The organism is Polaribacter sp. HaHaR_3_91 (assembly GCF_019278525.1).
GTDB lineage: Bacteria > Bacteroidota > Bacteroidia > Flavobacteriales > Flavobacteriaceae > Polaribacter.
The window spans coordinates 3,324,045-3,554,730 of the sequence record NZ_CP058986.1 but is presented as its reverse complement, the minus strand read 5'-3'; the positions used below and the strand labels follow the sequence as shown (position 1 = coordinate 3,554,730).

Sequence of the window (230,686 nt, the reverse complement as noted above, 5' to 3'; positions counted from 1 at the left end):
TAATTTCTACTGATTCTTTCTGAACTAGGTTCAGAACCTTTCAGAGAGATAACGGAAAAAGTATCAATTCTTCTTTTCCTGATAACACAAAAATTAATTTTCAGGAATGTCAAATATATACAAAGCTTTACAAGAAAGAATTTTGGTTTTAGATGGTGCTATGGGTACCATGCTACAAGCCTATAAATTCACGGAAGAAGATTTTAGAGGAGAACGTTTTAAAGACTATCCATCACCTTTACAGGGAAATAATGACTTGTTATCAATTACACAACCAGAAGCAATTAAAACCATTCATGGTAAATATTTTGAAGCTGGTGCAGATATTATAGAAACCAATACTTTTTCTGGAACGACCATTGCAATGGCAGATTATCAGATGGAAGATTTAGTGTACGAATTAAACTATCAGTCTGCAAAAATTGCTAAAGAAGTTGCAAATGAGTTTACAGCAAAAGAACCACACAAACCTCGTTTTGTAGCAGGTTCTATTGGTCCAACAAACAGAACTGCTAGTATGTCTCCAGACGTTAATGACCCTGGTTATAGAGCAGTTACTTTTGATGAATTAAGAATTGCCTATAAACAACAAGTAGAAGCTTTATTAGATGGTGGTGCAGACTTATTGTTAGTAGAAACGGTGTTTGATACTTTAAATGCCAAAGCAGCATTATTTGCCATTGAAGAGGTAAAAGACGAACGTAGTATTGATGTTCCAATTATGTTAAGTGGTACTATTACCGATGCTTCAGGTAGAACTTTATCTGGGCAAACTGCTGAAGCTTTTTTAATTTCTGTATCACACATTCCTTTATTATCTGTAGGTTTTAATTGTGCTTTAGGAGCCAATTTATTACAGCCCCATTTACAAGCTATTGCAAACAAAACAGATTTTGCTATTTCTGCACATCCAAATGCAGGGTTGCCAAATGCTTTTGGAGAGTATGATGAAACTGCAGAAGAAATGGGTGAGCAAATAGAAGAGTATTTAAAGAAAGATTTAATTAATATTATTGGAGGTTGTTGCGGAACATCACCTGAACATATTAGCGAGATTGCAAGGATTTCGGAAAAATATAAGCCAAGAGCATTTGTTGTAAATAAATAGGTTTTAGATATATAAAAAAGTAGTGCTGCGTAAGTAGTAATCTCAATATAAATAAAAGGAAAGTGATTCTAGAAGTAGCCATTTTAAACATAAAAGTAGGTCTTTCAAAAGATTTTGAGTTTAATTTTAAGAAGGCAGAAAAGATTATTTCTTCTATGAAAGGATATAGCTCTCATCAATTAAAGAAATGTGTTGAACAAGATGATAAATATATTTTATTGGTGAGTTGGCAAACAATAGAGGATCACGAGGTTGGATTTAGAAAATCTGATGAATATGAACAATGGAAAGAATTATTGCATCATTTTTATGAACCATTTCCAATAGTAGAACATTACATATAATGAAAGTGAAACAAACAAAATATATGCGTTTATCAGGATTAGAACCTCTAGTCTTGAATGAAAATAGCAATTTTATCAATGTAGGGGAACGTACAAATGTAGCTGGTTCTCGTAAGTTTTTACGATTGATAAAAAACGAGCAATTTGATGAAGCTTTAGATATTGCAAGACACCAAGTAGATGGTGGCGCACAAATTATAGATATTAATTTTGATGACGGTTTAATTGATGGAAAACAAGCTATGGTTCGTTTTCTAAATTTAATTGCAGCAGAACCAGATATTTGTAGAGTGCCAATTATGATTGATAGCTCTAAGTGGGAAATCATAGAAGCAGGTTTACAAGTGGTTCAAGGAAAATGCGTTGTAAATTCAATTTCACTTAAAGAAGGAAAAGAAAAATTTATTTGGGAAGCAAAACAAATAAAACGATATGGAGCTGCTGTAATTGTAATGGCTTTTGATGCCGAAGGACAAGCAGATAACTATGATCGTAGAATTGAAATTGCTAAAAAATCGTATGATATTTTAGTTGATGAAGTTGGTTTTCCTAGTGAAGATATTATTTTCGATTTAAATATATTTCCCGTTGCAACGGGAATGGATGAGCACAGAAGAAATGCCATCGATTTTATTGAAGCTACACGTTGGGTAAGAGAAAATTTACCAAATGCAAGTGTTAGTGGAGGGGTTAGTAACGTGTCGTTTTCTTTTAGAGGAAATGATGGAGTTAGAGAGGCGATGCATTCAGTATTTTTATATTATGCGATTCAAGCAGGTATGAACATAGGAATTGTAAATCCTGCACTTTTAGAAGTGTATGATAATATTCCTAAAGATTTATTAGAACGCGTAGAAGATGTAATTCTAGATAGAAGAGAAGATGCAACGGAACGTTTATTAGATTTTGCTGATACTGTAAAAGGCTCTAAAGTAGAAAAAACGGTTGATTTATCTTGGAGAGAAAACCCTTTACAAGATAGAATTACACATGCTTTGGTAAAAGGAATAGATGCTTTTATTATTGAAGATATAGAACAAGCAAGACAGGAAGCTACGGCACCAATTGAAGTGATTGAAGGTCATTTAATGATTGGAATGAATGTGGTTGGAGATTTATTTGGAGCAGGAAAAATGTTTTTGCCACAAGTAGTAAAATCTGCACGTGTAATGAAAAAAGCGGTAGGTTATTTAAATCCCTTTATTGAAGCCGAAAAAGGAGATAAGCAAGAGCCTGTTGGTAAAATATTAATGGCAACTGTAAAAGGTGATGTGCATGATATTGGGAAAAATATTGTGAGTGTTGTTTTGGCTTGTAATAACTACGAAATTGTAGATTTAGGCGTAATGGTTCCGCCAGAAAAGATTATTGAAATGGCTATTAGCGAACGTGTAGATGCTATTGGTTTGTCTGGTTTAATTACACCATCGTTAGATGAAATGGTGTATTTAGCCAAAGAAATGCAACGCCAAAACTTTGTGTTGCCTTTATTAATTGGTGGCGCAACAACTTCTAAAGCACATACAGCTGTTAAAATAGATACACAATATACCAATGCTGTGGTGCATGTAAATGACGCTTCTAGAGCAGTAACTGTTGTAGGTGATTTATTAAATAAGAAAACATCGCATGAGTACGTTGCTAAAATGAAAAAAGATTATGATGAATTTAGAACCAAGTTTTTAAAACGAGGGAAAGAAAAATCATACATCTCTATAAAAGAAGCACGTAATAGAAAATATAAAATTGATTGGGAAACGTCTGAAATTGTAAAACCAAACGAATTAGGAATTCAGACTTTAGAGCAATTAAGTTTAAAAGAATTATTACCTTTTATAGATTGGAGTCCATTTTTTAGAAGTTGGGATTTACATGGTAAGTTTCCAGCTATTCTAAAGGATGAGGTTGTTGGTGAGCAAGCTACTATTATGTATGATGAAGCTCAGGCAATGATTAAAGAAATTATTGCGAAACAATTGTTAAAGCCAAAAGCTGTTTTTGGTTTGTTTGAGGCAAACACTATAAATGACGATGATATTGCTGTAAAGAAAAAAGGAGGAGAAGAATTTATTTTTAGAACTTTACGTCAGCAATTAAAAAAGAGAGAAGGCATACCTAACCACGCTTTGTCAGATTTTATTGCACCTAAAGAAACTGGTAGAACAGATTATATAGGATCATTTTGTGTTGGTATTTTTGGAGCACAAGAATTGGCCGAAAGCTATAAGGCAAAAGAAGATGATTACAATGCAATTATGGCGCAAGCTATTGCAGATCGTTTTGCAGAAGCAATGGCAGAATACCTGCATAAACAAGTTAGGACGAAACATTGGGGTTCTGATACGGATGAAGGATTAACAAATGATGATTTAATAAAAGAAAGTTACAAAGGTATACGTCCTGCACCAGGATATCCTGCGTGTCCGGATCATTTAGAGAAAGAAACCATTTGGGAATTGCTTAAAGTGGAAGAAAACATTGGTGTTACATTAACAGAAAGTATGGCAATGTGGCCAGCTGCAGCTGTGTCTGGATATTATTTTGCAAACAAAGAATCTAAGTATTTTGGTTTGGGTAAAATAACAGATGATCAAGTAACAGATTATTCAACAAGAAAAGGTATTACTAAGGAGAAAGCTAGAAAATGGTTGCATCCAATACTTGCAGAAGAATAATAATTAATCCTGATAGGGTTTTAAAACCTATCAGGGGTATTTTACAAAATGAGTATATATGGAGTTTATAGAATTGCATTTAGGAAGTTATGTTATTTCTCATGGTTTTGATAAAAACAATAAAGAGAAAATGACTCCTGTTGCTGCAGAGAAATTTGGAAAGAAATTAATTGCAGTTTCTAGAATTAAATCTTTAAGCGAAAAATATATTTTAACAGATTATGTAGATGGGAGATGGATTTATTGGGAATACAAAGAAGATTTCGAAGCCGTAAAAAAGCTGCTAAATAGTTTGCGTTAACGATTGAAACGGCATCCTTTTTTTTTGATAAAAAAAAGATATAGTGCAAAGCGTGACCCTTGTGGTAACGCCCAAAAAATGAATAAAACATTAAATTAACAATTTGTTACATTTAAATCAATAAATAATACAATAGGAAAGTACATTTTTGCGGAAAATTTAAGAGATGAAAAGATATAGAATAGAATTAAAATTCCTTCTACAGTTTTTATTGTTATCGCTTTCGGCATTAGTTGTTGCTTATTTCTATTAAATACTGAAATAAATTCAGCAGAAATGAAAGTTACAGATCACATTAAAAATGCAAATGGTAAAACATTATTTTCTTTTGAAGTAATACCACCTCAGAAGGGAAAAAATATTCAAGATTTATACAATAATATAGATCCTTTAATGGAATTTAATCCACCTTTTATAGACGTAACAACTTCTAGAGAAGAATATGTTTATGTGGATAAAGGAAATGGACTTTTAGACAAGAGAATTACTAGAATGCGCCCAGGAACGGTAGGTATTTGTGCTTCTATTATGCATAAATATAAGGTAGATGCAATTCCGCATTTACTGTGTGGAGGTTTTACCAAAGAAGAAACAGAATACGTCTTGGTAGATTGCCATTATTTAGGATTAGATAACGTGGTTGCCTTGAGAGGTGATGCTAGAAAAGATGAATCTTATTTTAAAGCAACTCAAGGAGGTAACGCTTTTGCGAGCGATTTGGTACAACAAATATCTGATTTAAATAAAGGGAAATATTTACATGATGATATTAAAGTAGAGCATAATTATGATTTTTGCGTGGGTGTTGCAGGATATCCAGAAAAACATATGGAATCTCCATCTTTAAATACAGATTTAAAACGTTTAAAACAAAAGGTAGATGCGGGTGCAGATTATGTGGTAACGCAAATGTTTTTTGATAATAATAAATATTTCGAGTTTGTTAAAAAAGCTAGAGAAATAGGAATTACAGTGCCAATTATACCAGGAATTAAACCACTTGCTGTAAAAAGACATTTACAGATTTTACCACAAGTTTTTAAAATTGATTTACCAGAAGATTTAATTGATGCTGTAGAAGGTTGTAAAGATAATAAAGCGGTAAGACAGGTTGGTATTGAGTTTGCTATTCAGCAATCTAAGGAGTTAAAAGAAGCAGGAGTGCCATTTTTACACTATTACTCTATGGGGAAAAGTGATAATATACATGCAATTGCATCAAAATTATTTTAAAATAAAAAGGTGTAGTTTCTTTAATTAGGAATTAAATTTATAGAGAATCATCAGAAAACTACTTTAAAAGAGTGTCTTTTTGATGATTCTCTATTTGTATGCATAACAACTATTTATAGACAAATAGGAAAAAGTAATTTTTAAGAAAACTACTAAGTGAATAAAATGATTACTTTTGTAGTTCGAAATTGAAATAATAATTTAAAAATATAAAAATGGCATTAGAAATTACAGACGCAAACTTTGACGAATTAGTATTAAAATCTGACAAACCAGTATTAGTAGATTTTTGGGCAGCTTGGTGTGGACCATGTAGAATGGTAGGACCAATTGTTGATGAAATTCATACTGAATATGAAGGAAAAGCCGTAGTTGGTAAAGTTGATGTTGATGCTAACCAAGAATTTGCAGCAAAATACGGAGTACGTAACATACCAACTGTTTTAATCTTTAAGAACGGAGAAGTTGTAGACAAACAAGTAGGTGTTGCTCCTAAAAATGTGTATACAGGAAAAATCGATGCAGCTATATAAGTAGTATTCATCTTTTATAATATTAAAAAGGTTTGGCTAACGTCAAACCTTTTTTTATTTTTAAAATCTAAATTCTTTACATGAAATTTTACCTATCAATAATAGTTTTCCTTTTCCTTTTTATTTCTTGTGATAAGCAAGAGAATCAATTAAAACTAGAAAAGGGAATTTCTTTTGAGTTAGCCAAATACAGAAAACAGCAAATTGCTGATGTTGTTTATGATGTACATTTTAAAATTCCGAAGGAAAAAGAAAAGGCTATTGCTTCTATATTGGAAGTTAAGTTTACTGCTAATGATTTAGAAAACGATGTTTATTTAGATTTTAACGAGGATGCCTCTAAGTTGAAGTCAATAAAAGTAAACGGAGAAATATCCGAGATAAATCACCAGAAAGAACACGTTATTATTAAGAAAAAACGATTGAGTTTAGGCGAAAACGTAATAGAAATATTATTTGAAGCAGGAGAAAAATCACTCAATAGAAATGAAGAGTTTTTATATACTTTATTAGTTCCGGATAGAGCAAGTACGCTGTTTCCTTGTTTTGATCAGCCAGATATAAAAGCTAAGTACAATTTAAAAATTACTGCTCCAAAAGATTGGCAAGTTCTTGCAGGAGGGTTTGAAGAAAGTAGTATAGAGCTAGATGACTTTATAGAACATACGTTTGCAACGTCTGATTTAATGAGTACGTATTTGTTTTCTTTTGTAGCAGGTAAATTTACGGAAGAAACTAAAAATCCTGGAGCGTTTGATATGCGCTTTTTATACAGAGAGAATGATACAGAAAAGATAAATGAGAGTGTAGATGAGGTGTTTCAAATTCATCAGAAATCGATTGATTTTTTAGAGGAATTTACGCAGGTTAAATTTCCTTTCCAAAAAATGGATTTTGCTGCAATTCCGCCTTTTCAATACGGAGGAATGGAACATGTTGGTGCTATACAATACAGACAATCGTCTTTGTTTTTAGATAAGAATGCTACTCAAAAGCAAAAAATTAGCAGAGCAAAGTTAATTGCACATGAAACCTCACACATGTGGTTTGGAGATTTGGTTACCATGAAATGGTTTAATGATGTTTGGATGAAAGAGGTGTTTGCTAATTTTATGGCAGATAAAATTATGAATCCTGTTTTTCCAGAAGTAAATCATAAACTTAATTTTATGATGACGCATTACCCAAGTGCCTATTCCGAAGATAGAACAAAAGGGACAAATGCAATTCGACAGTATTTAGGAAACTTAAAAGATGCAGGGTCCTTATATGGAAGAATTATTTACAACAAAGCGCCAATTATGATGCGTCAGTTAGAGTATTTGTTGGGAGAAGAAGCTTTTAAATCGGGAGTTCAAGAATACATAAAAACTTATGCAAATTCTAATGCAGATTGGAATGAGTTGGTTGCTATTTTAGATAATAAGTCACCAGGAAACATAAAAAACTGGTCAAATGTTTGGGTGAATTCATCTGGAAGACCAATTTTCTTTGAAGAAATAGAATTGAACGAAAAAGGAAACGTAAGTAAGTTTGTAATTCATCAAAAAGCAGAAGATGGTTCTAATAAAGTTTGGACGCAATCCTTTAAAATTAAATTGATTGATAAAAGAGGTTTTGAGAAAATTATCAATATAAAAAATATGGGGAAATCTTTTGATATTACATCTGCAACAAAAGATTTTAAACCCGGACAAGTTTTATACAATACAAACGGATTTGGTTACGGTGTTTTTCCAATTTATAAGAAAGAAATTGATACTTATCGACACATAAATGATGAGGTTTCTAGAGGTTCTCAATACATTAATTTATATGAAAATATGTTGATTGGTGAAGTTACTCCGTTAGAAACGTTTCAGATTTATATATCAGCAATTAAAGATGAAAAAAATGAGTTGATTACCAATTATTTGTCAGGAAGAATTCAAACAATATTTTGGTCATTTTTAACAGAAGAGGATCAAAATGAAGTGCAGCAGAAAGTAGAAAAAGAGGTTTTAGGTTTGCTAGGAAGTAATGTATCAAAAAATATAAAAAGAACGCTGTTTGGTTTGTATAAATCAATAGCTATTTCTGAAGGAGGAAAAGAAACTTTGTATGAAATTTGGAATAAGGAGAAGAAAATTAACAACTTATTTTTAAATGAAAGTGACTTTAGTTCTTTGGCAATGACATTAGCTATTTTAGAACATGTAAAAGCAATAGAAATTTTACAAGAACAGCAAACTAGAATATCTAACAACGATAGATTAGATCGTTTTAAATGGTTGTTACCTTCGTTATCTGCAGATTTACAAGTAAGAGATGCTTTTATGACATCACTTTTAGAAAAAGAAAATAGAGAAAACGAATCTTGGGTAGAAGCAGGGTTAAAGAATATTCACCATCCGTTAAGACAAAAAGAGGCAACAATATATTTAAAATCGGTTTTAGAAACATTAGAAGAAGTGCAATTAACAGGTGATATCTTTTTTCCTAAGGGATGGTTGGCAAGTTCTATTGGTCAATATTCCTCTAAAGAAGCAAAAGTTGTTTTAGATCAGTTTTTAGAAGAGCATCCAGATTACAATGCTATTTTATTAAAGAAGTTGTTACAAACTACAGATAATTTAACGAGAGCTCAAAATATTAAAAAATAATATGGATTTATCTGAAGTTAAATCAGACATTAAAAACCTAGACTTACTTGCTAAACAAGTAGTAGAAGGTTTTATTACTGGGATTCATAAAAGTCCGTTTCACGGGTTTTCGGTAGAGTTTTCTGAGCATAAATTATACAATAAAGGAGAAAGTACACGTCATATAGATTGGAAGCTGTTTGCAAAGACAGAGAAGTTATATACTAAAAAGTATGAAGAAGAAACCAATTTAAGGTGCCATATTATAATAGATAATTCTGCTTCTATGCATTACCCTATTGTAAAAAAGCAAACGGTAGACAATTTAAACAAAGTTGGGTTTTCTGCAGTTGCCTCGGCTTCTTTAATGGAGATTTTAAAAAGACAAAGAGATGCAGTTGGTTTAAGTATTTATGGCGATAGTTATGAATATTATGCTCCAGAAAAGGGGAGTGAGCGGCACAGAAAGATGTTACTGCATCAATTAGAGCAATTATTAATTTCAGAATCTAAGTCTTCTACAGAAACCTATAAGTATTTGCATGAAATTGCAGAGAAAATACACAGGCGTTCATTAATTTTTGTTTTTACAGACATGTTTCAACCAAATAAAGATAATGAAACACTTTTTGAAGCTTTAAAACATCTTAAATTTAATAAACATGAGGTTGTTTTATTTCATACTTATGATGGAGAAACAGAATTTAATTTCAATTTTGACAATAATCCCAAAAAATTTGTGGATGTTGAAACTCGAGAAGAAATTAATATATACGCAGAAAATATTAGAGAAAAGTACACTGCATTAGTTGGTGATTATTTTAAAGAATTGAAAAATAAATGTTTACAATATAAAATTGATTACATCCCTGTAGATATACGTAAAGGATACAATGAAGTTTTAACGGCATATTTAATTAGTAGAAAAAAAATATAAACTTTTTTTTATTTTATGCTTGTGTATCTAGAAATACATTGTATATTTGCAACCGCTTAAAGCAACGGTCTGGTAGTTCAGCTGGTTAGAATACCTGCCTGTCACGCAGGGGGTCGCGGGTTCGAGTCCCGTCCAGACCGCGAAAAGCACTTCATTTATGAGGTGCTTTTTTTGTGTCCAAATTTTAGTTGAAAAGCATCAAAATTATATAAAATGAAATTATTTTTAAATTATTTCATTTTTTTGTTGTGTATGTAAAAATACATTGTATATTTGCAACCGCTTAAAGCAACGGTCTGGTAGTTCAGCTGGTTAGAATACCTGCCTGTCACGCAGGGGGTCGCGGGTTCGAGTCCCGTCCAGACCGCGAAAAGCACTTCATTTATGAAGTGCTTTTTTTGTGTTTATAAGTTTCTTTAGCGCTATAGTTTTTTTGCAGTGTTTTTAATGGTAGTTGTGGTATCGTTAATCTAAGGCTCAATTTTTTTTATTTCATCAGCTTGCTGTAAAAAAAGAAAAAAGGCGCATTGTTGAATGCACCTTTTTAAAATATGATAATAAAGTATTTTTGTTTTAGAATCCTTGAGCAATTTTGTCTAATTCAATACTATTTAATATTGAGATATCCTTTCCTTTAAACTCAATAATATTCTTCTTTTTTAACTCAGAAAGTAAGCGAATTGCAGACTCTGTTGCTGTTCCTATAATATTAGCAATATCTTCTCTAGAAAGGTGGATGTCTATTGTGCCTTCTCTGTTTGTGCCAAATTTTTTATGAAGCTTTAGAAGTGTTTCGGCTAAACGTTGTTTTACGGTCTTTTGAGCCATATCTACAATAACGTTATCAGCCTGTTTTAAAGTTTGTGCCATGTCTTTAAGCACATTCATGGTAAAGTTTGGGTTTTTAGATAGGTCCTTTAAAATTTCTTCTTTAGGGATAAAACAGACTTGCATATCATTTAAGGCAACTGCTTTAAGATTAGATGCTTCGTCAGATATTAAACTTCTTTCTCCTAATAAGTCACCTTTGGTAACTAAACTAATAATTTGATTTCTACCATTTTCACTCATTTTAGAAACCTTGCAAACACCATCCTTAATACAAAAAACACCTTTTAATCGCTCACCTTCCTCAAAAATAGCCTCACCTTTTTTTATAACTTTAGTTGTTTTACAGTTAGAGATCTTAACTAACTCTTCTTTAGTTAAGTGTTGTAGGGAATTAAATTGACGAATAATACATTGCTCGCATTTACTCATAATGACTAATGGTATTTGAGAGTCAAAGATATTAAAAATGTGATATATATCATGTTCTAAAGCATGATTCTTATCGTAAATTTGCAAAAGGCAAAAGAGTAAATATGAAATCTACACAATGTTATCACTGTGGTGATTCTTGTGATGATAATTTAATAAAGTTCGATGAAAAGAGTTTCTGTTGCAATGGTTGTAAAACTGTTTATGAAATTTTTTCTGAAAACGATTTAACTTGTTATTACAATTTTCAAGACAATCCCGGAGCAATTCCAATAGAAATTCAAGGAAAATATGATTTTCTAGATACTGCAGAAATAGCGGAGAAATTATTGGATTTTAATGATGGAAATACGCAGATTGCAACGTTGTATATACCACATATTCATTGTAGTTCTTGTATTTGGGTTTTAGAAAACTTACATAAATTAAATGATAAAATATCTTCGTCTCAAGTAGATTTTCCGAAGAAACAAGTAAGGGTTACTTTTAATTCTGGTAAAACCACTTTAAAAGAAATTGTTCTTTTAATAAGTTCTATTGGTTATGAACCTTACATTAGTTTAGATGATTATGAAGGAGGCAAAAAAGCTGTAGACAGAAGTCTAATTTATAAATTAGGGATTGCAGGTTTTGCATTCGGAAACGTTATGTTTCTTTCTTTTCCTGAGTATTTTGAAGTAGATGGTTTTTGGATAGAGAAATATAAAACGCTCTTTAGGTGGTTAATGTTTGCCTTTTCTTTACCGGTTGTTTTTTATGCGGGACAAGGTTATTTTGTTTCTGCTTACAAAGGGTTGCGATCAAAAATTTTAAATATTGATGTTCCTATTGCGCTGGGTATTTTAGTGCTATTTATTAGGAGTACTGTAGAAATTATTTTCGATTTAGGAACGGGTTTTTTCGACAGTTTAACAGGGTTGGTTTTCTTTCTTTTATTAGGGAAGTTTTTTCAGCAGAAAACATACAATTTCTTGTCTTTTGAGCGTGATTATAAATCTTATTTTCCTATCGCAGTTACGCGTATAACCTCTAAAGGAAAAGAAGAGAATGTGGCTATTTATGATATTGAAAAAGGAGATAGATTGCTTATTAGAAACCAAGAATTAATTCCTACGGATGGTATTCTAATCAACGGAACTGCAGATATCGATTATAGTTTTGTTACCGGGGAAGCGGAACCAGTTTCTAAAAAATCTGGAGACAAATTATTTGCTGGTGGTAAGCAGCTTTCAGGAGTGATAGAGATGGAAGTTTTAGCTTCTGTTTCTCAAAGTTACTTAACGCAATTATGGAGTAATGATGTGTTTAATAAAGAAAATAAATCGCCTTTTAAAACCATTACAGATACTATTAGTAAGAATTTTACAATACTAGTTTTACTCGTTGCTTTTTTGTCCACTAGTTTTTGGCTGTTTTATGATGCTAGCAAAGCATTAAATGTGTTTACCGCAGTTTTAATTATAGCATGTCCTTGTGCAATTGCTTTAGCAGCACCATTTACTTTAGGGAATATGCTGCGTATTTTTGGTAAAGAAAAATTTTACTTAAAGAATGCAACGGTTGTAGAGCAACTGGCAGCTATAGATTCTATTATTTTTGATAAAACAGGTACGCTAACCACACATAAAGAGAATACGATTTCTTATGACGGAGTTCAATTAAATAATCAAGAGAAAAGTGTTTTAAAAAGTTCTTTAAGGGCATCTAATCATCCGTTAAGTAGAACATTGTATAATAGTTTGGGAGAAGTAGAGGTACTTGCTATTTCCGATTTTAAAGAAATTGTAGGCAAAGGTATTGAAGTAAGTTGTAAAGATGTAAAATTAAAATTAGGTTCTTCTTCTTATGTGAAAAATACAGATGATACTTCTGCTTTAGATACCTCTGTATATGTTAGTTTTAATGAGATTTACAAAGGGAAATTTACTTTTAAAAATTCTTACAGAGAAGGAGTAAAGCCGTTATTCGAATCCTTAAAAAAGGGATATGACTTAGCTGTTGTTTCTGGAGATAATGAAGGGGAGAGAGTTTATTTAGAAGAAAGTTTACCAAAAGGTACCAATTTGTTATTCAATCAAAAACCAGAAGATAAATTAGAAGTAGTTGCAGGTCTTCAGCTAAAACATCAAAAAGTAATGATGATTGGAGATGGTTTAAATGATGCCGGTGCTTTAGCAAAAAGTGATGTTGGTATTGCATTATCAGAAAATATTAATGTGTTTTCACCTGCTTGTGACGGAATTTTAGATGCATCAAAATTTAATAAAATTGGCACGTACATAAAAGCATCAAAAAAAGCTATTAAAGTAATTAAGTATAGTTTTATACTGTCTCTATGTTATAATGTAATAGGATTGTATTTTGCTGTAACGGGACAATTAATACCTGTAATGGCAGCAATTCTAATGCCTTTAAGTTCTATAAGTATTGTTGTTTTTACAACAATCTCTACCAATTTAATCGGAAATAAAATAAAATAATTATGAGTATTCATATCGAAGCAAAAAAAGGAGAAATAGCAGAAACAGTTTTGTTACCTGGAGATCCTATGAGAGCCAAATGGATTGCAGATACTTTTTTAAAAGATATTAAGCAATACAATGATGTGAGAGGTATGTTAGGTTTTACGGGGACTTATAATGGTAAAAAGGTATCTGTGCAAGGAACGGGGATGGGAATTCCATCAACCTTAATTTATTGTACAGAATTAATTACAGAATACGGTGTTAAAAATTTGATTAGAGTAGGTTCTGCAGGTTCTTATCAAAAAGATGTAAAAATAAGAGATATTGTTTTGGCAATGTCAGCTTCTACTAATTCGGGTTTAAATACCATTCGTTTTAACGGAGCAGATTATGCACCAACCGCAAGTTTTAAATTATTTCAGAAAGCAATAGGGGTTGCAAAAGAAAAAAATATAACTGTAAATGCTGGAGGGATTTTAAGTTCAGATGAATTTTATGCAGATGAATTTGATAGTTATAAAAAATGGGCAGATTATGGTGTTTTGTGTGTAGAAATGGAAACTGCTGGTTTATACACGGTAGCAGCAAAACACAATGTAAACGCATTGTCTATTTTAACAATATCTGATAGTTTGGTAACCAAAGAAAGAACCACTGCAGAAGAAAGAGAGCAAACGTTTAAAGAAATGATAGAAATTGCTTTAGAATTGGCTTAGTTAATTGTCAGCTAAAGTGTTTTTATAGAAGAATCAAATAAAATTGTATCGAGCATATGAAATCATTAGTACAAAAATATAACATTCCAGGGCCAAGATATACTAGTTATCCAACGGTGCCTTATTGGAACAAGGCAGGAATAGACAAACAAGATTGGATACAGTCTTTTCAAACATCTTTTAAAGAAAGTAATGCATCCGAAGGTATCAGTATTTATATTCATTTACCTTTTTGTGAGAGTTTATGTACGTTTTGTGCATGCCATAAACACATTACAAAACGTCATGAAGTAGAAGATGAATATATAGATACTGTTTTAAAGGAATGGAAATTATATGTGGCTTTGGTAGATGAGGTTCCTGTTGTTAAAGAATTACATTTAGGTGGCGGAACTCCAACTTTTTTCTCAAAAGAAAACCTAAAATATTTAATGGATGGTATTTTCGAAATTGCCAAAAAGCATCCAGAGGCAGAGTTTAGTTTCGAAGGGCATCCTAATAATACCACCAAAGAACAATTACAAACGTTGTTTGATGAGGGCTATACAAGAGTAAGTTTTGGTGTGCAGGATTATAATGAAAAAGTACAAAAAGCAATTCATAGAGTTCAGCCTTTTGAAGCGGTAGAAAAAGTTACCAGGTGGTCTAGAGAAATAGGGTATACTTCTGTAAGTCATGATTTAATTTTCGGATTACCACATCAAACTAAAGAAAACGTAATTTATAGTATTAATAAAACCAAAGAATTACAACCAGACAGAATTTCATTTTACAGTTATGCACATGTGCCTTGGGTAAAAGGTGTTGGGCAAAGAGGTTTTAATGAAGATGATTTACCAAAAGATGATGAAAAAAGAGCCTTGTATGAAATAGGAAAAGAACTTTTTGCAGAATTAGGCTATGTAGAAATTGGTATGGATCATTTTGCTTTAAAGACCGATAGTTTGTATAAGGCAACCATCAACAAAACATTGCATAGAAATTTTATGGGCTATACAGCCAATAAAACAAAGTTAATGATTGGTTTAGGAATGTCTGCAATTTCCGATTCTTGGTATGCATTTGCACAAAATGTAAAGACTGTAAAAGAATATCAGAAAATTGTAAATGCAGGAGAAATTCCTATTTTTAAAGGACATTTATTATCTGAAGAAGATATCGTTATTAGAAAACATATTTTAAATATTATGTGTCATTTTTCCACTTCGTGGGATGAAAAAACGATGAAAATCAATAAAATAGAAGAGCATCTGACATTATTAGAAGAAATGGAGCAAGATGGATTGGTTAAAATTGATGTAAAATCAAAATCATTATCAATACCTGAAGAAGCAAGACCTTATGTACGAAACATTTGTATGGCGTTTGATTTACATCTTTTAAAAAATAAACCAAAAACACAGTTGTTTTCTATGACTATTTAACAAATAATTAAGATATTTGAGAAACATGATATTTGTCATGTTTTAAGAAACGGACCAATACTATTTTTGACAAATCAATTATCAGGCAAGATATGAGCGTAATATACCTACTACTAACTATTAGTATTCTAGTAGCAATCTTATTTTTTATCGCATTTATTTATTCAGTAAAAACTGGGCAATTTGACGATTCTTATACGCCATCTGTTCGTATGTTGTTTGATGATGAATTAGTAAAAGATAAAGAAAAATCAACTAAAGACTAAATATTAAATTATGGAAATGCAACAATTTTATTACGATAATAAGATCGTAAAGAAATTTATCTATGCTACATTATTCTGGGGAATAGTGGGGTTCTCTGTGGGGCTAATGCTCGCTTTTATGTTTTTATTCCCTTACTACACAGAAGGAATTTCTTGGTTAAGTTTTGGGCGTTTAAGACCATTACATACAAATGCTGTAATTTTTGCCTTTGTAGGTAACGCTATTTTTGCAGGAGTTTATTACTCGCTTCAAAGATTGTTAAAAGCAAGAATGGCAAGTAATTTTTTAAGTAATTTTAACTTCTGGGGTTGGCAAGCAATTATTGTTGCAGCAGCCATAACATTGCCTTTAGGTTATACTTCATCTAAAGAATATGCAGAGTTAGAGTGGCCAATAGATATTGCTATCGCATTGGTGTGGGTTGCGTTTGGTGTAAACATGATCTGGACTATCTTACAAAGAAGACAACGTCATTTATATGTCGCTATTTGGTTTTATTTAGCAACATTTGTAACGGTTGCTGTATTACATATCTTTAATAGTTTGGCATTACCTGTTACCTTTTTAAAATCATATTCTGTGTATGCAGGAGTGCAAGATGCCTTAGTTCAATGGTGGTACGGTCATAATGCCGTAGCATTTTTCTTAACAACACCGTTTTTAGGATTGATGTATTACTTTGTGCCAAAAGCAGCAAACAGACCTGTATATTCTTATAGATTGTCTATTGTACACTTTTGGTCTTTAATATTTATTTATATCTGGGCAGGACCTCACCATTTATTATATACTTCATTACCAGAATGGGCTCAGAATTTAGGAGTTGCATTTTCTATAATGTTATTAGCACCTTCTTGGGGTGGTATGATAAACGGTTTGTTAACATTAAGAGGTGCTTGGGATAAAGTAAGAACAGATCCTGTTTTAAAGTTTATGGTTGTTGCAATTACCGGGTATGGTATGGCAACGTTTGAGGGGCCAATGTTATCTTTAAAAAATGTAAATGCTATTGCGCATTATAGTGATTGGATTATTGCTCACGTTCACGTTGGAGCATTAGCTTGGAACGGTTTCTTAACATTTGGTATGTTGTATTGGATGGTACCAAGAATGTTTAAAACAAAATTATATTCAGTTGCATTAGCAAACGTACACTTTTGGATTGGTACTTTAGGAATCATATTGTATACGTTACCAATGTATGTAGCAGGTTTTGTACAAGCTTCTATGTGGAAACAATTTAACCCAGATGGATCTTTAACATACGGTAACTTCTTAGAAACTGTTAGTGAAATTATACCAATGTACTGGATGCGTGCAATTGGAGGAAGTATGTATATTATAGGAGCATTTGTAATGTTGTACAATGTTGTTTTAACAGTAAGATCGGGTAGCAAAGTAGAAGATGAGTTGGCAGAAGCAGCTGCTTTAACAGTAGTGCCTAAACACAGAACTAAAGGAGAAGGATGGCATACTTGGATAGAAAGAAAACCTATTAAATTAACAATTTTTGCAACGATTGCTATTTTAATTGGTGGAGCAGTTCAAATTATTCCTACCTTATTAGTAAAGTCTAATATTCCTACAATTAGTAGTGTAAAACCTTATACTCCATTAGAGTTAGAAGGACGAGATCTTTATATTAGAGAAGGATGTGTTGGTTGTCACTCTCAAATGATAAGACCTTTTAGAAGTGAGGTAGAGCGTTATGGTGAATACTCTAAAGGAGGCGAGTATGTGTATGATCATCCATTTTTATGGGGATCTAAACGTACAGGACCAGATTTACATAGAATTGGGGCTAAATATTCAGATAGTTGGCACTTAAACCATATGTATGATCCACAAAGTACTTCTCCAGGTTCTATTATGCCGTCATACAAATGGTTAATTACAGATGAACTAGATAAATCTGATACGGAATCTAAAATGGAAGTGATGGTTACTTTAGGAGTTCCTTATTCTGAAGAAGAAATAGCAAATGCACAACAGCATATGTTAGCACAAGGAACAGAAATTGAGCAAAACTTATATGCAGATCCAGATTTTGCTAAAAATTACGAAGCGGATAAACAATACGCAGAAGAAAATGGTGAAGCTTTTATAGAAATGAAAAACAGAGAAATTGTTGCTTTAATAGCGTACATACAACGTTTGGGTACTGATATAAAAGTAAAAGACGAACAAAAAATAACTAAAAAATAAGACGATGTTAAAATTTGTAAAAGGTCACATGGAGAGTATTTTAGGGATAGAAATTTATCCTTTAATATCATTAATCATATTCTTTACTTTTTTTGTCGCATTGTTCTTGTGGGTATTTACAGCAAAAAAAGAATATATAAATAAGGTAAGTAATATACCGTTAGAGAACTAAAAAGAAAAAAAAATGAAAAAATATTTTCAATCTACAATCTATATAATCTTTGTAATTGTTACGTTTTTAGCGCTTGCAAAGTCGTTTATGGTGTACGAAAACCCATTTGATATTTATGAGAATCCTTTAGTTTGGATCGCTCTTATTGGTTTTGTTTTAGTTGTTGTACTAAAGGAAATGGTAAATGTAATTGCTATTGCTAAAGCAACAGAATTAAAAAATGAAAAATTAGGTATTGTTCCAGAAGAAAGTAATGCATGGATTAAAAAGCTATTAAAATCTTGGACAAGATCTAAAGATATTGATAGTGAACAAGAAATAATCTTAGAGCATAATTATGATGGAATTCAGGAATTAGACAATACGTTACCACCTTGGTGGGTGTATATGTTTTATGCTTCTATTGTTTTTGCAATTGTGTATTTAGTAAGGTTTGAAGTTTTAGATGGCGATAATCAAATTGTAGAATATGATAAAGCGGTTGCAGAAGCGAAAGCTGCTTTAAAAGAATATAAATCTACAGCACCAGCAACAGATTTTATAACTGCTGAAAATGTAACTTTATTAACTGATGCTAAAGATTTAGGTAGAGGTAAAGCTGTTTTTAAATTGAACTGTGCATCTTGTCATATTGCAGATGGTGGTGGAGCAATTGGACCAAACTTAACAGATGAATTCTGGATTTTAGGTGGTGGTATTAAAAATGTTTTTAGTACTATTTCTAATGGAGGTAGAGATGGTAAAGGGATGATAGCTTGGAATAAAACTTTAAAAGCAGATGATATTGCTAAAGTTGCTAGCTATGTAATTTCTTTACAAGGTACTACACCTGCAAACGCTAAAGCTCCTGAAGGAGATAAATGGGTTGCAGAAGGTGTAGAGGTAATTTCAACTGAAGAAGAAGCTCCTGTAGAAACAGAAGTAGAATAACTGATAATACAAGTTAATTAGTAGATTTATGGAAACTCCTAAAAACGAACAATTTAGAGATAGTATTGGTACAATTGATAAATCGGGTAATCGTTCTTGGGTTTTTCCTAAAAAGCCTAGTGGAAAATTTTATAAATACAGGTCTTACGTAAGTTACTTTTTATTAGCTTTTCTTTTAGCAGCTCCATTTATAAAGATTAATGGGAATCAGTTTTTACTATTTAATGTTATAGAACGTAAATTTAATATTTTTGGATTCCCTTTTTGGCCACAAGACTTTTACTTATTGGTAATTTCAATGATTGTGGGTGTTGTGTTTATCATTCTATTTACAGTTATTTTCGGTCGTATTTTCTGTGGATGGATTTGTCCGCAAACCATTTTTTTAGAGATGGTTTTTAGAAAAGTAGAATATTGGATTGATGGTGATAGAGGAAAACAAATACGCTTAGATAAACAACCTTGGAACGCAGAAAAAATTAGAAAAAGACTTTTAAAATGGTTTATTTTCTTTGTTATTTCTTTTCTTATTGCTAATGTGTTTTTAGCATATTTAATTGGTGGAGATACATTAATAACATACATAACTGGCAGTCCTTTTGATAATACTAGTACGCTAATTTCATTAATTATTTTTACGTGTGTTTTCTATTTTATTTTTGCATGGTTTAGAGAGCAGGTTTGTATTATTGCTTGTCCGTATGGTAGGTTGCAAGGTGTTTTATTAGACAACAAAACCATTAACGTAGCGTATGATCATAAACGAGGTGAACGAGAGGCAGGAAGATCTAAATTTAAGAAAAACGAAGATAGAGAGGCTATAGGTAAAGGAGATTGTATAGATTGTAAACAATGTGTTGTTGTTTGCCCTACCGGGATAGATATTAGAAACGGTACACAATTAGAGTGTGTAAATTGTACTGCTTGTATTGATGAATGTGACCACATGATGGAAAGTGTTGGTTTACCAAAAGGATTAATACGATACGAAAGCGAAGAAAATATCGAGAAAAAGAAACCTTTTAAGCTGAATGCAAGAATTAAAGGTTATTCTGCTGTCTTATTTATTTTAGTAGGAGTTTTAATAGGAATGTTGTTTTTAAGAAATGATGTTGAAGCAACTATTTTAAGGTTACCAGGACAATTGTATCAGCACAAAGAAAATAACATTATTAGTAATGTGTATACTTTTAAGGTGATTAATAAAACAACCAAAGATATAAATGACGTCAGTTATAAATTAATGTCTCAAAAAGGAACTATAAAATTAGTAACCAATCAAGATTTTAATATTCCGAAGCAAGGTTTAGCAGAGGGAACTTTATTTATAGAAATAAACTCATCAGCATTAAAAAAAGATAAAATAAAGTTAGAAATAGGTGTTTATAGTGGCGACGAATTAATTGAAACTACCATAACCAACTTTTTAGGACCTAGAAGTTACAAATAAATAACATTATGAAATTTAATTGGGGAACAGGAATTACTATTGCAATAGTCGCTTTTATGAGTTTTATTTTATACATGGTTATTACTATGAGCACAGATAATTCTTATAGTTACGATTTAGTTACAGAAAATTATTACCAACAAGAAGTACATTTTCAAGGTGAAATTGATGCAGAGCAAAATGGAGCCAAGTATAAAGATAAAGTAACTATTCAAAGAACAGTAGAAGGTTTAAAAATAGAATTTCCTAAAGAGTTATCTCCAAATGAAATTACAGGAAAAGTGTTCCTATATAGACCGTCTAATAAACAATTAGATTTTGAAATACCTATTTCAATCTCTAATACATATTTGCTCGTGCCTGAGAAACGTTTATTAGATGGTCGTTGGAACATTAATTTGGCTTTCAAATATAAGGATAAAGAATACTTAATTAAAAGAGAAATACAATATTAATGTTTTTATCGGCAATATTATTTGGGTTATTAGGTAGTTTTCACTGTGTTGGTATGTGCGGACCTATTGCCTTTATGCTGCCAATTGATAGACAAAATAAAACTAAAGGTTTTCTACAAATTTTAAGTTATCATTTTGGTCGATTATTTAGTTATAGTCTTATCGGTTTATTATTTGGTTTTTTAGGGAAGGGATTTTATTTCTTCGGATTTCAACAGCAACTATCTATAGTTGTTGGTGTCAGTATGATTTTGATGGTGATTTTTCCTAGATTTTTTTCAAAAATAAATTTTTCTAAGGGCATCAATAAAGTTATTTTTAAAGTAAAGAATGCATTAGGCAAAGAGTTGAAGAAGAAGAGAAATGATACTTTTTTTACCATTGGTTTTTTAAATGGATTTTTACCTTGTGGTTTGGTTTATATGGCTGTTTTTGGAGCTTTAGCTACCACAAATGCTTTTTCAGGAAGTTTATATATGTTTTTATTTGGTTTGGGTACTATTCCTTTAATGACTTCTGTCGTTTATTTGGGCAACTTTACCAAAGGTACTCTTAGAAAAAAAATTCAAAAAGCAATACCCGTTGTGGTTGTATTTATTGGGGTTTTATTTGTTTTAAGAGGACTAGGTCTTGGAATTCCTTATGTTTCTCCGGCTCCTATTTTAGAAGTTATAAATGCGAATGAAATTTGTCATTAACGGTTTTTATTCTTTCTTTTTAAATTTTACTGTATTAATCATAATTTTAGCTTGTTAGCTGAAATATATACAACTAATTTTGTAAAATTTTTAACATGAAATGTATTTTCTATAAGAAAAAGAATATATTTGATATCTTATAATACTTTTCCTTTAATGAAATTAAATTACGTAAAATATTCTTTACTGTGTGTTTTGTTTTTTTCTTTAAAAAATTATGCACAAGAAACATTACCGATTTATCAAGATTATTTATCTGACAATGTGTATTTGGTACATCCATCTGCTGCAGGTATTGGTAATTCTAGTAAATTACGTTTTACAGCAAGACAACAATGGTCTGGTATACCAGATGCACCTGCTTTACAAACTATAAGTTTCCATTCTAGATTTGGTGCTGAAACAAATGCAGCTTTTGGTGTTGTTTTGTTTAATGATAAAAACGGATATCACTCTCAAAAAGGAATTCAAGGTACGTATGCGTATCATTTACCTTTAAATGATAATGGTAATTATTTTGAGCAATTATCTTTCGGGTTATCTTTTACTTTTGTTCAAAATCAATCCGATCAAAGATCATTTGGTAATGATGATGTTGCTGCAATTATTCAGAGCTCTAGTTATTATAATTCAGATTTTAGTGCTGCTTACCATAGAGGTGGTTTTTCATCTTATTTTACAGTGAAGAATTTATTATTAACAGCTAAAAATAATTTAAATGTTTTAGAACCTTTAAATTTAAGGAATTATGTTTTTTCTGCAGGATATTATTATGATGAAAATTACTATTTTCAATTAGAACCTTCTTTTATGCTTCAAGTGAAGGAAAACACAGGACAGAAAATTGCAGATTTTAATTTAAAAGGATATAAAACGCTTAATAACTATCAATTGTGGTTAGCATTGTCTTATAGAAGAAGTTTTGATGCCGATGCTGTAGAGAACTCTCAATTTGTTTCTCCAATAGTTGGTTTAAATTATAAAAATGTTATGTTTTCTTATACCTATACAAACCAAATAGGAGATGTAGTCTTAACAAAATCTGGTTTTCATCAATTAACTTTAGGTATTAATTTATGGACGCAAGATAAAACTTGGCGTAGTATGCCTAATATTAATAATTCATTTATCGGTTTCTAAAAATCTTTTTCAGTTACTGTTGTTGTGTGGTTTTTATCAGAGACTAAAATTTCTAATACATTTTTTTCTTTGTTGATAAAAAATTGATGTACACCTTTTTCTTTATTTGTATTTATTAGTAGATGTTTTTCTAAAATATTTTTGGTTTGTCTTGCTACAGCTTGACCAGAATCTATAATTTGAATTTTATTTCCAACCAATTTTCTTATTTGTGGAATTAAGTAAGGGTAGTGTGTGCAACCTAAAACTAGGCAATCTACGTTCTCTTCTATTAAAGGATTAACATAGGTTGATAATAATTCTGTCATCTCCTTAGAGTGCAGTTTACCATCTTCTATAAGCTCTACTAAGCCTGTTCCTATTATTTCTTTGCGTATAATTTTTTGGTTGATGGAATGGGATGTTTTTTCAAACAACTCACTATTTAAGGTTCCTTTTGTGGCAAGTATGCCAATGGTATTGGTTTTTGTATGCAAAGCAGCTGTTTTAATAGCTGGCTCTATTCCTATAAATGGAATATCGTATTTTTCTCTTAAAACTTTTACGGCGTTTGTAGTTGCAGTGTTGCAGGCTACAATTATAATTTTACAATTTTGTTTTAGTAAAAACTCGGTGTTTTTAATAGATAAGTCAATAATCTGTTGTTTACTTTTATCCCCATAAGGAGCGTTTTTACTATCTGATAAGTAAATAGTATTCTCTTGTGGTAAAAGTGCATTAATTTCTTTCCAAATAGAAGTACCGCCTACACCAGAGTCAAATATGCCAATAGGAAATTTATTGTGTTTTACCATGTTCTGTAAAAATAAAAAAACCTACTGAATTTCAGTAGGTTTTAATTTGTAATATTAAGTAGATTTATTAAAAACCTAATTTAGCTTTTACATCGTTAAATAAGTCTTCACCTTTTTTAACTAATAAACCTTTACCAACAGAAGCATCTAAAACATATACTACACCTTTAGAAGCAGCTACAGCATCGATAGCAGTTTGTGCTTTTTCTATGATTGGTTGTAAACCTTCATTTTGTTTTTTCTGCATATCTTGGTAAGCAAATCTTCTTGCTTGTTCAATTTTTGCAGCTTCTTGTTGTAATTCTTGAGCTCTTGTATCATTAGTTTCGTTGGTTTGTCCTTTAGACTCTGCAACATACTTTTGTCTAGTAGCTTCAATTTTCTTTTCCATTCCTGTAATCTCATCTTGGTACGTTTTACCAAGTTTCTCCATATCTAATTTTAGAGTCTTAGTTTGAGGCATTTCTGCAACTAATTTTTCAAAGTCTATATGACCTATTTTTTGTGCATTTGCAACACCTGCTAGTCCTAAAGTAAATACAGCGATTAATAGTAACGATTTTAAATTTTTCATTCTTGTTTTAATTTAATTATTATTCTTGTTCTTCTTTTTGTTCTTCTTTTTTCTTTCTTAAAGCTTCTTTCTTAGCTCTTAACAACTCTCTCTTTTCTTCTCGATCTTTTAAAAGCTTTTCTCTTTTTTCTGCGATTAGCTTCTTTTTTGCTTCAACATCTGCAATTTTCTTTGCTTGTGCTTGTTCTTTTTTGGCGATAGCTTCTTTTTGTCTATCTGTTAACTCGTTTTTAGGAGCTAGATTTCTTTCTTCTCTTTGTTTCTCTTTTTCAGCAATTAATCTACTACGATCTATAGTTGCTAAAACAAGGTCGCTAATATCGTATTTTTTATTTGAATATAGCATTACCAAGTCAGTAGATTTATCAAAAACAAAGTCATAATTTTTTCTTAAAGAAATACTTTGTATTGCATTGTAAACTTGATCTTGAATTGGCTTTACCAATTGTTTTCTTACAGAAAACATATCTCCATTTGGGCCAAAGTACAAAGATTCTAGTCTTCTTAATTCTACTTGTTTTAAACTAATTTCTTCTTCTTTTTCTTCAATTAAATCTTTTGTCAGAATTGCTTTTTCATTTGCTAAATCTGTTTTTAAGATTTCTATATGTCTAGCTTGTTCATCTAGTTTTTTTCTCCATTTAGCAACTTTAGCATCCAACGTGTTTTGCGCATCTAAATATTCTGGAACATTTTCTAGAATATACTCCATATCTATATAGGCAATTGATTGACCTCTTTGAGACCAAGAAAAAGTAACACTAAGTAAAAGAACGATTACTAAAAATATTTTTTTCATTTGTATTATGTATTTAGAAAAAACCGTGCCAAAAAAACTTTTCCCTTACAATGCTGAAGTTTTTTTAGAATTGTTTTCCAATTATAAAGTGTGTTTGCCAACCAGATTTTTCACTTTGACCAGGTAGTGGATCAAATCCATGTGCAAAATCAATTCCTAATAAACCAAATGCAGGCATAAAAATTCTTACCCCAACACCTGCTGAACGTTTTAGATCAAAGGGATTAAACTCATCAAAATCGTCATAAGAATTACCCGCTTCTAAGAACCCAAGTGTATAAATAGATGCAGAAGGAGCATCTGTAATTGAATAACGTAATTCTAATTGAAATTTATTATAAATGGTTCCACCATAGTTAGATGAAAGTCCACTGTTTTCATATCCTCTTAAACCTACTGTTTCTCTACCATCTAACTGGTAAGCAGCAATACCATCTCCACCAACAAAATAACGCTCTACAGGTGTTGCTCCTAAATCACTATTATAAGAACCTAAGTAACCTGCCTCTGCATTGGTCATTAATACCAATTTGTCTGTAAATGCAGTATACCATTTTCCTTTAAAATTTAATTTATAGTACTCTAACCATTTGTATTTGTCTACAGCATCTAAACTGCTGTCATTATAATCTTTATTATTCAATAAAGAATAAGGAAATGTTGCTTTCGCTCCAACGGTAAACTCAGATCCGTATGTTGGAAATATTAAACTTGGTCCTGCAGAGTTTCTTGATAAAGAAATATTGTAAGAAAGGTTGTTTAATGTACCATTGTTTAAGTTTAAACCTGCCAAACCAAAGTTATAGTTGTTAGATTTTAATGCTTGGTAACTAATAGATTGTGATAATTGGAAAAAATCATCTGGCCATTTTAAACGTTGTCCTAGCCCTACAGAAGCTCCAATAATACCTAAACTTTTACTTTTATCTACATCATAAGTAGTAAAATCTAATTGATATTGATTAGAAGAATATACAGAAAAAGATAATGATTTTGGTTTTTTACCACCTAACCATGGTTCAGTAAAAGAAAAACTATATGTATTGTATGTTCTACTCGTTTGTAACCTTAATGATAGTGTTTGACCATCTCCCATTGGTAAAGGCTTATAAGCCTCTTTGTTAAAGATGTTTCTTATAGAAAAGTTGTTGAATGATAAACCTAAAGTTCCTATAAAAGAACCACCACCATAACCACCTTGTAATTCTATTTGACTTCCACCTTTTTCTACAACAGAAAAGTCTATATCTGCTGTTTTATTTTGATAATCTGGTATTACATCTGGTGAAACATTAGAATCAAAGAAACCTAATTGACCAATTTCTCTAATAGATCTAATAATAGCACTTCTACTAAATAAGTCTCCTGGTTTTACGCGTAGTTCTCTGAATAAAACATGGTCATTAGTTTTGTCATTACCAGAAACAGTTACTTTTTTAATACGAGCTTTTTCATCTTCTCTAATTCTAATTTCTACTGTAATAGAATCATTTTTAACTTTAGTTTCTACAGCATTCACAGAAGAGAATAAAAAACCGTTATCTTGGTATAAAGTAGATATATCTTGAGATGTTGGGCTACCATCACCTTTAACGCGCTCTTCTAAAACAGCACCATTATATACATCTCCTTTTTCAATCTTTAAATATAATTGAAGTTGTTCTGCTGTGTATTCTTTATTACCAACAAATAAAATTTCTGCAAATCTATATTGTCTTCCTTCTTCTAATTCTAAATCAATATCGATGGTGTTGTCATCATTCCAACTAATTTTATCACTAAGAATACGTGCATCTCTGTATCCTAATCTGCTATATTTATCTAAAATACTTTCTAAATCTTCCTGAAAGTCTTCTTCTATATATTTAGATCCTTTCCAAAAACGACCAAGAAGTTTTTCTTTGGTGTTTTTCATCGCTTTTTTAAGTTTCTTATCAGAAAGCGCTTTATTTCCTACAAAATTAATGTCTTTAATTTTAATTTTTTTGCCTTTATCAATAAAAATAGCCATGTTAACAATGTTAATATCAGATGTATCTTTTTTAACATCTAAATTAACTTTTGTTTTTAGGAAACCTTTATCTGTATATTTTTTTGTGAAGTAATTTTTAGTAGTAACAATAAGGTTATCAGTAACCATTGCTCCTTTTTTTAATTCAGCATCTTTTTTAAGTTCTTTTGCTTTCCCTTTTTTAATACCTGCAATTGTTATATTGTTTAATTGAGGTAATTCTAAGACATCAAATTGTAGGTAAACTGTACTACCATCTAATCTAGCTAGGTAAACATCTACGTTACTAAACTGCTTACTTTCGTATAGTTTTTTAATGGCACTTGTAAGTTTGTCTCCTGGTAATTTAATAGGTTGCCCATTTCTTAAGCCTGTAAAAACCCTAACGGTTTCTTCACTAAACTTTTTTAAACCGGTTACACTTATGCCTCCTAGGGTGTATTCTTTCCCTTTTTCAAAGGATGTATCTTTTATAGAGGTCGTGTCTATTTTTACTGTCGATAAACTATCTATTTCAGTTTGTGCCTTAGCACTAAAAGTAAAAAATAATGCTGTTAACATTATTGATGCAGAAAATAATTTCATAAAAAATTTATTCTGTAATTTGTTCGCTTGTTTTTCCAAATCTTCGTTCTCTATTCTGATAATCTATGATTGCATCGTAAAAATGCTCTTCTCTAAAGTCTGGCCAAAGTATATCTGTAAAATATAATTCGGCATATGCCATTTGCCATAATAAGAAATTACTAATGCGTTGTTCTCCACTAGTTCTAATCATTAAGTCTACGTCGGGCAAATTAAACGTATATAAATGGTTATTTATAGTATTTTCATCAATTTCTTCGATATTTATCTCATTATTAACAACTTTTTTGGATATGTTTTTAATAGTATTAACAATTTCTTCTCTAGAACCATAGCTAAGAGCAAAGGTTAATACAATATCTGTGTTGTCTTTTGTTTGAGAAATTACATCTCCTAAAACTTTTTGAGCTTTTTTAGGTAAGCTTTCTATAGCGCCAATTGCGTTTACTTTTACGCCATTTTTCATGAAGCCAGGTAATTCCTTTTTTAAAGAATTAATTAATAAACTCATTAAAGCGTCTACCTCTAATTTAGGTCTGTTCCAGTTTTCTGTAGAAAAAGCATATAAAGTAATTGCCTCTATGTTTACTTGAGAAGCTGCACTAACAGATTCTCTAACAGCAGTTAGGGCATTTCTATGGCCGAAAATTCTATTCATTCCTTTACCTTTTGCCCAACGGCCATTACCATCCATTATAATGGCAACATGTTTTGGTGTTCTTTGTAGGTCGATTAGTAATTTTTTGTCCATAGTTTTTTATAATCCGTTTGTATAACAAGCAGGTCTACCAAAGGTATAGATTAAAGAAACCCCAGTAAACATATACCAATCATTACCTGTACCGTCTAAATTCACATTTGGTGTATCGTTAGAAAGGTAATCTAAATCATCTTCAAAAGTATATCTAAATTTTGCTTCAATTGCAAAAGCTAAAGTACCATATAATTTAGACTTATAACCAAAACCGAAAGGAATAGCCAAAGACGTTTTCTTTCCTAATTTTTCTATTCCTCCTGTTGGTAAGTATGAACTTACGTTTGTATGATTAAAAACAGCCAATTCTAAGATTAGGTAAGGAGTCCAAGTTTTATCATAAGAAGATAAATCATATTCATAGAAATTATATTCGATACCAACAGCTAATTCATTAATATTGTTAGAAAACTTGTATGTTTTTCCGCTAGCGTCTAATCGATCTCTTCTATACCCCGTGTCTGCATCTGCATCATTTCCTGAAATAGGTAGAAAGCTGTAAGATGCTCTTAAAGCAATTCTTGGATTCCAATTGTACTTGTATGTAATGCCACCAGCGAGTTCATTCGGATAAAAGTAGTAGTTTTTACCAATGTCACCAACATAGTTAGTACCTCCAATAGTAAGGCCTACCTCATGAAGTTGCCCCATAAAAATAGAGGTGAAACTTACAAATACAAAAAATAATATTCTTTTTTTCATTATAAAATAGTGGGCAAATATAGAAATTTCAAATTGCTTTATAAAGTTAATATATAGTCTTTTTTGAATAACAACATTTTTAAAGAAATATTGTAAGTACTCCGTTAAACATTTGTTTTGTTTCTAATGTCTTCTCCCCATAAAAGTTTACTTCTTAACGTCTTTAAAAAAGATTGGTTTTTAGGTAGAATACTTTTTATGGTAAAATCTGTTTTTTCTATTAGAATTTTTGTGTGGTTGGCTACCGTAGTAACTCTAGAATCTAAAGATACTAAGTAGCTTTTTTCTCTAGAATCTACTTCTAACTCTACTTTAGTTTCGTCAGAGATTACTATAGGCCTTGCATTTAAGTTGTGTGGTGCAATTGGTGTAATTACAATGTTTTTAGAATCTGGTAAAATTACAGGTCCGTTACAACTTAACGAATAGCCTGTAGAACCAGTTGGTGTAGATATTATTAAGCCGTCTGCCCAGTAATTTGTAAGGTACTCTCCGTTTAAATAGGTTTTTACCCCAATCATAGAAGTAGTGTTCTTTTTGGCAATAGTTACTTCATTTAAGGCAAAATTTAATTCTTCAAAATCTTTTGTTTTAGGTTCTGTTTTAACAGATAAAAGTGTTCTTTCTTGTATGGTATATTCGCCTTTTAAAACCAAATTTATACTTTCTTCTATTACGTCTTTTGCAACGATGGCTAAAAAACCTAATCTACCTGTATTTATGCCTAAAATAGGAATGTCTAAATCTCTAATATGGGTTGCAGAACGTAAAAATGTACCGTCTCCACCAAGTGTAAGCATGATATCAAAAGTATTGTTTAAATCATTAAAATTATCAAATGATTTGTATGAATCCTCCAATACTTTATTTACTGTTAAAAGTTTGTAAAACTCATGTTCAATATAAAAATCAATCTTATTTTTTTGTAAAACGTGTATTAATGTTTTAACTTCTTTTTCTGATGTAATCGCGTATGATTGACCGTAAATTGCTGCTTTTTTCAATACGTTTTTTTATTTTTTGGTAAATGTATTCTTATAGGTTTACATGTCTAAATATTTCTGTAAATATTCAGACCTACTTTTTAAATCTTCTAAATAAATGTCATTTTCATGCATAGATATAATTTTATAATCATACCTTCTAAAAGTTTGCATAATTTCATTTATTTCTTCAGAAATTACTTTGATGGTAACTTGTACATTATCTAAATTCTTTTCGGAAATATATAAGCCTAATAATTGACCTCCACTAGCTTCTATAATTTGTACAACCTGACTCATAGAGTAGTCGTTCCTTAATTTTTCTATAATTAAAGTCTCGCTTTCTTCAACCATAAACGGACTTGTCGAAAAAACATCTAAAACATCACGTAAATCAAAATAACCAATATAATCTTTGGCTTCATTTAAAACAGGTATAAGGTTGGTGTCATTGTCTGCAAAAATCTTTAACAGTTCTAAAACAGTTGCTTTTTCATCAGCAAAAAAAGAATTTAATAAATGTGCATGCTCAACTAACTCTTCTTCGTTGTTTTCTATGGTCTGTATATCATCTTCTGCAAAAGAACCTAATAATTTGTTGTTTTCAATAATGGGAAAATGTGTTATATGATTTTTTCTTAACACTTTTTGAGCACTTTTAACAGTGTCTTTTAAGCGAAGTGGTTTTATTTGTTCTAATAAGTAGTCGTTCATATTCATGCTTTACGAATATAGGATAAAATGATTTAATAAATTATATTTGCAGCCTAATTTTAGACAATGACAAAGTTAAGTGTAAATATTAATAAAATAGCAACTTTAAGAAATTCTCGTGGAGGAAATGTCCCTAATTTATTAAAAGTAGCCAGTGATATAGAAGAGTTTGGTGCTCAGGGAATAACAATTCACCCAAGACCAGACGAAAGACATATTCGTTATCAAGATGCAAGAGATTTAAAAAATGTTGTTACTACCGAGTATAATATTGAAGGAAACCCTATAAAATCTTTTATGGATTTGGTCTTAGAAGTAAAACCAACACAAGTTACTTTGGTGCCAGATGCTCTAGATGCAATTACTTCTAATGCAGGTTGGGATACCATTACACATCAATCTTTTTTACAAGAAGTAATTAAAGAATTTCAACAAAACGGAATTAGAACTTCAATTTTTATTGATACAGATGCAAAACTGATTGAAGCAGCGGCTAAAACAGGAGCAGATAGAATAGAATTGTACACAGAAGATTTTGCAACGCAATATGATTTAGGTAATTTTGATGCTATAAAACCCTATACAGAAGCTGCAATTTTATCACATAAATTAGGTTTAGGTATTAATGCTGGGCACGATTTAAGCTTAGATAATATTAAATTCTTTAAAGAGAATATTCCTAATTTGGCAGAAGTTTCAATAGGACACGCACTTATTGCAGAAAGTCTGTATTTAGGTTTAGAGAATGTTGTAAATATGTATTTACATCGACTGAAATAGTAAGTAGTATTCAGTCTCAGTTTTCATTTTCAGTCTGCAATAAAACTATGTTTTCTATGTTTCTATGTGGTCAGGAAATTTTAAAAATGTCTCCTCGAGCGCAGTCGAGAGGTTAATCTTTAGGTCTCGACTGCGCTCGACCAGACAAAACAATCAAAATGTCTAAAAATCAAATTTTACATTCAACGATAAAAGGAGAAGGAAAACCATTGTTAATTTTACATGGTTATTTTGGAATGTCTGATAACTGGAAGACAATTGGAAATCAGTTTGCTGAAGATTATCAAGTTCATTTAATAGATCAAAGGAATCACGGACGTAGTTTTCATGAAGATGAATTTAATTATGAGGTTTTAGTAGAAGATTTACATGCTTATATTGAGCATTATCAGTTAGAAGAAGTAAATATTATTGGGCATTCTATGGGCGGAAAAACCGCGATGTTGTTTGCCGTTACATATCCAGATTTAGTTGATAAATTAATTGTTGTTGATATTTCTCCAAGAATGTACCAACCACACCATAATGCTATTTTAGCTGGATTAAATTCTATTGATTTTTCTGTAGAAAATACTCGAACTTTGGTTGATAAAAAATTATCAGCTTTAATTCCGGATTTTGGTGTGCGTCAGTTTCTGTTGAAAAACGTCTATTGGAAAGAAAAAGGAAAATTAGCGTTTAGATTTAATTTGGAATCCTTAACCGATAATAATCCAGAAGTTGGTGAAGCTTTGCCATCATTTACTGTTTTTGAAAAAGATACCTTGTTCTTAAAAGGATCAAAATCGGACTATATTACACAAGACGAAGAACCAATTATTGAAGCACATTTTCCGAATTCTAAAATTGTAGAAATTAAAAATGCAGGGCATTGGTTACATGCAGAAAATCCGAAGGATTTTTACGCAGAGGTTTCTGAGTTTTTGAGTTAGTTTTTTGAAGGTTCGTTATCGTTGTTTTGTGTACACTTTGTTACGTGTTTAAGCAACTAAGTTAGTAAACAAAAACGAACGCGAGAAAAATATCGAAGGAATTTTCCAAATAGGCAAGGACCAAAGCAATTAATTATACACGGTGTTAGCAGCTTTATTTTATTTCAAATTCTTTAATTATTGAATTTATTGGGATTGCTTTCACTTTTTTACCTTGCAATAAAAAAATCACATCTTTTGTTTTTCCAATTACTATTCCATTGATAATTTCATTGTCGGAGTATTTTAAGTTTATTGGTGAATTTTCTTTTGTTTGTTTACTTGTGAATTTTCCATAAAAATCAGCAGAAAGATAAAGGTAGAAAATAAAAAGAATAAAAAATAATGAATACCTGTATGAATTGAACCAGTTTTTTTTATCCCAACCAAAGTTTATTCTCGAGTAATTTTTCGGAAATTTTCTATTAAATAGACTATCAAGTTTAAAAAAGAGAAAAACTAACGTTATTGTTATTGTAGAAAATAATAATATTTTAAAATCAGAAAAAGGAGCTACTAAAAAATCAAAAACATCCGCATAATCAAAAATATTAATTCCGAATTCCGAGTACTTTTGATAAGTAAAAAGCATTCCAATACCAACAATCAAAATATAGAAAATTGTAATTACTGTTTGTATTTCTTTAAAAATGAGTTCGTAAGTATCTTTAATTAATCCTTCTTTCATATTTTTGGTCATATTGCTGCTAATGAAATAATATAAAATCGTTTTAATATTTTATATCAGTCGATAACGAAATTAGCGTTTTATTGGTTTAGAAACAAACCAAATAATTTATAAAATGTATCTTTGATACTTTAATTTTTTCAATCTTTTAATAAAGAAAAATGAATATAGAAAACGCACAGAAACAAGTAGACGATTGGATTAAAACTCATGGGGTTCGTTATTTTAACGAGTTAACAAACATGGCGCAACTAACAGAAGAAGTTGGTGAAGTTGCACGTATTATTGCAAGACGTTATGGGGAACAAAGTGAAAAAGAGTCTGATAAAAATAAAGATTTAGGAGAGGAGTTGGCAGATGTAATGTTTGTCGTTTTGTGTTTGGCTAACCAAACAGGGGTCGATTTACAAGACGCTTTTGAAAAGAAATTAGATATTAAAACAAAACGTGATCACGACCGTCATCACAATAATCAAAAATTAAAATAATGACATTTTTAGAAAAAATAAAACAACCGCTTTTTTGGAGTAATTTTGCTAGAGTAGCTATTCCTTTCTTTGTAATTGTAACGGTAGTTTCTTTGTTAATGGCTAGTTTTAGTGATTTATTTTCTGCGGACTTTGCGAAAGTTATAGAAACCAATTTTGCAGACGGAAAATGGAAAAACTTCTTTGGATTTAAAGTTGTTTTTAGTGCGGCTTATGGTTTGTATATGACCAATAAAAAAATGGTGTAAGCAAAAAGAAATCCCCAAGGTGCAACCTTGGGGATTTTAATTAAATTGTTATTTCTGCACTTGTTTATAGTAGGTTATAACAGAGTTTTAAAATACTTATTTTTTATAAACCTTAATTCCGGCTTTTATTTCTAAATCTAAATGATTTTTTCTAGGTGTTAATGGGCAAGAATATTTGTCGTTATAGGCACAATAAGGATTGTAAGTATTGTTGAAGTTTAATATTACCATGTTTTCTGCCGTAATATCTGTGGTCATTACATCCATATAACGCCCGCCACCATAGGATGTTTCTCCAGAAGTATCATCTGTAAAAGGTAAAAATAAATAGTCTTTATATTTTTCATCCTCTAAATCATCTTGACTTTGGTAAATGGTTAATTCGTGATTTTTTCCTTGCAAAGTAAAATGTAACTTCCCGTATTCTTTGTACAAAGGCTTTCTATCTGTGGTGGTTGCCATCTCAAATGTTGGTGCATTTTCTGTTCTAACTAATTTTGAAGTTACAATAAAAGTAGAATCAATATCAAAAAAATCTAACCCTTTAAAATGTCTCAAATCTTTCTTTTTTAAAGGTGATATAGATGCATCTTTAAAACTCGCATTTAGTTCTTGTTGATAAACAGTTTTTCCCATTAGAGGCCTTTTGCTTTGCGAATTACAAGACATCAATAGAAAAGTGATAGAGAGTAGAAGTACTATTTTTTTCATTATAATTTATTTACAAATCAAAAATACAACATTCAAATAATTTTATGTAGCTTTGGCGCAGTAATAAATAAATAATGAAAAGAGTCTTAACATTTTATATTGCCAAGTTATCGTGGGAGAGCTACAGTAATCGGTATATTTATATGTTTTGATGAGTTCAATATAAAATCAAACAATTATAAAAGTCCGACTTCACCGTCGGACTTTTTTGTTTTATATACATCAACTAAACCAAAATGAAAAAACTTTACAACAATTACATCAACACTTTTAGAGGACTCTCTACAGAGGTTTGGTGGTTATCATTAATCACTTTTATTAACAGATCTGGTACTATGGTAATTCCTTTTTTATCATTATATCTTACAAAAAGTCTTCACTTTTCATTGTCAGATGTTGGTTGGATTATGTCTTTCTTTGGTTTAGGTTCTGTTGTGGGAACTTGGATTGGAGGAAAATTAACCGATATAATTGGCTATTATAAGGTAATGTTAGTAAGTTTATTGGGTACAGGAATTCTATTTGTTTTTCTGCAATTTGCAAATACTTTTAACGAATTCTGTTTTGGTATTTTTATGGTTATGCTCGTTGCAGATGCTTTTAGACCTGCAATGTTTGTTGCTTTAAGTGCGTACAGCAAGCCAGAAAATAAAACACGTTCTGTAACTTTAATTCGTTTGGCAATTAACTTAGGTTTTTCTGCAGGACCTGCAATTGGAGGTTTAATAATTACTGGAATTGGGTATGTAGGTTTGTTTTGGATGGATGGAATTACTTGTGTGTTAGCAGCCTTTTTGTTACTGAAAGTATTGCATCCTAAGAAAGCAAAAGTTCAGGATGAGGTAAAAGTGGAAAACCCAATTTCTGTTTATAAAGACAAAGCTTTTTGGGTCTTTTTTATAGCGATGTTTATTTTTGGATTTGTATTTATGCAATATTTTTCTACAATTCCTTTGTATTATAGTGATAAGCGTTTTTTATCAGAATTTGAAATAGGACTATTAATGGGGTTAAGTGGTCTGTTTATTTTTCTGTTAGAAATGCCTTTGATAAAATGGTTAGAAGATTTAAAAAAATCTAAAGTTAAATTAATTGCTTTAGGCCTTTTTCTGGTTGGTTTTAGTTTTATTATTTTAAATTTAACAGGCTGGGTGGGTGTTTTAATTATCGGAATTTTATTAATGTCTATTGGAGAAATGATTGCTTTTCCGTTTTCGAATGCTTTTGCCATAGATAGAGCCGAAAAAGGAAATAAAGGAGAATACATGGCTTTGTATAGTATTGCGTTCTCTTTATCACATATTTTTAGCCACAATGTTGGTATGCAGTTGGTGGATAAATTTGGTTTTGAAACCACTTGGATACTAGTTACAGCATTTGCATTTGTAGGTGTCTTAATACTATTTTATCTTTTAAGAGTTTTAAAGAAAGAGGTGATATAAAAAAATCCATCAAGTTTTCTTGATGGATTTTTAAAATTAAATGTTTAATATTTTATTTCAATACAGAAAACTCAATACTAGAATCTGTAAACACAGTGTGTGTTTGTGTTTTAAAATCTTTTTCGTCCGCTTTATAAATATTGTCTACATAGGTTTGCGGATTTAAATCTATTAAAGGAAACCAAGTACTTTGTACTTGAATTTGTACTTTATGTCCTTTTTTAAACGTGTGAAAAACATCTTGTAGCTTAATATTTACATCAGTCTTTTTATTCGGAATAAAAGGTTCTGGATGCTCGAAACTATTTCTGAATCTACCTCTTAAAACTTCACTTCTAACCATTAAATGATAATTGCTCATTTTTAAATGATTTTGTAGTTTCTTGTTGTTTTCTTCTGCATCCGCAGGATGAACGTCTACCACTTTTACAATCCAATCTGCAGCAGAACCTGTAGTTGCTACTTTCAGTTTTGCTAAAATATCTCCCGCTAAAGTAAAGTCATCTGTTAATATATCCGTTTCAAAAACCAAAACATCAGGTCTTCTTGCTGCAAAACGCTGATCGTCTGTCATGTATTTACGTGGCGTAAAAACAGTTTTAATATCCTCAGAATATGGAACCGGACGTTTAATATCGCTAATAAAATTGATTTCACGAGTTAATTTTCCATCATGTTTTTTTGCTAAACCTTGGTTTCTATTTAAAAACCAATCTTCTTTAACTACATTTTTAGGAGGCCAAGCATCATAAGATTTCCATTCTTTTTTACCAGTATCAAAAACATAGGCTTCTGGCAATCCAGAGTTTTTATCACCTTTTCCTTTTAAGAAATGATTAAAGAATTTTGTTTCTACATCAGATTGATATTTTAAAGAAATAGAATCTCCAAAATAATAATTACCAACATAATTTTCTACGGTGTTTCTAGCCCATTTTCCATGATCCCAAGGGCCAAAAACTAAGGTGTTATAATTGTTTTTACCGTGTTTTTCTATGCCTTTATAGGTTTCTAAAGGTCCGTATAAATCTTCTGCATCAAACTCTCCTGCAACAACCATTGTTGCAACAGTAGAAGGTACTTTGTCTAAATGCTGAATAATACCTTTGCTTTGCCAGATAGAATCGTAATTAGGATGCTCTACAATCTCTTTCCAGAAAAAATCATCAATTTTATTTTTATCTTTTTCGGTATTTGCGACATCTAATTTATCATACTGAAAATATTCATTCAAGTTCTTTAAAGGACCTTTGTCTAAGAAAAATTGGTATTGATCTTGAGAATCCATTTTAGGAAACGAATACCAAGCCGAATCTGTTGGCGTGTCTTTATAAGTTCCAAATAAAGAAATGGCTCTAAAATAACTCAATAAAAAAGCACCATTATGATGAAAATCATCAAAGAAAAAATCTCCAATTGAAGCTTGTGGAGAAGCTGCTTTTAATGCCGGATGCGCATCTATAGTAGAAACGGTTGCATAATGCCCAGGGTATGAAATTCCCCAAGTACCAACATTTCCGTTATTGTTTTCTACGTTTTTTACCAACCAATCAATGGTGTCGTAGGTATCTGAAACTTCATCAGATTCATTTTCTTTTTTATTCGGAATATAAGCACGCATATTATCATAGACGCCTTCACTCATCCAACGACCACGAACATCTTGATATACTACAATATTCAATTCTTTCATTAAATGAATATTTGGCGCAATTTTAGTTTTCATTTTTCCTGCTCCGTAAGGTGCAGAACTATAAGGCGTTCTTTGCATTAAAATAGGATATTTTTTACTTGTATCCTTTGGAGCGTATATGGTTGTGTGGAGTTTTGTGCCATCTCGCATAACAATATCTACTTCCTTTTTTGTGTAATTATCTGCTACAAAAGTGTCCTTTTTTTGTTCTTTTTCTATGGTAGAATTACAAGAATTTAGTAAAAAAAGACTTAAAAATGTTAAGAGTAAAAGTTTCTTCATATAAAGGTAAATTAGTTTTTGCTAAAACTACAAAACAAAAAAGAGTTGGTAAAAAATCTTTTGTTAAAATGATTTTTCTTTTTTTATTAGAAGCTATTTCCTGCTTTACACTATATCTTTTTATGCTGACTTTAGTTCAGCATTCACTCTCTTTTATCAAATAGCATTTCTATAAGCTTAATAATACAGAAACGAGTTCAGCATAAAAAGGATGCCGTTTCAATCAGGGCTAAGAGTTTTTGCCTATTTTTAAACTTTACTAAAAGCCAAAAGATGAAAAAAGTATTTTTGTTGTTATCAGTAATTTTAATAATAAGTTGTCAATCTAAAGAAGTAGAAAAGAGCACTGAAAATGTAAAAGAGATTCAACCTAAAAAAGTATTTCCAAAATTAGAAAAAGACAGATATAATGTTGCTTTTTTAATTATGGACGGAACCTTTAATACAGAACTAACTGCTCCTTTCGATATTTTTCAGCACACCATTTTTAGAGAAAATATTAAGGCAATGAATGTGTTTACTGTTGCAAACACAGACAATCCGATTACTACTTTTGAAGGAATGAGAATTTTGCCAGATTTTAATTATCTAAAAGATTCGTTACCAAAAATAGATATTTTAGTGGTTCCGTCTGCAGAGCATCATTTAGATTCCGATTTAGAAGATACTGCAATGATAGACTTTGTAAAACGAGTAGATAAAGACGCTACTTTTATGACTTCTCATTGCGATGGCGCTTTTGTATTAGCAAAAGCAGGTTTGTTAAATGATAGAGTTTCTACTACTTTTCCGAGTGATATTGATAAAATGAGAACTAAGTTTCCTGATTTAGATATTAGAAAAGAAGTTTTATTTGTGCACGACGGAAAATATATTACTTCTGCCGGTGGCGCAAAATCTTTTGAAGCTGCGTTGTATTTATGTGAATTTTTATACGGAAAAGAAGTAGCAAAATCTTTAGCTGGTGGTTTGGTTATTGATTGGAATGTAGATGAGGTACCGCATTTAATTGTGGAGTAACTGTTGTTATAATTGTCATTGCGAGTTTACGAAGCAATCTCTTAAGTTGGAACTAAAAACAAACAGATTACTTCGTCATTCTTCCTCGTAATGACGATTTACTTAAAGTTTTGGTTTCTCAATTAGTTTCCTAACAAGTCTAGCCCTGATTGAACGGTCTGTTTGAGCTCTTTTTTATGCTTTTTCTGCATAAAAAAAGCGAGTAGTGAAAGCAGGAAATAGCTTCAAATTAATCTAAAAAAAGACATTCTTAAAATAAGTGTTTTTTCTATTAAAATTCTTGTATTTTTGCAAACTATGCAAGAACCTAAGAGACATCAATTAACAGACTGGTTACCAACTACAAACAAGGAAGTGAAAATTCGTGGTTGGGAAGAATTAGACGTTATTTTATTTAGCGGAGACGCTTATGTAGATCATCCATCATTTGGACCTGCAGTAATCGGTCGTATTTTAGAGAGTTACGGTTTGCGTGTGGCTATTGTGCCGCAACCAAGTGTAAACGATAATTTACAAGATTTTGAAAAACTAGGAAAGCCTCGTTTGTTTTTTGGGGTTACTGGTGGTTGTATGGATCCGATGGTTTCTAACTATACGGCAAGTAAAAAGCGTAGAGATAAAGATGCGTATACACCAAATGGTGATAAAGGGTTTAGACCCGATTATGCTACGTCTGTATATTCTAAGATTTTAAAAGATAAGTTTCCGGATATTCCTGTCTTAATTGGAGGTATTGAAGCTTCTTTAAGACGTGTAACGCATTATGATTATTGGTCTGATAAGTTGTTGCCAGGTATTTTAGAGACGTCTAAAGCAGATATGTTGGTTTATGGAATGGGTGAACAGCCTTTGCGAGAAATTGTAGAATTGATGCAAAAAGGGGTTCCGTTTTCTAGTTTAAAAAACATTAAACAAACGGCTATTTACGTTAATGAAAAGAAAGAGAAATTACCTGTTGTAAATGATTGGGAAGATGTTACTATTAATTCTCATGAGGCTTGTTTAAAGGATAAGAAAACGTTTGCTTCTAATTTTAAAGTGATAGAACAAGAGTCTAATAAGTTAAAAGCACGTAGAGTTTTACAACGAGTAGGAGAGAATACGTTGGTGATTAATCCGCCGTTTCCTACCATGACAGAAAAGGAAATTGATGGTTCTTTCGATTTGCCTTTTACACGTTTACCACACCCAAAATATGACAAACGTGGACCAATACCTGCGTTTGAAATGATAAAGTTTTCTATTAACATTCACAGAGGATGTTTTGGTGGTTGTAGTTTTTGTACAATTTCTGCACACCAAGGAAAATTTATTGCAAGTAGAAGTCAGGAGTCTGTTTTAAGAGAAATTGATAAAGTGGCAAATATGCCAGACTTTAAAGGATATTTATCTGATATTGGTGGACCTTCTGCTAATATGTATCAGATGAAAGGAAAAGTGCAATCTATTTGCGACAAGTGTGTGGCACCTAGTTGTATATCGCCCGTAATTTGTTCTAATTTAGATACGTCTCATAAACCTTTAACGGAATTATATCAAGCAGTTGATAAACATCCGAAGATTAAAAAGTCTTTTATTGGAAGTGGAATTAGACATGATATGTTGGTGCCAGAATTCAATAAAAATGCAGATCCAAAAGAGTTGGATGCATATACAGAAGAGGTAATGACAAAGCACGTTTCTGGACGATTAAAAGTTGCGCCAGAACATACTTCTGATCCTGTTTTAAAGCTGATGCGTAAACCTTCTTTTAAATATTTTCATATGTTTAAAGAGCGTTTCGATAAAATAAATATTAAGAAGAAATTGAACTTACAATTGATTCCGTATTTTATTTCTAGTCACCCAGCAAGTGAAGTGGAAGACATGGCAAATTTAGCTGCAGAAACCAAAGATATGGGCTTTCAGTTAGAACAAGTGCAAGGTTTTACCCCAACACCAATGACGGTTGCAACGGTAATTTATTATTCAGGATATCACCCTTATACTTTAAAACCAACCAAAACACCTAAGACTAAAAAAGAGCGTGAAGACCAACATAAATTTTTCTTTTGGTATAAGAAAGAAAATAAAGATTGGATTAAAAACACGTTGAACAAAGTTGGAAGACAAGATTTATTACAGAAATTATTACCTGAAAATAATTCTTGGAAAAAGAACAAAAATGCAAAAGAAACTAAGAATACTTTTGATGATGCAGTGCCTGTTCCTTTTAATAAGCGAAAGAAAAAAGTAAGTAGAGCTCCAAAAAGAAGGAGGTAATATTTATAAAATTATATAACAAAAAAAGGTCTGGTTTATTATAAACCAGACCTTTTTTTACAAATAAGAATTTTTAAAATTGTTATTTATGATTTTTTAAAATTCTTTTCTGCTTTTGTAACGTTCTTTTTTAGCTTCACTATTTTATCTAACCATTTTTGGTCGTCATTAGGAGATAAGTCGCCTTTCTTTTTAAGCTTATTGTATTTTTTAATACCACTATCTAGTTTGTCGTTTGCTTTGCTTAATTTTTTCTGAGCTTTAATTTTACTCTTTAAAGCCTTTTCAGCTTTCTTTAGTTTCTTTTGGGTTGCTTTTTTTTCTTTTTCTGCTTTTTTTGCAGCTTCTATTATGTCTTCATTTATTTTATGAATAGCAAAAATTTCATTTACCTTTTCTGGTTTTAAGGTTTTTGTTACATCTACTTTTGCTAAATAAATTGATTTCCTTTTAACAGTATATGTTGTGTCTTTATAGACTACTTCTTGTGCGTAAGAAGTTGCTGCTAAAAAAAGAAATATTAAAACTAATAGGGATTGTGTTTTTTTCATGATTGTATTTTATGTCTGTTACTTATTAGACACGTAAAATTATAAAAAGTAACATAGAATATAAAGATAATGTAAATGTTTGTAAAGGTTTTTCTGATTTTAATGAAAACTAGTTTAAGAAACTTACCTTTTAAAATAAATGCAGTATTTTTACTGTTCAAATAGAGTGAATTACAAAAAATAGTTATAATTGATGAAGAAGAAAGTATTTGTATCAGGTTGTTTTGATATGCTACATAGTGGGCATATTGCATTTTTTAAAGAGGCTTCTACGTATGGAGATTTATATGTAGGTATTGGTTCGGATGCTACTGTGTCTGAATTAAAAGGGCGTCATACTATAAATTCTGAACAAGAAAGAATTTATATGATTAATGCCATTAAATATGTGAAAAATGCTTTTGTGAACTCTGGTTCTGGAATGCTGGATTTTAAAGAAGACCTAGAGGCATTAAAACCAGATTACTTTATTGTAAATGAAGATGGTTTTTCGCCAGCAAAAGAAGAATTATGTAATGAGTTAAATATTGAGTTAAAAAACTTGAAGAGAATTCCGGATGCTGGTCTGCCAGAAAGGTCTACAACTTCTTTAAGAACAGGTGGTATTTGTAGTTTGCCTTACAGAATAGATCTTGGTGGTACGTGGATCGATCAACCTTATGTTTCTAAATTTCATCCAGGTTGGGCAATTACACTTTCTTTAGAACCAATTATTGAGTATAATGAACGTTGTGGAATGTCTACTTCTACTAGAAATGCTGCAAAAAAAATATGGCCTCATTATTTACCATTAGAGAAACCACAGAAATTAGCAGAAATACTTTTTAAGTTTGAAAATACACCAGGTTCTACGATGGTTTCTGGAGCTCAAGATGCAATAGGTATTTGTATGCCAGGTCTTGTTAGACATTATTATAGTGATGGTTATTGGCCAACACAATTTGAATCTGTACATGATGAATCTATTTTAGGTTGGTTAGAAGATCATATTCAGATGGTATTATTATGGCCTAGAGAACAAGGTTTAGATTTATTAGGAGAAACTTATATTACGGAAGAGAATGTAAAGTCTTTAGCAAATGCTTCTGAAGAAGTTTGGGATGCGATTCAAAATAAAGATTTAGAGAAGTTCTCTGAAGCATTTTTAAAGTCATTTGATGCACAAGTAAAAATGTTTCCGGCAATGGTAAATGATAAAATTCTTAAAGAAATAGAAAAATATAAGGAAAAGTCACTTGCTTGGAAACTAGCAGGAGCTGGAGGAGCAGGATATTTAATTTTAGTTTCTGACAAACCTATTGAAGGTGCAATGAAAATTAAAGTAAGAAGAAAAGAAGCTTTATAGTTTTTCTAAAAAAGATAGATTAAAGTTTTTCATCCTTTTGTTAAAGGATGAAAAACTTTTTTTTTTGCTCTAAAATAGCTGAATTAGAAACTCAACTGTTCTTTAAATAAGTAAGATTGTCTTCTAGAAATTTCTATTTCTTCGCCAGAATTCATTTCTATTTTTAACTTTCCGTTAAACCAAGAAACCACTTTTTTAACGTGGTTAATGTTGATAATCTGTTGTCTGTTAGCTCTAAAAAATACTTCTGTTGGTAGTTTTTCTTCTACTTGTGCTAATGATTTGTAAATTAATGGTTTTTTCTGATCAAAGTAAACCCGCGTGTAATTGCCTACAATTTCAAATAGCAAAATATCTTTTAATTTTACTAACCAACAATTTTCTCCGTCTTTAATAAAAATTTGTTTCTCTAAACTTAAAGCATTCTCATTTTTGTTAATAGTAGCAGTTTCATTTTTACTAATACTTTCAATTACTTTCTCAATACTTGTGGAAAAACGTTTTTGATTAATTGGTTTTAACAGGTAATCAAAAGCATTGTATTCAAAAGATTTAATCGCATATTCATCAAACGCAGTGGTAAAAATTGTAATAGGTACTTCGCTTAACATTTCTAAGAGTTCAAATCCATCTTTTTCAGGCATGTTAATGTCTAAAAAAAGAAGATCGGGCTTTGTGTCATTAATCAACTTAAAAGCATCGTCTACATTTTCTGCTTCTCCTATTATTTCTATTTCTTTATGTGCCTTAATTAGTTCTTTTAACTCATTACGAGCCAAACGGGAATCTTCTACAATAACTGCTTTTAACTTTATCATATTAGTGGAATTTTAATAGAGGCAATTACCTGATTTTCTATTTCTACTAATCTAAAATTAGCAGTTTCTCCATAGAGTAGTTTTAACCTCTTTTTAATATTTTTTATTCCTAATTGAGTACCTTTTTTAGTCTTTTGTAAGGTGCCTGAATTTATAACTTCGATTTGCAAGTGATTACTTTCTATAGCAGTCGATAAGGTTATTTTACCTCCTAGTTTTAAATTAGAAATTCCGTGTTTCAATGCATTCTCAATTAACATTTGAATGATCATTGGTGGAATTTGTTTGCTTAAAGAATTTTTATCAATATGAGTTTCGAAGTGTAAGCGATCTTCAAATTGAATTTTAGAAATTTCTATGTAATTTTCTACCATTTCTAATTCATCTTCTAGAGAAATTGAATTTAGAGCGCTTTTTGTAAGAGAATAGCGTAAGGTTTCTGATAAGCTAGTAAGCATATTTCTTGCTTTATCAACATCCTCTAGCATAAGGCCACGTATATTATTTAAGCTATTAAACATAAAATGTGGATTGATTTGTCCTTTTAAAGTGTTTAATTGAGATTCTTTTAAAGTAGCCTTTAATTCTAGCTGTTTTATTTGAACCGTTTTTAATTGATGGTAAATTTTAATGGTTAAAAAAACAAAAAGCCAGATTACAAATAAGGTAGAAAAATAAAAAACATTATATATTTTACCTACAAAATTCATTATGTGAGTTGATTCGTAATTGGTGTACTCTTGAACAAAATCTAACATTGGCCAGATAAATAAAGAGTATAATGCTTGTACAATTGTAAAAATTAGAAGAATCTTCCAAGTAATAGGCTTCCAGTCGCTGTTAAAATTAATTTTTTTATCAATATAAAAAGAAATTAAAAACGTTAGCGTAAAAGCAAGCAGTGCACACGTAATAGTTTCTAGCCAGTAATATAATATCTGTTCAGGAGCCAATATAGTGCCTGAAAGAAACAGTTTTGGACCAGCCAATGTTGCTGTAAATAAAAGGACCCATCCAATGAGGTTGAATAGTATATAAAATCTTTTTAAAGATAAATTCATGTATTGAGTATTCTAATTGTCTAACTTACAAATTAAATCTAATTTTAATTTTTTTATCAATTATTAAATGAATTTATCACAAGAATACTTGAAAAACAAGTTCAATTGTTTTTTCAACTATTTCTATTACTGCTTTTACAATTACAATCATAATTTATTGTTTTTAGAATGGTTTGGTAAATGTAAGTGAGTAAACTGCTTTTTAATTTGATAATATGATAAGCGGTAATTTGAAAGTGAGCAACGGAAATTTCATCTAATCAATAAAATAAAGAATAATAAACATTTCAGTAGGTTGATTGTCAGTATTTTTAAGAGGGTTGTCGCGTTTTAAAATTAAAAATTATTCTCCTTTTTTCTTTCGATGCTTGCCTCTCGGGCCATCTCCTTTATAAAGTACAATTTCTGAATGTAATAATTTTGCAGCCTCTGCGGAATCTTTTACTTTGGAGGCACTACGGGTTATCATTTCAGCTTCAAATTTAGTAAGCACACTTTTTCGTATACCAATCTCTCTCCATTTAGATAGCGGTTTGCAGTTTTTAGTAATGCTTCGTGCAAGTGATAAAGCATCTAACAAAGCTTGGTTTGCTCCTTGTCCTTTAAACGGACTCATAGGGTGAGCTGCATCTCCAATGAGTGTTACTTTAGATTCTTTTTCTAGCAATTTAGTATTCAGTAGGGGCCTGTCGTAAACAGGATAACCTGATATTTGAGCTTCATTGGTCGCAGCAACAATTTGAGGGATTGGACTGTGCCATTGCGTTCTTTTGCACGCTTCTTCTTTAAGAAATTTAGCCCCTTTAATATTAAGTTCTTTTGCTTTTTTTTCTGATAAAGGAAAACTAAGTTGCCACATGATGGTTTCCGAATCGAAAGGCATCATATAGATGCGTTCATTACCATTAGCAGTTTGAAAAACGGTAGCGGAATCTAATAATGGGCTTTCAATTCCATCTAGATTTTTTAGAGGACAAATACCTAAAATAACAATGCAGTCTAAGTAGCGTAAAGGAGAAATATCGTCACCAATTAACAGTTTTCTTACGGTACTTCTAATTCCGTCTGCACCAACAATTAAATTTGCTTTTTCTGTTCTAACTTTGTCGTTTACTTTAAAGTTGATATCAATATTTCCATCTTCAGACTCTTTATAATTTAATAATTTGTGTCCCCACTTTACGCTATCAGTATTGTCCAACTGCTCTAGTAAAGCCAAACGTAAAGATTGTCTTGCAATGTGAATATTTGTCCGTTTTGGTGATACTTTTGTTTCTGATCTTCCCCATTTTCTAATTCCCCATTCACCAATAACTTCTCCTGTCGTTGTGTGAACTATGTGCGTAGTAGATGTAATTCCGTCTTTTAAATTTACAATACCTAACCCAGCCATAGCTTTGCTTGCTTGTTGGAGGGTAAGTCCGTAACCTTGAGAGCGTGTATTAAAACTAACATCTCGTTCATAAAGTGTAAAGGGAATTCCGCGATGTAAACATGCAACAGCTAATGCAACGCCTCCAATTCCGCCACCAATAATGGCAATGTGTGGGTAGTTTTCTGTGTCTACAGTTGGCAAGGTGTTAGATTCAATAAGTCCAGTTCCTTTACATTTAGCACATGTGTCTAGTGGTCCTTTATGTAAAACTGGAGGGGGAATTTCTCCATTTGATTTTTTAAATTGTTCTAATGAATTTTTGTAAATGAGTCGTGTTTTTTTAGGAAGACTTTTCCTTTTTTTTCCTGTTCCTTTACAGTTTTTACAAACTCCCCAATAGACCTCTTTATCTTTCACTTTAGTTATTTTATTCGTTTTCTAAAGACTATTTTTAATTAGTTATATAGCGAGTTTATTTTATATAAATTTAAAAAAGAAACGAAGTTATTTCTTTACGGCAATCATCATATGCGGACTAAAAGGTAATAAATACTCATCATTTTGTGTGAGATTTTGCAATGCTTTTAATGTTTTCGATTTTTTCTTATCTAACATATTTGCAAAATATTCATTGTCTAACCAAATCATACCTTCTACGGCACACAGGTTTATAAAGTTGAGGTTTTGCTCTAGAAATTCAGCTTTTAACCCAGCTGGTTTGTGATAAAAAGCATCAGCTAATAGAAAAGGAAAGTCTTTTGGTGCATCATGAACACCTGTAGTAAGTTCTTTTTTGCACATATCAAAAAATGAGTTTGCATGAATCATTCCATTCATTAAACCAACAACGGTAGAGGCAGTTGCGTTAATAGCAAAACCTAAAATAATTCCACCTTTTTTTAACACTCTTTTTGCTTCAAGAATAGCTGCAACTCTATCTTCTCTTTTTTGTAAATGATATAAAGGTCCGTGTAAAATTACCAAATCGGCAACATTGTCTTCAAAAGGTAAATTTTTAGCTTCACCTATAGCAACAGAAAAAGGGTTTTTTAATTTTTTGGCTCTTTTTTCAGCCAATTTTATATGTTTTAAAACAGGTTCTATTAAATGAACGGTATGATTATTTTTTGCCAACCATTCAGAATATTTACCGGTTCCGCCACCAACATCAATAATTCTAGATTTTGGATTAGAAATATGTAACTGTATGAGATTTTTAATACGTTCAAATTCAAATATCCCCATACCTTTTTCTAGTCTGGTTTCTTCTGATGCTTTGTTGTAGAAATTGTCTAATTCTTTACTGATAAGAGTTTTATTTTTCACCTTAAATATTTAAAAGATAAAAGTAAATAATTATAAACATTAAATTGTCATTCTAAAGAAAGAATGAGAAGGAATCTAATTAAAAAATAGATTTATCAATCGTTTCTCATTATAAATTGAGAAACGATTGTAAATAAACACAATGCTTCGTTATTGTAGCTTACATTTATTAAATTATTCTTTTAAATGCTTGTTAAAAAAATCGATGGTTCTTTTCCAGGATAAATCAGCTGCTGCTTCATCATATCTGGGGGTTGTATTGTTATGAAAGCCATGGTTTACCTCAGGGTAAAAATGTGCTTCGTGTTCAATATTATTTTCTTTTAAAGTTTTTTCAAAAGCGGGCCAACCATCATTAACCCTTTTGTCTAAACCGGCATATTGTAATAGTAAAGGAGCCTTAATTTTTTTAGCATCTTCTGTTTCTGGTTGCCTTCCGTAATATGGAACGGCAGCTGCTAATTCTGGTATTCTAACTGCCATCATATTAGAAATCCAACCTCCAAAGCAGAAACCAACAACTGCTACTTTTCCGTTACAATCTTCATGAGATTTAAGGTAGTTGTAGCCAGCAATAAAGTCTTCTAGCATTTCGCTTTGATCTCTCTTTTTTTGCATATCTCTACCATCATCATCATTACCAGGATATCCTCCCATTGGAGAAAGTGCATCTGGCGCTAATGTTATAAAATCTTCTAAGGCAGCTCTTCTGCCAACATCTTTTATGTACGGGTTTAATCCTCGGTTTTCGTGGACAACTATAATTCCGGGTAGTTTACCTTTTGGATCTTTAGGAATGGAGAGTAAACCTGTCATTTTTTTTCCACCTTTAGGAGAGGCGTAATTTATGGTTTCAGATTTTAATCTAGGATCGTTAGGTTCTACCAAGATAGCATCTACATAATTAGGAGAAATAAAACTTAATAAAGCTGGTAATGTAATTGCTCCAACAGCATATAATGATAGTTTTTTTAGAAATTGCTTTCTGTCTATTTTGTTATGTGCATAGTCGTCATATAAGTCAAATACTTCTTGACTAATGTCTTCTTTTTTAAGTGCTGCCATAGTTGGGGTGTTTTAATTTTGTTATAATTTCAACTAAGATAAATAATAAGATGATGTTTATGGTTAATTTATTTACAAACTTTACAATCTTCTTTTTCCTTAATTTCTCCAACCAAATTACCATCATCATTTAAAACAAAACCGCAACAATCCATAAAGCCTTCTGCAATTAATTTTCGAGCACGTTGTATTTGAGATTTTGTAGTTGGTAAAGACAGTTTTAATTGATCTGCAACCTCTTGCTGTTTCATCCCTTTTATGTCCGAAAGAAATAACGGGTCTCTGTATTTTTTTGGTAAATGATTTAAAATACCTATTAAACAGTCTTTTTCTGTATGTTCTTCTTTTAAAATACTTGTTTCTGCTTCAAAATTGGCAATTTCAAAAGTTTTATTATTGGTTCTCCAATAGTCTAAAATAGAATTTCTAGCAACCGTAAAACACCAAGATTTTAGCTTTTTAATATCTTTTAAGGTGTGTAGTTTTGTGTGAATTTTAATAAAGGTATCCTGCAAAATATCATCTGCAATAGTTGTATCTTTTACCTTGCTGATAATAAATCGTTTTAAATCTTTAGAATATAAAGTCCAAACTTGTTTTGTAGTCATACGGTATTTTTAAGTATAAGATATCATTCCGAAATGAGTAACGATTGAGTGTTCTCTTTATTCCTCAGTTCGAAATGATATTTATTTAACAATTACAATTATTACACGTACAGTTTGTACATATACAATTTTTACAATCTTCGGTTTTACAACCTTCACAATTACAGTTACAATTTGTATTTTTCATGATATTCTATATTTAATGTTCACCTAATAGACGGGGTATCATTTAAAAAGATGCATTAATTTAAGAAATATTTTTTTAATTCTTTTCTAATAGGAATTATTTTTACTGGAGAAATGTTGGTACCGCCTGTATTACCTATAGGAACCCAAATTAATGTAAACAAAATAGATGCAAAAATTCTTAAGACTTGCCCAATGATTTCTTTATTATTTTTTGTTTTTAAGCCAAATATCAGCATGTAATAATGACTTAAAGTATGTCTGTACAAGTTATTTTGTCCTAAGATATGTGCGTTTTCTAAATGATAAAAAGCTGTTTTATACTGCTTTTTGCATATTGCTACTTTTGCTATATTTAATTGATTCTTGAATTCTGATTTCAATTTTTGATTGCTCATATTTTTCCTAATAGACAAAGCTAGATCTATAAAGATGCAGAAAATCTAAAAAAAATACTGTTATCAATTTCCATTTTGTTCTAATAAAATGTTTGGTTTAGCAAAAATAAAAGTATTTTTTTTATTAGAGTATTGATGATTGCTTATTTTAGCTTGTTCAAACATTTTCTATTTCAGTTTTTATGATTTTAAAAAAGAAAAGATTATGGCAATTAAGTTTTGCGATGTCTTTAATACTATTGTTTTTAGCTTGTTCCAAACAAGATGTTATTCGCCCGGACATAAAAAATAAACTAGCTAGCTTAGATAGTATTACGCAAACACAAACAGAATATTTTTTTTTAGAATTAGATAGTTTATTACAAAATAGGAAAGATTTAACATCCTTAGAACGTGCAATGTTGCTGTTTAAAAAAGGAGAATTTTTATATATAAATTTTAAATATCAAGAAGCATTTAATACGCATTTAAAGTGTTATAAATTATTTGTTGAATTAAATGATATTTATAACCAAGGGCGTAGTTTGATAACATTAAGTGGAGCTGCATTACATATGGGAGATGTAGAAACATCGCAAATATACGCGCTTAAAGCATTGCATTTGGCTCAGTTAACAGAAGATAAAAGAATAGAAGGTAAAGCTTATAACCAACTATTTAATCTTCATTTTAAATTAAAAGATTATGACAAAGCTTTGTCTTATATAAAAATAACGGATAGTTTGTTTTCTAAAGAAATGGATACTACTTCTATTGTTTCAATAAAAAATAATATAGCTAGTGTTTATTTGCAATTAAGGGAGTATAATAAAGCTTTAAATAGTTATTCTGAAGCGATGGCTTTAAGTCAGTCTATACGGAATCCTGTCTTATTAGCAAGTGTTTTAAATAATATAGGTTACACTTACATTGATGCAGTGAAATATGAAAATGCAGAAAAATTTTTAAGAGGTGCTGCTACTTTAAATAACAATATAAAAGCAATAAATGCTGCGCCTTATAAAGGTTTGGGTAATTTGTTTTTGTTAAAATCTGAATACGACTCTGCAGCAGTTAATTATAAAAAGGCCCTAGATATTTATGTTGCTAATAAAAATGTAAAAGAGGAAATAGAGGTTAGAGGTAAGCTTATTGCTATTTCTATTTTGAAAGAAGATTTTGTTAGAGCTTTAGATAACCAAATAATTAGAGATAGTTTGCAGTTGAATGTGAATGCTTTAGAAAAAGATAGACTCTTAAATTTTGCAAATGTTAATTATGAAGTAAAGAAAAAAGAAACAGAAATAAATCATCAAAAAGAAATAAATACAAGAAATCAGTGGCTTTTAATAAGTACTATTTTGTTATTTATATTTCTAGCCATTGCAACTGCTTTTTATGTGTATAATACCAAGTTAAGAGCAGCAAATAAAGCATCAAAGTTAGAGCAAAGTTTGCTACGTGTACAAATGAATCCACATTTTATATTCAATACATTAGCTGCTATCCAGAATATAACTTTAGAAGGAAATGCTATAAAATCATCTAATTATATCGCTAAGTTTTCTAAGTTGATTCGACAAAACTTCGATTATGTTAGAAAAGAATCAATCTCTTTAGATAAAGAAATTGCCATGATTTCTAATTATATAGAAACACAACAATTACGCTTTAATAATGTTTTTTCGTATACTATAGAAATCGATCAATTGATGGATGTTTCTAAAATACAAGTGCCGCCAATGTTGTTACAACCTTTTTTAGAAAATGCCATAGAGTATGGTTTAAAAGAGAAAAAAGAGGATGGTAAATTATTACTTCAAATAGAAAAGAAAGGAGATGAGCTGTTATTCGTTATTTTAGATAATGGAGTAGGGAGGTCTGTAAAAGCAAAAGAAGAAGAAGTAACGGAAGACCTACATGCAACAACTATTTTTAAGGAGCGTTTAAAAATGAGGAAAAAGGGAGAAGAAAAATCATTTATACTCCAAGATTTATTTGATAAAAACAATAATCCTTCAGGAACAAAAGTATTTTTTAAATTAAAATTTTAATGATAAAAGCAGTTATAATAGAAGACGAATTTAATGCATTAAATACATTAGATAAATTGATTACCTATACTCAAAAAGACATTGAGGTTGTAGCTAAAATTGATAATGTTACAGATGCTATTTCATTTTTAAAAGAAGAAACTCCAGATTTAGTTTTCTTAGATATAGAGTTGATTGGTGGTAATGCTTTTCAGATTTTGGAGGCTTTAGATAGTATTACTTTTAAAATAATTTTCACTACTGCTTATGATGAATTTGCTATAAAAGCAATAAAGTTTGATACGATAGATTATTTGCTTAAACCGATAGATTCAGAAGAACTATCAGAGTGTATAGATAGGTTTAGAGTTGGTTTTAAAAAAGAACAAGTTTATAAAAATGCATTAAACCAAGTTTCTGAAATTAATAAAAAAGAAATTGACAAAACCTTATTAATTAAAACAGCAGATGCACAATATTTTCTTCAAACAAAAGACATTGTTCGTTGTCAGTCTGATGGTGCGTATACCATTTTTCATACTGTAGATAAAAAAATAATGAGTGCTCGTAATCTAAAATATTATGAGAATATTTTAAGTGAACACACCTTTGTGCGCATACATCAATCACATTTAGTAAACATAAAATACATAAAAACCATTAACGCCAATAACACTGTTTACTTAACAAATGGCGAGAAAATACCTGTTGCTACTCGTAAAAAATCGTACTTAAAACAGATTTTAGATACATTATAAAAGCAATTATAAAACGAAGAACGACAAATGTAAAACGGTTTTAAAAACATCCTAATCAAATATTAGTTTTGAGGTAAATAAACAAATAACCTTTAAATTAAAATATCATGGGATTAAAAGAAAACAGATTTACAAAAACATTTCAAGAAGAACAATTTCCAGAATTAAAAGCACAAATAAATGAAGCTGCTGGTTTTGATGTTACTTTAAACATTGAATGGAGCACTTTATTTGAAGATCGTTTTTTACATCTTTATTCAGATTCATACCCAAAAATATATTTCTTACCAATTATAGAAGCTTTTAAATCTATTGCTAGTGACGATATGGGAAAAGAAGCATTAGCAGAAAGCTTAAAAGAAATACACATATTAAATACCAAAGATCATCACAATCCTGCTAATGGATTCACATTTTCAAATGGAGTTTTAACGATAGATCATAGTCCTATTTCAAATGCACCAGACGTTGATAGTAGAATTAAAGTACTTGTTAACTTATTGGAAAATAATTTATAAGAAGCATTTTATATTTAGTGTAATTGGTAAAAGATATTGGTATGCATAAAATGATTTTATATAGTTTTTTAATTGGAATTTTATTCTTGTTTGTAGGTTGTGGAGTTTCTAATACGAACGCAAAAAAAGGGTTTGTAGCGTATTTAAAAGAGCACCATAATAACAAGTATGAAATTATAACTTTTGAAAGAAATTTTAATGCTGCCAATATGGATCCTAATTTATACTGGGTAGAATTAGCACTTAAAGAAAACCTTAAAGTTGTTATCAATTTTGAATGGGATGCAAAAGATAAAGCACTTTGTGTTTCGTCTCATGATACAGAAGATAGGAGTATTAAGGCGTTAACAGATTATCAAAAACAAGAAATTGTATTGAGAGAAGAACTGTACGAAGTGTTAGATAAAGATGTTTTAAGTGTTGATGTAAATGTCTTTAATCATTCCATTAGTATTAGTTTAAAATCTGAACCTACATTTAATAAGTTTCATTATTTTTCAAATAAAATTGGTAACGTTTTAGATAAATATCCAAATATCTGGACAAGAGAAGCTCATATAGATTTTAAAATAGAAAGAGAAGAAAAGGGTTTTTATGAATTGATAGTAAAGCCCACTGCGTATAATGATAGCACAGAATTATATAGATATAAGCAAAATGCTATTGTTGCAAATAATTATGGATCTGTAAAGGCAGAAAATATAGATTACATAATAAGAAAAGAATTTTCTAAGCCAAATTCTCCTGTTTTTTTAAGCAATATTTGGGTCAATCAAAAAGATTTAAATTCATTTTATATCGCTTTTGAAAAACATGAACCAAGAAAAAGACTAGAGAAAAATCAGCCTTTAACCGAAGTAGTAGGGATGTATTTAGTTGAAATGAATTATCCGAATTTAAAAAAGAAAAATTTAACCTATTACGATTACAAAACTACAGATAAAGACGATATTTTTCTTTATTTATTTTCACAGTTGCCACAAGATTACCAATATCTCATAGCAGATTTATAACACTATTTTTTATCATGAAAAACACACATTATTATAAAGCGTTTGTAGCCCAAACGCCAGAGGAAATCTTACGATCTGTTTTTAAGAAAAAAGAAGACATTTTAATTGCTATTTCATTAAACAATGGAGGTTATGTAGAAGGCATAATTTTAGATTTAAAAGAGGACAATAACCATAATAAATCGGTTTGTATCCTTTCTCCGCAAGAAGAAGTAGCTTTTTTAAACCTACATAGTATTGCAATGATTACCATAAAACAACCTAAAAAAATGGTTGTAGAATTATCTAAAGGAGTTATAAGTAGGCCTTTATCATCAGAAAACGAAAATTTAACTGTTTTGCAACTAAAACGTTGGTTGCAAAGTGAAAAAAGTTTACTTGGAAGTCAGATAAAAGAATTTGATATCAATGATATTTCTCTAAGTGAAATAAATACCAGGCTTAATATTCAGGATGTTTTTACAGCATTAAAAAGTGCGACACATCAAATTGTAACAGACGAATTAGGTAAAGAAGCTTGGCAAGGAGTAGATACTATTATTCTACAACAAGCAGATAAATTAGATCTTAAATATCAGGGAGAAACACTAACTATATCAATACCTATTGATAAAGCTTTACCAGAAAAATTAGCCACTATTTTTGAAGAAAAACTACTTCAAATATTATAAAATAAAATAAAAACAAAATTAATAAAATTAAAATAATAGAATTATGGGACTTAAAGAAAAAAGAATTATCCAAGCATTTCAAAAAGAATTATTTCCAGCATTAGAAACAGAAATTAATACGGCAGCAGGTTTTACTGTTCCTTTAAATATTTCTTGGAACACTTTAATGGAAGATCGATTTTCTCATTTATATAATGATACGTTTCCTAAAATCTATTTTCTGCCATTAATAGAAGCTTTTAAAGCTATTTGTGTTGATGATATGGGTGTGGAGCTTTTAAAAGCCGGATTAAAAGAAGTTGTTATCGTTAATGAAAATGACGAACATAATTTAGACCGTGCGATTACTTTTGAAGACGCTGTTTTAAAAATTGATCACAGTCCTATTGTTAACGCAGATAATGTAGATCGTAGAACTGCACGTATTATTTCTTTATTAGAAGATAAACTAGAAGAATTTGCAGAAGGAACTCCAGCAGCAGCTGAAACGGCAACATCTGAAACAGAAAACAAACAAGCAGCCACAGAGGAACAAGAAAATAAAGTAAGTATTCAAGAATTGTACAATCAATCTTTTGTAATTTCTAATGAAAGACAAGTAATTTTTGCCGAAACAGTAAAAGGATTAGATTGGAATTGCGATATGTTAGAAGGTAAATTAACGTATGGTACCGATAAAGTTTTTGATATTCAGGTTATTGGTACGTATTCCGAAAATGAAAAAAGTTGGTTATGGGCTTGGGGAAATACACAAGGTGGTATTCCAGAAAAGTTTTTACAAACATCATTAGTAGTAAAAGCAATAGGTGAAGCTTATAAAATTGAAGATATGATAACCCCTAAGAAGGAATTTAGTTCAGATCCAGGAGCTTATTTTTCTACGATTGCTTCTTCTATGGGACAGGAAAGCTGTTTTGTTCCTTTAGTTTTTAAAGGATTAACTGTTTATGTTACTATTAAATCTGAAGAATTAGATAATAAGGCTATTACTGAACCTGCATTGATGTGTTCTCATTTTACAGAATCTGCTGCCAATTATAGATTTCCACATAAATACAGTTTATACTTTTATCTAAAAGGAAAAGGGTATGACGTAGAGTTACCAGGAAACAACATTGTAGCTAAAAAAGGAGAAGATCAAATTTTAGGAATTTTCGATTTAAAAGGAAAAATAATGAAAATTTCTAATTCAAAAATAACAGTTCAAGCCTAAAAAGTATGTCATATATAGCGGAAACACTTTCAGATTTAGAAAAAGAACATCAAGCGGCTTTAAATACGGCGCAAGAAAAAATGTTAACAGATTTAAATGATGCACAAGCGTCAGGAAATTTCGATAAAATACAAGAAGCTAGTATTGTTTTTCAAAATTTAACTACAGAATTAGCGGCAGAGTATACCAAACGTATTGAAGATATAAATGCTTTAAATCATAAGACAGAAGTAGAAACCGTAGAAGGGATCTATACAAATAATAGGGCTGATATTGATTTAAACTTATTAGTTTATGATGGTGATAGAGATTATGTTATTGCTTTTCAACAAGACGATTTAATACAAAAAACGTTAGAAAAAGTAAATAAGAATAGTGGTAAATTTAAGTCTAGAAAGCATTTATTAAAATCTAGTTTAAGGTTGACAAAGACTTTAGCACCAATGCTTCATGAAATAGGAGAGCATTGTAAAAAAACGCTAAAGCTTAAGGCTGATATTGAGTTTTTTGTATATCAAGGAGATACTTTTAATGCTTCTTGTTATCCGCCAGACGATAATAAATTATACATTATTTTATCATCCGGAATTTTAGAGCGTTTCTCTAAAGAGGAATTAACTTTTGTTGTTGGTCATGAAATAGGGCATGTGCTTTTTGAGCATTTCGATTATCCTGTAAGACAAATATTAGATACAGGCGAAAATGATTTGGCGCCAATTCACGCAATGAAATTGTATGCTTGGAACAGAAATGCAGAAATAAGTGCAGATAGAGCAGGCTTGTTATGTTGTCAGAATTTTGAAGCTGTTGGTCGTACTTTCTTTAAATTATCATCAGGAGTAACAACAGATTCTTTAGATTTTCAATTAAATGCGTACATAGAACAATTTGTAGATTTAGAAGAGGTTTTAAACGATTCTAATTTAGATCCTTCAGATTGGTATAGTACTCATCCGTTTAGCCCGTTAAGAATTAAAGCCTTAGAGCTTTTTAATAAAAGTGAAACCTATGCAGCTTTTAATGAGTCTATTTCTGGAGAAATTACAGAAGAAGCTATGGAGGTTGAAATTAAGCGAATTATGTCTTTAATGGAGCCTGAGAATTTAGAGGATGAAAGTGAGCATTCTGAGAAAATACAACGTTTAATGTTTTTAGGAGGCTATTTAATTTCTAATGCAGATGGTGTTGTAGACGATTCGGAAATACAAGCATTAAGCAGTATTGTAGCTCCGAAGGTTTTTGCCAATTGTATGATGACCATAAAAGGACTTACAGAAGATGAAATGATTAGTGAAGTACAACAACTTACCAAAGATTTAGATGTTGTGTTGTCTGTGATGCAGAAGCTTAACATTTTAAGAGATTTATCTATTATTTCTTATGCTGATGGAGAAATAGATGATAGCGAAGTAAATGTTTTGTACAATTTAGCAAGGCTTTTATATATCAATACAGATTTTATAGATCGTGTTATTGGGGATGCACAAGGTGTTTAAATAAATACTGTTTAAGAGTTGGGGGACTTTTATTACAGTTAATTAGAAAGGTAGTGATTTTATATTACTGCCTTTTTTTAAAACTTTTATGCTTTTAATATATTTAATTTTGGTTTTTGTAGATCATATTATTGTTGAACCATAATGAGATTAATACATAATTAATAAACACTGTTTAAGGATTGGGGGATTCTTATTACAGTTAGTTAGAAAGGTGGTAATTTTATATTACTGCCTTTTTTTAAACCCTAAAGCTACTGAAACTTCTTGTTCTAGTAATTTTCTATTGAACATACTATCGATAAAAAAAAACAGAATTATAGGTGCAATATCTAAAGTAGATGATGTCAAATCTACTCCAAATTCTATTTTTAACTTCATCATCACAGGTTTTTATAAAACTAAAACCAAGGCTTTTGAGACAATGTCATTCCATTAGGTCTTGTGTTTTTCTAGTTGATAAAAATGTAACTGTTATTTTTTAATTGATATTGAATTCCATACCCCGATAGTTGTTTTTTTTCATAAACTAGGATGCCAAGTTTTGGTGTATTTGCTTTTTGGGTTGTTTATTCTAATTTTATGGCACAATAAAATATTCCTTTTTTGAAATTTAATTTATGCTGTTTTTATGTAGAAAAAGGAAATAGATAAATGGGAAATAAGGTGGTCTAAGAAGTTTGTAAAAGCTAAAATCCGCTCATTAAGAACGGATTTTGTAAATAGTTTAAGTATAAAATTGTTTTTAATAAACCTTTTATTTAGTTGTAACAATTATAACACCGTTAGCACCTCTTACACCATATCTAGTAGTTTCTGGTCCTTTTAAAACCGTTACAGATTTAATATCTAAAGGTCTAATGTTACCAAAAATTTCTTTTGATACAGTTGTTTCATTTAATATAAATAAGGGAGTCATATCTCCATTTATAGAATTGTATCCTCTAATTGTTATTTCCTCGTCAGATGATACATTAACTCCGGCTATTTGTCCTCTTAAATAATCATAAATAGAATTAAATTGACTTGAGTCTGAACTTTTTTGTGTTTTAGTATTTTTAGAAACGGGTAGGTCATTTCCCTTTTCAATTTTTATAATGATGTTTTCTTTTCCGTTGTATGCTATTTTTTTAATCCCAATTTTTGGATGAAAAGCACTAATCTCTTTTGGTGTCGATTTTAGTTTTGTCTTAAAAACCCCGCTAGAGTTTGTCCATACATTTTGTTTTACATCGTCTAAAAGGATAATAGCCCCAGAAACAGGTTTGTTATTAACATCTTTAACCCTAATTGTAATGTTTTTGTTCTGAGAATTCATCCCAAGGCTAAAGAATAAGGACGTTAATAGAATAATAAAATGTCTTTTTGTTACCATAATTTTTTATATTTAATGCTAAATATAGCTTTTTATTACATATTCCTTCTATATTGTCCTCCAACTTTAAATAAAGCCTCTGTAATTTGTCCTAAAGAGCACACTTTGGTTGCTTCCATTAATATATCAAATAAGTTTTCATTTTGTATGGCTGCTTCTTGTAAAATTGCAATTTGTTTTGCAACTTTCTTCGGATTTGCTTTGTTGAGGTTTTCTTTCGTTTTAATTTGATGTTGCTTTTCTGTTTCCGTTGCTCTAATAATTTCTGCAGGTTGAACGGTTGGAGATCCTTTAGAACTTAAAAAAGTATTTACTCCAATAATTGGGAATTCTCCATTGTGTTTCAAAGTTTCATAATACAAACTTTCTTCTTGTATTTTAGAACGTTGATACATGGTTTCCATGGCTCCTAAAACGCCTCCACGCTCTGTAATTCTATCAAATTCTTCTAAAACGGCAGCTTCTACCAAATCGGTTAATTCTTCAATAATAAATGCACCTTGAATTGGGTTTTCATTCTTCGTCAATCCTAATTCTTTGTTGATGATTAACTGAATAGCCATAGCTCTTCTTACAGATTCTTCTGTTGGCGTTGTAATGGCTTCATCATACGCATTGGTATGTAAAGAATTACAATTATCGTTAATTGCGTACAAAGCTTGTAGTGTAGTTCTTATATCATTAAAATCGATTTCTTGCGCGTGTAAAGAGCGTCCAGAAGTCTGAATATGATATTTTAACATTTGTGCTCTTGGGTTGGCACCGTATTTATTTTTCATGGCTTTTGCCCAAATTTTACGCGCAACTCTTCCTATTACAGAATATTCAGGATCTATTCCGTTAGAGAAAAAGAAAGATAAGTTTGGTCCGAATTTATTGATGTCCATTCCACGACTTAAATAATATTCTACATAGGTAAATCCGTTAGACAATGTTAAAGCCAATTGCGTAATTGGGTTTGCACCAGCTTCTGCAATATGATATCCAGAAATAGAAACCGAATAAAAGTTTCTAACTTGTTTTTCGATGAAATACTCTTGCACATCACCCATTAAACGCAACGCAAATTCGGTAGAAAAAATACAGGTATTTTGAGCCTGATCTTCTTTTAAAATATCTGCTTGCACAGTTCCTCTAACTTGAGCTAGTGTGTCTTTTTTTATTTGCTGATACACGTCAGAAGGTAAAACCAAATCACCAGTTAAACCTAGAAGCATTAAACCTAAACCATTGTTTCCTTCAGGTAATTCACCTTGATATTTTGGTCTCTCTAAACCTTTTAAATCATAAAACTCTATAAAAGTAGCTTCAACTTGTGCTTCTAATTTGTTTTCTATAATATATTTCTCACAATTTTGATCGATAGCGGCATTCATAAAAAAACCTAACAACATAGGTGCTGGTCCATTGATGGTCATCGAAACGGAAGTCATTGGGTGGCTTAAATCAAATCCAGAATATAATTTTTTAGCATCGTCTAAGCAACAAATTGAAACTCCTGCGTTTCCGATTTTTCCATAAATATCAGGTCTTTTACCAGGATCGTTTCCATATAATGTAACAGAATCGAAAGCGGTAGAAAGACGTTTTGCATCCATTCCAAGACTTACATAATGAAACCTTCTGTTTGTTCTTTCGGGACCACCTTCACCCGCAAACATTCTTGTAGGGTCTTCGCCGGTTCTTTTAAACGGATATAATCCAGCAGTGTAAGGGAATTCACCTGGAACATTTTCTTGTAAATTCCAACGTAATAAATCTCCCCAAGCTTGGTACTTTGGTAAAGCTATTTTAGGAATTTGTGTGTGTGATAAAGACTCTAAATGTGTTTCTATATTGATTTCTTTATCACGGACTTTAAACGTATAAATTGGGTTTTTATATTTCTGAACTTTCTCACTCCAGTTTAAAATGATTTCCCAGTTTAAAGGATGGAGGTTTAGTTTTGTTTTGTCAAATTGAGCTAGTAATAATTTTAAGAAGTAGGTTTCAGATTCCTCGTCATTCGTTCCTCTTTCTGTCGGAATGACATTCGACTTGTCATTCTGAACTTGTTTCAGAATCTCATTTTCATCAATCCCTGTTTTAGTAAGAACAGATTGCTTGGTTCCTTGCAATGACTTATTATTTTCTGTAATAGAAAGTATTGTTTGGTAAATTCCGTACAATTTCTGAGCAACTACTACCTGGTCATCAACATTTTGATCATACGTTCTATTACTTTCTGCAATTTCAGATAAATACCGAACTCTTGCAGGTGGAATTACAAATATCTTCTCAGACATTTCAGTGGTAATTTCCATGTTTGATTTTAAATCTGCTCCTGTTTTTTCAACTAGCTTATCCATAATACTTTTGTATAAAGTATTCATTCCTGGATCGTTAAATTGGGATGCTATCGTACCATAAACAGGCAAATCATCTTGGTGTATATGCCAAAGATTGTTGTTACGCATGTATTGTTTCTTTACATCTCTAACAGCGTCTAAAGCACCACGCTTGTCAAACTTATTAATGGCAACTAAATCCGCATAATCTAGCATGTCAATCTTTTCTAATTGCGTTGCAGCACCAAATTCTGGTGTCATTACATACAAAGAAGTATCAGAATGTTCTGTGATTTCTGTATCTGATTGTCCGATTCCTGAAGTTTCTAAAATAATTAAATCGAACTCAGCTGCTTTTAAAACATCAATAGCTTCATTTACATTTTTAGACAAAGCAAGGTTAGATTGACGTGTCGCTAAAGAACGCATGTACACGTGAGAATTGTTTATGGAGTTCATTCTAATTCTATCTCCTAAAAGTGCTCCGCCTGTTTTCCTTTTTGATGGATCAACAGAAATAATTCCGATTGTTTTTTCTGGAAAATCAATTAAAAATCGACGTACCAATTCGTCAACTAAAGAAGATTTTCCTGCACCACCAGTTCCTGTAATTCCCAGAACTGGGGTAGATTCTATTAGTTTATCTAAAGGTGAAAATATCTTTGTAAAATCTGTATGGTTATTTTCTGCGAGTGAAATTAATCTTGCAATTGTATTTACATCTTTATTTTTTAAGTTTTCTAAAACTTTTTTACTTTCTAATTTTAGTAACCAATCGCCATCTTCATTGCAAACTTTTAGGGTCACAATTTTATTTTCTTTCGTAAAGGTCTCTTCAGATTTTTGCACTAAATCGTTTATCATTCCTTGCAAACCTAATGCTCTACCATCATCTGGAGAATAAATTTTTGTAATTCCATAATCCATCAATTCCTTTATTTCTTTAGGAAGGATTACGCCACCACCACCACCAAAAATTTTGATATGTTGAGCTCCTTTTTCTTTTAATAAATCAAACATGTATTTAAAATACTCAGTATGACCTCCTTGGTAAGAAGTGATTGCAATGGCATTTACATCTTCTTGTATGGCGCAATTTACCACCTCTTCCACAGATCTATCATGACCTAAATGAATTACTTCTACGCCTGTGGCTTGAATAATTCTACGCATAATATTTATAGAAGCATCATGGCCATCAAAAAGAGCAGCAGCAGTTACAATACGTACTTTGTGTTTTGGTTTATAAGGAGTGATTTGTTTCATTCGTAAAATTTATATAAAATTAGTACTGCAATTTAATGAATTATTAAAATAGTATGTGTTTTTTTAATGTATTATTAGTTTTTAAGAATTTCGGGGTTGATTCCATTTATGTACTCTTTAACAACGTTTAGTTCTTTTACGTAAGAAAAACCTTCAAATCCGTTGATGTTTTTTAAATCAACTTTTGCGTTATAGTATTTTAAATAGAGTGCTGAGAGTGGTAAATAAGTCCAATGCCATTTTTCTTCACTATAACCTGTTCTTCCATTTTCTTTGGAAGTGTATACTTGATAAAAACCATATGTATGTGCATTTTGTAACAACCAATTGTATTCTTTTAGCCCTTTTCCTTGTGTAAAATAAGAATTAGTAAGACTATTAATATCCATATCTGTTCCCCAATGATGGCGAGAAGTGGAGGGCATAGAACTAAATTCTAAAATCTTTTTTGCTCTTTTTAGAGGAGGTAAGTTTTTATATTTATCATTCCATTTGTAATCCCAAATACGTTTTTGGTGATCAAAATTTCTAGTTCCAGATAGTATTGTAAATGAAATATTTTCTTTTAGTGCTGCGGCATTCATTTCTAGAAAAGCTTCTAAAACTTCTTTTCTTAAATATATTTTTTTTGATGAGTTCTCTTTAGGAACAACTGTAAAATCTGAGTTTTCTGTATAATTAAATTTTCCTAAAACATAATTTATGTTTAGATATTTTGGAAATAACAAAGTGGAATCTTTTTCATTAGAAACTTCAGTAGTTTGTATTACAATTTTCTTTGGTGCTGGCTTGCAACCATTAAAACATCCGAAGAAAAAAAGAATTACAATTAGTTTTAAAAGTATTTTATAAATGCCCAAAATTTTCGATTTTTTATATAGTTAAAATTATTTTCATTTTGATATGCTTCACGTTCGAAACTTAAATTTTTATAAGCTAGATATGCATTTTTATGCCTTAAAAATTTTAAAATCCACTCTAAACTATAAAAAATGTAGAAGAATATCAGTAGTAATTCAGCTTGCTGTTTTAAATGTATTTTTTCATGGTTTACTAAAACTTTATCATCTTTTAAATCTTTCTTTTTTAGAAGAATAAAAGGAAATAAAGTTATGCCAACAAAACCTTTTGGTATTAGATGTTTAGTAATTAAAATCATTTCTTAAAATTAAACAATATTCATTACAATATAAATATATTTGGGTAAACTTCTTCACAAAAGATGATGAGGTAAGTAGTTTTTAAACCTGATTTTACAATTATCAATCAAATGTAGAAACAGAATTTTTTTTACAATGAATGTATTTCTAATTGTTATACGATTCATTTTGCTTGTTAATAAGAGTTTTAGGATTGTTTTGGCATGTTTATTGCTGATTGTAAGAAGTCTAGAAGCATTTATAAACAACATTTTTTAATAGGAAGCAATGTTGTTTTAAGTACCTTTTTTATAAATAATAAGGTAGTCTTGTAAACTATTTGAAAGTTGAACTAGGTTGTGAAAATACTTATTTGTCATGCTTTTAATTTTGCATATAGTGCTTTAATTGATTTAATAATATAAAACAAATCTCATGAAAAAAACATTTTTACTTCTTTTTAGTACAGTGCTTTTAGCATCTTGTAGTGCTATAAAAGTTACAACCGATTATGATAATAAAGTAGATTTTACTCAATATAAAACGTTTGCTTTTTACAAACCAGGTATCGATAAAGCAGAAATTTCTGATTTAGATAAAAAAAGAATTTTACGTGCTATTGAGTCAGAATTATCAGCACAAGGATTTACAAAATCTGAAAATCCAGATATGTTGGTGAGTATTTTTACAAAATCTAGAGAAAAAGTAGATGTAAACCAAAATAACAATTTTGGCTATGGTTACGGTTGGGGATGGAGCCCTTGGATGATGGGAGGTAGAAATAATATTAGTGTTTCTCAATATACAGAAGGTACATTGTTTGTAGATTTTATTGATAGACAGAAAAAAGAATTGATTTGGCAAGGAATTGGAACTGGAGCTTTAAAACTTCAAAATAGAGAGAAAAAAGAAGCTAGAATTAAAGAGTTTGTAAAAGAGATTATCTCTAGATTTCCTCCAGGAAAAGATAAATAAAAATTAAAAAGCGTTCTTAGGAACGCTTTTTTTATGGATTATAAACTATTTTTGCAAAGTGTATAATAAAAGAGTAGCATTAGAGGAAGGTGATTTTTATGTAAACGAACAAGGTTATAAAGTGTTTACAGAAAAATTTCATCTTAAAAGAGGTCATTGCTGTAAAAGCGGTTGTAAACATTGTCCTTATGGATACGATAAGAAAACAGATAGTTTTAAATAAAAAAGTGACTTTTAAATCGAAAGAGTTTCTAAAGAGTAGATAAAATACAATAAAAATGATAAAAAGAATTTTAATTTTAGTCGTTGCCCTTCAGTTTGTAGGGTGTGCAGAGTTACAAAATGTAGTGAATCAAGTAAGTCAAAATACAGGTTTAAGTGAAGAACAAATAGGTAACGGACTGCGTGCAGCTTTAGACAACGGAATAAAAAATCAAGTTTCTAAATTAACTGCAACAGACGGGTTTTATAAAAATGATTTGGTAAAAATTATGTTGCCTGCAGAATTACAAGCTGTAGATAATGGTTTGCGTAAAATTGGTTTAGGTAACTTGGCAGATGAAGGTATTAAAGCCTTAAACAGAGCAGCTGAAGATGCTGTAAAAACTGCGACTCCAATTTTTGTAGATGCTGTAAAGGATATGACGTTTGCAGATGCAAAGAATATTCTTTTAGGTGACCAAAATGCTGCAACTTCTTACTTACAAGTAAAAACTACTGATAATTTAACGGCTAGTTTTAGTCCAGTAATTGAAAATTCTTTTTCTAAAGTAGGAGCAGATAAAATTTGGAGTAATTTAATTGGTAAATATAATTCTATTCCTTTTGTGAATAAGGTAGATCCAGATTTAACTAAATATGTAACAAACCAAGCCTTAAAAGGAGTATTTACAATGATTGAAGTTGAAGAAGTAGGAATTAGAGAAAAAGCAAGTTTACGTACTTCTGCTTTATTAAAGCAAGTGTTTGCTTTGCAAGACTAGCAAGTAATAATAATATCCCTTTACATTTTAAAGGTATTTAAGACTCACTATTTATAAATAGTGAGTCTTTTTTTGTTTGTTATTTATTGTGTAAGATTATCTTTTTTTCTGTAAAGAGTGAATCTGTTTTGTAACTATACTTTTTTGAATCTCATTAATTTTCAAAGTGTTAAAATGGTTTTTTTAGGTGATTTCTTTTGTTTTTTTGCGGAATAAAATGAAAAGAATTTGTTTGTGTCTTTTTTATAAATTTTAACTTTAGAAGGGTGGTGAGTGTGTAAAGTGCTTATAATTAAAGTTATAAGTGTAGGAGTAGCGTTATTAGTCTTTTTTTTAATATTTAAGAACATATTAACAAAACGAAAAAAAAACATGTTAATTTGATTGTTACTTTAATTGAGGAAAATGAAGTTAGAGGTTTTAGTTTAAGTAATACCTAATTCGTTAATTCATTAAATAATTAACTTTAAAATTATTATTTATGTGCTTTTAATGTGTAAATATTATCATATCTATTAACTTATTGTTAAATAAAAAATACTGTTTTTTATTGAGGAATGTTCAGTGTTTTGTTGATAAGGGTGAATATTATTCAATAAAATTAATGTTTGTTATTTAAAAAATAAATAAATGTTAATCTTTATTTTTTATATTAAGAAAATTTTATGATTTTTGGAACATAATTAATTCAAATAGATATTACAATGAAAAAATTTTTTAAGGTATCCCTAATACTTTTTTTGGGGTTGATTGTGCAAGTTACTTTTGCTCAAAAGAAAACTATTTCTGGGACTGTCTCAGATGAGTCAGGGAGTTTACCTGGTGTAAGTGTTTTAGTAAAAGGTACTAGTACAGGAGTAGAAACAGATTTTGATGGAAACTACAAAATTGCTAGTAAAAGTGGCGACGTATTAGTTTTTAGTTACTTGGGGTACAAATCTACACAAAAGAAAGTAGGTGCTTCTTCTGTTATTAATGTAGTTTTACAAGAAGATAGTAGTGTTTTAGAAGAGGTTATTGTTGTTGCTTATGGTACAACAACTAAAGAAGCTTTTACGGGTTCTGCAAATGTTGTTGGAGCAAAAGATTTAGCACTTAGATCTGTAACGTCTCCAATTGGAGCTATTGAAGGTAAGGCAACTGGTGTGCAGTTTGTTGCAGCATCAGGTCAACCAGGTTCTTCTCCGTCAATTGTAATTCGTGGTGTTGGTACTCTTAACGGTAGTTCAACTCCTTTATACATTATAGACGGAATTCAGTTTGATGGTTCTTTAAGTTCGATCAATCAAGATGATATTGCTTCTATGACAGTTTTAAAAGATGCGGCTTCAACGTCATTATATGGTTCTAGAGCAGCAAACGGTGTAGTTATTATTACAACTAAAAAAGGAAGAAATAATAAAACAACTGTTAGTGCATCTACACAATACAGTGTTATTACAAGATCTGTACCTAATTATGATATGGTGGGAGCAGGTTCTTATTATGAGTTAATGTGGGAAGGTTACAAGAACACAATAGGTGGTGCAAATCCAGAAATTGAAGCTTCTGCAAAAATATTTAATCAATTAGGTTATAACCCATTTAATGTAGCAAATGATCAAATTGTTGGTACTGACGGTAAATTAAATCCTAATGCAGAACTTACATATGAGTCTTTAGATTGGTTCGATTTTTTAGAAAGAACTGGTAGTAGAAAAAATCACTCTGTAAATGTTGCTTCTGGTGGCGAAAATCATTCTATATTTTATTCTGCATCTTATTTAAAAGAAGAAGGATATGTTATTGAAAGTGATTATGAAAGAGTAACTAATAGATTAAATGCAGATTTTAAATTAACCGATAATATTTCTGCTGGTGGTAGTGTGTATATTACAGCTACAGATTCTCATGGACCAACTAGTGGAGGAGGGTCTTCTACAGCAAATCCTTTTAGTTGGGCTAATAGTTTAGGTCCTATTTACCCTGTTTATCAGGTAGATAGTAATGGTAAAATTGTAAATGATGCTTCAGGTAACCCTTTATACGATTTAGGAGAAGGATATCCAGATAGTAATATTCAAACAAGACCTTACAATCCTGGAAGACATGGTATTGCTGAGTTAATTTTAAATGAAGATCAAGATAAGTTAAACTTATATGGATTTAGAAATTATCTTGAAGTTAAGCTTGCAGAAGGATTAAAAGCTAAAGTAACTTATGGTAGAGATATTCAAGATAATATTACTAAAGGTTATGAGAACGAAACAGTAGGTGATGGAGCACCAACAGGTAGATATAGTGAAGATAGATACAGAAGAGTTATAGAGAATTTTAATCAAATTTTAACTTATAATACTTCTTTAAAAGATGTTCATAATATAGATGTTACTTTGGGGCATGAAAGTTTTGATAGAAACTTTTCTACATTAGGTGGTATTGCTAATACTCAAACTGCTACAGGTATTTATGAATTTGATAATTTTGCTGCGGGAGATAATGTAAATGGAAATAGTACAGATCATAGAATAGAAGGTTATTTTGCTAGATTAAACTATGATTTTGATAGCAAATATTACTTAAGTGCTTCTGTAAGAAGAGATGGTACTTCTAGATTTTCTAAAGATGCACGTTGGGGAACTTTTTATTCATTAGGTGGTTCTTGGAGAATTGATCAAGAAAAATTTATGGATAATGTTTCATTTATAGATCAATTAAAATTAAGAGCATCTTACGGTGAAATTGGTAATGAAAGAGTTGGTTCTTATTACGCTTCTCAAGCATTGTATGAAATTATTCCTAACGCAGGTGCACCTGGTATTATTTGGAGTAATACAGGAAATGTAGAATTAGAGTGGGAAAACCAAGTTAGTTGGGATGTTGCTTTAGAATTTAGTATGTTTAATAATGTATTAGATGGTTCTGTAGAATTTTATAAAAAATCTTCTCAAGATTTATTATATGAATTAGGTATTCCTCTTTCAGAAGGATTAGATGTATTCCCTACAAACTTAGGAGATCTTTACAACCAAGGTATAGAAGTAAGTTTAACAGGTCACTTATTAAGAACAAAAGATTTTAATTGGGATTTAAGTGTGCAAGCGAGTACTTTTAAAAATGAAATTACAAAAATTGATAGTCCTGCAGATAACGGATCTAAACGTTGGGAAGAAGGAAGATCTATATATGATTACTACATTTACCATTATGCAGGAGTAGATGTAGATAATGGAGATGCTTTATACTATATGTTTGAAGATACAGATACAGGTGGAAGAACAGCTGTTTTAAATGCAGATGGAACACAGGCAACTACTAACGATTATCAAGAAGCTGGAGAAGCATTTACAGATAGTAGTAGTATTCCAGATTTATTAGGATCTATTTCTAACTCGTTTAGATATAAACAATTTTCTTTAGATTTCTTATTTACTTTTGGTATCGGAGGAGATGTTTTAGATAGTGGATATTCTTCATTAATGCACCCAGGTACTTTTGGTAGAGCTTTACATGTAGATGCAGAAAATGCTTGGAGAGCTCCAGGAGATATTACAGACGTACCTCGTTTAGAAAACGGAAACCCTAACCAAACAATTGGTGGTTCTACTCGTTTCTTAACAGATGCATCTTACCTTTCTTTAAAAAACGTAAACTTAGGATATAGTTTTGATAAGGATGTTGCAGAGAAATTAGGTTTAAGTAATTTACGTATTTCTCTTTCTGGTGAAAATATTTTTATTAGTACAGAAAGAACAGGTTTAAATCCTCAATATAGTTTATCTGGTACATCAGGCGGATATGATTATAGTCCTTCTAGAACAGTAACTTTAGGGTTAAATTTAACTTTCTAGAAATTATTAAATTATAAATTATAAATAAAATATTATATTATGTTACGAAAAATTAATCTATTAATTTTAGGATTATTAGTAGTATTTGTTACTAGTTGTGAAGAAGAATTTCTAGAAACAACACCAACAGATTCTATTGCAGAGGCAGATGCTTTTGCAAGTGTAGACAATATGTTTTTGGTATTAAACGGACTGCATAGAGTAATGTATGCTCAAAATCCTATATCAGGAGGAACTTCAAGTAGAAGTGGACAGAGTTTTTATATGCCAGCTTTAGATGCCATGGGCGCTCAAATGATTCATTCATCACCAGGAAATGGTTGGATGACAAATGAATTAAGATGGTTAACACATACCAATGCAAATTTTACAACAGTAAGTAATTTTTGGTACATGCGTTACCATATTATAGCATCATCTAACAATTTAATTAATTTAATTGAATCAAATGGTTTTCCAAAAGCAGATGAAGATGTAAGAAATATTCTTGGTCAAGCTTATGCGTATAGAGCTTGGGCGTATCATCAGTTAATTTCAACATTTGCAAAAGGGTACTTAATTGGTGATCCTGCTACAGATGCTGGTGTTCCTTTATTGTTAATTACAGGTACTCCTTATACAAGTGCTCCTAGATCTACAGTTCAAGTTGTTTACGATCAAATAAATTCAGATATCGCAAATTCTATTAGTTTCTTTGATGGTGCTTCTAGTCCAGAAAATAAATCTCATTTATCTATAAATGCAGCTCAAGGTTTAAAAGCAAGAATAGATTTAACACAAGGTAAATGGCAAGATGCAGCAGATGCGGCAGTAGCTGCACGTGAAGGTTTTCCTTTGTTAGATGAAGCTACTTGGTTATCTGGTTTTAATACAGTAGATCTTTCTGAAGTAATTTGGGGAGGAACTGTTATTGAGTCAGAAACAAACTTTTTCCAATCTTTCTTCTACTTTATTAGTCCAACTTTTAATGGAAGTCAAAATAGATCAAACCCTAAGTTAATGAATAAAGAAGTTTATGATGCAATTCCATCTACAGACTTTAGAATTAACATGGCATTACCATGGGCTCCAAATACAAATTCTTCTGCATCTAATGGCGAAGGTGGTAGTTTTGAGACTGATCCTAATTATGATACTGAAGAAGAATTTTTTGCAGCAAAAGATTCAGTTATAGATAAATACGGTATGACTTCTGCGCACAACACACACCCATATATGGCGGTTAAGTTTTTACAGAAAAATCCAGGATCTATTGATCCAGATGATGTTCTTTATATGCGTTCATCAGAAATGTATTTAATAGAAGCAGAAGCTAAAGCAATGTTATCAGATGTTTCAGGTGCTCAAACAGCTCTTCAGGCTTTTGGATCAGCAAGAGATACTGATTATGATTCTTCTGTATTTACTTCTGTAGATGCTTTAATGGATCATATTAAATGGCAAAGAAGAGTAGAACTTTATGGAGAAGGATTTAGTTTTCATGATCACATCCGTTGGGATGAAGGAATTGATTTAACTAATTCTGGAGCTGATGATAATTTATATAGAGATGGTTTTATTCAAGAAAAGCCTTCTTTAAATGACGGTTGGATTTGGAAAATTCCACAAGCAGAAATTGATGCAAATCCAAACTTAACTGAAGCGGATCAAAATTAAGAAAACTTAGTTTTTTTATAAATATAAAAGCCATCTCGAAAGAGGTGGCTTTTTTACGTGTTTTATTTAATAATAAAAAAATAAAAGTGTTTTTAAGTAAATGATACTTTTTTTAAAATTAAATTTTAGTAGAATATTTTAATTTTATCAATTCGTTTTTTTTTGTTTTATAAGTCTAAAGTGTGTAATTAATAAATTAAGGTTAAATATATTTTTATATAGTAAATTGTTGGTATTAAAATTATCAAATTAATTATTCTTTAAGAAGGTTTGAATTGTATTATCGTTACTGTATTTAGGTTTTTACTGAATTTTGTTTACTGAAACTCTCTTTTTGTTAGATAATCACTAAATAAAAGTGCTGTTATATTTTTTGTTTTAAGAAAAATTTAAGATTTTTGATATAATTAATTCAAATAAAATATAATGGATAGAAGAATTTTAAAAGCAACCCTAACACTATTTTTAGGGCTTATTGTGCAAATTACTTTTGCGCAAAAGAAAACTGTTACTGGTACTGTTTCAGATACATCAGGGAAATTACCAGGAGTTAGTGTAGCTCTAAAAGGTACTGGTGTAGGAACAGAAACTGATTTTGAAGGTAATTATACTATTTCTGTAACTGAAGGAGATATTTTGGTTTTTAGTTATTTAGGATATAAATCAAATCAAAAAAAAATAGGGAAGCTTAATACAATTAATGTATTACTAGAAGAAGATAGTAGTGAGTTAGATGAAGTGGTTATTGTTGGTTACGGTACTCAAAGTAAGAGAAAATTAACAGACAATATTGTAAAATTAAGTTCAGATGATATAGCAGATGTGCCTACACCTAGCGTTATGAATTCATTAGCAGGTAAGGCTGCTGGGGTTCAAATTAGTCAAACAAACGGTAAGGTAGAAGGTGGCTTAAATTTTAGAATTAGAGGACAGTCTAGTATTAGTGCAGGTTCAGATCCTTTATATGTATTAGACGGAATTCCATTAATAAACAACAATGAGTCTAGTAATGGAGCTCCTACAAATCCATTATTAACTTTAAGTCCAAATGAAATTGAATCTATAGATATTTTAAAAGATGCTTCATCGGCAGCAATTTATGGAGCAAGAGGTGCAAACGGAGTTGTGCTTATTACAACAAAGTCTGGTAAAGAAGGCAAAGCAAAGTTTTCTGTAAATATTTCTAGTGGAATAAGTGAAAAAGCAAATTCTAGAGATTGGTTAAATGCAGAACAATATGTTGAGTTACTTTTAGAATCTGGTAAAAATGGTTTAGCTGTTGAGGGTTGGCCAGCAGAAGGGTATGTGGAAGAAAGATTAGATAGGTATTCTGATAATACATGGAGAGAAGGAACGTATGATACAGGTTGGGAAGATCTTGCTTTGGTTAAAGGATATACTAGAGATGCAGATTTTTCTATTTCTGGAGGAGATGCAAAAACAACTTACTTCTTTTCTGGTGCTTATAATGATACTAAAGGTATTGTAAGAGGAAATGAATTAAATAGAATAAGTTCTCGTTTAAATGTTACTCATAAATTAACAGATAAATTTTCTGCAGGAATGAATTTAAGTTTCTCTAGAACAAATATTGATAGGATTGCAGATGATAATGCATTTGTATCACCATTACAAGCAATTGCACAACCACCAATTTCTCCAGATTTTGTAGATGGAGAACCTTTTGAAGGTACGCCGTATGCAAATTTTCTATTACAAGATAAACATGCATATTACAATACAATTATTAGAAGAGTAACAGGTAAAGTTTTTGCAGCATATCAATTTACAGATAATTTAAAATTTAATTCAGATTTTGCATACGATTTGTATTCTCAGACAGAAGATAGTTTTACAGGAAGTTTAGCTCCTTTTCAATCTACAAACGGAGAGGCTTTTGCTTCTAATGTAAATACAGAAAACTATATTTTTAGTAACTATTTAAGTTATAATAAAACTTTTGGCGAAAATCATGATTTAGATGTTATTCTTGGTACAGAATTAAATAAGAGTAAAAGAAGGTTTAATAGTGTTACTGGACAGCAATTTCCAACAGACGATTTTCAAACAATAAGTTCAGCTGCAGAAATTACTGCAGGTTCTGGTAGTTTTACAGAATATGCTTTTGTTTCTTACTTTACCAGAGCAACTTATGCTTATAAAGATAGATACTTATTTAAAGCAAGTTTTAGAAGAGATGGTTCTTCAAGATTTGGTAGCGACTCTAGGTTTGGTGTTTTTCCTGCTTTTTCTGCAGGTTGGATTCTTTCTGAAGAAAACTTTCTAGCAGAGAGTTCTGCAATCTCTTTCTTAAAATTAAGAGCTAGTTACGGTCAAGTAGGAAATGCAGAAATAGGAAATTTTGCTTCTAGAGGTTTATTTGGTGGAGTTTCATATAATCAAAAACCAGGTATTGCACCAATTCAAGCAGGTAATAATGAGTTAAGTTGGGAAACATCAGACCAAAGTGATGTAGCAATAGAATATGGTCTTTTTAACGGAGTACTTTCTGGGGAAGTAGCTTATTATGTAAAAGATACAAAAGAATTATTATTTGAACAACCTTTGCCTTTATCTTCTGGAGCGCCAGAGCAAGGAGGTATTAATAATAATATTGGTAGAATGAAAAGTGATGGTGTTGAATTCTCTATTACTTCTAAAAACATTCAAACAAACGATTTAAAATGGACTACAAGTTTTAATATTGGAACAAACAATAATGAAATAATTGAATTACCAGAGGGACAAGATGTTGTTAATGGTCAGAATATTTTAAGAGAAGGAGAGGCTGTAAATTCCTTATACTTAATAGAATATGCTGGTGTAGATATTGATAATGGAGATGCATTGTATTATTTAAATACAGATGATGGAAATGGAAACTTAGATAGAGGTACTACAAACGATCCAAATGCTGCAAGTAGAGTTGTAGCAGGAAACCCTTTTCCAGAAGTTATAGCAGGTCTTACAAATACTGTTCTTTATAAAGATTTTGATTTTACAATGACTTTTCAAGGAGAATGGGGAGCAAGTATATATAATGGAGGTGGACGTTTTCAGTCTGTAAATGGAGACTGGTTTGATAATCAAACGCTAGATCAATTAGATAGATGGCAAAACCCAGGAGATATAACAAATGTACCACAAGCAAGATTAGGTGCTGGTAATGGTACAAGTCATTCTACAAGATTTTTAGAAAAAGGAGATTTTGTTAGACTTAGAAACATAACATTAGGATATTCAATTCCAAAGGCATTAATTGATAAAATGGGATTATCTAAGTTAAGATTATATTTTAGTGGTCTTAATTTGTTAACAATAACAGATTACACAGGTTATGACCCAGAATCTAGAAGTGATGCAGGTGGTGTAGGTCAAACGTTCTATTCTGCTCCTGCAGCAAAAACACTTTCAGTAGGTCTTAACGTAACTTTTTAATTTAAAAACTTTATAAAAATGAAAATAATAAAATATACATTAATTTTAGTTTTATTTTTTACAATTATTAGTTGTGAAAAAGAGCTAGATATTGAGCCAGCACAAAGTATATCTACAGAAAAGGCATTGTCTACAGAAGATAATGTTCTAAATATTTTAGTAGGTACATATACAGAGGCAGGAGAAAGTTCATCATTTGGTGGAGATACACAGATTATTGCAGATTTGTTAGGGAACACAACTCAAATGAGTTGGGGAGGTACTTTTGTAGATCCAAGGCAATTTAATTCTAAAGGTGTTTTAGTAAACAATGGTTTTGTAGAAGCTGTTTGGGGAAATTCTTATGAAGTAATTAACCAAGCAAATTTGGTTATAGATAATTTATCTATAATTACAAGTGGTGCAGCAGATAATGCAGAAGGAGAAGCTAAGTTTTTAAGAGCCTTAATGTATTTTGATTTAGTTCGTCATTTTGGTAAACCTTATGAAGCAGGAGTAAGTAATACTCAGTTAGGTGTACCTTTGCATTTAAATGGTATTATTGATTATGGTATAGATTTAAATATTGCTAGAAATACTGTTGAAGAGGTTTATAGTCAGATTATAGCTGACTTAAATGATGCTTTTTCTAAATTACCAGAATCTAATGATATTTTTGCAGATAAATATGCGGCAGAAGCTTTACTAGCTAAAGTATATTTTCAACAAGGTAATTATGCAGCAGCAAGAGATGCAGCAAATGATGTAATAACAAACAGTGGTCATACTTTAGCGCCAACTTATAGTGGTGCTTTTAATAATGATGTAGATAGTGTAGAAGATCTTTTTGCTTTTCAAGTAACGTCTCAAGGTGGAGATAATGATTTTATCACATTTTATGCTTCTCAAGATTTTGGAGGTAGACAAGGTGATATTGATTTACAAGCAGGTTTTTTCGAATTGTTTGATGACGCTGCAAATGATGAAAGATATAGTTTTACATACATCAGTTCAGACACTGGTGGAACTTTAACCTCAAAATATACAAATCAGTTTGCTAACATTACTGTTTTAAGAATAGCAGATATGCATTTGGTAAGAGCAGAATCTAACTTTAGAGAAGGTACAAGTGTTGGTTTATCTCCTTTAGATGAAGTTAATGCTGTAAGAGCAAGATCTAACGCAGCTGCTTTAAGTACATTAACTTTAGATGTATTGTTTAATGAAAGACAATTAGAGTTGTCTTTTGAAGGTCAATTAATTCATGATATTAAGAGAACTCAAACAAATGTTGGTGTATTATCTTATGATGCAGATGAATTAGTTTTACCTATTCCGCAAGCGGAAATGGATACAAATACTTTAATGGTTCAGAACTCAGGATACGTTAATTAGAGTACATTTTAAAACAAAAAAGAAAGGCTATTTTTAATTAAATAGCCTTTCTTTTTTATCTTTAATTGAGTCATTATTTTCTAGATATAACTTTTTACTTTAATGAAGACTTTTAAAGTAATCAAAAGCCTTTATAAGTCTACTTCCTGTCCAAGAAAACATTTCTCCATCTACAAGTATCGCTTTGGCTTTAGGTGTAAAATTTTCTATTTCTAAGAGATGCTCTTCCTTAAAAGGAAAAGGTTCTGATGATAACAAAATAAAATCTAATTGGGTATTTAATTTCATTTCTTCCAAATCCACTTCAGGGTAGCGTTCTTTATGCTGATAGATATTATCAAACTTGTTTAATTCTAGTAAATGATTGATAAAAGTTGTATTACCAACTGCCATCCAAGGAGATTTCCAAATAAAATAAACAACTTTTTTAGACTCTTTCTGCTTAATAAATTCTTTAAAACTAGTTAACTCGATATTAATTTTATCAATAATTTCTAACGCTTTATTTTCTACAGAAAAGAGGTTTCCGTATTGTTTAATAAGTTCTAAATTATCATCAATAGTAAAAATATCAGAAACATGAGTGGGCGCAATTTTTTCGCATGCTTGTACAATCTCTTTAGTATTCTCTTCTTTATTACAAAGGATGATATCAGGCTGTAAAGCCTTTATTTTATCAATATGAATACTTTTTGTACCGCCAACAACTGTTTTGGTTTCTTTTAAGTGAGCAGGATGTATACAAAATTTTGTAATGCCAACAATAGCATCTTCTAAGCCTAAATCTATCAATAATTCTGTTAAACTGGGTACAAGACTAATAATTCGTTTTGGCGTTTTTTCTAACGCTAAAATTCTACCTATTTGATCTTGAAAGTTCATAAGATTATTGTGCTAAAATTACAGCCATTTCTTGTTGTAATTCTTCAGCTTTTAAAGCAGCATTTTGTGCAAATTTTTCATCATTAGAAGCGTAAATAATTCCTCTAGAAGAATTTATTAATAAACCAATATTTTCTGATAAACCATATTTACAAACATCTTGTAAATTTCCTCCTTGTGCACCAACACCAGGAACTAAAAGAAAAGAGTTAGGTACAATTTTTCTTATTTCTGTAAAATATTCTGCTTTAGTTGCGCCAACAACATACATTAAGTTTTCAGAATTTTTCCATCCTTTAGAGGTTTCTAAAACCTCTTTGTATAGTTCTCTTCCATTCACTTCTTTAGTCTGAAAATCGAAAGCACCTTCATTAGAAGTTAAGGCCAACATAATAGTATGCTTGTTTTTAAAAGCTAAAAATGGCTCTACAGAATCTTTACCCATATAAGGTGCAACAGTAACAGAATCGAACGCTAAGTCTTCTAAAAAAGCTTTTGCGTACATGGTAGAGGTGTTGCCGATATCGCCACGTTTTGCATCTGCAATTGTGTAGATTTCTGGGTAGTTTTTATTTAAATACTGAATTGTTTTTTCTAAAGATTGCCAACCTTTTATGCCGTAAGCTTCATAAAAAGCGGTATTAGGTTTATAGGCAACACACAAATGATGCGTAGCATCGATAATTGCTTTGTTAAATGCAAAAATAGGATCTTCTTCTTTTAAAAGATGTTGCGGAATTTTGGTTAAATCCACATCCAATCCAATGCATAAAAATGATTTTTTCTTTTTAATTTGGGCAATAAGTTCTTGTGTTGTCATTTGTTTTCTATAAGTTTTGCAAAAATAGGTATTTTTGTTTTTAAACAAAGCGTCTAATTGTAAGTATTGAGATCTTTAGGTGACAAAAAATAAAAAATAAGTAATGTTAAAAAAAATAATAGTCTTAGTTTTCGTGTCGTTTTTAGCGAGTTGTAGTTTAGAAACTCCAACCGAATTTTCAGAAAAAGCACTTCTAGAAAAAGTGTACGATTTAAACGACGAAGTAAGTACGTTTAAAGACGTAATTGATCAATATAAAGGAAAAAAGGTTTTAATTGATGTTTGGGCATCTTGGTGTAGAGATTGTTTAGTAGGAATGCCTAAAGTAAAAGAATTGCAAACAGCGTTTCCCGAAGTAGTGTATTTATTTTTATCTGTTGATGAAAAAAAGTCCTCGTGGAAAAGAGGTGTAAAACGTTATGATGTTATTGGAGAACATTACAATTTACCACAAGGAATGAAGAAAGGAGATTTGGTTGGTTTTTTAAATCTTAGTTGGATTCCTAGATATGTTGTGGTTGATGAAAATGGAAAAATAACATTATTTAATGCTACAGATGCTTCTGATGAAAATATAATTAAAGCATTAGAATAATAAATATTTTGATAGCCTTTTACCTTTTTTTTTCGTTACAAATAGTCATTTATTAAGTCCTTTTTCTATCATCGATAACGGTTTAAGATCTTTTTAATACATTAAAAAAAAACTATATAAAACGTTATAGTAACTATTTGCTTTTCTGGGTGTTTTTTGTCTTTCCATTTCTTAAATTTACATCCAAATTAATAAAAACATTAACAAGGGCCTTTTAGGTGATAAAATAATAATTATGAGAACAAAAATAGTAGCAGGTAACTGGAAAATGAACAATGATAAGAAAGAAAGTAAAAAACTTATCAAAGATTTAAAAAAAGCAATTAAAAAAGAGAAATTAAAAAATACTCGTGTTATTGTTGCTCCTACTTTTGTAAACTTATCGGCTTCTTTAAAAGTAGCAGACGGTTCTGCTATTGAAGTAGTTGCTCAGAATATGCACCAAGCTAAAAATGGAGCTTATACAGGAGAGATTTCTGCAGATATGTTAAAAGCAATCGGAATTAAAACGGTTATTTTAGGACACTCTGAAAGAAGAACTTATTTTAATGAAACAGATGAATCTTTAGCAGCAAAAGTAGATGCTATTTTAGAAAATGATTTAGAAACAATTTTTTGTTTTGGAGAATTATTAGAAGACAGAAAATCTGAAAACCATTTTGCAGTAGTAGAAAGCCAAATTTCTAATGCATTATTTCATTTAGGAGCAGATGCTTGGAAAAGCATTATTTTAGCCTATGAACCAGTTTGGGCAATTGGTACAGGAGAAACAGCAAGTGCAGAACAAGCGCAAGAAATGCATGCTTTTATTAGAAGTATTGTAGCTAAAAAATACAATCAAGAAGTTGCAGATGCTGTTTCTATCTTATACGGAGGAAGTGTAAAACCGGCAAATGCAGAAGAAATTTTCTCTAAACCAGACGTGGATGGTGGGTTAATTGGTGGAGCAGCTTTAAATGTAGATGATTTTACAGGAATTATTAAAGCTATTTAAGCATCGTACTTAAAAATATTTACAATAAATTTGCATCGAGATTTTAAAATCTCGATGCATTTTTTTTACAAGACATTTATGGATAATATTTATATAGAATACAATTTTACAGTAACACCAAAAGAACCAGCAACAGAAATTTTAATAGCAGAATTAGGAGAGGTTGGTTTTGAAAGTTTTGTTGAAAATGAAAACGGAGTAACCGCTTACATTCAAAAAGATGATTGGAACGCTAGCGTTTTAGAGGATATTTTTGTTTTAAACTCTGAAGAGTTTTCTATAGAATACGATCAAAAAGAGATTGAGCAAACAAACTGGAATGCAGAGTGGGAAAAGAATTTTTCACCTATTCAGGTGGAAGACGTGGTTAGTATTCGTGCGCCATTTCATGAAAACCCTCATTTAAAATATGATATTGTAATTGAGCCAAAAATGAGTTTTGGTACAGGTCATCATGAAACTACACACATGATGGTACAACATTTATTACAATTAGATTTAGAAGGGAAAAAAACATTAGATATGGGGTGTGGAACCGGAATTTTGGCAATTTTTGCTGAAATGAAAGGCGCAAATCCTATTGATGCTATCGATATTGATAATTGGTGTTATGAAAATTCTGTAGAGAACGTTGAGAGAAATAATTGTAAAAATATTTCGGTTTTTGAAGGAGAAGCAGCTCTTTTAGTCGATAAAAAATATGATGTTATTATTGCGAACATCAATAGAAATATTTTACTGATGGACATGCAAGCATACACGAATTGTTTAAATGATAATGGTGTACTTTTATTAAGTGGTTTTTATCAAGATGATATTCCTGTGATAGATGCAGAAGTTTCTAAATATAATTTAAAATTAGAAACTGTTATAGAAAGAAATAATTGGGTTGCATTAAAATACAATAAATTGTAATTTTGTAAAATGAGTACAAAAGAAAAAATACAAGAAGAGGTAGATGTCTTAGAACAAGAGGTTTTTCAGCATGAAATAGTATTGCATAATGATGATGTAAATACTTTTGATCATGTAATAGAATCTCTAGTTACTGTTTGTGAGCATTCTTTTGAGCAAGCAGAGCAATGTGCAACTTTAGTTCACTACAAGGGAAAATGTACAGTTAAGTCTGGTGAACTTAAAGATTTAGAGCCAAGATGTTCTAAATTATTACAATTAGGTTTATCCGCAGAATTAGTATAATTGAAAATAAGTAGTTTATGGAAAATGTTTTTAAATATTACGAGTTTTCACCATTTTTTTTAGATACATCAGATAGTTTTTCTGGTAATGAAATTAGTTTTACAGAATTAAATGAAACTCATTTTTTAATTTTTGAAAAGAATAAAGATGCATATAATTTATATGTATCTAGATATTTACAAAAAAATGATATTGGAGTAAATGCCCCAGAAATATTAGAATTATTAGTAGAAAACTACGATAAGAGCATTCCTGCTCACCGAATAATGATTAAGCAATACCTTCACTAAAGTACCTTTCACCGAATATTTTTTTAGAAATACCTATTTTATTTTTTATTTGTAGTGACTTTTATAAACAATATGAGTCTTATAGATAAGAAACAATATATATGGTTAAAAAAATTACTTTTTTACTAGTGATAATTTTTATGCTTCCTGCGTTAGGATATAGTCAAGCTGTTCCTATGCCTGCAGGTCCACCACCACCTCCGGGATTGCCTATAGATAATTTAATAGGTATTTTGTTTTTAATAAGTTTAGGAATAATATACGGGTCTAGAAAGATCCTTAAAGATAGTAGTAGTTAGTTTTTATACTAAGTTTGGTTAGACGAAAAGGCCTTGGACATTTGTTCAAGGTCTTTTCTATTTACTCAATTTGGTAACTTTAATATTAATTCTTATTATCTTTTTAGGTTGATGTAGAAAATAAAATTAGTTTTCTGTTTGTGTCATATTATCAGCAACTACAATTATATAATTGGCAATGCTTTCTTTTTCCTCTGATGTTAATTTACTCCATTCAGTTGCTGTTACCGTTGTAATTGATTTAATGTTTAAACCTGGGTTAATTTGATGAATCCACCATATAATTCCTTGTCCGTAGTTAGAGTGGTAAGAACCTTCTATATGAAGTAATAAATCTCCTTTTTTAAAATTCTTAAGAGAAAAGTGCGCCATTGTAGCATCTTTTGCTGCTTGAGCAGTTTGTATGTTTAACATATTTGGAGGTACGTGTCCTCCCATATTATCAGCCATTTCTGCATACGCTTTTACGGTAGGGTCAAAATAGGTTTCTAAATCCGGACCAATTAAAGCAAGTGCTTCAGGGCTTAATTCTTTTAAAGCGCTTATTCCTTTTTTACTGATTAAAGAAGCATATCTTCTAGGGATGTTTGTTGCAATAAAACGAAGTTTATTTTCTTTTGCAAATTCAACTAAAGGTCTGTAATCTGTGTCATAATTGTTCCACATTTGTGTCATTTCAGGAATCATTTTACTTTCTGGATATAATCCAGATAAATATTCATTTAAAACCAATTGATTTCCGCTTTCTAACATTTCTGCTCCAAAGAATAATGAGTCTCCTTTTATTTCAAACAGGCTTTTACTAACTTCTAATTGCATCCAATGTGAAATTGGGTTGTAATGATACTCTCCAAAAAATACCATATCACTATCAGCAAGATCTTTAATCATTTTATTATAATTGGCAGTCTTTCCATTATTTTTAAATAATTGATAAGCAGGTTTATCTTGTGCCTTGGTAGTGCTTATTAAAGATATAAATAAGAGAGTTGTAAGTATTAAGTATTTCATGTTTTGTTGGTTTAGGTTTGCGAAATTAGAGGATGAAATAAAAGGTTCTAGTTAAAGGATTGTTAAATATAATTTGCTTTTTAATTATTGTTTTAACACGCTATTTTAGGTAGTTTATGTACCGAAGTTTTCTTTTTATTATTTTAATGCAATTTAGTTGCAATAATATAAAAAATAGAATATGTTTGCAATTGCGTTAATGCAACTTGATTGCTTTAATGGCAGTAGAGTATTATTTATATTTAAAAGTAAAAAGTATTTGTTGATAAAATAATTAAATTATTATTTAATGTCTTAATGAAGTTCAGTCGCTTAAAAAATAGTATCACTTATTTGTTTCTTGTTCTTTTTCTATCAATGAAAATGGCAGGCTTACATGCTTTGTCTCATACAGATGATAAAGAGCATGCATTATATTGTGCAGTATGTGATAATGCGATTGTAAACAATTTAACTCCCATAATTACTTCAGATGCACCTGATCTCGAATTTAAAAACATTGAATTTTTTATTCAGAAAGAAGTAATAACAAACTACAAAAGTATTATTTCTAAGAATACTTTTCCTAGAGAACTCTTTTCTCGACCTCCACCTTTTTTAGTATAAGTTTTTCTATGCATATTATTTATAAGTTCTATAAGTAATTAGTTCTGTGTTTATTCAATTGATTTCTTTTAAGTGGTTTATTTAATTCATTTTTTTATGGATGTTTTAAACAGCTTAGTTGTTACTATGTGTCAGTTTAATAAAGCAAGCTATTGGTTAGTCTTTATGTGTGTATAGATTTTGTCGTGGTTCTTTTTTAAGAACAAATGTTCAAATCTTATAGTATACAATTATGTTTAAAAATATGTTGAGTATATGGCTATTCTTTAGCTTGTGCTCTAGTGCGTTTGCGCAAGATTCTTATCAAATAAAAGGGTCTGTGTTAAATGATAATAACTTGCAGCCTTTAGAAGGTGTTAATGTTGTAGGAGAACATTCATTTTCAATTTCATCTAAATCAGGGGAATTTACAATAGATATTAAGAAAGAAGGTATTTATACTTTCAAAATTTCCCATGTTGGTTACGAAGCTAAAACCGTTACAGTCACTGTAAAATCTAAAATAGTTACCATGCCGGTTTTCTTAAAAGAATCATCTACAGCTTTAGATGAAATTAAGGTTTTTGGAAAATCAAAAAAAAGAGTGCTAAAAGAGAACCCGATTGTTTCTCATGTTGTTTCTAAAGAATTTTTAGACAATAATAGAGAAAATAGTTTGATGCAAACTTTAAGTAAAATACCAGGAGTTAGTACAATTAGTATTGGTTCTGGGCAATCGAAACCTACAATTAGAGGCTTAGGTTTTAATAGAGTTGCTGTGGTACAAAATGGTATAAAGCATGAAGCGCAACAATGGGGAAATGATCATGGTTTAGAAATAGACCAACAGGGAATAGATAATATTCAAATTATAAAAGGTCCCGCTTCTTTGTTGTATGGATCAGATGCTATTGCTGGTGTTATAGATATTCAGCCTAATAAAATTCCGTTACCAAACTCTTTTAGTGGAGAAGTAAATATTTTGGGAGAAAGTAATAATGATTTATTAGGAATTTCTGCAGGGATTGAATCTAGAAAAGAGAATTGGTTTTACAGAAGTAGATTAACGTATAGAGATTACGGAGATTATAAGGTGCCCACGGATAAAATTAATTATGAAAATTATATTTTTGATTTACATGATAATAATTTAAGAAATACTGCGGGTAATGAGGCAGATGCAAGTATAAGTATTGGTTATGTTTCTGATAAAATTACATCAGAAACTACATTTAGTAATGTAAATGCTAAAAACGGATTTTTTGCAAATGCACATGGTTTAGAGGTAAGAACTTCTAGTATCGATTATGATCGTTCTAATAGGGATATCGATTTACCTTTTCATAAAGTAAATCACTTTAAAATCACTAATAATACATCTTTAAATACGAGTAACCATAAAATACATTTTGATCTTGGTTATCAAAACAATCAAAGAGAAGAACACTCAGAGCCGGTTCCGCATGGTTATATGCCAAAACCTTCAGACACAAAAGAACGGGTATTTAATAAAAGCACCTATTCTTTAAATATAAAAGATGCATTTAAGCCAAATGAGCAACACGATATGGTTTTAGGTGTAAATGCGGAATATCAAGATAATAATATTGGTGGTTGGGGGTTTTTAATTCCGGAGTATAACCGTTTTACAGCAGGTGTTTTTGGTTATGATCATTTTCAAATCAAACATAACTTACACATTTTAGCAGGTGTTCGTTATGATTTAGGGTTTATAAATACCAAATCGTATAATGATTGGTTTCCTTCAACAATTAATAATGAAGCCGGTTCTACTTCTTATAAGTATTTACAGAGAGCACAAGATAAAGTGTTGAATTTTGGTAGTTTAAGTGCTTCTCTTGGTTTAAGTTACATAAATAACAATATCACGTATAAAGTAAATGTGGGTAGAAGTTTTAGAATGCCTTTGGCTAATGAATTGGCATCAGACGGAGTGAACTATCACATGTATCGTTATGAAAGAGGGAATTTAGATTTAGATCCAGAAATATCATATCAATTAGATATTGATATCGATCATACTAGAAAATCGTTTAGTGTTGGTGTGAGTCCGTTTGTAAATATATTTCAAAACTATATTTATTTAAATCCGACTTCTAATTATTACGAAACTTTGCAAATTTATGAATACACACAAGCCAAGGTTTTTAGAGTAGGAGGAGAGTTTAGAGCTAATACCACAATATCTAAAAACTTGCAATTAGATGCTTCTGTAGAGTATGTGTATTCTAGACAAACTAGCGGGCCAAAAGAAGGGTTTACACTACCTTTTTCTCCACCATTATCAGGTTTGCTGTCTACCAATTATCAATTTAAAAAAATCCTCTTTTTTAAGAAACCACAATTAGTGGCAGATTATAGAATTACTGCTGCTCAATATGAAATTGTACCCCCGGAAGAAAAAACGGCAGGTTATCAGGTGTTAAACATGTCTTTTTTAGCTGAGGTAAATGTATTTAAAAATGATGATCCTGTGCATTTACGTGTAAAGTTGAATAACGTATTCGATACAAAATATTACAATCACACTAGTTTTTACAGATTGATAGATGTGCCAGAAGCAGGTAGAAATCTATCCTTATCTGTAACAGTTCCTTTTTAAAATTAATCAATAATCAATAAACAGTAATTAAATTAAAACAAATGAAAACCAAAATTATGAAAACAAATTTTAAATTTTTAGCAGTAATCGCTTTTGTCGGAATTACTTTACAATCATGTAGTAGTGATGAAACCTTGGACTTAAATGCTCCAATAATCTCAGGTTTTGAGTACGGAAAAGGGAGTGAACACACTACCGATCAAGTAGCTTATAAAGGATCGGATATTCATTTAGAAGCAGAAATTAATGCAGAAGCTATTGTAAGTAGTATTACACTTTCTATTCATGGTCATGATTTGGCTTTAGGAGAAGATGAGGTTCAATGGGATTTTGAACAAGTATTTACAGATACAGAGTACTTGGTAATTAATCCTACTTTTCATGAACATATAGATGTTCCTTCAAATATTCCTGCAGGAGAATATCATGTAGAATTAACTGTTACAGATGAGTTAGGTAATAGTACAGAAGTAGACGGGCATATACAAATTTTAGACCCTATTACTTTAAGCGATATTTCTATTGACAGCACAGTAGCTAGAGGAAGTGATTTTCATGTAGAATTTATGATTGATGCTGTAAATGGTATTCACAGTGTTTCTGTTGATGCACATGCACATGGAATTACTGTTGCTGATGGAGAGGTAGAGTGGGATTTTGAACAAGAGTTTTTAGAAAAGTATCATGAGCAAACTTCTATTGAGTTTCATGAGCATATAGATGTTCCTGCAACTGCTCCAGTTGGTGAGTATCATATCATTTTTACAGTAGAAGATGAAGATGGAAATACGAAAGAATATGAAACACATATTGATGTTACGGCTTAATTAAAAATAAAATTACCGCATAGCATTAAATGTTGTTATGCGGTTTTAATTCTATAAAAATGAAATTTACACTAAAATATATTTGTTTTTTATCATTTATAATATGCATTGCTGCTTGTTCAGATGATAACAGCATTGATAAGGATTTAGATAAACCAACAATTACTATTAATTATAATGAAGGATTTCCTCAAGGCTGTACTCAACTTTCAAGAGGAGAAACTTATAATTTTAGAGCTCAGGTTACAGATAATAAAGAATTAGCTTCTTACAGTATTGATATTCATCATAATTTTGATCACCATACACATGACGATCAAGGGGTGCAATGTGATTTAGAAGCTATAAAAACAGCTGTAAATCCATTAATATTTATGGAAAACTATTCGATAGTAGATGGAGTAACTAGTTATGAAATTAATATTTCAATTACAATCCCCAATGATATAGACCCCGGAGATTATCACTGTGCGTATTCTGTAACAGATGTAACTGGTTGGCAAAGTAGAACTTCTGTAGATATAAAAATTATTTAAAGAATCTTAATTATAGAAAAGTAGTCAAATTTTCTACAAATGAAAAAACCAGTAATTTCTAAGTCGTTGGAAAGTACTGGTTTTATTGGTGACCATGGCGAGATTTAAACCTGCAACCTCTTGAGCTGTATACAGGGTTAAAAAACACAGCTTGACTAATTTTTTAACACTCGGCAGTATCTCTTTACATAATTATTCTAACAAAGTAAACTTTTTAGAGATTCTTGTTACTTTAATATAGTATGCTCCCCAGTCTACATTTTTATCAGTTACAAACCAAGCACTCATATCTGTTTTTCCTTTTGTAAAATTTCCAGTAAAAGCTAAAGATTTTGCTCCTTTTGCTATTGGTGATTTTTGTTCCCAGGCTCCAATTTTAACTACTCCTGATTTAAAAGTCATCGCATTTCCTTCATTAATGGCTTCTGTAGATAATGTTCCTTCTCTACCAGCAACAGCATCATTAATAGCTAAACCAGCTTCAAATGGCCATCTACTAATTTCTATTTTATAAGAACCTGAGTGTTCAAAATTTACAGTAAAAAAGCCGCCTTTCGGATTCTTTTTTCCATCTCTTATATAATTTTGATTCCAAGGAAGATGAGATTCATGAATATGTGTATCATGGCATGTTAACTCTATTGGGTTTTGATTATCAGAACCTAGAATTATTTCAGGAAACTGATTGAATTCTGTAGAAACTGAACTCCACCATTCATTATAAAAACCTCGCATTTTCTCTACCTTTTCTGGAAATAGCTTTGCAATATCATTTTCTTGACCTGGATCTTTAGCAATATCATACAATTCTGTACCATTCACCAATCTCATTTTGTCAGACATTACAGCACTTTTTCTCCATTTTATAGGACTTTGTACACGTTGAGAATCTGTAATTAAGTATTCTCTTCCAATGGTTTTTTCAGTTCCTAAAAGCAAAGAAGAAATATCTGAACCATCAATTTTCTTTTGTCTTTCAGGAAAATCCAAATCACACAAAGTTGCCAATGTTGGTAAAATATCTAAATGAGCGGTTAAATCGGTAACATCTTTTCCTCCGTTAATATTTTTACCTGGATATGATATAAAAAACGGTACTCTATGTCCACCTTCATATTCGCTATTTTTAGTTCCTTTCATTCCACCGTTGAAACCGTATAATTTACCTCCTACAGTTTTATAACCAGAAGCAGTTCCGTTATCTGTCATAAAAATTACAATCGTATTATCTGCAATATTTAAATCTTCAAGTTTCTTTTGTAGTTTCGCAAAATTATCATCTACATTGGTAATCATTCCGTAAAATACTTTTTGAAACTCAGGAATGTCTAAATCTTTGTATTTGTTATAATATTCTTCTGGAACATTATAGGGTAGGTGAGGTGCGTTTGTAGAAATATAAGCGAAAAATGGTTGGTCTTTCTTTTCTTCAATATATTTTATAGCTTCATCAAACCAAACATCTGTACAATATCCTTCATATTTGGTTGGTACTCCATTTTTAAAATACGTATCATCAAAATAATCATTATCCCAATAATCTGGAGTCTGACCAACGCCACCACCTCCATGAGAAATAGTGTATTTAAAACCTTTATCTTGTGGTCTAGAAGGATAGGTGTCACCCAAATGCCATTTACCAAACATGGCAGTTTCGTAACCATTTTCATTAAAAACATCCGCCATAGTTACCTCGTCTTTTCTTAAAATAGAAACGCCACCTATTGTATGCCAAACACCAACTCTATCAGCATATCTACCGGTCATTAAACCAGATCTAGAAGGTGCACAAGTTGGACCAACATGAAAATCTGTTAATCTAACAGATTCATCATGAAATTTATTTAAAGCAGGCGTTTTTACCAATGTATTACCATGCGCCCCAATATCTCCATAACCTTGATCATCTGTAATAACAATAATTACATTCGGTTTTTGGGTTACTTTAGAATCTGTAATTTTTTTAGACTGAGATGTACACGAAAATGCAATTCCTACAAGAGTAATTAGCAATACTAATTTTTTATTCATTTTAATTTATTTTAAAAAGTAGATAATAAGCTTTTGTTTTATTTAACAGTTTTAAACCTAATTAGGCAAACCTTCTTTCCAATCTTGCCACAAGCTTTTAAGCTCGTTTACAATTTCTTCATTATTTTCTGCTAAATCATTTTTTTCAAACGGATCTTTTGTGATATTATATAATTCCGTTTTATTGATTTTATCATTAAATAACATTTTCCATTCGCCTTTTCTAATGGCTCCTTCAGCCCAATGATCTGTATTCAAATTTGTAAAACGCCATTCCCAAAACAATGGTTTTGTTCTTTCAAAATTTTCATTTTCTAGAATAGATGTTATATTCTCTCCATCAATAGCATAGTCTTTTGGCAATTCTATTTGTGCTAGACTGGCAAATGTTGGTAATAAATCTACTGTAGAAAGTACACTTGTAGAATCTACTTTATTTGCCTGAACATGATTTTTCCATTTTACAATAAAAGGCACTTTAACTCCGCCATCATAAATGTCTACTTTTCTACCTTTTAAACCTGCGGTAGAACCTGCTTCTTTAGAAGGCCCCCATCCTGCTGGACCATTATCACTAGAAAAAATTACTAATGTATTTTCATCCAATCCCATTTCTGATAAAGAATTCAATAATCTTCCAACATGAAAATCGGCATCTTTTAAAACAGCATAATACGTTTCTTTACTTGGTGATAAACCTTTAAAATCTTTACGCTGTTCTTCTGATGGCCAAAGAGGTGTGTGTGGATCTTTCAACCAAAGATTTATAAACATTGGTTGTTTTCCTTTATTTCTTTTGATAAAATCAATGGTTTCATCAACAACAATTTTACTAGAACTTTGTACCCAAAGTGTATCATTATCCATATATCTAGTTGTTTGCCATTTTTTATCACCTTTCCAAGTTGGTCCATTTCCGTTCCAAACTCTGGTTTCATCATAACCATACACTTTTGGTTCAGGTGCATTAGGATCGCCGTTAGGCAAACCACCACCACCTAAGTGCCATTTACCAAAATGAGCTGTTTTATACCCTGCTTCTTGCATTGTTTTTGGTAAATAAACTGGTAAAGAATCGTCTAAATAATCTGGCATATTTCTTTTTACATTAAAATCATGTGCTGCTAAGTGACCATGAATACCATGTCTTGCAGGAAAATGTCCTGTTAAAACGGATGATCTACTCGGAGAACAAACACCACTAGTAACATGAAACTGCGTATACCTTGTTCCTTCTGCAGCCATTTTATCTAAATTTGGCGTAACCACTTCTTTATTGCCATATACGCCTAAATCTCCATAACCCCAATCATCTGCAAAAATAAAAATGATATTAGGCCTTGTAATTTCACTTGCTTTTTCAACTTCTTTTTTACTGTTATTACAAGAAACACTTGAAAATATAACTAGTAATAATGTGATATATCTTAATGAGGAAATTTTCATAATAGTTTTAATTTTGAAATGTTTCTGTTTTCTGTTGATTGATTAAATCTGCTGCTAATTCTTTTACTTTTTCTGGAAATTGACTTGCTAAATTAGTAGATTGTCCGATATCGTCTTTAAGATTGAAAAGTTGCACGGTATCCTTATCGGCCTTAAAACGTTGTCCTTCTTTAAACCATTTAGGTATTCTAGCATGATAACCATCTTTATTATTGATATACAACCAATCTCCTTTTCTAACAGCATATTTGGATGTAAATGTATTATGAATAATATTTTCTCTTACAATCTTATTATTTTCTGTTAACCAAACATCCGAAAAATTATAACTATCATGTGCAAAACCCTTTGGTACTTTACTATTTGTAATAGTTGCTAACGTATTTAAAATATCTATTTGACTAAATAATTGCTTACTTGTAGTACCTGGTTTTATTTTTTTTGGCCATTTTACGACAAAAGGTACATGATGTCCTCCTTCGTAAACATCTCTTTTTACACCTCTAAAGGGATGTGAACTATCGTGATTGTAGTTTTTAATACGATTGTAAGCATATATTTCTGAGCCATTATCTGAAGTGAAAATAACAATGGTATTTTCATCTGCTTTTATCAATTTTAAAGCCTCTAAAATTTGTCCAACTGCATCATCTGTTTGGTACACCCAATCACCATAAGGACCTGCTTTACTTTTTCCTCTAAATTCTTCATTCGGAATTATTGGTGCATGTGGAGAAGGAAATGCCATGTACAAAAAGAAAGGTTTTTGTGCATTTTCTTGATTTTTAATAAACGTTACGGCAGAACTTGTAACAGTAGGTAAAACTTTGTAAAAATCCCAATCTTTTACGGATGGACCTGGTCTTAACTCCCAATTACCTTCTAAAGCAAAATCTTCTTTTGGATGTTGTAATGTTAATGTTGGTACTTCTGTAACCTTGTCATTTTCTATCCAAGTATATGGAGGAAAATTTATAGTTCCATCTCCAAAATAAGAATCAAACCCTATAGATAAAGGTCCACCAGGAATTTTCTTGCTCCAATCATAGGCTTGTGCTGGCCAAATTTCTACTTGCTTATTTCTTAATTGTGTTTTTTCTTTTTGAATGAAGTCTTTTTTTCTGATTGCTTCCCAATCCCAACCTAAATGCCACTTGCCAATAGCTGCTGTATGATAACCATTTTCTTTAAGAATTTTAGGCAAAGTAACCTGATTTTCTTTAAAAACAGTGGGGCCCATGGAATGTACAATGTCATTAAAATCTCGCCAATGATATCTACCCGTTAAAAGTGCATATCTACTAGGTGTACAAATACCAGAAGAACTATGTGCATCTGACATTAGCATGCCTTCTTTTGCCAATTGATCTAAATTTGGCGTAGGTATTTTAGATTCTGGGTTTTGAATTGCTAAATCTCCATATCCCATATCATCAGCATAAAAAATGATAATATTAGGTTTACTTATTTCGTTTGGTAATTTTGTTTTCTTTTGACAAGATGATAAAACTATCAATATGAATAAATAAAAATAGCTACTTAATTTCATAACTCTATTTTTTCCAGTCGATTCTTGATTTTTTCTTTTCTAAATCTACCCAAACGCTTGCATGTTCGTAATTTCTGGTTAAAACCCAACCGTTTGTTTGCATGTCATCTAAAGGTTTTCCTAAAGGTTTATCAAATTCTGGATACCATAAAAGCGATCCCATACTTAATCGATAGCCCCAATTGTAAATAATATAAGAATGTTTTTGAGCGCCAGCCAAAAAAGAAGCTAAAGCAAAATTTAAGTGTTCTTTAGAAATTTTCTCTTTTTCTTTTTCTGATTTCGCCATAAAACTCTTGTTTAACCAAGCATTTTCTGGCCAAGATTTAAAAACTACAATTTTCCCACTTTTTCCCGCTTTTTCCATTTCTTGAATATCTTTTAGCATACTTTCTTTTGTTTTGCTATTAAAATATCCAAAATGCTCAATCATAATGGCATCTGTGTTTTCAGGAAAATCATTTCCTGCATTTCTTAGTGGAGTAGAACGAATTCCGTTGTAAACAATAATTTTATCATCACCAATTTTAGCTCTAGTTTCTTTAATTAAATCTTTTAAACCTTGCTGAATTGCATTGTATTTTTCTACGCCCCATAGTCTTTTATTTCCTGGACTGGTTACTTGATTTAGTGCATCAAAGAAAACTCCGTCTATGTTTTTATTCTCTAAATTTTCTTTAGCAACATTAGACCACCAATTTCTAAAATCAGGATTAGATAAATCATAGCGTTTCATTTTATTGTCTTTTAAATCGAACTCGCCTGTTGCTGTTTTTAGCCACAAATCTTTTTTTGTTTGATATTCATCATGTGCTTTATACATAGAATAATCTAAAAAAGCATTCCAATAAAAAACCACTTTTACATCTTTATTCAGCTTTTTTAAAACTTTAGCATCTGCAGCAATTGATTCTTCAGAATATTTATATTTTGGAAAACCATGTGCTTTTTCTAATACCACAAAATTGGAATGGCTAGCAATAAATTTTGCCTCTTTTTTTGTTAAAAGATCTCCTTTTTTTCCAAAGTGAAAAGCTACAGGAACTTTATCCCAATTAAAATCTGGATAATATGAGTCGTTTTGAGAAAATGCTGTTTGCACTAAAAATAAACAAATTAGGAACAAAGATGTATGTGAAAAAGGGGTTTTCATTATTCTTATATTTATTTGATTGGTCTTAATTTTAGAGATTTTAAACTTGATGTTTTTTTATCTCCTTCAACTAAAGATGTTGTAATTGTATGTAACCCTGGAGTTTTAAATTCTAAGATACCCATGCTGTAAAAAACATACTTTTCTGTAGCTGCCTGTTGGTTTTGTACCTCAACACCTTCATCTGTAACAGTTTTCCATACCAACCTTTCCTTACCTGCATACGATAAATCTAAGTAATAGTAACCTGCTTCTTTAACATCAATATTCCATGTTATTGTTCCGTTTTCTTTCCAATCACTAACTTGATCAGCATGTTTCCATTCACCAAACTTTTCCATCCAACGTTTGTTAGATTGAGTTGCATTTTTAGCTTCTCCAAATTCTGTAATTAAAACAGTATCGGTATTTGGATACACACCTAAAGAATTATCTTCTACTAAAATTGTATCATCTTCATTAAACTTTACTTCAATAACAGAAATTAAATCATCTGGTGCTTTATAAGGCACATCAAAAGAAACCCAATCAGTATCATCACTTTGATTAAATTTAACTTTTTTGTTTTTCCCTTTAGGATTAACAATATATGCTGATTTAATTTTGGTTTTTAATCCTGGTAAGTATAATTTACCATCTGTAGGCCATTCCGAAACCGCTAAAAACATAGAGTTGTCTTTAGTTGTAACATCTCCCCAAGGTAATTTGTAACTCCAAGGTGATGGATTAGCGTTATAAACAACTTGAGAATATTTCTTTAACCAATCTCCAGATTCTCTTAAGAATTTTGCTCCAATTTCTGGAATAACCCCCATTTGATTTGGACCTACATTAAATAAATAAGTACCACCTCTTGCAACAGTTTCTATAACTCTTCCTAAAATTACTTTAGGACTCTTAAAGTTGTTATCATACCAAGCATAAGACCATGAATCATTGTTTGTATCTGCAGTTTCCCATAATCCTTTAATTTTTTTTGTAGGCACCTCCATATCTCCAACACTAGCATAGTCTCCTAAACCATAACCAACTCTACTACACATCATTGCATTTGGTTGTAATTCTCTTACCATATCTGCTAATTCTACCACATATTTTTCCTCCATATCTCCAGGAGTATCAAACCAAACAAAATCAATTTGTCCGTAGTTAGAGCATATTTCTTTTACTTGTGGCTTACATTTATTGTAGAAATAATCTTCAAATGTAGCTTCTTTTCCATTTTCATCAACTTTAGGGCCTCTTGTTCCACCTGGCGCAGTCCAATCTTGATTATGTGAATAATAGAAGCCAAAACCTAACCCTAATTCATGACAAGCATCTGATAATTCATGCATAGGATCTCTACCAAATGGAGTGGCATCTACAATATTAAAATCACTTACTTTACTATCAAACATGGCAAATCCTTCGTGATGTTTACTTGTAATAATAATGTATTTCATACCAGCATCTTTTGCTAGTTGAGCAATTGCTTTAGCATCAAATCCTGTTGGATTAAAATTATTAGCAACTTTCTTATAATCCTCCACAGGAATACCTGCCATTCTAGGATTCATAATCCATTCTCCAATACCATAATAGGTCTTATCTTCCCAAACACCTGCTAGGTTTGAAAACAATCCCCAATGAATAAACATTCCGTAATTACCTTCATCAAACAATTTTGCTTTTCCACTTTTTAAAGCATCTCCAGAAACTTTCGTTTCTCCCCACATTTCTTCCATTCCTTTTTCTTTAGGTTCTTGAGAATTTATATCTAAGACACCGATAAAGAGTACTAAAACGGAAAAAATTAAATATCCTTTTTTAAACATATGTGTATATTCTAATTAAATTTATTTTGAATCAACTATTTTTTCTATTAAAATTTATATCTCATCGTTAATTTCCAAATAGGGTTTCTAGCATAGTAAGCTGAAAAATTTCTAGTATCACCTCCTTGAAATCTGCGAATATCTTCACCTGTAAGGTTGGATACTCCTGCACTAAGTTGTAATTTTTTATTTAATAAATTCTTTCTAACGGTAATTCCAAGAGTAGTATTTCCTTCAGTGTAGTGTGGTTCATCTGCACGTGTATTTCCTCCGATAGCTCCTAAATTACTCAGGTAATCACCTCTATAAGCTGCTGTAAACCTTACAGAAAAACCAGATCGCTCATAATACAAAGTTCCATTAGCATTATGCTTAGCTGTACCAGGAAAACCATCAGCTTGCTCCCCTAAATCTCCATCAAATTCACTTTCAACGTAAGAATAATTAGCTTTTACACCAAAATCTTTTGCAAAACCAGGTAAAAAAGAAAGGTGTTGATTCAATCCTACTTCAAAACCATAAATTTGTCCATCTGTAATGTTTACTGGCTTGGTTATATCAAATAGCAAACCAGTTAAATCATCAGTACCACCTGTTCCATCAGGTAATGCTATCCCTAATAATTCTTCTCCTGGATATGTTTGATCTGGTGTTACTGCTTTTACGATGTAATTTTTGAGATCTTTATAAAAAGCACTAAAAATAAAAGCACCTCCGTTGTTAGTATAAAATTCTAAAGTAGTATCATACATCCATGCTGTATAAGGTTTTAAATCAGGGTTCCCAGATACAATGGTTCCTCTTAGTCCCGAATTAGCTAAGTCTGCTGCATCTTCAGGGGCAATATTGGATAGAAAAGTAATCTCATTGTTTGGAATTAGATCTACAAACTTTGGTCTTGAAACTCCTCTATAAGCACTAAATCTTAATTTTGTTCTTTTTTGTAAGGTAAAATTGGCATTAAAGCTAGGTAATACATCCCATCTTGAAGTTTCTACTTCATAATAAAAATTCTCTATTGAAAACTCATCCAAATCATCGCCAGTATCTGCATCTTCAAATGCTACCCCACTAAATCCTCTTGATTTATTTTGTGTTCTTACAGCTCTAACTCCAAAATTTAAACTTACAGGAAGCTTAAGAAGCGCTGTTTTTATATCCATTTGTGTATAAAAATCGGTACTAGCTTCATTTGCACCGTAGGATCTTCTAGCATCAAAACCTAGATTATTTTCTTCTGCCTTTACGTCTTTTAAATCTACATCAAAATCAAAAATACTTCCTCCATCTACATCAGAATAACCTGGCATTAAATCTAGTACAGCTTGCCCTGGAACTTTAACCCATCCGTTTTCTAAACCAGCAACATTACCTTCATTAAAACCTACGCCCGTAATCTCTCCTAACAGATCAGTATAAGCACCACTAGAATTTAGGTCAGCCACAATACCTCCATATAAACCACTTAATTGATCACTATCAGTATGCGAAGAAGTTGTTTGTCTAGCTTCAAAATCAGTTACCGAATATCTAGATCCAAAAGATATTTTTGATTTTTTCTTTAACTCATATTCAAAATCAACTTTTGCTGCATAATTATACCCTTTAGTTCTAATAAGTCTACGTGAAACTCTATTAAGGTCGAAAGAAGCTGGATCAAAAGCCTCTACGGGTAATCCATAATCAGGAGTATCCCCTCTCAAATCAACATCCAAACTTGTTTGATCATACCCTCCGTTACGTCCTTGAACTCTGTGAGTTATTTGCGTTAAATTTTGAAAATAATTTAAATCTGAATACGATACATCTGAAATGATTTTTAATTTATTTATTGGTTTATATGTTGTATTTAAACCAACTATATTATTGGTTGAGTGATTGTCATAAAATTGATTTGCATTTGTAATGGTAGTCCTAACATTGTCTTCTGAAGAAGGACTAATATAAGTTAATATATTTCCATTAAAATCAAGATCTCCTTCATTAAAAATATGGCTTCCCCCTAATAATTGAGTACCTCCTGTACTTCCCAAACCTATCTGAAATTGCTGTCTATCCGAATTAGCTTCTACAGTTGTTCGAGTATAGTCTAATACCATATCTATTTCTTTTATTGGTCTCCATTGTATAGCTGCAGATGTTGCAAAACGCACTTCATTTTTTCTTAACAATGAATTATTAATGGTTCTACCAACAATTACATCAGAATACTCTGTCCCATTTTCATCCGTAAGATTTATACCCTGTGTAATTCCTCTTAAAGAAGCTTCATCTTTTATATTGTCTTCATCAGCATAAATAATTGAAAGTGCAACACCTAGTTTCTCATTTATTTTCGTTCCATAAACTCCTGAAAATCTCTGACCAAAATCAAGATCTTCAATTGTTGAATTAGACGCACCTCTTACATTTACACTGGCAAAATAATTCTTCTTTCTATATTTTGCTTCTAACGGTCTTATCGTTTGAAAATCTACAGTACCACCAAGGTTTGTTGAAACTTCTTTAGCCTGCGTTGTCTTATGAATTCTTGCTCCCGAAATAATTTCGGTAGGAATCACATTCAAGTTAAACTTTCTAAAATCTGATTTCCCTTCATTACCTGCAGAGATTGGTGTACGTCCATTCATTGTTACACCAACAAATTGCGGCCCTATACCTCTAATAGAAACTCTATCTCCAGAAACTCCATCAACATCTCTTTCTATTTGTACACCTGCAACTCTTTGCAAAGCATCTGCTGCGTTGGTGTCAGAAAAATTTCCAATATCTTCTGGAGTAATTGCTTCTATAACTATAGCTGCTTCTCTTTTAGCTCTCACTTCAGATATATTAGAAGCACGAATTCCTGTAATCACAATCTCTGTTAAAGATTGCGCATCAACTTCCATTTGAACATTAATTTGTTTTTTATCTGCTATTGCAATTTCTTTAGTCTTATAGCCTAAATAAGAGAATGTCATTACTGCATTAACTTTCTTTACCTCTATTATATACTCCCCTTCCATATCAGAGACTGTACCATTAGTAGTTCCGTTAACAATAATACTTACCCCAGGTAAGGGTGTATTACTCTCGTCTGTAACTTTACCTTTAATTACATTTTCTTGTGAAAAAGTAAAAGAAGACATCAAAACAACAATAATAATAGTTAATATATTTTTCATGTGTATTTGGTTTAGTTTATTGATGCTAATTTCTAACTTATTTAAACAAAGGGTCTTCTTATTTCAATCATTTCTTTGCTCATTTTAAAAAACAACTAGAAATATACCTTGATTTTCGTGCTATATATAAGGTGTTTAAAGAAAATATTGCTTTTAATAGTGCCTCTTTTTTTTGTTTTCTATAAAACCTTTTTCTCTTTATTGTTATTGATCTTTATTTTTTACAGCAAAAAAATGATGGAATAGAGAATCGTTTGTTAATAGGTAAATAGTTACTTTGTTTACCTGATAAATGAATTAAGTAATGAAGAAATTTACAACAATCTTTTTTTTAACATTAAGTGCAACTTTTGTTTTCTGTCAGAATAATCAGTTTCAAAAAACAATTGCTCCTAATTGGGAATCCATGGCAAAAAACTATCAGGTACCAGAATGGTTTCAAGATGGTAAAATTGGCGTTTGGATGCATTGGGGAATTCCTTCTTCTATTGATGAAAATAGAATAGAAGATGGATCGCATTATGGAAGAAGAATGTATGGTGATACAGATTACGATGCCAGAAACGAACCAGACAGAATGAGAACTGTAAAATTAACCAAATGGCATACAGAAAGATATGGGAAACCATCTGAATTTGGTTATGAAAAATTTATAAAAGACTTTAAAGCAGAAAACTTTAATGCCAATGAAATTGTAAAGTTTGTGAAAGAATGTGGCGCTCGTTTTATTATGCCAGTGGCAACGCATCATGATAATTTTGATATGTATGATTCTTTTTTTCCTTGGAACTCTGTTAAAATGGGCCCCAAAAAGGACATTCTTAGAGAATGGAAAAATGCTGCAACAAAATATGATTTAAAATTCGGAGTTTCAACTCATTTATATTGGTCTCCTCGTTTTTTTAGAACTGCAAGAAAATTTCAGAAAGAAGGTACTCCTGAATGGGAATTCTTTAACATGGATTATGATTCTTTCGAATTTGCTAGCCAAGATAGTTGGAACCAACATTGGTACAAACGTTCTTGGGATTTGATAGAGAAATATGATCCAGATATGTTTAATAACGATTCTCCTTATCCAACAATAAAAACCGGAAAAGGATTGGGTGTTAAATTATTTTCTGATTACTTAAATAGAGATTTAAAAGAGAATAACGGAAAACAAACAACCGTTTTATCTTTTAAAGATATAAAAAAGAATAAAGCGGCATTTACTTACAACTTAGAAAGAGGTATGTTTGGTGAACAACAAAAATATCCATGGATTTGGGCAACGGATTTATCTGGGAGTTGGTTTTATAGAAAGAATTCTTTTACCAAAATGTCTTTAGATGTATTAATAGGTAATGCTATTGATGCCATAAGTAAAAATGGTGTGGTTATGATTAACATTGCTTTAAAAGGCGATGGAACGATTCCTGATAATCAAATAAAAATGTTGTCTGATTTTGGTGCATTTGTAAAAATTAATCAAGATGGAATTTACAACACCAGACCTTGGAAAATTTATGGTGAAGGTCCTTTAAAAATAGTTACTAAAAGAGCCGGTGAGAATCTAAAAAAATTCTCTGAAAAAGACATTCGTATTACGACAAAAGATGGAAATCTTTTTGCTTTTGTTTTAGCAGCACCAACAGAAGATGTTTTAATTAAAACACTACATAAAGGTGGTGTTTTACAAAAGAAAATAAAAGAAATTAAATTATTAGGAAGTGATGAAAAAGTTACTTGGCAGCAAGAAAAAGAGGGGTTAATTATTAAAAATAACTTTAAGAAATTACCGAATCAGCCAGCTATTTGTTTTAAAATATTTTTAAACTAATTTATATCAAAAATGGATTCTAAATTTTCATTTTTATTAATTGTTTTAACACTTACTTTAGGTTCGTGTAAAACACAAAATGTAGATACTTCTGCAATAAATTTGGTGAAAAATAAGTTGCCAGAATTTTCTTGGGATAAAATGCCATTGTATATGCATTTACGCAAATCAACTTCTTTTTCTAATAAAGAGATTCAATATTTATCAAAATTTCCATTAATCACTTTTGAAAAAACAACAGGAAGCAAAACTTTTGGGTCTACAGAAAAAGGAACTATTAAAGCGGCAAAAGCTGTAAAAAAAATCAATCCGAATGCTAAAATATTATATTATAAAAATGTAGTTATCAATTGGGGTGGTTATTCTGAAGATGAAAATTTTTTATACGAACATCCAGAAGCTTTATTAATCAATGCTAAAGGACAAAAATCGGTAATGCCAAATGGCAAAACAGGATTCTTTGACATATCAGAAGATTACGTGCGTAAGTATTGGTTACATCATGTAAAAAAGGTTACTGAAAATCCATTTATTGATGGTGTTTTTTTAGATGCTAATATAAAAGTATTAGTTCCTGGTTTTTTTAATAGTCGTGTTGGAGAAGAAAAGCAAGAAGCTATTAAATCTGGTTACTTATCAATGATGGCAGATTTAGAATCACAATTAGGAGATGATAATTTACTCATAGCAAATATTCTTCGTGTTCGACCAGAATTTGAAGATTCGGGTAGAGCATACTTAAAATTCTTTGACGGCTCTTATATAGAAGGTTTTGAGCATGAAAGTTTTGGCATGGCTTATGAAGATTACCTAGCACAGGGAATAGAAGCTGTACAAAAATCTGCAAGAGAAGGAAAAGTAATAGCCATGTCTCTTGGTATTGGCAAAGGATTAAAAAATGCCGAAGCAGGTATTGATGATGTTAGAAAAAAAGTAAGTAAACATGAAGATTTTTCAAAGCGCTTAGAGTATCTATTAGCTATTTTTTTAGTTTGTGCAGAAAAATACAGTTATGTTTATCCGCATGATGGCTATGGAACTGAAAAATCTGCTGTTTGGTTAAAAACATTTCCACAATATGAAAAGCCTTTAGGAAAACCTTTGGGTTTTGCAAAACGCGAAGGCTACATCTATACCAGAAAATTTGAACATGTAGATGTCTGGTTAGATATCAAAAATAAAACATCAAAATTAAACTATAAATAAAACTTTACGTCCTAGAATTAATATAACAAATTAAAAAAAATGAAATCAATTTTAACATCACTAGCAATTTTATTGTTCTTTTCTAATCATGTTATTAGTCAAGAAAAAAAGGATTTAATAAAACCCAATGTTATTATTTTTTATGCTGATGATTTAGGTTGGCAGGATACAGAAATAAATAATTTAGACGAACCAAGCCCATGGGAAACGCCTAATATTTCAAAATTAGCTGATGATGCTGTAAACTTTACAAACGGATATTCTCCAGCACCTACTTGTGCACCATCTAGATGTGCTGTTTTAAGTGGGTTACATCCTACCAAAACAGGAGTAACACACGTTGCTGGGGGGCAAATGCCTAACGCAGAGCAAAGTCCAAACTATATATCACCTTTTTTTGAAGGAGGATTGTTTCCAAAACATTTTACAATTGCGGAAGCTTTAAAAATGAATGGATATACAACAGGACATATTGGAAAATGGCATGCAGGACATGATGATTCTCAAAAATCAAAAAACCAAGGTTTTGATTTTGTTCATGAATCTAGAGGAGCACATCAAGGACCTAAAAAACCAGACAATCGTTTGAATACATTTGCAACAAAAGCAAAGAATGATCCTTACCGTTTAAGTGATGAAAAATATCCTCCTTTTACCAAAGATTCTCCGGAAGGAATTTCATACCCATATGATGAAATTACTGAAAATGCTCTTAAATTTATTGGTGAAAGTAAAGACGAACCTTTCTTTTTATATTTAGCACATTGGATGGTACATTCTCCAATTCACACTAAAAACCGTGAGTTATTACAATATTACTGTGATAAGTTAGGAATTGATTTTCCAACAAAAGATGTCCCTGTAACAACAGAAGGTCAAACAAATCCTTATTTTGGATCTATGGTAACCACTTTAGACTGGAGTTTAGGACGTGTGGTAGACTTACTAAAGAAAACAGACGACCCTAGAAATCCTGGTAAAAAATTATACGAAACTACATACATCTTTTTCTCTTCGGATAATGGGGCTGTTGAACACGTAGGTAAAGAAATAGTTACAGATAATTTTCCATTAGATGAAGGAAAAAAATATGCTCAAGAAGGAGGTATTAGAGTACCAATGCTAATTTCTGGACCAAGTATACCAAAAGGAAAAGTATATGATGGGTTGGTAAATCAATTAGATTTTTACCCAACAATTTTAGACCTTACAAATAGTAAAATACCTACTAAGTACAGTTCCGATTTAGATGGATTAGATATTTCTGGAGTTTTGTTAAATAATGAAACTGTTATCAAGAATAATAATGGAGAACCAAGAAAAGATTTATGGTGGCATTTTCCTCACAATCGTGAATTTCAAATGCAATCTGCAATAAGAGCGGGAGATTATAAATTGTATAAAAACCATGTAAAAGGTAATTATGAATTATACCGTTTGTACAAAAATGGTGAAAGAGCAGATTTAGAAGAGAAATTTGATATTGCAGAACAGTCTCCAGAGATAGTTAAAGATTTATCTACAAGATTAGAAAAGTATTTAAAAGAGTACGATGCTAAATTCCCTTATAAAAATCCTTCAAAAATAAAAGGAGAACCAGAAAATGTAGCTGCTATTCCAAAAATTAAATCAGATTCTTTTGATCCTGTATCACGTAAAATTACGGTTACATTAGAAAATGGGAACTCTAAAGTTATTGAGTTTTATGGATTGATATCTTACAAAGATTTACATGCCGTTTCAAAAAATGGAAAACAAAGAAAAGTGCACGAACCTTTTACAAAATTAGAAGGAGAATTTAATAAAAAGACATCAGAATATACCTTAACGCTTCCAGTTGGAGTAACAGAAGCGGGTATCATTTTTATAGATGAAAACAGATTTATGGTTAAAAGTAAATTTCATGCTTTAAAATCACCAAAAAAATCTAAAAAAAATAAGAAAAACAGAAATAATTAAAACAAATAAAATTTAAAATACTTACGATGAAAAACAAAACAAATCTTTTAGGTTTATTGTTCTTATCACTATTTGTATCTAATGCAATGTATAGTCAAAAGAATTCTAAATTAATAAAACCAAATATCATCATTTTTTATGCGGATGATTTAGGTTGGCAAGACGTACAATTAAATGATTTAGATGCGCCTTGTGCTTGGGATACGCCAAACATTGCCAAATTAGCGGAAGATGCTATCAATTTTACCAACGCATACTCTCCGGCACCAACTTGTGCGCCTTCTCGTTCTGCACTTTTAAGCGGATTACATCCTGCTAAAACAGGCATCACCAATGTAAGTGGAGGAGGAGTTCCTAAGGCTCAGAGAGCTGAAAAATATATTAGTCCTTATTTTCCATCAGGATTAATGCCAGAAAACTTTACCATCGCAGAAGCTTTAAAAATGAATGGTTATAAAACAGCTCATGTAGGAAAATGGCATGCAGGAGAACTTAAAATTCAAAAATCAACCAATCAAGGTTTTGATTTTGTACATGAATCTAGAGGGGCACACACAGGACCTAAAAAACCAAATACTCGTTTGACTAATTTTGCTACAAATGACGCTAATGATCCATACCGTTTAAGTAAAGAAAAATATTTTCCTTTTACAAAGGAAAATCCTGAAGGAATTTCTTATCCAACGGATGCCGTTACAGAAAATGCACTTAAATTTATTACCGAAAGTAAAGAAGAACCTTTCTTTTTATATTTAGCACATTGGATGGTGCATTATCCAATTCACTCAAAAAACCGTGCATTATTAGACTATTATTGTGATAAATTAGGCGTAGAGCTTCCAGAAGTAGATGCTGAATGGACTAAAGAAGGTCAGAACAATCCTTATTTTGGAGCTATGGTTACCACTTTAGACTGGAGTTTAGGGCGTGTTGTAGATTTGTTAAAGAAAACAGATGACCCTAGAAATCCTGGTAAAAAATTATACGAAACTACGTATATCTTCTTTTCATCGGATAATGGTGGAGCGGAAACTCGTAAGGCAGAAGTAATGTCTGACAATGCGCCTTTAGATAAAGGTAAAAAATATTCTGAAGAAGGTGGTATTAGAGTACCAATGCTAATTTCTGGACCAAGTATTCCAAAGGAAAAAACAAAAGATGTTTTAATCAATCAATTAGACTTCTATCCAACCATTTTAAACCTGACAAATAGTGAAATACCTTCTAAATATAGTGATGATTTAGACGGATTAGATATTTCTAAGGTCTTGTTAAATAACGAAAAGGATGTAAAAGATAGCAAGGGAAACCCTAGAGAAGATTTATGGTGGCACTATCCTTATGGAGACGATGTTAAAAACCAATCGGCTATTAGATCTGGAGACTATAAATTGTATAAAAACTTTAATTCTGGTAAATATATATTGCATCGTTTGTATAAAGATGGAAAGCGATATGATTTAGAAGAACAACATGATATTGCAGCAGAATCTCCTGAAATTGTTAAGAAGTTAGCTGCTAAACTAGAAAAGTATCTAAAAGATTACGATGCTAAGCTGCCATATAAAGACCCTTCTAAATTTAAAAATGAAGAAGATGCAGCCGCTATTCCGGTTATTGTGAATGATGTTTTTGATGCGAATTCTCGTACAGTGACTATTCAATTAGAAAAAGGAAAATCGAATGTAATTGAAAGTTATGCGCTTATTAAAATTTCTGATAAACCAAGTGCTACAGGAAAGAAAAAATTACATACAACATACATAAAAGTACCTTTAGAAGCTAGTAAAAACAAATTAGAATACACTTTTAATGTACCAAAAGATGTACATGAATGTGGCGTTATTTTTATTGATGAAAATAGATTTATGGTAAAAAGTAAATTTCATGAGTTAATAAAGGCTCCTAAAAAAGGAAAGAAAAAAAAAGGGAAGAAGAAAAATAAAAAGAAGAAAAAGAATTAAGCCCCTAAAAGAAGTGAAAATATAGAATAGGTCTTTCATAGAGTAATATTCTTTTTATGGAAAAAAGAATTCCATGAAGCCAAATACTAAAAACAGGAAATATGAAAAATATCGTTACTACTTGTTTTTTGTGTTTCCTGTTTTTATCAAAAATAGCGTATTCACAAGAAAACATTAAAAAACTGAAAGATAGTAGACCAAACATCATCTTTGTTATGACAGATGATCAAGGTATGGGAGATTTTTCTTGTATGGGAAATCAAGTTGTAAAAACGCCAAATATTGATGCTTTTTATCAAAAATCAACACGTTTTACAGAGTACCATGTAAGCCCTACTTGCGCGCCAACAAGAGCAGCATTAATGAGTGGTAACCATGAATTTAGAGCAGGCGTAACGCATACAATATTAGAACGTGAAAGAATGGCTTTGGACGTTTACACACTTCCACAAGCGTTGCAATCTGCAGGTTATAAAACAGGTCTTTTTGGCAAATGGCATTTAGGAGATGGAGATGAATATCTCCCTCAAAATAGAGGTTTTGATGAGGTATTGATGCATGGTGCTGGAGGTATTGGTCAAGTCAATTTAGGGGATTTCCCTGCGAATAAAGAAAACTTATATTTTGACAATGTCTTACTTCACAATAAAACGATTGTAAAAACGAAAGGTTTTTGTACAGATGTGTTTTTTGATGCAGGATTGGCTTGGACAAAACAACAAATCGATGCTAAAAAACCATATTTTACGTATTTATCATTAAATGCACCTCATGCTCCATTAATTGCTCCTGAATCTTATAAAAAACGTTTCTTAGAATTAGGCTATGATGAAGGTACTGCTGGCAGATATGGAATGATTGAAAATATTGATGATAATTTTGGAAGGTTGCTAAAAAAACTTGAAGAATGGGATGTTTTAGACAATACTTTAGTCATTTTTACAACAGATAATGGTGCAACACATTTAGGAGGAACTTTAGATGGAAAAAAAGTAAAACATTTTAATGCCAATCTTAAAGGTGGAAAAAACTCGCCTAATGAAGGTGGAAATCACGTACCTCTTTTCTTTTATTGGAAAGGCGTTTTATCCGAAGGAAAAGATATCAACCAACTTACAGCACATATAGATTTATACAAAACCTTTACAGAATTGGCTGGCGCTAAATTGCCAGGAACCATGCAATCTTTAAAAGGATTATCGCTAATTCCTTTATTAGAAAATACAGTAACAAATTGGGAAGATCGTTTGATGTTTACGCATTGTGGACGCTGGAAAACAGGAAAAGTAGAAGAAGCTAAATACACTAAAATGGCTATAAGAAGTCAGCAATGGCGTTTTGTAAACAATAAAGAATTGTATGATGTTATCAATGACCCTGGAGAAACAAAAAATATTGCATTAGAAAACCCTGAAGTGATAGAGGATTTTAAACAACCTTATGATGAATGGTGGAGTAATTCTATTCCTCTAATGGTTAACGAAAATAGAAAAAGAATAAAAGAGCAACCGCTTCATGCAAAGTATTATAAGCAATTAAAGGAAAAAGGAATTTTAGAATGGAAACCTACAGTTGATTAAAAAATTACGAAAATGAATGTTATAATGCGTCCGTTTAAAACCAAACTAAGAATCTATAGTATTGTATTTTCTATGTTTTTAGTTACTATTTCCTGTAAAAAAAAGGAAGATATTACTGTGTCGATTGAAAAACCATTCGACCAAACCAATAATTGGATTGTACTGGAAAAAACAAATGCGGAAAAAAAAGAAACTACATATTCTTGGTACTTTAATGTAAAACATCCTGCTGAATATGTGCTTCAAATGGTTTCAAGTGGAGAAATCTCCGAAGATAAAAAAACTATAAAAGTAAAGATTGATAAACAAGAGTTTGAAGAATCACTCTCCAAAAACTACGTAATTAACTCGAATGAGATAATTTCAGAATTCAAAAGCAAAATTCAATTTAAAAATACAGGAGAACAGAAGATTTCAATAACAACTGATACAAATTTTAAAACGCTAAGAATTATTCCTCATTATAAAAAACCAATTGGTTCTGGCAACTATCATCAAGAATGGTTATCAATGCACAATTCTGATGAAAAACAAAACGCACTAAAACGTTTTAAAGAAGCAAAGTTAGGAATGTTTATTCACTGGGGATTGTATTCTGAAATTGGTGGAATATGGAAAGGAACTAAAATAAATCATTCTCCTTACCCTGGACCAAAAGTTGCAGAATGGTTAATGTATGCTTTTCAAATACCAAGAGAAGAATATAAAGAGCTCGCAAAAACGTTTAATCCTGATAAATCATTTGCTCAGAACGTTGCAAAACTTGCAAAAGATGTTGGCATGAAATATATAGTTATCACCTCTAAACACCATGATGGTTTTGCTTTGTTCGATTCAAAAAGTTCAGAATTTGATATAGTTGATGCAACTCCATATAAAGCAGATATTGTTAAAGAATTGTATGACGCCTGTTTAAAAGAAGGTATCGATTTTGGCGTTTATTATTCACATGGAAATGATTGGATGGATGGTGCTGATGGTAATTATGCCAACGTTAAAAAGGTAAATGATTCTTTAGGGATTTACACACATCCAACAGGTAAAAACTTATGGGATCCAAGTAAGAATACGCATAAAGAATATCTTCAAAACAAAGCATACCCTCAAGTAAAAGAACTTTTAAATTTATTACCAGAATTGGGCTTAATATGGTTTGATGGAACTGGTTTTATCACCGAAGAACAAGCATTTCAGTTTTATAAATTGGTTTATGATATCAATCCAAATGTAGTAGTAAACAGAAGAGTTGGTTATGCGTTTGGAGATTATTTAGATGCTGGAGATAATAAGATTCCTTCTGCATCAGAAAAGTTAGAAAAATATTGGGAAACTTGTGGAACAACAAATAATTCTTGGGGTTACAAATCTTACGATAAAGACTGGAAAAGCCCAAAAGAATTGTTATACTACTTTGTTGATATTTTATCAAAAGGAGGAAATTACTTATTAAATATTGGACCAGATGGAAAAGGAAATGTACCAGAAACAAGCGCCCAAAATTTACGTGAAATGGGTAAATGGATTCATCTAAATGCAGATGCTGTTTATGGAACATCTCGTTGGAAAACACCCAATGAAGGTCAAGAAGAAACACTTTTAGATGGTACAGGTCATAGAGCTGCTAAAGGCTTTGAAAGAAAATTTACTTCCAAAGATTTTTGGTTTACAACAAAAGAAAATAAAGTATATGCTATTTCTTTAACGAATACAGAGGGAGATATTCTTATAAAATCGCTGAGAAAAGGTGAAGGAGATATTGAACAAGTAAAGTTATTAGGAAGCGGCAAAACCCTTAAATGGAATCAAAATAAAAACGGATTAAAAACTACTGTAATCGGATTACCAAAAAATGCGCTTGGTTATGTTATAGAAGTTACTTTAAAAAATAATTAAACTAAATTACATCATGAAAAGTATATTGACTCAAATTTTTCAAATACGATTTCTACTTTTAACAGTATTACTAATTACTACAAATTGTGCTAGTAGCCAGACATCAAAAAAGGAAGATCAAAAAAAACCAAACATTATCTACATTTTAGCTGATGATTTAGGTATTGGTGATGTTAGCCTTTATAATGAAAAAAGTAAAATACAAACGCCCAATTTAGATAAAATGGGTAAAGAAGGTATGCAATTTACAGATGCACATACCTCTTCTGCTGTGTGTACGCCAACCAGATATGGTATTTTAACAGGACGATACAATTGGCGAACACCTTTAAAAGAATTTGTAACTTGGGGAAACTCACCATCTTTAATAAAGAAAGAACGATTAACAGTTGCTCAATTACTAAAAGATAATGGCTATAAAACAGCAAGTATAGGAAAATGGCATTTAGGTTTAAATTGGTCTATGAAAAATGACAGTCCAGAGTTTGATCATTTTTCAGACAAATCTGAGCGTTTAAATTTCAAAAATATTGATTATAGTAAACCTTTAAAATTTGGACCTAATGATATGGGATTTGATTATTCTTATATGATTTCAGCCTCCTTGAACATGCCTCCTTTTGTGTATATAGAAAACAATAAGGCAACCATGATTCCTACAAAAATAACAGAGAGAAGCAGAAAAAAATATCCTTTTAGCAGTTGGATAAAAGGAGATGTTGCTGATGATTTTAAACATGAAGAAGTACTTCCCAACGTTGTAAATAAATCAATTTCATTTATTAAAGAGAATGCCAATAAAGAAAAACCTTTTTTTATGTACATTCCATTGCCTTCTCCACATAATCCTGTGTTACCAATTGCTCCTTGGAAAGGACAAAGTGAAATTGGCAGTCCTTATGCAGATTTTGTAATTATGATTGATGATTTAATGGGTACTATCTTTAAAACATTAAAAGAACAAGGAATAGACGAAAATACAATAGTCATTTTTACAAGTGATAATGGTTATGCTACCACCAATGATTTAAAAACTTTAAAACAGCAAAAACACAGTCCTAGTTATATTTACAGCGGTTACAAAGGAAGCTTTTTAGAAGGTGGTCATAGAGTTCCGTTTTTAGTAAAATGGCCAGGAAAAATTAAACCCAACTCGGTTTCTGATGCAACCATTTGTACTACAGATTTTATGGCAACTTGTGCAGATATTATTAACTATGATTTTAAAGATAATGAAGCAGAAGATAGCTACAGTATGTTGCCTTTATTAACCAATGAAGGAGATTACCTAAGAGATGCAACCATACATCATGATAAATATGGCGTTTTTGCCATCAGAAAAGGGGATTGGAAATTAATTGTATCGCCAAATTCTGGAATTTCGGCTTCAGGTGAAACTAAAAAACATAAAGATATTTTAGCAGATGAGATTCTGTATAATTTAAAAACAGATATCAAAGAAAGAAATAACGTTGCAGGTCAATTCCCTGAAAAGGTAAAAGAATTAAAAGAGCTATTAAGCCAACAAATTAGAAACGGAAGAAGTACTCCCGGAAAAAAACAAGATAACGATGCTATTACAGGGGAGTGGCCTCAAGCAAATTTTGCATTTAAAAAATAAATTCACTTCTAAATACTAAAATAAAAACACAAATGAAAACATTAAAATTTCTTTTCATATTAGTTTTAGCAATCTCTTGTAAGTCTCATGCTTCAATCAAAAAACAAGATACTATTGTTAAAAACACCGCTCCTAATATTGTTTATATTTTAGCAGATGATATGGGGTATGGAGACCTTTCCTCTTTAAATTCAGAGTCAGGAATTCAAACACCTCATATGGATAAAATATTAAAAGAGGGCGTTCATTTTACAGATGCGCATACAAATTCTTCGGTTTGTACACCAACTAGATATGGAATAATTACAGGACGTTATGCTTGGAGAAGCTCCTTAAAAAAAGGGGTTTTAAATGGTTATAAACCAGCTTTAATTGAAGAAAGTAGACCCACTGTTGCCTCTTATCTTAAAAGCAATGGTTATACAACCGCTTGTATTGGAAAATGGCATATCGGTTTAGGTCTACAACCAAAAGATGGAGACAAATCTATAAAAGCTAAAGATGGATTGAGTAATGTAGATTTTTCGAAAAGAATAAAAGATCCAAGTTATTTAGGGTTTGATTATTCATACATTATTCCTGCTTCTTTAGACATCCCTCCTTATCTTTATATCGAAAATGGAAAAGCTGTAGAATTACCTACAGAATATACAACAGAGAAAAGAAAAGGTAGAGGTCTTAGTTGGAGACCAGGAGAAAAAGCACCTAGTTTTGTTTTTGATCAAGTATTAGATAATTTTACAAAAAAATCGGTTTCTTTTATTGATGATCAAAAAAAAACAGATTCACCTTTCTTTCTTTATTTTGCGTTAACAGCACCTCATACTCCTTGGTTGCCGGTAGGTGATGCTGTTGGTAAATCTAAAGCAGGAGATTATGGTGATTATGTTACTATGGTAGATGATGCTGTAGGTGCAGTTGTTACTGCGTTAGAAAAATCTGGTCAATTAGAAAATACATTAATTATTGTTACTTCTGATAACGGATCTAATTGGACAGAAAGAGATAAAGAAAAATTTGCTCATCGTGCAAATTATATTTACAAAGGTCAAAAAGCAGATATTTATGAAGGCGGTCATAGAGTGCCTTATATTGCAAAATGGCCAGGTGTAATTCCTGCAGGATTGGAATCTAATCAATTAATGTGTACAACCGATTTATTTGCAACTTTATCAGGTATTTTAAATCAACCAAAAGTAGAAAAAGGCGCTGATGATAGTTACAACATGTGGCCTGCTTATACTTCTAATGTAAAAACACCCATTAGAGAGGCTGTAGTACATCATTCTATGTACGGTATGTTTTCTATCAGAAAAGGAAAATGGAAATATACTCCAGAATTAGGTTCAGGTGGTTTTACAAAACCAAAAAATGTAGAAGCAAAACCCAATGAAGCTACAGGAACTTTATATGATATAATTAATGATCCAGAAGAAAAAAACAATTTGTATAAAGAAAATCCAAAAGTAGTTGCAGAATTAAGTAGTCTTTTAGAAAAGTATCAAAAACAAGGGTATAGTAATAAATAGGAAGACAGCAGAGTTATGACACAATCTAGAAAATTTAATTTTTCATTAGTAATTCTATGTATCACATTTCCTTTTTTAAAAGGAATTGCGCAAACAGAAGATCAATCTAACGGAGCGTATCGCGAAGTTTACATTAACAAAACTTGGGAAAGGTTAGATGAAAACAAAGACGGTAAATTTACGGAGGAGGATAACAAACGCATCTGGAAACATTTAAATAAATTATTAGACAGTAACGAAGATGCCCTAATTAGCTTTGAAGAATTTTCGACTAAAAAGCAAGTTCCGTATTTGAAGACAGAGGGAAAAAGAAAGTTAAATGTTCTGTACAAAGTTACCAAAGAAGAGGATTTATATTTAGATATTTATTATCCTAAAACGTTAAAAGAAGGAGAGAAATTACCTGTAGTGATATACACACATGGAGGTGGATGGGCAGCAGGCAGCAGACACGGAGCAGCGAATGCTTCTTTTAAAACCGTACATACAGCACTTTTAGAAAAAGGATTTTGTGTGGTTTCTGTAAGTTATAGACTTTGGAAAAATGGCGGAAATACTACCATGAGAGATTGTGTAATAGATAGTAAAGATGCTATGCGTTATTTGTCTAAACATAACAAAGAACTAGGAATTGATGCCAATCGTTTTTTCTCATTTGGAGATTCTGCAGGTGGTCAAATAGCACAAATGTTATTACTAAGTGCTCCTGAAAGTTTAAAAGGAGCAAAATCATTAGAAAAATATACTTATAAAATGGTTGCAGGAGTTTCTTGGTATGGGCCTTGCGATTTTGAAGATATTAGTTTATTCAATCATGATGATAGCCCAAATTTTAAAGATAGATTTGGTGCAAGAATAACAAAACCAGATACCAAACCGAAAGACAAATTATTGCTCTATAAGGAAATGAGTCCGATTAATTATTTACATAAAAACAGTGCTCCGTTATTAATGATTCAAGGAGACAAAGACACTACCATTCCAGTAAAACACGCTTATTATATGGCAGAAAAAGCGAATGAGTTTGGAGCACCTGTAACCACATTAATTGTGAAAAATGCAGGACATAATTGGCGAAAAGTTGGTGCGGATATTAATCCTAATAGAGGAAATATTGAACAAAGTACTATTGATTATTTTGTTTCTCATTTATAATTAATTAAAGCAAATAAACGATTGATTAGAGAAACTATTGTTTTTAGTTTAGCTTTAAATTTGTTTATAGACTTGTAAACATTATGATAAATGACACGATTGTGTATGCATTCTTAAAATACTATTAACGTTAGTAGTTTAGTCTGTTCATAAGTATAACTATTTAAAAAGTATAACATAAAGTAAAATAATCATGAATAAATTTAGTTTTTTTAATGTAAAATTAGTTTTTTTAGTAACGTTGGTATCTGTTTTGTCCTCATGTGCACAAAATAAATCAGCAATTGCACAAAACAAATCAAATAAACCAAACATCGTATTTATATTATGTGATGATTTAGGTTATGGAGAAATACAAAGTTTAGCTCCAGAAACAAGTAAAATTAAAACACCTCATGTTGATAAACTAACCCAAGAAGGGATGGTTTTTACGGATGCTCACTCAGGGTCTTCTGTTTGTACACCTACACGTTATGGAATTATGACAGGGCGTTATAGCTGGCGTACAAAATTGCAGAGTGGAGTGGTATCTGGTTTTGCTCCAGATTTAATTAAAGAAGATCGTCCAACGGTTGCAAATTTTCTTGGTAATCAAGGTTATAACACTGCAATCATAGGTAAATGGCATTTAAACTTTCAATATGTAGATTCTATTTCGAAAGAAATAATAAGAAAAAAAGGAAGAAACTTACCACCTGTGGGTGCTACAATACCAGATGGACCTATTAATAGAGGATTTGATTATTATCATGGTTTTCATCATGCAGGTAGTATGAAAGCAGTTCTAGAAAACAACAAAGTAATTCTTCATGAAGATGAAATTAATATGCTGCCTCGTTTAACAGCAAAATCTGTAGAATACATTAATAATCAAGCAAAAAATAAAGATGGAAAACCATTTTTTCTATATGTACCTTTAGGTTCGCCACACACGCCAATTGTACCTTCAATAGAATGGCAAGGTAAAAGTGGACTTGGGAATTATGCAGATTTTGTAATGCAAACAGATGCAACAGTAGGCGCTATTACAAAAGCACTAAAAGATAATGGATTGTCTGAAAATACATTGGTAATTTTTAGTAGTGATAATGGTACTTCTAAAGCAGCAAATATAAAAGGACTTGCTAAAAAAGGACATATAGTAAGTGCGGGATATCGTGGTTCAAAATCTGATTTATGGGATGGTGGACATCGTGTGCCTTTTATTGTAAGATGGCCTGGACAAGTAGAAGCCGGTTCTGTAAATAATGATTTAATCTGTTTAACAGATATGTTTGCTACATTTTCGGAGATAACAGATGTTGCTATGCCGAGCAAAAGTGGAGAAGATAGTGTAAGTTTTTTACCAGCACTAAATGGAGAAGCTATCAATAGCACGAGAGATGGTGTAATCCATCATTCAATTTCTGGACATTTTGGGTATAGACAAGGAAAATGGAAATTGTTATTATCTAGAGGGTCAGGGGGGTGGAGTTCACCACAAGAAGATGATACTACATTAGATAATATGCCTATTGCTCAGTTATATGATATGGAAAACGATGCAGCCGAAACAACTAACTTATATTTAGAGCGTCCAGAAATTGCTGAAAAGCTATTACAGCTTTTAGAAAATGATATTAAAAATGGAAGAAGTACAACGGGGGAGTTTTCTCAAAATGATATTGATAATATAATTTTATGGAAAAAAAGAACTGTTAGTAGGAGTAAGAAAGCAAAAAATAAAAAGAAGAAGGCTAAAAAATAATTTTATCTAAAAAAATTAAATGTCAAAACTAAAGATTTTATTACTGTCACCATTTTTCCTTTTGTTAGGAAACAAAACTCATGCGCAACATCTTTGGTTTGAAAATGAAACAGAAACGGAAAATATAACATTTTCTAGAACAGTAGATGGTACTTTTACTACAGCTGAAACAAATCCAGATGTTAGTGGAGTAAATACAAATACAAAAAGTTCTAAGTTTGTTAGAGATGCAAATGTTACTAGAGGATTTACCTATTTTGAGTTGTTTACCCCGCTAACAACTGCTTCAAAATATACAGTAACTTTAAAAGCTTACATAAATGTTGCCACTTCAGATTTATCGTCTGAACCAAATCGTTTACGTATCTATTTACGAAATACCACTACTGGAGATTTTAAACAGGTAACAAAAACATTTACAATAGGTCAAGCATGGGAAGATTTCTCTTTTGTTTTTGATAAAGCTGATTTCACAACAGAAGGTTTAGGAAGCGGAGGGTATAATCAATTAGATATTGGTTTTGGAAACGGACAAGAATCAACATCTACAATAAATTATTATATAGATCAAATTCACGGATCCATACCACAAGTACCCCTTGAAGAAGTTCTTAAAGGTTCTTGGGGAGGTCGTTTTTACGTAAGAGCAGGTGAAGATTTAGATGACTATGTTGATAATAGAAGTTATGATTATATTGCAGGAGCGCAAGAAATTGCAGACAGTTATCCTACAATGGGGCATGTACTAACCAATGCTACCAATAATGCAAATGCACAATTATGGACTTTAAGAACAAATCCTAATGTAGATGAGGTTATGGGAGCCGAAAATTCTATTGTAGATGAAGAATTTGTGCCTAGTCTAGCCAAAGAGCAAATTATTATTGATGTTATTGATATCTTTAAAAATTCAGGTAAAAAAGTTATTTTATATGTAAATACGCAAAGTCCAGCAAATAGAGCGACAGCAGCAGGAGCAGTAGCTTGGAATAATTATGTAGATACATATTTTGCTGGTGATGGTCATGCAGCATGGATGAACTATTGTGAAGGTTATATAAAACGTTTTACAGAAATAGGAGTTGATGGATATTGGTTTGATTCATTTGGAAGTTATAATATTAATAATAGTCTTGGAGGTGCTGATATTGCGAGTACTACTGAACAAAAAGCTGAATTTGTAGAAATGATTCGTAATGCCGCCCCTAATGCTACCATAACAACCAATATTGATAAGGATTCTTTTGTTGATGAAAACGGAGATTTAATATTGGTAGATACTGATGGAATTGATGAAACGGTAGGTGTTGATGGAACTGGTGATGATCCTAATAGAGACTATACTATTATAAAGATGACAGCAACAAACCCATGGTCAGATTTTACAGCAGGACATATTACGCCGTTAGGGCAAGGAGCTCCGCCTAATTCTTGGGCTTATGAGGAGTTTACAGTACCAGATATTGAATCATCTCCAATATCTATATATGAAAATGAAAAACAAACATTAAAACATTTGTTTTTACCGCTAAGAGCCACTTGGTCTAGCGAAAGATCAGATTTAATGTTTGATAATGAACAAGCGTATCGTTTTGCGAAAAGAATTACAGATGCAGGAGGATCCGTTACATTTTCAAATACAACATCTACAGATGGTACTACCTCAGAAGATGAAGTAGAAATATTAACATTTATGGATCAACAATTTGCTATTAATGCAGATGCAACTGTTTATGAACGTCCGGAAGGGGCATTTCTTGTTGGAGAAGAAGTTCTTTCTACAGTGACTAACGTGCTTGAGGATTTTTCTCTTAAAGTATTTCCGAATCCAGTAAAAGATGTTTTTAAATTATCTAAAGAATTCAATTCTCTTACTATCTATGCAATTACAGGTGAAAAAATATTACAATTTTCAGGAAATAAAGAAAGTTTTGATGTTTCAAACTTAAATTCTGGATTCTACATAATCAAGGCATATGTAAATAATAATTTAGAAGTAATTAGATTCCTTAAAAGATAATCGTTTCAGGAAGAGTTTTCTTTCTTCTGACATAAATAAGTTTATTAGAAAAAATTAAACCTCAATTAGAAGTATCTAATTGAGGTTTAATTTTTATTCATGAAATAGAATTTATTCCAAATAAACTTAAGGAATGGTTACCTCAAAAACTTTAGAACCATAATCTCTTACTGCTGTAATCTTTACGGTTTGTCCAGAATACTCTTTTAGGAACTTTTGTAAATGTGCAATATTTGAAATTTTATGTTTGTTTAATTTTTGAATCACCCAATCTTTGTTCAATCCGGCATCTAACCACATTTTTCCTTTTTTAGGATTCAAAGACTCAATATAACAACCAAAATTATATCCACCAGTAGCATCTATTAAATCAGGATCATCTGCAATGTTAATTAACAAAGCGCCATTCACTTCTTTTTGAAGTGCTTTTTTAATTTTTGTAGTCTTTCCTTCAGCAACAGTTTCTTCTGCATACTTACCCGTAAGTAAAGTAGCTAACCAACTAGGGTAGGTAACTTTTTTAACTTTTGTAAATTCAACTTCGTTTGTAAAACCAACAGGAATTCCATTAGAATCAAAGGTTCTAGCGCTCAACAACGTTGATTCATTAATTTTAAATGGATCTGTATATTTTATTGAACTCATTGTTGGTTCTGATCCATCCGTAGTATAATAAATATTAGATTTTTTTCCTGCTCTAATATCGGCCTTTAAGCTTACAATAGTTTCGTTTTCAAAATCACCTCCAAAAGGTAATATACGAGTCATTGTATGACCGAACTGATCCATTGGGAAGTTTTTAAACCCTGCCTTTAATGCTGGAGAATTCTCTTTAACTTGATAATTTCCATTAATCGGATCTACAAAATTTGGATTTGCTGAAACAGCATTTAGATCATAACCTTCCTTATTCCAAGCTTCCATGTTCTGATTTGGTGACATCTCAAAATTATCAGGATAATTAACGTTCCAATACGTGTTATTGTCATAGTTTTCACTCCATTTAACCTTTTTAGACAATCCTACGCCTCGAATAAAGTTTTTAGTAGGTACATTTTTTCCAGGTAGTGTTCCTGCAATCACAAAAATGTTTTTATAAATCTCGTCTTCTGAATATTCTGGCCATACATGCCATCCAGAAGGAACTGCACTTACGGTAATATTATTGTACACCTTACGGCCCATACCATCTCTAAGTTTAATGGTAGAACCTAAGTTTAGATTATTATAGATTTCGTAATAACTAGAGCCATCATCTAAATCAATCGTCCAGTTTCCTGCACTAATAGATTTTCTATAATTGGCTATTCTGTTATTTCGTAAAATAGTGTTATCAATAGCATCCAATCTTGTTAATTCCTTTATAAAATGCTCATTCGTTCCTCTACCACCTTTCCATTGTCTTTCTCGTCCCCAAGAATTAAAAGGTCCATGTTCTCCTGTTTCTCTAACGGTTTCCCAAATATCATTAAATTCAATAAGGTGTCCTCCCCAAGTACCATCGTTAATACATATTCCTGCACGTGGACAGTTATAAATGGTATTGTGAGACGCTGTAATTTTATGACTCATAGAAATATAAACGCCTGCCACTTGTTTACCAACATCACCAAAATCGTGCATGATACTATTTTCAACAGTACATTCTTTTGGATAATCAGGTGTTTTAGGTCCTGCTTCTAAATCCATGTTTTCACGCATGTGATTCCAATTCTTTCCATCCATTAATCTGTCATCCCAAGTTTGATAAAAACGAACTGCTTCGGGAGAACCAACAAAACATACGGCACTTTCTCCAGTATGTACAAATCGACAACCGCTTACTTTATTGTTACGATTGTAAGCACTCATAAATACACCATTTCCTCCTACATACTCAAAATTACAGTCTTCAATTAACAGGTTTTCTGTACCTTCCATAAAAATGGTACCACCTCTGTGAATAGCCCAATCGCCACGAGCAACTGGCTCATAAGCCTCCATAAACGTATAATTGGTTTGTGTAAATTTGAATCCTTTAAACTGAATGTTTTTTACAGGTGATTCTTTAGTGCCCTTCAACTGAATCATATCTTTTATAACAGGAACTTCAATTTTAACGTCACTTAATTTCACGCCTTGCATCGGATAATAGTAAAGCGTACTAGTTTTGTTGTCTAAAAACCATTCCCCAGGAACATCTAGTTCCTCAAAAATATTTTCAACAAAATAATAAGACGCATGACTTTTTTTTCCTCCAATACCATGTGTTCTCTGTAGTTGCCAACCACCTTCGTTAAGGTATATTCTACTTTCTTCTTTATTGATTGATTTAAGTCTGTACTGCATATTTCCCCAGTTATGACTTTGGAAACCATGCACAATTCCTGTTTCTGGATTGCTCCATGTTTTATCCGAAAAAGTTTCAGGATCGTAGGAAAACCATTTGTCATATCGTTTGTCTGTACCTCCTGTTACTTGCAGGTATCCTTTCCCGTCACGAAGTGGATTCTCATAATCATAATTAGGAAAACGTGCTCTTACTTGACGGACATCATTAACAAATAATTGATCCATAGACAATCCACTTGGAACTTGAGTTTTATAAATACCTCCTTTGTGTTTTTTCCATTTTAAAGATGCTAATTGACGAGAACCTTTTACAACAACCTTTTCTCCTGGAATTGCAGAAAATACAACTGGTTTTTCTGTTGTTCCTGAATATTCGCTACCCAAGGTTAGCGTTTCATCAATATAATATTCCCCTGCAGAAAACCATACGGTTACAGTTTCTTTGCTCGCATATTTTTTTACTTCCAGTAAGGCTTTTTTAAAGCTTAAATAAGGACTGTTTATTGTGCCTGAATTCGCATCATTTCCTTTGGGAGATACATAAATATCTTTCGCAAAAGAATTGCTAAGCATTAACAGAACTAGAAGGATTGTTAATAAATTTCTGTTTATTATCATCTTATAAAATTTAATTTTCGTTTTAAATACGAGTGTTGATTTTTAAATCTTATTCCTCAAATGAAACAACAACCTTATCTAAAATTGGTTTTGATTCATTTTCTGTTGTATCTGTCATTTTAACCTCAAATTGAAAACCATATCCTTTAGGTAAGTCTGAAAAATTCATTTGCGCAGGAGTTTTTTCAATTTGCTTAGAGAAACCTTTGATATAATCATACTGTTCTTTCACAACTTGCCAATCACTCCACTCATTCACCAATCCATCATTAGTGGTATCTACACCCATTCTTACTTCTACAGTTTCCACCCAAGGACCAGTACTTACATAATCATTTCTTGTTTGGGTAAGCAAGTAATATTTACCTTCTGCAAACATGATATCTGGATCTGGATGTCCTTGACCTATATTACCACAAAACTCAAATTTTTTATTGATGTTATCAGAAGTAAACCAAGCAACACTCATATGCTTACCACCTGTCTTACCTGCTGGATCATAATCTGCGAATAAATAATATTGACCACCGATAGAAATAGAAGCCCAATCTCCAAAAGAATTTTGTTCTGGCTCATGGATTTCGTATTTACCAAAAGAAACGACGTCTCCTTTTTTGATTCTTTGTCTCGGAATATCAACTGGTGACGCTTTTCCAGGATAGTTATCTGGGTCTTCCTTAAACCAATGAGGATGTGCATATTCAGCAAATTTTCCTGTTGGTTTGGTACGTTCATCTACAGGTGGGTTTAAAATTTTAAAATCATTAAAACCATCTTTACTAACAGCATGCGTTGCTAAGGGCGAATCCCAAGCATGCGTAGAAGCATCAATAGGCGACCAATCTTCAGCTATAATATGAAAATTACCTTCTAAATCTCTAATAACTGCACAATCAGAACCATCTGAAGGATCCTTAAAAGCCATGCCCATTTTTTTACCAACAATACCATCAGTTAAGTTTTCATCAATAAGTAAATGCGGATCTTGATCGTTTGGAAAATCGTAATAAAAATAAAATTTTCCATCAATATATTCTGCAGAAGTTACCCAACGAGAAGACATATCGGATATAGGTCCATAATGCACCCAGTTTTTCATATCGATACTATGCCAAGCATGATATCCCTTTAACGGTTTTTTTAATCCTGATGGAGCATCAAATTGATTTTTAAGATGTGTTGTTTTTAATACAACATCATACCCTTTTAAGATGGTATCCTTACTTTTAAAATCATTCGGTCGTTTATTATTCTTTCTAGTATCATATTTACCAAACATCCAGTAATTTCCATCTCCTAACTGTAATGCTACAGGGGCATCGCCTAAATTTGCTGGTGCTGCAGTAGGAATTTGTTCCCAATTTAACCATTCTGGTGATTGAGAAAATGTAATAGATTTTGCAGCTCTTTTTTTTGCAAACTTTTTCATGGCGCTTTGAAATACGGCTTCCTTTTCAGTAGGAATTACTTTTCCTTTGCTGATTTCTAAATTTGTTTTTGTAGCTATATTTTCTTGCCAGTCTTTTTGAGACTCAATAGTCCAAGTATTTTGTGCTTGTAGCGCTCCGTTTACAGTAAATAAAGCAAATGTAAGCAGTAAAAAAGCTTTGTTTATTTGTGTTCTGTTTTTCATTTTTATTATATTATTTTTTAGATTAAAAGAATTTTACGGTATTATTTATTTTGTAAAAGAAAAAGCAACTGCTTTTTGATGTCTCCATACTTTAACATTATGTTCTTTAGCATTTAAACGGCTCATCGTTCTTACAAAAGATTTCTCATCCGCTATTTTTTCTGAATTTAATTCTATCACAACATCATCCACTTTAAATCCCATTTTAGCCAATTTACTATTCTTAGGAACAGAAACCAGTAACACTCCATAAGTGTCAAACATTCCTGTTGCAGAAAGTTCTGCTTCCGTTTCTAGTGTTTTAAATTTAGCTCCCATGAACCCTTTCAACTTTGACTTCACAAATACATTAGAGGCTATTTCTTTAGGTGCAAGAATTTTAGGTTTCATTGCCAAGTTTTTCAATTTATCAGAAGTAACACCAAAACCAGACATCGGAAAGTTTTTAAATCCAAGACTTAATGCTGCTGATTTATTTGAGACGGTAAAGTCGCCATGTTGAGGTTTTCCTGCAAAAAGAACATTACCATACAAACTTTCAGCATCGTCCTGTGTTTGTTCTTGTGCACCATAAGCAGGTACCACTTTTTTAGAATCAGGATTGTGAACGAAATTAAAATTTCTAGTTCCTCCCCAAAGCGTTGGGTTACTAGATTTGTACACTGTTCCGCCCCATAGAATATTTCTTTCAAAAATATCATTTGTTGGTTTTGGGTAGGGTACATTACAGGTGTATCCTCTGCCTAAAATTACATTATTTGTAACCGTACGATGATATCCTTCACGTGTTTTAATACCTCCAGATAGACTTATATTATTGTAGATCTCATAATTGGTAGATCCATCATCCAAATCAATATCCCAACCATGATCACATTGCATTCTATTGTTACGAATAATAGTGGTCTGATAAGCATCCCACAAAGGAGCATTTGGATACTTTTCTATATAATAACTAATCATTGCTTTTCCATTCTCATCTCTAAAGTCAGGTCCAGAAGGTCCAGCTCTAAACCAATAACGATCTCTTCCCCAAGAATTAAAAGCGCCATGATCGTGAGTCTCTAAAACCGTTTCAAAACAATCGTTCCATTCTATGATATGACCTCCCCAAGTTCCATCACAAATATTAATGGCAGCTCTTGGTGTGTGACTAATAGTGTTATGACGAAGTGTAATTCTTGATGACATAGAAATATTAATTCCTGAGGCTTGTTTTTCAAAACGACCACAAAGCATCATTAAATTATTTTCAACGATACAATCTGCTGGATATTCCTCAGATTTTGGTCCAATAGTAGTATCTATTACATCTAATGCTGGAGGAAGATGTTGAAAACTAAATGAAGGATCACGAACAGCAGCAAAGGAACCAACAAAGTTTACATCCGTAGAACCATTATTTTGAAAAATATTTTCTTTTATCTGAATGTTACGGCTATAGCTATCAACAAATACTGCATTTCCTCCCAATTCTTTAAAAGAACAATGATCGATGACAATATTTTCCGTTCCTCTCATATGAATGGCTCCACCACGGTATACACACCAATCACTTCTTAGTAAAGGCTCAATGGTTTCTCTTAAAGTTCTTTTAGTACCTGTAAAATGAATCCCAGTAATATGAACGTTTTTAACAGCTTTGGTTGTTTCGTAATTTTTAACAACGGTCTCTTTTTGTGCATTACCACTTTTGCGAATAACCATTTCTGCAACAGGTAGTTTATGATCTCCATAAACTTCAATAAGGTGTTTAATTTGAAGTACAGCTTCAATTTTTGTGTTGTTAAGGTTTGTATTGGCTTCTGGCATATAATACAACCAACCGTCTTTAGTATTATGATACCATTCCCCAGTAACATCTAATTCTTCAAAAACGTTTTCTATCATTCGATACCCTTTGTGAGGTGGAGCAGATCGGTTGTTTTGCCAACCCCCTTCGTACACCAATTCGCCTTTATTGTTTTTACCAGTCACAAAATAATGTTGACTTCCCCATAAACCTCTGTGCATACCGTTTAAAATTGCTCCGGTAGGATCTTTCCATTCAGCTGCTTTTTTAGCATCCCAAGCATCTGGAGCTGCTCCTGAAAAAGGAACTGTTCCTGCTTTTTTTCCACGTACAGAAGGATCTCCATCTGTAGGTATAAAACCAGCATTAAAATTAGGATATCGTGCCATGTGTTGTCTTTTCTGATCTACAAAAAGTTGATCAATTGCATTTAAATCTCCCACATTGGTACGATAAATACCATCTTTAAATTCTTCCCATTTAGAGGTAATTAATTGTGCTCCTGTAATAACTACGTTTTCATTTTTAGCTGCCGAATAAACAACAGGAAATTGTTCACTACCACTATCTGCTGTGGTAATTTGTAAAGGCGTTATTAATCTATAAACTCCCTCATGTATAACAATGTTACATGCTTCTTTTCCTAAAAGTCCACTAGCTCTTAATTTAGCTTGTGCTGCTTTTATAGTTAACAAAGGTTTAGACTCTGTTCCATCATTGGCATCCGATCCATTGGTTGCGACATGAATGTCTAGTGCATATAATGGTACAATGCACAGTACTAACAATAAGGTAATTATTTTTTTCATTAGTTTATATATTAATTTTTCATTCTTATTTTAAGCAGTAATTTATTTTGCTACATCTTCTGCATATATATTTACTTCTCTATCATTTTGTTGAAGTTTTCCAGGAGTACTTCTTCCTTTATCTACATAAGATTGAAGTAATTTTGTCAATTCTTCTACTTTTTCAGGGTATTTATCATATAGATTGGTAGTCTCTGCGATGTCATTAGACAAATCAAATAACTGTAAACTAGGAGATCCTTCTGGGGTTTTACCAGCTCTTGGCGTACTCCAACCACCAGATCCAGGACAAAGCGCTAATTTCCAATTTCCTTTTCTGATAGAAAAAGAACCATTAATACTATGACTAATGATGTCTTTTCTATTAGTTTTTGTTGGATTTTTTAACGTTGGTAAAAAGGAAATAGCATCTACACCTGATGTTTCATCTAATTCTATCCCTGTAATATCAGAACAAGTAGCTATAAAGTCAGTCATACATGTTAATCTATCTGTTTGCGTTCCTGCTTCTATAACTTCTGGCCAACGAATGATAAAAGGAACTCTATGTCCTCCTTCATAAATATCTGCTTTATTTCCTCTTAAATTTCCACTAGGTGAGTGTCCTTTCTTTTTTAAAGCAGGAATTTTTGCAGCAGGAGAACATCCATTATCCGTAGAAAATAAAACAATGGTGTTTTCTGTTAAATGATGTTTGTCAAGTGCTTTTAATACTTCTCCTACAACCCAATCTGTTTCCATTAAAAAATCACCATAAGGTCCTAATTCCGATTTTCCTCTCCATTTTTCACTAGGTACAATAGGCGTGTGGGGAGAGGTTAGAGGTAAGTATAAAAAGAAAGGTTCTTTTTCTCCAGCTCTCTCATTTATATAATCAACAGATTTTTCTGCAAAAACTTGTAAACATTCACCTGATTTAAAACTTGGAGCAGAAGGTCCTTTTCTAGAACGTATCTTAGGATCATTCATAACCGAAGGAAGTTCTGTCACCTTTTCATTTTCAATATAAACATACGGAGGCATATCTAAAGAAGCTGCTATTCCATAGAAGTAATCAAAACCATTACTTGTTGGCGTTATAGCTGGTTTCGTATAATCGATATCCCATCCGCCACCAATTTGCCATTTCTCTTTTTTGTAATTAGGTAACAATTCCCAACCAATACCTAAGTGCCATTTGCCAACCATAGCTGTGTGATAGTCAGCTTGCTTTAACAAACTAGCTACAGTAGTTTCTCTTTTTTTAAGCAACGGTTTCGCAGTCGGTTTATGGATAACCCCTTTAGATAAAGTTGTTCGCCAATTGTAACGTCCTGTTAAAAGTGAATAACGAGATGGTGTACAAACAGAAGATGACGTATGCGCATCCGTAAAACGAATGCCTTCTGCAGCCATACGATCTATGTTTGGTGTTGCAGCTTTCCCTGTAGTATGAGAAACATCACCTATCCCCATATCATCGGCATAAATAAAAATGATATTAGGACGACTTGTGTCAGCCTTTTTTTGTGCCAGTAAATTTTGACTCAAAATTAAAAAAACAACTGCAATTATAGATTTGTACATTTTTAATAAGATTATAATGTTAAGGTAAAATTATTATTTATCATTAATATAGGCTTACTCTAATCCTTCTTTTTGTTGCTCTTATTGAATAGAGATAAATATCCATACTTGATGATAAGAATTCTTATTATATATGCTTATTGACTTATAGTGAGTTGTTTAACTTTTAGGCTTATCAACTAAATGTTAGCGAAATGTTGCATTAGAGAAAAGTATTTGAATGATTAGAGTAAAGGTTTCTTTAGTGTATAGGATATATTTGTATTACATTTAATCAAGCTAATAAATTTAAGACTGATTAAAAACCTTAATTTACAATGTTTCCTATGAAGTTAAAAGTTTTATTTCTTTGTATTTTTATTTTATTTTCAATTCCGTTTTCTTCTCAAGAAAAACAAGTTGATTTTAAAGTTGATTTCGAATCATTTTTATCTAAGCATGACATGCTTTGGGATATTGTACCAGATAAATGGCAAACCGCTCCTTATTCAGGTAATGGAAATATTGGTTTTTTATTTTATCAAGCACAAGAATCAGAAAAAAATGTCATCTCATTACATATTGGACGCCATGATTATTACGATCATAGAGAAGCCAAAACAAAAGCCGATGAAATGCTTTGGATCAAAAGAAGCAGATTACCATTAGGTCATTTTAAATTAACATCTAAAGGAAAAATAACAGGTGTTGACATGCGTTTGGATTTGTGGAATGCAGAATTAACAGGTACTATTAAAACCTCTAAAGGAAGTTATAAAATTAAAGGTTTTACGCATAGTACAAATGATAATATCTATTTTGAAACCGATACAAAAGATGAAGATATAAAAATTACTTGGCACGCAGAAGATCCTATTCCACCAGTTTATGAAGTCTTAAAAAGTGGCGGAGGTCCAAAAGGTGGTACTTGGGATAAAATGAGAGCGGTAACTTTAGAGATGGCTCCAAAACCAACATTTAGCGAGAAAAACGGCTACAATTTTTGTTATCAACCTTTATTTAATCATAGAGGAGAAACCACTACAGGTTATAAAATTACAGGAAATCCTTCTGGAAAACAACAATTAATAACGAGCGTTCATCATAGTTATCCAGAACGAAATTCGCTAGAGATTGTTACTGAAAATTTAGAAGTAGGAGAGGAGCTTATTAAAAAAAATAGCTTTATTTCATCACATAAAAAATGGTGGCATAACTATTATCCGTTGAGTTTTTTAACCATTAATGATGCAGAAAAAGAATCTTTCTATTGGATACAAATGTATAAGTTAGGTTCTGCTTCTAGAGGAAATGGACCCATTTTAGATCTGATGGGACCTTGGTATAATAGAACTTTTTGGCCAATGGTTTGGGGAGATTTAAATGTACAACTCATCTATTGGACGCATTTAACAGCCAATAGAATGTCTATTGGAGAATCTTTACCCAATAACATTGATAAATATGCAAAAAACCTAGAAAACAATGTACCTGCAAGTTGGAAAAACAGTGCTGCCGTTGCTGCTTTAATGCCGCAAGATCTTATTGCTTTCAACGGAGCAAAAGTACCAGATATGTTAGCATGGATCTTAAACGATTATTGGTTGCATTGCCAATTTGCTGGTGATGATATTCGAATGCGAGATAAATTATTCCCTATTTTAAAAAAGACGGTGAATAGTTATTTAAATTATATAAAAGACAATCCTGTTGATGCCAAAGATGGAAAAATTCATATTAAATATAGTTGGTCTCCAGAGTACAAACCAGGTCGTGGGCAAGACATTAATTTTACGTTGGCATTAATTCGTTGGAGTTGTCAAACATTAATCGATATTGATGAAAAGCATCAAATAAATGATCCTCTTAAAAAAGATTGGGAGTATTTACTAACTAATTTGGTTGATTTTCAAATTGATGAAAACGGATTGATGATAGGAAAAGATAGACCTTTTGCAAATCCGCATAGGCATTATTCACATTTATTAGCCTTTTATCCTTTAATGGTAATTACACCAGAAAAAGAAGCCGATAAAAAACTATTACGCACTTCATTAGACCATTGGTTAGATGTTACTTTTAATAGTGGTAAAAAAATTAAAGCCATGCCTGTAACTGGTTATACAGCTACTGGAGCTTCATCTATGTACGCTAATTTAGGAGACGCAGAAAAAGCTTATTATTATCTTGATTTTTTAATCAAACATAAAAACATTTCATCTACAACCATGTATTCCGAAGGAAAAATTAACCCTGTTATTGAAAGTCCGCTATCTTTTGCAACAAGTTTACATGATATGATGCTTCAAAGTTGGGGTGGAAAAATAAATGTATTTCCTGCAAGTCCTAAAAAATGGAAAGATGTTGCTTTTCACAACTTAAGAACACAAGGCGCATTTTTGGTGAGTGCTAAAAAAATAGAAGGAACTACCGAATTTGTATCTATAAAAAGTTTAAAAGGAAACGAATGTAACGTTCAGGTTGATTTTAAAAATCCGAATTTTTATATCAATGGCAAATGTGTTTCCATAAAACAAAATGCAAATGGTTCGTATCCTATAAATTTAAAGAAAAATGAATCGGTAATAATTACTGCCAAAACTTTAAATAAAACCGATTTAAGTATTAAAGAGTTACCAAAATCTAAAAAAGAGCAGAACCTTTTTGGGTATGGTAACAAAACAAAAAGATTACCTGGTCATACATATTACAGTTCTTATTAAAATTAATTATGAAAACAATTTTATATCATCTATTTATTATTTCTTCTTTTTTATCATGCACTGCAGTTACTCAAACTTTACAAGCGCAAGAGAAGAAACCGAATGTTATTTTTATCTTTTCTGATGATCAAAGATTCAATTCTTTGAGTATGACTGGAGATCCTATTATTCAAACTCCAAATATTGATGAATTAGCTAAAGAAGGAGTCTTTTTTAACAATGCTTATATTACTAGCCCTATTTGTGGCCCAAGTAGAGCAAATATATTTACAGGACAATGGGAACGAAGAAATAAAATTGGCTTTACTAATGTTTCTAAAAATCTTATTTCTGAAACTACCTATAAAAATAGCTGGCAAGCACAATTAAAAAAAGCAGGATACTCAACCGCTTTTATAGGAAAACATCACACAAAAATAGGAGATAGAAATGATACGCCTTTAAGAAAAGATGTAGATTTTTGTTACTATGGTAATGGTCATTTAGGGTTTTATCCAGCAAAAAAACACAAACAGTTTGCAAACCTTAAAAACGAAACACAAGTTGAAGGAATGTTAGAGGCAACTAAGGCTTTTTTAACACAAGGAGATGCTTATGATTACTTTTATAAAAATGCTGATGCCTCCATTAAAAATCAAATTAAGAAAAGAGACCCTAACAAACCTTTTTCTGCATGGATTAATTTAAATCTACCTCATGCTTCTAGTATTGGCGGAATGGGTTCACATGAAACAGACCCAGAATATTACAAAACAGGATATGATGATGTAAAAGATAAAATTGAATTACCAGAAGGGTATCCTCAAAACATTAGTTTGCCAGAAGATGTTTATGCCACCAAAGATTTAATGAAATATTACATAACATCTAAAAAGGGTAAATTACTAAATGAGAAACTAAAAATGACCAGAGCAATTCATGCTATAGATATCATGATAGGAAATTTACGTTCATTTTTAAAGGAAATTGGCGAAGCGGATAATACCGTTATTGTATTTTGTTCAGACAATGGTTTGTTTTTAGGCGAACACGGATTAGGTGGTAAAACTATTTTGTACGATGAATCTGTACACGTTCCTATGATTGTGTATTCTCCTTTTTTTACTGATAAAACACAAGGAAAAGTAATAGATGATTTGGTGGTTGGTCAAGATATTCCTGCTACACTTTTAGAAATGTGTGGTGTAAATATCCCTGCATCTTATCAAGGAGCAAGTGTGCTTCCTTTGATAGAAAAGAAGAATGTAAAATGGAGAGATGACATCTTTTTAGAAAACTTATTTACAGATCAAGGATATCCAAGACAAGAAGGCGTACGAAGTAAACAATATAAATACATTCGTTCTTTTAGTAAATTAAATGACCGAAATAAATATGTTCCAAACCAATCTTCAAACTCAAATGAACAACCTATTTACGAGGAATTATTCGATATTATAAAAGACCCAAAAGAAGAAAATAATTTAGTAGGTAATAAAGACTACATCAAAGTTTTAAATGAATACAGAGAACGGTGTAAAACTTTGGTGTCTGAACTAAATTAGTTTTATAATTAAGTAATTATCATCATGAAAAAAGTATTTCTATTAGTAATGGCTTGTTTAGTTACATCAAGCAGTTTTGCACAAGAAAGACCAAAAAAGCCAAATGTAGTATTAATTTTAACCGATGATTTAGGTTGGCAAGATGTAAAGTGTTACGATATTGACGAGCCTTCGCCATTCGAAACACCAAATATTGATAAATTAGCTACAGAGGGCGTTCTTTTTTGGCAAGGTTATTCTGCTGCAACTGTTTGTTCTCCTTCTAGAGGAGCTATTTTATCAGGAAAACATCCTGTTCGTCTAGAAAGAACTAGCGTTAGAGGAGGTCATCCACCATTGCCTTTTAATTATGGATCTTTATTAATAAGTCCTTGGATGAGAGGTGCTTTAGATACATCAGAAGTTACTATTGCCGAATCTCTTAAAACCAATGGTTACAAAACAGGGCATTCTGGTAAATGGCATGTAGGTATTGCAGTAACAGACTATCCAGAACCGAAAGATCAAGGTTTTGATTTCTCAAAGCATGGTTTTGGATCTCATAAAAGAATGAAAGACCGCACAAAAGGGTTCTCAACTGCCGACAAATCTGATCCATTTTATTTAGACGAAGCAGGTTTTCCTTTTGATGATATCACTCAAGATGGAATTGATTTTATGGATGGAAACCAAAAAGATCCATTTTTTCTTTTTTATGCTTCTCGTTTAGTGCATACACCAATTCATACAAGAAGTGAAGCTTTATTAAAAAAATACTACCAGAAATTAGGCATAGATTATCCTAAAGAAAAGGATCTTTGGGAAGAAAAAGGACAAAGAAATGCATATTATGCTGCCATGGTAGAAACGATTGACCATTATACAGGTTTATTGATTAAGTACCTTGAACAAACTGAAGACCCAAGATGGCCTGGACATATGTTAATTGAAAATACGTATGTGGTTTTTACTTCTGATAATGGAGGTATGGAGCAACATACTGGTGAAATTATTACAGACAACTATCCGTTAGATAAAGGAAAAATTAATGCTAAAGAAGGAGGTACCAGAGTTCCTTTTATTGTAAAAGGCCCAACAATTTCTTCAAATATAGAATCTAACGTAATGGTAAATGGTCTTGACCTTTATCCTACAATATTGAGTTGGACAGGAACCCAAAAAGAAGACAATCAAATATTAGATGGTGCCGATTTATCAACATTATTAGATAAAGACCCAACGGATTCAAAATTAGTTTTAGATCCAGAAACTGGTAAAGCTAGAAATACTATGATGTGGCACTTTCCAAACAGTTCTATGCAATCTACTTTGCGTGTTGATGGTTTTAAATTGGTACGAGAATATGTTGCTACTGAAGAAAAAACGGAGTTAGCTTTGTATGAATTGTATAAAAATGAATCTGAACGTGTAGATATTGAAGAGGCTAAAAATCTTGCAAAAAAAATGCCAGAGAAAGCCAAAGAAATGAATCGTCTTTTAGAAGAACGATTAGAAAAACTAAATGCTAGATATCCTTATTTAAACCCAACCAGTAAAGCAGATTTACCAAACAAAGCAAAAGTACCTACGGTTGTTACACATGGTATAGACGGACAAAATGTTTGGTTAGAATACAAAACCAATGGAGCCAAAGTTGTAAAAGCAGAGTTAATATACACAAAAAACGGAGGTATACCAGGAGAAATTTGGTTTCCTATTACCATGAAGCTTACTGGTAATAAAGTTTGCGTAAAATTACCTAAAGGTACCACACATTATGTCTTTAATTTGGTTGGCGAAAACAATTTTTTAATTAGTTATCCAGATGCCGGTTACCAAAAAACCACAAAAATATTTGCAACGAAAGCAATACAAGTTAAATAATATATTTAACTCATCTTTATATTACCTGAAAGGATTCCGTATTGGATAGTCCTATTAAATATATTCGTTCATTTAGTAAAGAAAACGACTGAAATAAATATGTTCCTAATCAATCTTCAAACAATAACGAACAACCTATTTAAGAGGAATTATTCAATATTAATAAAGACCTAAAAGGACAAAATAATTTAGCAGGGGATAAAAACTATATCAAAGTTTTAAACGAATACAGACAAAAGTGTAAAACATTAGTATCAGAATTAAATTTTCACCTACAATTATATACCTCATGAAAAAACTGTTATTTATAGTATTAGTCGGAATTGGAACGCTCCTTTTGGTAAGTATGATTTCTAAAAATCACACAACTGACAATTCTATCAATAAAGAAATAGTTAAAAATAATAAAACTACGGATTCAAAGCTTAGAGTTTATTACATAAGACATGCAGAAGGTGGACACAATGTTAAAAAAGAATGGAGCATATATCCTGAGAGTGAATGGCCTTCTTATGTAGGAAATCACTTAGCCTTTACCCCAAAAGGAATTATGCAACAATCAAGAGTACCTAATAAGTTAAACCGATTTCATTTTGATTTTGTTGCCGTAAGTCCTGCATGGCGATGTAAAAACACGTTGTTACCGTATCTAGAAAAGTCTAAAATAAAAGGAGAGATTTGGCCAGAACTTGCAGAAATTTATGCCACAAAACTTATCATTTCTCCGGATTTACCAAAATATGTATCAAAAGAGAAAATTCTTGGTGCTGGAGATGCTATAACTTTATTAGCAGGAGAAGAACCTTATTTCACATTGCGAAATGATGGTTTGAATGAATTTAAAAAAGCTCGTTTTCCTAGAGATCATTCAGAGAGCGCAAAAGAAAACGCAATGGCTAAGGTTATTATTGATAGGGTTTTGAAATTAATTGATGATCGCAGTTATTCTTATAAAACGATTCTTTTATCCGGACATGGAAGCAGTGGAAAAGCGATTTTAAGATTGCTTACTAATGACCCTTTAAATGGTTTTCCTCCAATTACAAATACAGGTGTTTGGATGGTAGAACAACAAGATAATGGAACTTTTAAATTAAAAATGTTCAACGATGTTCCACTTCAGTAATAAAATAGCTTTGATAAACTGTTTTGATGACATTACCAACCTCACAAAAATAAAATGATACAACCTAAGTCTTTTGTATCCTTTATTAAGTAAAATTTATGATCGTTTACAACAATAATTTGGTGAGTTAGAGAAAATGTATTTGAGTAATAATAGATATTTTTACAGTGTACTAAACATTGAAAACGATGTTTTTAATTTAATTAACCAACCTTATCACTAACCTTATGATCAAAAAAATTACGTTTTTAATAGTATTTCTTTTCACTGTACAAGTTTCTAACGCACAATTTTTGTGGTTGGAAGATGAAACAAATACGCGTAAAATTGAGTTTACAGCCGAAGAAGATGTACCCACAAATTTAACAGGAAACTTTCCAAACCCTCATACTTTAGGTATTAATACACATACTATTGTCTCTAAATACAATAGACCTGAAGGGACCAATGATTTTTTATCTTTTAACTTGTTCAATTATGTAACAGATTTAACCGATTATACAGTTACACTAAAAGCATATCTTGACATCCCTACTGATGAGCTAACTACAAACAACTCAAAACTTAGAGTGTTTTTTCAAAGTTCTGATGCAGGAGGACGTGTTTATGAGCAATTGAAATTCACAGTTGGGCAAGAATGGGAAACTTTTACCTTTCATTTTCAAGATGTTGCTATTCCACAGAATGTACTAGATGTTGGAGGGTATGACCTTATGATAATTGGTTTAGCCAATGGTAGTATAGAAGAACCAGCTATGAGTTATTATTTTGATGAAATATATGGCTCAACAGATCAAACTGCAACAACAGTAGATCATCCAGCGGCGTGGTTAGCAGGTTCATGGGGAGGTACATTTCCTGTTTTTGGTGGAGAAAGATTAGATACAGAAATAGCAACAGGACATGACCCAATAGGAGGTGTAAATGAGCTAGTAACAGAACTTCCTGCTCTAGGACATGTGATTACAAATCTTTCTTATTTTGCACATTCACATTATTTTAACGTAAGAGATAATACCAATGTAGATGTTGCTTCTGAAATACACGAAAGTTTAGTTCCTAGTGCTGAGAATCAAGAAATAATGCTTGAAGTTTTACAAACACTAAAAAATTCTGGGAAGAAGATTATTTTGTACATTTCTACAAATTATTTAGACAGAGCAAGTGATGAAACACAAGCTGCTTGGGTAAATTATTACACAACAAAGTTTGATGGAAATGAATATTTAGCTTACAAAAATTTAGTCCAAGGGTTTATTCCTGCAGTAGCAGAATATGCCGATGGATATTGGTTCGATACTACAACTTCGCTTCGAGACGATGGACATTTAGAAGATTTTGTTCAAATGTTTAAAGATGCTGATCCTGGAGCGGCTATGTCTGTTTCTGAGTTTGGGCATTTACATTATATAGAAGGAGAACCAGTTATGGTTGATTCTGATGGAATTGATGATGAAGACGATAGAGACTATAATGTATCAAACTTTAGAGGAAATAACTCTTATTCAGATTTTACAAGAGGACATGTATCTGCACTAGGTGGTGGTGCTCCTCCAAATTCATGGGGATATGAAGAGTATACTTTACCCGCTATGGTTGGTAATCCTTGGTCAGTCTATGAAAAAAAACAAGTACTAAAACATGTATGGTTTCCTATTAGAGACAAATGGCATGTTTCTAGTGCAAATTTAATATTCGGGATAGAAGATGCGTACAGGTTTTCTAAAATTCTTATAGATGCTAAAGCTGGTGTTACTTTTGCTAATACGATATCTAATAATAATGGTGTTGATGCTGGACATATTAAGGACGACGAAATGGTAATTATGAAAACAATTAATGACAGACTTTTATCTAATCCTGTGCCGGATTATGAACCTTATGTAAGACCTGAAGGGGCTTATCTTGTTGGAGAAATCGACAATACTCTTTCATCAACTGATGATTTTATAAATCCAACATCCAATCCATTTCAAATTAACTTGTATCCCAATCCTGTGGTTGATGCGTTAACCATTACAAAGACTGCAACAGGTATCTCAAGCATAATTGTTGTGTCTGTTACAGGAACAAAAGTATTAGAAAAGTTATGGGATGATGGAGCTTTATCAACACAATTAGATTTGTCTACATTAAAATCAGGAATGTATTTTGTTAAACTTACTAACAGTAATAATCAAAGTTTAACACGAAAAATAATAATAACAAAATAAGCTGCTCAAACAGTATCGAATAATTATTTTACACATTAAAAGGTAATCATAGCGTAAATAATTGATTGTTTAGAGCAAATTGAATATCGTAGAGCCCTTTATTTTTGTATCAACTATAAAAAAACTAAATAATGAAAAACTCAATTTTATATTTCTTTTTGTTGATCTCATTTTTTTCTCTTAAAGGGCAAGAATTAGTGAAGCCTAATATTGTTTTTATTTACGCAGATGACCTTGGTTGGCAAGATACTCAGTTAAATGATGTTGGTGCTGTTGTACCTTGGGAAACCCCTAATATGTTGTCATTGGCAGAAAGTGGTGCTAATTTTTCACAAGCTTATGCTTCAGCACCAACTTGTGCACCATCAAGAGGGGGTACAATGAGTGGTAGAATGCCTCTTAAAACTAAAATGACCCATGTAGCTGGAGGGCAAATACCTAATGTTAAATCTTCAAATAAAACGATAGAGTCGTATTATCCTGGTAGATTACAGCTAGATGAAGTTACCATGGCTGAAGCATTAAGTCCTTTAGGGTATATATCTGGTCATATTGGCAAATGGCATATGGCAGCTAACCATAATATTTATCCGGAAGCTGTAGATCAAGGGTTTAATTATCAAGATACTGATAGAGGAATTACTAGAAGTATGGGAGACAGATCTGTAGACTTTGCTACTGATGCAGAAGATGATCCTTATCGATTAGATGAAGATGGCAGACCTTATGATGCGGTAACAGAATTAGCATTGGGTTTTATGGATGATAACAAAGAAGAACCCTTTTTTCTATACATGGCGCACTGGTTGGTTCATTCTCCTATACAAACAAGAGATTTAGCATTACTAGAATATTATTGTGATAAATTAGGAATTCCTGTTCCAACAACAGATGCAAATATTACGACTCCAGGCCAAACAAATCCATATTATGGAGCGATGATTGCTAGTTTAGATTGGAGTTTAGGGAGAGTAGTAGATTATTTAAAAGAAACAGATGATCCAAGAAATCCTGGGAAAAAATTATTTGAAACTACCTATATTATATTTGCGTCAGATAATGGAGGGGCAGAAAATCATGGGTCAGAAATTATTACAGATAACTTTCCTTTAGATTTAGGGAAAACACACACCAAAGAAGGCGGTTTGCGTACTCCATTTGTTATAACAGGACCTGGTATTGTAGAAAATAAAGTATATGATAACATAGTTTCTCATTTAGATTTTTATCCTACAATTATGGAGGTTACTGGAGCAGATGCCGTTCTTGATGCAAATGTTCTGAACAATTTAGATGGTGTAAGTTTATTTCCTTTTTTAAGTGGAACTGAAACAGAAATAAAAAATAGCGACGATACTGAAAGAACAGATCTTTTTTGGCATTACCCACATGGACAAGATGAAAGAGCATCTTCAGCTATTAGAAGTGGAAATTATAAATTGTATAAAATCTATGATAAAGGAGGTTATTATAAAGCCTTCAAATTATATAATGACGATGGGTCTGATAATGATATAGAGGAGATATATGATGTGATAGATACGATGGATGCATCTCTTAAAAATGAAATTATTTTAAAGCTAGAGACTCTTTTATCTGAAAATGACGTAAGAATTCCTCAGTTTAATCCAGACTATAATGGTGATCCATTAGATAATCAAGATATTGTTCCATCTGTTGTTTCAACAGTTTTTGATCAGGATACAGGTGTAGCCACAGCAACACTAACTGCTAATGCAGGAGATGCTATTATTGAAACCGCTTATTTACTTTATAGAATAGAAGAAGCAGATTCAAAAGAAATAGAATGGTTTGAAATTTCAGCAACTATAAATGGCAATGTGATTACTGCTGAAGTACCAGAAGTAGCTACAGGAGTTATATTTACCCTAACTGATGAAAATAATTTTATGGTTTTGTCGGAAGAACTATCAATATTTAATCCTCATAAGATAACACTTGCTAATTCTATTGGAGAACAACCTTTTAAAGTAGTAGATGAGTATGCAGAGTTAATTGGGAATATAACTATAGGCGGTACAGCTTATTTACAAGCAAGGACTGTAGAAGGAGGAGATGGAGCTAAATTTTATGTAAAAGCTCCTGCTGATGTTGCATCTATAACTTGTGATAAAATTACATTAGGAATCATATCTCAAACAGGAGATACTGTAAATGTTGATCTCATTATTGATGGAGAAACACAAAGTTTTACCTATACAAGTACAAACAATAATACTCCAGAATTATTCGAATTTGATACTCCTGTTACTTTTACACAGTCAGCTAAAGAAATTCAGGTGATAACAACCTCACTTTCTAATTCAGAAGGATTAGCACCAAGAGTGAGATTTGTAGATCTCTTCTTTAATGTTTTAGGAGCTACAGAACCACTTCATGAAATAACGCTGAATAATTCTGAGTTAGAACAAACGTTTACGGCTGTAGATAATTATTCAGAATTGATTGGTGGTACAGCTGCTGGAAGTGGAATTTATTTACAAATGAGAACAGAAATTGACCCAGCAGATAATCTTGAAGGAGATGGAGCTAAATTTCTTGTGAAATCTACAGAAGGTTATCAAAGTATATTAAATAAAGTAACGTTTGCCGCGAAATCACAAAAAAATGATATTGTAGACGTTGCAATTACCATTAATGGCGAGACGCAACAGCAAGCTACTTATACTAGTGGTGGGAATAATGAAGGTAATAATTTTGAGTTTGTATTTAATACTCCACTTACGTTAGCAGACGATGAGGCTACAGAAATAAAATTTGTAACAACAGGTCTTTCTAATTCAGGAGAGGATGTTGTAGGACGATTAAGACTTCAAGATATAATACTTCATGTTTCTGAGTTTACTTTAGGAATTGATGATATTAATAAGGAAAGTAATGAAAGGTTAAGCCTATATCCTAATCCAGTAAAAAATACTTTTAGCCTTACAAAGGAAGTAGCATCAGGTATTTTGTACAATGTGTATGGAGCAATAGCGTACAAATTCGAAAATGCAAATAAAGGTATTGATATATCTAATTTAAAATCAGGTGTATATCTGCTAAAAGTTATATGTAAAGATGGTAACAGAAAACATATAAAATTATTAAAAGAATAAGTTTATTATAACCCAATTAAAGAACCCCTCTATAAATTAGTGGGGGTTCTTTTTATATTGGAAAATAATAACTATAACCCAATGATATTTAGACGAAAGGTAAGTTGTCTAAGTAGAATTTATCTCTAAGTACCGTATAAATATATTCTAAGAAACCTTTTTATGATCTAATGGGATATTGAAATAGAACGTCCATCACACGTAGATGTAAATGTTAAATCTATTACTGAATTGTAAATGTGATACTGTATTATACTGATATAGGTTGACCTTTTTTTAGGTTAATTTATACCGTTCAAAAGATTTTTTTAGCCGTTTAGAAGGCAAAAAATAATTTGAACTAGTTTTGTTTTCAAATTGTTAGTTCAGTCAAATTTACATTATTTCTTCGATATGATTTGTATTTGATGTTTGGATTTAAATGTACTTCAGCTGGCTTTCTTAATTCTAAGCTAAAAAGGGTTCTTAAATTGTTGTAAATATATACTGCTTGTTTTGTTACTTCTTGAGCAATGGCAGTGTTTTTAAAGCAATTTCTAAGTCCATATTCATATTTTAAAGTTCTATTAATTCGCTCTGCAATTGCGTTTTCATAAGGATCATATTGTTCTGTCATGCTCATCATTATGCCATTTTCTTCTGCAAATGCTGTGTATTTGGGGTTACAGTATTGAAAACCTCTGTCAGAATGATGTATTAATTTTTTATCAGGGTATTTTCTATTTTTAATAGCCATTTCTAGCGCTTCTGAACAAAGTGATGTCTTCATGTTGTTATCTAATTTATAGCCCATAATTTGTTTAGAATATGCATCTGTAACGATTGCTAGGTAATTGTGTCCATTGTCTGTTTTAATGTATGTTATATCGCTTACCCATAGTTGTTCTGGTCGAGTAGGAACTTGGTCTTTAATTAGGTTTTTATATTTTCTAAATTGATGATTAGAATTTGTTGTTGTTACATAGTTTTTAAGCTTAGGAACAAGTAAATTATGAAGCCTTAACACATCGTACAACTTGTCTCTACCGATTTTAATACCTTGTTTTATAAAGTCTTGTTTAAGTTCATCATATAACTTAATTCCGCCAGTTCTCATACCAACTAATTTTCGATATTCTTGTATCATTGCGATGACTTTTTCATCGTTTAGTCGTTTGTTTTCTTGGGTTTTGAGTCTTTTGTAGAAGGCTTGTTTACTAATCCCAAAACACTCATAGAACCATTTTCTTTTAAACGGTTTTTCTTTTTTAGTTCTATCTCTTTCGCTAATGTTTTGGGCAACGACTTTTTTGACAAATCGACTCCAGTAATGATTTCCATGTCAGCAATAATATCTTGTTGAAATTCCTTTACAAACTCCAATTCTTCAATACGTTCCTTTAGTTTTTTAATCTCATCTAATTTACTCATACCTGTATTTTGTTGGACTAAAGTACTATATTTTTTGATCCAATACCCAATTGTAGTTCTAGGAACATCATATTTTTTGGAAGCAAAGTTTGTGGAAATCTGTCCATTCTGAATTTGGTCAACGACGAATAATTTGAGTTCTAAAGTTGCTTTTTCGTACGTTTTTTTTCGCCAGGGTTGTTTTTGAGCTTTCATAAGTGACTATAATTAAGTGTTTAATTTTTAGTCAACCTATTTCAGGAAAGTACATACCAAGTTTGTGCAACAACGGTTACGGATGCTGTTAAAGCTAAAACAATTGTAAGTAATTGTTTTTATGATATGAATATATTTTTACTTAATAATTTATTCATGTTTAGACTAAGAGGCTTGGGCTTATTTACGTTGTCCAATCTAAATCATACTCCTATCTATCAAACCCCTCCTCAAACCTTATGAAAACTATAGTAAATACAATTTACTTTTAAAAAATTAGCAGTTAACCAATTCCAGAATAAGTAGGAGGGAAAATTAAATGAATGGTAAAGACCTTCAAATGAGTACAATTCATTTTTAAAACAAAAAGACAGGATTACCCGTCTTTTTGTTTTAACCCAAATTAAATTAAGTACTACTTATTTACTAGATAATGCATAGTTAGAATATTGTTTTTTCTCTGTCTTAAGAGATTTTATAGTAGGCATTTCTGGGTAGCTTACTAAAAAATTGTACTCATCAATTAAATTAATTAAATAATGCGTTGTTCCTTTTGGTAAAACGGCTGTTATAGTAGAATCTCCTTCTATATTTGCTTCTGCTTTAAACCACTCTTCATATTCATGTCCACCATTTGTAGTATAAATTAGATTGGCTTTTATAACTTTTGCTCCATTTTTTTTGTACTTAAAAGTAACCTTACCTTTCTTTATAGATTCAGAAATTACTGTTGGAACAGTTTCTTTATGCTCCATCTTTTTTAAGTAAAAAGGATTGTAAGATGGGTAACTCGCATTCATTTCTGTTAAGATTGATGTAAGCTTATCATTCATCTCTTTTGTTCTTTTAACTTCTACTTTTGCTAAGTTATTTGCTTCTTCTATATCAACACGTTCAGCAGTTCCGTTAGAGGTGTCATACAATCTGTAAAGTTCAAATTCTGGAGTTTTAGGATTGTTTTTGTAATCATAATTCCTAATAATTTTATAATCACCTACACGTAAGGTACTTTGATATGAGGAATGTGGAAAGTGCCACATCATCGTATTTCTCTCATTTCCTTCTTTGTCTAAAACTAATTTAGAATCTGTAGGATCTTTTAATAATAAAGTAGATAAATCATCACCGTCTAAATGTTTATTTTTTGGTTTTTCAACATTTAATAATGATAGAATTGTAGGGTAAAAATCAAGTCCGTTTACAACAACATCAGATTGTATTCCTTTTTTTATTCCAGGTCCTGCAATAATTAAAGGAACTCTTGTACCACCTTCTTTAGCGTTTATTTTTCCTTTATCTAAAGGAAAGTTATCCGTAAAAACTTCACCAGGATGCCCTTCCATTCCTCCATTATCAGAAGTAAAAATAATATACGTATTTTCACTTAATTTATGACCAGGCCAACGAGGATCGTCTGTAGTTTGTAAATAATCAAAAACTTGGCCTACATAATAATCTAACATTTCTACCATTGCAGCATAATACGGATTGTTTTGCCCTTTTACGTCCCAACCATGTGGATCAGTTGGATAATCTAAACCTAATTTTTTACAGTATTTTTCTAATAGCGCTTTACTTCTGGTATGTATTGGTGCATGCACTAAAAAAGTGGCGTAATACAAGAAAAATGGATCTTGTTTGTTCTCTTTTAAGAACTTTAATGCATTTTCGTTATTTTGATGAAAAGGGAATCCTTCTTTATCTAATCGATAAGGATCTGATGCTTTATTAGTTGCAAAATCTGTAAGTCTATGTGGTTTTTGAGGAACTGTAGCTCCACGATCATGGGTAGTAACATCAAAACCTTGGTCTTCTGGTTGCGGATAAGCAAAGTGGTTTATAGCCATGTGCCATTTACCTGCATGCCCTGTTGTGTATCCCTTTTGTTGTAAGACTCTAGCTAATGTCGTTTCGTTTTCTGGCATACGTCCACTATACCAAGGATCCATAATACGTTGTGTTTCTTTATTAGCATAAACTGTAGGGGGCGCACCACCCACAACATGTGTTTTTTGTGCTCTAGCAGGATGATTTCCACTCATTATTGCACATCTACTTGGCGCACAAGTAGGAGCGGGAGAATACGCTTGCCAAAACTGAACCCCTTCTTTTGCGAAAGCATCAATATTTGGTGTTTCGTATGGAGATGGATTATCTATGTCATACACTTTTAAATCTTGCCAACCTAAATCATCAGTAAGTAAGAGCACCACATTAGGCTCTGGCCTATCATTACTCTGTGTTTTGTTGTTGGGTGCTTTTTGTGTACTACAACTATATAGTAATACACTTGTTAAAACTAAAGGGAGGAAATTTTTGTACTGTGTTTTCATTATATAAATAATTTTATTTATTGATGATCATACTTATAAATAAAGTAAAAAAGTTATTTGTCTTAACAGAAAAAGGTAGTAATATAAATTACTACCTTTTTTTTATAAATTTTATAGAATTTTGATTAAAAAAATAAATCTTATCTCAAGAGGGTTTTAATACTATTGAGTTATTTTAAAATAAATATTTACTCTTTTACAATTTTTAAAGTTTTTAAACCTTTAAGAGTCTTAATATCTACAATGTAAATTCCTTTTGCTAAGTTACTAACATCATAATTAGTGTTCGCTTTAAACGTTTTTACTAAACGTCCATTAATATTAGATAATTTTACATTTTCAATATCTAAACTAGAATCTATTTGAAAACTGTTTGTTACAGGATTAGGATACGCAACAATAGAAGCGTTATTCAATTCAAAATTATCTACAGATAATATAGCTGCAGCTGGTCCTTGAAAAGCATCAAAATAATATACATTTCCTGTAGCAAGAAGATCAGCATCTGGTTGATCAATTAATAAATTTGCAGTACTATAAGATACTCCTTCTGTAAGGTTTTTTTCTGTAAAATCAAAGGTGTATTCTTGCCATGCATCAAAAATAGTAACATCAATTGTTACGTTTTTTTGCCCTGCTGTTTCAATTCCATCTCGCAAATACAATCTCAATCTTCTACCAGAAGTTCCATTTACATTTGTTGACGGTACATAGGCTCTTATTTTAAAAATAGCAGATGATTGATAGTCGGTTGTAATAACACCTGGTAATTGAAACTTTATTTGTGAGTGTGGATCTTCTCCTTTTGTAAACTTAGCAACTAATGGACTGCTGTTTCCAGTAGTTGTTGGTGTAGTTACTGCATTTCCTTGTTCTAAAAACACACCACCTTGTACTTCATTAACTGTTACGCCAAATGTATCTGGGCTATAGTTATGGTACCACGCATTTCCAGCATCTAAAACTGCTTCTGCATCTAAAACTGCTCCTTGGTCTAATGATAATGCTACTGAACTTGTAAACGTATCAAAGTGAAAGTCAATATCGTTATTTAAATTTGTAAATCTGTTAGATTGACCAAGGATTCTAATATAACCCGAAGTTACGTTTTCTGTATACGTTTTTCCACTAAAATCAAAGGTTAAAGTGTACCAACCATTTACATCTGTACCTTCTAAATCTGAAAGTTTTACTTGTACTTGTTGAGTCCCTAAATAAAACCTAATACGAGTTAATGAATCAAAGTTAGAGTAATTAGTTATATCTGGCATATATAAACGTACGTTTACACTCAAACTAGCGAAATCAGCTGGCGTAAGTACATAACCGTTAGGAAAACTAAAACTAAGATCCTTGTTTCCTATTTTTAATGCTGCTATTTCATCATCAGTTAATCCTGCTGTATCTAATGTTGTGTCTGCTGCAATTTTCCATAATAGTACATTTGTAGCTTCTGTATCGGTGGCGTCAGGATTGGCAACTGTTGAAACAGAACATCCATCACAAGTAGATGTAAATGTTAAATCCGTAACTCCATTATCAACGTCATACCAAGTTTGTGCAACCGTAGTTATTGATGCTAATAAAAATAAAAGGCTAGTAAGTAATTGTTTTTTCATAATTTAAAATTTATTTGATTATTAATTCTAAGTAAAATTAGTTGAAATTTAGTATTTAGCTTTGCTTAAATCAATCATTGCTTTGCTCTATTTTATTTTTAACCAGACACAAGTATCTCATTAATAATGTTTTGTAACTTTAATAAGGTGGCGTTAAAAATTTAATTTACTTTTTAACAAAACGAATAACCCTTGTTTCACTATTCTCTAAAATAACTTTAATAATAAAAAAACCGCTTTTAAGACTGGAAATATCATATTGATTTCTGTTCTTAGAAAATTTCATCATTTCTTGTCCTAACATATTATAAACAAATGCAGATGTAATTTTTTTGATAAACGAAAGGTGTTATTTACAGGGTAAGGATATAGATCTAATGTATCCTTAAAGCTTTGTATATCTGTAGATAATACTGTTTTATCCTTCCAATTAAAAACAGTCTCTTTGGTTTCAATATTTACCCTAAGATCTAAATTTTCAAAAGATCGCTCATAAATATACCCATTTTTTATAGGAGCACCTAAAGGTTCTCCTAAAAAATAATGAAACTCAGCTATAAAACTAGTGTCCCATACATCTGAACTAGAGCTTAAAGCATATACACTTGTTGTATAACTAAAATAGACGTTCTCTTCTGTAATTATTAAAAAAAAATAGCCAAAGGAAAGTATATATTTTCTTTTGCATACGCGATTAACTCATCATCATCTGTAGGCTCTTATTTAGCTGTATTGTAACTTGGGTTTGTTTGTAAATTAATCATTTTACCTTTTGGCAAAACTTCTTTCATTAATTGAATAGATAAAGCAATTGCATCTGCGTTAGCTTGTTCGCCACTTGCTATATCCCATCGTTCTAAATAAGAACCATCCATAAATTTGAAGATTGTAAATAGGAAATAATAGAAAAGTGCTTATAAGCTCTCATTTTTAGATTTTACGGACTATATCAAATTATTCTAAAATTATTTTCTTGTTCAGTACTCCTGAGGCCGTTTTTAATTGAATAATATAGATTCCTGGAGCTAAATTTGGTAAAGAAATAGCATCACTTCCACTTGACGCAAATGAAGTTTCCATCATTTGTTTACCAAGAATATTAAATAATTTAACTATAGATTTTCCTTGAGATAAACCTGTTATTTTCAACTTAGAATTATTCGTTTTATAAATACCTATACTTTCTAAAATAGCACTATTAATACTTAATACACTATTTGTAGAGGTATGAATATAGAATCTACCAGAACCATTTAAACTTTCAGATAAGGTTACTTTATATCTAGCATTTGCCTCATCTAAACGTGAATATGTTTTTTCTTGTCTGTCTTCTAAATAAACATTCAAACCAGAAGGTAAGTTTAAAGCCTCTGCAGTAAACGTAATTTCTTTACTTACTGCTGCTTTTATTCCTAAAGGAATTATAGTAGTTTCTAAATCTGAATTAGGTACTGCTTGTTTTGCAAATGCAGTTCCTTCATTGTTTTCTACTAATTGAGTATACAAACTTAATTCTGAAGAAACTCCGTCAAACATTCCAATATCAAAACCTGGATCTAACCCTAGTGTTTTTTCATCTAAATAATTAATTGTTGTAGTTTTATTATTTGTACCATCAGTTATATTTATCTCAATGGAAGTTTCTGTATTAGAACTTTTAAGAAAAGTAATATCATTTTGATGACTTTGCATTGCTGTAGTAAAAGAAGCTGTTGTACCTGTAGCACTAGCACTTACAAAAAAAGCTTGACCTGGATATACATAACCAGTAGTTTTTGCTAGATAAGAACTATCATCCCAAACATAAATTGCTTGAAAAGCACCTCCAAAATTAGTGTCATTTTCGTCAATAAAAGCAGCAACATCTAAATAAGAAGTATATGAGTTTCCTATTAAGTTCCAGAAATTAGTACCATTTTGACTAATAGCTGGGGCCATACTTGAAGAATTTGCTGTACCCGTAAAAGTAAAGTTTCCAGTTCCAGTATTACTTAATAATGAATAACCAACACCATCACCAAAAGTTGCGCTAGTACCACCTTGCATATAAACCCAGTTTCCTGTTGTATTATCTGCTGTTCCGTTTTGGTAGGTTGCAATTCCTCTATTTTCAGAATTAGTTGTACCTGAAGCAATTGAATTATCAGTAACCCAATCATCATTATAATTTTCTCCTGATACAGGTGAAGTTACTAAATGCCAGTTTGTATCTGTTACAGCAATACTGTAATTTACACCTTCTGCTGTTGTTAAAGAACCACCATTGTACAATAAAGAAGCACTATTTTCTATAGAAACGCTGTTTACGGAAACTGCAGTAGTTATTGTAGGGTAATTTGTTAACCCAGTTGGTATTATGATATTGTCTGTAAGCACTGGTACTGTAGCTTTACTCCAATTTGAAGCAGTAAGCCAAGTTGAATCTGAAAACCCACTCCAAGTATTTAATGTATGATCTTCTCCAACAAGAAAGGCACCTGCAGGACGTTGATAAACGGTTGCATCTGCATTGATGGCAAATTGTTGATCCATATATGTTAATATTTCTACCTCATCATCTGAGGTAGTACCATCTGTAGATGTTGTATTAGAAAAAGTAACTGACCCTCCTGCATCTGTAATTCTTTTAGCAAAACGATACGCTTGTTCTTTATCAAACATTAAGTCAGACCTTTCGCTAGACCAAGTAGATCTTATCGGTAAAAATAAATGTTTTAATGTTTGTTTAGAGTTTTCTTCATATATCGTTATATGATTTTCTTCAATATCTGGTACTGTGAATTCTTCATACGCCCAAGAATTAGGAGGAGCTCCTTGTCCTAAAGGTGTAATGTGTCCTGCTGTAAAGTCTGACCAAGGGTTTGTTGCTTGCATTTTTATTATAGCATAATCTCTTTCATCTTCCTCAAAAGGTATATCATCATCATCTTCACCTTCAGCTAGATCATTATAATCAATACCTACCGTTTCATTAACCCCATCAGTATCAACAAGAATTAGCTTGCCGTCTTCATCTAGAAACTGATGTTTATCTTTATTATTTGCTATAATAGCATTAGGAGCTGTATTACGAATCATTTCTACAAACTCATTTTTTTCTTCATCAGTCGTATCAACACCAGCACTTCCAAGACTATTATTTCTAGCATATTGTCCAAATGTATCAAACCAGTAACCATCAACTCCTAATTCTGTAAAACGTTTAATATAACCTTCACAATAATTCATCCATGCTTCATGATTATTACCATCAAAATATGTATCTACATAGTTATTCCAGGATGCTGCCCCTTCATCTGATGCTCTATCTCCTGGGCTTAAAGAGTTTATATATAAGATTACTTTTTTACCTGATTTTTTAAAGATATCAATAACATCAATAATAATTTGTTCATTAGCTAAACTCGGTACAAATTCTTCATCTACAACAGAACCTGTAGCTCCCATTACAGCATCTACATTAGGATTTGTTCTTAAAGTCCACAAATGTGAATTTGCATTATTGGTACCATTGGTAATTACATGCCCCATTGTAGGGTAACTATCAGCAATTTCTTGAGCACCTGCTATATAATCATAGCCTCTGTTGTCAACATATTCATCTAAGTCTTCACCTCCTCTTACATAAAAACGTCCACCCCATGATCCTTTTAGTACATCTACAAGTGGATCTTCTTCAAGTGGATCTGGCACAACTATTTCCTGTAAAACTGAACCATATATTTGATCTATATAATAAGTAACTTCTGATGTTGATCCTTGCCCATTTCCATAACCTATATATACTTGATTGTAACCATCCTCTAAAAATCCTTCAGAAGGTAAATCACCTTCGTTAAAAACAAACGAAAACTCTTCCCATTCTTGGCCTTTTGAAAATTTTAATTGAACTGCCTTAAGATCTCCTGTAGTTGTATTTTTTATATAGAAACGTATACGATTTATACTTGTCAAATCTTCAGTTGGTATATCTACATATGCTTTAAGGCTTATTGTATATGTTACATCTTCTAAAAGGTTTTTTGATAATTCAAAATAAGAAAAACCTTTGGTAACATCTGCTTCTCTAACAAACTTAGAAGTTACTTCGTTTGTGTTTATACCATTGGTATCTGGATTGGTTTCGTTAATAGAAAAAGTACCGTTTCCAGTGTTTGAAAATATAATATTCTCTGTGTCTGTTTCATTTTCATACCAGAGAAATTGAGCTTGTATAGAGTATGTATAGATACAAGAAAATATAACTATTAAATAAACCTTTTTAATCATTTTTTTTGATGTTTTTTTTTTGCAAATATTACTGAAATAGGAATGTTGTACTTTCTATAATTAAACAATTTCTTACTAAAATCTGTCTAAAATTTGATGATAGTCAATATTTTGATAACACTTTATTTTTTTATTTTGACCGGAGCATATTAAGATGTTATTATTGTTCCAATTTATAAATCCCCGACTTATAATTGTTATTTTAATAAGCTCTTAAATATAACTATGAGATGAATATTAAATCAACATATTACTACTAATACAAGATTAAATAGGCTTTACCTATATCCTAAAACAAAACATCCTTTTGGTTGATTTCTAAAAAATATTTGGGGGAATATTTAAAAAATATCAGAAACACAAAAGGATGTTCTATATGTATAAGAAATACTAAAAGCTAGTTTTACTCTTTCTTCTTTTTATTTTTTCTAGATGCTTTTTTAATTTCTAGAGCTCGCTCTTTTCCAAAAGCTTTTATAAGGTCTTTAGAAAACTTTTTATTGCTAGCTTTTCTTTGTTCTTTTAATTCTGGCGTACCTTTATATTTAGCCGTAATTTCAGAAGAAGATATTGTTTGTTCAGTTTTAATAACAATTAATTTTTCTTTTTCTTCTTTAGACAATGTTATTTTACTTGCAACAGTTTCTACGTAAGAATCTACTTTTTTCTGTATTTTTTTATCCATCTTTTCTTGAGCAAAGATTGAACTACTCATTGCTACACTAAATACTAAAAATAATATTACTTTTTTCATAATTTCTATTTATTATTAAAAAACAAGCATTTAAAACATTTTTTTCTTTAAATGCTTGTAATATGTTATACTAATTAATTTTATTTAAAATCCGGTACCTGCTGCATCAGGTGGTACAGATTGTGCTTGGGACTTTTGTGGACTTAATATCATAAAGGTACCTAATGCTGTAAGTGCAGCATATTTTCCCATTTTTTTAACAGCTTCTTTTCTTGTGATATTTTCTTGATTTTTATTCATTTTATATGTTTTAAATATTATTATTAAAGGTTTAAAGAATTTAAAGTGTTCAGTTATCTTTTAATTAAGGATAACTTTTTGAGTTCTTCCCTGTAACTGTATCATGTAAATTCCTGTATTTAATGTGTTTGCATTAACAATATTTGTTAGGTTAGAACTGTTTAATTTTTGTTCTAATACCATTCTACCTTGAATATCGAAAACTTTTGCACTTGCATCTGTTTTTAGTATTCCTTTAATAATTATAGATTTTGATTCTTGGTTTGTATAAATTAACATTTCATTTACAGCAAACTCATCTGTAGCTAATACTGCTTTAGCAGAGAATTCTATAAAGAAACGTCCTGATCCGCTTAATTTAGAGTCTGGTGTAAATACATAATCTGTATCATTTAACAATGTTGTAGTATTTAATACATTGTCTTTAAGATATACATACGTATTAGCAGGTAAAGTTAAAGATGTTTCATCTAAACTAATTGTTAGTTCTGTGTTTGCTTCAGCGTTAATAGCAACTGGAACAACTACACTATTATAATCATTATAAGGTAAAGCCTGAATTAAAAGATCTTCACCTATGTTAGCTTCTACCAAATTTGTATAAATACCATCTGTACTTCCTGCAAAAGCACCAGCATCGTAACCATTATCTAAACCTCTCGTTTGGTTTTCTACGAAATAGATATCTGTAGCAAATGTTTTTGTAGCACTACTTAAATTTATTTTTGCTAATGCTTTATTTGTATTGTTAGCAGATTTACCTGCAACAAAATCATCACTATTACCAGTAACTTTCATCGCTGGTGTAAAGGTTACGGTACCAGTTATTCCGTCTTTAGTCTTTACAAAGAATCCTTGACCTGGGGCTATTTTTGCACCAGATAAAGCGTTCCATGCTGTATAAGAAGTACCATTCCAACCATAAATTGCATTATTTAAACCAACTTCAAATTGACCAGTGTTATCGGTAAAGAAAGTATCAAAATCTAAATAAGAAGGATAAGGGTTTCCTATTAAATTCCATTGACCATACGTTGCGTCACCACCATCTGTAATACTAACAGGAACAGAACCAACTTCAATATTTCCTACAAACCTTACGGTATTTGCTGCACCTGCTATAGTTGCTGCTCTATACCCTTGACCTGTACCAATTACAACTGCATCATCATCAGGAGTAGTGTAAGTTTCAAACGAGCCAGTAGCATTATTGAAAGGTCCAAAAAAGTAGTTACCAGCTACTGAAGGATTAATAAAAAAACGATCTTCATTATTAGAAGCTTCAGCTACAGAACTAAATGGTACTCCACTTACAGGGGAAGAAATTAAATCATTATTAGGTGAATCATTTAGCCATCTATTATAAATAAGGGTCCCTGTTCCACTTAATGTAGTTGCTATTACACTAGCAAAAGCACTAGATGAAGACTGTACAATAAGTTGACTGTTTTGTTGTAAGTCATTAGCAGTTATAGAATATCCTTCTTTAACAGTAACTCTACCTTCTATAACAATATTATTAACATCTACATCTGAATTAATTACTATTCCTGTATTAATGGTTACATCGTCTGAAGTAGCGCTAGGTTTAACGCCAGCTATCCAAGAAGAGGCATCTTCCCAATTAAGACCAGCACCGTTAGAGCCAGAAGTTGAAGTATACATATTATTTGTAGTTGCACTTATGGTAACTCCTGCACTCCAAGTAGTCCCTTTACGTGTAAATACTTCAAAATGATAAGTTGTACCTCCTTTAGTTAATCCAATAACATCTACTGTATTAGATGCTCCTTTAAAAACTGCATATTCACTAGTTCCTAAATCTGTTCCAGAACCAAAATCTGCATCTGCTGTATATGCTGAACCATCTCCTGTTGGTGTAACTGTAACAGCAGAACCTTCTTTGGCTACTACTAAAACCTCATCAAAACAAGTAGGTGCATCCCAACTTAAACTTACATACTCTGCACCAGCAGTTGCTGCTAAAGTTGTAACATCGTCTGGAGTTGAACAACTACCAAAAACTATAGCACCTGTTGCATCTTGAGTTATCGTTGCAGCTGCACCATCAAGAGTCCATGTACTTAAAGCTGCTGCTGGAACACTAGTAGCTGTAGTTCCTATTTTTAAAGAACCAGATACATAATTTTGTAAATCTACAACACCTTCTGTACCAGACGTAGTATATCCTGTAAACCTTACATCTGTTGCAGCAGCATCAAAATCTATTGCTAAATTTTGGGTATCTACTGTAAGGTTAGCTAAACCACTTTGATTAGTATTAAATTCTATCTTAGAATTTCCATCTGATGCAGCTAATACTCCAATTGAACCTTCAATAGTATTTGCACCATTTACGGTTAACAAACCATTAGTACCTCCAAAAGTTATACTACCAGTAAAACCTGTAAAATCAGCTGAGGCACTTGTAGATATATTTTGATCCTCTATATTAATAGTTCCAGAACCAGTTACAGCTCCGTTAAACTGTACTGGAAGAGCAGGACTAGCAGTACTATTATTATCTACATGTACTGTATTAGTACCTATTGCAAATCCACCATTAAAAACAAGCTCTGAAGACGCATTATTTCTAATATTAATATCTAGGCCATCAACATTCACAACTACGTCACAAGTAACAGTAATCGCTTTATTAGATCGAATTCTTATAATCTGATCAGTATTTGACACTGTAGTACCATTAAGAGTTAATGTACCATTAGAATATGTCTTTGTATTAGTATTGTTTGCACCAAGAAGTTGCCCTATTTCACGGTTAACGCCTCCTAAATCTACACTTTCTGTAAGATTTGCTATATCACCATCACCAGCAGTTGGTAAGCCATTACTCCAGTTACCTGGAGTAACCCATAACCCATCTGTAGTTGTATTTAAATAATTAGTAGTTTTTTGCGCATTTACTTGAAAACTACATATGCCTATAAAGGCCAGTAGCACAAGTGTTGTTTTTTTCTTGTTAAAAATTTTTTGTAACTGTTTTTTCATGATTAATTTTTTAGTTATAATTAATTGTTTTCATTAGTTACAAAGCTAGGAGAGAATTAGGTAACTGCTTTTCTAGTATTCATCATTCTTTTGCTCTAAGTCATCATTTTCACCTCTTAAGTAGTTATAGTTCAATGGTTTTGTGGTTTTTAAGTAAGGTGAGGAAAATAATAATTTATAATAAACAGGTATTTACCCTAAAGGCTATGAAGTGTTAAAAACAGTTTTAAACAACCATTATGTAGTAGTTATGCAGCACTAAAAAACACTTAATTATTAGGTTGGTACTTGCACTAAACTTTATGTTTTTTTTATGAAATGCTGCGCAGATTGTTAGAAAAAACGAAATAAAATCTATCTTTTATTGGTCTATTAATTTTTTTAATGACTATGATTTTGCTCTTTTTGAGTATTCAGAGGGAGACACTCCATGTAATTTCTTAAAAGATGTAGAAAAATAAGAATTAGACTCTATACCAATTTGATACATTACTTCTGCAACATTAAAACCACTATTACTAGCTAATAATTCTGCAGCTCTTTGCAATCTAAAGTTACGCAAATATACATTTGGTACTTGCCCAGTAAGTTGTTTTAGTTTTCTATAGAAATGAGCAGAACTTAAACCTGCTTCTATAGAGAGTTCTTCTACGCCAAAAGTTGAATTAGATAAATTTTTCTCTATTACTTCTGTAATTTTATCTAAAAATTCTAAATCTCTTTTTGATAAGCCTAATTCTTTTTTATTCTTAGGAGGTAAACTGTTTTTTGAAAAATAATCTTTTATCTTAAGGTTATTTTCAATTAATTTTTTTAAACGAAGTTCTAAGTGTTTTAAAGAGAATGGTTTGCTAATATATTCTTCTGCTCCAAACTCTAATCCTTTAATTAAATCGGCATTATCTCCTAACGCAGTTAATAATAAAACAGGTAATTGACACGTTTCTGGATTGGCTTTTATTATTTTACATAATTCAAATCCATCCATCTCTGGCATCATAACATCACTTATAACAGTACTAAATTCTGTTTTTTTAATTTCTTCTAAGGCTTCTAAACCATTGTTAGCTATTGTTACATTATATGAATTTGAAAGTGCACTTTTTAAGAAATTTTGTATATCTATCTCATTTTCTACAACTAAAATACTATGTTTCTTTTTACTTTTTACTTTACCATTATTCTCTTCTAAGTTTTTAATTTGTACAGGCACCCAATTTTTTATAAATGACTTTTTTACACTGTCCTCATCTATCTCAACCTCTTCTATTTTTGAAGATGGAATAACAACCCTAAAACGAGTTTCTTTATTTGGTTTACTTTTTACTGAAATACTACCACTAAATAAATCTACCAAAGATTTACAAAAAGACAAACCAATACCACCTCCACTTACGTTTCCATCCTGATTTCCTAGTTGATAAAACCTTTCAAAAATATTCTTTAAGTTTTCTTTTGGAATTCCTTTACCAGTATCAATAACATCAATTTTAATACTTTTAATATTTTCTTTAAATATAATGGAAGCATCAATACTTATAGTTCCCTGTACCGGTGTGTTTTTAAATGAATTTGAGAGTAGGTTAAAAAGTATTCTTTCTACTTTTTCTACATCTATTACAATTTCTTCATTTGGCGAACTAATTTTATAATAAAAATTAATATTCTTTTCTAATGCATAGTTTTCAAAAGCTTCTGTTGTTGGATATAAAAATTCACCTAAAGTAGACTTTGTATAGTTTAAATTTAGAAAACCTTGTTCTGCCTGTCTAAATGTTATTAATTGGTCTATTAAACTTAAAAGTCTGTGGGTATTTCTTTTAATAATTGCTAAAAAACGCTCACTTTCTGCGTTGTTATTATTTTCTATAACTCTATCTAAAGGCCCAGAAATAAGTGTAAGTGGTGTTCTAAATTCGTGAGATAAGTTTGTGAAATATTTAAATTTACCTTGGTTAATAACTTCAATTCTATCCTTATCAATTTGTTCATATATCAGTTTTTGTTTTAGTTTTTCATTACTTACAAAGTAAAAAACAATCCAAACACCAATAGCTAAAAACAAAATGACCATTAAAGTATAACTCCACCAAGTTTGATACCAGAAAGGCAATACAATTAGGGTTAATGTTTTTGTTGATGTGCTCCAAATACCATCTCCATTAGCAGATTTTATTCTTAATTTATAGGTGCCGGCATCTAGATTAGTATACGATATTGGCGATTTACCTTTCTTTATTTCTACCCAATCTTTATTAAATCCATCTAATTTATAGGCTATTTTATTTTTAGAAGGTGCAGACGTATGTTCTGCTACTAAGTTGAAAGATATTATTCTTTGACTTTTACAAACTGTAATAGTGTCTGTTTCTGAAATTGACTTTTTAAGTATAACAATGTCATTCAGTTTATCACCTATTTCTATAGGTTTGTTATTAATTAATAAGGATGTTATTAGAACTTTAGGAGGCTGTGTATTTAAAAATATTTTATTCGGATTAAAAATAGTTAAACCATTTAAACCTCCAAAATACATAAAACCAGATTTACCTTGGGCATATGCAGATTGTCTAAAGTTATTTTGAATTAGACCATCGTTTACATCAAAAACATTTATTTTATTGGTTTGTTTATTGAATAGCATCAATCCCATGTCTGTACTAATCCATAAATTATCACTATTTTTCTGAGCTAAAATTCCATAAATAGCATCATCTAGCAAGACATCATCTTTTCTAAAATAATCCATTTTAATTGGATTTTGATCACTATCTAAAGTTAATTTATTTAAACCACCACCAAAAGTACCAATCCAAATATTCTTTTTATGATCTTCATGCAACGTAAAGATACTATTGTAACTAACTTTACTACTTCCTGTTTTATTTTCTTGATATTGTCTTATTACTTTAATTTTTCCTTCTTTATACGTACACTGTAATAAACCATAATCTGTACCAAACCAGAGTTGATTATTACTATCTTGTAAGAAACATTGGACTCTACTTGCAGCTATTCTTAAACTAGATTTTGTATGAATTTTAGGATTCTTTTTTTGGGCTATTTCTTTCCAAGGATTCTCTATTACTATAATTTTATTACCAGATAATACAAAATCTGTTTCATTTATTTGAGCAATTTCTCGAACCAAAAGCAATGGTGATTTATCGTTTTCGGATAAAAATTGCACTTTTTTATATTCTTTTTTTACAGGATTGTAAACAAACACTTTTTTGTCTGTACCAAACCAAATGTAATTTCTTGAATCTTGATAAATAGACCTAATAACATCATTTTTTTCTATAGGTAATTTTGCTTGTAAATCTTCAAATTTAATGTTGTTAACTGTATTTTCATTGACTACCTCAAGACTCCTAAATAACTTTTTATGATACCCCGAGACCCAAACTCTACCTTTATTATCTTCTAGTATGGAGGTGATTAGGTTGTCTCCAATAGATAGTTTAGTAGTTGGGTTATTTGTGTAAGAGTAAAATGGCTTTTGAAAAAGGTCTAATTTATTTATACCACCTTGAGCAGTACCAACCCAAATAACATTAAAGTTATCTTGGTAAACAGCGTTAATTTGACTGCTACTAATGCCATTTTTATTTGTTGAATCATAATTATAATGGCTAAAAGAATTTAGAATAGGATTGTATTTAAATAGTCCGTTTGCTACTGTACCAACCCATATTGTATTTTCATTATCTTTAAAAAGACTGTTCACAAAGAAATTAGTATCCTGATTTTTAATTTTGATTTTTTTAACAAGATATTTTGAATTTGAGTCTAAATTAGAACTGTATAACCCCTCTTTTGTGCCAATCCAAAATATATTATCTTCTTTAATAATTTTAGTAATTTCTTTATCATTAAAAAAACTAAATTCGTCTAAATTAAAAGAGTCTTTATTTACAGATGTGAATTCTGATTGATAACTAATTTTTTTTAATCCTTTACTTGTTCCTAAAATGATTGAAGAATTCAGACCAAAAGAAAAGGTGTTAATTTTTATATTTTCTGTTTCCTTATCAAGAATATTACCTGAAATAGAAAAGATACCTTCTTCCATACTTATTAATTCGCATCTTAATAGTTTTTTAGGAGATGAGACCCAAACAAAATCATCATTTTCAGAATCAATTTTATTTACATTAATATTATATTTAAGCGGAACAGTAAAAAATTTTTCTAACCAAGGTACATAAATGTTAATACCTACATTTGTGCCTATCCAAAGTATTCCGTTTTTATCATTAAATAAGTAGGTAATATTATTACTAGAAATTGCGCCATGAGTTTTAGATTGCGTGGTAAATGTTTTAAATTCATACCCATCATAACGTATCAATCCATTTGGTGTGGCAAACCATAAAAAACCATACTTATCTTGTTCAATTGCATTTACGGTATTTTGATTAAAGCCCTCTTTATTAGAAATTCTTTCAAAATTTTGAGCATAAATTTGCTGAGAAAATAGTGTAAATACAATACCAATAATGAATAAAATTCTATGCATCCTACATTTTTAATTTGCAATAAAAGTATACATATTTTTAATTATTCTTCAATAAATTAACAAAATTTTTTACCATAAATTACTTACATACTTAATAAATATCACATTCTTATCCATTTTTATTGTTTACATAGTACTCTTAAGTATGTTCTACAATTTTAATTTCATCATCTGTTAAACCATACAGCTCATGCATCATAGTGTCTATTTTTTTGTCTGTTTGGTGTATTTGGGTTTGTAGGGCTTGTGTTTTTTGCTTATTTTTTGTAAATAAATCTAACTATTCAAACTCATTTTTTTTGCTTAAGGTTGGTACTTCTTCTAAACCATTTTTTACAAGTTATTTGCTTTTATGGCTTTGTTTACTTCTTTTATAAAAAAGTGAGTAGTCTTTGTAAAATTCTTTTACTAAAAGTGTTTCTTTAAGTTTTAAAGGAATATTGTTTATAATAGTATCTTTTTGCAGACGTAAGTTCTTTTGTTAATTCAAATAAGTTGAATTCTTCAAATTCTGTGGCATCATTTATATAAAAACGTAACTTTTCGAAATTAGAAGTAATTATATACACGCATCCTTTTTGATTTGCTTTAAAATCAAAGGCTTGTTTTCATATGCTTTCTAAATCTTTAGTATTTCTGCTTTTTAATTCTATAACACCAACTGCAATTTAAAATAAAAACTAATTTATAAAAGGGTTTAAAAGTACGTTTTACTTTTTGTAGGATACCTTAATTCTTGTTTTGTGTGAAAATGAAAAAACCAGTAATTTCCAAATCGTTGGAAAGTACTGGTTTTATTGGTGACCATGGCAGGATTCAAACCTGCAACCTCTTGAGCCGTAATCAAGTGCGCTATTCAGTTGCGCCACATGGCCGTTAAGCGGGTGCAAATATAGTATCCTTTTTTTAAATTAGAAAGATAATTCTAGTTTTTTTATGAATTTATTTCAGTTTTAAATAAATCGACAATAGATTGCGCTTTTTCTAGGTTGTTATTTAGTACAAATAATTCTACAGAATTTGTAGGTACTCCAAAACCTGCCAATCTTCCAGACTCCACACGATCAATGATTTTAGATTCGATGTTTGCTTCGTCTAATAAGTATTTTAATCTGTTTACTAATATAGAGTTATCAGTAAATACTTTTGTATAATCTTCTGACATAATATTGTTTTTTTAGGTTAATGAATTTTTAGTTATAAAAGCTCTCCATCCAATAATAGCTAATTGAATTTTAGATGCTTTAGAGATATCCAATCCTTTTTTTGTAAAGGAAGGTAAAATTAATTTATTAATCTTTGCAAGTGTTTTAAAAACTTGTTTTTTCATGAGTTGTAAATTAGCTTTCAAATTTACTAAAATAAACAACTCAGCGTTTAAAGATTGAGTTGTTTAAAGATAAGCTACTTTTTTCTCTCTTCATTTATAGTTCTGTTATTTTTTTGTTATAATAAAATTAGAAATATAATATCAGACAGGTCTTTAATAAATTTAGTTATAATAAGAATCATAATAGTTTGGGTTTTAAGGTTAGTAATTTAGGTCAATTTCGAAATTGTTTTATCAATATATAACCACTGTAGGCTTGTTTCCAAGAGAACTATTACTTATTAATCAAATTGATTTTTTATTTATAACTAAAATCGCGTTATGTGTATTAATGTGTAACTAGGTTTGCTTTATTTTTGTTGTTTATTGTAATTATAATATGTTGTTTTTGTAAAAATATGTTAGGTTTTAAAGGGGGCGATTTGTGCTTTTTTTTAAAGTAAAGGGAAATATATTTTTAAAATGAATATTTTTTGGCTTTTCATTTTTTATTCTCTTCTTAAAGTGATAAAAATGTATCTTCGCAAAAAATAAAATTGATGAGTATTTTTTATGTTATTATTGGATTAATCTTATTAGTTGTTGGTGGTGAGTTCTTGGTAAGATCGTCTATCGGTTTATCTTTTAAGTTAAGTATATCTAAAATGGTAATTGGTATGACGGTGGTTTCTTTTGCCACTTCTGCGCCAGAATTATTAGTTAGCTTACAAGCTGCTTTAGATGGTTCACCAGCTATTGCTTTAAACAATGTTATAGGTTCTAATATTGCTAATATTGGGTTGGTTTTAGGTATTACAGCTTTAATTGGACCTATTTCGGTTAGTAAAGACTTTTATAAGCTTAATTGGCCTGTAATGATGCTTTTCTCTTTAGTTTTGTATTACTTTTTATGGAACGACAATGTTTTAACACAGTTAGAAGGTGTTATTCTCTTAGTAGGGTTGGCTGCTTTTCTATTTGTATTGATAAGAAGTGCGAGAAAAGAAGATGTGGATGTAGAAGAGGTAGATGATGCTTTGGCTTCTATAGGTTATGGTAAAATATTTGGATGGTTATTAATAGGAGGTGTTTCTCTTTATTTTGGATCGGAATTTTTAGTGAACGGAGCAAAAGATATTGCCCAGAATATGGGAATTAGTGAAGGTGTTATTTCTATTACAATGATTGCTATTGGAACTAGTGTACCCGAGTTGGCTGCTTCTGTTATTGCTGCTATGAAGGGTGAGAAAGCAATTTCTTTGGGAAACCTAATTGGTTCTAATATTTTTAATATAGCTTCTGTATTGGGGTTAACAGCTATTATTAAAGAAATACCTGTTACGGAAGCCCAGATTTTATCTAGAGATATTTTTTGGATGTTAGGGTTTGCTGCTGCTTTATTATTGTTAGTGTTTTTGCCTAAGAAGTTTATTTTAAATAGGTTTAAAGGAGCTTTTTTATTTTTAGGGTATGTATTGTTTATTTATTTAGTTCTTTAAATAGAAGGTGTCTAAAATTAGATATAAAAAAACGCTAACATTAATTTGTTGGCGTTTTTTTTCTGTCGATATGTCCTAAGTTCTTTTCTGGAGCGATAACATCTCTAATACGTCGTTTTAACTCTGTAATCTCTGGAAAACCATTTTCTTTTTTTCTAGACCAAACCAATTGGTTGTTTGCGGTAATATTAAAAATACCTCCGGTACCTGGTTTTAAGGTAAGTTCTGTAATTTCTTCTGTAAAAGTGGTTAATAGTTCTTGACTCATCCAAGAGGCTCGTAATAACCAGCCGCATTGTGTGCAGTATTCTATTTTTATATTGCTTTTCATATTTAAATGTAATTGTTTAAAATGGTATTTAAAAGTACGGAATTTTTTGTTTTTTTTAATTGCTTCTTTTTTTTTGCGTTAGGGATAGAAGTGGTATCCTTTTTTAATTTTGCGATAGCTGAAAAATTTAAAAAGATATAACGGATAGCCCGACCTTTGGTAACGCCCAAAATAATTGTATAAAAAAAGCACCTACATTGCTGTAAGTGCTTTTTAATATTTTATACTATTCGTAATTATTTAACTGGTTTAACAGTTTTAATAATTCTAGCAGCTACTTTATATGGATCTGCGTTTGAAGATGGACGACGGTCTTCTAACCATCCTTTGTATCCTTTTTCTACAACGATAATTGGAATACGAATTGATGCACCTCTATCTGAAACTCCCCAAGAGAAGTCTGTAATTGCAGCAGTTTCATGCTTACCAGTTAAACGTTGGTCGTTAAACTCACCATAAATTTCAATATGTTCTTTTACTACAGGGCGGAAAGCTTCACAAATTTCGATATACTTATCTTTAGAACCACATTCTCTTAAAATAGAGTTAGAGAAGTTAGCGTGCATTCCAGAACCATTCCAATCAGTGTCTCCTAATGGTTTTGGGTGGTACTCAATGTACATTCCTTTTCCTTCAGTTAAACGATCTAATAAATATCTAGATATCCAGATTTCATCTCCTGCTTTCTTTGCTCCTTTTGCAAATAATTGGTATTCCCATTGTCCAGACGCAACCTCTTGGTTAATTCCTTCAAAGTTTAAGCCTGCATCTATACATAAATCTGCATGCTCTTCTACTAAATCACGACCATGTGTATATAAACCTCCTACAGAACAGTAGTATTGTCCTTGTGGAGCAGGGTAACCACCTCTTGGAAATCCTAAAGGCAATCCTGTACTTGTATTCATAATAAAGTATTCTTGTTCAAAACCGAACCAGAAATCGTTATCATCATCTTCAATAGTAGCACGTGCATTAGATTCGTGTGGAGTTCCGTCTGCATTCATTACTTCATTCATTACCAACCAACCGTTAATACGATTTGGATCTGGATAAATAGCAACAGGTTTTAAAATACAGTCAGATGCTCCTCCAGAAGCTTGTTTTGTAGAAGAACCGTCAAAAGACCAAAGTCCCAATTCTTCAACTGTTCCTTTAAAATCTTCATGCTCCTCAACTTTGGTTTTACTTCTCATGTTCTGAGTTGGATAATAACCATCTAACCAAATGTATTCTAATTTAATTTTTGCCATAATATATGTGTTTATGTGATGTTCGTCCTACAAAAATCAAATATTTTCATTAGATATCAAAAAAAATAGGGGTAAAATATTTAAAATAGCTAAAAAATAATTTTATCCCTAAATTTGAAAGGGTATATTTGTATAAAGTTAAAAATAAGTAGAAAATATTACTAATATGTCAAGGATTAGATTTAATGCATTGCAAGAAACACTACGTAGAAGTCCTATAAAAGTAGTTCAGAATGAAAAAAGATCAGCTCTTTTTGGTCGGAATGTATTTAATAAATATGCTATGCAACAGTATCTTACGCGTGCTGCATACGAAAGTGTGATGAATGCAATTGATCATGGAACTAAAATAGATAGAAAAATTGCAGATCAAGTTGCGGTAAGTATGAAAGACTGGGCAATGTCTAAAGGGGCTACTCATTATACACATTGGTTTCAGCCACTTACAGGTGCTACAGCAGAAAAACATGATGCCTTTTTTGAGTCTATTAATGGCAGTCTTGCAATGGAAAAATTTGATGGAGAACAATTGGTTCAGCAAGAGCCAGATGCATCTAGTTTTCCTAATGGAGGAATTAGAAATATGTTTGAAGCTCGTGGTTATACGGCTTGGGACCCAACTTCTCCTGCTTTTATTTATGAAACAACACTTTGTATTCCAACTATTTTTGTAGCTTATACTGGGGAGGCTTTAGATAATAAGACGCCTTTGTTAAGAGCGCTACAAGCTATAGATACACATGCTACTGCTGTTTGTAAATATTTTGATAAGAATGCAAATAAAGTAAGTGCAACACTTGGTTGGGAACAAGAATTTTTTCTAATTGACGAGGCTTTAGTACTCGCAAGACAGGATATACAATTTACGGGTAGAACTTTATTAGGGCATTCGCCTGCTAAAGGACAACAACTTGATGATCATTATTTTGGAACCATTCCTGCAAGGGCTATGAGTTTTATGCAAGATTTAGAACAAGAATGTATGTTGTTAGGGATTCCTGTAAAAACCAGACATAATGAGGTTGCTCCAAATCAGTTTGAGATTGCACCAATTTATGAAGAAGCTAATTTAGCGGTGGATCATAATTCATTAATAATGGATGTGATGCAAAAAATATCAAGAAGACATCATTTTAAAGTGTTGTTGCATGAAAAACCATTTGCAGGTATAAACGGGTCTGGTAAGCACAACAATTGGTCTTTGTCTACCGGTAACGGAACTAATTTGCTAAGTCCGGGTAAAACTCCAATGAAGAACTTACAATTTCTTACCTTTTTTATCAATACCATTAAAGCAGTGTATCAATACGAAGAGTTACTGAGGGCTTCTATTGCGTCTGCAAGTAATGAATATAGATTAGGCGCTAATGAAGCACCACCTGCAATTATTTCTGTGTTTATTGGTAGTCAACTATCAGCAGTTTTAGATGAATTAGAAAATGTAACTAAAGGAAAGCTTTCACCGCAAGAAAAAACCGATTTAAAACTAAATATTATTGGTAAAATTCCCGAAATTTTATTAGATAATACGGATAGGAATAGAACTTCTCCGTTTGCATTCACAGGAAATAAATTTGAGTTTAGAGCGGTTGGTTCATTAGCAAATTGTGCAATACCAATGACTGTTTTAAATACTATTGTTGCAAAACAATTAAAAGAGTTTAAAGTTGAGGTAGATGCTCTAATAGAAGAGAAGGATCTTAAAAAAGATGAAGCTGTTTTTAATATACTAAGAGAATATATAAAAGACTCTAAGGCAATTCGTTTTGATGGAGATAGTTATGGGGAAGCTTGGGAAAAGGAAGCTAAGAAAAGAGGCTTAACTAATTATAAAACAACTCCAGAAGCTTTAAAAGTAAAAGTTTCTGAGAAAACAATTTCTTTGTTTGAGGAAATGGAGGTAATGAGTAAAGTAGAATTAGAAGCTCGTTATGAAATTGATTTAGAATCGTACGCTAAAAAGGTGCAAATAGAAGGACGTGTTTTGGCTGATATTGCAAGAAATCAAGTAGTGCCTACTGCAATAATTTATCAGAATACTTTATTGGAGAATACTAAGAACTTAAAAGAAATTTTTGGTGATGAGTATAAAAATATAGCCAAAGAGCAAATTGAGCTAGTTATGTTAATTTCTAAACATATTACTAAAATTAATGCTTTGGTAGTAAAAATGGAAGCAGAAAAAGTGAAAGCTAATAAACATTTAGGTTTTAAATTAGCGGAACAATACAGTAACAAAATAAAACCTTTTTTTGTAGATATAAGATATCATTGTGACCAACTAGAAACCTTGGTAGATGATAATTTATGGCCATTAGCTAAGTATAGGGAGTTGTTATTTACTAATTAAACGATAGGTAAATTAGTTATATCTTAAAAAGGAAGGGTTAAAAATGATAATTATTCATTTTTAACCTTTTTTTTATAGGTGTTTTCCCCTGTTTTTGTTTGTTTTTTTTACATTTAACACGTTTAAGTCATTGATTTATAGGTGTTTGTTGTTTTGTTTTGTTTGTGTTTTTTATTTTATTTTGGAATTAGATAAATAATTTTCTATATTTGACTTGTTTAAACACAGAATCGATCAAGCTATATAGTTTACAACAATTCTTTACTTTTAAGAGTTGACTGAAAATGAAAAGTTATCCCTAATAACTTAACATTTTATCCCTAATAATTTTAATTACCCCTAAAAATTTATTGTAGTATATCATATTCAATTTATATCGAATATATTTTGATATGCTTAATTTTTAACTAACGTATTTTAAATTATTTATCATGAAAAAACTAGTAATAATGGCTATGTGTTTAGCTACAGGAGCATTCTATGCTCAATCTAATACAAGTTCTGTTAATCAAACAGGAAATACAAATAACTCTACAGTAACACAGATTGGACTGACAAACGACTCTAAAGTTGTGTCTTTAGGTGATTTTAATGGATCTATTGTTAATCAAATTGGTGATTTAAATAGGTCTAATGTTATACAACATGGAGATTCAAATGCATCTGATGTAAATTCTCTTGGACGTGGAAACGGATCTCAGGTAAATCAAGCAGGAGATGGAAATGATGCAGATGTTGATCAGAATGGAAATTGGAATACATCTAGAGTAAACCAAGGTTTGGTAAATAGTGGAGGTACTATTTCTCGTATAGGAAATAGAAATGAAGCTACAGTAAATCAAGATGGTACTGATAATGGTTCTGTTGTTAATCAACGAAGTGCAACATCAGGTCAAGAGAGTAACGATAATGATGCTTTTGTAAACCAAGTTGGTGATGACAACGTAAGTGGTATAAGTCAAGATGGAGACTTCAATATGGCAGATACTAACCAGCAAGGTAATATGAATGATTCGTCTGTGAATCAAATAGGAGATTCTAATGATTCTGATGTAGATCAAATGGGTGATTCTAATATTGCTCGTACTTACCAGGGGGGAAATGGAAATAATAGTGATATAACTTCAGATGGAAATGGAAACTTTGCGGATACTGCACAACAAGGAACTTTAAATACTTCTGATGTAGATCAAGATGGAGATGGTAATTTTTCTGAAGTAGATCAGCAAGGGAATATTAATTACTCTTATGTAGGACAAATTGGAGATGATAACACATCTAATGTTTTTCAAATTGGAGATGGTAATTTTGCTCATGCTGAGCAAAATGGAATGAATAATTCTAGTGATGTAAACTCTACAGGTAATGGTAATCAAACTATTACTTTACAAGGTTATTTTGCTGGAGGAAACGATCATGTAAGTACGATTGATCAAGTAGGAGATAGCAACTATACTTTTGTTGGGCAAGATGGTACAGCTAACACCAGTGATGTGGACCAGACAGGAGACAATAACTATTCTTGGGGTGTTCAAATAGGTTTAACTAATATGACCACAGTTGACCAAATGGGTGATAGAAATAGTAGTACGGTTGATCAATTTGGTGATACTAATTCTTCTAGTGTTTACCAATGGGGAGATGATAATGTATCTAATGTAGATCAAGATGGAGACAATAATTCAAGTTTTGTGTGGCAATGGGGGAATTCAAATGACTCTAAAGTAACTCAAGATGGAATGGGTAATATGAGTGATGTACTTCAATTAGGAACAGGTAATATGAGTGATGTTTTACAGCAAGGAAACAGTAATTATAGCTTTGTTGGACAAGGAGGAAGTACTCATGTAAGTGATGTAGACCAAATTGGTAATGGTAATATATCTATTGTGTCACAAAATGACTAATATAAAACTGTTATAATTTGATATTATAAGGTATAAGAGCATAGCGTATGCTCTTATACTTTTTAAAAACAAATTTACTTTGTAATTTAGGTATAGTTGAAAATATAATAAAATATAAGTTATGAAAGCAATTTTTAAAATTTTAATAGTTTTTACAACGCTGTTTTTAGGCAATATAATTTTTGCTCAAACTTTTAAAGCTAAAGATGATACTTCACTTAGAATTTCTAGTTTTAACACACAAACTTCTCAAGAAAATTTTTTACTAAATCAACGTAATGTTGGAAGTGAAAACTTAACTACAGATAGTAATTCTGTTTATGTATTACAAGTAGGTGATAATAATAATTTAAGAAGTAATGTAAAAACATTAGAGAGTAATATCGTTATTGTGCAAAAAGGTGATCAAAACAACACTTTTTTAGAATTAAATAGTGTTAAATTAACGGAAACGGTAGTACAAATAGGGAATAATAATACATTTTTAGATTATAACTTACTAAAATCAGATGTAAGGAATACAGAAATTAATCAAACAGGGGATAATCAAAACTTAACAATGCATGGATCTAATTCTTTATCAGAAAAAATGAAAGTATCAATGCAGGGTCAAAATCAAAGTATTATTATAAGAAATTTTTAAAAACAAAAATGTTATGTTTTTATTTAGAATAAAAATAATAATAGCAACAATTATTGTATTTCTTTTAACAATTATTGGAGCTTATTCTCAGACTTATAATACAGAGGTGGAAGCAAAGCTGTTAATTAAAGAAGAAAGTGGTAATCTAAAAGTAACTGGAATTGCACTTAATAAAACATCGATAACAAAAAAATTAAGTTATAAATTATCGGTATTTAAAACAGATTCTAATAAAAATAAATCTAATAATAAACAATCTGGTTTATTTACTGTAGGTCCAAATCAAGAAAAAGATTTATCCTCAACTTCATTAAACTTTAATAAATCAACAAAAGTTATTCTTCTTCTTTTAATCTATGATGCCAATCAAGATATTGTAGGAAAGGATAGGGTTGTATTAAATGATGATAACAAAAATAATATAGGGGTAATACAAGAGATTGCTAATAAGGTTAATAATACGGCAACAAAATTGTCTACACCAATAATAAACGAAGATTTTGAAGCTAAAATTGGCACAGAGAATAAAAATGGAGTATTAATAATTAACGGTACCGTTTTTAATAAAACAGAAATAACAAGTAGTTTAAAATATAAGTTTACCATTTTTAATACAATCGAAAGTGAAAATAATATAGAAGAAGAAAAAGATAGTCGGTTTATATTATCTGCAAATGAGAAAGTTATTTTATCGTCAATGATTATTAAAATAAATGAAAATGAAAAAAAAGTAGCTGTTCTTTCTATATATAATTTAGATGATATTTTAGTCGCAGAAGATAAAATAGTGTTTAATGAAGGTTTTGAAGATGAAGTTAATAGGCAGAAAGAATTAGATAAAAAGTTAAAGCAAGAGCAAGAAGGTTCAAAAGATCTCAGTGTAGAAGCTATAGATGGTGTAGAGTTAAGAGGTATTGTTGTAGAGGATACTAAAACAAAACCAGGTAGAGACTTCTATAAGTTATTTTCTTCATTATATACGAGAAACAATATTGATGGCAATGAGGTGGTAAAAATTAAAGAAGTTTTAGCTATTGGAAGAAATACTAAAATTGAAGTTATTGTAGGAGATGATGTGGTGTTTTCGTTTTTTGTAAGACCTAGTATAGATTATTTAACAAAAATAAATGATTATGCCATTATTAAAGTATATAGGCACTTTAAAAATTCAGAAAAAGAATCTAAAATAATTAAATACTACTAAAAAGATATGAAAAGAAATTTATTAATTATATTATTCTTAACCGGATATGTATGTGTAGGTCAGCAGCTTTCTTATAAGCCTATAAATCCTGCTTTTGGTGGTGAAACGTTTAATTATCAATGGTTATTAAATTCTGCAAACGCACAAAATTCTTTTAAAGACCCTAGTATTGCTCTAGGAGGAGAAGAAGGTTCGTTAGCTGAGTTTTCAGAATCGTTAAATAGGCAAATACTAAGTCAGTTGTCTAGGTCTTTGTTTAATACGCAATTAGGGGAAGATTTAAAAGAAGGTAATTTCTCTTTTGGTAGCTTGGCTTTAGAAATTTATGACTCTGCAGAAGGTTTGGTTGTTAATATTTTAGACACAGACACTGGAGAGCAAACACAAATTATAGTACCTAACTAATATCTTAATCACTTATATGTTAAATTATAGATATACTATTATACTACTGTTATTCTTTACTAGTTGTGGCTCTTTTTATAATCAACCTTTTGAACAGGAACGAGCAAGATTAGGAGAAACGACAGTGCCAACTCAGAAGTTAAAAAAATTCCCTTTGCCACAGGAACCTATAGTAGCGGCCGTATATAATTTTAAAGACCAAACAGGTCAATACAAAGCTATAGAAAATGGTAGTACTTTTAGTACTGCAGTTTCACAAGGAGCTACCACAATGTTAAATAAGGCTTTAGAAGATTCTAATTGGTTTACAGTTGTAGAAAGAGAGAACCTTAGTAATCTTTTAAATGAAAGAAATATAATAAGGTCTACTAGAGCAGAGTTTACAAAGAATAATAAAGCGCAAACGAATACTCCTAATTTGCCTGCTCTTTTATTTGCTGGAGTACTGTTAGAAGGAGGTGTTATATCTTATGATACAAATATAATTACTGGTGGTGCGGGAGCTAGATATCTTGGTATTGGTGGTTCAACAGAATATAGGCAAGACAGAATTACTGTGTATTTAAGGGCGGTTTCTACATCTAATGGAAAGATCTTGAAAACAGTATATATATCTAAAACAATCTTATCTCAGGCATTAGCGCTAAATTTATTTAAGTATGTTAAGTTTCAAAAGTTATTAGAATCTGAGGTTGGCTTTACCAAAAACGAACCTGTTCAATTAGCTGTTAAGGAAGCTATAGATAAAGCGGTAGAAAATTTAATTATAGAAGGTATTATTGATGGATTTTGGGCGCCTGCTGGTGGTGAAGAAGTAGTAGATTTTGTAAAGAAGAATTACAAGAAAGAGCAAGAGGAGGCAAAGTTAACAGAGTTGTTTAATAGAAAAAAAGAGCATAGGCGAGGTAAAATAGGTGTAGGACTTGTGGGGGGAGTGTCTAAAATTGTTGGTGATTATTCTGATGCAGAGTTTGGTTTTGGGGCTGATATGTTACTCAAATTCATGTTAAATAAATCTAGGTTTGCATTTTCTATAGGATTAGGTTCTAGTACGCTTTCTAATAAAAACATATTTGAAAAAAGAATTTATGATTCTAATGTAAATTTTGAATACTATCTATTACCCTATGATAAAATTACTCCTTATGCATACATTGGTGTTGGTTCAATTTCAACTAAAAATTTAAGTGATAATTACTTTAAATATCAATATGGTATTGGTTTAGAGTATTTTGTTACAGATAAATTAGGGTTGATTTTAAGAGGTGAGCAAAATATTATATCAACAGACAACTTAGATCTTTTGGTTAGGGGAGAAAAAAACGATAAGATTTGGAATGTTAGGGCTGGAATTAATTTTTATTTTTAAAAAACAAAATATATTAGTATGAAAATTTTACGAAAAATATTAGTTCTTATAACTCTAGTTTTAATTTTTAGTTGTGGTGAAGAGACTACTTTTGGTGTTGTAGAATTTGGCGAAATAACAGGAAGGGTTGTAAAAGCTAATAGTTTTGAGCCTATAGAGAATGCCAAAATTACTTTATCTCCAACAAATAATACAACATTTACAGATGCTAACGGAGAGTTTTTTTATGAAGAAGTGCCTGTAAATGAATATTCGATTGAAGCTTCAAAAGAAGATTTTTTAACTAGTTTTGAGCCTGTTTCTGTAGAGGTAGATGCTACAGTAAACATAGTCTTTGAAATGCAGGGAGAGTCTACACTTAATATTCCGCCAACAACTCCGGTGTTAATATTGCCAATTGATGGTGCAGTAGATATCGATAGTTCAGTAGAGTTGGTTTGGTCTTCTTTAAGTGTAGATGATGATGAATTAACGTATAGATTAGAGATTAAAAATGATTTTGATAATAATGTAATTCAAGTTCAAAATCTTAGTGATACAACTTATGTGGTTCCTAATTTAAAATTTGGTGTTAAGTATTTTTGGCAAGTAGCAGTAACAGATAATATAAATTCTGAAGTGCTAAGTGCTTCAAATTCATTTACAGTTAAGGGTGATCCAAAGAATAGGTATACTTACGTTAGGGTTGAAGGGGGGAATAATGTCATTTATTCATCAAGTTTAGATGAAGATTTTAATGAAATTAATACTATTAAATTAACAGAATCTAACTCAAATTCATGGAGACCTAGAAAAAATAATACTGTAAATTTAATAGCTTTTTTAAGATTGTATAACAATGAGGTTCATATTTTTACCATGAAACCAAATGGATCGGAGGTAAAAAGAGTAACTTCCGATATCGCTGTTAATGCTTTTGATTTGAATGAAGTGGATTTCTCTTGGTCAACAACGGGTGATCAACTTATTTATCCGAGTTTTGATAAGTTATATCTGATTAATAAAGATGGTAGTGGTCTTCAAATGATATATAAAACAACAAATGGACACTTAATTACCGAATGTGATTGGAGTAATGACGGTACTAAGATAGTGTTAAGAACAAATAATTCTGATGGTTATGATGGTGCTATTTATACTATTGATATGAGTGGGAATGTACTAAATACAGTTGTCTCTGCAAATGTTGGTGCTTTAGGTGGCTTAAATTTGTCTGTAGATGGTAACTTATTAATTTATACTAAAGATGTAAGTGATTTTCAATCATCAAATTATAGAAGATTGAATAATAAAGTTTTTAAGTATAATTTTTCTACAATGACCGAGACAGAAATGATTATTTCTAAACCGCCAGGAACAAATGATTTAGATCCAAGATTCTCACCTAATGAGGCTGAAATAATTTATGTAAATACATCTAACGATGGTATTTCGGAAAAGAAAATATTTACATCTCCAATTGATGGAGATAATCGTAGAGAAGAAGTTTTTACAGAAGCAATTATGCCAGATTGGGAGTAATTAAAACTGAAATATTAATAAGAAAGAACCAAATGATCAAAAATCATTTGGTTTTTTTATGATGCCACATAAAAGAAAGTTAAATTTGCAGCAACAACAACACAACAACATGAGTCAAGAAGTTTCTAAAAGATACGCACAAAGAGGTGTTTCGGCATCAAAAGAAGATGTACACAATGCAATTAAGAATATAGACAAGGGCTTGTTTCCTAAAGCATTTTGTAAAATTGTTCCAGATTATTTAACAAACGATGATGATTATTGTCTAATAATGCATGCAGATGGAGCAGGTACAAAATCTTCTTTAGCCTACATGTATTGGAAAGAAACTGGCGATATTTCTGTATGGAAAGGCATTGCTCAAGATGCTTTAATCATGAATATTGATGATTTATTGTGTGTGGGAGCAACAGATAATATTATGTTGTCTTCTACAATCGGTAGAAATAAAAGTAAAATTCCTGGAGAAGTTTTATCTGCAATTATAAACGGAACAGAAGAATTAATCCAAGACTTAAAAGGTTTTGGGGTTACCATTCATTCTACCGGAGGAGAAACTGCAGATGTGGGCGATTTAGTTCGTACCATTATTGTAGATTCTACAGTAACTGCACGTATGAAACGTACCGATGTTGTTGATAACGCAAACATAAAAGCAGGTGATGTAATTGTTGGTTTAGAATCTTTTGGACAAGCAAGTTACGAAACTGAATATAACGGAGGTATGGGGTCTAACGGATTAACATCAGCAAGACACGATGTTTTTCATAAATATTTAACAGAAAAATATCCAGAAAGTTTTGATGCTGCTGTTCCTGAAGAGTTAGTGTACTCTGGTAATACAAAATTAACAGACAAGGTAGAAAATTCTCCCATTGATGCTGGTAAATTAGTATTGTCACCAACAAGAACGTATGCGCCAATTATTAAAAAAATATTATCTAATTTTTCTTCGGATACAGTACACGGAATGATTCATTGTTCTGGTGGAGCTCAAACCAAAATATTACACTTTGTGGATGAATTACATATTATAAAAGACAATATGTTTCCAGTTCCACCATTATTTAAGTTGATACAAGAGCAATCTAAAACAGATTGGAAAGAAATGTATCAAGTTTTTAACTGTGGTCATAGAATGGAAATTTATGTTAATCCAGAAATTGCAGAAGATATTATTGCTATTTCTAAATCTTTTAATGTAGATGCAAAAATTGTAGGTAGAGTAGAAGCTTTTCATTCTGATGCAGATCAGGATCAAACTAAAAAATTAACGATTACAAGTGAGTACGGTGTATTTGAATATTAAAATACCAACTTATTCTTAAAATATATTAAAATTAAAACTCCAACTGCTTTTAAAAAGTAGTTGGAGTTTTTAGTTTTGTTTAGCGAATGTGTTTGTGGTATCTCGTTATTCTATTTCATTTTTAGATAAAAATTCTAAAATAAGTTTTGCTATCTCTCTCGTTTTTTCTTCAGATGCAAAATGACCAGCATCCAATAAGTGTAACTCGGCATTGGGTAAATCTTTTAAATAAGCCTTTGCTCCATTAGCATTAAATTTCAAATCCTTTTTTCCCCAAGTAATTAATGTTTTTGGTTGATTTTCTCTCAACATTTTTTGCCATTTAGGGTATCTAATCAAATTGGTGTTGTAATCTTTAAATAGCTGCACTTGGATTTCTCTGTCTTTTTTAGATTTTAGAAATGCTAAATCGTGTGTCCAAGCATCCGGACTTTGAATATTGATATTTGTAGCGTCTAAATCAAATACATATTGCTTGTTTATTATGGCATCTTCACTTGTTAAACTATATAAAAAATCATGCTTTTCCTGCGAGGTGTCTGTTTGTGCTGATCTAAAAAAATCTTGTCGTTTAGGCGTTAAACCTTCCAAATAAGCATTGGCGTTCTGAACAATTAAAGCTTCTATTCGTTTAGGATTTTTCGTCATCATTCGATATCCAATAGGAGCACCAAAATCTTGCATGTACATCACATAGTTTTCAATTTGAAGTGTATCGATAAGCTTTTCTGTATAAGTTGCCAACAAATCAAACGTATACGTTGTAGTTGCAGGATCTAAATGTGTGCTATAACCCGAGCCTAAATTATCTGGAGCAATAACATGGTAATTCGTCGCCAACATAGGAATCAGGTTTCTATAACTATGTGATGAAGAAGGGTAACCATGTAGCAACACAATTGTCGGATTACTTTTATCTCCAGCTTCTCTATAAAATAGTTTTATACTATCAATTTCTGCATAATTATGCGTTGTAGCTGGTGGTAAAAAGAACTGTTTCTCATGTTCTTTTGATGTATTTTCACACCCAAATAAAGAGGTTAAGATGACTAAAATTAACGCAAATTGTTTCATACTGTATTTCTATTTATTCAGGTTTCTCATGAAAACTCTCATGTTTTCAATAATAGCGTCACCATCTTCTTCTAAAGCAAAATGACCGGTATCATAAATGTTGTAATCTATGTTTTTTACGTCTTTTTTAAATGCTGCAGCTCCACTTTCAGGAAAGAAAGCATCATTTTTACCCCAAACTATTAATAATGGTGGTTGATAGTCTCTTAAATATTGTTGCCATTTTGGATATAGCTTTACATTATTCTGATAATCATAAAATAAATCTAAATTTACGGCATGTGCATTTGGTCTAGACAATCTTAAGAAATCTAAATTATAAGTATCAGGGTCTACAGTCTCAGAATCTCTAACACCGTGTGTGTATTGCCATTTTAGACCCTCTAAAGAAAAAGCAGGTAATAAAGCATCTTCGGTTTCTTTAGTTCTATTTTTCCAAAGTGCTCTTATTCCAGCCCAAGCTTCACCTAAACCTTCTTCATAAGCATTTCCGTTTTGGTTTATGATTGCTGTAATTCTTTCGGGATGCGCTGTTGCTAATCTAAAACCAATAGGAGCACCATAATCTTGAATCATGATTGCATAAGAATCGATTTTTTTTTGCTCTAAAAATGAATCTACAACCACTGCAATATTATCAAACGTATATTGAAACGTTTCAGCATCTGGAAAATCACTGTTACCAAAACCAGGATAGTCAGGAGCGATTAAATGAAACTCGTTAGATAATTGCGCTAATACTTTTCTGTATTGATATGAAGATGCAGGAAAACCATGTAGTAAAACAATGGTTGGGTTATTAACATTTCCTGCTTCTCTATAGGCAATGTTAATTCCATTAACTTCTAATGTTTTATATTTTAAGGTTGATTTTTGATTTTCACCAATAGCTAATGAAGCGCTTGAAGCATTATTCATTTCAGATGTTACCTCCTCTTTACAAGAGCTGAAGAGTAAAACGATACTTAAGGCTAGGACTACGTTTTTCATAATTTAAATTTAAGTCTCAAATTAATTTTGAGAGAATTGGATAGAAGAGGTCATCTAAAAAGAAATGAATCTTGTCATGCTGAACTTGTTTCAGTGTCATAATTTGTTGATATTCAGGTTTGAAATAATCTGAAATAAATTAAGATTGACAAAAATTTACTTTTTAGATAGCCTCTTTCTTATTTTTTTAGTTTCTACCAGCCATAACACCACCATCGGTATCCCAAATAGCACCTGTTACCCAGGCAGCTTTGTCTGATAATAAGAAAATGATACTATTAGCAATATCTTCCGATTCTCCAAAACGACCTATAGGGTGAAAACCATTAAAGCCAACCAATGCTTCTTTAGCAGCTTCTTCACCTCCAAAAACACCATGATACACAGGCGTGTTTACTAGGGCTGGAGACACAGCATTTACACGAATATTATCTTCAGCTAATTCCATTGCTAAATGTTGAGTTAACGAATGTAAACCAGCTTTTTGCATAGAATATGCAGAAGAAGGTGTTGCTTTTATAGCTTGTTTTGCCCACATAGACCCTACATTTACAATAGACCCTCCATTTGTAGCTTTCATTTTTTTAGCAGCGCTCTGTGTAATAAAAAAGAAGCCTCTGTTTAAATCTTGATAAGAATTGTAATCTTCCATAGTATGATCTAAAAATGGTTTAGGGCCAAAAATTCCTGAAGCATTTACTAAATAATCTAAGTTCTCTAAACCATCAATTTTAGCTATTAAAGCATCAACTTCAGTGGTGTTAGATATGTTTGCCGTGTGTTTAATTAAGTTTGGTGCGTCTGCAATTTTATCAGTATTTCTTCCTACAACATATACTGTTGCACCACCTTCTAATAATGCATTTGTTGTTGCATTACCGATACCACTTGTTCCGCCAATTACTAAGGCTACTTTGTTTGCAAATTCTTTCATTTTATTTATTGTTTTATTATTAATTAATTCCAATTTGGTTTTTTCTCAATTAAGTATCCGTCGGAAACATTGCTTCCTTCGAATGAGTTTTCTTTGGCTTGAATTACGATAAAAGAGAAAGGTGCATCCGAATTATTTCTGATAGCCCTTTCTGTATCTGTTGCAACTCTTACAATCGTCCCCTCCTTTAGATCTACATAATTATCATTGAGAAGTAATTGACCTTTCCCTTTAATGGCGATATATATTTCTTCGTTCTCTTTGTGTTTATGAAGGAGTTGAATTGCAGTGTGTGGTTCCATTGTATTAAATGATATTTCTGAGCTGGTTAATCCTAGCTCATCTTTTACAAACTTTTTACCATCTAATTTAAAATCTGGACTTGGTTGAAATACATTTTCAGTAAGATTTGAGAATTCACCTAATTCTAGCTTTGAATACTCTCTTGATATTTTGTTTTCTTTCATTATGAATTGCGGTAAAAAGACAGACAGGTCTGTCTTTTATGGGTTAAAATTTTTTAAGTTATTATTTTTTCACATAAATTTTTAGCCTCTATAATAGGCCAATCCTTTTGATGTAAGTGGCTTTCTCCTACCGCACTTTCGTAAAGTAAGTAAATTTGTCTTGCTAGTGAACTTACTTGTTCACTTTTAACTTGCTCTAAATTGTTAGTAATTAGTTTTGTTATAAGTGCAATAAACTCGTTTTTTTGAGATTGAATTTCATTCCTAATAATCTCATTATCTTTTGGTATTTCTGAAACTGTTTTAATACACCAACATCCATTAAAATCTTTATCTTGATAAAATAATCGAAGGAAATCGAATATCGCTAAGATTTGATCTGTTCCTTTTGGTTTTGATGTGGTGAACTTTTCAAAATCTTCAATAAAATTAATATTCTTAAATTGAAGATAGGCCAAACAAATCTCTTCTTTAGATTTAAAATGATTGTAAAGCGTGGCCTTAGCAATACCAGTTTCTGCAATAATTTGGTTTATACCTGTAGAATTATACCCATTCTTATAAAATAAAAATGAGGCTGTTTCAGTAATTCTATTTTTTACTTCACTATGTTTCATACTGCAAATATATAATAAAATACTTAAAACAGACAAGTCTGTCTATTTTTTTATTGAATAACTTAATTGATTACTACTATTTATAAATAAATAGATTGCTTTTGAAGTTAGGTTTAAGTATTCTAAAAGATAATACTTGTTTAGAATCATTATAAAAACATAGAACTTTATAGTTTTCCGTAGTTTAAAATATTGCTTACTGAAAAGTCGAAAAAGGGTGTTATTTAAGTCTTTTTTTATGATTAAAAGTCCTTTATTTTTTATACAAATGGTCTAAATAAATTTTAAAATGCTGATTTTTAGTGATGTCATTTTACGCAATAATAATTTAGTAAAAATAAATTTATTTGTTAACTTTTTTGTGTTGATAAGTTTTATTTAGTTGGTTTTTAGTTGTTTAATTTTATTTCTTGTAAACTTTATGATAATTGTCACCTTTTAGGTTGTACATTTGTGGGATATTTATCCGACAAAAAATAATCTAATTGCTGTATAATACAATGAAATCTTCTACAATACTTACTCCAACAAAAACATATTCTAGAGAGGAAGCTTTAAAAGCTGCTCTTAACTATTTTAAAGGCGATGAATTAGCTGCAAGTGTGTGGTTAAATAAATATGCTTTAAAAGATTCTGCTGATAACATTTACGAAAGCACACCTGATGAAATGCATCAAAGAATTGCTTCGGAAATTGCTAGAGTAGAGCAAAAATATACCAACCCATTAACGGAATCAGAAATTTTTGATGCTATCAAGAATTTTAAATATATCGTACCTCAAGGAAGTCCGATGGCAGGAATTGGAAATCCTTTTCAAATTGCATCTTTGTCTAACTGTTTTGTAATTGGTAACAATGGCGAATCAGATTCCTACGGAGGAATCATGAAGATAGACCAAGAACAAGTACAGTTAATGAAACGTAGAGGTGGTGTTGGACATGATTTGTCTCATATCCGTCCTAAAGGATCTCCAGTAAAAAATTCTGCATTAACATCAACAGGAATTGTCCCTTTTATGGAGCGTTATTCAAATTCTACTAGAGAGGTTGCGCAAGATGGTAGAAGAGGAGCGTTAATGTTATCTGTTTCTATCAATCATCCAGATGCAGAAGATTTTATTGATGCAAAACTAGAGCAAGGCAAAGTTACTGGAGCAAACGTTTCAGTAAGAATTGACGATGTGTTTATGAAAGCCGTAAAAGGAGATGGAACGTACTTGCAAAAATATCCCACGTTTAGTGAAAACCCTTTGTATACAAAAGAAATTGAAGCTACTAAAATTTGGAAGAAAATTGTACACAATGCATGGAAATCTGCAGAACCAGGAATATTATTCTGGGATACGATTATCAATGAATCTGTGCCAGATTGTTATGCAGATTTAGGGTATAAAACGGTTTCTACAAATCCTTGTGGTGAGATTCCTTTATGTCCGTATGATTCTTGTCGTTTATTAGCGATGAACTTGTTTTCTTATGTAGAAAACCCGTTTACAAAAAAAGCTGAATTCAATTTTGAATTGTTCAAAAAACATATTGTGGTTGCGCAAAGAATGATGGATGACATCATTGACTTAGAGTTAGAAAAAATAGACGGAATTTTAGCAAAGATTGATGCAGATCCAGAAGAGGAAGTTGTAAAAGCAACTGAAAGAAATCTGTGGATGAATATCAAGCATAAAGCAGAAGAAGGTAGAAGAACAGGGATAGGAATTACTGCAGAAGGAGATATGTTGGCTGCTTTGGGTATTCGTTATGGAAGTGAAGAAGGAAATACTTTTTCTACTGAAGTACACAAAGTATTAGGTGTTGAAACGTACAGGGCTTCTGTAAATTTAGCAAAAGAAAGAGGTGCGTTTGCTATTTTTGATGCAGACAGAGAAAAAGAAAATCCTTTTATTTTAAGATTAAAAGAAGCAGATAGTAAACTGTATTATGAAATGTTAGAACATGGTCGTAGAAATATAGCCTTGTTAACGATTGCTCCAACAGGAACTACTAGTTTAATGACACAAACATCGTCTGGTATAGAGCCTGTTTTTATGCCTGTATATAAGCGTAGAAAAAAGGTGAACCCAAATGATAAAGGGATTAGAGTAGATTTTGTGGATGAGGTTGGCGATTCTTGGGAAGAATATGTTGTTTTTCATCATCGTTTTAAACAATGGATGGAAGTAAATAATATCGATTCTTCTAAGAATTTTACGCAAGAAGAAATTGATGAATTGGTTAAAAAATCTCCATATTACAAAGCAACTTCCAATGATATTGATTGGAATAGCAAAGTAGAAATGCAAGGAGCTATCCAAAAATGGGTAGATCATTCTATTAGTGTTACTGTTAATTTACCAAATGATGCAACAGAAGAATTGGTTGGTGAATTGTATTTAAAAGCGTGGGAAGTTGGTTGTAAAGGGGTAACCGTTTATAGAGATGGTTCTCGTTCTGGAGTATTAATTTCGGCAGATGATAAGAAAGAAGTTACAACTACAAATTTTTCTAAGAAACGTCCTCAAATTTTAGAAGCAGATGTGGTTCGTTTTCAAAATCAAAAAGAAAAATGGATTGCTTTTGTAGGTTTGGTTGATAACAGGCCTTATGAGATTTTTACAGGATTAACAGATGATGAAGACGGAATTTTAATTCCGCGTTGGGTAGACAAAGGCTTGATCATTAAAAATAAAAACGAAGAAGGACTTACAAGATACGATTTTCAATATCAAAATAAAAGAGGTTATAAAACAACGATAGAAGGGTTGTCTCATAAGTTTAATCCAGAATTTTGGAACTATGCAAAACTAATTTCGGGAACTATTCGTCACGGTATGCCAATTGATAAAATTGTAGAATTGATACAAAGTTTACAGTTCGATTCCGAATCTATCAGTACTTGGAAAAACGGAGTTCAACGTGCTTTAAAACGTTATGTAGAAGATGGTACGGAAGTAAAAGGACATACTTGTGATAATTGTGACTCTACAAATTTAATTTATCAAGAAGGATGTTTAACGTGTAAAGATTGTGGTTCTTCTAAATGTGGATAGAATTTTATACATGAAATAAAAACGCCAAATGCTTTTTAAGTATTTGGCGTTTTTTTTGTTTGAAACTTTGGTTTTTATGATTTCTATGCCTCATTTTAACGTTTGTCATTAAAGAGGTATCAAAATTTAAAGTGAGTTCTTTAGATTTTATAATCACTTAATTGTCTATATTTCTTACACTTCTTACATAATTATAAACATATCTTACATCTCCTTGTGGACCAAAATAATCGGGATAATTGTCTGCATTACCACTCTTAGGATCGCTTCTTTGGCATCCTGCGCCATGTACATCCATTAAAACACCTTCCATTTTTCCTTGTCCTTCTCCAAAAGCAATATATACAGCGCCAGAATATGGAGTAACACCGTCTAAGTGCGTAGTTCCTGTCCAAAAATAAGGATATTGACCGCTATTATTATTGGGGTCATTAATTGCTGTTGTTTCAAATATAGGGTCTATTGCTGGTGAGTTAGTAGTTTGCGGAGATCTAGAGTAATCTACAATACTTTGTAATTCTTTAGCATTAGGTAATCTCCAATCAGAATAATTGGCCAATTCTAAATTCTCAGAATAGCTTAAAGATGTTTTCCAATCCATTCCAATACCATTGTCAGATTTTTGCCACATTAAGCCGGTAGCGGTATCGCTTATGGTACCATCTCCATTGTCAATAAAATTATTTTTACCATAGTCCATGTTTCCTCTTACCATTCTAAAATACATAGTATTTGGGGTTTCGGTACCTGCTTTATATTTAGGATATCCTTTAATACGGCCATCTACAAAATTAACTCCAAATACAGTTTCATCTCCATTCATAGTGAGACCCACGTAGGTTGTAGAAGACCATGTTTGAGCATCAATTTCTCGTTCTCCGATGTTTATATTTCCTAGTGGTTGATTAAAATAATTGGTATCTATAAAGAATGCAACAGCTTTTTGACCTTCTACTTGACCTGTAAATAAAATTAAGGAATACAGTTCTTTTAAAGTAGGAACTCTCCAATCATTATATTCACCTAATGTAGCTTGTTCAGCTTTCGTAAAAGCAGTTTCGTAGCTAATTTTTTCTCCCATATCTTTTTCCCACATTAAACCTGTTACATTGTCTGTAATAGTGCCGTCTCCGTTATTTGTGTAAGAGGGTTGGTTTCCTGTATAGTTAGCATCTTGTCCGTAGAAATCTTCGTGTATGCTTACGGATGAAATGGTGTTTACATCTGTGTAAAATGTGGTTTCTTCAGTGTCAACGATAGGGTAAGGATAAGCTAAATTAGGAGTTGTTTCTGCTGTGTCCGTTAAATAGTCGTTGTTGTTGCTACATGCCATTGTAGTTAGTAAACAAAAAATAAGGAGTCTGTTTTTTTTCATGATGCCGAATAAATTTTACTTTTTAATATGACTCTTTTTATTTGGCAACGTTTAATTAGAAAGTAAGAAAAATAACAAATAAATTTAAGTTTTATTTGTACGTTTTTTTATAGTGATGTCTCTCGGTATTTTTTTATTTTAAGATGTTAGAAATCGCTTTCTGTAAATCTTCTTTAAGTTGAAAATTCATAATGTTGTTTTTAGAAAATTTTTGATTGAGTTCAATCTCAATTCCGATATAGTTTTCTTTAAAACGCTTTCTTAAATGCGTTGTAAATCCATCTGCTTTTCCGAGATAGGGATAATTAAAACGTACATGCCATTTCGGATTTATTGAATGCAAGCTAGCTTTAAGTTGTAATGCTATCTTTTTTTCATGTTGATCGGATGAATCGTATAAAAGACCAATATCACAATTTCTAATACGATCATTTAAAATAGGTGTAAACGAATGTATAGAAAGGTGTACAACAGTATTTTGGTTTGTAATTAGTGTTTCAATCTGTTTTTTTACGGCATTTCTATAGACGTTATAGTGTGTTTTAATGGTGTCTTTTTTCTCTAAAACCGATAGGTGTTTTGTGTATTCTGAAAACAAGTTTTTATGCCAAAGCGATCTGTTTAGCTCTATGAGTAATCTACTTGTTGTGCTGTAATTGGTGTAAATTGCTAAGTGCTTTAGCGCGTTAAAAACATCTAAAGCACCTAAATCATAGCCTCTATGGGTCTTTAAAATTTCTTTATCACTAAAAAGAGTATGGAACTTTTCTGGAATTTCATTTCCGCCATGTTCACAAGTAATTACCAGTTTCATTTCTATTTATTTGGGATAAATAGCGTGTTGGTTTCTAGGCAATTTGCTAGTTCTGTATAAACAGTTATAATGTTTTTATCCGAAGTATCAGCACCAAGTGCATTTTCAATTCTTGTTGCGAGTGTTCCGTGTTCAAAAATGATCGTTAAAGCTTCTTTATAGTTTTCAGAAATATTTTCTTTGACCAATTCAAAAAGATGTTTCCAAACTTCTTTTACCGTGTTATTCTCAGAAAGATTAAAAAGAGATAAGTATTCTTTATTGCTTATTTTATAATCTTCACCTTCCTTAATAATTGGGTTTAAAATATCGAATAAATCTTGCTCGTTCCAGCTTTTTTGCATTTCTAAACTCGCTAATTTTCCGTTGACGAATTGTTTTAAAACTTCAATAATTAAAACACAAATAGCAATATCTGCCTTTGGGCATTCCTGTATGTCTACCAATCTAATTTCGATGGCATTTCTATCAAAACGAGCAATGGCACCTCTAGAATTTAAAAAATGATGGTCTAAAATATTATGGGTATCGTGTTTTTTAATCTGTTTCTTAATAGGATCAAAAATAGTGTTATGATAATCTGATTTAGAAAACACTTGCTCAGGAATAACCTTACCTGTCATTTCCGGAATCTCTTTTTGATTGGTTTTATAATACTCTAATCGGGTGTCTTTAAAACCCGTAAAATTACCTTCTAAAATTGGCGAACTTGCGCTTAAACCTGGAATTAATGGTAAAATAACACGAATGGCAGCATGTAGTTTTTCGAACTCAATATCATTAAAAAAAGGTAAATTAATATGTGTGCTTTGTACATTAGACCAACCGTGACCTTTACAATTAAAAATTCTATTGTATAGCTCGTACACTTCGCTATAACTGTGTTTCCATAGTTGTGTGTCTTGCAAAGGATTCATTAAAGGATGGCAAGCCGTTGGTAATAATTTTGTGTTTAACGGTTTTAAAATAGCATTAATTTCTAGAATGTTTTTATGAAATTCTTCCGATAAGTTGGTAAGATCTGCTGTAGGTCCGTTTGTTTTTATTTCCACAACATGTGCAACCAATTCGTTGCTCCAGGCAATGGTTCCATTATCAATATCAGAAGTAAGTGCTCCATTTTTTTTTGTCAATAAAACATCTACAATTGGTGCAACTTTAAAGGTGGTGTCATTAATTAACATGTATTCTAATTCGATACCAAAAACCTCAAACAATTTATATTTTGTTCCCATTTTATTCTAATCGTTTTTTTAATGCTGATAAAATTTCTGTGTACACTAAATCACCATAAAAGGCATCTTCTACACCAAAATCTACATTTGGATTGTCGTTAATTTCAATCACCATCGGTTTGTTGTTTACAACTTTAATGTCTATTCCGTACAAACCTTTTCCCATAATTCTTGCCGATTTTAAAGCCATATCTAAAACTTTTTTAGGCACTTTTTCTATCGGTAAACAATCTGCATCACCATCTTGCTCTTTCTTCTTTTTAGCGTTCCAATTGTATATTTGCCAATGTCCTTTTGCCATGTAATATTTACAAGCAAAAAAGGGTTTATCATCAATAATACCAATTCTCCAATCGTAATCAGAAGGGCAAAACTCTTGTGCAATAATGAGGTCAGATTCTTTAAGCATTTCATTGACTAAATCAGCATACTCAATTTCTGTTTTTGCTTTTTTTACACCAAATGAAAAAGTAGAATCTGGTGCTTTAAGAACACATGGTAAACCTACTTTATCAATAACAGTGTCCATATTGTCTTTATGTACAATAATTGTTTTTGGGGTTGCTATATTGGCATTGTTTAAAGCTTCTGCCATAAAAACCTTATTGCAGCATTTTAAAATAGCATCCGGATAATCGATGATAGCAATTCCTTCTTGTTGGGCTTTGCGTGCAAATGCGTAGGCTTCGTTATTTACTTCTGTACTTTGACGAATAAATAATGCATCAAAAGACGATAATCTACTGAGGTCTTTTGGTTCAATAATTTCTGCATAGATGTTCATTTTTTCAGCAATATCCACAAACTTTTTTAAGGCTTTGGCATTACTTGGTGGAGCAGGATCATTTGGGTCTACTAAGATGGCTAAATCAAAATCTGACGTAGCTAACTTAGGTGTGTCATATCGTTTTTTAGAAAAATATTGATTTGCAAATTCATAGACACATTCTAGGTGTTCGTTTGGTATTTCAGATTCAGAAATAGCTTCGATACTTTGGATGTTCCATTTGTTATTAAAACTAAAATGAACACGTAAAAAAGGCACTTGAAAGTGTTTGTAAAACAAGCTACTGAGACCTTTGTATTTTTGTGCAACATTTTGACCAAAATAAATGCTTAAAGTAAAGGATCTAGATTTTATGTTTTTTAAACTTTGTTGAATCTCATCATCAAACTCTTCTGAAACTATTTTTACGAGTTTCAGTGTTTTTAAATCTACAATGTTTTTTACAGTAGGTATGGCTAAATGACCTCTCGCTTCTGCTAATAGAGAAACATAGTATCCTTTAGATTGGTAACTGTAGTTTTTACAAAGGTTAAATATTCTAGCTTTTTTTATAGTAGAATATTTGGGGTTGGTAAGATATTCTTGTGAGGAAATTACGGTAATATTATCAATCGAAAAAAGCCATTTTTCAGGTTGATTGGCAACAATGTATTTGTTCATTTAAGAAGCATAATCGCGATATATATTTTAAGTAAAATTATACTTTTTTTTGATTGAAAATACATGAGTTAAAAAATAAATGCAATTATTTTGTAATTAATTTTTTATTGTTAACTATCATAATAACAGGTGTTAATTAGTTTATTACTTGTTTGTTTTAATGTTTTCTTGTGGTTTCTGTTGATGAAAATCTTCTTTTCTTTTAGTTTTATTATTGCTAAAAAAACAATCAACTATTTTGACTTATTTTTTAATGAGTGATAATTAGTTATTTCTAAGTATAAACAAGCTTACTTTACCTTGTAGGAAAAGCAATGATTTATTCCTTTTGTGTAGTAATATTTGACGGTTTTATATGAGATCCTCAAAAACTTAAGAGCTTATTTCTGTTTTTATAAGCTATTTTTAAAATCTAAATAGAATTGTTTCTTTCTTTAGCCACTATTTGTAAGCTTTTTTTAATGGCAGGTTTTTAGGTAAGGGTTTAATTTAAAGGTGTTTTGGGTATGTTTCTTCTAAAAAGTATGTTAAGTTGCAGTTTTAACTTTAAAAAGTGAAGATTATGTAGGTATCAAAATAATATCTGTTATTTTTGCGGTAACAAATTCTTAACATTGAGTAATACAAACCAAACCTTTTTCGAGAGTGAATTTATCGCTCAAAACCAACAAGTTTTTCTTCCTATTTTAGAAGAAAAAAATATAGAACTTTTTATAAAAAGAGAAGATTTAATTCACCCTTTTGTTTCGGGGAATAAATTTAGAAAATTAAAATACAATTTAGAAGAAGCTAAAAAACTTAAAAAAAAGGCGGTACTTACATTTGGTGGTGCGTATTCAAATCATATTGTTGCAACTGCTGTTGCTGGTAAAATGGAAGGCTTAAAAACCTTTGGTATTATTAGAGGTGAGGAATTGGGAAAGAACTTAGAACAAACTTTAGAGGAAAACCCAACATTAAAGGTTGCGCATGAGCATGGTATGAAATTTCATTTCGTATCCAGAGAATTATATAGACAAAAAACGTCTTTTGGTTTTATAGAGAAAATGAAAAATAAATGGGGCGATTTTTATTTAATTCCAGAAGGAGGAACAAATTTTTTAGCAGTGAATGGCTGTGAGGAAATTTTAACAAAAGAAGATGCTCAGTTTAATTACGTGTGTGCTGCAGTTGGTACTGGAGGTACGTTAGCTGGTTTGATAAAAACGTTAAAAAGAAAACAAAAGGTATTAGGTTTCCCTGCGTTAAAAGGAAACTTTTTATCCGAAGAAATAAAAAAATATACCATTAAAAATGATAATTGGAAATTACAAAAAGGATATCATTTTGGAGGTTATGCCAAGCATAGTGAAGAATTAATTACGTTTATTAATGATTTTACAGATAAAACAGGCATTCTATTAGACCCTATTTATACGGGTAAAATGGTGTTTGGTATTATAGATTTAATTAAAAAAGATTTTTTTGCTGAAGGAACTAAGATTTTGGCAATTCATACAGGAGGAATTCAGGGAATTGCTGGATTTAACCAGATGTTAGAAAAGAAAAATGAGCCAATAATTAAAAGTATATGAAGTTAAGAGTTGTATTATTTTGTGTTAGTTTATTAATTTTATCAAGTTGTGGGTCTAGCAAAAAAGCTAGTAGAACTAAAAGGGATACTGGTGTTGTTTTAAATGAACCGAAGCCTGTAAAAATACCTACATCAAGTGAAGTAGAACGAACTAAAGATTTAATAACTAAAAACTCAAATTTAAATAAACAAACTTTAGATTATATTAGAAAATATGCAGCAGTTTCTGTTAAAGAAATGCATTTGCATAGAATTCCTGCTAGTATTACGTTAGCCCAAGGTATTTTAGAATCGGGTAGAGGAAGGAGCGAATTGGCTTTAAAATCGAACAATCACTTTGGTATAAAATGTCATAGTGAATGGCAAGGACAACGCGTTTATCATGACGATGATCATAAAGGAGAATGCTTTAGAAAATACCAATATGTAGAATCTTCTTATGATGATCATTCTGCATTTTTAACACAAAGAAGAAGGTATGCTTTTTTGTTTGATTATGATAGTGATGATTATAAAGGTTGGGCTAAAGGGTTAAGAAGAGCAGGATATGCCACGGATAAAAAATATCCAAATAAACTTATCAAAATTATTGAAGACTATAGGTTACATGAATTTGATAAAATAAAAAATAGAGTTGGCAATAAAAATATAGATGTTGTGACGGATGATGTTAGAACCAAGAAAACTATTGGTAAGTATTATGAGGTTAAAAAAGGAGATACATTGTACTCTATTGCTAGAAAATTTAATACAACTGTTGAGACTATTAAAGAAATTAACGGCTTAAAAGATAATACAATATCTATTGGGCAACACTTGCTTACTAGATAAAAGCAAGTGTGTTACTTAGCTTCTATTAATTGTGTTAATACCTTTTCTACGCCATAATTATCATTACTTTCGGTAGCGTAATTAGCAATTTTGGTAATGTCTTTATGAGCATTTCTCATAGAAAAACTAAAATCTGCTTCTCTTAACATTTCTATATCATTATGGTAATCACCAAAAACCATCGTTTCTTCTTTGGTAATATTTAAGATTTGTTGAACCTTTCTTAAAGCATTTCCTTTATTTGATTTTTTATCAGAAATATCTAACCAGTTTTTTCCTGAGATTTTAATTAATAAGTCTTCATCAAAATCTTTTATAAGTGGGTATACGTATTGTTCTGAAGATGTAAAATGATAAATTGCTACTTTTAAGAAATCCTCTTTGTCTATAACGCTATATAAATCATCTACAATTTGGTATTTGGTATAATATTCTTGAAACAAATCAATAAAATCTTCATCTTTAGAATCTATAAATGCCCCATTTTTCCCACACAAAACTACATGAGAGTTTTCTATACTTTTTAAAATCGGAAGAATTTTTTTAATTTTTTCTGCAGAAAGTAAATTTATGACTAATAAGTCATCATTTTTTTTTGCAATTCCCCCATTTTCTGCAATTACATAAATATCATTTTTAATGGCATCTAGTTTAGAAACGATACTATTATATTGTCTTCCGCTTGCAGCGCAAAAAGTAATGTTTTTTTCTTTCAGTTGTTTAAATAAGTCAAAGAATAAGGTGCTTACTTCACCTTTTGAGTTTAGTAATGTTCCATCCATATCAGAAACTACTAATTTTACTTTAGATAAATTCATTGTGCTGTAAATAGATGTGGACTTATAATATGTTTTTAGTAGAATTTCTTTCAACTAAATCTGTCTTAACAATAACAGTTTCATGCTTTTTCTTCACCTTAGACTTGTCTTCTAGTCTGTTTATTAGCATTTCTGCAGCTGTAGCTCCCATAATTTCTCCGTGTTGGCTAACAGTAGTCATTCTTGGGCTAGAGTGTCTTGCTAAGATTCCGTTAGAAAAGGAAATAACAGAAAAGTTTTCTGGAATTTTATGTCCTTGTTTTATAGCTACTTTCATTGCTGCAATAGCAGAAGATTCGTCTGTAGCAATAACACTATCTATGGTGTTGTCTTTAAAAATAGGAGTTAAAATATTCTCGTAGTTTTTATAATTGTCATCAATATTTATGATGAGGTTTTTTTCGGCTTTAAGATTGTAATCTTCTAAACCTTTTAAATAACCTAATTGTCTTCTTCTTCCAATATCTAAATTATTCATTGTAGAAATAAAGGCAATGTTTTTATGACCAGATTTAACTAAATAAGAAACGGTACTTCTAGCACTGTCAAAATTATCTGTAACAACCTTGTCACATTTTAATTTTTCAGCAACTCTATCAAACATAACAATAGGAGTTGCATTGTCTAAAACTTCTTGAAAGTGTTTATAATCTCCTTTAGAAACGGTTTCTTCTGCAAGCGATAATATAAAACCATCGATACTCCCGTTAGAAAGCATTTCAATAGTTTCTACTTCTTTCTTAAAAGACTCATTAGAAATACATGAAATTATTTTATAACCTCTGTCGTTGGCAACTTTTTCGATACCGTTAAATACCTGCGCAAAAAAATAGTTTAACATATTCGGAATGATAATTCCGATAGTTTTGGTCTGTCTATTCTTTAAACTTAGTGCATTAAAGTTCGGTTTGTAGTTTTTCTCTTTCGCGTATTTTTGAATTTTATCTTTTGTACTTACGCTAATTTCATAACTGTCGTTAAGTGCTTTAGAAACAGTAGAAATAGAAACATTAAATTCTTTAGCAATGTCTTTTATGGTAAGTCTTTTCATATTAGATTCAAAAATTAAAGACTAAAATACAAAATTCCAATCATAGTTATGATATAAAATAATTATTTTACAATTTTATAATATTTACGGTTCTTTAGAAGTTCAAAAATAAGAAACCCATAGAGGATAACGTATTCTATACCAACGAACCACAGGTTTTCTTCCCAAGGATTGTTTGCATAGGCTTGATAACTAAAAATAATTACAATTGTCCAGATTATTGGAAAGCGATACTTCGTAAAAATGGATAAAATTAAAGGTGTTGCCAAATACCAAGGATGTACGGTTGTTGCCGTGAAATAATAAAAACACAATCCAAATAACATTGCTGTGATTAATGGAACTAAAGCGTTGTTTTTTCTAAAAAAAGTGATTATGACTAAAAATAATATCGTTAAAATGGGAGTGATTTTCCCAATAATTGCAATCTCATTATAACCTCTAAATAGGTAACCAATTTCTCTAAAAATATAATAGAAACTTGCATTAAATTCAAAATTACGAAACCATAAGCCTACAGAATTAGCATAATTATTAACGAATTCAGATGAGTAAAAAGGAAGAAATAGAATGATGATGGTTGATAATGTTATTGCATAAAAACCTATCAATTTTTTGATTCCCGAGAAGGTAGTAATCCATTTTAATTTTTTATCACTATAAGATTTTTTTATGCTTGTGGCATTCATCTTAGAGTTTACAAACCATTGAAAAAACAAAGGTAAAAATAATAGCGGAATTAGCTTCACAGAAACAGAGCAGGCTAAAAGAACTGCGGCCCATATCCATTTTTGTTGATGTAATTTGTAAAAACTCCAAATTAAGAAAAATAACATAACTGGCTCAAAATGCAAGTTACCTGTCATTTCTATAACTATAAAGGGATTTAACGCATACAAAAAAATGTTTTTTACAGGCAAGTTTAATCTTTCTAGTAGTTTTTTTCCGAAGTACAGAATTCCAATATCAGCAAGAATAATAATCAGTCTTAAAACTACAATAGAACCAAATATACTTTTACTAGCAAACAACGCAGCTATTAAAAAACAGAGTTGGTTTATAGGAGGATAATTGGTGTAGTGGCTTCCGTTCATTTCTCCCATACCAGCATACAAATTAGATGTTTCTGCTATTGGGTGAAGACCTTGTTGAATGTAGGTTTTTGGTAACGATAAATACGGATTTAATCCTTCAAGAATCATACGTCCATCCCAAATAAATCTGTAGAAATCTTGAGATAAATTTGGGATAGCGAAGAGAAAAATCAACCTAAAAAGAATCACTAATCCAATTAAAGTTGAGATGTTTATAGATTTGCTTTTTATCAAAAAAAAGAAACAAGTAAAAAGTGAAAACCATAAAAATAAAAGTTTATAGAATTCTGTTCTTTCTAAATAATAGGCAAAAATTACATATAAAAGTGTGCTAATTAAAATTAGGAATACGTCTTTGTATTTGGTAAAAGACGACATTAAACTTTCGAGAATATTGATTTAACGAATACATAACTATACCCAATAAAAAGCATTAAGTGAAAAGGAAATAAACCGAAATCTCCACCTTGGTCTCCTACAACAAATGCACTGTACATACCAAAAACGAAATATAGAGCCAATAAACCTTCCAAAATAACATGAAAAGATGGCTTTTTCTTTATGTATTTGTTGCTTTTCCATTCTCCTTTTAATCCATTAATATTGAATTTTGGAGTTCTTATAAATTCACTTTTTTTACCTAAATGACCTTCTAAAACAGCAATTGTATTGTGTAAAGAAAACCCCATTGCAATGGAGAAAAAGGTGAAAAAAGATCCAATATATTTTATGAATTTTACAAATCCGCCACCATAAATTGCTTTAAACATAAACCAATAGCAAACAAAAAATATTAGTGAGCTTATTACAAAAAAGCTCATTACATAAAAGTATATTTTTAGATGCGCATATTCATTTTTAATGTACAACATAGGTACACTTAAAACTGCTACCAAGAAAATACATGTAAACATAGAACTGTTTAATAGGTGTAATAAACTATGAATTTTAGTTTTAAAAGGAACGTTTTTACTTTTAATAACACGTTTCATCATCTTCTGAAAATTCTCTGCACCACCTTTATTCCATCTAAATTGTTGAGATCTAGCAGCGCTAATAACTACCGGTAATTCTGCCGGTGTAACTACGTTTTCTAGGTATTTAAATTTCCAATTTTTTAATTGTGCTCTATAGCTTAAATCTAAATCTTCAGTAAGCGTGTCTCCTTCCCAGTTACCAGCATCATAAATACATTCTTTTCTCCAAAGACCAGCAGTACCATTAAAGTTGATAAAATGTCCTTGACTATTTCTACCTACTTGTTCTAAAGTAAAGTGTGCGTCTAAAGCAAAAGCCTGAATTTTAGTAAGCGTAGAATAATCTCTGTTAATATGCCCCCAGCGTGTTTGAATAACACCAATTTCTGGGTCTTTAAAATAAGGAACAGTTTTGTATAACCAATCTGGTTCTGGTAAAAAATCTGCATCAAAAATAGCGATGAATTCTCCTTTGGCTGTTTTTAAACCTTCTTTTAACGCACCTGCTTTAAAGCCTTGTCTATTGCTTCTTCTAGTATGCTGAATGTCTATACCAAGCGCTTGAATTTCTTTGATAAGTTTCGCAGTTATTTCTACAGATTCGTCGGTAGAATCATCTAAAACCTGAATTTCTAACTTTTCTCTTGGGTATTCTAATAACGCAATGTTTTTTAACAAGCGCTCCATTACATACAACTCATTATAAACGGGTAATTGTATGGTAATAAACGGAATCTCATTTGTATTTGAGAAATTAAATTTTTCTGAGTTATCTACTTTCTTTCTTGCTTTTAAATAGTTTAAAAGTAAATTTAATTGCGCTAATGCATACATAAAAATGAGCAATAACGATAACGAGTAAATAATTATGATAATGTATTCTATAACCACTATTTAAAACTGTATTTAAAAATCCAACCTAATATTTTAATTCCTGCAAAGATACTTCCTTTTACAGTACCTGATACCTTAGAAACGCCTATTCTGTTTCTATATTTTACAGGAATTTCTACGTAACTTAATTTTTGTTTTAATGCTTTTAATTGCATTTCTACCGTCCAACCATAAGTCTTATCTACCATGTTTAGGGCTAGTAGTTTATCGTATTTTATAGCTCTAAAAGGACCTAGGTCTGTATATTTTGCGCCAAAAAATAACTTCATTAAAAAGGTAGCTAGCCAATTCCCAAAGACTTGTTGCGGCGTCATAGAACCACTTTCTCTCGTATCTTTTACACGAGAACCAATTACAAAATCGATATTATCATGTAATATTGGGTGAATTAATTCTGTTAACTGTTCTGGGTAATCAGAATAATCTCCATCTAGAAATACAATAATAGTTGGTTTTGTTTCTTGCTTACTAATGTATTCCATTCCTTTTAAACAAGCAAAACCATATCCTTTTCTAGTTTCTGTTAAAACAGTTGCACCTGCATTTTTTGCATTAACTTCTGTATTGTCTGTAGAGTTGTTGCTAATTACAATAACTTCATTTACTATTTTAGGAATGTCGTTAATAACATTTGCTATAGAATCTTGCTCGTTATAAGCAGGTATAATTACTTTTATTAGTTGATCCATTAAAAATTTACATTTGGATTATCTTTCTTAAATATAAAATAAGATGTCCACTCTCCCGTTTTTTCGTTAGCACTATAATGTTCTGCTTTTTTTAGACGATTATTTTTATAAATCAATGCATAACCATCTTTAACACCATTTTTAAACTGAATTTTTTTCTTCTCTTTATTACTGTAGAAGGTCCACCAATTATTAGCAGAATCATTCGTATAAGTGCCTTCTTTTAATAATATATTATTTTCGGTGTAAAAGTACCAATATCCATTTTTTTTATCGTGATTAAAATGACCTTTTTTTGAAATGTTACCATTTGAATGATAAAAAGTCCAGAAATCTACCTTTTCATTATTTTGAATCCATCCTTTAGATTGTAAATTTCCTTGAGTATTAAAAATTTGAACAAATTCTTTTTCATTTTGAGCATAGGTTGAAATAAAAAAGAGACATAATGCATATTTAAGAATCATATTGTTTTTTTGTTTATAGTTTCTTGTTTTTTAGTGAATTGAAATTAGTTAGTTACTATTTATAGGTTAATTAATAAAATACCTAAACATGTCAATTTCTTGTTTAGTCGGTTATTTCTTGTGTTTAATACATACGAAATTATTTTGTTTAAGGTTTTTTTTAAAATTTTAAAACCGCTACTTGTTTTTTTACGTAAGTATGGTGTCACTAACATTTAAAACAAAACAATTATGACAATTAAAAAAATGAATAACATTGGAACTCTTGCAGGATTATGCATGATGTTTACCACTATTTGTATGGCTCAGAGCCCAGTAAGTGGATTTATGAAAAAAACAGGAGAAGGCGCTTTGGTCTTATCTTATTCTCAAGAATCTTATAGTAAGGTATTTTTAGTACCTAATGAAGTAGACGGAGTACCTGTATTTAATGATGTAACTACAACAAGTATTTCTTTATACGGAGAAATTGGTGTAACCGATAATTTTAATATTGTATTAAATGTACCTTATATTAAATCTGAAGGAAATGCAAGTAGTGAAGTATTAGCAAATAATGGCTTTCAAAATGAAAGAAAAGGATTTCAAGATTTAAAAATTTATGCGAAGTATAAAATTCACACTTTTGATTTTGATAAAAACTCTTTATCCTTAATTGGAGCTGCTGGTTTAGAAACACCTTTAGGTAGTTACAGAGCAGATGAAGGTTTGCAATCTATTATTGCTATTGGAAATGAGTCGACTAAGTTTAGTGCTTTTGGTATTGCTACTTTTAAAAACGATTCAGGAATGTTTGCAACAGGTCAGGCTGGTTACAGTTTAAGAGGTAACGATGTTCCAAATGCTTTTATCACAGAATTAAAGTTAGGGTATGCATCCTCTAAATTTTACGTAGATGCATTTGTTGCTAACCAATTATCAGATAAAGATGGTGTAGATATTTTAGGCGAAGGTTTTGAAGGCTTTTTTCCTGCAACACGTGTAAACTATACAAGAATAGGTGTTAATGGTTTTGTGCCATTAGATGCATCTGTAGGTATAACAGCAGGAGTTAGTAGTTATGTTAGTGGTAGAAACGTTGGTAAATCTACAGGGGTTTACGGTGGTGTTGTTTACTCATTTTAATCAATCAATAAAAAATATATACAATTATGAAAAATTTATCTATATCAAAATATATATTAATGTCAGCGATGGCTATTAGTACATTAAGTTCATGTGAAACAACATCTAATTACGAAGAAGAATTACCTTCTGTAGCTAATATTGCTGTTACAAATCAAGATTTTAGTACGTTAGAAGCTGCAGCGGTAGCTGGAGGTGTTGCTGTTGTTTTAAGTAACCCTAATCCAGGAGATGCTTCTGGAGATTATACCGTTTTTGCACCAACTAATGATGCTTTTGCAAGATTGGGATTAAATGAAAATACTTTGGGAGCACTTCAAAAATCATTTTTGACGAATACATTATTATATCATGTTTCTAATGGAAATTTACTTAATTCAGCAATTTCTGCTGATGTTTCTTCAACATCTGCTCTTGGAATTGACAGACGTTTTATAACTCGTGATGGGGATACATATATTAATGGTTCTAAAATATTGGCAACCGATGTTATGGCAAGTAATGGTACTGTGCACGTAATTGATAAAGTTATGATTGCTTCTGGAGCTGATATTGTACAAACAGCAATAGCGCTTCAAACGGCTCAGGTTTTTACATCACCAGAATTAACTTATTTAGTGGAAGCTGTACTTTATGCAGATTTAGCAGGAGCACTTTCTGCTTCGGAAGGTAGCCCTTCATTTACAGTATTTGCACCTACAGACCAGGCATTTATTGATTTAGGTGCTGCATTAGGATTAACTTTTACAAAACCAGAAGATATTCGTCAATTACCAGTAGAGGTAGTAACATCTGTACTTTTAAATCATGTAATAGCAAACGATGGTAAATTTACTTCAGAGTTAAGTGAAGGAGCATTATCTCCATTAGGGGGAGATGATTTAACTTTAGGTGCTTTTACTAATGGTACACTTACGGTTACTGGTTTAGGAAATGGTGGTGAAGTTGCAAATATGGTAATACCAGATGTACAAACAACAAATGGTATCGTTCACGTAATAGATAGAGTATTATTACCAAATCTATAATAAAATAGAGTGTTAGTTTAGTTTGATTTTTAAAGCCACAAATTTATTTTGTGGCTTTATTTTTTACAAAAAATTGATTTTTATATTCAGGAATATATGTTTAGTTTTTACTACATAAAGAAATGCTTTTTAAATAGCATAAAAATAAGTTGTAAAGTTTACTTCTACTTCTACTTCTACTTCTTATTCATTAAAACGATTAAGTCAACATCGTTTACTAATAAAATTTATGAAGCATTAATGCTGCTACCTTCTTCTGGTTTGTTTTTCTAATTTAAAACTTCTTTTAGACAAACTGCAGAACAGATACCACAACCAACACAACTAGAACGTATGATGTTTCCTCCTTTTTGTTGTGCATAAGCTCTAATATCAATTTCTAGCTCATAATTCGTAGAACAAGTTTCTATAAGAAATACATTGTCCTCTATTTATGATAATTACCAATGGTATGGTTCATGTAATAGATCGATTTTTATTACTAAATCTATAATAAAATTGAGTGTTAGTTTAGTTTAATTTATAAAGCCACAAAAATTATTTTGTGGCTTTATCTTTTTACATTCAGTAATATATGTTTCGTTTTCTTACGAACTTAAAGAAATGCTTTTCAGGATATTTTTGAATAGCTTTAAAATAAGTCGTAAAGTTTATTCTTACTTCTTATTCATCAAATCCATTAAGTCAACATCGTTTCCTAATAAGATTTCTGTAGGATTAATTCTACCCTCTTCTGGTCCGTTTTCTAATTTTAAAACTCCTCTTGGGCAAACAGCAGAACAGATACCACAACCAACACAACTAGAACGTATAATGTTTTCTCCTTTTTGTGCATAAGCTCTTACGTCAATTCCTTGCTCACAATATGTAGAACAGTTTCCACAAGAAATACATTGTCCACCATTTGTGGTAATTCTAAACCTAGATTTAAAACGCTGTACAAAACCTAAATATGCAGCCAACGGACAACCAAAACGACACCAAACTCTATTCCCAAAAATTGGGTAGAAACCAGTACCAATCACTCCCGCAAAAATAGCACCTATTAAAAAACCATAAATATCTTGAATCGTTTGTGTCTTAATACCTAAAACTTGACTTTCTTGGGTAAAGAAAGTGTACAAAGCAAACCCAGTCATTACCAAAACAAAAATTAATACAGTATGAATCACAATACGTTCTACTCTCCAAGAAAGTAGGGTTTTACTAGAGTTTTGTCTGTAAGGATCTCCTAATGTTTCTGCCAAACCACCACAACCACAAACCCAAGAACAATACCATCTTTTTCCGAAGAAATAAACCATTACAGGTACAACTACAATAGTTAAAACAACTCCCCAAACTAAAATAAATAAGCCGAAAGCACCACTAGCAAGCAGTTCTTCTAAATTCCATCTAAAGAAAAAGTCGTAATCTAAAGGAAAAGCATTTTTAAAATCATACCAAGGCATTTGAAAACGAACTAAAATTTCTGGAATTAAAAAAGCAAATACAATTTGAAAGAATAAAACAGAAGTAGTTCTTAATATTTGGTATTTATTATGACGGTATTTTATATACATTCTCACTGCCATAACTGTCATTACTGTACAGTATAAAAAACCATATAAGAACCATTGACCGGCAGGATTTCCGCTAAGAGATTTACTTATTGGATCTACCAAATACACCCAGTTTACAATGAAATCTGGATAAAAGTAAAGTAAAATATAAAAAGTAACCAAGAATATAAAAGTAAACCAACCAATCCAACCACGGTTGGTAACTGCGCTTAGGAAAATACCATCGTTTTTAATTCCAGGTTTACCAAGTAAAATTACATCAGGCACAATAAACATAAGTGCCCCAATAATACCTAAACCAAAGGTTAAAAACCAAGCCAAACCTGTATTGTCTGCAGCAAAACCTTTACCAGATTTTTTTGCAAGTTCAAAACTGATACTATGTGGTTTTCCTGAGATCTTATATTGAAATTGTTTTCCTTTTGCGTCCCAATTTTTCTCTGAATCATATTTAGCAATTAATGCATCGTAATGATTATTAGAGGTTTCGTAAGCATTGATTACACGGCTAGAGAATTGAAAAATATTTAAGTTTTCTTCTGTTACAATTGCCTTTGATAATTCTTCTTTTATAATTTCACTTTTATAGCCTTTTTCTTTTATAAAAGTATCTAATTCCGCTTGTTTTAAGTTAAACGAACCTGTGAAAACGGTAGCTATAAAGAAGGTTAATCCTGCTAAGAAGATGATTAAACCTGATTGTTTTATGAGTTTCAAAATAATTATGGGGTGTTATGAGTTAAAATTGGATTTCTTTAAACGTATTTCTTTAATTAAGAGAAAAAATACGTTTCCAACTTTTCTTTTTGGATTGAATATTGGTGTTGTTTTCTGTATTGAATTTTGCTAAAATTTCAGCTTCATGTAATTTAAAGAATTCAGGATCGAAATTAGCGTCGGCTAAATACTCTAAAACATGTTCAATAGATTGGTTTTCGGTTAACCATTTGTCAAAAATTTCATGGCGCATTCTAATTCCGAAGGTATTTATCCCTAAAAATAGATGTGTATTTTTATCAAAAGAAATCGTAATACATTTATGCTCTGTTGGATGTTGCCATTGAAAATAGGTTTCATTTTCTTGCTTACCTTTTTCGCTAAAGACCCAACCATAGGTTTGATATTCTATATCTAAAAACTTTGCAGAGTTAAACCAATGTCCAGGTTTGTAAGCTGTTTTATTGCCACAAATTGTTTGCGCTAAAGTTTCGCCCATCATTCTACCAGTGTACCAAACAGCTTCAATATTTCTACGTTGCCCAATAGCTTCGTGTTGTTCTGCACAATCTCCAATTGCAAAAACATCTTTTATATTTGTTTCTAAAAATCGATTTACTTTTACACCACGACCTAAGGCGATACCAGATTCTTTTAAGAAATCTATATTTGGAGTTACACCAGCAGTTAATCCAACCACATTACAAGGAATTTCTTCTCCAGTTTCTTCAATAATAATCGATTTTACACGTCCGTTTTCATCAGATTTAATCTCTTTTAAATTGGTGCTTAAACGTAAATCTATATGATGTTCTTTTATATGATTGTTAATCATTTCCGACTCTTGTGTAGGTAAAACCCCGTTCCAGAAACTATCTTCACGCACTAAAAAAGTAACAGGTATTTTTCTGCTTCTTAACATTTCTGCTAATTCAATACCGATTAACCCACCACCAACAATTACTGCGCGTTTACAAGCCTTGTTGTCTGGTGCAAACTTTTCTAATTTTTCTAAATCTTGTTTATGATACATACCCATAACTCCATCTAAATCTTGCCCTGGCCAGCCAAATTTATTGGGTTTAGATCCTGTTGCTATAATTAATTGATCGTAAGAAAGAGTAGATGCATCTTTAAACTCTAATTCTTTTTTGTCTGTATTTACATTACTAACAAATCCTTCTCGTAGTTCTATGCGGTTTTTTTTCCAAAACCAATTCTCGTAAGGTTGTGTATGTTCAAACTTCATGTGTCCCATGTAGACATACATAAGGGCAGTTCTAGAAAAGAAATATTTAGTTTCTGCAGAAACGATTGTTATTTTATGATCAGAATTTTTTCTGATATGTCTCGCAGTGGTAACTCCAGAAATTCCGTTACCGATTATTACAATATGCTTCATAGGGTGATTGATTCTTGAGGGTTAAGTCGAAGCTAAAGTTAAGAACTTAATCGCATAGATTAATTTAGAATGGATTTAAATAAAGAAATAGGTCTTTGTTGAATGTGATTAAGGAGAATGTTTTATTTTTTGAGTAATTTTTTTTATGGATGAAAGTATCTATTAATTGTGGTTAGTACTACTTGTTTTTAGATACTTAACTAAATGATTAGCATAATTCTAGGAATGGATAAAAGAACTAATAATGATTTTGATAGTTTTCTAAAGAAATATTTAAGATCGATACAGATGCCGATTATTAAATAAAATTTAGAGAGTAAATAAGTAAGAGGAATATTTATACTATTAGTACAAAGTTTTAACATTGGTTTAAGAGCATTGTTTTATTAAATAGCTATTTTCGGGCGATATGAAAACCTATAAACTACTTTTTTTATTGTTGATATTCATTCAGTTATCATGCAATAGTCAACAGAAAAAAATAAACGGATTAAGTTTTGTTGCATCAAGAGATACAATAAATAAAACACATATAAATTCGGTCTTAGAAGCGCAAAGTAATTATGTTGCATTAATGCCATTTGGATTTATCAGAGACCTTTCTTTTCCTAAAGTTGGTTTTAATTCTAGCAGACAGTGGTTTGGAGAAACTAGAGGAGGTTTATTGCAGTATGCAGAAGAATTTCAGAAAAAGAATGTAAAAATTATGGTGAAACCTCAAATTTGGGTTGGTCATGGTTTTTTTACAGGTGATATAAAAATGGATTCTGAAGAGAACTGGAAAACATTAGAAGTTTCTTACTCAGATTTTATCTTAACCTATGCAAAAGCAGCACAAGAAATTAATGCAGACATATTTTGTATTGGTACAGAATTAGAAGATTTTGTAATGAATAGGCCAGAATATTGGCATCAATTAATTATAGAAATCAAAAAAGTTTACAAAGGGAAATTAACCTACGCTGCAAATTGGGATGAATATAAACGTGTTATATTTTGGAAGGAATTAGACTTTATTGGTGTAGATGCTTACTTTCCTTTAAGCGATAAAAAAACACCTTCTGTGAAGGAGTTCGAATTAAGTTGGCAGCCTCACAAAAAAGAAATTTTACAAGTTCAACAGAAATTTAATAAACCTATTTTATTTACAGAGTTCGGTTACCGAAGTGTAGATTATACAGGTAAAGAACCTTGGGACGCAAATAGGGTAGAAGGTAGTGTAAATTTGCAAGCTCAGGTAAATGGTTTACAAGCAATCCATAATCAGTTTTGGAAAGAAGAATGGTTTGCAGGTGGTTTTATCTGGAAGTGGTTTCATAAACACGATAAAGTTGGTGGAAATAATGATAATAGATTTACACCCCAAAATAAACCAGCAGAAGCAACAATTAGAAAATTATATCAAGAAAATTAGCAATCTAAAATATGACGAATATCCTATATATTTAGGTAATTAGCGCTTAAATTAGCATATTAACAAAAAACTACTACTACCATGAAAAAAATAATTGTACCCATAGACTTTTCTGTACATTCTGAGCATGCCTTAAAAACGGCTGCTTTGTTAGCAAAAAAATACAAAGCAACTGTTTACGCGTTGCACATGTTAGATTTACAAGAAATTTCTTTAACGGAGAGTGAAGATAATCAGCATGAAAAAGCAATTTTTTTCTTAAAATTAGCAGAAAAAAAGTTTAAAGATTTTCTGGTTAAAGATTTTTTAGAGGGGGTAAAACTTATTCCTGTTATAAAACAGTTTAAAGTTTTTAGTGAGATAAATGACATTGCCAAAGAATTAAATGCAGATTTAATAATTATGGGATCTGAAGGTGCAAGTGGTCTAAAAGAATTTTTTGTAGGTTCTAATACAGAAAAAGTAGTGAGATTTGCAAACTTACCGGTTTTAGTTATAAAAAATGAAATGGTAAATGCTGATTTTTCAGACATTGTGGTAGCCACAGATTTTTCTGAAGAAAGTATTCCTGGATTTCAAAGAATGTTAAAAACATTAGACTTTTTAAATGCCCAAAAACATATTTTATATGTGAATTTACCAAATGAAGAATTTAAAACAACTTCTGAAATGGAAAAAATGGCAAATAATTTTTTATTAAAAGCAGAAGGAGATGTTCATAGAATGATTAATGTAAATTATGTTTGCGATAGAACTGTAGAAAAAGGGATCCTAAATTTTTCGAATGCATTAGGAGCAGATTTAATTTCTGTAATTACGCATGGTAGAAAAGGATTATCTCATATTTTTGCAGGAAGTATTGCCGAGGATATTGCAAATCATTCTACCTTGCCAATTATTACGATTAAAATTTAAAAAGATATGACTATTAAAAATTTTTTGAGAACAGTTTTTGTTTGCTTTTTTTTATTTTCTTGTACCGAAGATAATGATATTACTGTTCCAAGAAATTTACAGGAATATATAGATACTTCATCAAATACAGATTTAGGAGAAGTTTTTGCATATGCAGCAAGTGCAAGTGGAGACACTAGTACAACATATATATATGCTGCACCAGGAGAAGGAGCTACGGATATTAGATATTATGAAGCAGATAGCCTAAATGTAGATCAATTAGATTTTTCTAATTACAGAAGACAGAACCTAACTGCAACTAATGTTTATGAAGGTGAATTGAAGCGTTTTTCAAGGTCTGGTTCCGAAGAAAATTGGTGTATCGTTACCTATATGTTAGATGGTGATTTGCATAAATCGAATCCAATTCGTTTAAAAAATGCAACAAACCCAACAAGTTGGACGGATGAAGTTACTATAGAATATCCAACAACAATAACCCCAAAATTCACTTGGTCAGATTTTGGAGTGAGTGATAATGTAATTTATTTTGAAGCTATTTCTGAAGTAGACGATGAAACTTTTGTTTCCGGAACATATACTTTAGATAAAACATTTCAATATTATGACACGTCTAATGTAGAGAGTTCTTTAAGCGTTTCTGGAACGCCTGATGATTTGGTAGAAGATACAGAGTATCTTTTTACTATGATGGCAATTAGTGATGATTATTGGGTAAATACTGTAATTCTAGAATCATTTGTACCAAGAAATTTGGAAGAGTATGTGGCTTTAAATTCAACAAAAACAATTGAAAGTGCGCTAGCTTTTGCAGCAAGTAGTAGTGGTTCCCAGAGTCTTTCTTATATTTATTATGATTTCTTAACAGGTTCTTCTGCCATGAGGTATTATGAAACAGATAATACGTTGGTAGATGAAAATGATTTTTCTAATTATAGAAGAAAAATGCTGACAGATGAAGCTGTTTATGGAGGTGAACTTAGAAGGTACAATAGAACAGATGATTCAGAAAGTTGGTGTATTGTTACGTATGTTATTAATGAAACATTACATATTTCTAATCCAGTAAAAATTAAAAATCAAACAAGACCTACAGAATGGTTTACCGATCTTACCATAGATTCGAGTGAATCATTAATGCCGATATTTACTTGGACGGATGGTTCTTATTTAGAAAATGTTGAATATTTAGAAATAATTACGGATACTGATAGTGATTTTTTATCCGGAACTTTTACAGAAGATAAATTGTTTCAATATTATGACACTTCTAACGTTACTTCAAAAATAAATTTAGATACACCAGCAGCATTAATTTTAAATGAAGATTATAAAATTACTGTAATGGGTTTAAGTGATGATTTTTGGGTAAACCTGATGATACAAGAAACTTTTACTGCAGAATAATGAGGTTTAGAGATCTTTAAAAGTATTTCTAAAAAGTAAGATTAGTAATCTAAATTTAATCTTACAATTCTTATTCTCTTATAAAAATACTTAGTTTTGTCAAAAACAAATTTAGATGAGAACTTTTGCAATTGGAGATATTCATGGAGGATTAAAAGCATTAATTCAGGTTTTAAATAAGCTTGAATTAAAAGATGGAGATAGAATTATTTTCATGGGAGACTATGTAGATGGTTGGAGTGAATCTGCACAAGTTGTTGCGCTTTTACTAGAGTTGTCTCAAAAATTCGACTGTGTTTTTATCAAAGGAAATCATGATGTTTGGTGTCAGAATTGGTTAAAAGATGCGAATGATGTAAATCCTATTTGGTTTTTACACGGAGGTAAAGAAACCATGGAAAGTTATGGAGGCTTCTCTATTGAAGAGAAACAGCAACACCTTACTTTTTTTGAAAACTTACCATTATATCATATAGACACAGAAAATAGATTGTTTTTACATGCTGGTTTTACTTCTTTACATGGCGTAGAAAAAGAGCAATTTAAAGAGTTGTTTTATTTAGATAGATCATTGTGGGAGATGCTTTTAGCTTTAGATTCTAAAATCGAAAAAGACTCTTTATTCTATCCGAAAAGAATACAACACTATAAAGAAATTTACATTGGTCATACGCCAACAACAAACTACAATGAACCAAACCCAATCAACATTGCAAATGTTTGGAATGTTGATACAGGTGCCGCTTTTAAGGGAAAGGTTACTGGCTTAAATATTGACACCAAAGAATTTGTACAAAGTGATAGTTTACCAAGTTTGTACCCTAATGAAAAAGGTAGAAATAAGTAAAACCTTTATTTTCTTAAAGAGTTATAATTGTCATTCAGAATGAGGAAGGAAGAGGAATCTCATAGTTCCAGTTATTTTTTTAGAATGTGTTAGTGTATTGAGTCATTTCAAAAAGGAATAACTTCGAAACCTACAATGTAGTATTACTATTTAGTGACAGAAATACACTGAATTTTCAACACAAAAAAAAGGTTTAAGAAACATGAAAATAAATGTTTCTTAAACCTTTTTTAATACTTAATATATACTTTAATTATTTGCCTTTCTTCGGGTGTACTATAGTCATTTCATCTATTAAATGAGTCGCTCCAGCATATTTATCAACAATAAATAATACATATCTAACATCAACCATAATGTTTCTACAGATTTCAGGGTCGTAGTTCATATCACTCATGGTTCCTTCCCAAACTCTATCAAAATTTAGACCGACTAAGTTTCCTTCAGCATCTATTGCAGGACTTCCAGAATTACCACCTGTGGTGTGATTTGTACCTAAAAAACAAACCGGAACTTTACCATTTTTATCAGCATATTGTCCGTAATCTTTTGTTTTATGAAGTTCACGCAATTTTTCTGGAACATCAAATTCATAATCTCCAGGAACATATTTTTCTATAACTCCATCTAAATAACTAACAGGATTATAGTAAACGGCATCTCTAGGCGCATAACCTCTTACTTGTCCGTAAGTAACACGTAAAGTACTGTTTGCATCCGGAAAATAACGCGCATTTGGCAATGCTTCCATCAATGCTTTCATGTAGGTTTTTTGCAAAGCTACAATCGGTTCATTTTTTAGTTGATATTCTCTATTCAAATCCTTATAAAATGCTTCAATCATTGGTTTTGCATATTGATATGCAGCATCATTATTCAAGTTTTTAAGCACTTTTTTAGCTTTTCCATCAAACAATTGTAAAGCGGTATCTAGATTCGTAAAAGCTGTTTTTTCATAAATACTAGCATCAACGTTATCGTTATAGAAAGGCATTACATTTTCGAACACACCTTTGTCTACACCCACATCATAATTTTTGTGAATGCCTTTTAAAGTGCTTTCTATAGCAGCTTTTGCCTTATCAAAAGACTTTGGATCTTTATTAATTGCTTGCTCAAATTGATATGCTCTAAAAGTCATGCTCATTAGCTCATTGGTCACCAAAAAGACTTCAATAAAGTTTCTTCTTTTGATGTTGATCGGAGCAAACTCTTTATACAAACGATCAAATTCAGGAAGAATATTTCCATACTTTTCCGTTAAGTTTTTTTCTGCCAAGGCTTTTGTAAATGTAGCTTCAAAAGCTTGTCTTTTTTCTACGGCGTTACTTTTTTGGATTCCTAAATTTTCTCCAATCCATTTTTTCCAAGAATTTGCAATTCCAGCTTGTTTAGAAGCATATTTAATACGAACTTCATCACTCTCTTTCATTTTTGCATCAATAACCTTTAATGCAGCTTCTCTAATGGCAATATTTGTTGGGTTGTATTCTTCAGTAATATGTTTAATTGCAGCAGCAGGTAAGTATTCATCTGTGGTTCCTGGAAAACCAAAAACTAAGGTAAAATCTCCTTCTTCTACACCGTCTAAAGAAATTGGTAAAAAGTGTTTTGGTGTATAAGGTACGTTGTCTTTACTGTATTTTGCAGGGCGATTATTTGCATCTGCATAAATTCTGAACATAGAAAAATCTCCAGTATGTCTAGGAAAAACCCAGTTATCTGTGTCGCTACCAAATTTACCAATACTTGTTGGTGGTGCACCGACTAAACGAATATCCTCAAAACGTTCTGTTACAAATAAAAAGAATTGATTTCCTTGAAAAAAGGATTTTATTTTGGTTTGTTGCCAAGCTTCTTTGGTAATTGTTTTTTGTAAAGCATTCCCGTTTTTTGTAATGATAGATTGTTTTTCTCTTTCAGTTAAAGAATCATTTACACCTGCAAGAACGCTGTCTGTAACATCTTCAATACGCACAATAAACTCGATATATAAACCTGGGTTTGGTAATTCTTGCTCTAAATTCATTGCCCAGAAACCATCTTTTAAATAATCATTTTCTAAGGTAGAATGAGATTGAATTTGACCAAATCCACAATGATGATTGGTTAAAATTAAACCTTTTGGAGAAATAATTTCACTAGTACAGCCTCCGTTAAAATGCCCAATAGCATCTTTTAAACTAGAATTGTTTACATCGTAAATGTCTTTTGCTGTTAATTTACTTCCTAAAGAAGTCATTTCTTGTTCGTTCATTCCTTCTAAAAGCGAAGGAATCCACATACCTCCTTGTTGCGCAGAAACCTGTACAAAAAGGAATAAAAATAGAATTTTAATATATTTCATATAGTTGATTTTAAAAAGTGATAAAGATACAAAAAGAGTTACTTTTTTACTATAGGATATAGTTCTTGTTCTATGAAGTTTTTAGGAAATTCTTCATCACCTTCAAAACCTAATTCGATATCTCTACCAGAATATGGAATGTAGTTTGTTTTAAAAATATAATCCCAAATACTTAATGTAATTCCGAAGTTTACACCATTTTTTCTGTCCTCAGGCAATTCTTTAACATGATGCCAAATATGCATTTTCGGATTGTTTAAAATGTATTTTAACCAACCGTAATCCCAATTAATGTTTGCGTGGTTTAAATGCCCAATAAAAATATTAAAAAAGTGAACTATAGCTACGTCTTGTGCAGAAAATCCACCAATAATTGCTAACGGAATGTATTTTAAAGAACTGTAAACAACAGGTTCCATCCAGTGGTAACGTAGATGTGCGGCAAAGCCCATTTCTTTTACTGAGTGATGCACTTTGTGGAAATTCCAAAGAAACTCGAATGTGTGTAATAATCTATGTGTCCACCATTGTACAAAATCAACAACAATGAAAAAGATAAAAATACGTGCAAAAAATGGTAGGTTATTAATTTCTAATAATTGAAAATTTGCAATTGACAACCCTACAATTCCTAAAATATCATTAAACACTTCTGCTGCCGAATTAGATAAGGCAATAAGGACAATTAAATTCAAAATAAAGAAATTGAAAAACATGTAAAAAGTGTCTAACCAAAAGTCTTTTCTAAATAATGATTGGTTTTTGCGCCAAGGAAAAATAGCTTCTAATCCCCAAACTACTAAAGAAATAATAATTAATCCGTAGAAATAGTTTTCCCAATTGAGGTCCATTAAAACAGATTGTTTTACGTAATTCCAATAATCGGAATAGGAGTTTTTTATAATGTCTAAGTATTTGTTCATAATCTAAAGATGGCATTTGCAACATCGTTTATAAGAAGTCTATTTTTAATTTAAAAACTTACCCGAAAAGAAATATTTAAAAAGGGTATTGGTATTGCTAAAATAAAACAATAAGGACTTAAAATATAGTAAATTCTCAAACAAAATAATTATCTTCATATCCGCAAAATTCATTGTCTGTAATCAATAAAAAACTTTTTTTAAAAAAGTAAAAGTGTATGAAGAATATAATTTTAAACATATTTAGTCTTTTATTAATTGGGTTATCTGCAAACTCTCAAACGAAAGTTTATTATGTAGCGTTAAAAAAAGATGTAAAAATACCTGCACTCCCAATAAAGGAATACAAAGGTGAAAAGGGGCAAACACTTGGAGAAAAAATAGCAGTTTACCCAGATATAGAATTTCAAGAAATTACAGGTATTGGTGGTGCGTTTAATGAAATTGGTGGACTAGCATTAATGTCATTACCAGAAGAAAGTAGAGAAAACGTTATGAGTAATCTTTTTAGTAAAGACCAAGCTCAGTTTTCATTTTGTAGAACTGCAATTGGGGCTAGTGATTTTGGCACAAATGCCTATAGTTATGCCGAAGTACCTAATGATTATGCAATGGAACATTTTTCTATCAAAAGAGAAGAAAAAAGTGTGATTCCATATATTAAACTTGCTCAAAAGTACAATCCGAATTTAAAATTATTTGCTTCTCCATGGAGTCCTCCAGGATGGATGAAATATTCGGGTCTGATGGATCAAGGAAAGGAAAATGCAGCAGAAAACAAATTAAAAGACGATCCTAAAATTTACAAAGCGTATGCTTCTTATTTTGCTAAATATGTATCCGCTTATAAAAAAGAAGGAATTGATGTACATAAAATTTTAATTCAGAACGAAACAGATATTAGTACAAAATACCCTTCTTGTGTAATGCAACCAGAACAGATGTATAAATTTATAGCTTCTTATTTGCGTCCAGAGTTTGATGATAAAAACATTAAAACTGAAATTTGGGCAGGTACTTTCCGTACTTATGGAGCCTTAGATGCCTTAGAGTTTGCAAACAAAGATGCGTACCTTAACGTTGTAGATGGTATTGGCATACAGTATACCAACACAAAATTTATAAGTGATATGAACTTGTTGGTGAATAATAAGCCAACAATGCATACTGAAGGCGTTTGTTACAATGGAAAAAATACAGTAGAGCAAGCTTTTAAAAGATTAGGAGAGGTTGCTTCTTATATAAATTACGGAATCTCTAATTACTGTTATTGGAATATGGTTTTAAACGAAACCGGAGAAAGTGGATGGAATTGGAAACAGAATAGTCTTATTAATATTGATAGAGAAAAACAAGAGGTTACCTATAATCCTGATTATGCTGTAATGGCATTGCTTAGTAAATATATGCAACCAGGAGCAAAAAGGATTGCTTCTTTTTCTAAAGGAACAATTATTTCTCTAAAGAAAGACAATACCGTGTTTTTATTTGTTCAAAACAAAACGAATACAGCAAAAAATTATCAATGTGTAGAAAAAGGAGAAACGGTTGCTATTGCTACGATTCCTGCAAATTCAGTCGCTGTAATTACTTATAATAGCAAGAAGCTATAATGGTATAAAGTGCTTGTTGGTTGAAAGTGAATCAAAAAAAACTCCTAATTCTATTTTAATTATTGAATTAGGAGTTTTTTTATAATGTCTAAGTGTTTATTTATAACACTTTAATTACTTCTTTAAACAGCGTAATCATTTTAGGTTCTGCTTTACCTGCAATGGCAATAATTTCTGAAATATCTACAGGTTGTAAGTTTTTAGGATCACATTCATCCGTTAATACAGAAATGGCTGCACAAGGTAGGTTGAGTTGTTTTGCAACAATAACTTCTGGTACGGTACTCATACCAACGGCATCAGTTTCTAAAATTTGCAACATTCTATATTCTGCCCTAGTTTCTAATTGAGGACCTAAAACACTTGTATAAACACCTTCGTGTAATAATATATCTTGCTCTTTGGTAACTGCAATAATTTTAGTATTTATTTCTTTAGAATACGGTTCTAACATATCTGCAAAAATATTTCCAAAAGTATTGGCTCCTTTAAAAGCTAAAGGAGAACTTCCTTGTAAATTAATATGATCGTTTATCAGCATTAAATCTCCTTTTTTATAAGTAAGATTAATGGCTCCTGCGGCATTAGAAACTAATAAGTTTTTAATACCTAAACCGTGCATCGTTCTAATTCCGTAAGTAACTTCCCAAGCATTATAACCTTCGTATAAATGAAAACGTCCAGCCATTACAAGTACCATTTTTCCAGACAATTCTCCGTAAATTAATTTACCAGAATGAAACTCTACCGTTGCTACCGGAAAATTGGGAATATCTGAATACGAAATTTCTTTTTCTATTGAAATTTCGTCAACTAGCTTTCCTAATCCTGTTCCTAAAACAATGCCGATTTCTGGGTTTGTAATTCCGTTTGATTTTAAAAAATCGATGGTTTCTTGTAATTGCTGTTTTTTCATCTTGTTTTCTGGTCTAACGCAGTCGAGACCTAAATTACATTCTCTCTCCACTGAACTTGAGAGAAAATTTGTTATTGTAAAAATTGTACAAATGCAGGATGATGCTCTATGTCTTCAAAAACATCAACATCATTTAATTCCTCTAACAAAAATACTGCTTTATCTTGTAAATCTGTTAATGTATCTTTTCTAACTGAAGCCGTTCCCCAGTCTTTATTTTTAAAGATGTTTTCTTGTAAAGCATTCATACCTAAAAGATAATAACCGCCGTCTTCTGCAGGTCCTAAAACCACATCGTTTGTGTCTAGTTTTTTGAATGCGTCTTCTATGTTTTCTGATGTTAAATCATACAAATCACTACCAATAATCATAACTTTTTTATAACCCGCATCAAAACTATTTTTAAAAGCATTTAACATTCTAATGCCCAAGTCTTCTCCAACTTGTTGGTGTTTTTGATAGCTATTTGCATCCCAAATATCGTTTTCTCTAATTTTTACTGAATAATAAACGGCTTTATCGGATGTTACTTCAGAGGAAATATTACGTGTTTTTTCTAATAAAAATTTATAGATTTCTAAAGCTTTTTCGTCACCAACTGTTTTAGCTAAACGTGTTTTTGCTTTGCCTAACTCCGGGTTTCTGGTAAAGATTAATAATAAATTTTTACTATTTATTTTATTTTCCATTAATGTATCAAGTTTTCACCACATGGAAAGCATAGAGATTATAGACTATGTTTTAATGCGGTAAGATTTTTTTTAATATATTTTTATTTTAAGCACAAGAGTGATCTCTGAAAACTAGAACTGTTTACTGAAAAAATTTTTAATAAACTTTTTCTCCTTTTGTAAGCCATTTGCTCCATTCTTTATTGTAAGTGTGGACTTTTTCTGTCGTATCCCCTAAGGTATCCATTACTTGAAAACCGTTATTTTTCCACTCAAAAATTCCTCCGTACAAATTGTAAACATTTGTATAGCCTTTTTCTATAATTCGATGTGCAATAATTTCTGAACGGACACCAACAGAACAATACACCACAATTTTTGCATCTCTATTTTTAGGTAATTTATCTACTGTTTCGCTGATGTTAAAATGATCAAAACCAACAAGTATCGCATTTTTTAAATGACTGACATTGTATTCCTTTGGCTCCCTAGCGTCTAAAAGAAAAGATTTTGTAGTTGCTAATGTATCGACAGAAATATAAGGAACATTGTTCTTGTTGAATTTGTTTAACAACTTATCTAACTTCTTTTGTGCAGATAGCGTTGATGTTACCAGTAGAAAAAGAATTAAAAATTTCTTCATTATATATTTATTTGTTCCTTTGGTAGACGTTATTTTAATTTAACTTCGATAACTATTTTTTTTAGAATAGAGAAAGAACTTGTTTCCAAGTTCTTTGTTGTGTTTTACGATTCTTTCAAATTCTATTTAAGGTGCAACATCATAATCTTTTTTGATGTTTATTTGAAAAATAAAAATACTACTTTCCGTTTAACGACCAATCATATTTTAGATAACTAATTTTTGCTTTTGGGCTAATTTTAGTTTCTGAATATTTATTTAAAAAATCGATAATTGTACCTTTTTTGATAAAATCTTCTTTAAACCAATCGAAAATAGAAGATATTTGAATGTTGTTTTCTGTAATTTTATTTCTTGAAGTATCGTTTACAAAAACTTTCATTAAATGCGTTAATTCTGCTTCTATATTTTTTTCTGTAAATGCTTTGTTTCCTAATTTAGGACAAGAACCTGAAGCACAATTTACACCAACATGTATTTTGGGGTCCGAGAATTTTTTTCTTAAAATGGTATGTTCTATATGATCTAAAGTGTAGGTTTTTCCACCAACTTTAGCAAACGGTATTTTCCAAGCAATAAGTCCATTTTTTTTGATGTCTGTAATACTTTTTAAAGGATAATTGTCTAAAATAAGTTTAAGAGTATAGGCGTTATAGGCGTTTATCCAAAATGCTTTTTGTTTGTTTTTTGACCATGAATTATCTGGAGTTGTTTTTTCTAAATAAGAAATATAACTATTTAATTCTGATGGATCTTGTTTTAGTGATTTGTAATCTACAACTCCGTCTTTGGTTACGTTATTTTGTAACAAATTATGAAATATTGCTGTTTGCGCATTTGTTTTTGATAATGCAAAAAGAGTGACGATTACTATAAGTATTTTTTTCATTGTTTTTTGTTTTCTAATTATATAGACGAAATTTTTTTAAGTTGATTACAATAATAGCTGATAATTTAGTTATTTGATATTATTTTTACAAGTAGTTCTTTTAGTACATTAAAAATATAAATATTTATAGATTAATAACTACAAAACTAGCTAATTTATAAACCTCAAAGTTTTTAAAACCTTTGAGGTTTTACAATATAGAATGGTTTAATTTTTTTGATATCTGCTCATTGAATGAGTTTCTTGAAAACTTTACTAAAGATAAAGCTATTTGCTATTTTAGGATTACAAATAGTTGGCAAACAAGTTTAGCCCCGATTGCAGCAATTGTTTGAGCTCTTTTTTATTCTTTTTCGGAATAAAAAAAGCGAGTGCGGAAAGCGGGATTAGCTTCCAATAAAAATGATTATTTTTGCTACTAATTAAAAGAATAAATAGTTATAAAAACACATATTTTATGAAAGCATATATTTTTCCGGGTCAAGGAGCGCAATTTACAGGAATGGGATTGGATTTATACGAAAAGTCTGCATTAGCGCAAGAATACTTTGAAAAAGCAAACAAGATTTTAGGCTTTTCGATAACAGATATTATGTTTGAAGGAACGGCGGAACAGTTGAAAGAAACGAAAGTTACACAGCCGGCAATCTTTTTACACTCGGTAATTTTAGCGAAAGTTTTAGGTGATTCTTTTCAGCCAGAAATGGTTGCGGGACACTCTTTGGGAGAATTATCTGCTTTAGTAGCAAACGGCGTTTTAACTTTTGAAGATGGTTTAAAATTAGTTTCTAAACGTGCTTTGGCAATGCAAAAAGCATGTGAAGCTGCACCAAGTACCATGGCGGCAGTTTTAGGATTGGAAGACAATTTAGTAGAAGAAACTTGTGCAGAAATTGATGGAGTAGTGGTGGCTGCAAATTACAATTGCCCAGGACAGTTAGTGATTTCTGGAGAAGTTGCTGCAGTAGAAAAAGCTTGTGAGGTTTTAACGGAAAAAGGAGCAAGAAGAGCGTTGTTACTACCTGTTGGTGGTGCGTTTCACTCGCCAATGATGGAGCCTGCAAGAGCAGAATTAGCAGCGGCAATTGAAGCAACTGTATTTAGCGAGCCTACTTGTGCAGTATACCAAAACGTAGTTGCCAAAGCAGTTACGAGTCCGGATGAAATTAAAGAAAACTTAATTGCTCAATTAACGGCTCCTGTAAAATGGACGCAATGTGTGCAAGCAATGATTGCTGATGGTGGAACTGAATTTATTGAGGTTGGACCAGGTAAAGTGTTACAAGGTTTAATGCGTAAAATTGATAGATCTGTTGCTGCTTCTGGCGCTGCATTGGCTGAATAGATTTTAATGAAATATTTTATATAAAAAAAACGAACTTATGAGAGTTCGTTTTTTTTGTGGCCGAATTTTCGGTTTCGTTAACGTTGTTGTGTAATGAAAGTTGCGATTTTTGTGAACGGCTATTTTCCGCAGGAAAATTGTTGTTTGCAAAAATGCAACTGCTTTTATTTAAGCACTAATTTAGCAATTTTTTTTACACGGTGTTGGCTATAGTTTTTTGTTTCCGTATTAAGTCGTAAATTTCTTTAGAGTTTGGAACATATTCCAAAATTGTATAACTTAATTTTCTTCCAAATAAATCGTTTGTCCAATGAAAGCCGTTAAAATTATAAAAGTCAAAAGGATCTTTTTTTCCAAAATAAATGTTTCCATAACCTTTAGAATATTCATATAACTCAATTCCGTTAATAGATTTTAAATCTACTTCAGTTGTTCTCTTAAATAATAACTTCGATTTTATAATTATTTCATTTTGAGTTAAGATATATTGAGTATTTTTCCTGTGGTAGCTGTCTATAAAAAATCTCAAAAAGGCATATGTAAAAGATATAATAATGAAAAAAATTCCAAATAATGTAAAAGCTAAATTAAATTGAAAACTTTCCTTTGTCCAAATAGAAGAGAAGGTTAAAATTAAAAGCGTAAAAGGAATAGTTATTAAATCAGAGAGTCTAAATAATAAACCTTGTTTAGGTTTAAACTTCAAAACTATATTTTCTTCGTTTTTTTCCATTTTTAAATTATAGCCAACTCTAATGATATGAAATCGTTTCAATGTTTTATATCAGAAGTTAACGAAGTTAGCTTTTTAGAAGGATAGAAACAAACTAAATTAGTTTTTAATGTATTTTTTTAAAGTTAAGTATTGTAATAAAAAAACATAAAAAAAGCCCCAATTTCAATTTTGAAATTGGGGCTTTTCTATAAAAATATTTAAATCTAATTCTTGATTTTCTCAGCTCTTTTGTTCAATAAAATTGGATCTCCATAACCCAATTCTTTCATTCTTTCTAGTTGAGTTTCTGCATCACCAACAACAAGCCAAATCATTTTAGTAGGACTCACATATTTGTTAGCTAACTCTGTAATTTGTTCTTTGGTCATGTTGTTAACCGTGTTTTCTTGGCCTTTTACATAATCTGCACTCCAGCCATAGTCACTAATATTAGACAACATATTTAGTTTTGCTCTAGAAGTTTCAAAAGCTCTTGCGTTACTTTTAATTAAGAAACTTTTTGTAGTTTCTAAATCTTTGTCAGAAAAAGTAGTTGGGTATTCTTCTAAAATTTGCTTTACCAATTGAGCCGATTCTAAAGTAACATTAGAACGTACACTACTAGAAATGGTAAAAGCACCTTTTGCTTTTGTACCAGAAAATCCAGAACGAACTCCGTACGTATATCCTTTTCCTTCACGTAATTCTTGTGTTAAACGAGAAGCAAAACCACCGCCACCTAAAATATAATTCATCACAGAAGCTGCGTAAAAATCTTTATCCGTTGCAGCCAAAGCTGGAGCACCAAATTGTAAAACAGATTGTTTTGCATTCGGAATATCATAAAAATAAACAGCAGGACTTGTTGGTGTGTCTGGTGTTTTATAAGTTGGGATGGTAACTTCTTTAGCTTTCCAATTAGTATTTAAAGTTGTTAAAGAAGCAATTACTTTTTCTTTAGAAATATCACCTACAACCAACATTTTAGCTACAGAAGGAGAAATGTAATTATTGTAATAAGCTTTTAAATCTTCTATAGAAATTGTTTCTACGGATGCTGTTGTTCCTAAAATATTTTTAGAACGGATGTTTTCTTTTCCGTAAATTAACTCGTTATAAGCATTTCTTGCTACAGAATTAGGGCTTGCTTCTTGCTGACGTAAATTAGCAATGGTTGCTTTTTTTAGTAAATCGAATTCATTTTCATCGAACCTAGGTTCTAATAAAATTTCTTGTGCTAAAGCTAATGTTTTATCATAGTTTTTAGCTAAAGTTGTTCCGCTTAAAGTTATGTTTTCAACATCTGAATACACATAAATAGAAGCGCCTAATTCTTGAATAGCTTCTTCTAATTCTTTTACACTTTTGTTTTTGGTTCCTTTATTTAATAAATCTGCAGTTAAGTTAGCTACACCTAATTTATCCATAGATTCTAATAATTGGCCACCATCAATTGTAATGTTGAATTGTACTAAAGGCACTTCGTCATTTTCGATACCAAAGATTTTTAAACCATTTTCTAAACTACTTTCATATACTTCAGGAACTGCTAAAGACGGAGCTTCGCCGTAAGGAGGTTCTACGCTTCTGTCAAAAGAAGAAGGTGTTTTTTCGTAAGTTGCTGCAATTTTAGGATCGAATTTTTCTTCTGCACCTATTACAATTTTTTCTTCAACAACATCAGCTAAAATAGCGCCTTGTAGCGCTAATTCTACAGAGTTTTTAGGAACAAAACTTGTAGCAACATAATTTTTGTTTTTGATGTATTGGTTATAAACACGCATTACATCTTCTGTTGTTACTGATAAGGTGTTTTTAATATCTTTTGTTACAAACCCAGGATTTCCTGTATAGGTGTTATAAGAAGCTAAACCAGTTCCTTTACCTAAAACGCTAGACAAACTACTGTAAAAACGTGTTTCTTGTCCGGCTTTAATTCTGTTTAAATCTTTTTCTGAAATTCCTTCTGCTTCAAATTTTGCAAATGCTTTTTCAATTCCTGCTTTTACATCGTCTAGCTTTACGTTGTTAAAAGCTCTAATAGAAATTTGTGTTTCTCCGGCTAATTCAGCATTTCTGTTAAACATACCTGTTCTAGAAGTCAACTTTAAATCGTCAATTAAAACTTGATTAAAAGGAGCCGATTTTCCGTCTGTTAAATATTGAGACAAAACATCTAAAGCATAAGAATCTGGGTGGTATTGTTCTACCGTTGGCCAAACCATTGTTAATTGCGGAACTCTAGCAAAATTATCTTCGTAATATAAAGACTTAATTTGGTCTACTTTTCCTGGTCTTTTTTCAAGTGTAGGAATTTCATCTCCTTTAGGGATTTCATCAAAATATTTATGAATCCATTTAGTAGCTTGTTCAATATCAATATCACCAGACAATACTAAAGTTGCATTGTTTGGTACGTACCATTTTTTAAAAAATGTTTTTACATCATTTAAAGTTGCGTTTTGTAAATCTTCTAAAGAACCAATTACTTGCCAGTTATAAGGGTGGTCTTTTGGGTATAAGTTTTTACCAATTACATATTGGTTATGTCCGTATGGTCTATTATCGTAACTCTGTCTTTTTTCATTTTTAACAACTTGTTTTTCTTTTGCTAAAACAGGATCTGTAACCGTGTTTATAAAATAACCTAATTTATCGGCTTCTGCCCAAATCATTTTTTCTAAACCATCTTTTGGTACCGTTTGTAAGTAGTTTGTACGGTCTCTAGATGTAGATCCATTTGCACCAGAACCTCCAATTCTTGCACTCATTTTGTCTAATCCACCTTTTCCTAAATTTTCTGATTCTAAGAATAGTAAATGTTCAAATAAATGTGCAAAACCAGTTCTACCTTCCACTTCTCTTGCAGAACCAACATGTACCATTAGTTCTACAGCCACAACTGGGTCTGATTTGTCTACATGAAAAACAACATCTAAGCCATTTTCTAATTCAATTTTTTTATAATTGATACTCAGTTCTGGTGTTTTTTCTTCGGATGATTGCTTACAACTTAAAAAGGAAGTTGTTGCTAAGAATACAAGTAATATTTTTTTCATTTTGGTTGATTTTTAAGCTTTTAAAAATACTATTATTTATTGATGGGTATGTTTTTGTGTTGTTAAATATAATGCAAAAAAAAAATCCTAAACTTTAGTTTAGGATTTTGATTATTATTTTGATAAAAGACAGTCTTCACAATCTTTAATTTCACCGTAATATGTTTCTCTATATTTATGTACAGTTTCTATAGGTATAATATTAAATAGTGTTTTTTTAATGTAAGTTACATTGGTGTGTAATTTTCCCATTTTGGGCGTAAATCGTTTTTCTAAGCGTGTTTTTCTTTTAATTTTAATCAGTTTCATGTTTTCTAGTATCATTAATAAATCGGCTACAAAGTTATCGGGAATTGAAAGGGCAGTCTATTTATAACTGTTAAAATCCGACAAAAGGGTGAAGAAACATGAATATGTAAAACATTACAAGAAGGTTTTATGGATATGATATTCTAAGGGTGATATAATTATCATATAAAAACATTAAAAAGCAGAAAACTGATTGAAAAGCTTGATAATTACTTGTAATTAATGGTTTTTGTTTCCTGTTTGGGTGAATTATGAACGGTTTCTGCAAGTGTGCTAAAACTTAGCTATAAATTATTTGTCAAAAAATCAATCGGATTTAGTTAGAGGTTTTTTCTCTACTCTTGTTTATTTTTATGATCCTACTTCATAAAAGAGGGGGATTGGTGTATCTATTAAATATTCTAAATTTATATATTAAGCAGCAAATACTAACGTAGTTAATTGTTTACAGATAATAAGTTACGCGTTATTCATTCTCATAATCATGTACAAATGTGATGAAAGGACTGCTGGCCATTAAGTTCGGATTTGTTCCTTTAATTCCTTCTGGAATTGGCTGGTTGCGTGTTTCGTAGTAATTTACCCAACTAGGCATTGGGTTTCCTGTGCTGTCGTTAAATGTCATTGGGTGCGTAAGAAAAGGAATAGAATCTTTAGGCAAGTCTTGAGAGGAAAACATTTTATAAACTAATTCGGAACAATAATAGGAATTATCATCCCATAAAAAAATCTCATCATAAGGTGTATTTATTCTTTCAATACCATAGGCTATCGCCTTAGAAATATAAGGTTGGTAATAGCTATCTAGCCTTGCAACTGTGGTTTGAGATTTGTTGAGTTTATTTTTATTTCTATTCAAAAACTTTTGTAATGGAGTCTGACGAATACCTTTTTTTGGAATCGTTTCTACTACAAACCATTCTTTATTTTTTTGCATTGCTATACCAACATGCGAATAATTTTTAGAAACTGTAGTTGCCGTTACGTCTTTAATAGCATTGTCTATTTCACCTGTTCCCGTATTTTGAAATAGTAGATCTCCTTGTTGCAATTCAAATTTATTCTTTTGATTACTGCAACTGAATAAAATTAAAGAGAGTATAAGGAAAGGATAAGTCTGAATTAATATTTTATTCATGATTTTTTATTGTTAAATTTAGGAATAGCAAAATTACAACGAACTAAATAGATCTAGAATTATTTGAGATTTTTATTTTAAAATTAACCAAACCAAGTAAAGTATGTTTCCTGCTATTTTTTTAAACTAAGGTTTACAACTTGTTTGATATTCTAAATCTCCGTATAATTCTTTCCTTGCCAAATATTTTCTATCTCCAGTTGTTTGTCAATTTGGGCAACCATTTCAAAGTTTTTAAGTCCGTTCCATTTTGGCGCAATTAGTAAATCTATTGGTGCTTGACTGATAAAACGCTCTATAACAATGTCTGGTCTTAATAAAGTAACAAATTTGGTTATAAAGTCAATATAGCTTTCTGGTGTAAAAAGATTAAAATCTTTCGGGTTTCGTTTATATTGAGAGGCCATGATAGATTGCTTTACAATCTGTAAATGGTGCAGTTTTAAAGTGTCTATAGGTAGTTTAGAAACTTCAATAGCATGGTTGAGTAAATCTTCTTCTGTTTCTCCGGGTAAACCGATAATTAAATGAGCTCCCAAATGAAAACCCCTGTTTTTACATTTATTAAAAGTAGCAATACTATCATCATAAGAATGACATCTGTTTACTTTTTCTAAAGTTTTGTTCGAAGTGCTTTCTATTCCGAATTCTAGAGAAATAAAATATGTTTTTGATAAAAAGGATAAGTAATCTATCACTTCATCAGAAATACAATCGGGTCTTGTTCCGATAACTAAGCCAATTACATTGGGAACATTTAACGCGTCCTCATACATTATCTTTAAAGATTCAAAATCTGAGTAGGTGTTTGTATAAGCTTGAAAATAAGCTAAATATTTTTGCGTTTTGTATTTGGTAGAAAATCGAGAAATACCTTCTTCCAATTGTTGTTTTACACTTTTGTTAGGTTCACAATAATCTGGGTTAAAGGTATTGTTGTTGCAATAGGTACAACCTCCATAACCTTTAGAACCATCTCTATTCGGACAAGAGAAGCCAATGTCTAAAGATATTTTTTGAACCTTTTCTCCGAAGTTAAGTTTTATAAAGGAGGAGTAATCTAAATAGCGTTTCCCTAAAATTTTCATGAAAAGTAAGTTTGATTAATTATAGCATTAATCTATTGAACATTTTAGTTTCTATATGAGTTCTCTGTACGATTTTTTATAAAAATCACTCGAACTGATATTTCTAAAATTAATTACATTAAGTAAAACCTATGTATGTTTAGGTTTTTTAATTCGCTGTTAAAAAGAACAGAAGTATTCTAAAGCAAAAAAAAACTCCAATCGGTAAAGATTGGAGTTTTTAAGAATTTTATTTTTGAGCTAATTGCCATTTCCAAGAAGACGCTAATGCTTCTTCTAAAGTTTTTTCTGTTTTCCAGTTCAACTCTTTGTTTGCAATAGTGGTGTCTGCAAAAGCAGCAGTAATATCACCTTCTCTTCTAGGAACAATTTTATAATTCAAAGGTTTTTCAGAAGCTTTTTCAAAAGCTTTAATTACTTCTAAAACAGAACTACCTGTTCCTGTACCCACGTTAAAGTACTCAAAAGCCTTTTTATTGTTCTTTTTAATCAAACGCTGTAATGCAGCAATGTGTGCTTTTGCTAAATCTACTACGTGAATATAATCACGAACAGCTGTTCCGTCTACGGTATCATAATCATCACCAAAAACTGACAATTCATCACGCATACCGGCAGCGGTTTGTGTAATATAAGGTATTAAGTTTTGAGGAACACCTAGAGGTAATTCTCCAATTTTAATAGATGGATGCGCTCCAATTGGATTAAAATATCTTAAGGCAATAATATTTAAACCATGTGCTCTACTCGCATCACTTAAAATTTCTTCGCCAATTTGCTTGGTGTTTCCGTAAGTAGATTCTGCTGCTTTTACAGGTGCATTTTCTGTAATTGGCAATTCATCTGCTTGTCCGTAAACTGTACAAGAAGAAGAGAAAATAAAGTTATCTAACTTTCTGTCTCTCATTTCTTGTAATAAATATACTAAAGAACCTAAGTTGTTTTCGTAGTAATCTAAAGGTTTGTGCATGCTTTCTCCAACCGCTTTAAAAGCCGCAAAGTGAATAATACCGTCTACTTTGTTGTTTTCGAAAAAGCTTTTTACATCACTTTTAATTCTTAAATCGATTTGATGAAAATCTGGCTTAATACCTGTTATAGATGTAATATTGTCTAATACACCGATAGATGTGTTCGATAAATCATCGATAATTACTACTTCAAAACCTTCGTTTTGTAATTCTACAACGGTGTGAGAACCAATAAATCCTAATCCTCCTGTAACTAATATTCTTTTCATTCTGTTTTATTTATGCATTATTAAGAGGAATTATAATGCAGTAATATGTTTGGTTATTATAAGATAACAATGTTGTTTTTCCTCTAAATAACAATGCTGTCCTTTTTAGTTTACAAAATCTAAAATAGTCTTTGTAATAAACTCTAATTGTTCTTTGTCTAGCTCTGTGTGCATTGGTAAAGAAATTACTGTTTTTATCAACTCATTAGTAACTGGAAAATCACTTTCGTTGTAACGAGTATCAGCATAAGCTTTTTGAGAATGTAAAGCTACTGGATAGTATATCGCATTCGGAATTCCGCTGTCTAATAAATGTTTGTGCAATGCATCTCTTTTTCCGTTTGTAATTTGTAACGTATATTGATGAAAAACGTGACAGTCACACGTGTCGCAAATATCTTTACAACTTTGTGTTGCGTTCGACTTTGTTACAGGTGTAATAATATGTTCTGAAACTGATAATGCTTTGTTGTAAAAACGAGCAGCATTTCTTCTTGCTTCACAATAAGTATCCAAAAGTGGTAATTTTGCTTTTAAAACTCCAGCTTGTATAGAATCTAAACGAGAATTTACCCCTACTACATCATGGTAATAACGTGTGTACATTCCGTGATTTACAATACCTCTAATGGTATGAGCTAATGCATCATCATTTGTAAAAATTGCACCACCATCTCCGTAGCAACCTAAATTTTTAGATGGGAAAAAAGAAGTTGTTCCTACGTTTCCAATAGTACCTGCTTTCTTTTTTGTTCCGTCTTTAAATGTGTAATCTGCTCCAATTGCTTGTGCATTGTCTTCAATTACAAAAAGATTGTGCTCTTTTGCAATCTCCATTACAGCATCCATATTTGCTACTTGTCCGAATAAATGAACAGGTACTATGGCTTTTGTTTTTGGAGTAATCGCTCTTTTTAAAGCTTCAATATCTATGTTGTACGTTTCTGCATCTACATCCACTAAAACAGGAGTCAGTTTTAACAATGCAATTACTTCTACAGTTGCTGCAAAAGTAAAATCGGCAGTTATTACTTCATCACCTTGTTCTAAACCTAGTCCCATCATTGCTATTTGCAATGCATCTGTTCCGTTTGCGCAAGGAATTACGTGCTTTACACCTAGATATTTCTCTAAATCTGCTTGGAATTCATGAACTAAAGGTCCATTTATGTATGCTGAAGTATCTAAAACTTGTTCTATAGAAGAATTTACAGCTTCTTTTATTTGTTGATATTGACCTTGTAGGTCAACCATTTGAATTTTTTTCATATAAAAAATTTTGCTCATCAAAAATACGAACTTACTTTCATTTTCTTTGTAGTTATCCGTAAATAATAATTCTGTTATCTTTGAAAAAAATCAATTTTATGAAGTTTTTAGGGCGTTTTTTTAAAATTCTGTTAATTCTTGTAGTCTTGCTAGTGGTTTCTGTTTGGTTGTACTCTAGAACATATCATCCAAAATATTCTGGGGAGTTAGAATTGAAAAATATTTCTAAAGAAGTAACGGTTTATTTTGATGATATTGGTGTGCCTCATATCAATGCTCAAAATCAAGAAGATGCTTATGTTGCCTTAGGGTATGTGCATGCACAAGAAAGATTATGGCAAATGGAATTAATGCGAAGAATTGCGTCGGGAAGATTGTCTGAAATTTTTGGAAAGGACTTGGTGACCGTAGATCAATTTTTTGGAGGATTAGGAATTGAAGAAGCTGCAGAGGTAACTATTGCTAGTTTAGATAAAACGACTCAATCTTATATTTTAACCCAGTCTTATTTAGATGGAATTAATCAATATATAGAAGAAGGAAAAACACCTTTAGAATTTACGTTGGTAGGAGTGGAGAAAGAGAAGTATACAATGAGAGATATTTATAATGTTTTTGGTTATATGTCTTTTAGTTTTGCTGTTGCTCATAAAACAGATCCTTTATTAACTGAAATTAAAGAAAAACTTGGGGATTCTTATTTAAATGAATTATTGAGTATTAATAATGAGTATTTAACAATTAACAGAACAAGTATTCCAACTAAAGTTGAAGCAACATTTTCTAAATCAGTAGCTGCTATTATGGATGATTTACCAGTTTCTCCTTTTATAGGTAGTAATTCTTGGGTTTTAGGTCCAGAAAAAACGAAGAATGGAAAAGTGATTTTTGAAAACGACCCGCACATTGGATTTTCTCAACCTTCAATTTGGTATCAAAACCATATAAAAACACCAGATTTCGAAATTTATGGATTCAATATTGCCTTAATGCCATTTCCTTTATTAGGGCATAATAGAAAATATGCCTATGGTTTAACTATGTTGGCAAATGATGATTTAAACTTTTATGTAGAAGAAAATAATCCTGCGGATGCAGCAGAATACAAAACCGTAGATGGTTATAAAAAATATGAGTTTAGAGACAAAACCATTCGTATAAAGAATGAAGAGGATACTACTTTTCAGGTAAAAGTAAGTAAACACGGACCTATAATGAATAATTTAATAACGCATATTATAGATGATAGGCCTATTGCTATGAATTGGGTGTACACGCAATTGCCTAATGAAATGTTAGATGTTTCTTATAAAATGTCTCATGCAAACTCTATGACAGATTTTAAGAGTGGAGTTGCTAGAATTCACGCACCAGGATTGAATGTAATGTATGGTGATGCAAAAGATAATATTGCTTGGTTTTCTTCGGCAAGATTGTATCAGCTAAGAGATAGTTTGTCTTCTAAGACTTATTTAAATGGAGCTTCAGGAAATGATGAGATTTTAGAATTTTTACCTTTTAAAGAAAATCCGAAAGCTATAAACCCAAGTTGGAGTTATGTGTATTCTGCCAATAATCAAGTAGATTCTGTAAGAGGGAAATTGTATCCTGGTTATTATCAGCCGCAAGATAGGGCTAAAAGAATTGTAGAATTATTAGATAAAAAGAATGATTTTACAAAAGAAGATGTTGCGAATATGACTTATGATGTTAAATCGTCTACAGTGCCTAATATTATTCGTGATTTGTTAAAAAGTGTAAATAAATCTGATTTGTCTGCATCGGAAAGAAAAGCATTTTCTGTTCTTGAAAATTGGGATGGTAACTATTTAAAAACAGCTGTGGGTCCAACAATTTACAATCGTTTTTTATACGAGTTTTTAAGTGCGACCTATAAAGATGAATTGGGTGATAGTTTCGAGTTATTTATCAATTCGCAATTGCAGGATGAAGTATTGCCAAATCAACTAAATAGAGAGCATTCTGTTTGGTGGGATAATATTTCTACGAAAGATAAAGTTGAAGTGAAAAGTGATATCATACAGGCGTCTTTTAAAAGTGCTTTTTCATTTTTACAAAATCAGTTAGGTGAAAATGTAGAAGATTGGACTTGGAACAGAGTAATCTCTGTAGAGTATGAGCATGCTATAGGTAAAGCCGGTGGTTTGTTGCGTAAACTGTTTAACTTAGGTCCTTATGAAACTATTGGTGGGAATGAAGTGATAAATAATCAGATTTTTAAACTAGATAGTACTGGATATTATAAGGTAACTGCCGGACCATCTACAAGAAGGGTTATCGATTTTTCTGATATAGAAAATAGCTTAGCAATTATTCCTACAGGGCAATCTGGTAATGTGTTTAGTAGGTATTATAAAAATCAAACTAAAAAGTATTTACAAGGGAAGTTTGTAAAAATGAAATTGAATCAAACTGAAATTGAACAGAGTAAAAATGTATTGATTTTTAAGCCGATGGAATAGTTTTCTGTTCTTCATTATCTAAAAAAAATCGAAGAAGAAAATAAAATAATAGTTTTGTTATTTCGAACTTTTGGGAGAAATCCCTTAAAATTAGGTAGGTGTTATCATTGCTATGAGATTTCTCTTATCGTCGAAATGATAATTGGAATTGAAAATAACATCTAGAGGTGTTTTAAGAAATAAAAATTACAAACAAGCGTTCCAAATAACCTCTTTTGGAGTTGGTGCAGTAACGGTTACTTGTTCTTTGGTTACTGGGTGTGTAAATTGAATTTTGCGAGCATGTAAATGAATACTTCCATCTTTGTTACTTCTATCAAATCCGTATTTCAAATCTCCTTTTATAGGGCTACCAATATTAGATAATTGCGATCTAATTTGGTGGTGTCTTCCAGTTTCTAAATCAACTTCTATTAAAGAATAGTTATCTAGTTTTTTAATCACTGTATAATGAAGAATTGCTTTTTTACTTCCGTCAATTTCTTTGGCGTAAGCTGTAGATTTATTATTCTTCGGATTCTTCTTTAAGAAATTAATTAAAGTGTCTTTTTCTTTCTTCGGACGGTTCTTTACTACTGCCCAATACGTTTTATTGATCGTTTTTTCTCGTAACATCTTATTAAGACGTTCTAGAGATTTAGACGTTTTAGCAAAAATAATAATACCAGAAGTGGGTCTGTCTAATCTATGTACAACACCTAAATATACGTTTCCGGGTTTGTTGTACTTGTCTTTAATGTATTCTTTTACAACATCACTTAAAGGTTTGTCTCCTGTTTTATCACCTTGTGTAATATCGCCTGCGCGTTTATTTACAATGATAATGTGGTTGTCTTCAAATAAAATTTGTAAATTTTCTTTAGTAGAATGCATTTTTGATTATTTAAAATCTTTAGCAACATCTTCATTCACTCCATCAATAAAATCTAAAAACTCTTCTCTACCAAGTCCGGTTGAAGAAGATGTAATAAAAGATTTAGGAAGCGTTTCCCAAGTGTTTAATAATTTCTTTTTATAAGAAGTAATTTGTTTGTTCAGTTTAGAGCTTCCTAATTTGTCTGCTTTCGTAAAAGCAATGCAAAACGGAATTTGGTTTTCGCCTAAAAATTTCATGAACTCTAAATCAATTTTTTGAGGATCATGTCTAGAATCGATTAAAACAAAAGTACATACTAATTGCTCTCTTTCTTTGAAGTAGTTCTCTATAAAAAACTGAAAAATAGTTCTTTTCTTTTTAGATACTTTAGCGTAACCGTAACCAGGTAAATCTACTAAAAACCACTCATCATTTATTTTAAAATGATTAATAAGTTGTGTTTTACCAGGTTTTCCAGAGATTTTTGCTAAATCTTTACGCTCCATCAACATGTTAATTAATGAAGATTTACCAACGTTAGAACGTCCAATAAAAGCATATTCTGGCATTCTTTCCTGTGGAGCCTTCGTAACATTACTGTTGCTCATTACAAAATCTGCAGATCTAATTTTCATTATATAGTATAAGGTTCTTTAATTTTTATAATATTTCTCTGCGAGAATTATATGTTTCTAGAAGTAAGCCAAGTATGAAGAATTGTATTAAATTCTTCTGGTTTTTCCATCATTGCTGCATGTCCACATTTATCAATCCAGAATAAGTCTGAGTTCGATAAAAGTTTATGAAAGTCTTCGGCTGCTTCAGGTGGTGTAACACCGTCTTGTTTTCCCCAAATTAAACATGTTGGATGTTTCATGTCGGGTAAATCATTCGCCATATTATGTCTTATGGCACTTTTGGCAATAGATAACGTTTTTAAAGCTTTCATTCTGTCATTAACAGTACTGTAAACATCGTCTACTAATTCTTTAGTTGCAATTGCAGGGTCGTAAAAAACTTCTCTAGCTTTTTGTTCTATATATTCGTAGTTTCCTCTTTTAGGAAAACTATCTCCCATCGCTTTTTCATACATTCCAGAACTTCCTGTAAGTACAAGCGCACTTACTTTTTCTGGATAGTGTTTTGTAAAATACAACGCTATGTGTCCTCCTAAAGAATTTCCTAAAAGAATGGCGTGATCTATATTTTTATGTTCTAAAAATTCTTTTAAAAACTTCGCTAAGTTTTTAACATTCGTTTTTATAAGGGGTAATGAGTATAAAGGTAATTCAGGTATTAAAACCTTGTATCCGTTATTGGAAAAATGATCAAATGTGGAGTCAAAATTACTTAAAGCACCCATTAATCCGTGTAAAATAATGATTGCAGGTCCTTCTCCAGCTTCTGCATATGTAAATTTCCCTTCCTCTGTTAACTTATCAGTCATTAATTTTTAATTGGCTTAGAAGCAAATGTAATTCTTTTTTGCGAAATAAATATCGTTTTCGTAAACGACTATTTTTAAAATAAAATAGATTCTAACTGCAATGAATTGTTAATAAAAGCGTTATTTATTAACAAAGTGGTAAAATGTGGTAAAAAGTGGTAAAATTTACATATTTTTGACTTCAATTAATATATTTTAAGAGTGATAAACCTAATCGGTACATATGAGTGTAAATCAGATGCTAAGGGGAGATTGATGTTTTCATCAGCCTTTAAAAAGCAACTGGATTCTGTGTTACAAGATGGTTTTGTGGTGAAAAGAGCTGTTTTTCAACCGTGTTTAGAGTTGTATCCAATGAAAGAGTGGAACTTGATGATGGAAAAAATCAACAAACTTAACAGGTTTAATAAAAAGAATAATGATTTTATTAGAAGATTTACAGCAGGAGTAAAGATGGTAGAATTAGATGCTAGTGGTAGAATTTTAATTCCGAAAGACTTATTTGAGTTTGCGGGTATTAAAAAACAAGTAGTAATGTCTTCTTCAGTGAATATCATTGAAATTTGGGATAAAGAGAAGTATGAAAAAGCCATTGATGATGCAGCAGATGATTTTGCTGATTTGGCTGAAGAGGTAATGGGAAATACAGAATTAGATGAATTATCATAATCCAGTTTTATTGCAAGAGAGTGTAGATGCGTTAGCTATTAAAGAAGACGGTGTTTATGTAGATGTTACGTTTGGTGGCGGAGGTCATTCAAGAGAAATTTTGAAAAGATTGGGTGCTAACGGAAGGTTGTTTGGTTTTGATCAAGATCCAGATGCTTTAGATAATATTATTGATGATGAGCGTTTTACTTTGATTCCTGAGAATTTTAGATTTATCTCAAGATTTTTAAGGTTTCATGGTGTTCGAAAAGTAGATGGTGTTTTAGCAGATTTAGGTGTTTCTTCTCATCAGTTTGATGAGGCGGAAAGAGGTTTTTCTACGCGTTTTGATGGTGATTTAGATATGAGGATGAATCAAAAATCTAAAACATCGGCTAAAGAAATTGTGAACACGTATTCTGAAGAGAAATTAGCGGAAATATTGTTTTTATATGGTGAGTTGAGAAATTCTAGAAATATAGCAAAAACAATTGTAGAGAAAAGGCAAGAAGAAAAAATTGATACTAGTTTTCAGTTAAGGCAAGTGTTGCAAAAGTATTTGCCAAAAGCAAAAGAACATAAGATAATTGCACAGATTTTTCAGGCGATTCGAATAGAGGTAAATGAGGAGCTAGATGTTTTAAAAGAGTTTTTAGAACAAATGCCGAATTTATTAAAAGAAGATGGTCGTTTAAGTGTAATCTCATATCATTCTTTAGAAGATAGGTTGGTTAAAAGGTTTATAAGAACTGGTTTGTTTAAAGGTGAATTGGAGAAAGATGTGTTTGGTAGGAGTAACGAGCCAATGCAAAAAGTTGGTAAGTTGATTGTGCCTACGGCGGAAGAAGTGAAGCTTAATAATAGGGCTCGTAGTGCTAAGTTAAGAATAGCAACTTTAAGAAAATAGGATGTCTAAAGTTAAAAAAGGGGTCTACGATTTTCTGAGAGGAAGTTTTCTTACAGATGATGCGGCTTTTAAAAATTGGCGAATCATCATTTTTGTGGTTGCATTGTTGTTAATTATGATAACAAGTGCGCACAAAGCGGAGCGAAAAGTTATTCAGATATCAAAGTTGAATAAAGAGAAAAGAGAGTTAAGAGCAGTGTATGTGGATACTGGTACTATTTTAATGAGAATGAAAATGGAGTCGAGTATCAGAGAAAAAGCAAAGGTTAGAGGTTTAGAGCCTTTAAAATCCCCACCAAAGAAAATAAAAGTAACCATAAAAGATTAATAAAATTGGCAACTCAGAAAAAAAGCATACTTACCAAATTCTACATAGTAGCTGCTTTTATGACGCTATTTTTGTTGCTTGTGGTGTTTCGTATTTTTTCCATTCAATATTCAGAGGGTGATAAGTATAGAAAGTTGTCTACAGAATTAACAATTAGACAAGATACTATTTACGCTAATAAAGGAAATGTCTATGCGGCAGATGGTAATTTGTTGGCTACTTCTATGTCTAAATTTACAATTAGAATGGATGTGGTGGCTGTGGATAGTGAAGTTTTTGAGAAAAACTTTGTAGCATTGTCTAAAGCGCTTTCTGGAATGTTTGGCAAAACGCCTTACTATTATCAGAATAAATTAAGAACTGCAAAAAAGAGAAGAAATAGGTATTTGTTAATCGCTAGAAATGTAGGGTATACAGATTACTTAAAGGTTAAAGAGTTTCCGATTTTTAAAAAAGGTGTTTATAGCGGTGGTTTTATAGCAGAGCATAAAACGGTAAGAGCGCATCCTATTGGTAAAATTGCAGAACGTACTATTGGGTATGATGATTTTAGAGGTGAAGCAGGAATAGAAGGTGCGTTTGCAGATTATATGCAGGGGCAAAATGGATTAAGGTGGAAGCAGAAAATTGCTAAAAACCAATGGAAACCTATAAATGATGTAAATGAAAAAGAGCCTGTTGATGGGCATGATATTATAACCACAATAGATGTTAATATTCAGGATATTACGCACCATGCTTTGTTAGATAAGTTAGAGTATTTTGAGGCTGAACATGGTTGTGCGGTGGTTATGGAGACTGCTACAGGTGAGATTAAAGCAATTTCTAACTTAGGAAGAACTTCTAGAGGGACTTATTTCGAGAAAAGAAATTATGCAGTTTGGGAGAGTCATGAGCCTGGTTCTACTTTTAAGTTGGCGAGTATGATGATTGCTTTAGATGATAAGGTTGTAGATACATCTACGGTTGTAGATACAGAAAAAGGTAGAATTTATGTAAATCGAAGAAAGGTAGAAGATTCTCATCACGGTGGTTATGGTAAGATTTCTGTTGGTCGAATTTTAGAGGTTTCTTCTAATGTTGGTGTGGTAAAAGTGATTCAGAAATATTATGATAAAAACCCTCAGAGATTTTATGATAAGATAGCTGAATATGGTTTTACAGAGCCAATTGGTTTTCAGATAAAAGGAGAAGGGAAGCCTTACATACCAAATCCAAAAGATAAGGAATGGAGTAAAATTTCATTAGAATGGATGTCTTGGGGCTATGGTATTTCTATAACACCAATGCAAACGTTAATGTTTTATAATGCTATTGCAAACAATGGTGTAATGGTAAAACCAAGATTTGTAAAAGAATTAAGAAAGGAAGATAAAGTTGAAAAGGTTTTTGAAACTGAGGTTTTAAATCCAAAAATAGCTTCTGATGAAACTTTAAGTAAGTTGAAAAAGGTGTTGGAAAACGTAGTAGAAAAAGGTACGGGTAGAGGTATTTATTCTCCTAATTTTTCTATGGCGGGTAAAACAGGTACTGCTAAAAAATACATTCCTAGAACTAAAAACAGTAAGGGTGAATGGGAAGGCGGTTTTTATTCAAGTAAACGTTATGTAGCTTCTTTTGCTGGTTTTTTTCCTGCGGATAACCCAAAATACTCTTGTATTGTAGTTATTCATGATCCAAAGAAAAAGAAAGGATATTATGGAGCAACAGTTGCTGGGCCTGTTTTTAAGGAAATTGCACAGAAAATTTATACAACAACTCCTATAGATAATCAGTCTGTAGATGATAAAATAGAATTTGCAGTTATAGATAAACAGTATTTAGATTTTGATAAAAAATCAAATGTAGAGTATCAAGAGATTCCGGATGTTAGAGGGATGTCTGGTATGGATGCTTTGGCTTTGTTAGAGAATATCGGATTAAAAGTACAGTTTACTGGTGTTGGTAAAGTGAAGTCTCAATCACTAAAAAAAGGAGAAAAATTAATAAAAGGACGAACCATTATTTTAAAACTTTCATAAACTGAAGAATTTAAAAGACATATTATATCAGGTTGCTATTGATCAAGTATTTGGAAGTACAGATATTGAGATAAATGCTGTTGTTTTCGATTCTAGAAAAATTGAAAAGAATGACGTTTTTATTGCCCAAAAAGGAGTCTCAGTAGATGGTCATTTATATATTGAAAAAGCAATTAGTTTAGGTGCGATTGCAATTATTTGTGAAGATTTTCCTGCGGATAAAAAAACGGGAATTACATATATTGAAGTTGCAGATGCTAATGTTGCTTTGGCGATAATGGCGTCTAATTTCTATGAAAATCCGTCAAAAAAGATGCCGTTAGTAGGTGTTACGGGTACAAATGGTAAAACTACAATAGCATCACTTTTGTATCAATTATTTAAAAAAGCAGGTTATAAAGTAGGTTTGCTTTCAACAGTGAAAATTTTAGTTGATGATGTTGAGTTTAAGGCAACACATACAACTCCAGATTCTGTTACCATCAATAGTTATTTAGATAAAATGATTGATGCAGGTGTAGATTATTGTTTTATGGAGGTGAGTTCTCATGGAATTCATCAGAAAAGAACAGAGGGATTAACGTTTGCTGGTGGAATTTTCACCAACCTATCTCATGATCATTTAGATTATCATAAAACGTTTGCAGAATACAGAGATGTAAAGAAAGTATTTTTTGATTCGTTGCCTAAGTCAGCATTTGCGCTTACTAATATCGATGATAAAAATGGCGACTTTATGTTGCAAAATACCAAAGCTAAGAAGGTAACTTATGCTTTAAAAACATTAGCAGATTATAGAGCTAAGATTTTAGAAAAGCAATTTTCTGGAACACTTTTAAAAATAAATGAAACAGAAGTTTGGACCAAGCTTATTGGTCAGTTTAACGCATCTAACTTGTTGGCAATTTTTGCAACAGCAGAATTGTTGGGATTAGAAAAGTTAGAAATTTTAACAATTATCAGTCAGTTGGAAAATGTAAGTGGTCGTTTCGAGTATGTTATTTCAAGTGATGGAGTTACGGCAATTGTAGATTATGCACATACGCCAGATGCTTTAAAAAACGTGTTAGAAACCATTAACGATATTAGAAATGGTAATGAAAAACTGATAACAGTAGTTGGTTGTGGTGGTGATAGAGATGTTACGAAAAGATCAAAAATGGCACATATTGCTTCTCAGTTAAGTAGTCAAGCGATTTTTACATCAGACAATCCTAGAACAGAAAATGCACAGACTATTTTAGATGAAATGGAAGTTGGTGTTGCAGCTGAGAACTATAAAAAAACATTGTCAATTTTAGACAGAAGACAAGCTATTAAAACTGCTTGCAAATTCTCTGAAACAGGAGATATTATTTTAATAGCAGGAAAAGGACATGAAAATTATCAAGAAATTAATGGAGTGAGAGCTCATTTTGATGATTTAGAAGAAGTAAAGAACTGTTTCAATCAATTAAAAAATAATTAAGAATGCTATATTATTTATTTGAATATTTAGAAAATATAATGGATTTCCCTGGTGCTGGATTATTTCAGTTTATCACATTTAGAGCAGCGGGAGCTTTTATTTTATCATTATTAATATCAACCATTTATGGTAGAAGAATTATAGATTTTTTAAGAAACCAGCAAGTAGGAGAAACAGTAAGAGATTTAGGTTTAGAGGGGCAGAAACAAAAAACGGGTACGCCAACAATGGGTGGTGTTATTATCATTTTAG

General features: G+C 31.1%; 181 protein-coding genes, 3 tRNA genes and 1 riboswitch (2 of these 185 only partly in view). Of the genes, 97 read left to right on the top strand and 87 right to left on the bottom strand.

Features of this window, described 5'->3' with window-relative positions:
- A riboswitch (SAM riboswitch) is annotated at positions 1-55 on the top strand; it begins 71 nt to the left of the window's first position.
- Positions 56-106: 51 nt separating this feature from the next.
- The 10 genes from H0I27_RS14910 to H0I27_RS14865 all read left to right on the top strand — a co-directional run bounded on the left by H0I27_RS14910 (position 107) and on the right by H0I27_RS14865 (position 10,119).
- Entirely contained in the window at positions 107-1,108 is a 1,002-nt protein-coding gene (locus H0I27_RS14910) for a homocysteine S-methyltransferase family protein (RefSeq protein WP_218731402.1), read from the top strand.
- Between the two features lie 62 nt (positions 1,109-1,170).
- Complete coding sequence (locus H0I27_RS14905) at positions 1,171-1,452, top strand: antibiotic biosynthesis monooxygenase (protein ID WP_165733125.1); 282 nt, start codon at positions 1,171-1,173, stop codon at positions 1,450-1,452.
- Positions 1,452-4,127: a methionine synthase gene (gene metH, locus H0I27_RS14900; protein ID WP_218731401.1), complete on the top strand. Its 2,676-nt coding sequence runs from the start codon at positions 1,452-1,454 to the stop codon at positions 4,125-4,127. The genes H0I27_RS14905 and metH overlap by 1 nt, the downstream gene beginning before the upstream one ends.
- 58 nt (positions 4,128-4,185) lie before the next feature.
- Positions 4,186-4,428 carry a hypothetical protein gene (locus H0I27_RS14895; RefSeq protein WP_218731400.1) on the top strand — a complete coding sequence of 81 codons (243 nt, stop codon included), beginning with the start codon at positions 4,186-4,188 and terminating at the stop codon, positions 4,426-4,428.
- 276 nt (positions 4,429-4,704) lie between these two features.
- Entirely contained in the window at positions 4,705-5,661 is a 957-nt protein-coding gene (gene metF / locus H0I27_RS14890) for a methylenetetrahydrofolate reductase [NAD(P)H] (protein ID WP_218731399.1), read from the top strand.
- A 215-nt stretch (positions 5,662-5,876) separates the two neighbouring features.
- The gene (gene trxA / locus H0I27_RS14885; RefSeq protein WP_165733121.1) at positions 5,877-6,194 is read left to right on the top strand and encodes a thioredoxin; all 318 of its coding nucleotides are present in this window, start codon (positions 5,877-5,879) and stop codon (positions 6,192-6,194) included.
- Positions 6,195-6,274: 80 nt separating this feature from the next.
- On the top strand, positions 6,275-8,836 hold the full coding sequence (locus tag H0I27_RS14880; RefSeq protein ID WP_218731398.1) for a M1 family aminopeptidase: 2,562 nt from the start codon (positions 6,275-6,277) through the stop codon (positions 8,834-8,836).
- A gap of 1 nt (position 8,837) precedes the next feature.
- Entirely contained in the window at positions 8,838-9,752 is a 915-nt protein-coding gene (locus tag H0I27_RS14875; protein WP_218731397.1) for a DUF58 domain-containing protein, read from the top strand.
- A gap of 66 nt (positions 9,753-9,818) precedes the next feature.
- A tRNA-Asp gene (locus tag H0I27_RS14870) sits at positions 9,819-9,892 on the top strand.
- A gap of 153 nt (positions 9,893-10,045) precedes the next feature.
- Positions 10,046-10,119: transfer RNA gene (locus H0I27_RS14865), tRNA-Asp, on the top strand.
- A 206-nt stretch (positions 10,120-10,325) separates the two neighbouring features.
- Here H0I27_RS14865 and H0I27_RS14860 read toward each other — a convergent pair.
- On the bottom strand, positions 10,326-11,012 hold the full coding sequence (locus H0I27_RS14860) for a Crp/Fnr family transcriptional regulator (protein WP_218731396.1): 687 nt from the start codon (positions 11,010-11,012) through the stop codon (positions 10,326-10,328).
- 104 nt (positions 11,013-11,116) lie between these two features.
- Here H0I27_RS14860 and H0I27_RS14855 point away from each other — a divergent pair, with 104 nt between their 5' ends.
- From H0I27_RS14855 to H0I27_RS14810, 11 genes are all read left to right on the top strand, one after another.
- Positions 11,117-13,492, top strand: coding sequence for a heavy metal translocating P-type ATPase metal-binding domain-containing protein (locus tag H0I27_RS14855; protein ID WP_218731395.1), 2,376 nt, complete (start codon positions 11,117-11,119; stop codon positions 13,490-13,492).
- A 2-nt stretch (positions 13,493-13,494) separates the two neighbouring features.
- Positions 13,495-14,193, top strand: coding sequence for a purine-nucleoside phosphorylase (gene deoD / locus H0I27_RS14850; RefSeq protein WP_218731394.1), 699 nt, complete (start codon positions 13,495-13,497; stop codon positions 14,191-14,193).
- 56 nt (positions 14,194-14,249) lie between these two features.
- Positions 14,250-15,617, top strand: coding sequence for an oxygen-independent coproporphyrinogen III oxidase (gene hemN / locus H0I27_RS14845; RefSeq protein WP_218731393.1), 1,368 nt, complete (start codon positions 14,250-14,252; stop codon positions 15,615-15,617).
- A 92-nt stretch (positions 15,618-15,709) separates the two neighbouring features.
- Positions 15,710-15,883, top strand: a complete 174-nt coding sequence (gene ccoS, locus H0I27_RS14840) for a cbb3-type cytochrome oxidase assembly protein CcoS (RefSeq protein ID WP_105047790.1) — start codon at positions 15,710-15,712, stop codon at positions 15,881-15,883.
- A 10-nt stretch (positions 15,884-15,893) separates the two neighbouring features.
- Positions 15,894-18,089, top strand: coding sequence for a cytochrome-c oxidase, cbb3-type subunit I (gene ccoN / locus H0I27_RS14835; RefSeq protein WP_218731392.1), 2,196 nt, complete (start codon positions 15,894-15,896; stop codon positions 18,087-18,089).
- Positions 18,090-18,093: 4 nt separating this feature from the next.
- Positions 18,094-18,261, top strand: coding sequence for a cytochrome C oxidase subunit IV (locus tag H0I27_RS17670; protein WP_082864248.1), 168 nt, complete (start codon positions 18,094-18,096; stop codon positions 18,259-18,261).
- Positions 18,262-18,273: 12 nt separating this feature from the next.
- Entirely contained in the window at positions 18,274-19,191 is a 918-nt protein-coding gene (locus H0I27_RS14830) for a cbb3-type cytochrome c oxidase N-terminal domain-containing protein (RefSeq protein WP_218731391.1), read from the top strand.
- A 28-nt stretch (positions 19,192-19,219) separates the two neighbouring features.
- Positions 19,220-20,641 carry a cytochrome c oxidase accessory protein CcoG gene (gene ccoG / locus H0I27_RS14825; protein WP_218731390.1) on the top strand — a complete coding sequence of 474 codons (1,422 nt, stop codon included), beginning with the start codon at positions 19,220-19,222 and terminating at the stop codon, positions 20,639-20,641.
- An 8-nt stretch (positions 20,642-20,649) separates the two neighbouring features.
- Positions 20,650-21,096, top strand: coding sequence for a FixH family protein (locus H0I27_RS14820; RefSeq protein ID WP_218731389.1), 447 nt, complete (start codon positions 20,650-20,652; stop codon positions 21,094-21,096).
- Positions 21,096-21,794 (top strand): sulfite exporter TauE/SafE family protein, encoded by a 699-nt coding sequence (locus H0I27_RS14815; protein WP_218731388.1) that lies wholly within the window; start codon positions 21,096-21,098, stop codon positions 21,792-21,794. Before H0I27_RS14820 ends, H0I27_RS14815 begins: the two co-directional genes overlap by 1 nt.
- Before the next feature lie 156 nt (positions 21,795-21,950).
- Positions 21,951-22,934 (top strand): type IX secretion system membrane protein PorP/SprF, encoded by a 984-nt coding sequence (locus H0I27_RS14810; protein ID WP_218731387.1) that lies wholly within the window; start codon positions 21,951-21,953, stop codon positions 22,932-22,934.
- Here the strand turns inward: H0I27_RS14810 and murI are convergent.
- From murI to H0I27_RS14770, 8 genes are all read right to left on the bottom strand, one after another.
- The gene (murI, locus tag H0I27_RS14805; protein WP_218731386.1) at positions 22,931-23,728 is read right to left on the bottom strand and encodes a glutamate racemase; all 798 of its coding nucleotides are present in this window, start codon (positions 23,726-23,728) and stop codon (positions 22,931-22,933) included. The two genes, H0I27_RS14810 and murI, sit on opposite strands and share 4 nt — an antisense overlap.
- 67 nt (positions 23,729-23,795) lie before the next feature.
- The gene (locus H0I27_RS14800) at positions 23,796-24,302 is read right to left on the bottom strand and encodes an OmpH family outer membrane protein (protein ID WP_165732252.1); all 507 of its coding nucleotides are present in this window, start codon (positions 24,300-24,302) and stop codon (positions 23,796-23,798) included.
- A gap of 19 nt (positions 24,303-24,321) precedes the next feature.
- On the bottom strand, positions 24,322-25,101 hold the full coding sequence (locus H0I27_RS14795) for an OmpH family outer membrane protein (protein ID WP_218731385.1): 780 nt from the start codon (positions 25,099-25,101) through the stop codon (positions 24,322-24,324).
- 64 nt (positions 25,102-25,165) lie between these two features.
- Entirely contained in the window at positions 25,166-27,697 is a 2,532-nt protein-coding gene (gene bamA / locus H0I27_RS14790; protein WP_218731384.1) for an outer membrane protein assembly factor BamA, read from the bottom strand.
- Between the two features lie 7 nt (positions 27,698-27,704).
- Positions 27,705-28,448 carry an isoprenyl transferase gene (locus H0I27_RS14785; protein WP_165732258.1) on the bottom strand — a complete coding sequence of 248 codons (744 nt, stop codon included), beginning with the start codon at positions 28,446-28,448 and terminating at the stop codon, positions 27,705-27,707.
- Positions 28,449-28,454: 6 nt separating this feature from the next.
- Positions 28,455-29,153 carry a DUF6089 family protein gene (locus tag H0I27_RS14780; RefSeq protein WP_218731383.1) on the bottom strand — a complete coding sequence of 233 codons (699 nt, stop codon included), beginning with the start codon at positions 29,151-29,153 and terminating at the stop codon, positions 28,455-28,457.
- A 104-nt stretch (positions 29,154-29,257) separates the two neighbouring features.
- On the bottom strand, positions 29,258-30,157 hold the full coding sequence (locus H0I27_RS14775) for an NAD kinase (protein WP_218731382.1): 900 nt from the start codon (positions 30,155-30,157) through the stop codon (positions 29,258-29,260).
- Between the two features lie 39 nt (positions 30,158-30,196).
- Entirely contained in the window at positions 30,197-30,850 is a 654-nt protein-coding gene (locus tag H0I27_RS14770; protein WP_254712691.1) for a CBS domain-containing protein, read from the bottom strand.
- Between the two features lie 66 nt (positions 30,851-30,916).
- Here H0I27_RS14770 and H0I27_RS14765 point away from each other — a divergent pair, with 66 nt between their 5' ends.
- Positions 30,917-31,630 carry a pyridoxine 5'-phosphate synthase gene (locus H0I27_RS14765; RefSeq protein WP_218731380.1) on the top strand — a complete coding sequence of 238 codons (714 nt, stop codon included), beginning with the start codon at positions 30,917-30,919 and terminating at the stop codon, positions 31,628-31,630.
- Positions 31,631-31,788: 158 nt separating this feature from the next.
- On the top strand, positions 31,789-32,562 hold the full coding sequence (locus tag H0I27_RS14760; protein ID WP_218731379.1) for an alpha/beta fold hydrolase: 774 nt from the start codon (positions 31,789-31,791) through the stop codon (positions 32,560-32,562).
- Positions 32,563-32,716: 154 nt separating this feature from the next.
- Here the strand turns inward: H0I27_RS14760 and H0I27_RS17665 are convergent, their stop codons facing one another.
- Positions 32,717-33,289 carry a hypothetical protein gene (locus tag H0I27_RS17665; RefSeq protein ID WP_254713099.1) on the bottom strand — a complete coding sequence of 191 codons (573 nt, stop codon included), beginning with the start codon at positions 33,287-33,289 and terminating at the stop codon, positions 32,717-32,719.
- A 161-nt stretch (positions 33,290-33,450) separates the two neighbouring features.
- Here H0I27_RS17665 and H0I27_RS14750 point away from each other — a divergent pair, with 161 nt between their 5' ends.
- Both H0I27_RS14750 and H0I27_RS14745 read left to right on the top strand, forming a co-directional pair.
- Positions 33,451-33,777, top strand: coding sequence for a nucleotide pyrophosphohydrolase (locus tag H0I27_RS14750; protein ID WP_218731378.1), 327 nt, complete (start codon positions 33,451-33,453; stop codon positions 33,775-33,777).
- Positions 33,777-34,025: a hypothetical protein gene (locus H0I27_RS14745; RefSeq protein ID WP_165732273.1), complete on the top strand. Its 249-nt coding sequence runs from the start codon at positions 33,777-33,779 to the stop codon at positions 34,023-34,025. Before H0I27_RS14750 ends, H0I27_RS14745 begins: the two co-directional genes overlap by 1 nt.
- A 96-nt stretch (positions 34,026-34,121) precedes the next feature.
- Here the strand turns inward: H0I27_RS14745 and H0I27_RS14740 are convergent, their stop codons facing one another.
- Positions 34,122-34,736, bottom strand: coding sequence for a DUF1684 domain-containing protein (locus tag H0I27_RS14740; protein ID WP_218731377.1), 615 nt, complete (start codon positions 34,734-34,736; stop codon positions 34,122-34,124).
- 236 nt (positions 34,737-34,972) lie between these two features.
- Between H0I27_RS14740 and H0I27_RS14735 the strand changes: the two genes are divergently transcribed.
- On the top strand, positions 34,973-36,178 hold the full coding sequence (locus tag H0I27_RS14735; protein ID WP_218731376.1) for an MFS transporter: 1,206 nt from the start codon (positions 34,973-34,975) through the stop codon (positions 36,176-36,178).
- 52 nt (positions 36,179-36,230) lie between these two features.
- Here the strand turns inward: H0I27_RS14735 and H0I27_RS14730 are convergent, their stop codons facing one another.
- Positions 36,231-38,153 carry a CocE/NonD family hydrolase gene (locus tag H0I27_RS14730; protein WP_218731375.1) on the bottom strand — a complete coding sequence of 641 codons (1,923 nt, stop codon included), beginning with the start codon at positions 38,151-38,153 and terminating at the stop codon, positions 36,231-36,233.
- Between the two features lie 273 nt (positions 38,154-38,426).
- Here H0I27_RS14730 and H0I27_RS14725 point away from each other — a divergent pair, with 273 nt between their 5' ends.
- Positions 38,427-39,173, top strand: coding sequence for a DJ-1/PfpI family protein (locus H0I27_RS14725; RefSeq protein WP_218731374.1), 747 nt, complete (start codon positions 38,427-38,429; stop codon positions 39,171-39,173).
- Between the two features lie 297 nt (positions 39,174-39,470).
- Positions 39,471-41,435 (top strand): YgiQ family radical SAM protein, encoded by a 1,965-nt coding sequence (locus H0I27_RS14720; protein WP_218731373.1) that lies wholly within the window; start codon positions 39,471-39,473, stop codon positions 41,433-41,435.
- A gap of 86 nt (positions 41,436-41,521) precedes the next feature.
- On the opposite strand, the gene H0I27_RS14715 is transcribed toward H0I27_RS14720, so the two are convergent.
- Entirely contained in the window at positions 41,522-41,986 is a 465-nt protein-coding gene (locus H0I27_RS14715; protein WP_218731372.1) for a glycine--tRNA ligase subunit alpha, read from the bottom strand.
- A gap of 193 nt (positions 41,987-42,179) precedes the next feature.
- Between H0I27_RS14715 and H0I27_RS14710 the strand changes: the two genes are divergently transcribed.
- Positions 42,180-43,331, top strand: a complete 1,152-nt coding sequence (locus H0I27_RS14710) for an adenylyltransferase/cytidyltransferase family protein (RefSeq protein WP_218731371.1) — start codon at positions 42,180-42,182, stop codon at positions 43,329-43,331.
- An 83-nt stretch (positions 43,332-43,414) separates the two neighbouring features.
- Here the strand turns inward: H0I27_RS14710 and H0I27_RS14705 are convergent, their stop codons facing one another.
- The 7 genes from H0I27_RS14705 to H0I27_RS14675 form a co-directional block, all read right to left on the bottom strand.
- Positions 43,415-44,149: a LytTR family DNA-binding domain-containing protein gene (locus tag H0I27_RS14705; RefSeq protein ID WP_218731370.1), complete on the bottom strand. Its 735-nt coding sequence runs from the start codon at positions 44,147-44,149 to the stop codon at positions 43,415-43,417.
- On the bottom strand, positions 44,146-45,210 hold the full coding sequence (locus tag H0I27_RS14700) for a sensor histidine kinase (protein WP_218731369.1): 1,065 nt from the start codon (positions 45,208-45,210) through the stop codon (positions 44,146-44,148). The genes H0I27_RS14705 and H0I27_RS14700 overlap by 4 nt, the downstream gene beginning before the upstream one ends.
- 343 nt (positions 45,211-45,553) lie before the next feature.
- Positions 45,554-47,011 carry an NAD(P)/FAD-dependent oxidoreductase gene (locus H0I27_RS14695; protein ID WP_218733919.1) on the bottom strand — a complete coding sequence of 486 codons (1,458 nt, stop codon included), beginning with the start codon at positions 47,009-47,011 and terminating at the stop codon, positions 45,554-45,556.
- Positions 47,012-47,089: 78 nt separating this feature from the next.
- The gene (locus H0I27_RS14690; protein WP_218731368.1) at positions 47,090-47,911 is read right to left on the bottom strand and encodes a class I SAM-dependent methyltransferase; all 822 of its coding nucleotides are present in this window, start codon (positions 47,909-47,911) and stop codon (positions 47,090-47,092) included.
- A 174-nt stretch (positions 47,912-48,085) separates the two neighbouring features.
- Complete coding sequence (locus H0I27_RS14685) at positions 48,086-48,976, bottom strand: dienelactone hydrolase family protein (RefSeq protein WP_218731367.1); 891 nt, start codon at positions 48,974-48,976, stop codon at positions 48,086-48,088.
- 68 nt (positions 48,977-49,044) lie between these two features.
- Positions 49,045-49,584 carry a sigma-70 family RNA polymerase sigma factor gene (locus tag H0I27_RS14680; protein WP_218731366.1) on the bottom strand — a complete coding sequence of 180 codons (540 nt, stop codon included), beginning with the start codon at positions 49,582-49,584 and terminating at the stop codon, positions 49,045-49,047.
- A 242-nt stretch (positions 49,585-49,826) separates the two neighbouring features.
- On the bottom strand, positions 49,827-50,168 hold the full coding sequence (locus H0I27_RS14675) for a DUF3703 domain-containing protein (RefSeq protein WP_218731365.1): 342 nt from the start codon (positions 50,166-50,168) through the stop codon (positions 49,827-49,829).
- Positions 50,169-50,350: 182 nt separating this feature from the next.
- On the opposite strand from H0I27_RS14675, the gene H0I27_RS14670 reads away from it, so the two are divergent.
- The 7 genes from H0I27_RS14670 to H0I27_RS14640 all read left to right on the top strand — a co-directional run bounded on the left by H0I27_RS14670 (position 50,351) and on the right by H0I27_RS14640 (position 57,849).
- A complete protein-coding gene (locus tag H0I27_RS14670; RefSeq protein ID WP_218731364.1) occupies positions 50,351-52,201 on the top strand; it encodes a histidine kinase in 1,851 nt (616 codons plus the stop codon).
- Entirely contained in the window at positions 52,201-52,938 is a 738-nt protein-coding gene (locus H0I27_RS14665) for a LytTR family DNA-binding domain-containing protein (RefSeq protein WP_218731363.1), read from the top strand. The genes H0I27_RS14670 and H0I27_RS14665 overlap by 1 nt, the downstream gene beginning before the upstream one ends.
- A 107-nt stretch (positions 52,939-53,045) precedes the next feature.
- Positions 53,046-53,456 (top strand): hypothetical protein, encoded by a 411-nt coding sequence (locus H0I27_RS14660; RefSeq protein WP_218731362.1) that lies wholly within the window; start codon positions 53,046-53,048, stop codon positions 53,454-53,456.
- A gap of 50 nt (positions 53,457-53,506) precedes the next feature.
- Positions 53,507-54,469, top strand: a complete 963-nt coding sequence (locus H0I27_RS14655) for a hypothetical protein (RefSeq protein WP_218731361.1) — start codon at positions 53,507-53,509, stop codon at positions 54,467-54,469.
- 14 nt (positions 54,470-54,483) lie between these two features.
- Positions 54,484-55,140 (top strand): hypothetical protein, encoded by a 657-nt coding sequence (locus tag H0I27_RS14650; protein WP_218731360.1) that lies wholly within the window; start codon positions 54,484-54,486, stop codon positions 55,138-55,140.
- Between the two features lie 43 nt (positions 55,141-55,183).
- Complete coding sequence (locus tag H0I27_RS14645; RefSeq protein ID WP_218731359.1) at positions 55,184-56,353, top strand: DUF6882 domain-containing protein; 1,170 nt, start codon at positions 55,184-55,186, stop codon at positions 56,351-56,353.
- 5 nt (positions 56,354-56,358) lie between these two features.
- Positions 56,359-57,849 carry a M48 family metallopeptidase gene (locus tag H0I27_RS14640; RefSeq protein ID WP_218731358.1) on the top strand — a complete coding sequence of 497 codons (1,491 nt, stop codon included), beginning with the start codon at positions 56,359-56,361 and terminating at the stop codon, positions 57,847-57,849.
- A 228-nt stretch (positions 57,850-58,077) separates the two neighbouring features.
- On the opposite strand, the gene H0I27_RS14635 is transcribed toward H0I27_RS14640, so the two are convergent.
- From H0I27_RS14635 to H0I27_RS14615, 5 genes are all read right to left on the bottom strand, one after another.
- On the bottom strand, positions 58,078-58,230 hold the full coding sequence (locus H0I27_RS14635; RefSeq protein WP_218731357.1) for a hypothetical protein: 153 nt from the start codon (positions 58,228-58,230) through the stop codon (positions 58,078-58,080).
- A 376-nt stretch (positions 58,231-58,606) separates the two neighbouring features.
- Positions 58,607-59,224 carry a TonB-dependent receptor plug domain-containing protein gene (locus tag H0I27_RS14630; RefSeq protein ID WP_218731356.1) on the bottom strand — a complete coding sequence of 206 codons (618 nt, stop codon included), beginning with the start codon at positions 59,222-59,224 and terminating at the stop codon, positions 58,607-58,609.
- A 35-nt stretch (positions 59,225-59,259) separates the two neighbouring features.
- Positions 59,260-62,817, bottom strand: coding sequence for a methylmalonyl-CoA mutase family protein (locus H0I27_RS14625; RefSeq protein ID WP_218731355.1), 3,558 nt, complete (start codon positions 62,815-62,817; stop codon positions 59,260-59,262).
- 74 nt (positions 62,818-62,891) lie between these two features.
- Entirely contained in the window at positions 62,892-63,677 is a 786-nt protein-coding gene (locus tag H0I27_RS14620) for a M15 family metallopeptidase (RefSeq protein ID WP_218731354.1), read from the bottom strand.
- Positions 63,653-63,976 carry a hypothetical protein gene (locus H0I27_RS14615; protein ID WP_218731353.1) on the bottom strand — a complete coding sequence of 108 codons (324 nt, stop codon included), beginning with the start codon at positions 63,974-63,976 and terminating at the stop codon, positions 63,653-63,655. The genes H0I27_RS14620 and H0I27_RS14615 overlap by 25 nt, the downstream gene beginning before the upstream one ends.
- A 415-nt stretch (positions 63,977-64,391) precedes the next feature.
- Here H0I27_RS14615 and H0I27_RS14610 point away from each other — a divergent pair, with 415 nt between their 5' ends.
- The 7 genes from H0I27_RS14610 to H0I27_RS14580 all read left to right on the top strand — a co-directional run bounded on the left by H0I27_RS14610 (position 64,392) and on the right by H0I27_RS14580 (position 76,212).
- Positions 64,392-64,931, top strand: coding sequence for a DUF4136 domain-containing protein (locus H0I27_RS14610; RefSeq protein ID WP_218731352.1), 540 nt, complete (start codon positions 64,392-64,394; stop codon positions 64,929-64,931).
- Between the two features lie 58 nt (positions 64,932-64,989).
- The gene (locus tag H0I27_RS14605) at positions 64,990-65,154 is read left to right on the top strand and encodes a DUF5522 domain-containing protein (RefSeq protein ID WP_165732325.1); all 165 of its coding nucleotides are present in this window, start codon (positions 64,990-64,992) and stop codon (positions 65,152-65,154) included.
- Between the two features lie 55 nt (positions 65,155-65,209).
- On the top strand, positions 65,210-65,914 hold the full coding sequence (locus tag H0I27_RS14600; RefSeq protein WP_218731351.1) for a DUF4197 domain-containing protein: 705 nt from the start codon (positions 65,210-65,212) through the stop codon (positions 65,912-65,914).
- A 704-nt stretch (positions 65,915-66,618) separates the two neighbouring features.
- Positions 66,619-69,744, top strand: coding sequence for a TonB-dependent receptor (locus tag H0I27_RS14595; protein ID WP_218731350.1), 3,126 nt, complete (start codon positions 66,619-66,621; stop codon positions 69,742-69,744).
- Between the two features lie 39 nt (positions 69,745-69,783).
- Positions 69,784-71,400: a RagB/SusD family nutrient uptake outer membrane protein gene (locus tag H0I27_RS14590; protein WP_218731349.1), complete on the top strand. Its 1,617-nt coding sequence runs from the start codon at positions 69,784-69,786 to the stop codon at positions 71,398-71,400.
- 426 nt (positions 71,401-71,826) lie between these two features.
- Positions 71,827-74,838 (top strand): TonB-dependent receptor, encoded by a 3,012-nt coding sequence (locus H0I27_RS14585; RefSeq protein WP_218731348.1) that lies wholly within the window; start codon positions 71,827-71,829, stop codon positions 74,836-74,838.
- An 18-nt stretch (positions 74,839-74,856) separates the two neighbouring features.
- Entirely contained in the window at positions 74,857-76,212 is a 1,356-nt protein-coding gene (locus tag H0I27_RS14580; protein WP_218731347.1) for a RagB/SusD family nutrient uptake outer membrane protein, read from the top strand.
- 99 nt (positions 76,213-76,311) lie between these two features.
- Here H0I27_RS14580 and H0I27_RS14575 read toward each other — a convergent pair whose 3' ends face one another.
- A complete protein-coding gene (locus H0I27_RS14575; RefSeq protein ID WP_218731346.1) occupies positions 76,312-77,094 on the bottom strand; it encodes an ABC transporter substrate-binding protein in 783 nt (260 codons plus the stop codon).
- A 4-nt stretch (positions 77,095-77,098) separates the two neighbouring features.
- Positions 77,099-77,914 (bottom strand): orotidine-5'-phosphate decarboxylase, encoded by an 816-nt coding sequence (pyrF, locus tag H0I27_RS14570; RefSeq protein WP_218731345.1) that lies wholly within the window; start codon positions 77,912-77,914, stop codon positions 77,099-77,101.
- 103 nt (positions 77,915-78,017) lie between these two features.
- Between pyrF and H0I27_RS14565 the strand changes: the two genes are divergently transcribed.
- From H0I27_RS14565 to H0I27_RS14540, 6 genes are all read left to right on the top strand, one after another.
- A complete protein-coding gene (locus H0I27_RS14565; protein ID WP_218731344.1) occupies positions 78,018-78,509 on the top strand; it encodes a TlpA disulfide reductase family protein in 492 nt (163 codons plus the stop codon).
- Positions 78,510-78,744: 235 nt separating this feature from the next.
- Complete coding sequence (tpiA, locus tag H0I27_RS14560) at positions 78,745-79,503, top strand: triose-phosphate isomerase (protein WP_218731343.1); 759 nt, start codon at positions 78,745-78,747, stop codon at positions 79,501-79,503.
- A 78-nt stretch (positions 79,504-79,581) separates the two neighbouring features.
- Positions 79,582-80,418: a 50S ribosomal protein L11 methyltransferase gene (gene prmA / locus H0I27_RS14555; protein WP_218731342.1), complete on the top strand. Its 837-nt coding sequence runs from the start codon at positions 79,582-79,584 to the stop codon at positions 80,416-80,418.
- Positions 80,419-80,427: 9 nt separating this feature from the next.
- Complete coding sequence (locus H0I27_RS14550; RefSeq protein WP_165732346.1) at positions 80,428-80,703, top strand: ATP-dependent Clp protease adaptor ClpS; 276 nt, start codon at positions 80,428-80,430, stop codon at positions 80,701-80,703.
- Positions 80,704-80,720: 17 nt separating this feature from the next.
- Positions 80,721-80,993 carry a hypothetical protein gene (locus H0I27_RS14545; protein ID WP_218731341.1) on the top strand — a complete coding sequence of 91 codons (273 nt, stop codon included), beginning with the start codon at positions 80,721-80,723 and terminating at the stop codon, positions 80,991-80,993.
- Positions 80,994-81,121: 128 nt separating this feature from the next.
- Positions 81,122-81,292 carry a hypothetical protein gene (locus H0I27_RS14540; protein WP_218731340.1) on the top strand — a complete coding sequence of 57 codons (171 nt, stop codon included), beginning with the start codon at positions 81,122-81,124 and terminating at the stop codon, positions 81,290-81,292.
- Positions 81,293-81,418: 126 nt separating this feature from the next.
- Here the strand turns inward: H0I27_RS14540 and H0I27_RS14535 are convergent, their stop codons facing one another.
- The gene (locus H0I27_RS14535) at positions 81,419-82,303 is read right to left on the bottom strand and encodes a ChaN family lipoprotein (protein ID WP_218731339.1); all 885 of its coding nucleotides are present in this window, start codon (positions 82,301-82,303) and stop codon (positions 81,419-81,421) included.
- Between the two features lie 363 nt (positions 82,304-82,666).
- Between H0I27_RS14535 and H0I27_RS14530 the strand changes: the two genes are divergently transcribed.
- From H0I27_RS14530 to H0I27_RS14515, 4 genes are all read left to right on the top strand, one after another.
- Entirely contained in the window at positions 82,667-82,909 is a 243-nt protein-coding gene (locus H0I27_RS14530; protein WP_218731338.1) for a hypothetical protein, read from the top strand.
- A 244-nt stretch (positions 82,910-83,153) separates the two neighbouring features.
- Positions 83,154-85,511 carry a TonB-dependent receptor gene (locus H0I27_RS14525; RefSeq protein ID WP_218731337.1) on the top strand — a complete coding sequence of 786 codons (2,358 nt, stop codon included), beginning with the start codon at positions 83,154-83,156 and terminating at the stop codon, positions 85,509-85,511.
- Positions 85,512-85,567: 56 nt separating this feature from the next.
- Positions 85,568-86,338: a DUF4625 domain-containing protein gene (locus tag H0I27_RS14520; RefSeq protein WP_218731336.1), complete on the top strand. Its 771-nt coding sequence runs from the start codon at positions 85,568-85,570 to the stop codon at positions 86,336-86,338.
- A 59-nt stretch (positions 86,339-86,397) separates the two neighbouring features.
- Positions 86,398-86,874: a DUF4625 domain-containing protein gene (locus H0I27_RS14515; protein WP_218731335.1), complete on the top strand. Its 477-nt coding sequence runs from the start codon at positions 86,398-86,400 to the stop codon at positions 86,872-86,874.
- 192 nt (positions 86,875-87,066) lie between these two features.
- On the opposite strand, the gene H0I27_RS14510 is transcribed toward H0I27_RS14515, so the two are convergent.
- From H0I27_RS14510 to H0I27_RS14485, 6 genes are read right to left on the bottom strand one after another with little or no spacing between them, the layout of a single operon-like run.
- A complete protein-coding gene (locus H0I27_RS14510) occupies positions 87,067-88,905 on the bottom strand; it encodes an arylsulfatase (RefSeq protein WP_218731334.1) in 1,839 nt (612 codons plus the stop codon).
- A gap of 57 nt (positions 88,906-88,962) precedes the next feature.
- Positions 88,963-90,351 (bottom strand): sulfatase, encoded by a 1,389-nt coding sequence (locus H0I27_RS14505; protein ID WP_218731333.1) that lies wholly within the window; start codon positions 90,349-90,351, stop codon positions 88,963-88,965.
- A gap of 7 nt (positions 90,352-90,358) precedes the next feature.
- On the bottom strand, positions 90,359-91,900 hold the full coding sequence (locus tag H0I27_RS14500) for an arylsulfatase (RefSeq protein WP_218731332.1): 1,542 nt from the start codon (positions 91,898-91,900) through the stop codon (positions 90,359-90,361).
- A gap of 4 nt (positions 91,901-91,904) precedes the next feature.
- Positions 91,905-93,053, bottom strand: coding sequence for a putative glycoside hydrolase (locus tag H0I27_RS14495; protein ID WP_218731331.1), 1,149 nt, complete (start codon positions 93,051-93,053; stop codon positions 91,905-91,907).
- An 11-nt stretch (positions 93,054-93,064) separates the two neighbouring features.
- Complete coding sequence (locus tag H0I27_RS14490) at positions 93,065-94,870, bottom strand: alpha-L-fucosidase (protein WP_218731330.1); 1,806 nt, start codon at positions 94,868-94,870, stop codon at positions 93,065-93,067.
- 47 nt (positions 94,871-94,917) lie between these two features.
- Positions 94,918-98,037, bottom strand: coding sequence for a TonB-dependent receptor (locus H0I27_RS14485; RefSeq protein WP_218731329.1), 3,120 nt, complete (start codon positions 98,035-98,037; stop codon positions 94,918-94,920).
- 304 nt (positions 98,038-98,341) lie between these two features.
- Here H0I27_RS14485 and H0I27_RS14480 point away from each other — a divergent pair, with 304 nt between their 5' ends.
- The 11 genes from H0I27_RS14480 to H0I27_RS14430 all read left to right on the top strand — a co-directional run bounded on the left by H0I27_RS14480 (position 98,342) and on the right by H0I27_RS14430 (position 116,533).
- Positions 98,342-99,859 carry an alpha-L-fucosidase gene (locus H0I27_RS14480; protein WP_218731328.1) on the top strand — a complete coding sequence of 506 codons (1,518 nt, stop codon included), beginning with the start codon at positions 98,342-98,344 and terminating at the stop codon, positions 99,857-99,859.
- A 12-nt stretch (positions 99,860-99,871) separates the two neighbouring features.
- On the top strand, positions 99,872-101,065 hold the full coding sequence (locus H0I27_RS14475; RefSeq protein ID WP_218731327.1) for a putative glycoside hydrolase: 1,194 nt from the start codon (positions 99,872-99,874) through the stop codon (positions 101,063-101,065).
- Positions 101,066-101,104: 39 nt separating this feature from the next.
- On the top strand, positions 101,105-103,024 hold the full coding sequence (locus tag H0I27_RS14470) for a sulfatase (protein ID WP_218731326.1): 1,920 nt from the start codon (positions 101,105-101,107) through the stop codon (positions 103,022-103,024).
- A gap of 26 nt (positions 103,025-103,050) precedes the next feature.
- Positions 103,051-104,988, top strand: coding sequence for a sulfatase (locus tag H0I27_RS14465; RefSeq protein ID WP_218731325.1), 1,938 nt, complete (start codon positions 103,051-103,053; stop codon positions 104,986-104,988).
- A gap of 101 nt (positions 104,989-105,089) precedes the next feature.
- Positions 105,090-106,568, top strand: coding sequence for an arylsulfatase (locus H0I27_RS14460; protein ID WP_218731324.1), 1,479 nt, complete (start codon positions 105,090-105,092; stop codon positions 106,566-106,568).
- A gap of 12 nt (positions 106,569-106,580) precedes the next feature.
- Positions 106,581-108,461 (top strand): alpha-L-fucosidase, encoded by a 1,881-nt coding sequence (locus tag H0I27_RS14455; protein WP_218731323.1) that lies wholly within the window; start codon positions 106,581-106,583, stop codon positions 108,459-108,461.
- A 13-nt stretch (positions 108,462-108,474) separates the two neighbouring features.
- The gene (locus H0I27_RS14450) at positions 108,475-110,082 is read left to right on the top strand and encodes an arylsulfatase (protein WP_218731322.1); all 1,608 of its coding nucleotides are present in this window, start codon (positions 108,475-108,477) and stop codon (positions 110,080-110,082) included.
- Positions 110,083-110,114: 32 nt separating this feature from the next.
- Entirely contained in the window at positions 110,115-111,611 is a 1,497-nt protein-coding gene (locus H0I27_RS14445; RefSeq protein ID WP_218731321.1) for a sulfatase-like hydrolase/transferase, read from the top strand.
- A gap of 15 nt (positions 111,612-111,626) precedes the next feature.
- A complete protein-coding gene (locus H0I27_RS14440; protein WP_218731320.1) occupies positions 111,627-112,766 on the top strand; it encodes an alpha/beta hydrolase fold domain-containing protein in 1,140 nt (379 codons plus the stop codon).
- Positions 112,767-112,959: 193 nt separating this feature from the next.
- On the top strand, positions 112,960-114,513 hold the full coding sequence (locus H0I27_RS14435) for an arylsulfatase (protein WP_218731319.1): 1,554 nt from the start codon (positions 112,960-112,962) through the stop codon (positions 114,511-114,513).
- A gap of 19 nt (positions 114,514-114,532) precedes the next feature.
- A complete protein-coding gene (locus tag H0I27_RS14430) occupies positions 114,533-116,533 on the top strand; it encodes a T9SS type A sorting domain-containing protein (protein ID WP_218731318.1) in 2,001 nt (666 codons plus the stop codon).
- Between the two features lie 126 nt (positions 116,534-116,659).
- On the opposite strand, the gene H0I27_RS14425 is transcribed toward H0I27_RS14430, so the two are convergent.
- Genes H0I27_RS14425 through H0I27_RS14410 form a run of 4 tightly spaced genes read right to left on the bottom strand, consistent with a single transcriptional unit; the run spans position 116,660 to position 125,282 of the window.
- Positions 116,660-119,482, bottom strand: coding sequence for a chitobiase/beta-hexosaminidase C-terminal domain-containing protein (locus tag H0I27_RS14425; RefSeq protein ID WP_218731317.1), 2,823 nt, complete (start codon positions 119,480-119,482; stop codon positions 116,660-116,662).
- Between the two features lie 49 nt (positions 119,483-119,531).
- Complete coding sequence (locus tag H0I27_RS14420; protein ID WP_218731316.1) at positions 119,532-121,115, bottom strand: hypothetical protein; 1,584 nt, start codon at positions 121,113-121,115, stop codon at positions 119,532-119,534.
- Positions 121,116-121,160: 45 nt separating this feature from the next.
- Complete coding sequence (locus tag H0I27_RS14415; protein WP_218731315.1) at positions 121,161-123,716, bottom strand: right-handed parallel beta-helix repeat-containing protein; 2,556 nt, start codon at positions 123,714-123,716, stop codon at positions 121,161-121,163.
- Positions 123,717-123,758: 42 nt separating this feature from the next.
- The gene (locus H0I27_RS14410; protein ID WP_218731314.1) at positions 123,759-125,282 is read right to left on the bottom strand and encodes an arylsulfatase; all 1,524 of its coding nucleotides are present in this window, start codon (positions 125,280-125,282) and stop codon (positions 123,759-123,761) included.
- Between the two features lie 326 nt (positions 125,283-125,608).
- On the opposite strand from H0I27_RS14410, the gene H0I27_RS14405 reads away from it, so the two are divergent.
- From H0I27_RS14405 to H0I27_RS14380, 6 genes are all read left to right on the top strand, one after another.
- Complete coding sequence (locus tag H0I27_RS14405; RefSeq protein WP_218731313.1) at positions 125,609-127,984, top strand: glycoside hydrolase family 95-like protein; 2,376 nt, start codon at positions 125,609-125,611, stop codon at positions 127,982-127,984.
- 8 nt (positions 127,985-127,992) lie between these two features.
- A complete protein-coding gene (locus H0I27_RS14400) occupies positions 127,993-129,528 on the top strand; it encodes a sulfatase-like hydrolase/transferase (RefSeq protein WP_218731312.1) in 1,536 nt (511 codons plus the stop codon).
- 24 nt (positions 129,529-129,552) lie between these two features.
- A complete protein-coding gene (locus H0I27_RS14395; protein WP_218731311.1) occupies positions 129,553-131,391 on the top strand; it encodes a sulfatase in 1,839 nt (612 codons plus the stop codon).
- 289 nt (positions 131,392-131,680) lie between these two features.
- Entirely contained in the window at positions 131,681-132,517 is an 837-nt protein-coding gene (locus H0I27_RS14390) for a histidine phosphatase family protein (protein WP_218731310.1), read from the top strand.
- Between the two features lie 227 nt (positions 132,518-132,744).
- Positions 132,745-134,730 carry a T9SS type A sorting domain-containing protein gene (locus H0I27_RS14385; protein ID WP_218731309.1) on the top strand — a complete coding sequence of 662 codons (1,986 nt, stop codon included), beginning with the start codon at positions 132,745-132,747 and terminating at the stop codon, positions 134,728-134,730.
- A 131-nt stretch (positions 134,731-134,861) separates the two neighbouring features.
- A complete protein-coding gene (locus H0I27_RS14380; protein WP_218731308.1) occupies positions 134,862-137,849 on the top strand; it encodes a sulfatase-like hydrolase/transferase in 2,988 nt (995 codons plus the stop codon).
- Between the two features lie 352 nt (positions 137,850-138,201).
- Here H0I27_RS14380 and H0I27_RS14375 read toward each other — a convergent pair whose 3' ends face one another.
- The 14 genes from H0I27_RS14375 to H0I27_RS14310 all read right to left on the bottom strand — a co-directional run bounded on the left by H0I27_RS14375 (position 138,202) and on the right by H0I27_RS14310 (position 157,530).
- A complete protein-coding gene (locus tag H0I27_RS14375) occupies positions 138,202-139,050 on the bottom strand; it encodes an IS3 family transposase (protein WP_254713172.1) in 849 nt (282 codons plus the stop codon).
- Positions 138,996-139,454 (bottom strand): helix-turn-helix domain-containing protein, encoded by a 459-nt coding sequence (locus H0I27_RS14370; protein WP_218761396.1) that lies wholly within the window; start codon positions 139,452-139,454, stop codon positions 138,996-138,998. The genes H0I27_RS14375 and H0I27_RS14370 overlap by 55 nt, the downstream gene beginning before the upstream one ends.
- 419 nt (positions 139,455-139,873) lie before the next feature.
- Complete coding sequence (locus H0I27_RS14365) at positions 139,874-141,787, bottom strand: sulfatase (RefSeq protein ID WP_218731307.1); 1,914 nt, start codon at positions 141,785-141,787, stop codon at positions 139,874-139,876.
- A 188-nt stretch (positions 141,788-141,975) separates the two neighbouring features.
- Positions 141,976-143,406 (bottom strand): T9SS type A sorting domain-containing protein, encoded by a 1,431-nt coding sequence (locus tag H0I27_RS14360; RefSeq protein WP_218731306.1) that lies wholly within the window; start codon positions 143,404-143,406, stop codon positions 141,976-141,978.
- Between the two features lie 166 nt (positions 143,407-143,572).
- Positions 143,573-143,692, bottom strand: a complete 120-nt coding sequence (locus H0I27_RS17775) for a hypothetical protein (RefSeq protein WP_368407326.1) — start codon at positions 143,690-143,692, stop codon at positions 143,573-143,575.
- Between the two features lie 433 nt (positions 143,693-144,125).
- Positions 144,126-144,281: a hypothetical protein gene (locus H0I27_RS14350; protein ID WP_218731304.1), complete on the bottom strand. Its 156-nt coding sequence runs from the start codon at positions 144,279-144,281 to the stop codon at positions 144,126-144,128.
- 79 nt (positions 144,282-144,360) lie between these two features.
- Entirely contained in the window at positions 144,361-147,675 is a 3,315-nt protein-coding gene (locus H0I27_RS14345) for a T9SS type A sorting domain-containing protein (protein WP_218731303.1), read from the bottom strand.
- Between the two features lie 403 nt (positions 147,676-148,078).
- Entirely contained in the window at positions 148,079-148,429 is a 351-nt protein-coding gene (locus H0I27_RS14340; RefSeq protein ID WP_218731302.1) for a hypothetical protein, read from the bottom strand.
- A gap of 84 nt (positions 148,430-148,513) precedes the next feature.
- Entirely contained in the window at positions 148,514-148,669 is a 156-nt protein-coding gene (locus H0I27_RS14335; RefSeq protein ID WP_218731301.1) for a hypothetical protein, read from the bottom strand.
- Positions 148,670-148,729: 60 nt separating this feature from the next.
- Entirely contained in the window at positions 148,730-151,678 is a 2,949-nt protein-coding gene (locus H0I27_RS14330; protein ID WP_218731300.1) for a T9SS type A sorting domain-containing protein, read from the bottom strand.
- A gap of 388 nt (positions 151,679-152,066) precedes the next feature.
- Positions 152,067-156,200 (bottom strand): two-component regulator propeller domain-containing protein, encoded by a 4,134-nt coding sequence (locus H0I27_RS14325; RefSeq protein ID WP_218731299.1) that lies wholly within the window; start codon positions 156,198-156,200, stop codon positions 152,067-152,069.
- Between the two features lie 798 nt (positions 156,201-156,998).
- Positions 156,999-157,075, bottom strand: a tRNA-Arg gene (locus H0I27_RS14320).
- Between the two features lie 59 nt (positions 157,076-157,134).
- On the bottom strand, positions 157,135-157,365 hold the full coding sequence (locus H0I27_RS14315; RefSeq protein ID WP_218731298.1) for a DUF2007 domain-containing protein: 231 nt from the start codon (positions 157,363-157,365) through the stop codon (positions 157,135-157,137).
- Between the two features lie 12 nt (positions 157,366-157,377).
- Entirely contained in the window at positions 157,378-157,530 is a 153-nt protein-coding gene (locus tag H0I27_RS14310; RefSeq protein WP_068451056.1) for an SsrA-binding protein, read from the bottom strand.
- 539 nt (positions 157,531-158,069) lie between these two features.
- On the opposite strand from H0I27_RS14310, the gene H0I27_RS14305 reads away from it, so the two are divergent.
- On the top strand, positions 158,070-159,008 hold the full coding sequence (locus tag H0I27_RS14305) for a calcium/sodium antiporter (protein WP_218731297.1): 939 nt from the start codon (positions 158,070-158,072) through the stop codon (positions 159,006-159,008).
- A 40-nt stretch (positions 159,009-159,048) separates the two neighbouring features.
- On the opposite strand, the gene H0I27_RS14300 is transcribed toward H0I27_RS14305, so the two are convergent.
- Both H0I27_RS14300 and H0I27_RS14295 read right to left on the bottom strand, forming a co-directional pair.
- Positions 159,049-159,339 (bottom strand): SelT/SelW/SelH family protein, encoded by a 291-nt coding sequence (locus H0I27_RS14300; protein ID WP_218731296.1) that lies wholly within the window; start codon positions 159,337-159,339, stop codon positions 159,049-159,051.
- Positions 159,340-159,575: 236 nt separating this feature from the next.
- On the bottom strand, positions 159,576-160,592 hold the full coding sequence (locus H0I27_RS14295) for a glutamine synthetase beta-grasp domain-containing protein (RefSeq protein ID WP_218731295.1): 1,017 nt from the start codon (positions 160,590-160,592) through the stop codon (positions 159,576-159,578).
- 166 nt (positions 160,593-160,758) lie between these two features.
- Between H0I27_RS14295 and H0I27_RS14290 the strand changes: the two genes are divergently transcribed.
- The 8 genes from H0I27_RS14290 (at position 160,759) to H0I27_RS14255 (ending at position 171,300) form a co-directional block, all read left to right on the top strand.
- Entirely contained in the window at positions 160,759-162,942 is a 2,184-nt protein-coding gene (locus H0I27_RS14290; protein ID WP_218731294.1) for a glutamine synthetase III, read from the top strand.
- A gap of 431 nt (positions 162,943-163,373) precedes the next feature.
- Positions 163,374-164,849 (top strand): hypothetical protein, encoded by a 1,476-nt coding sequence (locus H0I27_RS14285; protein WP_218731293.1) that lies wholly within the window; start codon positions 163,374-163,376, stop codon positions 164,847-164,849.
- 121 nt (positions 164,850-164,970) lie between these two features.
- The gene (locus tag H0I27_RS14280) at positions 164,971-165,492 is read left to right on the top strand and encodes a hypothetical protein (RefSeq protein ID WP_218731292.1); all 522 of its coding nucleotides are present in this window, start codon (positions 164,971-164,973) and stop codon (positions 165,490-165,492) included.
- A gap of 13 nt (positions 165,493-165,505) precedes the next feature.
- Complete coding sequence (locus H0I27_RS14275; protein WP_218731291.1) at positions 165,506-166,696, top strand: curli production assembly/transport protein CsgE; 1,191 nt, start codon at positions 165,506-165,508, stop codon at positions 166,694-166,696.
- 6 nt (positions 166,697-166,702) lie between these two features.
- Positions 166,703-167,101: a curli production assembly/transport component CsgF gene (locus H0I27_RS14270; RefSeq protein ID WP_218731290.1), complete on the top strand. Its 399-nt coding sequence runs from the start codon at positions 166,703-166,705 to the stop codon at positions 167,099-167,101.
- A gap of 16 nt (positions 167,102-167,117) precedes the next feature.
- Entirely contained in the window at positions 167,118-168,470 is a 1,353-nt protein-coding gene (locus H0I27_RS14265) for a CsgG/HfaB family protein (RefSeq protein ID WP_218731289.1), read from the top strand.
- An 18-nt stretch (positions 168,471-168,488) separates the two neighbouring features.
- Positions 168,489-169,991, top strand: coding sequence for a carboxypeptidase regulatory-like domain-containing protein (locus H0I27_RS14260; RefSeq protein WP_218731288.1), 1,503 nt, complete (start codon positions 168,489-168,491; stop codon positions 169,989-169,991).
- A 109-nt stretch (positions 169,992-170,100) separates the two neighbouring features.
- Positions 170,101-171,300 (top strand): AIR synthase related protein, encoded by a 1,200-nt coding sequence (locus tag H0I27_RS14255; RefSeq protein WP_218733915.1) that lies wholly within the window; start codon positions 170,101-170,103, stop codon positions 171,298-171,300.
- A gap of 105 nt (positions 171,301-171,405) precedes the next feature.
- Here H0I27_RS14255 and H0I27_RS14250 read toward each other — a convergent pair whose 3' ends face one another.
- The 5 genes from H0I27_RS14250 to H0I27_RS14230 form a co-directional block, all read right to left on the bottom strand.
- Positions 171,406-172,374, bottom strand: coding sequence for an alpha/beta fold hydrolase (locus tag H0I27_RS14250; protein WP_218731287.1), 969 nt, complete (start codon positions 172,372-172,374; stop codon positions 171,406-171,408).
- A gap of 9 nt (positions 172,375-172,383) precedes the next feature.
- The gene (locus tag H0I27_RS14245) at positions 172,384-173,364 is read right to left on the bottom strand and encodes an alpha/beta fold hydrolase (RefSeq protein ID WP_218731286.1); all 981 of its coding nucleotides are present in this window, start codon (positions 173,362-173,364) and stop codon (positions 172,384-172,386) included.
- Between the two features lie 187 nt (positions 173,365-173,551).
- Entirely contained in the window at positions 173,552-174,298 is a 747-nt protein-coding gene (locus H0I27_RS14240; protein ID WP_218731285.1) for an SDR family NAD(P)-dependent oxidoreductase, read from the bottom strand.
- A gap of 23 nt (positions 174,299-174,321) precedes the next feature.
- On the bottom strand, positions 174,322-174,765 hold the full coding sequence (locus H0I27_RS14235) for a cupin domain-containing protein (RefSeq protein WP_218731284.1): 444 nt from the start codon (positions 174,763-174,765) through the stop codon (positions 174,322-174,324).
- Positions 174,766-174,818: 53 nt separating this feature from the next.
- The gene (locus tag H0I27_RS14230; protein WP_218731283.1) at positions 174,819-175,382 is read right to left on the bottom strand and encodes a TetR/AcrR family transcriptional regulator; all 564 of its coding nucleotides are present in this window, start codon (positions 175,380-175,382) and stop codon (positions 174,819-174,821) included.
- A gap of 500 nt (positions 175,383-175,882) precedes the next feature.
- On the opposite strand from H0I27_RS14230, the gene H0I27_RS14225 reads away from it, so the two are divergent.
- Positions 175,883-178,426, top strand: coding sequence for an adenosylcobalamin-dependent ribonucleoside-diphosphate reductase (locus tag H0I27_RS14225; RefSeq protein WP_218731282.1), 2,544 nt, complete (start codon positions 175,883-175,885; stop codon positions 178,424-178,426).
- 157 nt (positions 178,427-178,583) lie between these two features.
- Here H0I27_RS14225 and H0I27_RS14220 read toward each other — a convergent pair whose 3' ends face one another.
- From H0I27_RS14220 to H0I27_RS14205, 4 genes are all read right to left on the bottom strand, one after another.
- A complete protein-coding gene (locus H0I27_RS14220; RefSeq protein WP_218731281.1) occupies positions 178,584-179,801 on the bottom strand; it encodes a DUF1566 domain-containing protein in 1,218 nt (405 codons plus the stop codon).
- A 133-nt stretch (positions 179,802-179,934) separates the two neighbouring features.
- Positions 179,935-180,615 (bottom strand): N-formylglutamate amidohydrolase, encoded by a 681-nt coding sequence (locus H0I27_RS14215; protein WP_218731280.1) that lies wholly within the window; start codon positions 180,613-180,615, stop codon positions 179,935-179,937.
- Positions 180,616-180,617: 2 nt separating this feature from the next.
- On the bottom strand, positions 180,618-181,850 hold the full coding sequence (locus H0I27_RS14210; RefSeq protein WP_218731279.1) for a glutamate-cysteine ligase family protein: 1,233 nt from the start codon (positions 181,848-181,850) through the stop codon (positions 180,618-180,620).
- 1 nt (position 181,851) lies between these two features.
- Positions 181,852-183,297 carry a RimK family protein gene (locus tag H0I27_RS14205; RefSeq protein WP_218731278.1) on the bottom strand — a complete coding sequence of 482 codons (1,446 nt, stop codon included), beginning with the start codon at positions 183,295-183,297 and terminating at the stop codon, positions 181,852-181,854.
- Between the two features lie 653 nt (positions 183,298-183,950).
- On the opposite strand from H0I27_RS14205, the gene H0I27_RS14200 reads away from it, so the two are divergent.
- Positions 183,951-184,871, top strand: coding sequence for a 1-aminocyclopropane-1-carboxylate deaminase/D-cysteine desulfhydrase (locus tag H0I27_RS14200; protein ID WP_218733913.1), 921 nt, complete (start codon positions 183,951-183,953; stop codon positions 184,869-184,871).
- Positions 184,868-185,701 (top strand): glucosaminidase domain-containing protein, encoded by an 834-nt coding sequence (locus H0I27_RS14195; RefSeq protein ID WP_218731277.1) that lies wholly within the window; start codon positions 184,868-184,870, stop codon positions 185,699-185,701. The genes H0I27_RS14200 and H0I27_RS14195 overlap by 4 nt, the downstream gene beginning before the upstream one ends.
- 11 nt (positions 185,702-185,712) lie before the next feature.
- On the opposite strand, the gene H0I27_RS14190 is transcribed toward H0I27_RS14195, so the two are convergent.
- The 6 genes from H0I27_RS14190 to H0I27_RS14165 all read right to left on the bottom strand — a co-directional run bounded on the left by H0I27_RS14190 (position 185,713) and on the right by H0I27_RS14165 (position 191,691).
- Entirely contained in the window at positions 185,713-186,519 is an 807-nt protein-coding gene (locus H0I27_RS14190) for an HAD family hydrolase (protein WP_218731276.1), read from the bottom strand.
- A gap of 22 nt (positions 186,520-186,541) precedes the next feature.
- Positions 186,542-187,570: a LacI family DNA-binding transcriptional regulator gene (locus tag H0I27_RS14185; protein WP_218731275.1), complete on the bottom strand. Its 1,029-nt coding sequence runs from the start codon at positions 187,568-187,570 to the stop codon at positions 186,542-186,544.
- A gap of 62 nt (positions 187,571-187,632) precedes the next feature.
- Positions 187,633-189,042 carry a mannosyltransferase gene (locus H0I27_RS14180; protein WP_218731274.1) on the bottom strand — a complete coding sequence of 470 codons (1,410 nt, stop codon included), beginning with the start codon at positions 189,040-189,042 and terminating at the stop codon, positions 187,633-187,635.
- A complete protein-coding gene (locus tag H0I27_RS14175) occupies positions 189,042-190,532 on the bottom strand; it encodes a cellulose synthase family protein (RefSeq protein ID WP_218731273.1) in 1,491 nt (496 codons plus the stop codon). Before H0I27_RS14175 ends, H0I27_RS14180 begins: the two co-directional genes overlap by 1 nt.
- On the bottom strand, positions 190,532-191,224 hold the full coding sequence (locus H0I27_RS14170) for a glycosyltransferase family 2 protein (RefSeq protein ID WP_218731272.1): 693 nt from the start codon (positions 191,222-191,224) through the stop codon (positions 190,532-190,534). Before H0I27_RS14170 ends, H0I27_RS14175 begins: the two co-directional genes overlap by 1 nt.
- A complete protein-coding gene (locus H0I27_RS14165; protein WP_218731271.1) occupies positions 191,224-191,691 on the bottom strand; it encodes a toxin-antitoxin system YwqK family antitoxin in 468 nt (155 codons plus the stop codon). The genes H0I27_RS14170 and H0I27_RS14165 overlap by 1 nt, the downstream gene beginning before the upstream one ends.
- A gap of 231 nt (positions 191,692-191,922) precedes the next feature.
- Between H0I27_RS14165 and H0I27_RS14160 the strand changes: the two genes are divergently transcribed.
- Positions 191,923-192,816, top strand: coding sequence for a hypothetical protein (locus H0I27_RS14160; RefSeq protein WP_254712761.1), 894 nt, complete (start codon positions 191,923-191,925; stop codon positions 192,814-192,816).
- Between the two features lie 26 nt (positions 192,817-192,842).
- Positions 192,843-193,844, top strand: a complete 1,002-nt coding sequence (locus H0I27_RS14155; protein ID WP_218731270.1) for a fasciclin domain-containing protein — start codon at positions 192,843-192,845, stop codon at positions 193,842-193,844.
- Positions 193,845-194,500: 656 nt separating this feature from the next.
- Here the strand turns inward: H0I27_RS14155 and H0I27_RS14150 are convergent.
- Together H0I27_RS14150 and H0I27_RS14145 are read right to left on the bottom strand one after the other, a co-directional pair.
- Positions 194,501-196,123, bottom strand: a complete 1,623-nt coding sequence (locus H0I27_RS14150) for a 4Fe-4S dicluster domain-containing protein (protein ID WP_218731269.1) — start codon at positions 196,121-196,123, stop codon at positions 194,501-194,503.
- Between the two features lie 52 nt (positions 196,124-196,175).
- The gene (locus H0I27_RS14145) at positions 196,176-197,525 is read right to left on the bottom strand and encodes an NAD(P)/FAD-dependent oxidoreductase (protein WP_218731268.1); all 1,350 of its coding nucleotides are present in this window, start codon (positions 197,523-197,525) and stop codon (positions 196,176-196,178) included.
- A 409-nt stretch (positions 197,526-197,934) separates the two neighbouring features.
- Here H0I27_RS14145 and H0I27_RS14140 point away from each other — a divergent pair, with 409 nt between their 5' ends.
- From H0I27_RS14140 to H0I27_RS14125, 4 genes are all read left to right on the top strand, one after another.
- Positions 197,935-198,939 carry a glycoside hydrolase gene (locus tag H0I27_RS14140; protein WP_218731267.1) on the top strand — a complete coding sequence of 335 codons (1,005 nt, stop codon included), beginning with the start codon at positions 197,935-197,937 and terminating at the stop codon, positions 198,937-198,939.
- An 81-nt stretch (positions 198,940-199,020) separates the two neighbouring features.
- On the top strand, positions 199,021-199,854 hold the full coding sequence (locus tag H0I27_RS14135) for a universal stress protein (protein WP_208890128.1): 834 nt from the start codon (positions 199,021-199,023) through the stop codon (positions 199,852-199,854).
- 6 nt (positions 199,855-199,860) lie between these two features.
- A complete protein-coding gene (locus H0I27_RS14130) occupies positions 199,861-201,264 on the top strand; it encodes a hypothetical protein (protein WP_218731266.1) in 1,404 nt (467 codons plus the stop codon).
- 115 nt (positions 201,265-201,379) lie between these two features.
- On the top strand, positions 201,380-202,111 hold the full coding sequence (locus H0I27_RS14125) for a metallophosphoesterase family protein (protein ID WP_218731265.1): 732 nt from the start codon (positions 201,380-201,382) through the stop codon (positions 202,109-202,111).
- 253 nt (positions 202,112-202,364) lie between these two features.
- On the opposite strand, the gene H0I27_RS14120 is transcribed toward H0I27_RS14125, so the two are convergent.
- Together H0I27_RS14120 and H0I27_RS14115 are read right to left on the bottom strand one after the other, a co-directional pair.
- Positions 202,365-204,458 carry a S46 family peptidase gene (locus H0I27_RS14120; protein ID WP_218731264.1) on the bottom strand — a complete coding sequence of 698 codons (2,094 nt, stop codon included), beginning with the start codon at positions 204,456-204,458 and terminating at the stop codon, positions 202,365-202,367.
- Positions 204,459-204,496: 38 nt separating this feature from the next.
- On the bottom strand, positions 204,497-205,381 hold the full coding sequence (locus tag H0I27_RS14115; protein ID WP_218731263.1) for a sterol desaturase family protein: 885 nt from the start codon (positions 205,379-205,381) through the stop codon (positions 204,497-204,499).
- Positions 205,382-205,599: 218 nt separating this feature from the next.
- Between H0I27_RS14115 and H0I27_RS14110 the strand changes: the two genes are divergently transcribed.
- The gene (locus H0I27_RS14110; RefSeq protein WP_218731262.1) at positions 205,600-206,994 is read left to right on the top strand and encodes a hypothetical protein; all 1,395 of its coding nucleotides are present in this window, start codon (positions 205,600-205,602) and stop codon (positions 206,992-206,994) included.
- Positions 206,995-207,094: 100 nt separating this feature from the next.
- Here the strand turns inward: H0I27_RS14110 and H0I27_RS14105 are convergent, their stop codons facing one another.
- The 4 genes from H0I27_RS14105 to H0I27_RS14090 all read right to left on the bottom strand — a co-directional run bounded on the left by H0I27_RS14105 (position 207,095) and on the right by H0I27_RS14090 (position 210,113).
- Positions 207,095-207,910 carry a purine-nucleoside phosphorylase gene (locus H0I27_RS14105; protein WP_218731261.1) on the bottom strand — a complete coding sequence of 272 codons (816 nt, stop codon included), beginning with the start codon at positions 207,908-207,910 and terminating at the stop codon, positions 207,095-207,097.
- Between the two features lie 71 nt (positions 207,911-207,981).
- The gene (locus tag H0I27_RS14100) at positions 207,982-208,599 is read right to left on the bottom strand and encodes a TIGR04282 family arsenosugar biosynthesis glycosyltransferase (RefSeq protein ID WP_218731260.1); all 618 of its coding nucleotides are present in this window, start codon (positions 208,597-208,599) and stop codon (positions 207,982-207,984) included.
- Between the two features lie 139 nt (positions 208,600-208,738).
- Positions 208,739-209,224 (bottom strand): rhodanese-like domain-containing protein, encoded by a 486-nt coding sequence (locus tag H0I27_RS14095; RefSeq protein WP_218731259.1) that lies wholly within the window; start codon positions 209,222-209,224, stop codon positions 208,739-208,741.
- A gap of 178 nt (positions 209,225-209,402) precedes the next feature.
- Positions 209,403-210,113 (bottom strand): DUF547 domain-containing protein, encoded by a 711-nt coding sequence (locus tag H0I27_RS14090; RefSeq protein ID WP_218731258.1) that lies wholly within the window; start codon positions 210,111-210,113, stop codon positions 209,403-209,405.
- 457 nt (positions 210,114-210,570) lie between these two features.
- Here H0I27_RS14090 and fabD point away from each other — a divergent pair, with 457 nt between their 5' ends.
- Positions 210,571-211,458, top strand: coding sequence for an ACP S-malonyltransferase (fabD, locus tag H0I27_RS14085; protein ID WP_218731257.1), 888 nt, complete (start codon positions 210,571-210,573; stop codon positions 211,456-211,458).
- Between the two features lie 193 nt (positions 211,459-211,651).
- Here fabD and H0I27_RS14080 read toward each other — a convergent pair whose 3' ends face one another.
- The 7 genes from H0I27_RS14080 to H0I27_RS14050 all read right to left on the bottom strand — a co-directional run bounded on the left by H0I27_RS14080 (position 211,652) and on the right by H0I27_RS14050 (position 220,276).
- Positions 211,652-212,191, bottom strand: coding sequence for a hypothetical protein (locus tag H0I27_RS14080; protein ID WP_218731256.1), 540 nt, complete (start codon positions 212,189-212,191; stop codon positions 211,652-211,654).
- Between the two features lie 206 nt (positions 212,192-212,397).
- Positions 212,398-215,232, bottom strand: coding sequence for a pitrilysin family protein (locus H0I27_RS14075; protein ID WP_218731255.1), 2,835 nt, complete (start codon positions 215,230-215,232; stop codon positions 212,398-212,400).
- Positions 215,233-215,346: 114 nt separating this feature from the next.
- Positions 215,347-215,541, bottom strand: a complete 195-nt coding sequence (locus tag H0I27_RS14070) for a hypothetical protein (protein WP_218731254.1) — start codon at positions 215,539-215,541, stop codon at positions 215,347-215,349.
- 466 nt (positions 215,542-216,007) lie between these two features.
- The gene (locus H0I27_RS14065; protein WP_218731253.1) at positions 216,008-216,679 is read right to left on the bottom strand and encodes a YiiX/YebB-like N1pC/P60 family cysteine hydrolase; all 672 of its coding nucleotides are present in this window, start codon (positions 216,677-216,679) and stop codon (positions 216,008-216,010) included.
- Between the two features lie 152 nt (positions 216,680-216,831).
- Positions 216,832-217,767, bottom strand: a complete 936-nt coding sequence (locus H0I27_RS14060; RefSeq protein ID WP_218731252.1) for a TIGR01212 family radical SAM protein — start codon at positions 217,765-217,767, stop codon at positions 216,832-216,834.
- Positions 217,768-217,996: 229 nt separating this feature from the next.
- Positions 217,997-219,007 (bottom strand): UDP-glucose 4-epimerase GalE, encoded by a 1,011-nt coding sequence (gene galE / locus H0I27_RS14055; RefSeq protein WP_218731251.1) that lies wholly within the window; start codon positions 219,005-219,007, stop codon positions 217,997-217,999.
- 105 nt (positions 219,008-219,112) lie between these two features.
- Positions 219,113-220,276: a DegT/DnrJ/EryC1/StrS aminotransferase family protein gene (locus H0I27_RS14050; protein WP_218731250.1), complete on the bottom strand. Its 1,164-nt coding sequence runs from the start codon at positions 220,274-220,276 to the stop codon at positions 219,113-219,115.
- Positions 220,277-220,374: 98 nt separating this feature from the next.
- Between H0I27_RS14050 and H0I27_RS14045 the strand changes: the two genes are divergently transcribed.
- Positions 220,375-222,759: a penicillin acylase family protein gene (locus H0I27_RS14045; RefSeq protein ID WP_218731249.1), complete on the top strand. Its 2,385-nt coding sequence runs from the start codon at positions 220,375-220,377 to the stop codon at positions 222,757-222,759.
- 186 nt (positions 222,760-222,945) lie between these two features.
- On the opposite strand, the gene H0I27_RS14040 is transcribed toward H0I27_RS14045, so the two are convergent.
- From H0I27_RS14040 to H0I27_RS14030, 3 genes are read right to left on the bottom strand one after another with little or no spacing between them, the layout of a single operon-like run.
- Positions 222,946-223,632, bottom strand: a complete 687-nt coding sequence (locus H0I27_RS14040) for an RluA family pseudouridine synthase (RefSeq protein ID WP_218731248.1) — start codon at positions 223,630-223,632, stop codon at positions 222,946-222,948.
- A 6-nt stretch (positions 223,633-223,638) separates the two neighbouring features.
- Positions 223,639-224,250, bottom strand: a complete 612-nt coding sequence (yihA, locus tag H0I27_RS14035; RefSeq protein WP_208890089.1) for a ribosome biogenesis GTP-binding protein YihA/YsxC — start codon at positions 224,248-224,250, stop codon at positions 223,639-223,641.
- A gap of 47 nt (positions 224,251-224,297) precedes the next feature.
- Positions 224,298-225,062, bottom strand: coding sequence for an alpha/beta fold hydrolase (locus tag H0I27_RS14030; RefSeq protein WP_165732491.1), 765 nt, complete (start codon positions 225,060-225,062; stop codon positions 224,298-224,300).
- A 201-nt stretch (positions 225,063-225,263) separates the two neighbouring features.
- Here H0I27_RS14030 and mraZ point away from each other — a divergent pair, with 201 nt between their 5' ends.
- The 6 genes in view from mraZ to mraY are tightly spaced (at most 59 nt apart) and all read left to right on the top strand, a layout consistent with a single transcriptional unit that may run on beyond the window.
- Positions 225,264-225,731 carry a division/cell wall cluster transcriptional repressor MraZ gene (gene mraZ, locus H0I27_RS14025; protein ID WP_166386584.1) on the top strand — a complete coding sequence of 156 codons (468 nt, stop codon included), beginning with the start codon at positions 225,264-225,266 and terminating at the stop codon, positions 225,729-225,731.
- Positions 225,718-226,617, top strand: a complete 900-nt coding sequence (rsmH, locus tag H0I27_RS14020) for a 16S rRNA (cytosine(1402)-N(4))-methyltransferase RsmH (protein ID WP_218731247.1) — start codon at positions 225,718-225,720, stop codon at positions 226,615-226,617. The genes mraZ and rsmH overlap by 14 nt, the downstream gene beginning before the upstream one ends.
- A gap of 1 nt (position 226,618) precedes the next feature.
- Positions 226,619-226,945, top strand: coding sequence for an FtsL-like putative cell division protein (locus tag H0I27_RS14015; protein WP_218731246.1), 327 nt, complete (start codon positions 226,619-226,621; stop codon positions 226,943-226,945).
- A gap of 59 nt (positions 226,946-227,004) precedes the next feature.
- The gene (locus H0I27_RS14010) at positions 227,005-228,966 is read left to right on the top strand and encodes a penicillin-binding protein (RefSeq protein ID WP_218733909.1); all 1,962 of its coding nucleotides are present in this window, start codon (positions 227,005-227,007) and stop codon (positions 228,964-228,966) included.
- A gap of 1 nt (position 228,967) precedes the next feature.
- The gene (locus H0I27_RS14005) at positions 228,968-230,434 is read left to right on the top strand and encodes a UDP-N-acetylmuramoyl-L-alanyl-D-glutamate--2,6-diaminopimelate ligase (RefSeq protein ID WP_218733908.1); all 1,467 of its coding nucleotides are present in this window, start codon (positions 228,968-228,970) and stop codon (positions 230,432-230,434) included.
- 2 nt (positions 230,435-230,436) lie between these two features.
- Positions 230,437-230,686: the 5' end (the start) of a phospho-N-acetylmuramoyl-pentapeptide-transferase gene (gene mraY / locus H0I27_RS14000; RefSeq protein ID WP_218731245.1), read on the top strand. It continues 977 nt past the right edge of the window; only the first 250 of its 1,227 coding nucleotides appear in the window; it begins with the start codon at positions 230,437-230,439; its stop codon lies off the right edge, out of view.

Coding starts and splice junctions, on each gene's coding strand:
- H0I27_RS14910 (WP_218731402.1), top strand. CDS start 107: ATGTCAAATATATACAAAGCTTTACAAGAAAGAATTTTGGTTTTAGAT.
- metH (WP_218731401.1), top strand. CDS start 1,452: ATGAAAGTGAAACAAACAAAATATATGCGTTTATCAGGATTAGAACCT.
- H0I27_RS14895 (WP_218731400.1), top strand. CDS start 4,186: ATGGAGTTTATAGAATTGCATTTAGGAAGTTATGTTATTTCTCATGGT.
- metF (WP_218731399.1), top strand. CDS start 4,705: ATGAAAGTTACAGATCACATTAAAAATGCAAATGGTAAAACATTATTT.
- trxA (WP_165733121.1), top strand. CDS start 5,877: ATGGCATTAGAAATTACAGACGCAAACTTTGACGAATTAGTATTAAAA.
- H0I27_RS14880 (WP_218731398.1), top strand. CDS start 6,275: ATGAAATTTTACCTATCAATAATAGTTTTCCTTTTCCTTTTTATTTCT.
- H0I27_RS14875 (WP_218731397.1), top strand. CDS start 8,838: ATGGATTTATCTGAAGTTAAATCAGACATTAAAAACCTAGACTTACTT.
- H0I27_RS14860 (WP_218731396.1), bottom strand. CDS start 11,012: ATGAGTAAATGCGAGCAATGTATTATTCGTCAATTTAATTCCCTACAA.
- H0I27_RS14855 (WP_218731395.1), top strand. CDS start 11,117: ATGAAATCTACACAATGTTATCACTGTGGTGATTCTTGTGATGATAAT.
- deoD (WP_218731394.1), top strand. CDS start 13,495: ATGAGTATTCATATCGAAGCAAAAAAAGGAGAAATAGCAGAAACAGTT.
- hemN (WP_218731393.1), top strand. CDS start 14,250: ATGAAATCATTAGTACAAAAATATAACATTCCAGGGCCAAGATATACT.
- ccoS (WP_105047790.1), top strand. CDS start 15,710: ATGAGCGTAATATACCTACTACTAACTATTAGTATTCTAGTAGCAATC.
- ccoN (WP_218731392.1), top strand. CDS start 15,894: ATGGAAATGCAACAATTTTATTACGATAATAAGATCGTAAAGAAATTT.
- H0I27_RS17670 (WP_082864248.1), top strand. CDS start 18,094: ATGTTAAAATTTGTAAAAGGTCACATGGAGAGTATTTTAGGGATAGAA.
- H0I27_RS14830 (WP_218731391.1), top strand. CDS start 18,274: ATGAAAAAATATTTTCAATCTACAATCTATATAATCTTTGTAATTGTT.
- ccoG (WP_218731390.1), top strand. CDS start 19,220: ATGGAAACTCCTAAAAACGAACAATTTAGAGATAGTATTGGTACAATT.
- H0I27_RS14820 (WP_218731389.1), top strand. CDS start 20,650: ATGAAATTTAATTGGGGAACAGGAATTACTATTGCAATAGTCGCTTTT.
- H0I27_RS14815 (WP_218731388.1), top strand. CDS start 21,096: ATGTTTTTATCGGCAATATTATTTGGGTTATTAGGTAGTTTTCACTGT.
- H0I27_RS14810 (WP_218731387.1), top strand. CDS start 21,951: ATGAAATTAAATTACGTAAAATATTCTTTACTGTGTGTTTTGTTTTTT.
- murI (WP_218731386.1), bottom strand. CDS start 23,728: ATGGTAAAACACAATAAATTTCCTATTGGCATATTTGACTCTGGTGTA.
- H0I27_RS14800 (WP_165732252.1), bottom strand. CDS start 24,302: ATGAAAAATTTAAAATCGTTACTATTAATCGCTGTATTTACTTTAGGA.
- H0I27_RS14795 (WP_218731385.1), bottom strand. CDS start 25,101: ATGAAAAAAATATTTTTAGTAATCGTTCTTTTACTTAGTGTTACTTTT.
- bamA (WP_218731384.1), bottom strand. CDS start 27,697: ATGAAATTATTTTCTGCATCAATAATGTTAACAGCATTATTTTTTACT.
- H0I27_RS14785 (WP_165732258.1), bottom strand. CDS start 28,448: ATGGACAAAAAATTACTAATCGACCTACAAAGAACACCAAAACATGTT.
- H0I27_RS14780 (WP_218731383.1), bottom strand. CDS start 29,153: ATGAAAAAAAGAATATTATTTTTTGTATTTGTAAGTTTCACCTCTATT.
- H0I27_RS14770 (WP_254712691.1), bottom strand. CDS start 30,850: ATGAACGACTACTTATTAGAACAAATAAAACCACTTCGCTTAAAAGAC.
- H0I27_RS14765 (WP_218731380.1), top strand. CDS start 30,917: ATGACAAAGTTAAGTGTAAATATTAATAAAATAGCAACTTTAAGAAAT.
- H0I27_RS14760 (WP_218731379.1), top strand. CDS start 31,789: ATGTCTAAAAATCAAATTTTACATTCAACGATAAAAGGAGAAGGAAAA.
- H0I27_RS17665 (WP_254713099.1), bottom strand. CDS start 33,289: ATGAAAGAAGGATTAATTAAAGATACTTACGAACTCATTTTTAAAGAA.
- H0I27_RS14750 (WP_218731378.1), top strand. CDS start 33,451: ATGAATATAGAAAACGCACAGAAACAAGTAGACGATTGGATTAAAACT.
- H0I27_RS14745 (WP_165732273.1), top strand. CDS start 33,777: ATGACATTTTTAGAAAAAATAAAACAACCGCTTTTTTGGAGTAATTTT.
- H0I27_RS14740 (WP_218731377.1), bottom strand. CDS start 34,736: ATGAAAAAAATAGTACTTCTACTCTCTATCACTTTTCTATTGATGTCT.
- H0I27_RS14735 (WP_218731376.1), top strand. CDS start 34,973: ATGAAAAAACTTTACAACAATTACATCAACACTTTTAGAGGACTCTCT.
- H0I27_RS14730 (WP_218731375.1), bottom strand. CDS start 38,153: ATGAAGAAACTTTTACTCTTAACATTTTTAAGTCTTTTTTTACTAAAT.
- H0I27_RS14725 (WP_218731374.1), top strand. CDS start 38,427: ATGAAAAAAGTATTTTTGTTGTTATCAGTAATTTTAATAATAAGTTGT.
- H0I27_RS14720 (WP_218731373.1), top strand. CDS start 39,471: ATGCAAGAACCTAAGAGACATCAATTAACAGACTGGTTACCAACTACA.
- H0I27_RS14715 (WP_218731372.1), bottom strand. CDS start 41,986: ATGAAAAAAACACAATCCCTATTAGTTTTAATATTTCTTTTTTTAGCA.
- H0I27_RS14710 (WP_218731371.1), top strand. CDS start 42,180: ATGAAGAAGAAAGTATTTGTATCAGGTTGTTTTGATATGCTACATAGT.
- H0I27_RS14705 (WP_218731370.1), bottom strand. CDS start 44,149: ATGATAAAGTTAAAAGCAGTTATTGTAGAAGATTCCCGTTTGGCTCGT.
- H0I27_RS14700 (WP_218731369.1), bottom strand. CDS start 45,210: ATGAATTTATCTTTAAAAAGATTTTATATACTATTCAACCTCATTGGA.
- H0I27_RS14685 (WP_218731367.1), bottom strand. CDS start 48,976: ATGGCAGCACTTAAAAAAGAAGACATTAGTCAAGAAGTATTTGACTTA.
- H0I27_RS14680 (WP_218731366.1), bottom strand. CDS start 49,584: ATGACTACAAAACAAGTTTGGACTTTATATTCTAAAGATTTAAAACGA.
- H0I27_RS14675 (WP_218731365.1), bottom strand. CDS start 50,168: ATGAGCAATCAAAAATTGAAATCAGAATTCAAGAATCAATTAAATATA.
- H0I27_RS14670 (WP_218731364.1), top strand. CDS start 50,351: ATGATTTTAAAAAAGAAAAGATTATGGCAATTAAGTTTTGCGATGTCT.
- H0I27_RS14665 (WP_218731363.1), top strand. CDS start 52,201: ATGATAAAAGCAGTTATAATAGAAGACGAATTTAATGCATTAAATACA.
- H0I27_RS14660 (WP_218731362.1), top strand. CDS start 53,046: ATGGGATTAAAAGAAAACAGATTTACAAAAACATTTCAAGAAGAACAA.
- H0I27_RS14655 (WP_218731361.1), top strand. CDS start 53,507: ATGATTTTATATAGTTTTTTAATTGGAATTTTATTCTTGTTTGTAGGT.
- H0I27_RS14650 (WP_218731360.1), top strand. CDS start 54,484: ATGAAAAACACACATTATTATAAAGCGTTTGTAGCCCAAACGCCAGAG.
- H0I27_RS14645 (WP_218731359.1), top strand. CDS start 55,184: ATGGGACTTAAAGAAAAAAGAATTATCCAAGCATTTCAAAAAGAATTA.
- H0I27_RS14640 (WP_218731358.1), top strand. CDS start 56,359: ATGTCATATATAGCGGAAACACTTTCAGATTTAGAAAAAGAACATCAA.
- H0I27_RS14635 (WP_218731357.1), bottom strand. CDS start 58,230: ATGAAGTTAAAAATAGAATTTGGAGTAGATTTGACATCATCTACTTTA.
- H0I27_RS14630 (WP_218731356.1), bottom strand. CDS start 59,224: ATGGTAACAAAAAGACATTTTATTATTCTATTAACGTCCTTATTCTTT.
- H0I27_RS14625 (WP_218731355.1), bottom strand. CDS start 62,817: ATGAAACAAATCACTCCTTATAAACCAAAACACAAAGTACGTATTGTA.
- H0I27_RS14615 (WP_218731353.1), bottom strand. CDS start 63,976: ATGATTTTAATTACTAAACATCTAATACCAAAAGGTTTTGTTGGCATA.
- H0I27_RS14610 (WP_218731352.1), top strand. CDS start 64,392: ATGAAAAAAACATTTTTACTTCTTTTTAGTACAGTGCTTTTAGCATCT.
- H0I27_RS14600 (WP_218731351.1), top strand. CDS start 65,210: ATGATAAAAAGAATTTTAATTTTAGTCGTTGCCCTTCAGTTTGTAGGG.
- H0I27_RS14595 (WP_218731350.1), top strand. CDS start 66,619: ATGAAAAAATTTTTTAAGGTATCCCTAATACTTTTTTTGGGGTTGATT.
- H0I27_RS14590 (WP_218731349.1), top strand. CDS start 69,784: ATGTTACGAAAAATTAATCTATTAATTTTAGGATTATTAGTAGTATTT.
- H0I27_RS14585 (WP_218731348.1), top strand. CDS start 71,827: ATGGATAGAAGAATTTTAAAAGCAACCCTAACACTATTTTTAGGGCTT.
- H0I27_RS14580 (WP_218731347.1), top strand. CDS start 74,857: ATGAAAATAATAAAATATACATTAATTTTAGTTTTATTTTTTACAATT.
- H0I27_RS14575 (WP_218731346.1), bottom strand. CDS start 77,094: ATGAACTTTCAAGATCAAATAGGTAGAATTTTAGCGTTAGAAAAAACG.
- pyrF (WP_218731345.1), bottom strand. CDS start 77,914: ATGACAACACAAGAACTTATTGCCCAAATTAAAAAGAAAAAATCATTT.
- H0I27_RS14565 (WP_218731344.1), top strand. CDS start 78,018: ATGTTAAAAAAAATAATAGTCTTAGTTTTCGTGTCGTTTTTAGCGAGT.
- tpiA (WP_218731343.1), top strand. CDS start 78,745: ATGAGAACAAAAATAGTAGCAGGTAACTGGAAAATGAACAATGATAAG.
- prmA (WP_218731342.1), top strand. CDS start 79,582: ATGGATAATATTTATATAGAATACAATTTTACAGTAACACCAAAAGAA.
- H0I27_RS14550 (WP_165732346.1), top strand. CDS start 80,428: ATGAGTACAAAAGAAAAAATACAAGAAGAGGTAGATGTCTTAGAACAA.
- H0I27_RS14545 (WP_218731341.1), top strand. CDS start 80,721: ATGGAAAATGTTTTTAAATATTACGAGTTTTCACCATTTTTTTTAGAT.
- H0I27_RS14535 (WP_218731339.1), bottom strand. CDS start 82,303: ATGAAATACTTAATACTTACAACTCTCTTATTTATATCTTTAATAAGC.
- H0I27_RS14530 (WP_218731338.1), top strand. CDS start 82,667: ATGGCAGGCTTACATGCTTTGTCTCATACAGATGATAAAGAGCATGCA.
- H0I27_RS14525 (WP_218731337.1), top strand. CDS start 83,154: ATGTTGAGTATATGGCTATTCTTTAGCTTGTGCTCTAGTGCGTTTGCG.
- H0I27_RS14520 (WP_218731336.1), top strand. CDS start 85,568: ATGAAAACAAATTTTAAATTTTTAGCAGTAATCGCTTTTGTCGGAATT.
- H0I27_RS14515 (WP_218731335.1), top strand. CDS start 86,398: ATGAAATTTACACTAAAATATATTTGTTTTTTATCATTTATAATATGC.
- H0I27_RS14510 (WP_218731334.1), bottom strand. CDS start 88,905: ATGAATAAAAAATTAGTATTGCTAATTACTCTTGTAGGAATTGCATTT.
- H0I27_RS14505 (WP_218731333.1), bottom strand. CDS start 90,351: ATGAAAATTTCCTCATTAAGATATATCACATTATTACTAGTTATATTT.
- H0I27_RS14500 (WP_218731332.1), bottom strand. CDS start 91,900: ATGAAATTAAGTAGCTATTTTTATTTATTCATATTGATAGTTTTATCA.
- H0I27_RS14495 (WP_218731331.1), bottom strand. CDS start 93,053: ATGAAAACCCCTTTTTCACATACATCTTTGTTCCTAATTTGTTTATTT.
- H0I27_RS14490 (WP_218731330.1), bottom strand. CDS start 94,870: ATGTTTAAAAAAGGATATTTAATTTTTTCCGTTTTAGTACTCTTTATC.
- H0I27_RS14485 (WP_218731329.1), bottom strand. CDS start 98,037: ATGAAAAATATATTAACTATTATTATTGTTGTTTTGATGTCTTCTTTT.
- H0I27_RS14480 (WP_218731328.1), top strand. CDS start 98,342: ATGAAGAAATTTACAACAATCTTTTTTTTAACATTAAGTGCAACTTTT.
- H0I27_RS14475 (WP_218731327.1), top strand. CDS start 99,872: ATGGATTCTAAATTTTCATTTTTATTAATTGTTTTAACACTTACTTTA.
- H0I27_RS14470 (WP_218731326.1), top strand. CDS start 101,105: ATGAAATCAATTTTAACATCACTAGCAATTTTATTGTTCTTTTCTAAT.
- H0I27_RS14465 (WP_218731325.1), top strand. CDS start 103,051: ATGAAAAACAAAACAAATCTTTTAGGTTTATTGTTCTTATCACTATTT.
- H0I27_RS14460 (WP_218731324.1), top strand. CDS start 105,090: ATGAAAAATATCGTTACTACTTGTTTTTTGTGTTTCCTGTTTTTATCA.
- H0I27_RS14455 (WP_218731323.1), top strand. CDS start 106,581: ATGAATGTTATAATGCGTCCGTTTAAAACCAAACTAAGAATCTATAGT.
- H0I27_RS14450 (WP_218731322.1), top strand. CDS start 108,475: ATGAAAAGTATATTGACTCAAATTTTTCAAATACGATTTCTACTTTTA.
- H0I27_RS14445 (WP_218731321.1), top strand. CDS start 110,115: ATGAAAACATTAAAATTTCTTTTCATATTAGTTTTAGCAATCTCTTGT.
- H0I27_RS14440 (WP_218731320.1), top strand. CDS start 111,627: ATGACACAATCTAGAAAATTTAATTTTTCATTAGTAATTCTATGTATC.
- H0I27_RS14435 (WP_218731319.1), top strand. CDS start 112,960: ATGAATAAATTTAGTTTTTTTAATGTAAAATTAGTTTTTTTAGTAACG.
- H0I27_RS14430 (WP_218731318.1), top strand. CDS start 114,533: ATGTCAAAACTAAAGATTTTATTACTGTCACCATTTTTCCTTTTGTTA.
- H0I27_RS14425 (WP_218731317.1), bottom strand. CDS start 119,482: ATGATAATAAACAGAAATTTATTAACAATCCTTCTAGTTCTGTTAATG.
- H0I27_RS14420 (WP_218731316.1), bottom strand. CDS start 121,115: ATGAAAAACAGAACACAAATAAACAAAGCTTTTTTACTGCTTACATTT.
- H0I27_RS14415 (WP_218731315.1), bottom strand. CDS start 123,716: ATGAAAAAAATAATTACCTTATTGTTAGTACTGTGCATTGTACCATTA.
- H0I27_RS14410 (WP_218731314.1), bottom strand. CDS start 125,282: ATGTACAAATCTATAATTGCAGTTGTTTTTTTAATTTTGAGTCAAAAT.
- H0I27_RS14405 (WP_218731313.1), top strand. CDS start 125,609: ATGAAGTTAAAAGTTTTATTTCTTTGTATTTTTATTTTATTTTCAATT.
- H0I27_RS14400 (WP_218731312.1), top strand. CDS start 127,993: ATGAAAACAATTTTATATCATCTATTTATTATTTCTTCTTTTTTATCA.
- H0I27_RS14395 (WP_218731311.1), top strand. CDS start 129,553: ATGAAAAAAGTATTTCTATTAGTAATGGCTTGTTTAGTTACATCAAGC.
- H0I27_RS14390 (WP_218731310.1), top strand. CDS start 131,681: ATGAAAAAACTGTTATTTATAGTATTAGTCGGAATTGGAACGCTCCTT.
- H0I27_RS14385 (WP_218731309.1), top strand. CDS start 132,745: ATGATCAAAAAAATTACGTTTTTAATAGTATTTCTTTTCACTGTACAA.
- H0I27_RS14380 (WP_218731308.1), top strand. CDS start 134,862: ATGAAAAACTCAATTTTATATTTCTTTTTGTTGATCTCATTTTTTTCT.
- H0I27_RS14370 (WP_218761396.1), bottom strand. CDS start 139,454: ATGAAAGCTCAAAAACAACCCTGGCGAAAAAAAACGTACGAAAAAGCA.
- H0I27_RS14365 (WP_218731307.1), bottom strand. CDS start 141,787: ATGAAAACACAGTACAAAAATTTCCTCCCTTTAGTTTTAACAAGTGTA.
- H0I27_RS14360 (WP_218731306.1), bottom strand. CDS start 143,406: ATGAAAAAACAATTACTTACTAGCCTTTTATTTTTATTAGCATCAATA.
- H0I27_RS17775 (WP_368407326.1), bottom strand. CDS start 143,692: ATGAAATTTTCTAAGAACAGAAATCAATATGATATTTCCAGTCTTAAA.
- H0I27_RS14350 (WP_218731304.1), bottom strand. CDS start 144,281: ATGGATGGTTCTTATTTAGAACGATGGGATATAGCAAGTGGCGAACAA.
- H0I27_RS14345 (WP_218731303.1), bottom strand. CDS start 147,675: ATGATTAAAAAGGTTTATTTAATAGTTATATTTTCTTGTATCTATACA.
- H0I27_RS14340 (WP_218731302.1), bottom strand. CDS start 148,429: ATGAAAAAAGTAATATTATTTTTAGTATTTAGTGTAGCAATGAGTAGT.
- H0I27_RS14335 (WP_218731301.1), bottom strand. CDS start 148,669: ATGAATAAAAATCAAGAAAATATCACAAGAAAAGAAGCTGTTAAAAAA.
- H0I27_RS14330 (WP_218731300.1), bottom strand. CDS start 151,678: ATGAAAAAACAGTTACAAAAAATTTTTAACAAGAAAAAAACAACACTT.
- H0I27_RS14325 (WP_218731299.1), bottom strand. CDS start 156,200: ATGCATAGAATTTTATTCATTATTGGTATTGTATTTACACTATTTTCT.
- H0I27_RS14315 (WP_218731298.1), bottom strand. CDS start 157,365: ATGTCAGAAGATTATACAAAAGTATTTACTGATAACTCTATATTAGTA.
- H0I27_RS14310 (WP_068451056.1), bottom strand. CDS start 157,530: ATGAAAAAACAAGTTTTTAAAACACTTGCAAAGATTAATAAATTAATT.
- H0I27_RS14305 (WP_218731297.1), top strand. CDS start 158,070: ATGAGTATTTTTTATGTTATTATTGGATTAATCTTATTAGTTGTTGGT.
- H0I27_RS14300 (WP_218731296.1), bottom strand. CDS start 159,339: ATGAAAAGCAATATAAAAATAGAATACTGCACACAATGCGGCTGGTTA.
- H0I27_RS14295 (WP_218731295.1), bottom strand. CDS start 160,592: ATGGCAAAAATTAAATTAGAATACATTTGGTTAGATGGTTATTATCCA.
- H0I27_RS14290 (WP_218731294.1), top strand. CDS start 160,759: ATGTCAAGGATTAGATTTAATGCATTGCAAGAAACACTACGTAGAAGT.
- H0I27_RS14285 (WP_218731293.1), top strand. CDS start 163,374: ATGAAAAAACTAGTAATAATGGCTATGTGTTTAGCTACAGGAGCATTC.
- H0I27_RS14280 (WP_218731292.1), top strand. CDS start 164,971: ATGAAAGCAATTTTTAAAATTTTAATAGTTTTTACAACGCTGTTTTTA.
- H0I27_RS14275 (WP_218731291.1), top strand. CDS start 165,506: ATGTTTTTATTTAGAATAAAAATAATAATAGCAACAATTATTGTATTT.
- H0I27_RS14270 (WP_218731290.1), top strand. CDS start 166,703: ATGAAAAGAAATTTATTAATTATATTATTCTTAACCGGATATGTATGT.
- H0I27_RS14265 (WP_218731289.1), top strand. CDS start 167,118: ATGTTAAATTATAGATATACTATTATACTACTGTTATTCTTTACTAGT.
- H0I27_RS14260 (WP_218731288.1), top strand. CDS start 168,489: ATGAAAATTTTACGAAAAATATTAGTTCTTATAACTCTAGTTTTAATT.
- H0I27_RS14255 (WP_218733915.1), top strand. CDS start 170,101: ATGAGTCAAGAAGTTTCTAAAAGATACGCACAAAGAGGTGTTTCGGCA.
- H0I27_RS14250 (WP_218731287.1), bottom strand. CDS start 172,374: ATGAAACAATTTGCGTTAATTTTAGTCATCTTAACCTCTTTATTTGGG.
- H0I27_RS14245 (WP_218731286.1), bottom strand. CDS start 173,364: ATGAAAAACGTAGTCCTAGCCTTAAGTATCGTTTTACTCTTCAGCTCT.
- H0I27_RS14240 (WP_218731285.1), bottom strand. CDS start 174,298: ATGAAAGAATTTGCAAACAAAGTAGCCTTAGTAATTGGCGGAACAAGT.
- H0I27_RS14235 (WP_218731284.1), bottom strand. CDS start 174,765: ATGAAAGAAAACAAAATATCAAGAGAGTATTCAAAGCTAGAATTAGGT.
- H0I27_RS14230 (WP_218731283.1), bottom strand. CDS start 175,382: ATGAAACATAGTGAAGTAAAAAATAGAATTACTGAAACAGCCTCATTT.
- H0I27_RS14225 (WP_218731282.1), top strand. CDS start 175,883: ATGAAATCTTCTACAATACTTACTCCAACAAAAACATATTCTAGAGAG.
- H0I27_RS14220 (WP_218731281.1), bottom strand. CDS start 179,801: ATGAAAAAAAACAGACTCCTTATTTTTTGTTTACTAACTACAATGGCA.
- H0I27_RS14215 (WP_218731280.1), bottom strand. CDS start 180,615: ATGAAACTGGTAATTACTTGTGAACATGGCGGAAATGAAATTCCAGAA.
- H0I27_RS14210 (WP_218731279.1), bottom strand. CDS start 181,850: ATGGGAACAAAATATAAATTGTTTGAGGTTTTTGGTATCGAATTAGAA.
- H0I27_RS14205 (WP_218731278.1), bottom strand. CDS start 183,297: ATGAACAAATACATTGTTGCCAATCAACCTGAAAAATGGCTTTTTTCG.
- H0I27_RS14195 (WP_218731277.1), top strand. CDS start 184,868: ATGAAGTTAAGAGTTGTATTATTTTGTGTTAGTTTATTAATTTTATCA.
- H0I27_RS14190 (WP_218731276.1), bottom strand. CDS start 186,519: ATGAATTTATCTAAAGTAAAATTAGTAGTTTCTGATATGGATGGAACA.
- H0I27_RS14185 (WP_218731275.1), bottom strand. CDS start 187,570: ATGAAAAGACTTACCATAAAAGACATTGCTAAAGAATTTAATGTTTCT.
- H0I27_RS14180 (WP_218731274.1), bottom strand. CDS start 189,042: ATGTCGTCTTTTACCAAATACAAAGACGTATTCCTAATTTTAATTAGC.
- H0I27_RS14170 (WP_218731272.1), bottom strand. CDS start 191,224: ATGGATCAACTAATAAAAGTAATTATACCTGCTTATAACGAGCAAGAT.
- H0I27_RS14165 (WP_218731271.1), bottom strand. CDS start 191,691: ATGATTCTTAAATATGCATTATGTCTCTTTTTTATTTCAACCTATGCT.
- H0I27_RS14160 (WP_254712761.1), top strand. CDS start 191,923: ATGACAATTAAAAAAATGAATAACATTGGAACTCTTGCAGGATTATGC.
- H0I27_RS14155 (WP_218731270.1), top strand. CDS start 192,843: ATGAAAAATTTATCTATATCAAAATATATATTAATGTCAGCGATGGCT.
- H0I27_RS14145 (WP_218731268.1), bottom strand. CDS start 197,525: ATGAAGCATATTGTAATAATCGGTAACGGAATTTCTGGAGTTACCACT.
- H0I27_RS14140 (WP_218731267.1), top strand. CDS start 197,935: ATGAAAACCTATAAACTACTTTTTTTATTGTTGATATTCATTCAGTTA.
- H0I27_RS14135 (WP_208890128.1), top strand. CDS start 199,021: ATGAAAAAAATAATTGTACCCATAGACTTTTCTGTACATTCTGAGCAT.
- H0I27_RS14130 (WP_218731266.1), top strand. CDS start 199,861: ATGACTATTAAAAATTTTTTGAGAACAGTTTTTGTTTGCTTTTTTTTA.
- H0I27_RS14125 (WP_218731265.1), top strand. CDS start 201,380: ATGAGAACTTTTGCAATTGGAGATATTCATGGAGGATTAAAAGCATTA.
- H0I27_RS14120 (WP_218731264.1), bottom strand. CDS start 204,458: ATGAAATATATTAAAATTCTATTTTTATTCCTTTTTGTACAGGTTTCT.
- H0I27_RS14115 (WP_218731263.1), bottom strand. CDS start 205,381: ATGAACAAATACTTAGACATTATAAAAAACTCCTATTCCGATTATTGG.
- H0I27_RS14110 (WP_218731262.1), top strand. CDS start 205,600: ATGAAGAATATAATTTTAAACATATTTAGTCTTTTATTAATTGGGTTA.
- H0I27_RS14105 (WP_218731261.1), bottom strand. CDS start 207,910: ATGAAAAAACAGCAATTACAAGAAACCATCGATTTTTTAAAATCAAAC.
- H0I27_RS14100 (WP_218731260.1), bottom strand. CDS start 208,599: ATGGAAAATAAAATAAATAGTAAAAATTTATTATTAATCTTTACCAGA.
- H0I27_RS14095 (WP_218731259.1), bottom strand. CDS start 209,224: ATGAAGAAATTTTTAATTCTTTTTCTACTGGTAACATCAACGCTATCT.
- H0I27_RS14090 (WP_218731258.1), bottom strand. CDS start 210,113: ATGAAAAAAATACTTATAGTAATCGTCACTCTTTTTGCATTATCAAAA.
- fabD (WP_218731257.1), top strand. CDS start 210,571: ATGAAAGCATATATTTTTCCGGGTCAAGGAGCGCAATTTACAGGAATG.
- H0I27_RS14080 (WP_218731256.1), bottom strand. CDS start 212,191: ATGGAAAAAAACGAAGAAAATATAGTTTTGAAGTTTAAACCTAAACAA.
- H0I27_RS14075 (WP_218731255.1), bottom strand. CDS start 215,232: ATGAAAAAAATATTACTTGTATTCTTAGCAACAACTTCCTTTTTAAGT.
- H0I27_RS14070 (WP_218731254.1), bottom strand. CDS start 215,541: ATGAAACTGATTAAAATTAAAAGAAAAACACGCTTAGAAAAACGATTT.
- H0I27_RS14065 (WP_218731253.1), bottom strand. CDS start 216,679: ATGAATAAAATATTAATTCAGACTTATCCTTTCCTTATACTCTCTTTA.
- H0I27_RS14060 (WP_218731252.1), bottom strand. CDS start 217,767: ATGAAAATTTTAGGGAAACGCTATTTAGATTACTCCTCCTTTATAAAA.
- galE (WP_218731251.1), bottom strand. CDS start 219,007: ATGAAAAGAATATTAGTTACAGGAGGATTAGGATTTATTGGTTCTCAC.
- H0I27_RS14050 (WP_218731250.1), bottom strand. CDS start 220,276: ATGAAAAAAATTCAAATGGTTGACCTACAAGGTCAATATCAACAAATA.
- H0I27_RS14045 (WP_218731249.1), top strand. CDS start 220,375: ATGAAGTTTTTAGGGCGTTTTTTTAAAATTCTGTTAATTCTTGTAGTC.
- H0I27_RS14040 (WP_218731248.1), bottom strand. CDS start 223,632: ATGCATTCTACTAAAGAAAATTTACAAATTTTATTTGAAGACAACCAC.
- yihA (WP_208890089.1), bottom strand. CDS start 224,250: ATGAAAATTAGATCTGCAGATTTTGTAATGAGCAACAGTAATGTTACG.
- H0I27_RS14030 (WP_165732491.1), bottom strand. CDS start 225,062: ATGACTGATAAGTTAACAGAGGAAGGGAAATTTACATATGCAGAAGCT.
- rsmH (WP_218731247.1), top strand. CDS start 225,718: ATGAATTATCATAATCCAGTTTTATTGCAAGAGAGTGTAGATGCGTTA.
- H0I27_RS14015 (WP_218731246.1), top strand. CDS start 226,619: ATGTCTAAAGTTAAAAAAGGGGTCTACGATTTTCTGAGAGGAAGTTTT.
- H0I27_RS14010 (WP_218733909.1), top strand. CDS start 227,005: ATGACGCTATTTTTGTTGCTTGTGGTGTTTCGTATTTTTTCCATTCAA.